Here is a 230,686-nt window from a genome sequence, read left to right as displayed (position 1 = left end):
CATCGGGTCGGTTACAGTGGTCGGAGACATCTTCTGAATGAAGAACATCGTCACGCCCATCAGAATCGGCAGGATGTAGTACGGGTCCTGTGCAGACAGGTCATGGATCCACAGGGCGAACGGCGCATGACGCAGTTCAATGGAGCCCATCAGCATGTAGTACAACGCCAGGAAGATTGGCATCTGGATGATCAGCGGGAAGCAGCCGCCCAGCGGGTTTACCTTCTCAGCTTTGTACAGGGCCATCATTTCCTGGCTCTGACGCTGTTTGTCATCGCCCAGACGTTCACGCATAGCCTGAATCTTTGGCTGCAGCATACGCATCTTCGCCATGGAGGTGTACTGCGCTTTGGTCAGCGGGTACATGATGCCACGAACGATAAAGGTGATAACGATGATGGAGAAGCCCCAGTTACCCAGGAAGCTATGGATCCACTTCAGCAGTTTAAACAGCGGCTGAGAAATGAACCACAACCAGCCGTAATCCACGGTCAGATCCAGGTGCGGTGCAACGGCCGCCATTTTATCCTGAATTTCCGGGCCGACCCACAGGGTGCTGGTCATCGCGCCAGTCTGGCCAGGCTGTACCAGTACCGGCTGTGATTTATAGCCGATAGCGGCAATGCCGTTACCCAGGTTAGCGGTATAGAAGTTGTTGGTGCCGTCGTTACGCGGAACCCATGCCGTTGCGAAATACTGTTGCAGCATTGCGACCCAGCCATCTTTAGCATTGACGTTCAGGTTTTCGTTTTCAGCAATGGTGTCGAATTTGTATTTCTCATACTTCTCATCCGGCGTGGAGTACGCCGCGCCACGGAAGGTGTGCAGCGCAAAGTTGCTGCTACCGGTGTCGCGATGAGATGGCAGATTGATGGATTGCTTCAACTGACCAAAGGTGGAGATTTCCAGCGGTTTTTCGCCGGCGTTCTGCACGCTGTAGTTAACGTTGACAGCATATTCACCACGCTTAAGAACAAACGTTTTAGTGAATGTGTTACCCGCTGCGTCAGTATAGGTCATCGGGATCTGCAGTTCGTTCTGACCGTCAGCCAGTACAAACGCGTCTTTATCGACGTTGTACAGCGGACGTGGGCCGTTAGCCGGGTTATCCGGGCCGTCACGACCTGTCAGGCCACTCTGTGCCTGGTAGATGAACTGTGGCGTGGTTTCCAGTAACTGGAACGGTTCGGTAGAACCGAGTTCTTTCGGGTAAGCTGGCAGTGAAGCCTGTTCCACATCACCACCACGGGTGTTGATGGTCAGATCAAGCACGTCAGTTTTAACCGTAATCAGTTTCCCCTGGCCACTGGCCGGTACGCCCTGGTCTGCGGCGCTACCCGCTGCGGTGGTCGTTGTCTGCGTGGTCTGTTGGGCCTGAGGTTGCGGGTTTTTATCCTGCTCCCAGGCTTGCCAGATCATGAAAGACACGAACAGCAAAGCGATGACTAAAAGATTGCGTTGCGAATCCATCGTTAGTGTTCTCTGGTATCAAATGGTCCGGGCGGGACGGGATCGTCACCACCAGGGTGTAAAGGGTGGCATTTTAATACGCGTTTCACCGTCAACCAACTGCCTTTTATCACTCCAAACCTGCGCAATGCCTCAATTCCGTAGCTCGAACAGGTTGGAGTGAAACGGCAATGCGGCCCAAGCAGCGGACTGATCAGGCGTTGATAGACCCGAATGAGGGCTATCAGGACCCGCGAGCCAGGCGACAATGGCGACGCCATAATTTTTCCAACGCTTCCGAGAGAGCACGGTTATCGAGGTCAGCAACCCCTTTTTTCGCCACCACCACGAAATCCATTGCTGGAAGCTCGTGCTGACGTAAACGGAAGCTTTCACGCGTCAGACGTTTAATCCGATTGCGTTCATGCGCACGTTTAACATTTTTCTTGGCGACTGTAAGACCGATACGGGGATGCCCCAGCGAATTCAGGCGGCCGAGGATGGTGATTTGCGGCGTGCCAGCCCGTTGTGGCTGCTGGAAGACGAATGTGAAATGAGTGGGAGTTAACAAACGTAACTCCCTGGGAAATGCGAGCTTAACCACTCAGGGGCTAGCTTTTATTACTTAGAAACGGTCAGACGAGAACGGCCTTTAGCACGACGACGTGCCAGAACCTGACGACCATTTTTATTAGCCATACGAGCACGGAAGCCGTGAGAACGGTTGCGCTTCAGTACAGACGGTTGAAAAGTGCGTTTCATGGCGATTTCTACCTAAACTTGAATAAATTCACTGACTTTTGCGTATACCCGAACGAATTTCGAACGACTTACGCCACAGTGTGGGTGATTAAAGAGGCCGGATTGTAATAATTGTACACTCCGGAGTCAATTCTCTTTCCTTATTTCCCGCTTTTTTCCGCATGGTTTCGCGTAAAAAACAGGCAGCGTTGACGCCGTAAGGCGACCGTTACTCGCTGGGGGTAAGAATTATACGGGCTGGTGGATAAAGCGCAAGGATCGCACGGGATCTTTATTAGATCGTTTAAGCAGTAAAGCATCTTTACTCATTAATTTTTTCAATATGCGCGCTAAAACCTGCAGCACTTCTCCAGGATCGTTTACACTTAGCCGATTCTGGATCATCCTGTGGATAAATCGGGAAGAATCTGTGAGAAACAGAAGATCTCTTTCTCAGTTTACGCTATGATCCGCGGTCCTGATCGTTTCAATGGATCCTGATCGGGTAAAAATTGCAGATAGCAATTCGCACGTCACCCTTTGCATAGGGTCTTGTCGATGTGCGTCAACAATCATGAATGTTTCAGCCTTTGTCATTTATCGACTTTTGTTCGAGTGGAGTCCGCCGTGTCACTTTCGCTTTGGCAGCAGTGTCTTGCCCGATTGCAGGATGAGTTACCAGCCACAGAGTTCAGTATGTGGATACGCCCGTTGCAGGCGGAACTGAGCGATAACACGCTGGCTTTGTATGCGCCAAACCGTTTCGTGCTCGATTGGGTAAGGGATAAATACCTTAATAACATTAATGGATTACTCAATAATTTCTGTGGCGCGGATGCCCCACAGCTGCGCTTTGAAGTCGGCACTAAACCCGTCACGCAAACGCTGAAAACGCCGGTCAACAATGTTGTTGCGCCCTCCCACGTGGCTCAGCAAGTGCAACCACAACGTGCTGCTCCGGCGGCGCGTCCAGGCTGGGATAACGTCCCGGCTCCGGCAGAACCTACCTATCGTTCTAACGTCAACGTCAAACACACGTTTGATAACTTCGTTGAAGGTAAATCTAACCAACTGGCGCGCGCGGCGGCACGTCAGGTGGCGGACAATCCTGGCGGCGCCTACAATCCGTTATTCCTTTATGGCGGTACGGGCCTGGGTAAAACCCACCTGTTGCACGCTGTCGGTAACGGCATTATGGCGCGTAAGCCAAACGCCAAAGTGGTGTATATGCACTCCGAGCGTTTTGTGCAGGACATGGTCAAAGCCCTGCAAAACAACGCGATCGAAGAGTTTAAACGCTACTACCGTTCCGTTGACGCGCTGCTGATTGACGATATCCAATTCTTCGCGAATAAAGAGCGATCGCAGGAAGAGTTTTTCCACACCTTTAACGCCCTGCTGGAAGGCAATCAGCAGATCATCCTGACCTCGGATCGCTATCCGAAGGAGATCAACGGCGTTGAAGATCGTCTGAAATCCCGCTTTGGCTGGGGACTGACTGTCGCGATCGAACCGCCTGAACTGGAAACGCGTGTTGCGATCCTGATGAAAAAAGCCGACGAAAACGACATTCGTCTGCCGGGTGAAGTCGCGTTCTTTATTGCCAAGCGTCTACGCTCTAACGTACGTGAGCTGGAAGGCGCACTGAACCGCGTGATCGCCAACGCCAATTTTACCGGCCGGGCGATTACTATCGATTTCGTGCGTGAAGCGCTGCGCGATCTGCTGGCTTTGCAGGAAAAGCTGGTCACCATCGACAATATCCAGAAGACGGTGGCGGAGTATTACAAAATCAAAATTGCGGATCTGCTTTCTAAGCGTCGATCTCGCTCGGTAGCTCGTCCGCGCCAGATGGCGATGGCGCTGGCAAAAGAGCTCACTAACCACAGTCTGCCGGAAATTGGCGACGCGTTTGGTGGGCGTGACCATACTACCGTGCTTCATGCCTGCCGCAAGATTGAGCAGTTGCGTGAAGAAAGCCATGATATTAAAGAAGATTTCTCCAATTTAATCAGAACATTATCTTCGTGACGCTATGAAATTTACCGTTGAACGTGAACATTTATTAAAACCGCTTCAGCAGGTCAGCGGCCCGCTGGGTGGACGTCCTACACTGCCTATTCTCGGAAACCTGCTGCTGCAGGTTGCTGACGGCACGCTTTCGCTGACCGGTACCGATCTCGAAATGGAGATGGTGGCGCGCGTGGCGCTGATCCAGCCTCATGAACCTGGCGCGACCACCGTTCCGGCGCGTAAATTCTTCGATATTTGCCGTGGATTGCCGGAAGGCGCGGAAATTGCCGTTCAACTGGAAGGCGACCGTATGCTGGTGCGTTCTGGCCGCAGCCGTTTCTCGCTGTCTACGCTGCCTGCCGCCGACTTCCCGAATCTGGACGACTGGCAGAGCGAAGTCGAATTCACCCTGCCGCAGGCCACAATGAAGCGCCTGATTGAAGCCACGCAGTTTTCGATGGCGCATCAGGATGTGCGTTACTACTTAAACGGCATGCTGTTTGAAACCGAAGGGGAAGAGCTGCGTACCGTGGCGACCGACGGTCACCGTCTGGCGGTTTGTTCAATGCCTGTCGGTCAGCCGTTGCCAAGCCATTCGGTGATCGTACCGCGTAAAGGTGTGATTGAACTGATGCGTATGCTTGACGGCGGCGATAACCCGCTGCGCGTGCAGATTGGCAGCAACAACATTCGTGCGCACGTTGGTGACTTCATCTTCACCTCTAAGCTGGTTGATGGCCGTTTCCCGGATTATCGCCGCGTATTGCCGAAGAATCCGGACAAACATCTGGAAGCCGGTTGCGATATTCTCAAACAGGCGTTTGCGCGTGCGGCGATCCTGTCGAACGAGAAATTCCGCGGCGTGCGTCTGTATGTCAGCGAAAACCAGCTCAAAATCACCGCCAACAACCCGGAGCAGGAAGAAGCAGAAGAAATTCTGGATGTCTCCTATCCTGGTACAGAACTGGAAATCGGCTTTAACGTGAGCTACGTACTGGACGTTCTGAACGCGCTGAAGTGCGAGAACGTGCGTATTCTGCTGACCGATTCCGTATCGAGCGTACAGATTGAAGATGCCGCATCACAGTCGGCTGCCTATGTTGTTATGCCAATGAGACTGTAATGTCGCTCACCCGCCTGTTGATCCGCGATTTTCGCAATATCGAAAGCGCGGATCTCGCTTTATCCCCTGGCTTTAACTTCCTGGTTGGCGCGAACGGCAGCGGCAAAACCAGTGTGCTGGAAGCCATCTATACGCTCGGCCATGGCCGGGCGTTTCGCAGTTTGCAGATTGGCCGCGTGATTCGCCACGAGCAGGAGTCGTTTGTTTTACACGGGCGTTTGCAGGGTGAAGAACGTGAAACGTCGATTGGCCTGACGAAAGACAAACTGGGCGACAGCAAAGTGCGCATTGACGGCACTGACGGGCACAAGGTCGCAGAACTGGCGCACCTGATGCCGATGCAGCTGATCACGCCTGAGGGGTTTACTTTACTCAACGGCGGCCCCAAATACAGAAGAGCATTCCTTGACTGGGGATGCTTTCACAATGAAGTCGGATTTTTCACCGCCTGGAGCAACCTGAAGCGACTGCTCAAGCAGCGCAATGCAGCGCTGCGCCAGGTGAGTCGTTATGAGCAACTGCGCCCGTGGGATAAAGAACTGATCCCACTGGCGGAACAAATCAGCACCTGGCGCGCGGAGTACAGCGCCGGTATCGCGCAGGATATGGCGGATACCTGCCAGCAGTTTCTTCCCGAGTTTTCGCTCTCCTTCTCATTCCAGCGCGGCTGGGAGAAAGAGACTGATTATGCCGAAGTGCTGGAACGCAGTTTTGAACGCGATCGCATGTTGACCTACACTGCGCACGGCCCGCATAAGGCGGATTTCCGCATTCGCGCCGACGGTGCGCCGGTGGAAGATACGTTGTCGCGTGGGCAGCTAAAGCTGCTGATGTGCGCCTTACGTCTGGCGCAAGGGGAGTTCCTGACCCGTGAAAGCGGGCGGCGCTGCCTGTACCTGATAGATGATTTTGCCTCTGAACTGGATGACGCGCGTCGCGGACTGCTGGCCAGCCGCTTAAAAGCCACGCAATCTCAGGTCTTTGTCAGCGCAATCAGCGCTGAACACGTTATAGACATGTCCGATGAAAATTCGAAGATGTTTACCGTGGAAAAGGGTAAAATAACGGATTAACCCAAGATAAAATGAGCGAGAAACGTTGATGTCGAATTCTTATGACTCCTCCAGTATCAAAGTCCTGAAAGGACTGGATGCGGTGCGTAAGCGCCCGGGTATGTATATCGGCGACACGGATGACGGCACCGGTCTGCACCACATGGTATTCGAGGTGGTAGATAACGCTATCGACGAAGCGCTCGCGGGTCACTGTAAAGATATCGTGGTAACGATTCACGCTGACAACTCCGTGTCCGTTACCGATGATGGCCGTGGTATCCCAACCGGTATTCACCCGGAAGAGGGCGTTTCGGCAGCGGAAGTTATCATGACCGTTTTGCACGCAGGCGGTAAATTCGATGATAACTCCTATAAAGTTTCCGGCGGTCTGCACGGCGTGGGTGTTTCCGTCGTTAACGCCCTGTCACAGAAGCTGGAACTGGTGATTCGTCGTGAAGGCAAAGTGCATCAGCAAACTTACGTGCACGGTGTGCCGCAGGCGCCGCTGGCAGTAACCGGCGAAACAGAATTGACGGGGACTCAGGTCCGTTTCTGGCCAAGCCACGAAACCTTTACCAATGTTGTTGAATTTGAATACGACATTCTGGCGAAACGTCTGCGTGAGCTGTCATTCCTGAACTCCGGCGTCTCTATTCGTCTGCGCGACAAGCGTGACGGCAAAGAAGACCATTTCCACTACGAAGGTGGCATCAAGGCGTTTGTTGAATACCTCAACAAAAACAAAACGCCGATCCACCCGAATATCTTCTACTTCTCCACCGAAAAAGACGGTATCGGCGTTGAAGTTGCGCTGCAGTGGAACGATGGTTTCCAGGAAAACATCTACTGCTTCACCAACAACATTCCACAGCGTGACGGCGGTACTCACCTTGCAGGCTTCCGTGCGGCGATGACCCGTACCCTGAACGCCTACATGGACAAAGAAGGCTACAGCAAAAAAGCGAAAGTCAGCGCTACCGGTGACGATGCCCGTGAAGGCCTGATTGCCGTTGTTTCCGTGAAAGTACCGGATCCGAAGTTCTCCTCACAGACCAAAGACAAGCTGGTCTCCTCTGAGGTGAAATCGGCGGTAGAACAGCAGATGAACGAACTGCTGAGCGAATATCTGCTGGAAAACCCGTCTGACGCGAAAATCGTTGTTGGCAAAATTATTGATGCTGCACGTGCTCGTGAAGCTGCACGTCGTGCGCGTGAAATGACCCGTCGTAAAGGCGCGCTGGACTTAGCCGGTCTGCCGGGCAAGCTGGCGGACTGTCAGGAACGTGACCCGGCGCTGTCCGAACTGTACCTTGTGGAAGGGGACTCCGCGGGCGGTTCTGCGAAGCAGGGCCGTAACCGTAAAAACCAGGCGATTCTGCCGCTGAAGGGTAAAATCCTCAACGTCGAGAAAGCGCGCTTTGACAAGATGCTCTCCTCTCAGGAAGTCGCGACGCTGATCACCGCGCTCGGCTGTGGCATCGGTCGTGACGAGTACAACCCGGACAAACTGCGTTATCACAGCATCATCATCATGACCGATGCTGACGTCGATGGCTCGCACATTCGTACGCTGCTGTTGACCTTCTTCTATCGTCAGATGCCGGAAATCGTTGAACGCGGCCACGTTTACATTGCACAGCCACCGCTGTACAAAGTGAAAAAAGGCAAGCAGGAACAATACATTAAAGATGACGAAGCGATGGATCAGTATCAGATCTCTATCGCTCTGGATGGCGCAACGCTGCACACCAACGCCAGCGCACCAGCCCTTTCCGGTGAGTCGTTAGAGAAACTGGTTTCAGAATACAACGCGACGCAGAAAATGATTGGCCGTATGGAACGTCGTTTCCCGAAAGCGCTGCTGAAAGAGCTGGTTTATCAACCGACGCTGCCAGAAGCTGATTTGGCTGATGAAGCGAAAGTTACGGCCTGGGTTTCCCAGTTGGTTAACGTGCTTAATGAAAACGAAATGCACGGCAGCACCTGGAATAGCTTCGTGCGTAAAGACGCTGAACTGAACCTGTTCGAACCGGTGATCCGGGTGCGTACCCACGGTGTCGATACTGACTATCCATTGGAACATGAATTTGTGACCGGTGGCGAGTACCATCGTATTTGTACGCTTGGCGAGAAGCTGCGTGGGCTGATCGAAGACGATGCGTTTATCGAACGTGGCGAGCGTCGCCAGCCGGTTGCCAGCTTTGAGCAGGCACTGGAATGGCTGCAGAAAGAGTCTCGTCGTGGCCTCGCTATCCAGCGTTATAAAGGTCTGGGCGAGATGAACCCGGAACAGCTGTGGGAAACCACCATGGATCCGGAAAGCCGTCGCATGTTGCGCGTTACCGTGAAGGATGCGATTGCTGCCGACCAGCTGTTCACTACGCTGATGGGCGATGCCGTTGAACCACGTCGCGCGTTTATCGAAGAAAACGCCCTGAAAGCGGCGAACATCGATATTTAAGCCAATCTGTAGGCCGGATAAGGCGGTTTACGCCGCCATCCGGCAAGACGTTATATTGTGCCTGTTGGCGCGTTGCTTATCAGGCCTACAAACGACAACCAATCTACAAAAAGGGGAATCTCGATTCCCCTTTCTATCCCCCTTTTCGTAGCTGTTTTTTGAGCGGAATCGCGTTAGCATGAGGACGGACTCATTTAATCCGGGGAACTCATGGCTATCAAACTTATTGCTATCGACATGGATGGCACACTTCTGCTGCCCGATCACACCATTTCACCAGCGGTCAAAACGGCGATTGCCGCGGCACGCGCGCGTGGCGTGAATGTGGTGCTGACCACGGGACGCCCGTATGCCGGCGTTCACAGCTATCTGAAAGAACTACATATGGAACAACCCGGTGACTACTGCATTACCTACAACGGTGCGCTGGTGCAGAAAGCAGGGGATGGCAGTACCGTGGCGCAAACCGCGCTGAGCTATGATGATTATCGTTACCTGGAGCAGCTTTCCCGGGAAGTTGGCTCGCATTTCCACGCCCTCGATCGCAATACGCTGTATACCGCGAACCGTGATATCAGCTACTACACGGTGCACGAATCGTTTGTCGCGACCATCCCGCTGGTGTTCTGTGAAGCCGAGAAAATGGATCCCGCAACCCAGTTCCTGAAAGTGATGATGATTGACGAGCCGGAGATCCTCGATAAAGCTATCTCTCGTCTACCTGCGGAAGTAAAAGAGAAGTATACCGTGCTGAAAAGTGCGCCGTATTTCCTCGAAATCCTCGATAAACGCGTCAATAAAGGGACGGGCGTAAAATCGCTGGCCGATGCGTTAGGCATTAAAGCCGAAGAGGTGATGGCGATTGGCGATCAGGAAAACGACATTGCGATGATTGAATACGCAGGCGTGGGCGTTGCCATGGATAACGCTATTCCATCAGTCAAAGAAATCGCCAACTTCGTGACGAAATCTAACCTAGAAGATGGCGTCGCCTGGGCGATAGAGAAATACGTCCTTTCCTGATGCGTGTTATGCCTGGCCTCGGCTGGGCATTAACATTAAAATGTTATAAAACATATATTTATATTATCAGATGTGAAACCGCACATTAATACCTCCACATAGTACGTAACTTCTATACTCTCCCTTCTTCTTTTATATCTGGGCAATTCCTGCCTGCTACTAAACTTTTTTATGACAAACACAAGCATCCGCGTGGTGTTGATAACGTCTTCCTGTCTGGTTTTTCATGCCAGTGCCGCGACGGATTCCAGCTCAACTATTACACCTCTCTTTGGCTATCAGGATGACGGTCTGTCTGCGCCTGTACCGGAAAAAACGACGGTTAAACCTGCCGAAAATCACACTATTTTGCCCTTTTTAGGCGATGAAGCGCGTAAGCGCGGATATGAACTACCGGCACCGTTTGGCGTGAATATTAACTACATGAATATCCGACAAAATATTAATGTGGATAGTATTAACTTCAACGGTCTTTCCCTCGGTGGCCGCTCACTGGATAACGCGTTTAAAATTAGCGTCGGCAATACGCGTGAACGCAGTAAAACCGAAACGCTGAAGCTGGATGCCTGGCTGCTACCGTTTATGAACGTCTATGGCCTGATTGGCTATACCGATGGCCACTCCGTTTCGCAAATAGGCGTCGGGATAAAAGGCCCCCTTAAAGACCGCACACCAAGCAGTTTGCAGAATCTGGCGTTTCAGCTCGACTTTAAAGGCACCACCTACGGCGTAGGGACGACGCTGGTTGGCGGTGTAGGCAACTGGTTTACTGCTTTTGATGCCAACTACACCCAGACGCGGTTCGATATTCTGGATGGGAGTATTGACGCCTTAACCCTTTCTCCGCGCATCGGTTATCGCTTTACCACCCCCAGTGTGGATGCGCTGCACCTGCCATCCGGAAAGTTGAATCTATGGGTTGGCAGTATGTACCAGGACGTGCAGCAAGAATTTAGCGGTAGCCTTAACGACCTCACCATGCCGTCTGAAACGCTGCAAAGACTCGTTGATATTGCCAACAAAGACGGTAATGGTCGCTTTGACGTTAAACAGCATCTGCAATCCCCCTGGAACGTGCTGGTGGGCGCACAGTATGAAATTACCCGGAACTTCAACGTCACGACCGAAATCGGCTTTGCTGAACGTAACAGTTTCTTCATGGCGGGAGAGTATCGCTTTTGAGCCGTCTTACCCTCTTCCTGCTGTTCAACATGCTCTCCTGTACAGTGCGGGCAGCGTTGCCGAGCCGAGGCGAAGTTGATGGTTGGCTAAATAAGTTGGGTGCCAGTGATAGCTTTGACGCCAGCAAAGGCATTGACTGGGGCGTAATGCCGGGACCGTTTTATACCCCGGAGCTGGGGTTAGGGATCGGTACAGCGGTGGTGGGGATGTATCGCCCTGACCCGAATGATACGGTAAGCCAAAACTCGACGCTGACGCTCAGCGGCTATTTTAGCTCAACTGGCGCATTCGGTATCACGATGCAAAATTACGCATTTTTTGCCGACGATCGGTGGCGATTTTTTCTCAATGGTGCATTAACGGATACTCCAACCTACTACTGGGGGCAAGGTTTTAGCGCTGGGGATAAAGATAACCAAAAACAGCAATACACCGCTCAGGTTCTGGAGTTGCGCCCAACGTTGTATCGCCAGTTGGCACCCAATGTTTATCTGGGGTTTGGCTGGTCGCTGAACGCCCAGCACGCTACCCAAATGGACGATAACGATCCGCCCAACATTGAGCATACCGGGCAGGGGGCGTCGGTTCTCAGCTCCGGAAGTAGTGTCGAACTCAGCTGGGACGATCGTGATTTTGTTCCCAACCCGCGTAAAGGACAGTATGCCGATGTGCGCTATACCCGATTCACACCAGAGGTGGGAAGCGATACGCGATTTGATGAATATCAACTGCACTACAGCCGCTATCACTCGCTGGACGAGAACAATGTGCTTGCCTGGGAGATGGACGGCGCGTTTACCCAGGGCGATGTGCCGTGGAGCATGATGCCGCTGCTTGGCAGCAATCAGCGTATGCGCGGTTATTACGAAGGGCGCTATCGTGATAAAAACGCCGTCAGCGGGCAACTGGAGTATCGGCGGAAACTTGACTGGCGGCATGGTGTGGTTGGTTGGCTCGGTGCGGGCACGATGGGACCCTCTTTTCATGCGCTGAACGATGGACGCTGGTTACCGTCCGCCGGTGTGGGCTACCGCTTTGAATTTAAGCCCCGGGTGAATGTGCGTCTTGATTATGGGATTGGCAAAGGGAGCAGCGGTTTTTATTTTCAGGTTGGAGAGGCATTTTGATCAATAAGGTGGTGTTAATAGCGCTCTTATGGCTGGCAACGGCGATAGCCCGTGCGGCAATACCTGTAACTTTGCAGCTCGTTTCTACAGAGAATAAGGCCCAGGGTACTGCCTGGCCGGTAGTTTCGCCCCTCCCTGCACCTCAGGGATTACGTCCGTGCTGCGCGTTTGGCTACGACCTGCACGCACAGGTACTGCATATGCCGGTGCCATTTTATGAACTTGATAATGTTGTCACGATCGATAGCATCGGCGAGCACCGCTATAACGATAGCCTACTGTTAGGGCTAGCGAATCTGGCAGGGATCGGGCATGAGAATAACGGCATAGTGTATACCGCTCGCGGTGGCTTCATTGATACCGCACATGTCCGTGATACCGCAGACATGACGGCCTGGCTCTTTAGCCATCTTCTTCCACGGCTTGGTCAATCATTTACGCTGCGTCTGGATGATGAGCTTGCGCAACGGCATATCGTATTTAACGCTTTCACCCCCCCCGCAGAGCCTGCTGATCGTTACGCGCTGGCGGCATGGATGGCCGCGCATCTGGCGTTTCAGCTCGCTGCCTGGCATGAAATTGCGCAATGGTATGGTTTTGAGTCCGTCCCTGGATTTTCAGAGGAGGTTTCTGCATTTTCCCCGGAAGATCTCTACTCAAATTTGTTGGGTGCCAGAATTGCGGTATCGCTGATCCTCAATGGGCAACTGGCAACAACGGAAATGTACGATGCGGCGATGAACAACGCGCTGCGCCAGGCGTTGATGCAATTGGGGGCAAAACCGGAAAAAATTACCCGCTTTCAGTTTGATATGCTGGATGGCAAATGGTGGAATAGCCAGCGCCGGGTTCCAGAGAAATATTTGGTTCTGCACAGAAACTATGATGTGAGTGACTCGCGTTTACCGACGCCGGTACCGGGTGAACAAGCCTCGCCATTGAGACTGATGTTGCCACATCACTGGCGAGAATATTCCCTTGATGCGTTGGCACAACTCGAACTTTGGCCTGGCCGTACAATGGAGCGGCTGCCTACGCCTGGTTCCTGGTACACTGCCGCCAACTTTCCCGCGCTGGCTACAGTGGCACAAGGCCGTGACAGCGAGGTGAACTCAGTCCCTTAAGAAAACGCGCCACAATGTCATTGCCTTACTACGTTTTCTCTCACGTTTTTCTTTCGCTGGCGGGCGGCTTTCTGATTTTGCCAAGGGAATATGCGCAACGCCGCTGCGCATAATCCATTTACGGGAAAATGCTGACGTCAGGGCCCGGCTTTTCAGGATTTTGCCATACAGTTTGAGACGTAACTTGTGGGTGGCTTTACGGTAAGCGTGATTCATATCTGGCGTATCCCGCAGCAGTACCGATTTGAGGATCTCCGCGCTGTCCAGCGCATAGCTAATCCCTTCCAGCGAGCTGGCGCTGATAAAACCGGCCGCTTCACCAATCAAAAATGCGTTGTCCTCGCCGCAGACGAAGTCTTTCCAGCGTGAGGGGAATAGCACCGTACATTTTTCACTTTTCACCGGTTTGCCGAACTGGAAATGGAACGCTTCCAGCTTCTCTTTCAGCGCGTCAAAGCGTGCCTGTCCGTCCTTCATGGGGTAGGCGCCACCAAAGATAAAATAGCCATCTTTGCTGATACTCCAGGAATAACAGTCAGTTGCATCGTTATCAAAAATACAGGAATAGAACGGTACGGGATGCTTTTCCGCAAACCATTGTTGAATAGCGACATATTTACGGATTTGGTGCTGTGGATAGAGATGACGGCGCACCAGTGAGTTCGCACCGTCTGCCCCCACCAGATAACGTGCAGTTATCTGCTGCTCCCAACCGTCGGCGCGGAAGATAACATGCCATTTATCGCCCTCGCGCCAGATTTTCCGGCACAGGCTGTCGTGATACACCTGCACATCATCAGGGATGAGAGATTTAAGCCATAAATCAAAAGCATGGCGGTTGATATTAATGTAGCTGCGCTGGTAGTTACGCGTCAAAGAAGCGGCAACATCAACCGTTTTAACGCTAAAAATCTGCGGGTTGGCGATGACATCAACGGGTAAGGTTATCCCGTCGCGGATAAACGAACGCTGGGCGTCCGGGGCCAGCAGACCGCCGCAGGGTTTAGTGAAACCTTCGTTGCCGCACTGGCGTTTTTTATCCAACGCAATCACGCGCATTTTTCCGCTCAACTGTCGCGCCAGCGCTGCGCCTGCCGGACCTAAACCGATAATCGCTACGTCAAAATGTTCCATCTTTCTGTCCGCAAAAATGAAGATGGCGATACGCTAAAGCCTGAAAGTGAAGTGCTTGTGAAGTATGATTGTTTTAATCGTCTTGTATCAGGGCATCTCATGAAGCAAATCACCTTTACGCCGCGTAATCATCAGCTTACCAATATCAACACCTGGACATCGGACAGCCAGTGGCTGGTCTTTGATGTGCGCCCTTCCGGCGCTTCCTTTACCGGTGAAACAATTGAGCGCGTCAATATCCATACTGGCGAGCTGGAGGTGATTTACCGGGCTACTCAGGGATCGCACGTTGGCGTGGTGACCGTTCATCCAAAGTTGGAAAAATATGTATTCATTCACGGGCCTGAAAATCCTGATGAAACATGGCATTACGACTTCCATCATCGTCGTGGGGTGATTGTTACGCAGGCTGGGGTGGAGAATCTGGATGCAATGGATATTACTGCGCCCTATACGCCAGGTGCGCTGCGCGGCGGGAGTCATGTGCATGTGTTTAGCCCGAACGGTGAGTTTGTCAGTTTCACCTATAACGACCATGTTCTGCATGAGCGCTCTCCGGCGCTCGATTTACGCAACGTCGGTGTGGCTGCACCGTATGGTCCGGTGAAGGTCTCCGCGCAGCATCCGCGTGAATACAGTGGCAGCCATTGGTGCGTGCTGGTGAGCCAGACGACACCAACGCCAAAACCGGGTAGCGATGAGATTAACCGCGCCTATGAAGAGGGCTGGGTTGGAGAAAACAGGCTGGCGTTTATCGGTGATACGCTATCAGCCACTGGCGAGAAAGTACCGGAGCTGTTTATTGTTGATTTGCCACAGGATGAAAGCGGCTGGAAACAGCCGGGGGGCGCGCCTCTGGAGGGGACTGACATGACCATGCCTGCGCCACCATCCGGTATTCGCCAACGCCGTCTGACGTTTACCCATGAGCGCGCCTTCCCGGGGCTGGTGAATCAGCCTCGCCACTGGGTACGCAGTAATCCAAAGGCATCTGAGATTGCGTTTTTAATGCGTGATGACAACGGTATTGTACAGCTATGGCTGATTTCCCCACAGGGTGGATCGCTGCGTCAGCTTACCCAGTGCGCTACGAATATTCAGTCAGCCTTTAACTGGCACCCATCGGGGAAATGGCTGGGATTTGTACTGGAGAACAGAATTGCCTGTTGTGATGTTCAAACGGGCGAGATTGATTTTTTAACGGAACGTCATGATAACCCGCCGTCGGCCGATGCGATCGTCTTCTCCCCTGATGGTCGACAGGTTGCGTGGATGGAAGACGTCGAGGGTTTCCGCCAGCTGTGGGTGACTGAAACCGGGCGTTAATTTATGGAGCAGACATTTCTGCCGGGGGAATAACGGCGTTCGTGGCCTGGGTTCTCTCCTCGCTCTTTTCTACGCGGGATCTCACCGAGTTATCTTTGCGAAAGAGATCCCAAGGTAGCAATACCGTATCGAGCACCGCGGTAAAAGGCATATCCAGAATCGCCAGCGACTTGGTTCCCCAGTTTGTATCACTTTCGCTAATCATTGTGGCACTGGCTCGCGTGCCAGGATACGTCCCTTCTTTACCACCTGTATGCGACATGATGCTGGAACAACCGCTTACAAACGCCATCCCACTACACATCGTCAGTGTTACCAACATTTTTTTAATCATCATTTATTCATCTGTATTTATCGTGTTTGCATGGTGAGTTAAAGCGATCCGTTGCGAAAATAACATCACCATTTCGTCGCACTGTGGCGGCCATCGCGATTTAACGAGAACAACTGCTCCCCCCAGTGTATGCAATAGACAACAAACTGCAAAAAAAGTCAGATGAATACGCTTGAAAAGTTTGTATTAAGACCCATTTTTAGAGTGTAGACAAATGAAGGGCATGCCTGATGGGTGTCCTGGCTACCTGACCTGTCCATGATGGAAGGTCAATTATTCTCGCTGATTTCAGGAGCTATTGATTATGCGTAACTTTGATTTATCCCCGCTGTACCGTTCTGCTATTGGTTTTGACCGTCTGTTTAACCTGCTGGAAAACAATCAGGGCCAGAGCAATGGCGGCTACCCTCCGTACAACGTTGAGCTGGTAGACGAAAACCATTACCGCATTGCAATTGCTGTTGCCGGTTTTGCTGAAAGCGAACTGGAAATTACTGCCCAGGACAATCTGCTGGTGGTAAAAGGCGCCCATGCGGACGATCAAAAAGAACGTACTTACCTGTATCAGGGTATTGCCGAGCGCAACTTTGAACGCAAGTTCCAGTTAGCGGAGAACATTCATGTTCGCGGCGCAAACCTGGTAAATGGTCTGCTGTATATCGATCTTGAGCGCGTGATTCCTGAAGCGAACAAACCGCGCCGCATCGAAATCAACTAATTCTGTAGGCCGCTTCAGGCGGCCTTGCTAAGTCATCGGCTTGCCGTCAGGGAGCCGAAAGGTACCTACTCGCTTCTTGGAAGGAGATTATTATGCGTAACTACGATTTATCCCCACTGCTGCGTCAATGGATCGGTTTTGACAAACTGGCCAATGCCTTGCAAAACACCGGTGAAAGCCAGAGCTTCCCGCCTTATAACATCGAAAAGAGCGATGATAACCACTACCGCATTACCCTTGCGTTAGCCGGTTTCCGCCAGGAAGATCTGGATATTCAACTGGAAGGCACGCGCCTGACCGTGAAAGGTACGCCGCAGCAGCCGGAAAAAGAGACCAAATGGTTGCATCAGGGGCTGGTCACTCAGCCGTTCAGCCTGAGCTTTACGCTGGCTGAAAATATGGAGGTCTCCGGCGCAAGCTTCACTAACGGCTTGCTGCATATTGATTTGACCCGGAATGAACCTGAAACCATTGCTCCACAACGTATCGCCATCAGCGAACGTCCTGCATTAGATAGTTAAATAGCTCCATGCCTTTGCCCCGCCAGAAATGACGGGGCTTTTTTGTGCTTTACCACCCATACATTGCGACTGTACTCTGCGAGAATCCATTTACTTAATGATGTTATTCACAGGGAACAGGATATGAGTGATATAGCATTGACGGTCAGCGTTCTGGCATTAGTGGCAGTTGTCGGGTTATGGATCGGCAACATAAAAATACGTGGCGTGGGTTTTGGCATTGGAGGCGTGCTGTTCGGCGGTATTATCGTCGGGCATTTTGTCGATCAGGCAGGGATGACCCTGAGCGGCGACATGCTGCATTTTATTCAGGAATTTGGCCTGATTCTTTTCGTCTACACCATTGGTATTCAGGTGGGGCCGGGCTTTTTTGCTTCTCTGCGCGTTTCGGGCCTGCGGCTGAATCTGTTTGCTGTGCTGATTGTCATCATGGGTGGCCTGGTCACCGCGATCCTGCATAAGATTTTTGCCATTCCTCTCCCTGTGGTGCTGGGAATATTCTCTGGAGCGGTCACCAATACCCCCGCGTTAGGTGCGGGGCAGCAAATTCTGCGCGATTTAGGTACGCCTGGCGATGTGGTTGACCAGATGGGGATGAGCTATGCCATGGCTTATCCTTTCGGCATCTGCGGAATTTTACTGACCATGTGGCTGATGCGCCTTATTTTCCGCGTTAACGTCGATGCTGAAGCCCAGCAGCATGAATCCACGCTGACCAACGGGCACGCACTGATTCAGACGATGAACATCCGCGTGGAAAACCCAAACATCAACAATATGGCGATTCAGGATGTCCCGATTCTGAACAGCGACAAAATCATCTGCTCGCGTCTGAAACGTGACGAGACATTGATGGTGCCGTCGCCAGGGACGGTTATCCAGATGGGCGACCTGCTACACCTGGTCGGGCAGCCAGCTGACCTGCATAACGCGCAGGTGGTGATTGGGCAGGAGGTAGACACATCGCTGTCTACGCGAGGTACCGATTTACGCGTAGAACGCGTGGTGGTGACCAACGAGCAGGTGCTGGGTAAACGTATCCGCGACCTGCACTTTAAAGAACGTTACGACGTGGTGATTTCCCGCCTGAACCGTGCGGGTGTTGAGCTGGTAGCCAGCAGTGACGCCAGCCTGCAATTCGGGGATATCCTCAATCTGGTGGGGCGTCCCGCGTCCATTGATGCCGTTGCCAATGTTGTGGGTAACGCGCAGCAAAAACTGCAGCAGGTGCAGATGCTGCCGGTATTTATCGGTATCGGGCTGGGTGTTCTACTGGGTTCAATCCCGCTGTTCATCCCGGGGTTCCCGGTGGCGTTGAAACTGGGGTTGGCCGGCGGGCCGCTGATTATGGCCCTGATCCTGGGGCGTATTGGTAGCATCGGTAAGCTGTACTGGTTTATGCCTCCCAGCGCTAACCTGGCGTTGCGAGAGTTGGGTATCGTGCTGTTTCTTGCGGTGGTGGGTCTGAAGTCAGGCGGTGATTTTGTCGATACCCTAACACAGGGAGATGGTCTGAGCTGGGTGGGTTACGGTATTTTCATTACCGCGATTCCGCTCATTACCGTGGGCTTGCTGGCGCGAATCTTTGCCAAAATGAACTATCTGACGCTGTGCGGCATGTTGGCTGGCTCAATGACCGATCCCCCGGCTCTGGCGTTTGCTAATAACCTGCATGCCACCAGCGGGGCGGCAGCGCTCTCCTACGCTACCGTTTATCCACTGGTCATGTTCCTGAGGATTATCACCCCGCAACTGTTGGCGGTGCTCTTCTGGGGATTAGGTTAAAACTGACGTATCCGGCCTGCATCTCCTGTAGGTCGGATAAAACGCAACTCTCCATCCGGCATTACAAACACCCTCTCTCTTTCCCATTGTCTCATCACCCGACACGCCCTCTCGTTTGAGAATCAGGTTCATACTCCTTAACTGTTCCGGTATAACGACCAGACAACAATATTTAAGGAGCTGTTATGAAGATTTCTCGCCTTGGAGAAGCACCGGATTATCGCTTCTCGCTGGCAAATGAACGTACCTTTCTGGCGTGGATCCGCACCGCGCTCGGATTTCTGGCGGCGGGAGTTGGCCTTGATCAACTGGCCCCGGATTTTGCCACGCCGGTCATCCGTGAGGCGCTTGCCTTGTTGCTGTGTCTGTTTGCCGGCGGTCTGGCGATCTACGGCTATCTGCGCTGGCTACGTAACGAAAAGGCGATGCGACTGAAAGAGGACTTGCCCTACACCCACAGCCTGCTGATTATCAGCGTCATGCTGACTATTGTGGCGGTGATTGTCATGACGCTGGTGCTGTATGCCGGATAGCCGCAAATCGCGACGCATCGCTGACCCGGGGTTACAACCGGAGCGGACTTCACTGGCCTGGTTTCGCACGTTGTTGGGCTATGGCGCGTTAATGGCGCTGGCGATTAAGCACAACTGGCACCAGGCGGGAGTGTTGTTCTGGATATCGATAGTTGTGCTGGCGATAGTGGCGATTATCCTCTGGCGCTACACCCGCAGCCGTAATCTGATGGATGTGAGTCATAGCGATTTTTCTGAATCTCGCGCGGTGCGTGACAAATTTATGATCTCCCTCGCGGTGTTATCCCTCGCAATGCTGTTTGCTGTAACGCATGTTCGCCAACTTATCGTATTTATCGGGAATTTTGCATGACAGGATGTGAGAACATGGATGTTAGTGATGATGTTTTAAACGTGGTGATTGACCATCAGAAGTGTTTACAACCGGTTGAAGTGTACCGTGGTTTGCAACAAGGAAATGTTCGCCTGGTACAATTTATTCCGCTGGTTAAGCACGATGATTCAGGTCATCTGACAGACGAATCGGTTACGTCTGAGGCGTGGGGCCGATTTTTAATTACGATATTTGATATCTGGGTACGTGAAGATATTAATCAGATATCTATCCAGCTTTTCGATAAAACGCTTCGCCAGTGGTGTGGTCTGACGGCACAGATTGAACGACAGACCATGTCATCAAGGAATACGCGTTGTCAGACATGCTCATTGTTTCAATATTACCACGGTGATTGTCCTGCGTACTGCGAGGAAAATGGAAAGGGCGTGCTGTGTGCAGGCTATCAGGCTTTCTTCAGCCACACCGCACCGCATATGCGCGTGATGCGTGACCTGCTTAAGCAGCATCGCTCACCGATGGAGCTGATGGCGATGCTGCGTTAAGCTCAGCTGTATTTAACGTCCTTTGGCCAGATACTGCGCCATTTCATCTTCCGGGACCATTCCACCGCCGGTCGCCCACACCAGATGAGTGGCGTTATTGAGCTGATCCGCGCTGAAGCCGTGCATGTGCTGATAGTCAGCAGAGGCGCAAACGTGTTGCGGACCGGCCATCCCTGCCAGCGCTGACGGTTCGAGGCGAATACCTTCTTCCTGCGCCAGCCAGCCCAGCATGTCGTACATAGTCTGATCGTCCAGGGTGTACAGACCGTCGAGCAGACGTTCCATTGCCCGGCCAACAAAGCCAGACGCACGGCCGACAGCCAGCCCATCAGCCGCCGTCAGGTTGTCGATGCCAATATCCTGCACGGAAATCGTATCGTGCAGCCCGGTATAAATCCCCAGTAGCATGCACGGTGAATGGGTTGGTTCTGCGAAGAAGCAGTGCACGTTATCGCCAAACGCCAGCTTCAGGCCAAACGCCACGCCGCCAGGGCCACCGCCGACGCCGCATGGTAGGTAAACAAACAGTGGATGGTCTGCATCCACCACGCGCCCCTGCTGGGCAAACTGCGCCTTTAAGCGCTGTCCGGCCACCGCATAGCCTAAAAACAGCGTGCGGGAATTTTCATCATCGATAAAGAAGCAGTTTGGATCGGACTCCGCCGCCTTACGGCCCTGTTCAACCGCCACGCCGTAATCTTCTTCATACTCCACGACCGTCACACCGTGACTGCGCAGTTTGGCTTTTTTCCATGCGCGGGCGTCGGCCGACATATGCACCGTCACCTTAAAGCCGATACGGGCGCTCATTATACCGATCGACATGCCGAGGTTACCGGTGGAGCCTACCGCGATGCTGTACTGGCTAAAGAACTGTTTGAATTCGGGCGAAAGCAGAACGCTGTAATCGTCTTGTGTGGTCAGCAGACCGGCTTCCAGCGCCAGTTTTTCCGCGTGGGTCAGTACTTCATAAATGCCACCACGGGCTTTAATCGAGCCAGAAATTGGCAGGTGACTGTCTTTCTTCAGCAGAATTTCGCCATTGATGCGCTGCCCGTACTCTTTCTCCAGCCGCTTTTGCATGGCCGGAATCGCGGCCAGCTCAGATTCAATAATGCCGCCGGTGGCCGCGGTTTCCGGGAATGCCTTTGCCAGGTACGGCGCAAAGCGCGTCAGACGGGCGTGGGCATCCTGAACAGCGTGTTCAGTCAGGCCAACATACGGTAAACCTTCCGCAAGAGAGGTGGTGCCAGGGTTAAACCAGGTTGTCTCCTTGAGAGCAACCAGATCTTCCACTAAAGGATACTGGGCGATAAGTGTTTGAATGTTTTCCATAGTCAGTCTCTTTGCGCTTAGATAATAAAGGAAAGCAGGAATGTGCAAGCCAGTGCAATCACGGACGCGATAAATGTCGCGGTCGTATAGTATTTAAACGTTTCATTCAGGGTGGCACCGCAGTATTGCTTCACCAGCCAGAAGAGGGAATCGGTAACGATCGTGCAGCCAATAGCGCCGGAACCGATAGCAATGGCGATGATCTCCGGGCTGACGTTGGGATAGAGCGGCAGCATCGGTGCAACGATTGCCGTGGCGCCCATCATTGCCACTGTGGCGGAACCCACCGCGGCATGCAGGATTAACGCCACCAGCCACGCCAGCAGAATCGGGTGCATATGCATGTTCGAGAGGATCAGCGCAAGAGTATCCGCCAGCCCACTGCTCTTGAGGATAGCGTTGAACGCGCCGCCAGCGCCGATAATTAGCAGAATGTTAGCGATGGAGCCAAAACCGTTTTCAGTGTGGGTCAGCAACGTACCCATACCGATGTGCTGACGCAGGCCGAGAATGTAATAGGCAACGAAAACGGCAATAAACATCGCGGTGATCGGGTTACCAATAAACTCCAGCAGCGTATATACCGTGCTGCCTTTCGCCATGTTCAGCTCAGCGACGGTTTTTACCAGCATCAGGCCAATCGGCAGCAGAACGGTAAACAGCGTAGCACCCAGCGACGGTAGCGTACTTTCGTCACGCACTTTAAGGTCAGAAAACTCAGCCGGAACCGGTTTAAACGGCAGACGGTTACCCAGGAATTTCAGGTACAGAGGACCGCCTATCAGCGAGGCCATCAAGCCGACCAGTAAGCCGTAGACAATCACGGTGCCAATGTCTGCGCCCAGCTTGTTCGCCACGAACAGGGCAGCCGGATGCGGTGGTACCACGCAGTGCACCGCCATCAGCGCCGTACACAGCGGAATCGCCAGCTTCAGTAATGAAGTATTGGTTTTCTTGGCAATTGAAAAGGCCAGTGGAATCAACAGCACCACGCCGACTTCAACAAACAGCGTGATCCCGCAAATCAGCCCAACCAGAACCATAATGACGTCGGCGGATAGCCAGCGGCAGCGCTGCAGCGTCAGGCCAATGCGTTCGGCTGCGCCGGACACTTCCATCATTTTGCCCAGAATGGTCCCAAGGCCGATAACCGCGGCGAGGAAGCCCAGCGTACCGCCGATGCCACTCTCAATGGCATTGACCATATCCAACGGCCCCATGCCCATCATCGTACCCACGAAGAAGCTGGCTAACAGCAGCGCCAGAAACGGGTGGAATTTGAACTTCACGATGGTCAAAACGATTAACACGATGCTTATCAGCAGCGTGCTCACAACCCAGATTTGAGAGTGCATAACTCACCTTGCCCTGTGATTAATATAGGGTTATTGGACAAAAATAAGGCATGGTCTGACAAACGATATAAATCCCCCTTCACATGAGCCAGATTGCATCAAATGAGTGATTTATGTCTAATTGCGCTTTGTTTATGCGATATAGTTCACTCTGATTCACCTTTGAGCTGATTTTTACAGCGAACTTTTTTACACTCCAGCGCATGAATCAGAAGGAAAGGAGGTGAGAATGGATCCCCTACGCGAAGTCAGAAACCGGCTGCTCAACGGCTGGCAGCTGTCAAAGCTGTATACTTTTGAAGTGGCGGCCCGGCATCAGTCGTTTGCTCTGGCGGCAGACGAGCTGTCATTGAGCCCCAGCGCCGTCAGCCATCGCATAAATCAGCTTGAAGATGAGCTTGGTATCCAATTATTTGTTCGTTCTCATCGCAAAGTGGAACTCACTCATGAGGGCAAACGGGTATTTTGGGCGCTGAAGTCGTCACTGGACACGCTCAACCAGGAGATTCTTGATATTAAGAATCAGGAGCTCTCGGGGACGCTCACCGTCTACTCACGGCCTTCTATCGCCCAGTGCTGGCTGGTTCCGGCGCTCGGCGACTTTACCCGTCGCTACCCGTCAATTTCGCTAACCATGTTGACCGGAAACGACAACGTCAATCTACAGCGTGCGGGTATCGATCTCGCCATCTATTTTGACGATGCACCCTCCGCGCAACTCACGCATCACTTCCTGATGAATGAAGAGATCCTGCCGGTGTGCAGCCCGGACTACGCCCGCCGCCATGACCTTACCGGTTCGCTGGTGAATTTGCCGCACTGTACGTTGCTGCACGACAGACAGGCGTGGAGTAACGATTCCGGGACCGATGAGTGGCACAGTTGGGCGCAGCATTTTGCGGCGAATTTGCCGACATCGTCGGGGATTGGTTTTGATCGTTCGGATTTAGCAGTAATTGCGGCAATGAACCATATCGGCGTGGCGATGGGCCGAAAACGGCTGGTGCAAAAACGCCTCGACAGCGGAGAGTTGATTGCGCCTTTTGGCGATATGGCGCTGAAATGTCATCAGCATTACTACATCACCACGCTGCCCGGCAGGCAGTGGCCGAAAATCGAGGCGTTTATTGGCTGGCTACAGGAGCAGGTTAAATAAGCGGGTCGCGAATATTTTTTACGCTTTCGCTCTACACGGAAAGTGAAAAAGCGTGCTAAATACGTGATATCACTCCTGATGATTTGCGTAAGGACGACCGTGTTAAAGCCGATTGTTTCCCTTTTACTGTTGGCCAGCGCCACCGTGTGTGCCGCGCAACCTGCGTTGACGGCGGCGCAGTATGTGCAGCAGCTTGGGGTTGGGATGGACGTAGATTGGGCGCGTACCGATCGGGGCATCCGTGAATTCGATCCGCTGGTGGTGCGGGATTATAAGGCGAAAGGGTTGACCCACGTGCGCATTCGCGTGGCGGGTGAGCCTACGGAGGCGCGGCTCATTCATCTGCGCAAGCTGGTGGAAGCCTGCGAGCAGTATGGCGTGATCCCGATAATCGCCTATCAGGCTGACGAGTATAAAAAAGACCCCAGTGTCAGTAACGAAAAAGAGGTGGTTAACTGGTGGGTGGCAGTGGCGCATTACTTTGGTCAAAGTTCGCCGTTGCTGGGTTTCGACCTGATTTATGAACCTGCCGATAAGCTCAACCATAATCAGGCGTCGCTCAATAGGGTGTATGACAAAACCATCCGTACCATCCATGCCATCGATCCACAGCGAATGATATTTATCGCGCCGAAACTGCATGCCGCTCCGGAAGATTTGCCCAACCTAAAATTGCCGCCGCAAAGTCAGAATACCGTGCTGGCCCAATGGCATATTTTCCCGTGGGGGCCGCTGAAAAATAACGGTAAATACCCGTGGACCTCAGGGACAGCGGCAGAAAAGGCCGCCATTCGCGCCCGTATCAATACTGCCATTCACTGGCAGCAGAAAACCGGTCATGTTAGTTGGGTAGGAGGCTGGTCGCCGGGAGAAACCATCAGGAATGCGCCTTCTGCCTCGCAAATGGCGTTCGCCCGCTTTATGGCTTGCGAGCTGAAGAAAGCGAAAATTCCCTATGCTATCAATGCGGATACGCAGTTCTATGATGGTGAGGAAGGGGCATGGAGACCGGCGCTGGAGCCGTTGTTGAATACCATGATTGCCCCTGAGTGTGAAAAGCCCGGCGAGAAGCCGGGCCATCATACGCTTAAACTGCCTGTCCCTGATGCGACACGCGTGACGCCAGCGGAAGCCAGCAAATAAAAATCAACAGCCCCATAAGGGTCATCAGCAGGCCCAGACTGGCTTGCCCGGTCTGCGGCAGCATGGCAGAGAACCACGCCAGCACGCCGGAACCAATGTTCTGTAATCCACCAACCAGCGCACCAGCAGTACCGGCCAGGAACGGGAAAGGCTCCATTGCGCCGCTGGTTGCCAGCGGAAACAGCATCCCGGCGCCGAAGAAAAACAGTGCGGCGGGAACCAGCAGCGTCCAGACGTTCATCACGTCGAACAGACCAGGGATCCACATCATCAAACCGGCGACCAGACAGCAGATAACTGACTGCCACATTAGCGTCGAGAAACGCTTATTCGGGCGACCGGCGAACCAGGCACCAAAAAACGCCGCCGGAATGGGCAGAATAAACAGGATACTGACCACCATGCTGCTTAAGCCGAGACGCGCGCCTAACAACACCCCGGAACAGGCTTCGAAGACCGCAACGCCCGCCAGGCCGCCGATCAGCATCAGCACGTAACAGGTGAAAGAGCTGTTGCCAAACAGCGTTTTGTAGCTGGCGATAAGCCGTGGACGCGGCGCACCTGCGGGGCGCGTTTCCGGCATCCAGCGCGCCATGCTAAACGTGACGCCTGCACACAGCACCAGCAGGAAGATGTAACAGGCGCGCCAGTTCCACAGGGTATCCAGCATACCGCCAATCAATGGTGCCAGCAGTGGGCTAACCAGAATCCCCATGTTTAACAGGCTGTTCGCATGGCGTAACTGCGTGCCTTCATACAAATCGCGCGGTAACGTTCGCGCCATCACGCCGCCGACGCCTGTTCCCATCCCCTGTATTGCGCTGGCGATAATCAATACCGTCAGGCTGTGGGTGGTTATGGCGACCAGCGTAGCCAGCATAAAAATGGACATCCCGGCGAGGATCACCGGGCGGCGGCCAACGCGATCGGAAAGTGGGCCGTAAATCAGTTGTGACAGGCCGTAGGTCAACAGATAGGCGGCCATTACGCTTTGCACCGCCCCTTCGCGAACGTTCAGTTCACGCGCCATATCAGCAATCGCGGGGATATAAATGGTTTGCGCCATCTGACCTACCGCCACCAGTAATACCAACATCAACAACAAATTGACGCTTCTATGCCTTTTCATTTCGCTGATTACTTTTCAAAAAGTGAAAAAATAAGAATAAGGTGCTGCACTTTCCCGTAAATGCGCGTGGAATCTACCACAACAGAAAAAGAAGGCCAGATAGTGGGCTGGAATGTTTAAACGATGAACGGCAGGAAATGTAAACAAAAAGCGGCAACAAATGTTGCCGGATTGCATCGGGTTTACAGAGGTCATGATAAGCGTAGCAAAACTGCGCCTATGGCAATGCCTCCAGCCGCAACAAGACGTATTCCGGCAACCTTCTCTTTCAGTAGCAGCCACGCGAGCAGCGCGCCAAACAGGATGGAAGTTTCACGCAGCGCAGCGACTACCGCCAACGGAGCCTGAGTCATGGCCCACAGCGCCAGACCGTAAGAACCCATTGTGCCAATCCCGCCAAGAATACCTTTCTTCCACTGCTGTACCAGATAGCGCGACGCTTCCCGGCGTCGGGCAATCATCGCCCAGCCCAGCAGGCAGGAGCCGTTCAGAAAGAAGGTCCACAGCGTATAACCCAGCGCGGTTTCTGATAAACGTACGCCGGTGCCATCAACCAGCGTATATCCGGCGATAAAGCAGGCGTTAATGAGCGCCAGCACGATCCCGCGTTGCGAGCTGCTGCGTCCGTTAAACGCCATGCCAAGGATCGCCAGACAGATCGTGGCAATCCCCACCCAGGCTAGCACAGAGAGGCTATCGCCAAGAAACAGGACGCTGATAATTGCGACCAGCAGCGGCGCTGTGCCGCGCATTAACGGATAGGTCTGGCTCATATCCGAAACCTGATAGGTTTTGGCGACCAGGACGGTATATACAATTTGCAACGCAGTTGAGACAGCTAAAAACGGCAGGCTGGCGGCGGAAGGTTGCGGCGCAAAGGGTAAGCAAATCAATGCCATAATTGCGGCAGAACCGCTGACACCGATCGCTGAGTACAGTTTATCGTTTCCAGCTTTAACAATGGCATTCCAGCTGGCATGCAGCAGCGCGGCGAACAGCAAAATGCAGAAAACAGAAAGCGTCATGGTGGAATTCTTCCCTGAGAATGTCATAAAAACGTAACATATTGGCGCGACACAAGCACCAGGGAGAAGGTGAAAGGGGAGCGGAGTGTTACCCGCCCCCCTTAGGTGCGACTTGAATCCGAATTACTTAACGTATTTCAGAACGGCATCAAGTAGTTGCAGTGCTGCAACAATGAGTTTGAGGATAAGAATAGCGATATCCACGAGGCTCATACGCTCTCCTTTTGGTACAAGGAGCACGGTGCTGACGTACCTCGCCGCTGCCTGTTGCCAGCACCTTTGTTGACATAACACAGTGTGCTCACACGGGGGTTAAGGCGCTGACGGCACCACCCGTTTCAGCCAGGACTTTGATGCGCCGGTTTACGATGCGGCCCCCGCATAACACATTGCGTACCGAGACATTATAGATAAATACTGTATAAATTAACAGTATTTTATGGACGTTACGCTATTCATGTTCCATACTCAAAACCATCAAAATTCGTGCCGAAATTGCGTGTTCTTCGCAGAACGCGTATACTTTTTTCGTTGACATAACACAGTGTGTTCGGCGGCTACCAACCGCACAGCACTGAAAAAAACCTCGCTCCGGCGGGGTTTTTTGTTTTTCAGCAATGCACAACGAAATGTGATCGTTGACGCATTTTTATGCAGATGAAAATTTTTCCATTGTCACGCTGAAAAACCTGTGTTTGTATAAATCCAGTTAATCAACAAACAGACAGGTCCCTAATGAACCCTTCCATGCTGACTGCGACCCTACTAAAAACTGCGCCATCTCGCGCAGCGGTCGTCGTGCGTGTGGTGGTGGTCGTCGGCAATGCGCCGTAGGGTCCGAATCAACACACGATTCCAAAACCCCGCCGGCGCAAACCGGGCGGGGTTTTTCGTTTCAGAGACCTGCCCGGAGCAAAGGCCCAGAATAAAAGGACTGGAGCATGGCAAGTTCGGGCATAACATCCAAGCGTACGCGTTTTACGGGCGCAGAATTCATCGTTCATTTCCTGGAACGCCAGGGGATTCAGGTTGTTACCGGTATTCCCGGCGGATCGATTCTTCCCGTCTATGACGCCTTAAGTCAAAGCACGCAAATCCGTCATATCCTGGCGCGCCACGAGCAAGGAGCAGGGTTTATCGCGCAGGGAATGGCGAGAACCGATGGCAAACCCGCCGTTTGTATGGCCTGCAGCGGACCGGGCGCAACCAATCTGGTGACCGCCATTGCCGATGCGCGTCTGGATTCCATCCCGCTGGTGTGTATCACCGGGCAGGTTCCGGCTTCAATGATCGGCACCGACGCCTTCCAGGAAGTCGACACCTACGGCATCTCTATCCCCATCACTAAGCACAACTATCTGGTCCGCCATATCAGTGAATTACCGCAGGTCATGAGCGATGCGTTCCGCATTGCGCAGTCCGGACGTCCAGGCCCGGTGTGGATAGACATTCCTAAGGATATTCAAACCGCCGTTTTTGACATTGAAGAGATGCCGGAGCCTGCGCAGAAAATGGAGGCACCAGCGTTCAGCCAGGACAGCATTCGCGATGCCGCAGCCATGATTAACGCCGCACAGCGTCCGGTGCTGTACCTCGGCGGCGGCGTGATTAACGCACCTGAGCGCGTGCGTGAACTGGCGGAAAAAGCGATGCTGCCCACCACTATGACCTTAATGGCGCTCGGTATGTTGCCGAAAGCCCATCCGCTGTCGTTAGGCATGCTGGGCATGCACGGCGCGCGTAGCACTAACTTTATTCTGCAAGAAGCGGATTTATTGATTGTTCTGGGCGCACGTTTTGATGACCGGGCGATTGGTAAAACGGAGCAGTTCTGCCCGAACGCCAAAATCATTCACGTAGATATCGACCGAGCGGAGCTGGGTAAAATCAAACAACCGCACGTGGCGATTCAGGCGGATGTCGATGAGGTTCTGGCGCAATTGATCCCATTAATTGACGCGCAGCCGCGAGAGTCGTGGCATCAGACGGTGGCCGATTTACAACGTGAATTCCCTTGCACTATTCCGCAGGAAAGCGACCCGCTCAGCCACTATGGATTGATCAACGCCGTGGCTGCCTGCGTAGACGATAGCGCTATTATCACCACCGACGTAGGCCAGCATCAGATGTGGGCGGCACAGGCTTATCCGCTGAACCGTCCGCGTCAGTGGCTGACCTCCGGCGGTCTGGGAACTATGGGCTTTGGCCTGCCAGCGGCAATTGGTGCAGCGCTGGCCAATCCAGACAAAAAAGTGCTGTGCTTCTCCGGCGACGGCAGCCTGATGATGAATATTCAGGAAATGGCGACAGCCAGCGAAAATCAGCTGGATATTAAAATCATCCTGATGAATAACGAAGCGTTGGGTCTTGTATATCAGCAGCAGAGTCTGTTCTATAAGCAGGGTGTTTTTGCCGCGACCTATCCGGGGATGATTAACTTTATGCAGATAGCCGCCGGGTTTGGTCTCGAAACCTGCGATCTGAATAACGAAGCGGACCCACAGGCAGCGTTGCAGGAGATTATTAATCGCCCTGGGCCTGCGCTGATCCACGTGCGCATCGATGCCGAACAAAAAGTGTACCCGATGGTGCCGCCGGGTGCGGCAAACACAGAAATGGTGGGGGAATAAGCCATGCAACAGCAGACACATGACAACGTAATCCTGGAACTCACCGTACGCAACCATCCGGGCGTAATGACTCACGTTTGCGGGCTGTTCGCCCGCCGCGCGTTCAACGTAGAAGGCATTCTCTGTCTACCGATTCAGGACAGCGATAAGAGCCGCATCTGGCTACTGGTCAACGACGATCAACGTCTTGAGCAGATGATAAGCCAGATCGACAAGCTGGAAGATGTGGTGAAAGTGGCCCGCAACCAGTCCGATCCGTCGATGTTTAACAAAATTACCGTGTTCTTTGAGTGAGTTAGTCGCCGTCTGAATCCGGGGTGATCACTTTTACAGAGCCGTTCCGGCAGTGGGTTGCGTAATCTGCCGGTAACGGACGGTCGCTTATCAGTACGTCAAAGGTGGAGAGTGGACCAATGCTGGCGGGGGCGACCTCATCGAACAGGGCGTGGCGCGTCAGCAGAATTTTGCGTAATCCGCGTTCCATCGCTTTGCGTTTTGTGGCCAGATCGTCCGGATTGAACCAGCTAACGCCGAAATGCTCATGGACTCCGCTGGCGGAGATAAAGACTTTCCGTGGGTTGAGTGCATCCAGCGGGGAGGGATTGCTGGTGTCGTAAAAGGCGTCACTTTTCGCCCGGTAGGTCCCCCCGCAAAGAATCGCTGTGGCGTTGGGCTTTTCATTTAGCGCTACGAACACCCGGTGCGAGTAGCAAATCCCGGTAAAGGAAATATCGTCCGGGATCATGCTGACCACCAACGGCATTTCCGCACCATTATCAAAAAAGACCAGATCATTTTCACTCACCAGTCCCGCAGCCAGAATGGCAACCGGTAAATCGTCGCGGTGATACTGTTTTTGCGCGGGGAGTGGCGCGTTAACGATGGTGGCAGGTTTGTTCACCATCACAATGTAACCACCAAGCAGCGTGAGTGGTAACGGTTCGTCATCCTGACTGAGATCCCGACGAATAGTCATCACGGAAACTTCCAGCATTCGTGCCGCCTCTTTCAGATGGATTCGGTCGGTCTTCTTCAACAATTCCATCAGACGTCGAATACGTTCTTTTTGCTTAGTTTCCATGTGCTTCTCCACGAATCATGTTCCCATGTTCCTTCAGTAACATTTTTGTGTTTCTGAGAACATGACATTGCCGCATTACTATACGTCTGACTATCCGGAAATAAAAGCGTGTTTTTTCACGTTTTATTGATTATATCCAGTTAATTTTCAGTCAATTGTAAGCAACTTTATCATTTGTATTGTGATGTGGGAGTAACATTTAGTGCAATAAATAAACAATAAAATGATCTTCCAATCGCGATCCTAGTCACAAATGATACGAAAGTAACATGATAATGTTATTTTAATATCATTGTTGTGTGATTGTTTCTGAGAGGTAGTAAAATGGATATCGCGGTTATTGGCTCCAACATGGTGGATCTCATCACCTACATCAACCAGATGCCCAAAGAAGGGGAAACGCTGGAAGCACCGGCGTTCAAAATTGGCTGCGGGGGCAAAGGCGCAAATCAGGCCGTTGCGGCTGCTAAGCTCAATTCCAAAGTGCTGATGCTGACAAAAGTCGGTGATGATATTTTTGCGGATAACACTATTCGCAATCTCGAATCCTGGGGAATTAATACCACCTATGTCGAAAAGGTACCCTGCACCAGCAGCGGTGTCGCACCGATCTTTGTTAATGCGAACTCCAGCAACAGTATTCTGATTATTAAAGGAGCGAACAAATTTCTCTCCCCGGAAGATATCGATCGTGCGGCGGAAGATCTGAAAAAATGTCAGCTTATTGTCCTGCAACTGGAGGTGCAGCTGGAAACCGTTTATCACGCGATTGAATTTGGCAAAAAACACGGTATTGAAGTGTTACTAAATCCCGCCCCTGCATTACGGGAATTAGATATGTCTTATGCCTGTAAATGTGATTTTTTTGTGCCGAATGAAACCGAGCTGGAAATATTAACCGGTATGCCAGTAGATACTTATGACCATATTCGCGCAGCGGCACGTTCTCTGGTTGATAAAGGTCTGAACAATATTATCGTCACCATGGGTGAGAAAGGTGCGCTGTGGATGACGCGTGACCAGGAAGTCCATGTTCCAGCGTTTAAAGTGAACGCTGTCGATACCAGTGGCGCAGGCGACGCTTTCATCGGTTGTTTTGCTCACTATTACGTTCAAAGCGGTGATGTGGAAGCCGCCATGAAAAAAGCCGCTCTCTTCGCTGCTTTCAGCGTTACCGGGAAAGGCACTCAATCATCTTATCCAAGCATCGAACAATTTAATGAGTTTCTTACCTTAAACGAATAATACTCCTGCACTGTAAAAGGTAGCACTATGAACGATAAAAACATCATTCAGATGCCTGACGGCTATTTGAATAAGACCCCTCTGTTCCAGTTTATTTTGTTATCCTGTTTATTCCCGTTATGGGGATGCGCAGCCGCATTAAATGATATTCTGATTACGCAATTTAAAAGCGTATTTTCACTCAGCAACTTTGCCTCGGCATTAGTTCAGAGTGCCTTTTATGGCGGTTATTTTTTAATTGCGATTCCAGCATCTCTGGTGATTAAAAAGACCAGTTATAAAGTCGCCATCTTAATGGGGCTGACCCTTTATATCGTTGGGTGTACGCTCTTTTTCCCGGCATCGCACATGGCCACCTACACCATGTTCCTTGCGGCGATTTTCGCGATTGCGATTGGTCTGAGCTTCCTGGAAACAGCAGCCAACACCTACAGCTCAATGATCGGCCCAAAAGCGTATGCCACTTTACGCCTGAACATCAGTCAGACTTTTTATCCTATTGGTGCGGCTGCTGGCATTCTGCTAGGTAAATATCTGGTCTTCTCTGAAGGTGAAAGCCTGGAAAAACAGATGGCCGGGATGAACGCTGAGCAGATCCATAACTTTAAAGTGTTGATGCTGGAAAATACCCTTGAGCCATACAAGTACATGATTATGGTACTGGTTGTGGTGATGGTGTTATTCCTGCTGACTCGCTTCCCGACCTGTAAAGTCGCGCAAACCACGAGTCATAAACGCCCGTCAGCGATGGATACACTGCGTTATCTGGCCAGCAATGCCCGTTTCCGTCGTGGAATTGTGGCGCAATTTCTTTATGTGGGGATGCAGGTCGCGGTGTGGTCATTCACCATCCGTCTGGCACTGGAATTAGGTGATATCAACGAGCGCGACGCCTCAACCTTCATGGTCTATAGCTTCGCCTGCTTCTTTATCGGCAAGTTTATCGCCAACATTTTGATGACGCGCTTCAATCCGGAAAAAGTGCTGATTCTCTATTCCATTATTGGTGCGCTGTTCCTCGTCTATGTTGCACTGGCGCCAAGCTTCAGCGCTGTGTATGTCGCAGTGCTGGTGAGTGTCCTGTTTGGACCCTGCTGGGCGACAATCTATGCGGGTACGCTTGATACCGTGGATAACGAGCATACCGAAATGGCGGGTGCCGTCATTGTCATGGCGATTGTCGGCGCGGCGGTGGTTCCGGCGATTCAGGGCTATGTGGCCGATATGTTCCATTCATTGCAACTTTCGTTCCTGGTTTCCATGCTCTGTTTCGTGTACGTCGGTATCTACTTCTGGCGTGAAAGCAAAGTGCGCAACAACCTGGCTGAAGCGACAGTTTCCTGAGGAGAGCGATCATGACAACACGTATAACGCTGTGGCGAGAACTCTTTGCAGAGCATCCGCGAATCTTACTGAAGAATAACGACTTCACGGTTACCGCATTTCGTTACGCCAGCGGAGTGGAAGGGCTGAAGGTAGAAAACAGTCGTGGACATCTGGTTATTCTGCCCTGGATGGGGCAGATGATCTGGGATGCTCAGTTTGATGGCCATGACCTGACCATGCGTAACATGTTCAGTCAGCCGAAACCGGCGGCGGAAGTGGTGGCGACCTACGGCTGTTTTGCCTTCCACTCAGGTCTGTTGGCAAATGGCTGCCCATCACCAGAGGATTCACATCCTTTGCACGGTGAAATGGCTTGTGCCGCGATGGATGAAGCCTGGCTGGAGCTGGAGGGTGAGAATTTGCGCGTGGGTGGACGCTATGAGTATGTGATGGGGTTCGGTCATCATTATCAGGCGCATCCTGCGGTGGTAATGCACAAAGCGAGCGCGCTGTTTGATATTCAGATGGCGGTTACCAACCTCGCCTCAGTGGCAATGCCGTTGCAGTACATGTGCCATATGAACTATGCCTACGTACCGGAAGCCACCTTCAGCCAGAATATTCCGGATGAGGCCATGAAGCTGCGTGAGTCGATACCCGCGCATGTTAAGCCGACTGAGCAGTGGCTGGCGTTTAATCAGCGGATTGTACAGGGCGAGGCTTCTCTGGCGCGGCTCAATGAACCCCATTTTTACGATCCGGAAATTGTCTTCTTTGCTGACCAATTGGACAGGTACACTGATAAACCAGAATTTAGCATGATCGCGCCTGATGGCACCACGTTCGTTACGCGTTTCTCCAGCACGGAGCTGAATTATGTGACGCGTTGGATCCTCTATAACGGCGATCAGCAGGTTGCGGCATTCGCCTTGCCTGCAACCTGTCGACCTGAAGGATACCTGGCAGCACAACGCAATGGCACCTTGATTGAAATAGAACCGCAGCACACCCGGACATTTACAGTCACAACTGGCATAGCCTGATCGCTCAAGGCTTGAACACCAAAGCACTTATCGTTAAGGTAAGCGCTTTTGCTGGGTGGCGGCATTAATGCCTTATCCGGCCTACAACGGCACCCGCCCGTAGGCCTGATAAGCGTAGCGCCATCAGGCATGCCTTAGCGCCAGGATGAACCCATGATTACCGTTGCCCTTATTGACGACCACCTCATCGTCCGCTCCGGCTTTGCCCAACTGCTGGGGCTGGAACCTGATTTGCAGGTGGTCGCTGAGTTTGGCTCAGGCAGTGAGGCGCTGGCGGGATTACCGGGACGCGGCGTGCAGGTGTGTATCTGCGACATCTCTATGCCTGATATCTCCGGTCTTGAACTGTTAAGCCAGTTGCCAAAAGGAATGGCGATTATCATGCTTTCTGTCCACGACAGCCCGGCGCTGGTGGAGCAGGCGCTCAACGCGGGCGCGCGTGGTTTCCTTTCTAAACGTTGTAGCCCGGATGAGCTGATCGCGGCGGTGCATACCGTGGCGACTGGCGGCTGTTACCTGACGCCGGACATCGCCGTCAAACTGGCGGCCGGTCGTCAGGATCCGCTCACCAAACGCGAACGTCAGGTGGCGGAAAAACTGGCGCAAGGTATGGCGGTCAAAGAGATTGCCGCTGAACTGGGTCTGTCTCCGAAAACGGTGCACGTGCATCGCGCTAATTTGATGGAAAAGCTGGGGGTCAGCAACGACGTCGAACTGGCCCGCCGGATGTTTGACGGCTGGCAATGAACACGCTCTGTTCCCGGTTAATCACCGTTGTTGCCTGCTTCTTTATCTTCTCCGCCGCGTGGTTTTGCTTGTGGAGCATCAGCCTGCATCTGGTTGAGCGCCCGGAGCTGGCGGTACTGCTGTTTCCGTTTGGCCTGCGTCTGGGGTTGATGCTGCAATGTCCGCGCGGCTACTGGCCGGTGCTGCTGGGCGCGGAATGGCTGCTTCTTTTCTGGCTGGCGCAGGAAGTGGCGCTGGCCCATTTGCCACTTTTGATGATCGGTAGCTTCCTCACGTTACTCCCGGTGATGTTGATTTCGCGATACCGCCATCAGCGCGACTGGCGCACGCTGCTGTTGCAGGGCGCGGCGCTCACGGCGGCGGCGTTGCTGCAATCGCTGCCCTGGCTTGGGCAAGGCGAAGAGGCGTGGAACGCGCTGCTGCTGACGCTCACCGGCGGATTAACGCTGGCGCCGATCTGCCTGGTGTTCTGGCACTATCTGACCAGCACGACCTGGCTACCGCTGGGCCCGGCGGTGGTGTCGCAGCCGGTGAACTGGCGCGGGCGGCATCTGGTCTGGTACCTGCTGCTGTTTAGCGTCAGCCTGTGGCTACAGCTCGGTTTACCCGCCGAGCTTTCGCGCTTCACGCCGTTTTGCCTCGCGTTGCCGATCATTGCGCTGGCCTGGCACTACGGCTGGCAGGGGGCGCTGATTGCGACGCTGATGAACGCCATCGCGCTGATTGCCAGCCAGACCTGGCACGATCATCCCGTTGACCTGTTGCTCTCGCTGCTGGTGCAAAGCCTGACCGGGCTGCTGCTCGGTGCGGGTATTCAGCGTCTGCGCGAACTTAACCAGTCGCTGCAAAATGAATTAGCACGCAACCATCGTCTGGCGGAACGCCTGCTGGAAACCGAAGAGAGCGTGCGCCGGGATGTGGCGCGCGAACTGCACGATGATATCGGCCAGACCATCACCGCCATTCGCACCCAGGCGGGTATTGTTCAGCGGCTGGCGCCAGAAAACGCAGGGGTGAAGCGCTGCGGGGCGCACATCGAACAACTTTCTCTCGGCGTGTACGATTCGGTGCGTCGCCTGTTAGGCCGTCTGCGACCACGTCAACTGGACGATCTCACGCTGGAGCAGGCCATCCGCTCACTGATGCGCGAAATGGAGCTGGAAAGTCGCGGTATCGTCAGCCATCTCGACTGGCGAATTGATGAATCTGCACTTAGCGAAAGCCAGCGGGTGACGCTGTTTCGCGTCTGTCAGGAAGGGCTGAACAACATCGTTAAGCACGCCAACGCCAGCGCGGTGACGCTTCAGGGCTGGCAACAGGATGAACGGCTAATGCTGGTAATTGAGGATGACGGCAGCGGCCTGCCGCCAGGGTCGAATCAACAGGGATTTGGCCTCACTGGGATGCGTGAACGCATTAGCGCCCTCGGCGGATCGCTCTCGATTTCCTGTACGCACGGCACGCGGGTCAGCGTGTCGTTACCCCAGCGATATGTGTAAGGCGCGGTCATGTTTTCATTTTTAAAAGCTCCGGCCAGTGCGCCGCTCATTACTGATAAGCGTGAAGTGGATGCTCTCTACCGCTACTGGCGGCGGCATATCCTGACCACCATCTGGCTCGGCTACGCGCTGTTCTATTTCACACGCAAGAGCTTCAATGCCGCCGTACCGGATATCCTCATCAGCGGCGTGCTGACTCGCAGCGACATTGGGCTGCTGGCGACGCTGTTTTACATCACCTACGGCCTGTCGAAGTTTGTCTCCGGTATCGTCAGCGACCGATCCAACGCCCGCTATTTTATGGGTATCGGACTGATTGCCACCGGCGTGGTAAACATTCTGTTTGGATTCTCCACCTCGCTATGGGCCTTTGCGGTGCTGTGGGCGCTGAACGCCTTTTTCCAGGGCTGGGGATCGCCGGTCTGCGCGCGTTTATTGACCGCGTGGTATTCGCGTACTGAACGCGGCGGCTGGTGGGCGCTGTGGAACACCGCGCACAACGTCGGCGGGGCGCTGATCCCTATCGTGATGGCGGCGACAGCGCTGCACTACGGCTGGCGCGCCGGGATGATGATCGCCGGGCTGCTGGCGATTGTGGTGGGGATTTTTCTCTGCTGGCGGCTGCGCGACAGGCCGCAGGCGATTGGTCTGCCGCCAATTGGCGACTGGCGGCATGATGAACTGGAAATTGCCCAACAGCAGGAAGGTGCTGGGCTGAGCCGCAAAGAGATCCTCACCCGCTATGTGCTGCTGAATCCTTATATCTGGCTGCTGTCACTGTGTTATGTGCTGGTGTACGTGGTCCGTGCCGCGATTAACGACTGGGGCAATCTGTACATGTCGGAGACGCTCGGCGTGGATCTGGTGACCGCCAATACCGCCGTGACCATGTTCGAACTGGGCGGCTTCATCGGCGCGTTGGTCGCGGGCTGGGGCTCGGACAAGCTGTTTAACGGCAACCGCGGTCCAATGAACCTGATTTTCGCCGCCGGAATTTTGCTCTCCGTTGGCTCGCTGTGGCTAATGCCGTTCGCCAGCTATGTGATGCAGGCCGCGTGCTTCTTCACCACCGGATTCTTCGTCTTCGGCCCGCAGATGCTGATCGGCATGGCGGCGGCGGAGTGTTCGCACAAAGAGGCGGCGGGCGCGGCAACCGGATTTGTCGGGCTGTTTGCTTATCTGGGGGCATCGCTCTCCGGCTGGCCGCTGGCGAAGGTGATGGAGGTCTGGCACTGGACCGGATTCTTTGTGGTGATCGCTATTGCGGCGGGAATTTCCGCGCTACTGCTGCTGCCGTTTTTAAACGCCCAGGCTCCGCGCGAACTCAACGAAGCGTGATGCACCTCACCTTTTTGCCCCGAGTGGAGCAAAACTAAGAAATTTTCCCGGTTTCACCTGGACGCTGTCTCAGGCGCGTCTTCCGGCTGATTTTTACAATGCCTTCCATTCGCAGGTATAAAAATTAGCTCGGGAGTGTCAAATGCTGGCCTTTCTAAACCAGGTGCGCAAGCCGACCCTGGATCTGCCGCTCGATGTGCGGCGAAAAATGTGGTTCAAACCGTTCATGCAGTCCTATCTGGTGGTCTTTATCGGCTACCTGACCATGTACCTGATCCGCAAAAACTTCAACATCGCGCAGAACGACATGATCTCCACCTACGGGCTGAGCATGACGCAGCTGGGGATGATTGGCCTGGGCTTCTCCATCACCTACGGCGTGGGTAAAACGCTGGTTTCCTACTACGCGGATGGCAAAAACACCAAGCAGTTTCTGCCGTTTATGCTGATCCTCTCCGCCATCTGTATGCTCGGCTTTAGCGCCAGCATGGGCGCGGGTTCAACCAGCCTGTTTTTGATGATCGCTTTCTACGCGCTGAGCGGTTTCTTCCAGAGTACTGGCGGCTCATGTAGCTATTCCACCATTACTAAATGGACGCCGCGTCGCAAGCGGGGTTCCTACCTCGGCATGTGGAATATCTCCCACAACCTCGGCGGTGCGGGTGCAGCGGGCGTGGCGCTGTTTGGCGCTAACTATCTGTTCGACGGTCACGTCATCGGTATGTTTATCTTCCCGTCGATTATTGCTCTGATTGTTGGCTTTATCGGCCTGCGCTACGGCAGCGACTCCCCGGAATCTTATGGCCTCGGTAAAGCCGAAGAGCTGTTCGGTGAGGAGATCAGCGAAGAAGACAAAGAAACCGAAGAAAACGAGATGACCAAATGGCAGATCTTTGTTGAGTACGTGCTGAAAAACAAAGTGATCTGGCTGTTATGTTTCTCGAACATCTTCCTGTACGTAGTGCGTATCGGTATCGACCAGTGGTCCACCGTCTACGCTTTCCAGGAGCTGAAGCTCTCCAAAGAAGTGGCGATTCAGGGCTTTACCCTGTTTGAAGTGGGCGCGCTGGTTGGCACGCTGATGTGGGGTTGGCTCTCCGACCTGGCTAACGGTCGTCGTGCGCTGGTGGCCTGTGTAGCGCTGGCGTTGATTATCGCCACCCTGGGCGTTTATCAGCACGCCAGCAACCAGTACGTTTATCTGACTTCGCTGTTTGCGCTGGGCTTCCTGGTGTTTGGTCCACAGCTGTTAATTGGCGTTGCGGCAGTCGGATTTGTGCCGAAAAAAGCGATCGGCGCAGCCGATGGGATTAAAGGCACTTTCGCTTATCTGATTGGTGACAGCTTCGCCAAGCTCGGTTTGGGGATGATTGCCGACGGCACGCCGATTTTCGGGCTGACCGGCTGGGCAGGCACTTTCGCCGCGCTGGATGCTGCCGCTATCGGTTGTATCTGTTTGATGGCCATCGTGGCTGTGTTTGAAGAACGTAAAATTCGCCGCGAGAAAAAGATTCAACAATTGAAAGTAGCTTAAGTTAAGTGTGCATTGGTAACTTTTGCCCGCCTTAATGGCGGGCTTTTTTATGCTCTCAACTGGCTGGTTTCATGTACCAGATTGCGCAGCCACTGATGAGCGGCATCGCGGTGCGTGCGTTCATGCCAGGCCATGCTTTTTGTAAAACCGGTTATGGGCAGCGGGGGCGGTAAAACGTGCATACGGGTGTCGTCATACGCCAGACGGGCAGGAACAACGGCAATCATATCACTGATGGCGAGGATGTCCGGCAATACCAGGAAGCTGCTAACCGACAAACCAATCTGCCGTTGGCGTCCGACGCTTGCCAGTGCCTCATCGGTGACGCCCCAGAAACTTTCACCCACATAAGAAACCAGCACATGCTCCAGCGCGCAGAAGCGATCGAGCGTCAGCGGTTGCCCCGCATCAGAATGCGCATGACGCATGAGACAAACGTACTCTTCATCATATAACGCCCGGCTGTGCAGGTTGTCGGGCGTGGAATCCGGCGTCAGCAATGCCAGGTCGATTTTCCCCTGCTCAAACTGTGTGGTGAGCAGCACTGGCTCAACCGGGATCACTCGTACACGAATGCCCGGTGCGCGCACGCGAAGCGCGGCAATAAATGGCACGATAACCGCTTTGAGCGCGTAATCCGTAGCGGCGACGGTAAAGGTGAGCGCTGCGGTGAGCGGGTCAAATTGTGTCGGTTTAAGCAGGATATCGATATCGCTGAGGATCTGTTTGACCGGGGCGGCCAACTGTTGGGCACGCAGCGTCGGAACAATGCCATGCGGTGTGCGACTAAACAGCGGATCGTCAAAATAGTCGCGCAGGCGGTTGAGCATACCGCTTACCGCAGGCTGGGTGAGCGACAGCCGCTGCGCCGCCCGGGTTACGCTGCGTTCATCCAGCAGGGCATCCAGCGTTTTTAACAGATTGAGATCGAGCGTTCTGATATCAGATTTCATGATGTCTGCCTGCGAGTTCGATAAGTCACATTATGACACGTTCAGTCGTCGACAGAGGTGAATTTGCCGCTATGATGGGCGTCCTGTCTGGTAATGGATGTGCGCATGATTTGGATAATGCTGGCCACGCTGGTGGTTGTTTTTGTGGTGGGATTTCGGGTGCTAACGTCCGGGTCGCGGCGGGCAATTCGCCGTCTGAGCGAGCGGCTGAACATTGATGTCGTGCCGGTAGAATCGATGATCGATCAGATGGGAAAAGTACAGGGTGAGGCTTTTTTACAGTACCTCCACCGTCCTGATGAATCGCATCTACAAAATGCTGCCCAGGTGCTGTTGATCTGGCAAATCGTTATTGTCGACGGCAGTGAGCAGAACTTGTTGCAATGGCACCGCTGGCTGCAAAAAGCCCGGCTGGCTGCACCGATTACCGACGCGCAGGTGCGTCTGGCGCTCGGTTTTCTGCGCGAGATGGAGCCGGATATGCAGGAGCTTAATGCGTTCCAGATGCGCTATAACGCCTTTTTCCAGCCCGAGGATGGCGTGCACTGGCTGCACTGATATCAAAATTTATGATGACGACTATTTTGAATCGTCATTATCTTTATATCTTACGCGAAAGCATGATGTACCTCGTTAACTCACACGACGAGGTACATCATGAATCAAGCGACTCAACAACGTGCAATTATCTGGCCTGCAGCGTATCTGCCGGGGACGACTGATAACTTTGCCTCAAATGAAATTATCGTTGCCGGACTGAGCGCCCGTGCCGTCTGGGCACAGCTTAATGACACAACGCGCTGGCCGACGTATTACAGCAACGTGGCGGATATCCGTTTTCACGACGGTTCCGGTCCATTGTTAAGCATGGATGCCCGTTTTCGTTTTACGACTTTTGGTTTCCCCATCGAAGCGCAAATCACCGAGTATGTGCCGCCGGTTGACGGCCAGGCCGCGCGTGTTGCCTGGCATGGCTGGGCGGAAGGCGATGCCACTACACGTCTGGATGTGATCCACGCCTGGCTCTTTGAGGATTTACCCGGCGGGCGCGTACGTATTCTGACCCAGGAATCACAAATTGGCGTTCCGGCACAAGAACTGGCACGTACGCTGCCCAATCCGATGATCAACGGTCACCAGGAGTGGATAACCGGCCTGGCCCGGGCTGCGCGTGACGCTTAATTGAGCCAGAAAGGGCTCTCTGTCCTGGGCCGGATAAGGCACAGCCGATCTCCGGTGAATAGTTGTCAAAACGTTAAATACGTCACAAATTTAATGTTACACTGCGTAACTTTTCTACAATAACCCCACGCAGGTAGCAAAATGAGTGAAGCTGTTGAACAAAAATCCCGCGCTGAGGCAAATTCCCGACCTAACTGGTCGGCGGTATTTGCCGTGGCGTTCTGCGTTGCCTGCCTGATAACCGTTGAATTTCTCCCCGTTAGCCTGTTAACGCCGATGGCGCAGGATTTGGGGATTTCTGAAGGCGTGGCCGGACAATCGGTGACCGTGACGGCATTTGTCGCCATGTTCGCCAGCCTGTTTGTGACGCAAATTATTCAGGCGACCGATCGTCGCTATGTGGTGATTCTGTTTTCGGTGCTACTGACGCTTTCCTGTCTGCTGGTTTCCTTTGCCAATTCTTTTTCGCTGCTGCTCGTTGGCCGCGCCTGCCTCGGTCTGGCGCTTGGCGGCTTCTGGGCGATGTCGGCGTCGCTGACCATGCGTCTGGTTCCTGCACGTACGGTGCCGAAAGCGCTGTCGGTTATTTTTGGCGCGGTCTCCATCGCGCTGGTAATTGCCGCGCCGCTGGGGAGCTTTTTGGGCGGCATTATCGGCTGGCGCAACGTGTTTAATGCGGCGGCGGTAATGGGCGTGCTGTGCACGATTTGGGTGGTGAGAGCGTTGCCTTCGCTGCCTGGTGAACCTTCGCATCAGAAACAAAACATGTTCAGCCTGTTGCAGCGTCCTGGGGTGATGGCCGGGATGATTGCCATCTTCATGTCCTTTGCTGGTCAGTTCGCCTTCTTTACCTATATTCGCCCGATCTATATGAATCTGGCGGGCTTTGACGTTGATGGCCTGACGCTGGTGCTGCTGAGCTTCGGTATTGCCAGTTTCGTTGGTACGTCGTTCTCGTCGATGATTTTGAAGCGTTCGGTCAAACTGGCGTTAGCCGGTGCGCCACTGGTGCTGGCGCTCAGTGCGCTGGTCCTGATCCTGTGGGGCAGCGACAAAGTGGTCGCGGCGGGTATTGCGATTATTTGGGGGCTGTTGTTTGCGCTGGTACCGGTCGGCTGGTCGACGTGGATCACCCGTTCGCTTGCCGATCAGGCAGAAAAAGCCGGATCCGTCCAGGTCGCCGTGATCCAGCTTGCCAATACCTGCGGGGCAGCGGTGGGAGGCTATGTGCTCGATACCCTCGGACTGCTGTCGCCCCTGATGCTTTCCGGCAGCCTGATGCTGCTGACGGCGCTTTTGGTGGCAGCGAAAGTTCGCATAAAAGGTATGCAATAATCTCGGTGTTGTTCGCCGGATAAGGCGTTCTCGCCGTATCCGGCACTTCACGACTCACTAATCAGAACCATGCTTCCCACATGGCACCAAGGTTAAAGTCGTCCAGCGTTTCATCCTGCGTGCCGTTGACCCGCGCGGTGCGATCGTTATCCACCTTGCCGCCGGTGACGTAGAAGCGCAGCATCGGGCGGAACTCTGGTCCCATGGCGATCGACATGTTCTGCGACAGCGTCAGTTTCCAGCCGTGGTTATCCCCGCCGTTGTCGTAATCTACGCGCTGATAGCCCGCTTCCAGCCAGGTGGAGTGAACGTCGTTCCAGAAGTACATTGGACGCACAATCGCGCCGTAGTTCTTACGGTTATCGCTCTTATCGGTGCTGTTGTCGTAATCATGGAATGCTAACAGGTATTCCACCTGCGCCTGGCGGGTAAACTTATGACTTCCCTCGAAGCTGGCGTAAACCGTAGTCAGGTCGTCGGTTTTGTTATAGACGCTGTTGTCGGAGTTATCAGAATAACGGGCAATCACTTTATTCACACCGCTGTCGTTGGTATGGCTCAGCACGAATGCGCCCTGCCAGGCTTTCAGGCGGTCATCGCTCTCGACGGCTTTGGAGTCAAAACCGTAGTTGGCGTAGATCTCCAGATCCAGCGGGCCCACTTTCATATTGTGAATTTTTGACGTCACAGCGTAGTTGCCTTTATCGCCGGTACCGGAACCGCCGGTACAGGTAATACGCGATGGGTTGGCTTCGTCTTCCATCACTTCCGGGCTGCACGATTCAACTGCGGCAACGGTGGCGACATCAAACTGTACGCCGCCGATGTCGAAGTTCTTCACCCCGGCGCCCTGGCCGTCGTGGTTCATCCAGAAGTAGTCGTTGATACCCTGTTGCGGACGCTGGTGGAAGTCGCGGCCTGCCCAGATATAGGCGTTGGGATTGGATTCCAGTACGTTGGTGACGCCCGCGTAGGCTTTTTTCAGGTTAACTTCGTCGCCCCAGTGGTCGATCATCACGTTGATGTCCCAGATGGCGCCGTTATCGCTTTTGAACGCTTTTGAGAGCTGGAACTCGCCGCCGTTGCCTTCGTTACCCAGGCGACCGATAGCGGAAGCACCGTTGTAGGAGCCATCAACGCCAACGTATTTCTGATCGCCGCTCTGGAAATGCGCGCCGTAACGCGCATAGCCGCTGAATTTCACACCGAACGGAATAGCCATATCCGGCGATTGCGCCGCACTTTGCGGCTCGTTAATGACATCGGTTTTTTTCGCCACGGCGGCGTCCATTTTAGCCTGACGCTCAGCCAGCGCTTTATCGACGGCTTTGGCAACGATGGCATCGATTTGTTCTTGTGTGAATTCCTGTGCGAGGACAGAAATTGGGCACAGCGCGGCGACGACCGCCAGCGTGACTGGAAGTTTTTTTATCATGTTCATGGTTATCTCATCGACACTTTACCCTTCAGTTTGCGCAGAGCATTCTGAATAAGCGTGTGCATTAATTTATTTTAAGATAATAACCATCCCGTCTCGGTTTAATTTGCTATCACCAAAACAAGTTGATTTGTCTATTTAATAACGGGTACAGGGCTGCTTTATTTAATCGTAATGCTTTCTCCGTTGTTGAATGTGTAATTAACGATTAACGCTGATACAGATGAATAATTTCTTCTGACAGTTCGCGGGCTAATAACGACGTCATTAAGTGATCCTGCGCATGCACCATAATTAATGTCATTGGTTGCCGGGCTTCCCCGGCGTCCTGTTCGATCAATTTGGTTTGCATGTGATGAGCCTGACGGGCGTAACCGTCAGCCTCACGAAGCAGGCTTTTTGCCTCGTCAATATTGCCGGCGCGCGCGGCATGCAGCGCTTCAAAGCACAGACTGCGGGATTGCCCGGCATTGACGATGATTTCCATTACTGCTTCTTCTAATGCAATCATGTTGTTCTCTTCCTAATCGAATCCGTTATTTTCGGCGGTCTGGGCAAACCATTCGCCGCTTTTTTTCACCGTACGTTTTTGCGTTGCTAAATCTAACTGAACAAAACCGTAGCGGTTTTTATAGCCGTTAAGCCATGACCAGTTATCAATAAAGGTCCACATATGGTAGCCAAGACAATTACAGCCTTCGCTAATTCCTTTATGTAGCCATTTAAGATGATCAGAGACAAATTCAATACGGTAGCTGTCGTTGATTTGCTCTTGCTGAATAAAACGCTGCTCATTCTCGACACCCATACCGTTTTCAGAAATAAAACAGCGCGGGTTGCCATAATTATCACGCAGATTGGTAATAATATCGTAAATACCCGGCTCATAAATTTCCCAGCCACGGTAGGGGTTCATTTTCCGCCCCGGCATTTCGTAATAATCAAACAGCCACTCCGGCATAAACGGTGCATCCGGGTTGACGGCGCTATCACGACATTTAACGCGACGCGGCTGATAGTAGTTGATGCCGAGCAGGTCGATTTTGCCCTCGGCGATTAACTGGCTGTCGCCTGGCTGGCATGTTGGTAACTGATCATACTCTTTCAGCAGTCCAACCAGATCCGCTGGATATTCACCCTTCAGCACCGGGTCGAGGAAGCTGCGGTTAAACAGCAGATCCGCATAGTGTGCGGCTTTTACATCCGCCGGATTTTGTGAGCGCGGGTAGGAAGGCGTTAAATTCAGCACCACGCCGATTTCACCGTCATGGTTTGCGGCACGATATGCCCGAACCGCCGTCGAATGCGCCAGTACGGTGTGATACGCCACGGTGGCTGCACGTTTGAAATCCACCACATTAGGGTAATGGAAGTCATACAGATAGCCGCCTTCAACCGGGACAATTGGCTCGTTAAAGGTAAACCAGTGCTTAACCCGGTTGCCGAACAATGTAAAACACGTTTGTGCATAGCGGCCAAACGCCTCGACCACTTCACGGTTTTCCCAGCCGCCTTTCTCCTGCATCACCATCGGCATGTCGAAATGGAACAGGGTGATAAATGGCGTAATGCCTTGTGCCAGCAGCTCGTCGATGACGTTGTTATAGAACTCGACGGCTTCAGGATTAACCTCGCCGGTACCGTCCGGAATCAGGCGCGACCAGCTCAGAGACGTACGGAAGCTGTTATGCTTCAGCTGTTTGAGCAGTGCGATGTCCTGTTTCCAGTGCTGATAAAAGGTCGAGGTAGTTGCCGGGCCAACTCCCTGATGGAAACGACCTGGCTGACGGTCGAACCACACGTCCCACGTGGTCTGGCTTTTGCCGCCGTTCAGGCTATCCCCTTCGGTTTGCAGCGCTGAGCAGGCACTGCCCCACCAGAAGTTTTCAGGAAAACGGTATCTCATTGTTCTGACTCCTTGATTCATTATGAGTTGCTACGGGCAGCGTTCGCCACGGAGACGGCATCCTGTGCTTTTTGCTCTTCGGTTTTCAGCAAAGAACGTTCGTAAGCACGCAGGAATGGAAGGTACATCAGCGCTGACATCGCCATACAGATAAAGCACATCACCACCGGACTTAATGCCCAGTTTGCGGCCCAGGAAGCACCGATTGGCGCAGGCGTAGTCCACGGCGTCAATGAAACAACCTGTGCCAGCCAGCCGAGTTTGGTGGCGCTATAGGCCAGCACGGCGTTAATCAGCGGGACGCAGACAAACGGGATGAACAACATCGGGTTCATGATGATTGGCGCACCAAACAGAATAGGCTCATTGATATTAAAGAAACTAGGCACAATTCCCATTTTGCCGATAGTACGCAGATGCGTGACGCGACTGCGCAGCAGCAGGAATGCCAGCGGTAAAGTTGAACCGACGCCGCCAATCAGCAGGTAGTGATCCCAGAAACCTTGCAGATAGACATGGGGCAGCGCAGCGCCCGCTGCCAGAGCGGCCTGGTTAGCGGACAGGTTCGCCATCCAGAATGGGTTCATGATGCCGGTTACGATCAATGAGCCGTGAATGCCGGCAAACCAGAAAATCTGGCACAACAGCACAGAAAGCAGAATAGCGGGCAGTGAGTCAGAAGCGGAAACCAGCGGCTCCAGCAGGTGCATAATCGCCTGCGGGATGATCATCCCGGTTTGTGCTTCGATAAACAGGTTCAGCGGATGCAGGGTCGCAATCACCACCAGTACCGGAATGAGGATCTCGAATGAACGCGCGACGCCGGTCGGGACTTCCTTCGGCAGGCGGATTGTCACGTTATTCTGCTTCAGCCATGCATATATACGGGTGGAGTAAATGGCGGTGATGAGGGCGGTAAAGATACCCTGACCGGAAAGATACTGCGTCGAGATTTTACCGTCGGCATAGGGCGCAGCAACCAGTAAAAACGCCATAAAGGCCAGCAGGCCAGACATCACCGGATCGAGGTTAAACTGACGGCCCAGGCTGGCACCAATGCCCACGGAGATAAAGAACGTCATAACACCCATGCTGAGGTTAAACGGCAGCATCAGCTGTTCACGATAAGTTGCCGAGAAATCGAGCCAGCCCCGGGCAAAGCTGTTGGTAGTATCGGCAGAGAACGGCGGAAAAATAAACACCAGCATGAAGGAGCCGATGATCATAAACGGCAGCGCCGCCGTAAAACCGTCACGAATTGCAATCACATACTTCTGCTGCCCTAACTTGCCAGCGAGCGGGGTGATGGATTGTTCAATGACGGCAACCATTGACTGATATAACGAACTCATAATGACACCTTTCTAGTGTGTCGCTTCAATCAGCGACAGAGCATAATCCAGCACTTTGTCACCGCGTTGCATACCGTAATCCATCATATCTATGGCTTTTACGGGTATACCCTGGGTGGCAGCCTTTTCGGAGAGCGTATTAAGCATGTACTTTACCTGGGGGCCGAGTAGCACCACCTGGTAATTTGGAAACTGAATGTCAAATTCGGAAACACCGTAGGCCTCAATCTTCACAGGCAATCCGCGAGACTCTGCCTCTTCAACCATTTTGCGAACCAGCAAGCTGGTGGACATCCCTGCCGAACAACACAACATAATCCTGAACATAGTGAACCATCCTTTAAATGTAAAAACTTATTGCGAGTCTGATTTGATATCATACGGAAACCGGTTTCCATTAATGGAAAACAGAACTGTGACGGCCATCAAGATCTTATTCTTATAAGGCTAATTATTTGGATTTAGCTCACGAAATTAGCTGTGAAGATCTCTTTTTGAGTCCAAATGGAAAATCGGTTTCCATGAAAAACGGAAACAGCTATACTGCGGATGGCGATTATTTGAGCCAATGTTAAATTCAGGATGGAAAGGGCCAGGCGGGTCCTGTCAGGGGAGAATGATGTCTACTATCAACGATGTATCGCGTTTGGCTGGCGTGTCAAAAGCCACTGTGTCACGCGTGTTGAGCGGATCGCGTGGCGTAAAAGAGGCCAGCCGCCTCGCCGTGTTGAAAGCGGTGGATGAACTCAATTATCGTCCGAACGTGATTGCGCAGTCGCTACTCAGCCAGTCTACGGGCTGTATCGGCGTGATATGCGCGCAGGACAACATTAATCAGACCACGGGTTATCTCTACGCGCTGGAAAAGCATCTTAGCCAGCATCAAAAGCACCTGCTGCTGCGTTTTGCCAATACCAAAGCGGAAGTCATGAGCGCTCTTGATGAATTAAGCTGCGGCTTGTGCGATGACGTCCTGATTATTGGCGCGCGTTTTCCGCTGAACATCAATCAGGAGAATGTCATTCTGGTGGATTGTCTGGATTCCGGCGATGACGTCAACAGCATCCAGTTCGATCATGAGTTCGCTACCGAAACCGCCTGTAACTACCTGATAAGTCAGAACCGACGCCAGATTGCTTTAATTCATCCGGACGGGATGGGTTTCTCCGATCAGGTGCTGTTGGGCTATAAACACGCGCTGGAAAAAAACTTCCTGCCGTTTAACCGTAACCTGGTATTTATGGCTGCAACGTCATCGTCAGTGGCCTTGCAGGAACTGCTGAACAACGCGTCCACGCTGAATTTTAACGCGCTGCTGGTGGCGGATGAACAGCAGGCACAGCGGGTGATCCCGCAGTTGCAGGCGTTTAATAAATCAGTACCGCAAGACATTATGGTCTTTAGCCTGGCCGGTTCGCTGCATCTGCCGGGAATCCCTACGATCCCGGCGATTGAATATTCCATGGACGCCATGGCGGCGCGGATCGTCAGTTGGCTCAACGAGAAAACCCAGAGCGTGCTGGGGTCGTACGTGCTGCGCGGCGACTTAATTATTCCTCAGCGTTAACGCTTTCCCTCTGGCGTGGGGCTATTTCGCTTCACGCCTATAAATCCGGGCATTCAACTTTGCCAAGCGCTTCCCAGTAGTTGTTTTGATTGTTTCTTTGAATTGCCAGAATGGCTTCGCGGATGTGCTGCTGATTACGCGTATCAGCCATAATCGTTTTTTCCCACACCTCATCAGATGGCGACCCTTGCGGGGTGCAAATCTTACGTAAGTCCTTCATAACGGTATTCTTTTCGTGTACAGCCTGCAGACTGCCATAAGCCGAGTCGGCATGTGCCAGACCGGGTAGCGTGAAAAGGACGGCAATAATCGGAAAAATGACTCGTTTCATGATAATAATCCTTGTTGTCTATGCGCATCATCTCAAGAGTAAGTGTAGACGGCATACGACTCACTCATCACCCTGTGTTAATGTCTAAAAATAAATCAGCCAGAAGTTGTAGTTATTTCAGGAGGATAGGATGCAAATACAGATTACAGATACGATTACCGAAGACGATCAAAATGCCCTGCTTGCCGGATTGCGCGCTTACAACCAACAGTTTCTGAGAACCACCAATTTTGGCGACCTGGCGGTGTACTGGCGCGATGAGCGCAATGACATTCTGGGGGGGCTGATCGGCAAAATCAAAGGCGAATGGCTGTGCATTGATTTTCTGTGGATGCATGACTCGCTGCGTAAAGGTGGTTACGGCACAAAATTGATGCAGGCCGCAGAACAGACGGCGCGTGAGAGAGGATGCCTGCATGCGCTGGTGGATACCATGAGTTTCCAGGCGCTGCCGTTTTATCAGAAAAACGGCTATCAGCTGCAAATGACCCTCGATAACTTCCCGGAAACCGGTTCCGCGCGCCATTATTTGTCGAAAACGTTTTGATGACCGGAAGGTCTGGATGCTGCCGCCAAAGAGGATTTAGGTACTTGCCCGGAGGTGATCACGCTTACCGGGCATTTTTGCGAGCGTTATTCCCTGAAAATGAATACATTGCAAAAGTATGTATTTATCCGCCAAGCCGCCTCGCAGATAGAAAAATTCCCAGATGTTGTGTGTGCGACTGGCGAGTAAGGTTCCGTCATCTTGTTCTTTTGGTGACGGACCGCCATGAAAAAACCAACAACTTCTACGCCGCATGATGCGGTATTTAAAAAGTTCTTAAGCCATCCAGAAACGGCTCGGGATTTTCTTGATAGCTATCTCCCCGCACCATTACGTGAACTTTGCGATCTGAACACACTGAAGCTGGAGCCAGGGAGTTTTATTGAGGAAGACCTGCGTGCCAGTTATTCCGATGTTCTGTGGTCGCTAAAAACGAGAACTGGTAAAGGCTATATCTACGCGTTGATTGAACACCAGAGTTCACCGGATGCTCATATGGCATTCCGAATGATGCGTTACGCCATTGCCGCGATGCAGAATCACCTTGATGCCGGGCACAAAACGCTGCCGCTGGTGGTTCCGATACTTTTTTACCATGGCGTTGCCAGCCCGTACCCTTTTTCGCTGTGCTGGCTGGATGAATTTGACGATCCAGAGACTGCGCGGCAGCTTTATGGAGCGGCCTTCCCGCTGGTCGATATCACGGTGGTGTCTGATGATGAGATTATGCAACACCGGCGAGTGGCACTACTGGAACTTGTCCAGAAGCATATACGCGAGCGCGATTTGATGGTGCTGGTCGATAAACTGGTTGCCCTGTTGATTAAAGGACACGCTAATGACAGTCAGGTAGAAACGCTATTTAATTACCTGGTGCAGTCTGGCAGCGCACCGCGTTTTGAGGCGTTTATTCGAGAGGTTGCCCTGCGCGTTCCCCAGCATAAGGAGAGATTAATGACGATTGCAGAATGCTTACGTGAGTCGGGGCGAAGGATAGGGTTGCTAGAGGGCAAACTCGAAGGCAAACGCGAGGGCAAAAAGGACGAAGCGTTGCGGATAGCCCATGCCATGCTTGAGAAGGGGATCGATCGTGAACTGGTGCTAATTATTACCGGGCTTGCAATTGATGAACTAACAGTATCTTCCGACTAATTTATCTTAGCCCCATTATGCTTTTTTCTTCTTGCTGATGCTTTTTCGTTTTTTAAACCGCAGCGGCCTTCCCGCTATAGTCATTTCATTACTCATCAGGCGGTTATTGCAAAAGGATAAAACGTGAAGCTGAAGATACCTTATTTCGGGGCCGGGGCGGCGGTATTACTGGCGGGATTATTGCTGGCAGGATGCGATCAACAGAGCAGCGATGCAAAGCATATCAAAGTGGGTGTAATTAACGGTGCAGAGCAGGATGTGGCGGAGGTCGCGAAGAAAGTCGCTAAAGAAAAATATGGTCTGGAGGTGGAACTGGTGGGTTTTAGCGGTTCTCTGCTGCCCAACGATGCCACCAATCATGGTGAGCTGGATGCCAACGTCTTCCAGCATCGCCCGTTCCTTGAACAAGATAATAAAGCACACGACTATAAGCTGGTTGCGGTGGGCAATACCTTTGTGTTCCCAATGGCTGGTTATTCGAAGAAAATCAAAACTGTCGCTGAACTAAAAGACGGTGCAACGATTGCGATACCTAACGATCCTACCAATCTGGGCCGGGCGCTGTTGCTACTGCAAAAAGAGAAGTTAATTACGCTGAAAGCGGATACCGGCCTGCTGCCAACAGCGTTGGATATTACTGATAATCCTCGGCATCTGAAAATTATGGAACTGGAAGGTGCGCAGTTGCCGCGTGTGCTGGACGATCAGAAAGTGGATGTGGCGATTATCAGTACCACCTACATCCAGCAAACCGGGCTTTCCCCGGTACATGACAGCGTATTTATTGAAGACAAAAACTCACCGTATGTGAACATTCTGGTGGCGCGAGAAGACAACAAAGATGCCGAGAATGTGAAAGAGTTCCTGCAATCTTATCAGTCACCTGAAGTGGCGAAGGCGGCAGAAACAATCTTTAACGGTGGCGCGGTTCCGGGCTGGTAATCATGACCTTTTGCCGCGCCGGTTGGTGTTAAACCGCTCTGGCGCGGCGACGTGAGTCCATTGAGATAAGTATTACCGAAGAGAGGATCAAAAGCGTGCCCAGCCAGTCTGGCAGGGTAAAGGTAATACCTAACAGCAGCAGGGACAGCAATGCGCTGCTCAACGGTTCCGCGCAGCTTAAAATGCTCGCTTTCGGTCCGCCAATCATCTGCGCGCCTTTCAGGTACAGGCTAAACGTCAGCGACGTGCCGATGACCACCAGATAGAAAAACGCCAGAATCAAACTGCCATTCACCACGAAATTAGTGCCCTGTCCGGCATAAAACGGCAGCAGGATCATGCCGCCGATTAACATACTCCAGCCGACAACCGGCAGCGTGCCATAGCGCGCGATAAGCGTTGAGGGGTAGGTGGTGTAGAACGCGGCGGCAAACGCCGAGGCAATTCCCCAGAACAGCGCGGCAGGTGAGATAGACAGCGACGTCGGGTTACCGTGGGTGACCAGCAAGAAGGTGCCGATAAGCGATGTGAAGATCGCAGTCAGCACTAAAATCCCCGGTCGTGCTTTGCGCACCACGGAAAACCACGCCACGATTATGGTCGGTGACAAAAATTGCAGCACCGTCGCGGTGGCGGCGTTGGATTTCTCAATAGTCAGCAGAAAGGTTAGCTGTACGGTGAGCGCCCCAACCACGGAAAAAATCAGCAGGCTGATGGCGTCTTTGCGGTTTTTGATAATGGAGAACACTTTGTCGCCGTGAACGAAAGAGAGCATCAGCAGAATGAGCCCGGCGAAAATCAGGCGCGTCATGGTCAGAAACTGCGACGACATCTGGCTTTGCTCCATTATGTATTGCGCGCAAACGCCTGAACTTCCCCACAATACGGCGGCAATCAGGACGTTCATCATCCCTCTTCTGGTGGAACTCATCTTTCCCTCGGCATGTTGTTTTGTTTTATTTGTGTGCAGGCATCATAGCAGAGATGGTTGTGATTTCTGCCAGCACATCCGCAATCAGCCAGTCATTAAAGACTTTTACCTCCGGACGCATTACCGCGTGCTGTGGCGTAACAATGTAGTAAGACCACGCCAGAGGCCAGCGGGTGTTGGGATGAAGCTGAACCAGTTGTCCGTCTGTCAGTAGCTGCTGCACCAATGCTCTACGCACAATGGCGACACCTTGACCGCTGAGCGCCGCCAGAATCACTGCAGAGGTAGAGTTGATGTGCAATCCACTGTCGCGAACGGCAGGTGCCTGGGTGGCGGTCAGGACATCATTCCAGCCTGGGAAATTGGCGCCGGGGTGGGGAGTGTCATCATGGATAAGCTTCTGTGCGGCCAACCATTCTCCACAGGAAATTTTATCTACTGGCACAATACGCGGGCTACAAACCAGAACCGCTTCTTCATCCATCAGCCAGGTTTTATTTACCCCAGGCCAGTCGCCTTTACCGCAACGTACGCCCAGATCCGCTTCGCCATGAGCAACATCCATCAGCTTTTCCGTCACGTTCAAGCGTAATTCTATGTTTTCATGCGCTTGTGAGAAACGATTGAGGCGGCTCATCAGCCAGTTCATCACCAGTACCTGAGAGGCAGTGATAATCACCACCGAGCGTGCTCGCCGACCGCGTAACTTGTTCAGCCCAGATTCCAGACTATCCAGTCCTTGGGTTATCTCGCGCAACGCGTCCTGTGCTTCGCTGACCAGCGTGAGACGCTCTTTGCCTGAACGAGTACGATGCAGCAGCGGGTGGCCAACCCAGTCTTCCAGCGCACGAACCAGTTGCCCAACGGCAGCCGGAGTGACCCCCAGTTCCTGCGCCGCACCAGTAAAACTGCCGTGGCGGGCTGTGGCCTCAAAAGCGTGTAACCATTTAAGCCGATTAAGCGAGCGCATCAGGTCATTTCCCGTTTTGTGAATATCTTCAGTATATGCCATCGAGATAGATTTTCTTTCTCGGATCGCTATTTCTTCTCATTCGTCAGCGCCTCAGGGTAGTGGCATTGTTAGCGCATTAACGAATACTTGAAACGAGGCTAACGATGAACACATTATTTGTCGGCAAAAAACTGTTAGTGGTGGGCGGTACCAGTGGTATCGGATTTGAAACCGCAAAACTGATCCTCCAGGGTGGTGGTCGAGTGGTGCTGGTTGGCAATCGTGCCGAGAAAGCGGAACAGGCCCGTCAGGCGTTGGCGGAACTGGGTGACGTCTCTGTCATTGTGGCGGATCTGATGTCAGAAGCGGGCGTTAAGCAGGTGATGGCAACGGTGAATGCTGAGCACAAAGACATCAACCTGTTAGTAAATGCAGCTGGGGTTTTCTTCCCAAAACCTTTCACTGATCATGAAGTTGAAGATTATGAACTGTACATGAGCCTCAACCGCGCGACGTTTTTTATCACCCGCGATGTCGTGCGTAATATGGTGGCGGCTAACATCCAGGGTGCCATCGTGAATATTGGTTCGATGTGGGCGCAACAAGCAATTGGCGCAACACCTTCTTCAGCGTACTCAATGGCAAAAGCGGGCCTGCATGCATTAACTAAAAATCTGGCCATTGAGCTGGGGGCGAATGGGATCCGCGTCAATGCCGTTTCGCCAGCAGTCGTGCATACACCTATCTACGAAGGATTTATCCCGAAAGAAGACGTACAAGGTGTGATGAGCAGCTTTGACAGCTTCCATCCGATTGGTCGGGTTGGTACGCCGCGTGATGTGGCTGAATCCGTCACCTTCCTGTTGTCAGACAAAGCGCAATGGGTAACTGGCGCCATCTGGGATGTAGATGGGGGAGTTATGGCCGGACGTAATGGCTGATGTAAATCCCCCGCATAGCTGCGGGGGAGCGTCGAGACATTAAGGCTCAATCGGCGTCAGATAATCCAGCCGTAGCGGTTCGGCTAGCAGATCGTTCATTTGTAGAATGAACGCCTGGAAATGTGGCAGAGCGATATGCTCATCCAGACCGGCCTGACCGCGCCAGGATTCGCGCACGTAGAACACATCCGGCGTGTCGCGTAACTGGAACAGGGCATATTCAATATTGCCCGGCTCCCGGCGCGTGGGCAGCAGCAGAGCTTGTAGCGCCTGTTTCAGTGCGTCGATTTTCCCCGGTTTGGCTTTCAGTACCGCAATAATTGAAATCACGTCAGAATCAGACATGTTAAAACCCCTCCAGCACAATCTTGCCGACCGAGCGACCGGTTTCAATTTGCGTGTGGGCTTTTTGCAGATTTGCCGCGGTAATCGCGCCAAAATGTTCGCCCAGCGTGGTACGGAGGGTGCTGTCGTCGATCAGCTGCGCCACGCGGGTCAGTAACTGATGCTGCGCAATGATGTCGTGGGTGGTAAACATCGAACGGGTAAACATAAACTCCCAGTGCAGCGAAATGCTTTTGGCCTTCAGCGGGCGCGCATCGAGAGATTGAGGATCGTCAATCAGCGCCAGTTTGCCCTGCGGCGCCAGTGCGGCAATAATTTGCGAATAGTGCTGCTCGGTATTGTTCAGGCTGGCAACGTGCGTCACCTCTTTAATGCCTATCCGTGCCAGCTCTTCCGTCAACGGCTTGCTGTGGTCAATCACATGATGAGCGCCCGCTTCACGTACCCATTTCTGGCTCTGCGGACGTGATGCGGTACCGATGACGGTCATTTTGGTCAGCTTACTGGCCAGTTGTGTCAGAATAGAACCGACGCCGCCAGCCGCGCCAACAATCAATAACACATCATCTTCATTGCCATTTTCCTCAACGCCCAGACGGTCGAACAGCATTTCCCAGGCGGTGATAGCGGTTAGTGGCAGCGCCGCAGCAGAAGCATTATCCAGTGTTTTTGGCTTCAGCGCGGTAATACGTTCATCAACCAGCTGAAATTCACTGTTACTGCCAGCGCGGCCGAGCGCTCCGGCGTACCAGACTTCATCGCCGGGTGCGAACAGGGTGACGGCTTCGCCCACGGACTTCACCACGCCAACGGCGTCCCAGCCCAGTACGCGCGGCACATCAGCGTTAAAACCTTCGCGGACCTTGGTATCAACGGGGTTGACGGAAATGGCTTTCACTTCAACCAGCAGATCGTGCCCGGTAGCAACTGGCATGGGCAGGTCAATCTCTTGTAAAAATTCAATGTTATTGCCGTCGGTCGCGGCGCGGGTAATGGCGATGGCTTTCATATTATCTCCGGTCACAGGAATCAGTTGAATAATTCGATGGTAAACCGGTAACAGAACGGGAAAAATAGCCCTATGGCGACAGGACTTATACTCGGGGAGTGAAAATGTTCCGGCTTGAAGATCTCACGTTGTTTGTCCGCGCCGCGGCGCTGAATAGTTTTAGTGATGCTGCGCGCGAAGTCGGCGTTCAGCCTGCTCAGGTCAGTTCAGCTATCAAGCGCCTGGAGTCTACGTTGGCTATCCGCTTGTTCGCCCGCTCCACGCGCAGCCTGCGCCTGACGCCAGAAGGTGAAGTCTGGTTACCCTATGCCCGCCAGATGCTGGACGTAATGCATGCCGGGCTGCAAAAAATTCAGACTCCGGAAGATGAAGTTTCTGGCACGCTGCAAATCGCCGTGCCTTCCGATCTCGGTCGTAACCTGCTGCTGCCGGTCTTTCAGTCGTTTCGACGCCGCTATCCCGCGCTGCGCCTGCGGATTTTTTTCTCCGACCAGGTAACGGATGTCTTTAAAGACCCCGTCGATGTTGCGTTTCGCTATGGCAACACCGAAGACGCGTCTTACATTGCGCTGCCGGTTGCAGCGGGTAACCGACGCGTGCTGGTGGCATCACCGGAATGGGTTGAGCAAAACGGCGCGCCGCAAAAACTGGATGATTTAACACAGCTCAACGCCATGACTTTCGTATTACGCGGCCGCCTGCACGATCGCTGGACGTTTACGCGCAACGGCGAGGTCAGCAGTGTGCAGGTTAACGGCACCATTATGAGTGACGATGCGGAAGTGATCCGGCGCCTGGCGATTGCCGGAGAAGGTGTGGCGTACAAGTCGTGGCTGGATGTCAGCGAAGATGTGCGTGACGGTCGATTACAACTGCTGATGCCGGATTATCAGGGAGAGAAAGTCCCGCTGAATATGATTTGCCCGCATCGGAAGCAGCTTTCAACCGCGGTACGCCTTCTGCACGAGGCGGTGAAGGCGCGGTGTGAAATGCTGGCGCAAAGCTAATAAGCGCTTTACGCCAGAATACTATCGCGTCGTTACTCAGTCTTTTTTCGTTGCATTCGCAAAGAAAATATCAGACTGAATGTCTTTAGTGCGGATGGTAAAGAGCTGATTAGTCAGATCTTCCGTCAGCTTCTCGGCGTCGGCCATGATGCGCAGGTTGAAGTCATTCAGCATCTTATCCGCGGCGGGTTTATCGGTTTTCGCCATCTTCAGATACTCTGCTTCGACCTCTTTTTGCTCCTTCGCCACTTTGTCTTCCCACGCTTTGTAGGCTTTTTTGACGATTGGCGCGAGCTTCGGATAATCGGTCATCGTCAGCGTTTGTAATTTACGATATTTCCAGTAGATAGACTGATCGTCCGCTTTATCGGTACCCATCGTGTAGTTAGCCGGATACGCTTTCAGACCGCTGTAGTACGGAACGAAGGCGGTGAGGTCAGCCATGCCCAGGCCAATGTAGGTCGTTTCACCAATCTCTTTTGGCAACCACGGACGGACCTGCATAACGTGCGCTTCATAGGTACGGAAAACGCTGACCGGACGCCATGGCTCTTTGCCGTTCAGACCGTTGGTGTACGGGTCATGGCTGGTCCCTTCATAGTGACTACGCAACACGGCTTTCACATCGTCCAGCGTCATTTTCTTCTCTGGCGTCATGAAGACCGGGAATTCGCGCCCTTTGGCCATATCCTGATTTACGGAAGGATTGAACTCTTTCTGGATGGTCCATACGCGAGGGTCGTTATACGTGCGGTCACGCTCGTCATCACGGGTATAGGCTTTGGAGAAGTTGAATTTACCGTCTTTCGCCGGATCGTACAGCCCTTTTTCAGTCGCAAATTGAATCAGGTTTTTTGACGCCATCATGTCCGGATTTTTAGGATCGTAATCCTGTAAGCGGCCCTGATTACCGGTGGCAAAATACTGGTTATTCGGCAGACGCTGCGCCATCCACTGGTGGCCGCTACCGGTTTCCAGGTACCAGATCTCGTTATCGTCGACGACGGCAACGCCAAAACCTTCGCCTGCGCCGACGGTCTCAACGATATGGCCCAACAGCGCCACAGCTTCACGTGCGGTTTTACTTTGTGACAGCAGAATATCCGGGATATCGTCTTCGGTGATCCCTTTATCCTCAACGTACGGGTCGGCGGCCAGTGCTTTCGGTGAGGCAAAAATGGATTCTGTACCGCTCACGCCGACACCCAGCTCGTTAAACCCGGTCGCGCCGTGCAGTTGGGTTTTCCAGTTTGGGACAGTGGTATAACGCAGAGAGTTTTTCGGCAGTGGCCAGGTAAAATCATTCGCACCATTATGTGCTTTGGTGCTGTATTCCCCGGTCTGATTTTGCTTTGCCGGATGAATGACAAAATGCTGTGCTTTCAGAGCATCGCTGTCTGCGCTACGGGCGACCAGCATGGAGCCGTCCGCTGATGCTTCGTTGCCGACCAGCAGGGTCGTACAAGCAAAACCTGATGAAACAACGGCCAAATTTATAGAAAGTGCAATCAGGCACTTTTTAAAAGTAAACATTACGTATCCCTCATATGTACGCCAAAAATACACCGGAAACACACCGTTTCCTGAAATGCGATAACGCCTGAACGCTCAGACATTGCTCGCGAGAGAGATAAACGCCCCTGCCCACGTCTTCTCCAAATATCCATCCGTAGGTTGAAGTCTTCTGGGCAAAATATAACGCCCATTTCGCTTAATTATTACGCAACGGATATTATGATATTCAGGATGTTTCCTGATTCGCGATGAAGAATAGCAATGGGTTATGTGTGGATTCAGTGACCCATGTCGCGTAAGTCAATGATGACAAATGTGAATTTCATTGAGGGGCCGTACTTTTTGTTTCCGGATATGACGCTACCTTTTGCGGCAATACAGCGAGGGCACATTGGAGCTGGCAAAAATCCATGCACCTTTATACTCCTCCATGACCAGGCTCAGGCTTCGTCCGCTTTGGCGGTAAAATCCAGGTAATGTGTCGTTAATATCCGCTTCATCAGCGGTGTCAGCGAAGGTTTTGACGATCTGCATCGCCTGTAGCACTCGGGCATCGCGCTTTTGGGTGTAGTTAAAATAGATGTTCCTGCTAATGTCTGAGGTATTACGCCCGTACAGTTTGCCGGTAATAGTGGCCAGGCCTTCACTGTTGTACATCCGAAACGATAACGTACCGGTAAAGCGGTTGCTGCCAATATTCCATTCCATGTTACCGATGCAATTCAGCGGTTTGTCGGCATAGCGTGAATGCCATAACCATCCGCCTGAACCGAGCACAGTAACCAGCCCGGCCACGAGCACTATAAGGTGGCGTGTTTTTTTCATTGCCCGCGCATCCAGTAATAATGAGTAGTACAAAATGCGTTAGCATCCACCCGTGCATCTTTATCACAGACAAATGCCACGATCCTTTCCGCTTTGCTGTAACCGGTAAGAAACACGTGCTTGTTGTTTTCACAGAGATAGGGATGTAACTGCATCAGATTGAAATAGCCTTGCTGGTCGTGTTCATTTGGTGAGTAATAGATTTTGCAATTTTGCCGCGATGGGGTCTGCATGGAAGCCTGGACAAATTTACTAAACGGCATAACAGGGCGCGTTTGATACCACACCAGCCAGATGATCAACGTGGCAATCACGACACTGGCGCTAAATAAAACCTCAAACCAGGGTATCTGCGTCGTTTGTTGTGGTGTCGAAGGAATTATCTTTGCGGGGGGGATTTCTTCAATAACCGGCGGCGGGGAAACTTCACTCTGTTGAAGCGTTATTGTCTCTACTTGCGTATTCTCATTTAATCTGAGCCCGCGTCGGGAAATAGTTTTCACCGTATCACGAGGCAACCCCACGTCCGCCAGCGCGTTTCGTAGCGTCAGAATAGCCTGGTAAAATGTGTTGGTGGTGGTCACATTATTTCTTTCACCCCAACCAATTGTCATCAACGTGTTCTGGGAAACAATGTCACTTGCGTGAGTAATTAAATAGAGAAAACAGAGCGAGGCAGGGAGCTGGAGCTGAATTGCTCGCCCGGTCTGACGATTGACCAGACTTTTGCTATCAGGATTAAATTCGACCAACTGATTGATAAGGTACAATTGCCCAGCCCTCAGTAACCAAAACGAATCACAGCGTGTGCTAACGCATCCTTTAAATTTTACATCCAAATCGAAAATGCGCCTCACTCTTTGTTCATGAACGAAGATAAGAATTTCACCAATTCATTAAAAAATCTTTAAATACAATATGTTAGCAATCTTATTTCTTAGGTGAGAATTAACTAAGGTTAAATAATGAGAATTCATTACAGTTTTATCTGAATTATCTTTATATTTGTCCACAACATGACAAGGGTGATTGAGTTATCAGAATTACGTAATTAGTAAGTAACTTTTACGCAGGTTATTTTTTAGCAAATAGTGCTTTTTTACTGTTTATCCTGGAATCTGAATTTATGCATAAAATTCCTAATGCATAGGTTGTTATTCTGAGATAAAGCGTAAATAAGCTTAGCGCAATCGTATTACTCACAGACCATACATATTAGTGCATCAGGAGTTTATTACATTTTATTAGCGCCACTGTTATTAACTGACAAGGAACGTACTACGTGTTGGATTGACACATTTATTTACCAATGAAATATTTATGGAAAAATAACAGGAGTCATTTTTGATGAAGAGATCACCGTCACAGACTGTTCGTTGCATAAGCTGTGAATTATCCTGTCAATTATTTCCGGATACTGCGGTTCGTGCCAGTTACTGTCACCGTGCCGCATTTGCGATCTGGCCTGAGGGGAATGGCTTTCTGCAAAAAGGAATTATTGAAAAGCTTCTGCTTAATAATCAAAACCATTTGTCGCGTGGGTTTATTTTTGTGGACTTTTCTTTCCCGAATCTGCGCCTGTTTGCCGACCCGCAATGGGTTGACCGGCTTGCCTACAGTGGTATGCATATTGTGTTGATAGCAGACAGGAACCTGGCGCCGTTAGCCAACTACTGGCTGTCCAAAAGCAATAAAATACAAGGGATTATATATTCTGATGATGATGACGAAGTTCAACATCAGAAAATTAGGCGACTCTTTACGGGTCATCTCGCTAACAGCAAACGTGGACGCTCACTTAACTATACTGAAATGATATTACTGAAGCGTTTTGTGTCAGGGAAAAGTATTCAGCAAATTACCAAGATAGATAATATCGATATTAAGAAAATATATGTCTACAAGCTCAGGCTTGAAGATAAGTTAGGCCATAGTATTCATCAAATATTGTCGAATATTTTATAACGTATTTTTGAATTTTATTATTTTCACATCCTTGCGATGTGGTGGACGCTCTACGCCTGAAAGCAGGAGGCTAATATGCCAAATCCCAAATCTTATTCTCGTATTGCCATAGCGGTTTCAGCCGCATTAACCTCTATGGTATTTTCAGCTCAAGCGGCATGGGTTGACGTTGATAGTCTACCCTCCACCGGACTGGTTAGCAGTCTGCCCCCGGAATTGCAGGCAATAATTCCAGCGCAGGCAAATGCCAGTTTCGCTAAAACCAGCGCCATGCCGAATTATGTTTATCAATGGAGTGCAGGCACTATTCCCGTTTATGGCAATGGATTAACGATTAATGGACCCGGCGCTGAAGCTTTTGAGCACTCTGTTACCGTTATTCAGAACAGTACAACGGGTAGTCCGGGCGTTATTTTTGGGGATGACCTGACGATTCGCACGCAGTCGAAGAATGCCGCCAATAATGGTAAAGATGTTGACGGTATCCGCACGCACGGGGCCAATACGCCGGATAACCCGGTCTTTATCATCACCGGGGATCGCACCAGTATTTATGTGGACGGTCAGGATGGTGACGGTATTAACGCTGGTTACAACTCCTATAGCCAGGGTTGGAAGGGCTCGGCCAGCATTTACGTCGGCGACGATCTGTATATTCAAACCACCGGTTCCCAGGGACGTGGTATCACAGCAAACGCGATGAAAGACGCCACGCAGGCCAAAAATACAATTGTGGTCGGCGACCGGGCACACATTGTGACGACAGGTGACAGTTCAGAGGGTCTTCGCACCGGGCAGAGCGGTTCCTCGATACTGCTTGGCAATGACGCCACCATTGAGACTTCGGGTGCTTCTTCAACGGGGATTTATGCCGCCTCATCTTCCAAAACGGAACTGGGCAACAACGCGACGATTACGGTCAACGGCGTCAGCGCTCATGCGGTTTATTCCACCAACGCGACCGTGAATCTTGGTGAAAACGCAACGATCAACGTGAACAGTTCGGCGAAAGCGGCGTCATACAGCAAAGCGCCACGTGGCCTGTATGCGACTTCACGCGGGGCGATAAACCTGGCAGGCGGTGCCGCCATTACCATGGCGGGCGATCATAGCAACGAAAGTTATGCCATCAGCACTGAAACGGGCGGCATCGTAGACGGTTCTACTGGCGGGCGTTTTCTTATCGACGGCGATCTTCATGCCGCTGGCGCGACTGCTGCAACCAGCAGCCTGCCGCAGCAAAACAGTACCATTAAGCTCAACATGACCGACAACTCGTTGTGGAGCGGGGCGTCATACATCAACAGCGCCACTGCCGGGACGGGCGTTATCTCGCTGCAAATGAGCGACGCGACCTGGAACATGACTAACAGTTCAACGCTCACCGACCTGACGCTGAACGGCGGGTCAGTGGTGAACTTTGGGCATGCTGACGGCGAACCGTGGCAGACGCTTACCATCAATGAAGATTTTACCGGGAACGGCGGCAAACTGGTTTTCAATACTGTCCTGAATGACGATACCTCCGAAACCGACAAGCTGAAAGTGCTCGGCAACACCGCGGGTAATGCGTTTGTGGCGGTGAATAACATTGGCGGAACCGGGGCGCAGACCATTGAAGGTATTGAGATCATCGAAGTGGCCGGTAATTCTGACGGTACTTTTGAGAAAGCGGGCCGTATTGTTGCCGGAGCGTACGACTATAACGTGGTGCAGAAAGGCAGTAACTGGTATCTGACCAGCTTTATTCCTGCTCCGCCGGATCCGGAAGACCCGGACCCCGTCGATCCGCATGACCCTGACCCTGTTGATCCGGACCCGGTTGACCCTATTGATCCAGACCCGGTCGATCCTGTAGACCCGATTATCCCTGAGCCGGAAGAACCTGTTGCGCCTCCTGTCACTGAGCAGCAATACCGTCCGGAAGCAGGCAGTTATCTGGCGAACAACTATGCGGCTAACACGCTGTTTATGACCCGACTGCACGATCGTCTGGGTGAAACGCAGTACGTCGATATGCTGACAGGCGAGAAGAAAGTTACCAGCCTGTGGATGCGTAACGTTGGGGCGCATACCCGCTTCAAAGACGGTAGCGGGCAGTTGAAAACCCAAAGCAACAGCTATGTAATGCAGCTAGGCGGCGACCTGGCGCAGTGGAGTAGCGACGGTCTTGACCGCTGGCACCTTGGCGCGATGGCAGGTTATGCCAACAGCCAGAACCGCACGCAGTCCAGCCTGACCGGCTACCATTCACGTGGTCAGGTCACCGGTTACAGCGTGGGGCTGTATGGCACATGGTATGCCAATGACGCCGACAAGACCGGCACCTACGTGGATACCTGGGCGCTGTATAACTGGTTTGATAACAAAGTGATGGGCCAGGAGCAGGCAGCAGAGAAATACAAATCCAGCGGGATAACCGCTTCGGTTGAAGCCGGTTACAGCTTCAAACTGGGCGAAAGCGAGCGCAACAGCTACTGGCTGCAACCGAAAGCGCAGGTGGTATGGATGGACGTGCAAGCCGACAGTCACCGCGAAGCGAACGGTACCCGCGTGAAGGACAACACCGATGGCAACCTGATGACCCGTCTGGGTGTGAAAGCCTTTATCAACGGGCACAACGCCATCGACGACGGTAAATCTCGCGAGTTCCAGCCGTTTGTTGAAGCCAACTGGATCCACAACACACAGACGACCAGCGTGAAGATGGACGATGTTAGCAACGACATGCGCGGCACCAAAAACATCGGCGAGCTGAAAGTCGGCGTTGAAGGTCAAATCACTCCGCGCCTCAACGTGTGGAGCAACGTGGCCCAACAGGTTGGTGACAAAGGCTACAGTGATACCCGCGGTATGCTCGGGGTGAAATATAACTTCTGAGGCATCACAGGTAATAGAAAGCCGCTGATTAACCGATCAGCGGCTTTATTACGTATGAAATATGATGCTTATTGCAGTTGTTCGGTAAAACCGAACAACTGCAATAAAAAGCCGCAATGTTGTCACTTGTTGCGTGCAGCCCGTAGGCCGGATAAGCGTAAGCGCCATCCGGCATTAAGGTGGTGGGCTACAAACGTTGTCCCAGATGTTTTGTTGGTACTCGGCTTTGGTGTAAGACTGCCAGTACAACAATATTTGTGTCTTGTGCACTGTAGTAAATCATATGGCTAACATAAGGAAAGCTGTAAATATCTTCACCAAAATCATCAATTCGATGATGCCCCATGTCTGGCATTTCAGCTAACTGAGAGAGAACGCCCCGTAATTTTCTAAGATAATCCCTGGACTGTTTAGCGCCCCAATTTCTTGATGTGTAATCACGGATTTCAATAATATCGCGCTGTGCCTCTCCAGTAAGTTTGTAACTCACTTTTTATCCTTTGTGTTGATCCATCAACTCATCAAAAAAAGCATCGCCATCAACAGTATTGCCCAAATGAATATCGTTTTGAGCACGCTGAATTTTGGCCTTCAGTAACTGGTGCTTCATGGCTTCCATTTGTTCATAGTCCTCAATGGAAACGACGACTGCAACAGGTTTACCGTTACGATTAATTTGCACAGGTTCTCGCTGCGCTTTAAGTAGCATATCGCCAAACTGGGTTTTGGCTTCATTTGCCGTAAGAGTATGCATATTGCCACCATTTCGCATGAATCGTTCGATTCGTTCATTATAGTCGATATCTTTCTGGGGGTCACTATGAGGTGGGTGGTCAGACAGAGGGTATTGTGAAAGTAGGCCGGATAAGCGTTAGCGCCATCCGGCACCAACTGAACCTGTAAGTAACGCTAACAGGTTTAGCCTTGCTTCACTGAAGAGTCGCCAGCGTGCTCTCAATTCTATTTAACTTCTGATTGGCCTCTTTCAGCTCATCCTGCAACCGTTGTTATTGCTCACTGTAGACCATCAGGGCGATACAACCGTTCATTACTTTGACGGTAATTTTCTGCCCGGTATCAAACCCAACTGCGCGTAGTTACCTGTCGGAAAGGATAATTTCGGACGAGAATCATGAAAGCCTTTTTGAGCAGAGAAAATATGGCAAATGACTGGAATAAGATAGGAATTTTGGCGGAAGATCACAGGAGTCGAACCTGCCCGGGACCGCTGGCGGCCCCAACTGGATTTGAAGTCCAGCCACCTCACCGGAGATGACGATCTTCCGCGCCTCGATTGCTACATGGAGGCGGGGCGCATTATAGCTACTTCCAAACGTTTCCACACCCCCTCACTCACTTTTTTAACTTCCGTTTCTCCATACCATGACCAGTTTCAAATAAATCCCCGCAAAATCCATTACTTACACTTAGACACATTTTTTGACGCTACTCTGATCACAGAAAACAAGAATCGTAATTTGATAACGAGATATCGGAATACCCGCGCTCACAGGGATGGTTTACAAGAACTGTAACCGGTATCAGTGCGTGTGAAAGTGCTAACAAGGATGCGTAATGAAAAGTGAGATTTTGTCCGTTAAAGAGAAGATTGGCTACGGCATGGGCGATGCCGCCAGCCACATCATCTTTGATAACGTTATGTTATATATGATGTTCTTCTATACCGATATTTTTGGTATCCCGGCCGGTTTTGTCGGCACCATGTTCTTACTGGCTCGCGCGCTGGATGCTATCTCAGACCCTTGCATGGGACTGCTCGCCGACCGCACCCGTTCGCGCTGGGGGAAATTCCGCCCGTGGGTGCTGTTTGGCGCTCTGCCATTTGGTCTGGTCTGTGTGCTCGCCTACAGCACGCCGGATCTCAGCCTGCACGGCAAAATGATTTATGCCGCAATCACCTACACGCTGCTGACCCTGCTTTATACCGTGGTGAATATTCCCTACTGCGCGCTGGGCGGTGTGATAACCAATGACCCAACGCAGCGTATCTCCCTGCAGTCATGGCGCTTTGTGCTGGCGACGGCGGGCGGCATGCTCTCCACCGTGCTAATGATGCCGCTGGTGAATCTGATTGGCGGCGAAGATAAAGCGTTGGGCTTCCAGGGCGGGATTGCCGTGCTCTCGGTTGTGGCGTTCCTGATGCTGGCGTTTTGCTTCTTCACAACCAAAGAACGTGTGGAAGCGCCGCCGAGCAGCAACTCAATGCGTGAAGACCTGCGCGACATCTGGCAGAACGACCAATGGCGCATCGTCGGCCTGCTGACCATCCTCAACATACTGGCCGTCTGCGTACGCGGCGGGGCGATGATGTATTACGTCACCTGGATTCTGGGTACCCCGGAAGTGTTTGTCGCCTTCCTCACCACCTATTGCGTCGGCAATCTTATCGGCTCTGCGCTGGCAAAACCGCTGACTGACTGGAAATGCAAAGTCAGCGTCTTCTGGTGGACGAACGCCCTGCTAGCGGTCGTCAGCCTGGCAATGTTCTTTGTGCCGATGCACGCAAATCTCACCATGTTCGCCTTCATCTTCGTGATTGGCGTACTGCATCAGCTCGTGACGCCAATCCAGTGGGTGATGATGTCCGACACAGTTGATTACGGCGAGTGGTGTAACGGAAAACGTCTGACGGGGATCAGCTTCGCGGGCACGCTGTTCGTGCTCAAGCTGGGTCTGGCGCTCGGCGGGGCGATGATCGGCTGGATGCTGGCGGGCGGCGGTTACGATGCCGCAGCGAAAACCCAGAACAGCGCCACCATTAGCATCATTATCGCATTGTTCACGATTGTCCCGGCTATTTGTTACCTGTTGAGTGCCGTGATTGCCAAACGCTTCTATACCCTGAAAACGCCGTATCTGACGGAAATCATGAGTCAGCTGGCTCAGGGTGCGCACCGCAATCAGCAGGATTTTTCGACGAAAGAATTACAGAACTAAGGAACCAACGATGAAAATTAGCGACGGAAACTGGCTGACGCAGCCTGGCCTGAATTTAACTCACCCGATTCAGGTGTTTGAGGTCGAGCAACAGGGTAACGAGATGATTGTCTACGTTGCGCCGCGCGATGTGCGTGAACGTACCTGGCAACTGGATACTCCACTCTTCACCCTGCGCTTTTTCTCGCCGCAGGAAGGCGTGGTGGGTGTGCGTATGGAACACTTCCAGGGCGCGTTGGATAACGGTCCGCACTATCCGCTGAACGTGCTGCAGGACGTCAACGTAGAGATACAAAACACCGCTGAATTTGCCGAACTGAAAAGCGGAAATTTGAGCGTGCGGATCACTAAAGGTGAGTTCTGGTCGCTGGATTTCCTGCGTAGCGGCGAACGTATTACCGGCAGCCAGCTGAAAAATAACGGCTACGTGCAGGACACCAACAGCGGGAAAAACTATATGTTTGAACGCCTGGATCTGGGCGTTGGCGAAACGGTGTACGGTCTGGGTGAGCGCTTTACTGCGCTGGTACGTAACGGCCAGACGGTGGAAACATGGAACCGCGATGGCGGCACCAGTACCGAGCAGTCTTACAAGAACATCCCGTTTTATCTCACCAACCGTGGTTACGGCGTACTGGTAAACCATCCGCAGTGCGTGTCGTTTGAAATTGGCTCTGAGAAAGTGTCAAAAGTGCAGTTCAGCGTTGAAAGCGAGTATCTGGAATATTTCGTCATCGACGGCCCTACGCCGAAAGCGGTGCTGGATCGCTATACCCGCTTTACCGGTCGTCCGGCGCTGCCGCCAGCCTGGTCATTCGGTTTGTGGCTGACTACATCGTTCACCACTAATTACGATGAAGCGACGGTGAACAGTTTTATCGACGGGATGGCCGAGCGCAATCTGCCGCTGCACGTCTTCCATTTCGACTGCTTCTGGATGAAAGCCTTCCAGTGGTGCGACTTTGAGTGGGATCCGGTGACCTTCCCTGACCCGGAAGGTATGATCCGCCGCCTGAAAGATAAAGGGCTGAAGGTCTGCGTATGGATAAACCCCTATATCGGCCAGAAATCCCCGCTGTTCAATGAACTGAAAGAGAAAGGTTATCTGCTCAAGCGCCTGGACGGCTCCCTGTGGCAATGGGATAAATGGCAGCCGGGCCTGGCGATTTATGACTTTACCAATCCTGAAGCCTGCGAGTGGTATGCCAACAAGTTGAAAGGTCTGGTGGATATCGGCGTTGATTGCTTCAAAACTGACTTTGGTGAACGCATTCCTACTGACGTTCAGTGGTTTGACGGTGCCGATCCGCAGAAAATGCACAACCATTATGCGTACATCTACAACGAACTGGTATGGAACGTGCTGAAAGAGACCGTCGGTGAAGAAGAGGCAGTGCTGTTCGCCCGTTCGGCCTCAGTGGGTGCGCAACAGTTCCCGGTGCACTGGGGCGGCGACTGCTACGCCAACTATGAATCAATGGGCGAAAGCCTGCGTGGCGGCTTGTCCATCGGCCTGTCCGGCTTTGGCTTCTGGAGTCACGATATTGGCGGCTTTGAGAATACCGCCCCGGCGCACGTCTACAAGCGCTGGTGTGCGTTCGGGTTGCTCTCCAGCCACAGCCGCCTGCACGGTAGTAAATCCTACCGTGTGCCATGGGCGTACGATGATGAATCCTGCAACGTGGTACGCTACTTCACTGAGCAGAAATGCCGCATGATGCCATACCTGTATCGCGAAGCGGCGCGCGCCAATGAACTCGGAACGCCGATGATGCGCGCAATGATGCTGGAGTTCCCGGACGATCCGGCATGTGATTATCTCGACCGCCAGTACATGCTGGGCGATAGCGTGATGGTTGCGCCGGTGTTTAGCGAGGCGGGTGATGTGCAGTTCTATCTGCCGGAAGGACGCTGGACGCATCTGTGGCGTAACGACGAGGTGGTGGGCAGCCGTTGGCATAAGCAGCAGCATGACTTCCTGAGTCTGCCGGTTTATGTGCGTGACAATACACTGCTGGCGCTGGGCTGCAATAACCAGAAGCCGGACTACGCTTGGCACGAAGGGACGGCGTTCCAGCTGTTCCATCTGCAGGAGGGTCGGGAGGCGATTTGTGAAGTCCCGGCGGCTGACGGTTCGGTTATCTTCACGCTGAAGGCGACGCGCACGGGTAATACCATCACCGTGCAAGGAAGTGGCGAAGCGCGTAACTGGACGCTGTGTCTGCGTAATATTACGCAGGTTAGCGGCGTGAAGGGCGGCTCATCTGTGGGCAGTGAGTGGGGAACGGTTGTCACGCCGGATGCGGATGTGCTGACGATTACCCTGTAAGTAAATCTCAACGTGGGCTGGATGGCGATACAATGCGTTTTATCCGGCCCACGCTGCGAGCAGCATTCCAGATCTGAAAATCCAAAACATCCTGAATTAAATTTTTATCTCCCCATATTTGCGAGCGATATCACTCTGAATCCCACGAAAAATGTGATCTGCGCCGTAAATATCTCACTATTTCCCGTTTTTGTCTTATTTCTGTCCGGAATACAGGACACGATTTAGTATTGTTGGCGCATCGTAGTCCTCTTATATTTATCATCACGGATTACACGTGGAGCATCAATGCTTCTTTATAACCTAAATAATTCGAGTTGCAGGAAGGCGGCGACGCAGCGAATCCCCTGAACGTACATAAGTACGTGGCTGGGGTGAGCGAGAAAAACCAACGCACATGCAGCTTGAAGTATGACGGGTATAGATATTTAATCTGGTATGTAATAAGGGTAAATAATGCAAATGATTACCTCCCGACAAAACAGATTATTAAAATTTCTTCTGTCTAAGAAGGAATATGTCACGCTGCTGAAAATTGCCGAGTATTTATCTGTTTCAGAGAAAACTGTGCAGCGCGATCTGCGCTTACTGGAACCATGGTTATCAGAATGGAAAATAACTATCGATAAACGTGCTGGTGCTGGGGTGATATTAAGTGCAGATAATATTACCGACCTTTTATATATGGACCAGTTATTAGGATCGGAGGGTGATGATGCTGACGGCATGATGAATAATTCACGGCGAGTCAAGATAGCTTCACAGTTATTAAGCGAAACGCCGCATGAAACGTCGATCAGTAAATTATCCGAACGTTATTTCATTAGTAGCGCATCGATTGTTAACGATCTGAAAGTAATTGAATCCTGGATTACCCCGTTGGGCCTGTCGTTGATTCGTAGTCAGAGCGGCACGCACATTGAAGGTAGCGAGAGCGGTGTGCGCCAGGCAATGGCATCGTTGATTAACGGCGTGATTAACCATAATGAACCCGGCAGCGTGATTTATTCACGCCTTGACCCGGGCAGTTATAAAGCCTTAGTGCATTACTTTGGCGAAGAAGACGTTTTATTTGTCCAGACGTTATTGCAGGAAATGGAGAATGACCTGTGCTGGTCGCTCGGCGAGCCTTATTACGTCAATATCTTTACCCATATTCTGATCATGATGTACCGCATCACGCGGGGCAATGCGCTTCCGAGAAAAGAAGAGAGCATCACTACCTGTGATGAGAACATATTTTCCATTGCCAGTCGCATGATTCAGCATATCGAAAAGCGCATTGCCCACCCGCTGCCGGAAGACGAAGTCTGGTTTATATATCAATACATTATCTCCTCGGGTGTGGTGATTGAAGAGCATAATGACGTGAGTGTGATTGGTCATATGCACTCCAGCGACGAAGCGCGTTTGATTACCCATCGGTTGATTGCCACCTTCGCCGAGATGGTCGACAGCGATCTTAGCCTGGACACGGCGCTGTATGACGGATTGCTGATCCACATTAAGCCGCTGATTAACCGACTGAACTACCAGATCCGCATTCGTAATCCGCTGCTGGAGGATATCAAAGGCGAGTTGCAGGACGTGTGGCGTCTGACCCAATGTGCGGTGAATCGGGTGTTTAGCGGTTGGGGCGAGCGGGCCGTGTCGGAAGATGAAGTGGGATATTTAACCGTGCATTTTCAGGCCGCAATGGAGCGTCAGATAGCGCGTAAACGCGTACTACTGGTCTGTTCAACGGGTATCGGCACTTCTCACTTACTCAAAAGCCGTATTCTACGCGCCTTTCCGGACTGGACTATCGTCGGCGTAGTGTCGGCAGGCAGCCTGCCCTCTGTACTGACGGACGATATTGAACTGGTGGTATCGACGATTAATTTACCCGCGGTTGCCATGCCGGTCGTGTATGTCACTGCCTTTTTCAATGATGCGGATATTAAGCGGGTAACAGAAACGGTTATTACGGAAAAATTACATCGGGCGACGTCGCTGGTCGTTGAAAATTAATGTCTGAACTCCATGAGGTATGATTGATGGACATCACGAAAATACTCAATACAAATCGCGTTATTTTGGACATGAAGGCTACAAGCAAAACGGAGGCTATTGAGGAACTGACGGATATTCTGCAAAAAGATGGAGCAATTAGCTGTCGCGAAACGTTTATTCAGGATGTCTGGCAACGTGAGTCAGAAGGCTCGACCGGCTTCGAAAACCATATTGCGATCCCGCACGGGAAATCCTCGGCGGTGGTCAATACCACGCTGGCGATTGGGCGTACCCGCCAGGATATTCCCTGGGAAACCCTGGATGGCAGCAACGTGCGCTGCATTATTCTGTTTGCCGTACGTCTTGAAGATCAAAACACCACCCATATTCGTCTGCTTTCGCAGGTTGCTGGCGCGTTGGCAGATGACGACATTATTGAACAACTATTAGTTGAAAGTAGTCCACAAAAAATTATTGAGCTTTTTAGCCAATATGCTGAATCCAATGTCTGCTAAATAAAATGTGGAGCATGTTATGAATATTGTTTGTGTTGCCGCCTGTACGGCGGGTATTGCGCACACCTATATTGCCCGTGAGAAGTTAATTAAAGGTGCCAAAGCGCTTGGTCATAATATAAAAGTTGAAACCCAGGGAACCATTGGCACAGAAAACGAACTGCTGACAGAAGATATTTCTGCGGCTGATGTCGTGATTCTTGCTGTCGATGTAAAAATAAAAGGGGAGGAGCGATTTTCAAACAAACGCATTGTGCGAGTAAAAACTGAAATCGTCATAAAATCGCCCATTCAGTTTCTTGAAAAGGTCGAAAAATCATTAGTTAATAATAACCAGTAGCGATCCTCATTCTGGAGGGGTTTCACATGAGTGAAAATAAAATTCCGCTATCTCAGGAAATAAAAAAACATTTATTAACGGGAATTTCGTGGATGATCCCGTTAATTGTCGCCGCCGGGATCTGTATTGCTCTCGGGCAAATACTTGGCGGCACTAACGTCGGTGAAAAAACAGGAACTATTCCCTGGATGCTCAACCAGATTGGCGGCTGGGGGATGGGGTTAATCGTACCGCTTATTAGTGCGGCGATTGCGTACTCCATTGCTGACCGTCCGGGATTCGCGCCGGGCCTGATTGTCGGCTTCGTCTGCGGAGAAATTCATACCGGTTTTATCGGTGGGATGCTGGGCGGATTTCTGGTCGGTTATACCGTCCTGCTGCTCAAGCGCTATATCCGTTTGCCGCAGTCGATGCAGGGGTTGATGCCCATCATGGTGCTGCCGGTACTGAGTACCGTCATTGGCGGTCTGTTGATGATGACGCTGATTGGCAAGCCGATTGCCTGGCTGCAGGACGCGTTGATTCATCTGCTGGAGTCCATGCAGGGCGGATCCCGCTTTCTGATGGGCGCTATCCTCGGTGCGATGGCGACATTCGACTTCGGTGGGCCGGTGAATAAAACCATGTCGCTGTTTGCTGACGGCATGCTGGTCAGCGGCGTGTACGGTCCGGAAGCGGTGAAGTTTGTTGGTTCGATGATCCCTCCATTTGGCATTACGCTCTCTTTCCTGCTGACGCGTCACAAGTACACCCGTGCGGAACGTGAGGCGCTGAAGGCTGCATTCCCGATGGGGATCTGCATGATTACCGAAGGGGTTATTCCGATTGCGGCGCGCGACCTGCTGCGCGTGGTGGGCTCCTGTGTGGTGGCCTCGGCGATTGCGGGTGGCCTGATTATGGTGTGGGGTGTCGAAAGCCCGGTACCGCACGGCGGCATGTTTGTGGTTCCGCTCTTTACGCATCCGCTGCTGTTTTGCCTGGCGCTGGGGATCGGTACGGTGATTTGTGGCGTCATGCTGTCGCTGTGGAAGAAACCGGTAACCGAGCGTGATGAAGAGTTTGACGAACTCAGCGATCAAAAGCTGAAAGACGAAGAAATCACCTTCACCCTGGAATAACCGGAGGCCATATGTTTGCCGATATGAAAAGCATGGTGACCAAAGCCTGGCGCGAACAGTACGCGCTGCTGGCCATCAACTGTATGAACCTGGAAAGCGCCCGCGCAGCGGTGCGAGTGGCGGAGAAACACCGTGCGCCCATCATTCTGAATTTGTATCAGGGGCATCTGGAGCATTTTCCGGCCCCGATAGCGGCAGCGGTGGTCAAAACGCTGGCAGAGGAAGCCTCGGTACCGGTCGCGCTGGCGCTGGATCATGGAAAGGATCCTGTACGCATTCGCCAGGCTTTTCGCGCCGGATTCAGCGGCTTAATGATCGACGCCTCCGCCTTTGCGCTGGAGGAGAACATTCGCCAGACCCGGGCGGTGGTTGAGCTTGCCGCCAGCGTTTCTCTGTGCGTGGAAGGCGAGCTGGGCCATCTGGCCGATGCTCCGTGCTATGACCACGCCGCTAACGCTGATTTGATGACCCAGGCCGCCGACGTGGAACCCTTCATCCAACAGACCGGGATCGATTTGCTGGCGGTGTCGGTGGGTACGGCACACGGCATGTACGCGCCGGGTATCACTCCTGCTATTGATTTCCAGCGGCTGGAGGAAATAGCCCGGTTATCAACGGTGCCGCTGGCGCTGCATGGCGGCAGCGGAACGCCGTTTGACCAGCTACAGCGCTGCCCGACGTTTGGTGTCGCCAAGATAAACGTTGGTGCGGCGGTTTTCGAAGCCGGAAAGGCTGCGCTACTGCATACCCTGTGTCGCGACACATCCGGTGAACTCGTTGATGCCCTGGCCCTGATGGAACAGGCCTGCGAGGAAGCCATTATTCCGTACCTGCAGGCCAGCGGCGCTATCGGCAAAGCCTGATTCATTTTCTGTAACGCCTTCTATGCCTCTGCGATGAGCACTGGCAGGGCTTTCTACACCCTGAAACTGGAGAATTAACATGTTAGTTTCGATGAAAGAATTACTGCAACCTACCCGTCAGCACGGTTTTGCCATCGGCGCATTCAACGTGGCGGACAGCTGCTTTGTACGCGCAGTAGTGGAAGAAGCGGAAGCGACCAATACCCCGGCGATTATCTCCATTCACCCCAGCGAACATGATTTTGTCGGCGATGCGTTTTTTAGCTATGTCCGTGATATCACCCTGCGCAGCCCGGTTCCCTTTACTCTGCATCTGGACCACGGCGCTTCGGTTGAGCATGTCCTGCGGGCGATTCAGTGTGGGTTTACCTCGGTGATGATTGATGGCTCGCTGCTGCCATATGAAGAGAACGTGGCGCTGACCCGCGAAGTGGTCAAACTGGCGCATGCGGTAGGTGTTTCGGTGGAAGGGGAGTTGGGAACGATTGGCCAGACCGGGACGTCAGTGGAAGGCGGCGTGTCGAAGGTTACTTATACCGATCCTGCTCAGGCAGAGGATTTTATCGCCCGAACGGGTGCAGACACGCTGGCGGTGGCGATTGGAACCGCGCACGGGATCTACCCGAAAGGGATGCAGCCAGAGCTGCAAATGAACATCCTGCGCGATATCGCCGGACGTGTGGATATTCCGCTGGTGCTGCACGGTGGTTCCGCGAACCCGGATGCGGAAATTGCCGAATCCGTGACGCTGGGCGTTGGCAAAATCAACATTTCCAGCGATATGAAATACGCCTACTTCCAGAAAGTCCGCGAAATCTTGGCGAAAGAAACCTGGTGGGACCCGAACGTAATCTACCCGGAAGCCATTAGCGCCGCGCGGGACGTGATCCGCCACAAAATGAAACTGTTCGGTTCAACCGGCAAAGCATCACTTTACTAACGGCATGCAGGCGGGGCGACCCGCCTCTTTCGCAACAAGGAAAAGTGGAATGAAGCGTTCACACATTAATTATGCCGTCGAAAAAGCGCATGCCATCGCTGAGACTTTTCGGGTCTGTCTGCCTGATTTTGCGTATTTTACGGTCGATGCCTGGCGGCAACAGGATCAAACTCGGTGGCGTGAAGTGCGCGATCTCCAGTTGGGCTGGGATATTACCGACTTCGGGCACGGAGATTTTGCGCAAACGGGGCTGACGTTACTAACGTTGCGCAATGGTCTGATGGGTTCAGCGGGTTACCCCAAACCGTATGCCGAAAAGATGCTGCAAATTCAGCAGGATCAACAAACACCGTGGCATTTTCATCGCCATAAGATGGAAGATATCGTTAACCGCGGCGGCGGTGATTTGTGTATGCAGCTGGCGTGGTCCACGCCCGATGACGAATATGATACCCGGCGCATTGTTGAGGTTAGCGTGGATGGTCAGCGGCGTACAGTTAACGCAGGCGAGACGCTGGTATTGAAACCGGGACAAGGAGTGTGCCTGCCACCGCGCTTGTATCATCGCTTTTGGGCGGAGAAGGCGTTCGTGCTGGGTTGGGAAATCTCGATGGTCAATGACGACCAGCATGACAACCACTTTCTGGAACCTGGCGGTCGCTTCCCGGTGATTGAAGAAGACGAGCCGGCGAAGTGGCTGTTGTGCAGTGAATATATTCGCTTATGAGCGTGAGTAGGCCCGGTAAGCGAAGCGCCACCGGGCAATAAATCATTGTGCAGGTGGTGGTGCAGTGACTTCACTCCCCGAAACCACGCCCGCCTGCATGGTTTGCGTTACCTGCTGTTTCTCCACGTTCACCGCATGCAGCTGACCGTTGACCGTTGGCTTGAGAGGCGCATCGGCCTGAATATTGCCGCTGGCAGTAAGCTGGATGTTGCCATCTCCGGAAAGCGGCAGTGCGGGCCAGCCCCACTGCTGCAGGATCGTCATTGGCACGCCGCGCCCCTTCAGGCTGACCTGCGTCTGGTGCTGAGGTAGCTGCGAAATGCTGGCAGTGGCCTCCAGCAGTCCTTTTTCCGTATAGGCGCTCAGTTCGCTGATATTGATGGTGCTGCTGTTTGCCGTTAGCGCCAGAGAAGGACGACGCACATCCGTACGGTTAAAGGTGGCTGCGGCAGCGTTGAGGGTGGCGCTCCCGCTCCAGATCCCCCACTGATTATTCTGTACCAGCCCGAGGTTAGCGCCGTAGCCGTCCAGCGCGGTGAGCTGCCACGGGAAGTTGGGGTCGATATCTATCACCAGATTACGGCTGGCACTGAATTTCTTCAGCGTCAGGCTGTTTAGCCACGCTGGCAGGGGTTTCATCCACAGCTGCTTCCAGTTTTCCGGCAGCGTGTATTCCAGACCAGCAATAGCGGCATCGTCAAGGACCAGCGCTTTGTTGCTGCGCATCCAGTTTCCGGATGTTCTGACCATACCGCCTTCCCAGCGGGTGGTGAACTGGCGCAGCGCAATGCCCTGCGGTGAGAACTCGGCGTTCAGAATCGGATCGAAGAAGTGCAGAGAGCCGTAAATAAACTCGCTGGCATTCATCGACAGTTTGCCTTCCTGAGTTTGCCAGTCGTCCTTGCTGAAGGTCATGTTGCGCAAGCTCAGATCGAGATCCGTCACCGCCCAGTCGGGGCCTTGCAGACGGGCATCCGTCACTTCCAGACGACCAATTTGCAGGGAAGGAATAGTGCTTAACGGGGCAAAAAAGTCGGCCAGCGATTTGTCGCTTTGCAGCCGGATATCGTTCAGGCGCAGATTCTCCACAACCCAGCTCCCGTCGGCATTGCGTTGCGCTACGCCGGTTAATGCCCCACGCGCCACGTCAGCGCCAATATTGCTTAGCGTCACCCGGTCATGGTCGATGCTGCCTTCAATCAAGACGTTGGTAGTTGGAACATCGTTGAGCGTCAACGAACTGGCGCTGAGCTGAATTTGCGCTTTGCTCCCGAGAATTTTACCTGCCTCAGGGCTCCAGGGAATGACGCCGCCGTTAACGCGCTGGGCGCTGAGGTTCCACTCGCTGCCGGGGCTGTTAAGCGCCATATCCTGCAATTGCAGGCGATCGGCCTGGAACGGTAGCGGCGCGGTTTGCTGGGAAAGATTCAGCGTGCCGTTTTGCAACAAAATGGTGTCTACGTGCAGCGGGTCGGTGATTTGGCGGCTACTCAGCCCAATATCGACCGTTTTAGCGACCAGCGTTGAGGGCTGACCATCCCGGCCAAAGGTGACGTTTTCCAGCAGAATATGGGAAGGGGAGGAAAACCGGTGATCGATGGCATCAAACGCCAGATGGTAGCTGCTGTTCTCCGAAACCCAGGCACTGACGTGCTCTGCCCCCCAGCGGGTTTGCAGTAGAAAATAAAGGCCGAGAATCGCCACTGCAAGGGCGATCAGCACGTAAAAAAGCAGCTTTCCAATAAATTTCATGGTCTTCCATCCCGCGAAGTGCACATAGTCAAGTTATGCACGATTTAGGCGCAATGCTCAAGGCGGGAATGGTGAAAGAGCGTTACAGCGGCGTTGATTCAGAACCAACGCCGCATTTTGCTTATTGCTTTTCTGGCGGGAATACCAGATTCAGAACGATTGCGGTAATACCGCCAGCGGCGATACCGGAAGAGAGCAGGTTTTTCACCCAATCCGGGGCGAACTGGAGAATCAGCGGCTGCTGGGAAACACCCAGACCAACGGCCAGCGACAGCGCGATAATCAGAATCGCGCGGCGATTCAACGGCTCGCGGGACACGATACGCACACCGGATGCTGCGATAGTACCGAACATCACCAGCGTTGCGCCGCCCAGTACCGGCTCAGGAATATGCTGTACAAAACCGCTGACTGCCGGGAACAGGCCCAGCGCGATCAACATCAGCGCCACCACAAAACCAACGTAGCGGCTGGCAACGCCTGTTAACTGAATAACCCCATTGTTCTGGCCAAAACAGGAGTTCGGGAAGGTGTTGAACACGGCGGAAACAAACGAGTTCAGACCGTTCGCCAGCACGCCGCCTTTCAGGCGCTTCATATACAGCGGACCAGAAACCGGCTGCTCGGAGACATCAGAGGTGGCCGTAATATCGCCGATGGTTTCCAGTGACGTGATCATAAAGACCAGCATCAGCGGCAGTAGTAAACTCCAGTCGATGCCCAGGCCATAATACAGCGGCGTTGGCACCATCAGCAGGTCCTGACTTACCGGTGCGGTATTTTGCGGCAGCATGTCCATAAACCAGGCCAGCAGATAGCCTGCCGCCATCGCAATCACCAATGACGCAACGCGCAGGTACGGGTTGCGTTGACGGTTAAGCAGGATGATTAGCGCCAGCACCACGCCTGCCAACAGTAAATTCTTCGGCGCACCAAAGGTGTTGTCGCTCATTGCGGCATAGCCACCGCCAATCGATGTCAGACCCACCTGAATCAACGACAGGCCGATAATCATCACTACCACCCCTGAGACCAGCGGAGTAATAATACGACGCGCCAGGTGCAGGACACGCGAGATAACCATCTCGGTGCAGCTTGCCAGCATCAGCGTACCGAACAGCGCCGCCATCATGGTTGGGACATCTGCGCCACCGGTTTTTAGCGCCGTACCGCCCATAATCAGTGGCGCAACAAAGTTAAAGCTGGTGCCCTGAATGGATAGCAGCCCTGAGCCGACCGGCCCCCAGGCTTTGATCTGGATGATAGAAGCCACGCCGGAGGCGAACAGCGACATACTGATAATGTGTTGAGTATCCTGAGCCGGTAAACCAAGCGCCTGGCAAATTAACAGAGCAGGGGTGATCACCGCGACGAACATGGCCAGCAGATGCTGACAGGCGGCAAACAGGGTCTGGGCTAACGGGGGGCGATCTTCAAGACGGTAAATCAGTTCACTGTTGTGAGTCTGCGCAACCGGTTGCGCATTTGTTGACTCTACGGCGTTAACGGACATCAGAGGCAATCCCATGGTGGAAAAGCGGTGATTTTATCTGACCAGGGCAGAAAAGCAAACGTTTGCTAGCAGGTATTCTTAATATTTAAAACGGATAAACAAACATTTTTATATAACTTTTCATCATTTTCTGCTTAAAATCCACTCCGAAAACTCAATAAGAGCTAAAAATCGGTCTGGAATGCATCGTGCGTGATTGTGCTAAACGCACTAATGGAGCTGTAAATGTTTTATCTCGATACGTTATCAACGCTGGTTGCGGCAACCCTTGTGTTGCTGCTGGGACGTAAGCTCGTCCAGTCTGTTTCCTTCCTGAAAAAATATACCATTCCCGAACCTGTTGCAGGCGGATTGCTGGTGGCGATTGCGCTGCTGGTGCTGAAAAAAAGCATGGGTTGGGAAGTGAACTTCGATATGACCCTGCGCGATCCGCTGATGCTGGCTTTCTTCGCCACTATCGGCCTGAACGCCAATATCGCCAGTTTGCGTGCTGGCGGCCGCGTGGTGGGTATTTTTCTGATTGTGGTTGTTGGCTTGTTGCTGATGCAAAACGCCATCGGTATCGGTATGGCGACCCTGCTGGGTCTGGACCCGCTGATGGGTCTGATCGCTGGCTCGATCACCCTCTCTGGTGGACACGGAACCGGGGCCGCGTGGAGCAAGCTGTTTATTGAACGTTATGGCTTCACCAATGCGACTGAAGTGGCGATGGCTTGCGCAACGTTTGGTCTGGTGTTGGGTGGGCTGATTGGCGGCCCGGTGGCACGCTATCTGGTCAAACACTCCACCACGCCAGACGGTATGCCGGACGATCAGGCCGTGCCGACCGCATTTGAAAAGCCGGACGTTGGGCGCATGATCACCTCGCTGGTGCTGATTGAAACCATTGCTCTGATCGCTATCTGTCTGACGGTGGGTAAAATCGTTGCGCAAATGCTGGTTGGAACAGTGCTGGAATTGCCGACCTTCGTCTGCGTCCTGTTTGTTGGGGTGATCCTCAGTAACGGTCTGGCGCTACTGGGCTTTTATCGGGTGTTCGAACGTGCGGTTTCTGTACTGGGTAACGTTAGTCTGTCGCTGTTTCTGGCGATGGCGCTGATGAGCCTGAAGTTGTGGGAACTGGCTTCACTGGCCTTGCCGATGCTGGCAATCCTGGTTGTGCAGACTATTTTCATGGCGCTGTACGCGATATTCGTCACTTGGCGCATGATGGGTAAGAACTACGATGCCGCCGTGCTGGCTGCCGGACACTGCGGTTTTGGCCTCGGCGCGACGCCGACGGCGATTGCCAACATGCAGGCGATTACCGAACGTTTTGGACCATCCCATATGGCGTTTCTGGTGGTGCCGATGGTGGGGGCGTTCTTTATCGATATCGTCAACGCGCTGGTAATTAAGCTGTATCTGCTGTTACCGATTTTCGCGCAATAACGGCTGTGCGGCGGGGTAACATCCGCCGCCGCTATGAATTAACTACGCGTTGGAGTAGCGTTCGGTTTCCGGCATCCAGCGCTCTATCAGTGCCGCGGCCTGTTGCGGATAACGTTCGTGAATATGGCGGGCAATGCGCTGAACTTCCGGGATAATCGCCTGATCGCGCAGTAAATCTGCGACCTTGAATTCTGCCGTTCCGGTCTGGCGAGTACCTAACAGCTCGCCGGGTCCGCGAATCTCTAAATCTTTTTGCGCAATTACGAACCCGTCGTTGCTGTCTCGCAGAACCTGCAGGCGTTTCTGCGCGGTTTTAGACAGCGGTGATTTGTAGAGCAGAACGCAGTGGGAAGCCACCGCGCCACGGCCTACGCGACCACGCAACTGGTGCAACTGGGCCAGACCTAAGCGTTCCGGGTTTTCAATAATCATCAGGCTGGCGTTTGGCACGTCCACGCCCACTTCAATCACCGTGGTAGCAACCAGCAGATGCAGTTCACCCTGCTTAAAGGCCGCCATTACTGACTGCTTCTCGGCGGGCTTCATGCGCCCATGTACCAGGCCAATATTGAGTTCTGGCAGCGCCAGTTTAAGCTCTTCCCACGTCGCTTCTGCCGCCTGAGCTTCCAACAAGTCAGACTCTTCAATCAGCGTACAGACCCAGTATGCCTGACGTCCTTCGTGGGTACAGGCGTTGCGCACGCGATCAATAATATCGCTGCGGCGGGTATCCGGAATGGCGACCGTAGTGACCGGCGTACGCCCCGGAGGGAGTTCGTCAATGACCGACGTGTCGAGGTCAGCATAGGCCGTCATCGCCAGGGTACGTGGAATCGGCGTGGCGGTCATGATTAGCTGGTGTGGGTGGAAACCCTGCTGCTGACCTTTCTCCCACAGTGCCAGACGCTGATGAACGCCGAAGCGGTGCTGTTCGTCGATGATAACCAGCGCCAGCCCGCTGAACTGTACCTGTTCCTGGAAAATCGCGTGCGTGCCGACAATCATCTGCACCTGACCGCTGGCGATGGCTTCTTGTTGCGCCAGACGCGCTTTACCTTTCTGCTTGCCCGCCAGCCAGCCCACTTCAACGCCCAGTGGCGCGAACCAGTTGCGGAAGTTATTTGCATGTTGTTCAGCCAATAGTTCGGTAGGAGCCATTAGCGCAACCTGCTTACCATGTGCGATAGCCCGCAGCGCGGCCAGCGCGGCAACCAGCGTTTTACCGGAGCCGACATCACCCTGCACCAGGCGCATCATCGGCACATCCAGTGCCATATCGCGTTCAATCTCAGCGGTAACGCGGGCCTGTGCGCCCGTAGGTTTGAACGGCAATGCTGCCAGCAGCTTATCTTTTAGCGCGTTGTTAGCACTTAACGGCTGGGCGTGAAAACGCTGTGCCCCGGCGCGTAGTGCCAGCATGCTGAGATTATGCGCCAGCAGTTCTTCGAGAATCAGACGTCGCTGCGCCGGATGTTGTCCGGTTTCCAGATCGCTGAGTTGCAGCGACGGTGGGGGGCGGTGCAACGTGCGCAGTGCTTCGGGTAGGCTCATCATGCCCTGTAACAGCTCTGGCGGCAGCAGTTCGACAATGGCGCAGGTATCGAGCAGATCCAGTGCCTGATCGGTCAGCTTGCGCAGCGTGGCCTGCTTCACACCTTCGGTGGTTGGATATACTGGTGTGAGTGTTTCCTGCAATTCTGGCGTGCTGAGATCGCCTTGTACGCGGTATTCCGGGTGAATCATCTCTGCGCCGTATTTCCCGCGTTTGGCTTCGCCGTAGGCCAGTACCCTACGCCCGGTAGCAAGGCTGTTTTTCATCGCTGCGCTGAAGTTGAAAAAGCGCATGGTGAGAATCCCCGAGCCATCGCTGATTTGACAGGTCATCATCCGGCGGCCGCCGAAGGTGATATTGCAGTTCAGCACTTCGCCTTCAACGGTGGCATAGACACCCGGCAGCAGTTCGCCAATTGGGTACAGATGGGTACGGTCTTCGTAACGCAGAGGGAGGTGGAGCAGGAGGTCCTGCACGGTGTGCAGGCCAATTTTAGCCAGTTTACTGCTTTGCGCTGCGCCAACGCCGGTCAGAGAGTTGAGTGGGATGGCATCCAGTAAACGGCCTTTCATCGCGTTTATCTCGCAGATTGCATAGTGGCCCACCACGTTGCATCGGCTTCAATTTCGCCCTGCGTGTTTACGTGAGGGTAGGGAAGACCTTTGCGCTTAGCGACATTCGCCAGCACCGGATAACCGCCTTCAAACAGTAAGCGCTGCTGCTCTTCTTGTGGCAGCATGCTGTTTTCTCGTCGGTACATCCCCGCGTTTTGCCGCTGGCGCTGTGCTTCGTACAGAATCAGCGCGGAGGCGACAGAAACGTTCAGTGACTGCACCATGCCAGTCATGGGAATGATGATGTCCTGATCAGCCAGATCCAACGCTTCCTGAGTGATGCCGGTTTTCTCCTGGCCCATCAGGATGCAGGTGGGGCGCGTGTAATCAATCTCGCGAAAATCCACGGCTTTATCTGACAGATGGGTTGCCAGGACCTGCATGCCCCGGCTTTTTAAATGTGTGACCGCATCGCCAATGGTAAGGTGAGTTTTCACCTGCACCCAACTGTTGCTGCCTGCAGCAGAAGAGGCCATGGTGCGCATACGGCTACCCGGCCAGACGGCGTGGACTTCATGCACGCCGACCGCATCTGCAGTACGAATAATCGCAGAAACGTTATGAGGTTTGTGAACCTGCTCCATGCAGACGGTCAGATCGGGCTGACGACGTGCGAGCATCTCGCGGATACGTGCATAGCGCTGTTCATTCATAAGACTAGTTTCGGTTACGGGTGACTTTTATCACGTCCGGCATGACGCGGATTTTGCGCATGATATTCGCCAGGTGCACGCGATCACGAGCGGTCAGGCGAATAAAGGCGCTATAAACGCGGCCATCTTTCTCTTCCGTATTCAAACTTTGAATATTGGAGGTGGTCGTGTTGATTGCCGCCGTCAGGTTCGCCAGAGCACCCTGGTGGTTAAACATATCCACCTTAATCTCGGTGATGAATTCCTGCTCCGTCTCTTTATCCCATTCCACCGCCATAAACTTCTCTGGCTCTTTCTGGTAGCCACGAATATTACGGCAGGACTCATGGTGGATCACCAGACCTTTACCCGGACTGACGTGGGCAATGATTGGATCGCCTGGAATTGGACGACAGCATTTCGCGAAGGTGATCAGTACGCCGTCAGCGCCTTTGATTGGCAGATGACCATGGCCAGATTGTGCTGGTACGTTCGCTGTTGCTTCGCCCTGCTGGAGGTTTTTCGCTACCACCACGCTCATGGCGTTACCCAGACCGATTTCTGCGAGCAGATCGTCAAGCGTGGCGAGCTTCATACGCTCAAGCTCACGCTGGATGCTCTCTGGCGGGATCTCAGCCAGTTTACGGCTACCGCCCAGGGCATGGTTGAGCAGTCGACGACCCAGACTGACGGAATCATCGCGCTTGAGGTTTTTCAACAGTTGGCGAATCTTGGCGCGCGCTTTCGAACTGACGACGAAGTTTAGCCACGCTGCGTTCGGACGTGCGCCCGGCGCGGTGATAATCTCAACGGTCTGGCCGCTAAAGAGTGGTTGTGAAAGCGGGTAAGGCTGTCTGTCGACGCGCGCGCCGACGCAGGCGTGACCGATATCGGTATGCACGGCGTAGGCGAAGTCGACAGGCGTTGCACCGGCGGGCAGTTCGACAATGCGCCCTTCCGGTGTGAAAACATAAATCTCATCCGGGAAGAGATCAGATTTGACGCTTTCAATAAATTCAAACGAGCTACCGGCGCTCTGCTGCAGTTCCAGCAAGCTTTGCATCCAGCGCTGAGCGCGGATTTGCGCAGTGGTGCTGCTTTCGCCGCCGTGCTCTTTGTAAGCCCAGTGCGCTGCGACACCCATCTCTGCCATCTGGTCCATGTCTTCAGTACGAATCTGTACTTCAACCGGGACGCCATGAGGGCCGATCATTGAGGTGTGCAAAGACTGATATCCGTTCGCTTTCGGAATGGCGATATAGTCTTTCACGCGACCAGGGCGTGGTTTGTACAGGCTGTGCATCTGGCCGAGTACGCGATAGCAGGTATCGGAATCATGAACGATGACGCGAAATGCGTAGATATCCATGATGGAGTGAAAACGCTGCTCTTTGAGCACCATTTTGCAGTAAATAGAGTACAGGTGCTTCTCACGCCCGCTTACGCGACACGGAATACCTGCCTCCTGCAAACGCCCTTCGATTTCCGAGAGGATTTTTTGGATCATCTCTTTGCGGTTGCCGCGAGCGGCTTTAACCACTTCTTTAATCACGCGATAGCGGTTTGGGTACAGCGCTTCAAAACCCAGCTCTTCCAGCTCGGTTTTAATGTGATGAATACCTAAACGGTGTGCCAGCGGACTATAGATTTCGAGGGTTTCACGGGCGATGCGGCGACGTTTGTCCGGGCGTAATGAGCCCAGCGTGCGCATGTTGTGGGTGCGGTCGGCAAGTTTGATGAGAATGACGCGGATATCCTGCACCATCGCCATAATCATCTTGCGAAAGTTTTCAGCTTGCGCCTCTTTCTTATCGCGAAACTTAAGCTTATCAAGTTTCGATACCCCTTCTACCAGCTCTGCAACGCTTTTGCCAAAAAGCTGTTCCATGTCCTGATAGGTGGCTGGGGTATCTTCAATCACGTCATGCAGCAGCGCAGCCATCAGCGTTTCGTAGTCGAGTTTCATCTCGGCCAGAATGCAGGCTACCGCTACCGGGTGCGTGATATAGGGTTCACCGCTTGAACGTGTCTGGCCCTCGTGAGCGTCACGTGCAACGAGATACGCCTGCCGAAGACGCTTAATCTGGTCTTCCGGCAGGTAGTTTTGAATCAGTTGATTCAGGCTTTCAAACAGATACAAGGGCGACCCGCTTTGTGATTAACGACGACCTTCAGCAATAGCGGTAACGGCTTGTAATTCAGCGGCTTCCTGCTCTTGCTGTTCCTGGCGCTCACGCACGTCGAGGATCTGATTGTTGATCAGACCTTCTTCGATTTCGCGCAGCGCGATAACGGTAGTTTTATCGTTTTCTTCCGGTACGAGCGGATCCTTTCCGCCTACCTGCATCTGACGAGCGCGACGCGCGGCGACCAGTACCAGGTCAAAACGGTTACCAATTTTCTCTACAGCGTCCTGAACAGTTACGCGTGCCATACTTAAAATGCTCCACAGGTGAAGAAATGACTGGGCATGATACTGAATGTGGGTTCAGTCTGCCAACAGTTTGCTGATTAAAGCGTCATGACGCTGCTTTTGGCGGCTCATGCGCAGACGTTCGGCGCGAATGATGGTTTTCAAATCGCCCAGGGCGGTGTCGAAATCATCATTCACAATAAGATAATCATATTCGGCGTAATGGCTCATTTCTGCAACAGCTTGCGCCATACGTTTCGCGATCACGTCTTCGCTATCCTGACCGCGGCCACGCAGGCGGCGGTCCAGCTCAATCTTAGACGGTGGCAAAATAAAAATACTGCGCGTATGCGGCATTTTTTCACGAATTTGCTGCGCACCTTGCCAGTCGATATCTAAAAAGACGTCTACGCCGGATGCTAATACTTGCTCAATGGTTTCACGCGAGGTGCCGTAGTAATTACCGAAAACCTCCGCGTGTTCCAGGAACGCGTCTCTGCCAATCATGGTTCTGAATTCATCATGGTTCACAAAGAAATAGTGTTCACCGTGCACTTCCCCCGGGCGCGGTGCGCGCGTGGTGTGCGAAACAGAAACCTGGGTGTCATACAACGGTTGGGTCTTTAATAAAGCCTGAATCAGGCTGGATTTACCCGCGCCACTGGGGGCAGAAACAATATAAAGCGTGCCTTGAGCCATGAGTATCTTAATGTATGTGATTGTCGAAAGAGAGCCTACATACGGGCTTATTATACACGTAGCCGCTATGTGACGTAGCCCTTGTCACACTTTTTGCGCATGTTTATTGCGTTTTGCGTACCAGTTTCCTGTTTTATCGGTGATTTGCAGCAATACATGCAAATGTCCGGAAAGCTGTTCGCAGGATGAATTTTTGCCGCTCTGTTTCTATTTCACTTCGCGCTATACCTGCCGGGAAACGTATCGTTCAGCGGAGATAGCATGGGATTATGGAAATGCATAGGGCTGGTTTTACTGGTGTGGCATTTACCTGCGTGGGCGGTATGCCCCGTCTGGTCGCCTGCCAGGGCAAACGAGGAAATTTCACGACTACAGCAGCAGATTACACAGTGGAATGACAGTTACTGGAAGCAAGGGGAAAGTGCCGTAGACGACGGCGTTTATGACCAGCTCAATGCGCAACTAATTCAATGGCAGCGCTGTTTTGGCGATGAAGTCCCACCAGATCTGTCTGTGCCCCCAATAAGTGGCACCGTCTCGCATCCAGTTCCCCACACGGGCGTTCGAAAACTTGCTGATAAGCAAGCGCTACAGCAATGGATGCTCGCTCGCAGCGATCTCTGGGTGCAACCGAAGGTGGATGGTGTGGCGGTGACGTTAGTCTATCGCAATGGCAATCTGGTACGGGCGATTAGCCGTGGTAATGGCCTGAAAGGCGAAGACTGGACGCAAAAGGTTCTGCAGATCCCTTCCGTACCACATTCCACCAAGGGGAAACTCGCTAACAGTACGTTGCAGGGTGAGATATTTTTGCAGCAAGAGGGGCATATTCAGAAGCAGAGAGGGGGAATGAACGCCCGCTCGAAGGTTGCTGGATTAATGATGCGCCAGGGCAATCCGGAAATGTTACGCTCGCTGGCAATTTTTATCTGGGCCTGGCCTGATGGTCCGGCGGTCATGCCTGAAAGACTGGAGCAGCTCACGGCTGCCGGGTTCAGTTACACGCAACGTTATACTCACGCCGTGAAGAATGCGGATGAAGTCGAAAAGTTGCGCGCCAGGTGGTGGAGTTCAGCATTACCTTTTGTGACAGATGGTGTCGTGGTGCGAACGGCAAAAGAGCCACGGGCAAAGTATTGGCTACCCGGGCAGGGTGAGTGGCTGGCGGCGTGGAAATATCCTCCCGTGACGAGGGTATCTGAGGTTACTGGTATTCAGTTCTCCGTTGGTAAAAGCGGGAAAATTGCGGTGGTTGCATTGCTGACTCCCGTCATGCTGGATGATAAACGCGTACAGCGCGTCAATATTGGCTCCGTCCGACGCTGGAATGAATGGGATATCGCGCCTGGCGATCAGATTCTGGTGCGCCTGGCTGGACAAGGGATACCCCGTATAGACGAGGTGGTCTGGCGCAGCACTCAGCGTACTAAGCCAATACCCCCCGAGGGGCGCTTCAATTCATTAACCTGTTTTTATGCTACAGCGGAGTGCCAGGAACAGTTTGTTGCCAGACTGGTCTGGCTGGGCGGCAAAGAGGTGCTGGGGCTGGAGGGGATCGGCGAGGCGGGATGGCGAGAGCTCAACCAGGTGTATCGCTTTGAACATATCTTTTCCTGGCTTGGGTTAACTCAGGAACAGTTAGAGTCTGCACTTGGTGTAATCAAAGGGGAGAAGCTGTGGCATCAGTTCAACCTGTCGCGCGATCTCCCGTTCACACGTTGGGTTATTGCCATGGGAATACCGTTAACACAGGCAACCCTGAATGCCAGTCGGGATGCTTCGTGGCAACAATTGCAGGACCGTGATGAGCAAAGCTGGCGGCAGCTCCCTTTCATGGGGGAACGGCGGGCACGACAGATCATTCAGTGGCTGGAGACCAGGGAGGTCATAGCGCTGAGCAACTGGCTGGCTGCCCAGCGTATTACGGGCTTTATGCCTTAATGACCTTCATGGCGATAATAAAATACTGGCAGGCCCAACTTCAGGCGTAGCGCCAGTAAGCGGGCGGTAAAACCGAAGAGTAGGGTAGAGATAACCACCACATCGTGGCTGGAGACGTAATGTTGCAGCACGATGTAAAGCACGGCAGCGGCAAAAGAAACCCCAGCATACAGCTCTTTCTGGAACACTAACGGAATGCGTTTGCAGAACATGTCGCGTAACACGCCACCGAAGACGCCGGTCGTGACCGCAGCGACCACGGCGATAATCGGCCCGTGACCCATATCCAACGCCACCTGTGCGCCAATAATAGAAAAGACCACCAGGCCCAGCGCATCCAGTACAAGGAATATTTTACGCAGGTAGGGCATAACAGGAGCAATAATGGTGGTGAGTACCGCAGCGGCTGCCACGATAATGACGTATTCGGGATGCTTGACCCAGCCAAGCGGATAGTGGCCGAGAAGAATGTCGCGTACCGATCCGCCGCCAATGGCCGTCGCGGTGGCAATGATAATGACGCCAAATGTATCCATACGACGACGCCCAGCAGCAAGCGCACCGGTCATGGCTTCGGCAGTAATACCAATTAAATATAAAACGTGTAACAGCATGTATTCCCCCTGATTTGCTGGGGGCTAAGGTTAACGATTTGTGCGCCTTGTCACGATTGAGATTTTCTAAGGTGAAGTGATTTTAATAACTACAGCTAATGCGAGTTTGCTGAAAATGCGTGGTGATATGCGCTTTGTATTATGACCTTCAATAAAGAATGATGAGAAAATATAATTCGAATTGAACAAGGGAGTATCAAAGCGTCGGGAAAAATACGTAGCCTCGCCATTTATTGGCGGGCTACGTAGAATGGTTGCTTACTCGATGTTCTGAATTTGCTCGCGCATTTGCTCGATCAGTACCTTCAGTTCAATCGCGGAATTCGTCACTTCGGCATTGATAGACTTCGATGCCAGAGTGTTCGACTCACGGTTGAATTCCTGCATCATAAAGTCCAGACGACGGCCAACCGCCTCTTTTTTCTTCAGAATGTTGTAGGTTTCTTTGACGTGGGCTTCCAGACGATCTAATTCTTCCGCCACATCGATACGTTGCGCCATCAGCACCAGCTCTTGCTCAAGGCGGTTATTTTCCAACTGCACCTGGGCGTCTTCCAGTTTGGCTACCAGACGCTCGCGCTGCCATTGCAGGATTTCTGGCATATGAGCACGCACTTTTGTGACTTCAGCACTGACGCCTTCCAGACGCTGCTCGATCAGCGCCTTCAGCGCCTGACCTTCGGTTTCACGCGCAACGATGAAGTCATCCAGCGTACCGTCAAGCGCGGCGAGGATTTCGGCGGCAATGGCGTCCAGATCCTGCTCCTGGGCAGCCATTACGCCTGGCCAGCGCAGGATATCAACCGGGTTGATTTCACCTTCATCGCTCTGCATTTTGACCCAGTTAGCAGCGCTAACGAGCTGTTTAGCGAGTTTTTCATTCAGAATCAGCTCGCCTTGCGCGCTGGCATCAGGCTCAAAACGCAGCGTACATTCGACTTTACCGCGCGTCAGACGCGTGCGAATACGTTCGCGAACAACGGGTTCGAGACTACGGAACTGCTCCGGCAGGCGAAAATAAGTTTCCAGATAACGCTGGTTTACCGAGCGCATTTCCCAGGTGGCGCTACCCCATTCACCCTTGATTTCACGCCGGGCGTAGGCGGTCATGCTGCGGATCATAGACGTTCCTGTTTTTAAAGATGAGATGGGAGGATTATAGCCATCCGCGTCTTGTCAGGATAGGAATAACAGTCGGAAGTCCGTATAATGCGCAGCCACATTCGTTTCAAGCCGGAGATTTTATCATGCGTCCAGCAGGTCGTAGTGCCAATCAGGTGCGTCCCGTCACCCTGACCCGTAATTATACAAAACACGCTGAAGGCTCCGTGCTGGTCGAATTTGGTGATACCAAAGTGCTGTGTACCGCCTCTATTGATGAAGGCGTACCGCGTTTTCTGAAAGGTCAGGGCCAGGGCTGGATCACCGCAGAATATGGCATGCTGCCACGCGCTACGCACACCCGTAACGCCCGTGAAGCGGCAAAAGGTAAGCAGGGCGGTCGTACCATGGAAATCCAGCGTCTGATCGCCCGCGCGCTGCGCGCAGCTGTTGATCTGAAAACGCTCGGCGAATTCACAATTACGCTGGACTGCGATGTTATTCAGGCCGATGGCGGTACGCGCACCGCATCAATTACCGGCGCATGCGTTGCGTTGGCTGATGCGCTGAACAAGCTGGTGGCGAGCGGTAAGCTGAAAACTAACCCGATGAAAGGGATGGTCGCCGCGGTTTCCGTGGGCATTGTGAACGGTGAAGCACTCTGTGACCTTGAGTACGTTGAAGACTCTGCCGCTGAAACCGACATGAACGTAGTGATGACTGAGGACGGTCGCATTATAGAGGTTCAGGGTACGGCGGAAGGCGAACCGTTCAGCCATGAAGAACTTCTCACCCTACTGGCATTGGCCCGAGGGGGAATCGAATCCATTGTAGCGACGCAGAAGGCGGCGTTAGAAAATTGATTTTAAAGGCGACTGATGAGTCGCCTTTTTTTTGTCTGTAATAAAGTGAGATGAGGAGCGAATCCATGAAACCGTATCAGCGCCAGTTTATTGAGTTTGCGCTTAGCAAGCAGGTACTAAAGTTTGGCGAATTTACGCTGAAATCCGGGCGCAAAAGCCCCTATTTCTTCAACGCCGGGCTGTTTAATACCGGGCGCGACCTGGCACTGTTAGGCCGTTTTTATGCCGAAGCGCTGGTGGATTCCGGTATTGAGTTCGATTTGCTGTTTGGCCCTGCCTACAAAGGTATTCCGATTGCGACCACAACGGCCGTTGCGCTGGCGGAACACCACGATAAAGATTTGCCGTACTGCTTTAACCGTAAAGAGGCAAAGACCCACGGTGAAGGCGGGAATCTGGTCGGTAGCGCACTAGAGGGACGCGTGATGCTGGTGGATGATGTTATCACTGCAGGTACGGCGATTCGTGAGTCGATGGAAATTATCCAGGCGAATAGCGCCACTCTGGCGGGGGTACTGATTTCTCTCGATCGTCAGGAACGCGGTCGCGGCGAGATTTCCGCGATTCAGGAAGTGGAACGCGATTATGGCTGCAAGGTGATTTCTATCATTACCCTGAAAGATCTGATTGCGTATCTGGAAGAGAAACCAGAGATGGCGGAGCATCTGGTGGCAGTACGGGCCTATCGCGAAGCGTACGGAGTTTAAGAACTGCCGGATGGCGCTGCGCTTGTCCGGCCTACGTAACCCCGTAGGCCGGACAAGACGAAATCGCTACTGCAATTGAGCGGCAACCAACGGCCAGCGGGTGTCAAAATCATCCGTTGGGCGGTATTTAAATTCGCTACGCACAAACCGGGACAGCATACCTTCGCAGAAAGCCAGTAACTGGCTGGCCAGCAGCGTTTCATCCACGGTGTAGCCTTCACCTTCACGCATTCTTTTTTCTCGCAGAACCTGGCGCAACTGCGCTTCAATGCGCTCAAAAAGTTGGTTAATGCGACCTTGCAGACGGTCTTGCTCGAACATCAATGCGTGTCCGGTCAGAATTCGTGTCAGGCCTGGATTACGCTCACCAAACCCTAAAATCAGCAGAACGATCAGACGCAGACGCGTATTGGTGTCTTTTTCATCTTTCAAAATCAGATTGATACGCGTAATCAGACTATCTTCGATAAACTCAATCAGGCTATCGAACATACGGGTCTTGCTGGGGAAATGGCGATACAATGCCGCTTCGGATACGCCAACTGAGGCTGCCAGCTTTGCTGTGGTGATGCGTTGGCTACCATCGCTGGACTCAAGCATCAGTGCCAGAGACTGAAGTATTTCTTCGCGACGATTCCTTTTCGCAGTTTGCTTTTCTACCATGTTACAAAATACCCCTGAAAATAAGCTCTTGCCAGGCAGGCATCCACACAGCGACCGCAAACTGTTGTTTGCGGTGTGTTATTGCGTTATTACGCTATGGGATACTTTTCTGCGGGTTACTTGCGCCCGGAATGGCCGAAGCCACCTTCGCCACGATCGGTGGCTTCAAATTCTTCCACCAGATTAAATTCAGCCTGCACGACCGGTACAAATACCATCTGCGCGATACGTTCGCCCGGCTCAATAGTGAAGCTGTCCTGACCACGGTTCCAGACGGACACCATCAGTTGGCCCTGGTAGTCGGAATCAATCAAACCAACCAGATTGCCCAGCACGATACCGTGCTTATGGCCCAGCCCGGAGCGCGGGAGCATTACCGCTGCCAGAGAAGGATCGGCAATGTGGATAGCTAACCCGGTTGGCACCAGCGTTGTTGCGCCCGGCGCCAGCTCTACGGCGTCATCAAGACAAGCACGCAGGTCAAGTCCGGCAGAACCAGAAGTGGCGTACGTCGGGAGCGGAAATTGTTGCCCTACGCGCGGGTCCAGAATCTTAACGTCGATTTTTTTCATCATAACGGGTCACGATCTCGTCGAGTAATAATTGGCCCAGGAGTTCTTTACGCTCAAGCGGTAAGACTTTGTCTCCATCCTGCCAAAAAAGGTGTAATGCGTTGCTATCGCTGTTAAACCCTTGAGTTGACAGCGAAACGTCGTTCGCACAGATCACATCAAGGTTTTTGCGGATGCGTTTTTGCCGGGCATATTCTTCCACATTATTTGTTTCGGCGGCAAACCCAACGACAAAAGGACGGTTAGCATCCAGTGCGGCAACACCAGCGATAATGTCCGGATTTTTGACCATTTTTACTGTTAATTCATCGCCCTGCGTCGCTTGTTTTTTTATTTTTTCGTGGGCGACAGTTTCAGCGCGATAATCAGCGACTGCAGCGCAGCCGATAAAAATATGCTGTTGTTGCACCGTAGACTGCACAGCGGCTTCCATTTCCAGCGCGGTCATCACATCAACCCGTTGAACAAATGGTGGTGTGGATAACGAAACGGGACCCGATACCAGAGTGACGTTTGCCCCGCGCTTTGCGGCAGCGGCCGCGATCGCAAACCCCATCTTCCCGGAACTGTGGTTGGAAATATAACGCACGGGATCAAGCGGTTCACGCGTCGGACCCGCCGTAATCATGATGTTGAGATGTTGCAGATCGTTGACAGGTGAAAAATGTTCTGCCGCCATATCCACAATCGTTAACGGATCCAGCATGCGCCCAGGGCCGATATCACCACATGCCTGACTACCGCTGTCAGGACCCCAAATGAGTAAACCGCGTGAGGCAAGAATACCCAGGTTGTGCTGGGTCGCGGCAGCGCGGTACATCTGCTGGTTCATGGCTGGCAGTACAGCAACAGGAGCAGGCGTTGCCAGACAAATCGTTGACACCAGGTCGTTGGCCATACCTGCGGCGACACGAGCAATCAGGTCTGCAGTAGCGGGTGCCAGGATGACCAAATCGGCCCATTTCCCCAGCTCGATGTGGCCCATCGCGGCTTCGGCTGCGGGGTCAAGCAGGCTGTCGGAAACGGGATAACCTGAAACCGCCTGTAAACTCAGGGGAGTAATAAATGCTTTTGCCGCTTCGGTCATCGCCACGCGGACGTCAGCGCCGCGTTCCCATAAACGACGCACCAGCTCAGGGGTCTTGTACGCAGCAATACCGCCACTGACGCCAAGTACGATTTTTTTACCGGCCAGGCTCATCATGATCTTTCCTGTTGGATTTCACCAGAAGGCGGATATTTTATCACAATCCGCAATTTGTCGTGCTTTTGACCGTGCTCCACTTTGCGAGGCGCTACGAAGAAGTGAAAACAACGCGTCGAATCACCGTCAGTGTTATGCCACTATGCGGACGCGAGAGGAGGGAGATGCATGGAAAATACAGGAAGTATGATGCCCCGGGAAAAGCTATTGGCGCAGGGGGCCAGTTCTCTGACCGATGTTGAGCTTTTGGCTCTTTTTTTACGTACCGGCATGCAGGGTAAAGATGTGCTTACGCTGGCGAAAGAGATGCTTCAGCATTTTGAGTCGCTGTATGGCCTGTTGTCTGCTGATTACATGGATTTTAGCTATGTTCAGGGAATCGGTATCGCGAAGTACGCGCAGTTGAAGGGGATTGCGGAGCTGGCAAGACGCTACTACAACGTGCGAGTGATAGAGGAGCGTGCTCTACTTAGTCCGGAAATGGCGCGTGAATTTCTGCAAAGCCAGCTTTCGCAAGAGGAACGTGAGATCTTTCTGGTGATCTTTATGGATTCTCAACATCGCGTGATTAAACACAGCAAACTTTTTTCCGGTACGCTTAGCCATGTCGAGGTGCATCCGAGAGAAATTGTCCGGGAAGCGATAAAAATGAATGCTTCTGCGGTGATCCTTGCGCATAATCACCCTTCGGGGTGTGCAGAGCCGAGTAAAGCAGATAAACTCATCACCGAGCGTGTTGTGAAATGCTGTCAGTTCATGGATATCCGGGTGCTTGATCATCTGGTCATTGGGCGCGGAGAGTACGTTTCTTTTGCGGAACGCGGTTGGATTTAACGCACTTTACGCGATCCATCGGGATCTTTGTCTGTTCGGGACTTGAGCACATCGCTGACTCAGCGTATACTACGCCACCTTTGAGAATCTCGGGTTTGGCATTTGGGCCTGGCAATCGAGAGTTCGCAAATACGCAAAATCATTCTTGTTGCGTCCAATGACGAGGCAACATTGAAAGATTAAGTGTATTGAACTGCGATAACCGGGCTGAGAAGCCTGACGAGGCGCCAATACCCCATACGAAGCTCGAGCTAATTTGATTTTTGGAGAATAGACATGTCCCGAGTCTGCCAAGTTACTGGCAAGCGTCCGGTGACCGGTAACAACCGTTCCCACGCACTGAACGCGACTAAACGCCGTTTCCTGCCTAACCTGCACTCTCACCGTTTTTGGGTTGAGAGCGAGAAGCGTTTTGTCACCCTGCGTGTATCTGCTAAAGGTATGCGTGTTATTGATAAGAAAGGCATCGAAACAGTTCTGTCTGAACTGCGTGCCCGTGGCGAAAAGTACTAAGTACTAAGAGGAAATAAATCATGGCTAAAGGTATTCGTGAGAAAATCAAGCTGGTTTCTTCTGCTGGTACTGGTCACTTCTATACCACTACGAAGAACAAACGTACTAAGCCGGAAAAACTGGAACTGAAAAAGTTCGATCCAGTTGTTCGTCAGCACGTTTTATACAAAGAAGCGAAAATCAAATAATTTTCGTTTTGATGTAAAGAAAAACCCTGCCTCGGCGGGGTTTTTTGTTTTCTGGCCGTCCCCATATTAATGAGACCTGACATACCGCCGGAGATACTATGCCTGAATTACCTGAAGTCGAAACCAGCCGCCGTGGTATTGAGCCGCATCTGGTGGGGGCAACGATTATGCACGCGACGGTGCGTAACGGTCGTTTGCGTTGGCCAGTATCTGAGGAAATCTATCGTCTGAGTGATCAACCTGTCCTCAGCGTACAGCGGCGCGCGAAATACCTGCTACTAGAACTGGCGGATGGCTGGATAATCATTCATCTGGGGATGTCGGGTAGCTTGCGTATCCTTCCTGAAGAGCTTCCGGCAGACAAGCACGACCACGTTGACTTAGTGATGAGCAACGGCAAAGTTCTGCGTTATACCGATCCCCGTCGCTTTGGCGCCTGGCTGTGGGCTAAAGAACTGGATGGACATAATGTACTCGCTCATCTTGGCCCTGAGCCGCTGAGCGACGATTTCAACGCCAATTATCTACAGCAGAAATGTGTGAAGAAGAAAACGGCGCTTAAACCCTGGCTGATGGATAACAAGCTGGTGGTGGGTGTGGGTAATATCTACGCCAGCGAGTCGCTATTTGCGGCTGGGATTCATCCTGACCGTCTTGCGTCATCGCTGTCGAAAGATGAGTGTGAATTGCTGGTACGCGTTATCAAGGCGGTGTTGCTGCGTTCTATCGAGCAGGGTGGGACGACGCTGAAGGACTTTCTGCAAAGTGACGGTAAGCCTGGCTATTTTGCCCAGGAGCTGCAGGTCTATGGGAGAGAAGGTGAACCGTGTCGTGCATGCGGCGCACCGATTGTTGCGACAAAACACGCCCAGCGTACAACGTTCTATTGTCGTCGCTGTCAGAAATAGTTTCATTGCTGGCCGGATGCTGCATCCGGCCAGGTGCATTACTTCAGTTTACTCATTAACGCCTGATGGACGTTTTCCGGCAAAAAGTGCGTCACGTCACCCTGGTGGCGGGCAACTTCTTTCACCAGTGACGATGAGATAAATGACCACTCTTTAGATGGCATCAGAAAAACGCTTTCCAGCTGTGGCATGAGGTGGCGGTTCATATGAGCCAGCTGCATTTCATACTCAAAATCGGCTACCGCGCGCAGGCCACGGATCAGAATGTTCGCCTGATTATCACGGGCAAAGTTTGCCATCAGATCGCTGAATCCCAGCACTTCCACATTGCCAAGATGCGCCGTTGCCTGTTGTGCCAGCTCAACGCGCTCTTCCAGAGTAAACATCGGCTTTTTACTGGGGCTTGCGGCAATCGCCAGAATCACGTGATCAAACATGCTTGTCGCACGCGTCACGATATCGAGGTGGCCGTTAGTAATAGGATCAAAGGTTCCTGGATAAATCGCCCGTTTTTGCATGACTTGCCTCAATGCGTTTTGGGTGGCAGGTAAGGTTCCAGCAGTTGCAGCAGACGCTGTAGCGCGCCCTGATTTTGATACAGAACTTCAACTGCGTGACGGCCATAAAAATTACGATAATCTGCATCGGTCAGTAAGGAAGAGACCTCTTTCACCAGCGTAGCTGCGTCGGTGACGGTGATCAATCCGCTTGCCTGTTCGAGACGGGCGCAAATATCTTTAAAATTAAACGTATGTGGTCCCATCAACACCGGAATAGCATGTGCTGCCGCTTCCAGCGGGTTGTGTCCACCACGTTCAACCAGTGAACCGCCGACAAAAGCAAGGTCGGCAATGCCATACAGCAACATCAGCTCACCCATGGTATCGCCGATCACAACCTGAGTACCTGATGATGGAACTTCACCCGAAGAACGAGTGGTATAGCTTAGTCCAGCCTGGCGTACGAGGTTAATGGCATCCGGGAACCGTTCTGGATGTCTGGGGACCAGAATCAGTAAAAGATTCGGGAACTGATTTAATAACGCCTGATGAGCGGCAATGACGATGCTTTCTTCACCGTCGTGGGTGCTGGTTGCAATCCATACCGGGCGGTGAGGCGCCCATTGACGACGTAATGTCACCGCTTTTGCGGCCAGTTGCGGTGTGACGGATATATCAAACTTCAGGCTGCCAGTAACGGTGACTTGATTGCTTCTGGCGCCAAGCGTAATAAAACGTGCGCCATCTTCTTCGTTTTGTGCGGCAATCAACGTAATTCGACGCAGTAGTCTGCCAACAAATTTACCTAATTTCGCATAACCAGCGGCTGAACGAGCAGAAAGACGTGCGTTGGCAATGACCAGAGGAATGTGGCGCTTATGGAGTGCCGCGATCAGATTTGGCCACAGCTCGGTTTCCATAATTAACACCAGTTTGGGGTCAACTTTATTCAGAAAACGGTTCAGGGCATCCGGTAAATCGTATGGCAAATAAATGTGCTGAACGTCAGTACCAAAAGCAGATTGTACGCGCTCGGAACCGGTTGGCGTCATGGTGGTTACCGTGATCGGCAAGTCGGGATAACGATGTCGCAGAGCGCGAACTAATGGGATTGCAGCCAGCGTTTCGCCCACAGAAACCGAATGAAGCATGATGCCGCCAGGTTTTAGCGGGCGGCGATAAAAGCCGTAGCGTTCGCCCCAGCGTTTACGGTAGGCCGGAGCCTTACGTCCGCGCACCCAAAGCCGTATCCAGATCAAAGGCTGAATAAGATAGAGCAATGTGGTGTAAAGCAACTCAAGCATGGGCGTTAGCTGGCTAATGGATGTGCTGTGGATTCTATGTATTTACCCGGTGCTTTGCTATTACTTTTGCCATTCAGGGACCAATTAGACGCTAAAGTGGTCAATCTGACGTGTGATAGACCATTAAGTTACATTCTGGTGTAACTCTTTGAAATTAAAGTCAGGGGCTAGAGAAGGTAACAAAATTGGTTTTAAAGTTGGCATCAATCTGCGCTAATGAATTGATTGGAAAGACGAAAAGAAAAATGTGCTTAACTTTTATTCGTATCGGATTGCCACTAAAGAAGTGGTACACTAGCGCGCAAAATTTTAGTGCGATATCAGTAATCAGGCAACTGTTGAGCTTGGGGCGGTAGCGTGCTTTTTTTTGCTTAACGGTATCGGACACTCTCAACAAAAGAGCCGCTTGTGGAAAAGTTATTCAGAAATATCCTAGTCATTAAAATGCGTTTTCATGGCGATATGCTGCTGACAACCCCCGTCATAAGTACATTAAAACATAACTATCCTGATGCCAAAATCGATGTGCTCCTTTACGAAGACACAAAGCCGATTTTATCTGAAAATCCGGAAATTAATGCGCTATATGGAATCAGTAAGAAAAACGCCACGACAAAAAAGAAAATCGCTAATTTCATTTCATTAATAAAAAAGTTACGCCAAAACCAATATGATTTAGTAATCAACTTGACCGATCAGTGGCTGGTTGCACTATTGGTCCGCTTTTTGTCCGCGGATACAAAACTTTCCCCTGATTTCCCGCACCGTCAGAAGCCTTTCTGGCAGAAGAGCTTTACGCATCTTGTGCCGATTACTGGCGACCATATCGTCGAGCGTAACCTGTCGATTCTGAATCCACTTGGGCTTAAAACACTCAATCACGAACTGTCCATGCACTACGCTCCTTCCCATTGGAAAAATATCTATGAACAGCTAAAACAGCTCAACGTGGGTGAGCGCTATGTGGTTATTCAGCCAACCGCACGTCAGATCTTTAAATGTTGGGATAACGAGAAATTTTGTGAGGTTATTGATGCCTTACAGGAACAAGGTTATCCGGTTGTGCTGACCTCTGGACCTGGGATAGAAGACCAGGAATGTATCCATGATATTGCTGAGGGATGCAAATTATCTCCCGTCACCGCGCTTGCGGGTAAAACGACGTTTCCTGAATTGGCTGCTCTCATTGATCATGCGGCGTTGTTTATCGGTGTTGACTCCGCGCCTATGCATATTTCCGCAGCGGTGAAGACCCCTATCATTTGTTTGTTTGGCGCGACGGATCATATCGCGTGGCGGCCATGGGCGGAAAATGTCACGCTGCTATGGGCTGGAAACTATCAGCCAGTACCGCCAAGAGAGCGACTGGACCGCAGTTATAAATATCCGTCAGTGATCCCTGCGGAAGATGTTATTAACGCCGCCTGGCAAGTGCTCAATGGCGCCGCGCCAGAAATTGAGGTGAATGCACAATGATTGTTGCCCTCTGTCTGTACAAATATTTTCCCTATGGTGGGCTACAGCGTGACTTTATGCGTATCGCTAAAACGATCGCGGCGCGCGGGCATCATGTCCGAGTCTATACACGAGCCTGGCAAGGGGAGCGCCCGGCGGAATTTGAGTGCGTTGATGTCCCGGTTACCGCACATTCCAACCATGGACGAGATAAACAGTATCAGACGTGGGTTCAGCAGCATTTAACTCAGTACCCGGCAGACCGTGTCCTGGGTTTTAATAAAATGCCGGGTCTGGATTATTACTACGCAGCGGATGTGTGTTATGCGGCGAAGGTAGCGAAAGAAAAGGGGTTCTTGTATCGTTTAACGGCGCGATACCGTCACTACGTAGCCTTTGAGCAAGCTGTGTTTAAACCAGGGATGAAGACAAAGTTGCTGATGCTGACTACAAAACAAATCCTTGATTTTAAAATGTATTACCATACGGAAGACGAGCGCTTTCAGCTTCTTCCGCCCGGCATCTATCCCGATAGAAAATACAGTAGCCAGGCCCCCGGTAGCCGTGAACGCTACCGTGAAGCCAACGGCATCACTCCGGATCACTTCTTATTGTTGCAGGTTGGTTCTGATTTTTCACGAAAAGGAGTCGGCCGCTCAATTGCCGCTGTCGCCGCACTGCCTGAGGCTATCCGTCGTCAAACCCAGCTCTTTGTTGTTGGTCAGGATAAACCTCGCGCATTCGCTGCGCAGGCAGAAAGAATGGGTGTGAAAGAGAACGTCCATTTCTTTGCTGGGCGTGATGATGTTGCACATCTGATGGCGGCTGCGGACGTGTTATTACATCCGGCGAAGCAGGAAGCTGCGGGAATTGTACTGGTTGAAGCTATCGCGGCGGGTTTGCCTGTGCTCGTGACGGAGGTCTGCGGGTACGCACCTCACGTAGCGGCGGCAGGATGCGGTGTTGTATTGAGTGAACCTTTTGAGCAACATGCGCTTGATGACGATTTGCATAAGGTCCTGGCGGATAGTTCTCTTCGTGAAAAGTGGGCGAAAAATGCGCGGCATTATGCGGATACGCAGGATCTTTATAGTTTGCCAGAACATGTAGCGGATATTATTACAGGTGAATTGCATGGTTGAGTTAAATGAACCCTTTGCCACATTGTGGAAGGGAAAAGACCCATTCATCGAGGTTAGAAAGCTTCAGGGTGAGGTCTTTCGGGAACTAGAAACCCGTCGCACACTTCGTTTTAGCGTTGCTAATAAGAGCTATTTTTTGAAGTGGCACCGAGGTACCACTTATAAAGAAGTCATTAAAAATCTACTGTCACTTCGTATGCCGGTACTGGGTGCCGACCGTGAGTGGAATGCCATACACCGTTTAGCCTCCTTAGGCGTTGATACGATGCATGGCGTTGCATTTGGCGAAACGGGTTGGAATCCGGTAAAGAAAACCTCTTTTATCATTACCGAAGATTTAACGCCAACTATTAGCCTGGAAGATTATTGTGCGAATTGGTGTGTTGAACCCCCGCATCCGCACGTAAAAAGAATGCTGATTCAACGTGTAGCCGATATGGTTCGCGCGATGCATCTTGGCGGTGTTAACCATCGTGATTGTTATATTTGCCATTTCTTACTTCATCTTCCATTTGATGATAAAAATGAAGATAGTCTAAAAATTTCGGTGATCGATCTGCATCGGGCACAAATTAGAAATAAAGTGCCTTTACGTTGGCGTAATAAGGATCTTATCGGGCTTTATTTTTCGTCCGACAATATTGGATTGACGGCCCGAGATTATTATAGATTTTTAAAAATATACTTCAATCGTAGCCTGAAAGATATTATTAAGAATGAGGGTGTGTTCATTGAACAGGTTGAAGGAAAAGCCAGATCTATTCGCGAAAGAACAATTCGCAAATCATTGTAATATTAACTGAAAAAATATGTTGTAAATGGAATTTGTATTTCATGGAATGAACTCATACTATGTCTCTTCTTGCATTTTTTATTTATAAATATGTGTCAGGTTTTGTTTCAATAGGGTTTATATGAATTCAAATACACAAACGCAAGCCTCATGTAAAGGTATTGCAGTTTATTTGTTGTTAATTTCATTTTGTGTTCTATGTTTTGTTTGGCCTATACAGAATTCTATCTTGCCAGCCAATAGGAATTTCTCCATATATTTAAGTGCAGCTCTAACTTTATACTTTTGCGTTTGTAGAAAATATGTATCTATTGAGCTTAGTCAACTGGCGAAATATGCTGTCGCTTTAATTCTTATTTTTCTCGTGTTTACACTGATCAATGGATTATTTGTTGCAGTTGATGTGGGGAAAATGCTGCGCAGCTGGCAGGGACAGTACCTGCGTGCGGGGCTATTATTCTTTGTTGGACTCTTTTTGTATCCAATCTGTAAGTATCATTTTAAATATATAACAGCCAATAAGGTATTGTCTTTAGTTGTTCTGTGTTCGCTAGGGGTGATATTTATTCACCTGCTGCAGAATATCTATTTTTATATCAAGACGGGAACGATACTCTGGGGTGAGACGTGGATTGTACCAACTCGCACCGAGATGAGCTTTCAGATAAACATGGTTTCGGGAATTTTACTGGCAGAACTTGCCTGTCGACTGTTCCTGGGCCGTAAGTATCTAATTTTCAGCAACAAATTGATGGCTGCCTTTATTTTGCTGTGCTTCATCTGTTCAGCATTAGCGAAGACCCGCTGGGGAACTATTGGTCTGATTGGTAGTACGATTTCTATCTGCGTATTTATTGCCTTAAAAGCGATTAGCCGAAAGAACTTGCCGAAGCTCTGTCTGGCTGCACTGGTCGTTGCGATGGTAGTAGGCATTATAGGCTACACTTCCTGGCATCAGGACTCCCGTTGGAAAAGCCTAAGCATGGATATGGTTGCTGGCTGGGATCTGGGTATGCACAGTCGTTGTTATAACGGTTTTGATGGCCCGTTGATGCAGGACAGCACTGGCCGCATAATGGATGACTCGAATAGTTGCCGGGCATCGTTTTTCCGTCAGGGGAACGAACTGATCGCTGAATATCCGTTTGGTGCGGGTCCGCGAAAAGATGCATTCTTAGTGCTTCTGCAGGAAAAATATCACGACCCTATTATTCAGCAATCTAACAGCCATTACGGGTTGATTGATGTCGCGCTTCAGAACGGTATCCTTGGGCTTATCAACTGGGTGGCATTCGTCATGTTGATGATCCTTATTGGCTGGCGCGCATTCTCTCGTGATTTAATAATTCCGGGTCTGTACTTGTCTCTTTTCACGGTGAGCTTCTTGTTCCGTAGTGGTGTAGATAACATGATGCGCGATCACTATCTTGAGCAAAACCTTGCGTTATCAGGTTTAATGCTGGGACTGATCTTTACGAGTAATAAAATATCACGGGCTAAAAAATGAAAGTTTTAATTATTCGTAGAGATAATATTGGCGACTTGATACTGACAACGCCGCTGATCTCGACTATTGCAAAAGACATGAATTGTAAAGTTGATTTGTTGGTTAACACCTACAATCAATCGATTATCGAAAATAATCCTCATGTAGGTAAAGTTTTCTTATACAGCAAGCTGCACCACCGTTCTAAAGGTACATCTAGCCTTAAGGTATTGTTTCAGCGCCTGAAGACGATTATCGATCTGCGTCGTGCTAAATATGATGTCGCGATTATTGCCAAAGAGCATTGGGATAAACGACCTTTACAGTGGGCAAAATTAGCGGGTGCTAAAAGAATTATCGCTATTGGTAATGACTGCCCGGACATTGTCACCGATGCCATTCCTGAAACTCAGGAGCAGCTTCATCTGGTCAATTTATTGAATAGATTAACGGGACCGCTAGGCTGTACTTCTAAACCAGGTCCGCTGGAGCTGTATGTCACACCCCAAGAACTGGCTGATATAAAAGCAAAGATAGAATTTCCACAGGATAATTTACCTGTTTATGGGTTGCAGATAAGTTCCCGAAGAGAAGAACAACAATGGCAAAAAGAAAAGTTTGTTGAGCTTGCGCATAAACTTGCAGCCATACAGGCGTGCCATATTATGTTATTCTGGTCTCCAGGAAAATCAGATAATAAATTACATCCCGGTGATGATGATAAGGCTGATTTTATTAGCGCGCAATGTGCCGATCTGCCGATTATTCCAGTAAGAACGAATAGCGTTCGTGAGCTGATGGCCGGTATGTCACTATGCGATCAGATTGTGACCAGTGACGGCGGTGCCTTGCATATTGCTGCTGGGGTGCGCAAACCAGTGGTGGCGCTGTTCGGCAACAAGGCTGCATGGCTATGGACGCCATGGGGTGTGCCGTACGAAATGCTGCAAGGAAAAGATTATGATGCTCGCAATATTAGCGTCGATGATGTATTTACGCGGTTTGTAAGTCTGCAGGAGCAAGTGCGTAAAAATACCGCAATGGATGAAGCATAAGTTTACTTATTGCTATAGATAAGTTGATATATTGATCCCTATCTGGCGATAGATTAAATAGGTTTTATTTAATGATTAGAGCATTGAGAAAAAAAATTCAGCTATTACTGGTTAATCTTTTTTTAATGATATACACCCGTAAGAAAGATTTTTCTTTTAGTCAGCAAGAATTTGAAAATCAGGATAAAAATCAGCTGAAGAATATCCTGATTTATTCTTCAACGGCGCTGGGTGATTTCATGATGAACTCTCCAGCAATTCATGCGCTCCGCCAGACATATCCTTCTGCGACAATCACCCTGATTTGCCACAAAAAGATGTATGACTTCCTCAAAGGGGGGAGTGACTGGGACGATCTTATCTCATGGGATAATAAACTCACCACCCTCCCGGCATTGGTTAAAGAGATCAAGAAACGTGGAACGCCAGACCTGACGGTAATTCTTCACTCACATACACCTTACGATTTCCTTAGCGCCATTATTGCTGGCACAAAGTATGTCTTTGTGGATAACGATAAGCAGGACATCCCACTCGTAAGTAAATGGGCAACCAACAGAATCAGTAAATTCGTTGGGCATACTATTCAGCGAAAGCTGGAGCTCATCATGCCGTTGCTGAATGAAAAGCCAGACAACAGTATGCACCTGCCGTTTCCTGTCGAACGTACGGTGAGCGAGGAAGATTCAAAGCTGCGCTGGATTGGTTTTCAAATGGGAGCATCATCCTTTAAGAAATGCTGGCCTGTTGAGCGATTTGTCACTTTCGCAAACCAACTTTTTGCCCATGATGATGTGCGTGTCGTCCTGATTGGCGCGCCGAATGAAGTGCCTCTGCAGGACGAATTTTTGCAAAAGCTGGATAGCCGCTTTCATGACCGCGTAAAGCCACTTATCGGTAAAACGACGCTTAAAGGGTTGATTCAGGAAGTGAAGAATATGGACCTGCTGGTAACATCTGATACAGGACCTATGCACCTTGCCGTGGCAATGCGGGTACCGACGGTGAGTATGTATGTGATCACCTCACCCTATCTTTATGGCCCCTATCAGGACCCTCAATTGCACAAGGTGGTTTACAAAGCCTATACGACGCTGGATGAAATTAAGTATCGTTCAGCGCTAGAGAAGGTGAGTTGCGAAGAGATCATGGCGCATGTAAAACCATTCCTGCAGTAAGCTTACCGATGCTCTGCATGTTCTGATAAGCGTGCAGAGCACCCGTCCCGAGTCGGGGGATTATACGTCGGACGGTAGGTGTGTTAGTACTTGCTGAGCGGTGAGTAACGACAGTTTTCCTTCCGGAGCAATGCACGTTAACTGATTCTTACCGTAGCCACCAATGAGCCCTGGGTCGGTGGGACCATACAGCGTAACGTTTGGGCGATTGAGCGCGGCGGTCAGATGACTAAGGCCTGTATCAACCGAAACTACAAATTTAGCACCGGCGAGGATACGCGCAATTTCCTCAAGACTCATCCTTGGCAATACATCGACATTATCAAATCCTTCCGCAATTCTTCTTGCTCTTTCCTCTTCATGCGCTGCTCCCCAGGGAAGTTTAATGCGAATCCCTGTCTTCGGTATCAGCGTAATAAGGTCCCGCCAGTGCGCTTCTGTCCAATGCTTATCATCTCGCGTGGTCGCATGTAAAAATACAGCGTAGGGCTGCGAATTAGACGTTTGCTGTTTTACAAAATGCTGCGTAATCGCGTAATCACCCTGCAACTGCGGTTTAGCATACCCCAGGCTTTTGGCGAACAATTCACGCGTACGTTCTACCGCGTGCTGCTGTTTGGCTATGTGATGTTTGCGATTATAAAACAGACTTGCCAGCGGTTCGCGGGCTGTGCTCCAGTCCATACCATGCTTGATGCCACGTGCCAGACGTGTCACCAACGCCGCGCTTTTAACCAAACCCTGCGCATCAATTATCGCGTCATACTGCTGTAAACGCACCGCATCACGAAACGCTTTACGCTCGGCTTTAATCGGCGCTGAAAACCAGGCTTTACGCCAGCGACGGATCGCCACTGGAATAACCCGGTCAACGGCTGAATGCCAGGATGGGATTTGAGCGAACCCTTCTTCCACCACCCAATCAAATTGAATACCCGGAATAGCCTGCTGCGCATCGGTTAATGCGGGCAACGTATGCAGTACATCGCCCATAGACGACGTTTTAACGATCAGAACCCGCATCCGTCAGGCTTCCTCTTGTAACAACAGGTCGTTGAGTTCTTCCAGTACGCGCTGGGGTGTGATGTCCATCAGACTCTGGTGATAGCCTTCTGCCGCATCGCCCTTACGCACTTTGTGATACCCCGTAATCAGGCGAATGACACGTGCCTTGTGGGAAAGCGGGGGCGTAAAATCCGGGCTGCTTGGACCATACAATGCGACCAGTGGACGGTTCAGTGCTGCGGCCACGTGCATTAATCCAGAATCGTTGGTGACGACCGCTTTGCAGGCGGCGAGCAGAATGACGGCCTGTTCCAGCTGTGTTTCGCCCGCCAGATTACGGCACCAGGCTTGCTGTTCAGTGCTCAGCGTTGCCAGGATCTCATTGCCAGCTTCATGGTCTTTTGCTGAGCCAAACAGCACAATCTGATGGCCTTCATCGATCAACTGCTTCGCCAACTCTGCGTAGTGGTAATGTGGCCAGCGTTTTGCTGGACCAAATTCCGCACCTGGGCAAAAACCGATGATGGGGCGTTCGGCTGAAAGGGAAAACTGACTACAGGTCAGTGATTTCTCGCCTTCGCTGACCTGCAACTGTGGCCATAGCAGAGGCTGCGGCAAATCTTTGGCCGTCAGCATCACGCCTTTATCATAAGCCAGAGCCACATAGCGCTCGACCATCAGTGGCCATGCGTCTTTATCCAGTACGCGCGCATCGTTTAGCAGGCCGTAGCGCATCTCGCCACGCCAACCGGTACGATGGGGAATACCCGCAAAGAACGGCACCAGAGCGGATTTAAACGAGTTAGGCAGCACATAAGCGCGGTCATAGCGCTTCTCACGCAGGCTGAGGCCGAGTTTACGGCGCTCGCCGATCTCCAGCGCGCCGTGCCCCAACGGCATGGCGATAGCTTCGTTGACTTCTGGCATGCGCGACAATAACGGACGGCACCATGCAGGTGCCATCACGTCGATTATCGCCTGGGGATAGCGCGCCTTGAGCGTGCGATAGAGACTTTGCGACATCATCATGTCGCCCACCCAAGATGGGCCAACCACCAAAATTTTCATACTTACGCGTCGCGGTTCAGCCAGGCCATATATTCCGTGACGCCTTCGGCGACGGTTTTAAACGGCTTGTCATAGCCCGCTGCGCGCAGGTTCGTCAGATCTGCCTGGGTAAATGCCTGGTAGCGGCCTTTCAGTTTTTCCGGGAATGGAATGTACTCAATGCTGCCTTTTTTGTGGTACGCCAGCGTAGCATCGGCAACCGCCTGGAAAGATTCCGCACGACCTGTACCGAGGTTAAAGATGCCGGAAACCCCGTTTTCCAGGAACCACAGGTTTACCGCAGCCACGTCGCCTACATAAACGAAATCACGTTTGAAGTTTTCACTGCCTTCAAACAGTTTTGGCGTTTCGCCATTGTTAAGCTGGGTGTTGAGGTGGAAAGCAACGCTTGCCATGCTGCCTTTGTGGCCTTCACGCGGTCCGTAAACGTTGAAATAGCGGAAGCCAACAATCTGAGAATTGGCTTCTGGCAGGATCTGACGCACGTACTCGTCGAACAGGAATTTTGAGTAGCCGTAGACGTTCAGCGGTTTCTCATATTCACGGGATTCGATGAAATCAGAAGTGCGACCGCCGTAGGTGGCGGCAGAGGACGCGTACAGGAACGGGATTTCACGCTCCAGGCAGTAGTGCAGTAGCTCTTTGGAGTATTGATAGTTGTTGTCCATCATATACTTGCCGTCCCACTCGGTGGTGGAAGAGCATGCGCCTTCGTGGAAAATCGCTTCGATATCGCCGAAATCTTCCCCGGCCATAATCTGGATCAGGAAGTCTTCCTTGTCCATGTAGTCAGCAATATTCAGATCCACCAGGTTAACAAACTTGGTGCCGTCTTTCAGGTTGTCCACCACCAGGATGTCGGTGATGCCTTTATCATTCAGGGACTTAACGATGTTGCTGCCGATAAAGCCCGCGCCGCCGGTAACGATGATCATAAATGTAACCTTTGAATTATGGAGTCAGAGACAATCTCAGACACGAATACTTCTATCATATCACTACATGGCTTAGGCTTCAGCCATTCACCGATAAGCCGTGCGGGTACACGTGATTTATGCTTCATTTTGAAGAAGTGATGATGCGTCATCTCGTATCAACGTATAGCTTTGGGTAATATGTGCTGAAATTTGCCCAGTCTGGAGAATTGAAATGCGTGGGGATTTTTACAAACAGTTAACGAACGATCTCGAAACCGCACGTGCGGAAGGATTGTTTAAAGAAGAACGCATTATTACATCTGCCCAGCAGGCGGATATCACCGTGGCGGATGGAAGCCACGTTATTAACTTTTGTGCGAACAACTATCTGGGACTGGCTAACCATCCGGAACTGATTGCAGCGGCAAAAGCGGGTATGGATTCTCACGGATTTGGTATGGCTTCGGTTCGCTTTATTTGCGGTACCCAGGACAGCCATAAGCAACTGGAGCAAAAACTGGCGGCATTCCTCGGTATGGAAGATGCCATCCTTTACTCTTCCTGCTTCGACGCCAACGGCGGCCTGTTTGAAACGCTGCTGGGTGCAGAAGACGCAATTATTTCCGATGCCCTGAACCACGCTTCTATCATTGATGGCGTACGTCTGTGTAAAGCAAAACGTTTCCGTTACGCCAACAACGATATGGTGGAACTGGAAGCTCGCCTGAAAGAAGCGCGTGAAGCGGGCGCTCGTCATATCCTGATCGCCACTGATGGCGTGTTCTCTATGGATGGGGTAATCGCTAACCTGAAAGGCGTTTGCGATTTGGCGGATAAATACGACGCGCTGGTCATGGTTGATGATTCCCATGCCGTCGGTTTTGTCGGCGAAAATGGTCGTGGCTCCCATGAATACTGTGACGTGATGGGGCGCGTGGACATCATCACCGGTACGCTGGGTAAAGCACTCGGCGGCGCATCCGGTGGTTACACCGCAGCGCGCAAAGAAGTTGTTGAGTGGCTGCGTCAGCGTTCCCGCCCTTATTTGTTCTCCAACTCACTGGCACCGGCGATTGTTGCGGCTTCCATTAAAGTGCTGGAAATGGTTGAAGCTGGCAGCGATCTGCGCGATCGCCTGTGGGCGAATGCACGTCAGTTCCGCGAGCAAATGTCTGCCGCAGGCTTTACGTTAGCCGGTGCGGATCACGCGATCATCCCGGTTATGCTGGGTGATGCAGTAGTGGCGCAGGCATTCGCCCGCGAGCTGCAAAAAGAGGGGATTTACGTTACCGGATTCTTCTATCCGGTGGTTCCAAAAGGCCAGGCGCGTATCCGTACCCAGATGTCTGCGGCGCATACCCCTGAGCAGATTACGCGTGCTGTTGAGGCGTTCACACGCATTGGTAAACAACTGGGCGTTATTGCCTGAGGATGTGAAATGAAAGCGTTATCCAAACTGAAAGCGGAAGAGGGCATTTGGATGACCGACGTTCCTGAACCGGAAGTCGGTCATAACGATTTGCTGATTAAAATCCGTAAAACAGCCATCTGCGGGACTGACGTTCACATTTATAACTGGGATGAATGGTCGCAAAAAACCATCCCGGTACCGATGGTCGTTGGGCATGAATATGTCGGCGAAGTTGTTGGCATCGGTCAGGAAGTTAAAGGCTTTAAAATCGGCGATCGCGTTTCAGGCGAAGGTCATATCACCTGCGGGCATTGCCGTAACTGCCGCGGTGGGCGTACTCACCTGTGCCGCAATACGACCGGTGTCGGTGTAAACCGCCCTGGCTGCTTTGCGGAGTACCTGGTGATCCCGGCATTTAACGCATTTAAAATCCCGGACAATATCTCCGACGACCTGGCGTCTATCTTCGATCCGTTCGGTAATGCAGTGCACACGGCGCTGTCGTTCGATCTGGTTGGGGAAGATGTGCTGGTTTCCGGTGCGGGTCCAATCGGTATTATGGCGGCAGCGGTCGCGAAGCATGTTGGCGCACGCCACGTGGTGATCACCGACGTTAATGAGTATCGCCTTGAGCTGGCGCGCAAAATGGGTATCACCCGCGCGGTCAACGTGTCGAAAGAGAATCTGACCGACGTGATGGCTGAACTGGGTATGACCGAAGGGTTTGATGTGGGCCTAGAGATGTCCGGGGCGCCGCCAGCGTTTCGCGCCATGCTGGACACCATGAACCACGGTGGCCGTATTGCTATGCTGGGTATTCCGCCATCTGATATGTCAATCGATTGGACCAAAGTTATCTTTAAGGGGCTGTTTATTAAAGGTATCTACGGTCGTGAGATGTTTGAAACCTGGTACAAAATGGCTGCACTGATCCAGTCTGGTCTGGATTTGTCGCCGATCATCACCCATCGATTCTCCATCGATGAATTCCAGCAGGGCTTTGACGCGATGCGTTCAGGCCAGTCGGGGAAAGTGATCCTGAGCTGGGGTTAGTATTAAGCCGGTAAGAATGAATAGCCAGATATGATTAATATCTGGCTATTTTTTACTTGCCGCGAATTTTTCGTGAAAGTCGGCGAAGCTTTTCTTTCAATAAAATCAGGTTATAAACGAAGCCATGACCCTGAATATCGATATTGTATTTATTCCGGAGCGTGAGGATATCGTTCGCCTGGCATATTTTCATAATGCCTTTGCATGAAAGATCGATAATTTTAAGTTCGCCTGATGGCGTTCTAATAAAATTCCCAGGGTGAATATCATTCGATGCAAGACCTGCATTGTGAAGTTTAATAATACAGTCTTTCACCTCTTCGGCATTACTTTCATTGATATCGGCAAGGGGTTTACCATCAATGTATTCATGCACGGTTGACACTTCAACACATTGACGAAAGTGACATTTTTCGGCAACGTAGTACAGGTCTGCAGTACAGGCGCGTTGCTCTGGAGTTAAGTGTGCCAGTCGTTTAATCATATGTGAATAAAAGGGCCCGGAAATAAAGTTTAGCGCTTTTTTTTCAAAGCGATTGTCTATTTCACGGTCGTTCTTGACAATAAACTTTTTATTTTCATATTCGACAAGATGGACGCTGCGAAAGCCATTTTCAGCATTCAGTTGTTTCCCTTTTATTTCATTATTTGATACTTTTTCCATCAACAAAGGGAAATTAATTTTTTCTTTCTTGAAATAAACATTAAAGTCATTTAATTCAACCTTACTAATGTTCATTAAATTCGCCTTCGTATATTAATCTGTTGTGGATAGTTATGCTCTGTATTATACAAAATTGTATCGACGGTGGTTAGTTAATACATGCTTTTATGTAAAAGGCACACAAAAAACAGTGTTATGCTCTATCTAATTGAAAGTAATTGATTAATTGCTTTACGTTATGAAAATTTCATGACTTAAAGCATCAATGTAGTAAGAGTGCTTTGGTCATCATTACATTTGCACTGTTCATTTTGTGATAGAGATCAAGTTAGTATAACAAAATCCTTTGTGATACACAGGTAACAACTAAGTTAGCTATTTGTGCTGTTTTTTGTTTCTCGGACGTGTAAGTAAATAGGTTATCAATCTAGCTAATATAAATTTATAGGAATGCTGGCCTATTTCTCTGGAAATTGTACCTCTTGCTAAGCCTTAATAATATCTTAATAATCGGGTGATAGAGTAACGACAATCCCATAGATTAGATGATTACCCTACGATGAAAAGTAAATATAAATTAAGCGTTATTATCCCGTTATATAATGCCGGTAGTTACTTTCGTGACTGTATGGAGTCATTAATTGCGCAGACCTGGAAAGATCTTGAAATCATTATTGTAAATGATGGTTCTACGGACTGTTCAGTCGATATTGCGCAATACTATGCGGAAAAATATCCCCATGTTCGGCTGCTGCATCAGGCCAACCAGGGTGTCTCTGTCGCGCGAAACCTTGGCCTGGATGTCGCTGTGGGGGATTACATCGCATTCGTTGATGCCGATGATGAAGTCTATCCGGAGATGTATGAGACATTGATGGGAATGGCCTTGCATGACAACCTTGACGTTGTACAAAGCAACGCAGACTGGAGTTCGCGGGAAACATCCCGAGTCTGGGTATCCATTCCAACAGATCGTCTGCGCTCTACCGGTATTCTCTCCGGCCCAGACTGGTTGCGTATGGGGCTTGCTTCGCGCCGCTGGACGCATGTTCTCTGGATGGGGGTATATAGAAATGACCTCATTAAAGAACACAATATAAGATTTATCCCTGGGTTACATCATCAGGATGTCATGTGGAGTACGGTGTTTATGTTTAATGCCACTCGTGTGAAATATACGGAAAAACCATTATATAAATACTACCAACACGATGGCTCAATTAGCCACATGAAGCGGCAGGGTGAAGCGAATTTAAACTATCAACGGCACTATATAAAGATCACTCGCCTGCTGGACGAACTTAATCATAGCTATGCTAACCGCATCACTATCCATCCTGAGTTTAAGCAACAAGTGATTTATGAGGGACTGCGAGTATGTCATTGTATTCGTAAAGAACCCGATCCACAGATCCGCCAGCGCATGATTGCTGAAGTATTTGTATCGGGTATGTTCAAGCGTATGGTGAGTAATATCTGCAGCGTTAAGCTGGGTTATCAGGTGCTGTTGTGGGCTATCCGTTTTAGCCAGTGGCGCGATAAATCATTGACGCCGCGCCGCCTGGCCCATTTAACGCTGGATAGTAAAGACTGATTATTGCCAGCCCTGCCACTGCAGGCGCATATACTGCACCAGCGTGCTTTGGGTGATGCTTTCGCCGAGCACGCTGAAGAAGCGGCTGGCGTACACCGGCTCTAACGGCTGTTTCGGTTTGCATAATTTCACCCCGCGGAAAGGATTACGCGGCGCATCAGGCGTACCGTTCTTCGGTGGTGTGAGGTTTGGTCTGGAGGTATCCACCTGTGGTTCATTGAGCAAACTGCTTGGGCGAACCAGCGTGATGTCGGCTGGCAGGCTATACAGCATCTGCTGCAGGACGCGAACCGTAGACGGGTGAGGGTGGCCAATGGCGATTGCGGAACCGTTGCGGCGCGCAAGCTCGACGGCACGATTAAACTGACGGCGAATATCGGCTTCGTTTTGCGTGTCATCCAGGAAGACTTTGCGTTTGATGACCTTCACACCGGTTCCTGACGCTGCGCGCATTGCCTGGCTGTTACCGATGGTCATGCTGTCCAGGAAGTAGAGGTCGTAGCGTTCCAGCGCCTGCATCACCTTCTGCATGCCGAACAGGCTGGAGGTCATCGCGCTGCCCATATGGTTGTTCAGACCGACCGCATTCGGTACTTTGCTTACCGCGTCGCGAATAATCCGCTCAATCTCTTCGCTGCTCATTTCAGGGCGTAACGTGTCTTTCTCTAACGGCTGCTTGCTCAGCGGCGCCATTGGCAGATGGATTAAGACTTCATGCCCGCTGTTATGCGCTTTGATTGCCATTTCACGCGCATGTGGGGCGTTAGGCAGAACGGCAACGGAGATGGTAGAAGGCATCGCCAGTACCTGGTTTTCAGTGTGTGGGCGATAGCCGAAATCATCAATGACGATGGCGAGTTTGCCAGCAAATACAGGTGTTGCGAAGGCCAGCAGACTGGCGAGAGAGAGTAGTAGACGACGAAATTGTTGTGGCAAAACTTATCTTCCCAACCACGGCTGTGGATTGACCGCCTGACCCTGGCGACGAATTTCGAAATAGAGTGCCGGCCTGCCCTGACCGCCGCTGCTACCCACAAGTGCTATAGGCTGCCCGGCGCGAACCTGCGTACCGACGCTGACCAGTGCGCTCTGGTTATAACCGTACAGGCTCATATCGCCTTTACCGTGTTCAACGACGACCACCAGGCCATAGCCCTGCAGCCAGTCCGCCAGAATGACGCGACCATCGGCAATGGCTTTAACTTCGGTGCCCTCGGATGCACCAATAACCATACCCTTCCAACGTAGCTCACCCTGCAGCTGTTCGCCATAACGATGTAGAGTTGGACCACGAACGGGCCAGAATGCCTGACCGCGTGGCGAACCTAAACCGCCGGTACGCGACATCAGTGATTTTTCACTTTCGGTCGGTTTATAGGTTGAGCCTTTTCGTGACGCATCCTTCTGCTTATCACGTACGGCCTGCGCCTCGCGCGCTTCACGTTCCGCACGCGCTTTGGCCGCGGCTTCGGCGCGAGCAATGCTGTTGCGCAGACGGGATTCGTTGGCGCGCATTTCGCCCAGTTGCTGTTGACCCTGTTGAATCGATGATTCCAGACTCGAAAGTGTTTTCTGGCGTTCGTTACGTGCCTGTTCCAGCTTAGCCTGCTGAGCGCGCTGTTCGTACAGTAGCGTCTGCTGTTCGCTCTGCTTATCTTCCAGCTCGGCTTTTTGCGAGTCGACCTCTTCGCGGGTTTGTTTCAGCTGCGCGATGGTTTCCTGTCGCGCCTGGTTCAGGTAGCCGAAATAGGCCTGCAGGCGTTGCCCACGCTGGCTTTCTTCACCGCTAAGAATGAGCTGAATGCCTGTGTGTTCGCCCTGGCGAAAAGCTGCGTCGAGTTGGGCTGCCAGGCTGCGTTCTTGCGCGGCCCGCTGTTTTTCCAGCTTCGCGAGTGCTGCGTTCATCTCTGCGATTTGCGCATTCAGCTGCGCCAGTGAGTTTTGCGTTTCGCGCAACTGCCTTGCGGCAACGGCGATGGCCTGTTCCTGCGCTTTAAGCTGAGCGAGGAGGGTGGCGCGTTGTTGTTGCTGTTGGCGTACCGCGCGTTCTTTTGCCGCGATATCGGCCTGAATAGATTTGAGCTGGTCGCGTTCGTCCGCGTGGGCGGAAAAGGCGCACAGCAATACGCCAGCGCTAAGCGCGCTGGCGTAGAACAAGGGCCTGACTGAAAACTTACGTGGTTTCACGGCCCGAGTGATGGTATTAATCGCCTTTCCCCTCATGGGGAGGGATTATTCCACGATGAACAGCGGCTTACCAGTCATCTCTTGCGGGATTTCCATACCCATCAGCGTCAGCATCGTCGGGGCGATATCAGAAAGTTTGCCGCCTTCGACTGCTTTAACGTTCTTACCACCGACATAAATCAGCGGAACGGGCAGGTTGGTGTGCGCAGTGTGCGCCTGACCGGTGGACGGATCGCGCATCTGCTCTGCGTTACCGTGGTCCGCGGTGATCAGCAACTGGCCGCCAACGGATTCAACCGCTTTCGCGACCTGTTCAACGCAGTGATCCAGCGCTTCAACCGCTTTAACCGCTGCTTCCATCACTCCGGTATGACCAACCATGTCGCCGTTCGGGTAGTTACAAATGATGGTGTCGTATTTTCCGCTCTCAATCGCCGCAACCAGTTTTTCGGTCAGCTCAGCAGAGCTCATCTCCGGCTGCAGATCGTAGGTCGCAACTTTCGGCGAGTTGATCAGGATGCGGTCTTCGCCTTTGAACGGCTCTTCTACGCCGCCGTTGAAGAAGAAGGTCACGTGCGCATATTTTTCGGTTTCGGAAATACGCAACTGCGTTTTGTCGTGCTTCGCCATCCACTCGCCAAGGGTGTTAGCCAGAGATGCTGGTGGGTAAGCAACCGCAGTTTTGATGTCGGCCGCGTATTCGGTCAGCATCACAAAGTTGAGGTTAACGACTTTCTTACGGGCGAAGCCGTCGAAGTCAGCGTTAACAAACGCACGAGTGATTTCACGCGCACGGTCAGCACGGAAGTTCATGAAAATCAGCGTATCGCCGTCTTCCATGGCGGCTTCAGCCTGGCCTTCAGCACGGATCACGGTCGCTTTCACGAATTCGTCGTTTTCGTCGCGGGCATAAGCAGCCTGCAGGCCTTCAACCGCCGTAGCGAACTGGAACTCGCCTTTAGCCAACGTCATCAGGTCATAAGCCTGTTCAACGCGATCCCAACGGTTGTCGCGGTCCATCGCGTAGTAACGACCGATGATGGACGCTACGCGGCCTTTGCCCAGCGCGGCAAATTTCTCTTCGAATTTCTGCAGTGAATGTTCAGCGCTGCGCGGCGGGGTATCACGGCCATCAAGGAAAGCGTGCAGATAGATTTTCTCAGCCCCGCGTTCAGCAGCCATTTCTACCATCGCCATGATGTGATCTTCGTGGCTGTGAACACCGCCCGCAGAGAGCAGACCCATGATGTGAACCGCTTTGCCGCTATTTTTTGCCTGGTCGACCGCATTGGTCAGCACCGGGTTAGCGAAGAAAGTACGCTCTTTAATTTCTACATCCAGACGGGTCAGGTCCTGATACACGATGCGGCCCGCGCCCAGGTTGACGTGACCGACTTCGGAGTTGCCCATCTGGCGATCGGGCAGGCCAACTTCCAGGCCAGACGCATCAATCAGGGTATGCGGACGTTTTGCCCACAGGGCATCCATTACCGGGGTTTTAGCACTAAAAATGGCGTTATCCTGGCTGTCTTCGCGATAGCCGTAGCCATCCAGAATCACCAGTACCATAGGTTTTTTAGAAACCGACATTGCGACAACCTCACACTTAATAGATAAAAAATAATTGCGTAATTTTACTACAGCTGAATCGATAAAGTAGCCCCGGAAGATCAAATAATCGACCAGAGCGCGCCGCAGAGGGCGTGGTTTTAGGTTTTTTTTTCCGTAGCGCCCCGCAAAAATGCAATCCAATGCACGCTCTGGCTGTATTTGCGCCAACGCGCAGGTATACTCCTTTCCTGGTTTTTTTAATCACTGAGTCGGGAGTTGTTACCCCCCATGCAAGAAATTATGCAATTTGTTAGTCGCCACCCTGTATTGAGTATCGCCTGGATTGCGTTACTGGCGGCTGTATTATTTACCACGTTTAAGAGCCTGACTTCCAAAGTGAAGGTGATTACGCGCGGAGAAGCCACACGTCTCATCAATAAAGAAGACGCCGTTGTCGTGGATTTACGTCAGCGCGACGACTTCCGCAAAGGCCATATCGCAGGCTCCACTAACCTGCTGCCGAGCGAAATCAAAGCCAATAATTTTGGCGAACTGGAAAAACACAAAAACAAACCTGTGATTGTGGTTGATGGTTCAGGCATGCAGTGCCAGGATTCAGCAACTGCGCTGATCAAAGCCGGTTTTGAGCAGGTGTCTGTACTGAAAGATGGCGTAGCGGGCTGGAGTGGTGAGAATCTGCCACTGGTTCGCGGCAAATAATTTACCCGTCTTCTTTCATGCCGCAGGGTAAAAAGAACACTGGAGAATAAGTCATGGCCAATATTGAGATCTATACCAAAGCAACCTGCCCGTTTTGCCATCGCGCAAAGGCGCTCCTGAACAGCAAGGGTGTGAGTTTCCAGGAGCTTCCGATTGACGGCGATGCCGTGAAGCGTGAAGAAATGATCAAGCGCAGTGGCCGTACTACGGTTCCGCAGATTTTTATTGATGCACAGCACATTGGTGGTTGTGACGACTTGTATGCGTTGGATGCGCGTGGTGGACTGGATCCGCTGCTGCGTTAAGGCGTACCGAAGTATTTAAAGGACAACACTAAAGGGTTTTCTCAACATGTCAGAACAAAATAACACTGAAATGGCTTTCCAGATCCAACGTATTTATACCAAGGATGTGTCTTTCGAAGCGCCAAATGCACCGCATGTTTTCCAGAAAGATTGGCAGCCAGAGGTTAAACTGGATCTTGATACCGCATCTACCCAACTGGCAGATGACGTGTATGAAGTAGTGCTGCGTGTCACCGTAACGGCTTCCCTGGGTGAAGAAACTGCGTTCCTGTGCGAAGTTCAGCAGGGCGGTATTTTCTCCATCAGTGGTATCGAAGGGACTCAGATGGCGCATTGCCTGGGCGCATACTGCCCGAACATTCTGTTCCCGTATGCCCGCGAATGCATCACCAGCCTGGTTTCACGCGGTACGTTCCCGCAACTGAACCTTGCGCCGGTCAACTTTGATGCGCTGTTCATGAACTATTTACAGCAGCAGGCTGGCGAAGGTACTGAAGAACATCAGGATGCCTGATGAACCAAAGTAATGCTTCAATGACTGTGATTGGTGCCGGCTCGTACGGCACCGCTCTTGCCATCACCCTGGCAAGAAATGGCCATCAGGTTGTCCTGTGGGGCCATGATCCTAAACATATCGCGACTCTCGAGCACGATCGCTGCAACGTCGCGTTCCTTCCTGATGTGCCTTTTCCCGACACGCTGCGCCTGGAAAGTGATTTAGCCACTGCACTGGCCGCCAGTCGTAATATTCTGGTGGTGGTGCCGAGCCACGTCTTTGGCGAAGTGCTGCGTAACATCAAACCATTGATGCGTCCTGACGCACGACTGGTCTGGGCGACAAAAGGTCTGGAAGCGGAAACAGGACGTCTGCTGCAGGACGTCGCGCGTGAAGCGCTGGGGGACTCAATTCCACTGGCGGTTATTTCCGGCCCGACGTTCGCCAAAGAGCTGGCTGCGGGCATGCCGACGGCGATTTCTCTGGCCTCGACGGACGACACTTTTGCTGACGATCTCCAGCAGTTGCTGCACTGCGGCAAAAGCTTCCGCGTTTATAGCAACCCGGATTTCATTGGCGTGCAGCTTGGCGGCGCGGTGAAAAACGTCATTGCCATTGGTGCGGGGATGTCTGACGGCATCGGTTTTGGCGCGAATGCACGAACCGCATTGATCACCCGTGGGCTGACCGAAATGTCTCGTCTTGGTGCGGCGCTGGGGGCCGATCCTGCCACCTTTATGGGGATGGCGGGTTTAGGCGATCTGGTGCTGACCTGTACCGACAACCAGTCGCGCAACCGTCGTTTTGGCATGATGCTCGGCCAGGGGATGGACGTGCAGGGTGCGCAGGACAAAATTGGCCAAGTGGTTGAAGGCTATCGCAATACGAAAGAAGTTCGTGAATTGGCGCACCGTTTTGGTGTTGAGATGCCAATAACCGAGGAAATTTATCAAGTATTGTATTGCGGAAAAAACGCGCGCGAGGCAGCATTGACGTTATTAGGCCGTGCACGCAAGGACGAGCTGAGTCGCCACTAGCTGTAAGGAACTGTTGAATATAACGACCCGATCCGCGAAGAACGGATCGGTCGTTTTGCTACCTTCTGGAGTACGCAATGCCGTGTGAAGAACTGGATATCGTCTGGAAAAACATTAAAGCGGAAGCCCGGGCACTGGCGGAATGTGAGCCAATGCTGGCCAGTTTTTACCACGCAACGCTGCTCAAGCATGAAAATCTCGGCAGTGCGCTAAGCTATATGCTGGCGAATAAACTCGCTTCTCCAATCATGCCCGCCATTGCGATTCGCGAAGTCGTAGAAGAGGCCTACGCGGCCGATCCTGAAATGATTGCCTCAGCGGCCTGCGATATTCAGGCAGTACGCACGCGTGACCCGGCTGTCGATAAATATTCCACTCCACTGCTGTATCTGAAGGGCTTTCATGCGCTTCAGGCCTACCGTATCGGTCACTGGCTGTGGCATCAGGGGCGTCAGGCACTGGCGATCTTCCTGCAAAATCAGGTGTCCGTTACCTTCCAGGTAGATATTCATCCGGCGGCAAAAATTGGCCGTGGGATTATGCTCGATCACGCCACCGGCATTGTGGTTGGTGAAACCGCGGTGATTGAAAACGACGTCTCTATTCTGCAATCCGTCACGCTGGGCGGGACCGGTAAAGCCGGCGGTGACCGCCACCCGAAAATTCGTGAAGGCGTGATGATCGGCGCGGGAGCAAAAATTCTCGGCAACATTGAAGTCGGACGCGGCGCGAAGATTGGCGCAGGTTCGGTCGTGCTACAGCCCGTACCGCCGCATACCACCGCCGCAGGCGTACCGGCGCGCATCGTCGGTAAGCCAGACAGCGATAAGCCGTCTATGGATATGGATCAGCATTTCAACGGGATTCATCATACTTTCGAATACGGCGATGGAATCTGATTTCGAGCTATCTTACTTGTCATCTTGAACCCGGGCTGTGCTCGCCATCCTCACGTACTACGTGTACGCGCAGGTCGGCAAGCGCAGTCCGTGTCCAACCTGACTACGCCGATAACGCTCGAAAAATAACGGTAAATTCTTTCGTAGGTCGGATAAGGCGTCAGCCGCCATCCGACAAAAATCAACTACGCAATACCGCGCCGGGATAACCTAACTGGCGCCAGGCCTCATACACCACCACCGACACCGCATTCGACAGGTTCATGCTGCGACTGTCCGGCATCATCGGAATACGAATTTTTTGTTCGGCAGGCAGCGCGTCGAGGATGCTGGCTGGCAGACCGCGAGTTTCCGGGCCAAACATCAGATAATCCCCATCCTGATAGCTTACCGCGCTATGTGCTGGAGTACCTTTGGTGGTCAGGGCAAACAGACGTTGCGGATTTTCTGCGGCGACGAAGGCGGCGTAATCAGGGTGGCGTAGCACAGCGGTAAATTCATGGTAATCCAGCCCCGCGCGACGCAGGCGCTTGTCGTCCCAGGTAAAGCCCATTGGCTCAATAATATGCAGACGAAAGCCGGTGTTGGCGCAAAGACGGATAATATTGCCGGTATTTGGCGGGATTTCTGGTTCGAATAAAACGATGTTTAGCATGCTGCCCCCTTAAGTACGGGGCAGCATAGCAAATTAACGTTTACGCCGCATTTCCACGTTTGGGCTGCATCGGGTAGTCAGCCACCTGTTTGCCCAGTTCCTGTACCAGCGAATCACGGCTGATTTCGCTAATCGACTTCGCACCGGTCAGGGTCATTGCCACTTTCATCTCTTTCTCGATCAGATTCAGCAGATTCGCCACCCCGGCCTGACCGTGGGTGGCCAGCGCGTACAGATAAGCACGTCCCAGCAGAACACTATCCGCGCCCAGCGCAATCATACGTACGACGTCCAGACCGTTGCGGATCCCACTGTCTGCCAGAATGGTGATATCGCCTTTTACCGCATCGGCAATAGCGGGTAACGCGCGAGCTGAAGACAGCACGCCGTCTAACTGGCGACCACCGTGGTTAGAGACAACAATACCGTCCGCGCCAAAGCGTACGGCGTCTCGGGCATCTTCGGGATCGAGGATCCCTTTGATCACCATCGGACCATCCCAGAATTCGCGGATCCACTCGAGGTCTTTCCACGAAATCGACGGATCGAAGTTATTCGCCAGCCAGCCAATGTAATCCTCAAGACCGGTAGGTTTACCAAGATAAGTCGAGATATTACCTAAATCATGTGGGCGACCGTTCAGGCCAACGTCCCATGCCCACTGTGGATGGGTGACTGCCTGCCAGTAGCGGCGTAGTGCGGCATTTGGGCCGCTCATCCCGGAATGGGCGTCACGGTAGCGTGCACCAGGGGTTGGCATATCGACGGTAAAGACCAGCGTGGAGCAACCCGCCGCTTTGGCGCGCTCCAGCGCGTTGCGCATAAAGCCACGATCGCGCAGAACATACAGCTGAAACCACATTGGACGTTTGATGGTTGGGGCGACTTCTTCAATCGGACATACGGATACCGTGGAAAGCGTAAACGGAATGCCTTTGGCATCAGCGGCGGCGGCGGCTTGAACTTCGCCCCGGCGCGCGTACATGCCGCACAGACCGACAGGTGCAAGGGCCACCGGCATGGAGAGCGTTTCGTTGAACAGCTTTGTCTCCAGGCTCAGGTCGGACATATTCTTCAGCACGCGCTGGCGAAGTGCCACTTCAGACAGGTCTGCCACGTTACGGCGCAGAGTGTGCTCTGCATACGCCCCACCGTCTATATAGTGGAACAAGAAGGGGGGTAGGATGCGCTGGGCTGCGGCGCGATAGTCGCTGGCTGCTGAAATAATCATGTGTTGTTCTCCCTGCTATTCTCACCAGGGTCACCGGGCAGGCGGGTGATACGCGCCTGGCGGGCCTGATCTTCATCAAATCGTTTAATCGTGGTGTGGACAAAACTGAGGTGCGCCATCATTGCTTTACGCGCTCCGTCGGCATCTCCGGCAACAATCGCATCCAGGACGGCCTGATGCTGCGCCGTCAGTTGCGAAAATACGGGCGGCACAAGGTACATACGCTGACGGCTCTGTTTCACCGAAGACTGCAATACGTCGAAGAAACCGCGCATGGTCTGTAACAGCACCACGTTGTGCGAGGCTTCCGCAATGGCGAGATGAAAGCGAACGTCTGCCTGCGAGGCGAGATCTGGATCTTCGCTTTGTGTGGCCTCGAAACAGAGTCTGATCTTCTCTTTGTCGGCAGCAGTGGCACGCATAGCTGCATGCCAGGCGGTGCTGGCTTCGATGGCGTGGCGGGCTTCCAGAATATCGAAACTGTAATCAGGGTCGTCTGCCAGTAGAGTTTTCAGCGGCTGAACGATGTTTTGTTCAGACCAGGCCTCATGCTGCCAGCGGATAAACGTCCCGCCGCCACGACGGCTAATCAACACGCCTTCGCTCACCAGTTTCGCCAGCGCCTCGCGCAGCGAGTTGCGCGATACGCCGAGCTGTACGGCCAGTTGGCGCTCAGCGGGCAACTTCATGCCCGCCTCCAGCTGTTGTTCTTCAATCAGCGCCCGCACACGAGATGCGACTTCGTCTGACAGGCGTCTGGGCATCACTATCATGGAATCATCCAGGTTAAGACATAGGCCTGCAGCGTGGTAATCACACCCACCATGCAGGTGAAAATCAGACTGTGCTTCACGGTAAAGCGGAACAGATCAGACTCTTTCCCCACTAATCCCACTGCCGCACAGGCGATAGCGATAGATTGTGGAGAGATCATCTTGCCGGTCACGCCGCCGGTGGTATTTGCGGCCACCATCAGCACATCCGAAACGCCGATTTGCTGAGCGGCCGTGGCCTGCAGGGCGGCGAACAATGCGTTTGATGAGGTGTCGGACCCGGTCAGGAATACCCCCAGCCAGCCAAGGAACGGCGAGAAGAAGGTAAATGCGCTGCCGGTATGTGCCAGGGCCAGTGCCAGGGTGGATGAAAGCCCGGAGTAGTTAGAGATAAACGCGAACGCCAGCACCATCCCAATGGAGTAGATAGGCAGCGCCAGATCTTTCAGCGTGCTACCAAAGGTCTGCAGCGCAGCAGATGGCTTCATCTTCAGCCAGACGATAGATAGCAGGGCGGCAAACAGTATTGCGGTACCGGTCGCGGAGAACCAGTCAAATTTGTACACCGCCGCGTAGGCCGTGGCTTCGTGTACGACCGGCGGCATACGGGCAACCAGCTTGTCGAGGAACGGAACCGGAATATTGACCACCCAGTGGTACATCGCGCCGCCTGGCGCAAACAGCGCTTTAAACGGCGGTATGCTCCACAGCGTGACGGTAGCTGTCAGGAACAGGAACGGTGACCAGGCGCGTACCACCTGCCCAGCGGTGTAGCGGGTGCGCGACAGATCCATATCGACCTGCGAAGCGCCCATATCGCCAAAACGGAAGATACGTACCGGCTGCCAGCGTTTCAGGAACAGCGTCAGACACACCAGTGAGACCAGAGAAGAGATGATGTCCGGCAGTTCCGGCCCGATAAAGTTAGAGCTGAGGTACTGTGCGATAGCAAACGAGCCGCCAGCGACCATCACCGCAGGCCAGGTTTCTTTGACACCACGCCAGCCATCCATAATCGCCATAATCCAGAACAGCACGATAATGGTCAGGAACGGCAGCTGACGACCTACCATCTGGCCAATCTCGAAGCTGTCCAGTCCGGTAACCTGACCGGCGACCAGAATCGGAATGCCCATTGCGCCAAAAGCGACCGGCGCGGTATTTACGATCAGGCACAAACCTGCCGCATACAGCGGGTTAAAGCCAAGACCAACCAGCAGTGCGGCGGTAATCGCTACCGGAGCGCCAAAGCCTGCCGCTCCCTCGAGGAATGCCCCAAAGGAGAAACCAACAATCAGCATTTGCAGACGCTGGTCTGGGGTAATCGAGAGTATTGATGAGCGGATGATGTCGAACTGCCCGGTCTTCACCGAGATTTTATAGACGAATACCGCGGCGATAATGATCCAGGCAATTGGCCACAGACCGTAGAAGAAACCGTACACTACGGATGCCAGTGCGTGATCGACCGGCATTTTGTAGAACAGCAGGGCGACCGACAAAGCGATCACCACCGTCCATGACGCCGCAACATAGCCTTTCAGCTTGAGCTTAATCAGGGCGAAGAAAAAGAACAGGATAGGGAGCGATGCGATCAGGCTGGAAAGCCAGATATTACCGGCCGGGTCGTAGTTCTGTTGCCAGAGATTCATTGCAGGTCTCCTGGGGGCCGCTGACATAATGGAATGAGTCTTTGCTCAAATCTTCGTCACATTATGTGTAAAAGTGGCCCTGCCAATATTGTTGTGTAGGGGTAATGACAATGAATGGTTAATCAAATGTTATTTATTGGCAACGGTATTGTACGCGCATTTTAATGAAATGTGAGGTGCTGGTAGGATCTGGCTAAAATTGGTAGGGCCAATTGAGGGGTGAGGGCAACAAAGAGAAGTGAAAAGGCAATGGCATGATGCCATTGCCTTTGATGTCGGGAGTATTGTTACTTCATTACCACTGGAATCCAGCACCAATGGCTGCAGAGTAATCGCCCTGGCTGTTGCTGGTTCCTTGCAATTTATACACCCAGCCCCCGCTTTCACTTACCATGGAGACACCAATGGCGACGGCACTTTCACCATTAAACGTACCCCCAGCAATCGAGGTCATGTTGGCTCCCGGTGCGTAAGCTTGTGGAAGACCAGCCATGGCCATTGCTGAGGCAATACCGCCGCTCATCTTGTTTTCTACCCCTTTGATTTTACTGTTCATTTCACCCATTTTTTGATCGGTATAGGTGTTTGCTTCTTCTACGCTGCGTTTCAATTGCGCATAGTTCACCGCATCCGTATCGTTCACCGCCGCTGAAACATTGCCGATACGAGTGGTACCGCCACTCCCGTCTCCCAGGTTGAGCACACTGTAGTTAACCGAGCCATCGGTATTGGTTTCGTAACGAACGGAACCTGCTTCTGAGGCTTTCAGTTGCGCCACATTAACCGCGTCAGTGTTGTTCACCCCTGCGGCAACATTGGTAATACGACGTTGTTGAGTCGAGGAACCGACAGACACCGTATTCGCTTCATCTGCGACTGAATTTGTACCTAACGCCACGCTGTTTTCAGCAGCCGCAATAGATCCGGAACCTATCGCGACGCTGTCCGTACCTTGGGCATTTGCATCTACGCCATCGGTGTTGGTCTTGAAGTACTTGGTGCTCCCCGTAGTGACAATATCGCCGACAGAATTTTCGATATTGGTGACACGGGTATCAAGGCTACTCACCTGCGTATTCAGGTTATTGATGCTTTCGGTATTTGCGGCAACGTGGCTGTCGGTGACTTTCAATTGACCAACGTTTACGGCATCGGTGTCTGCCGAACCCGCCGCGACGTTAGTGATCTGACGTTGACCGTCTTCACTGCCGACAGAGAACTCACCGACAGAGTTCTGCGGTGCGTCCATGTTGTAGGCGGTGTAGTCAGTCTGTGCGCCGCGAGTGGTCTGAGAACCATTACCCATTGCAATACTGTTTGCATGGTTGGCGCGTGCGTTAGAACCGATAGCAATACCGTTGATGGCATCAGCCATCACCAGTGTATTCAGACCAATACCAATACCTGCATCAGCATTGACGATGGTTTTCGCACCCATTGCCAGTGAATCAGTCCCGACAGCCAGTGAATCTTCTTCCGTTGAGTTTGCGTGGTAGTACTTGGTCGGTGTAGTGGCGACCGCACCAATGGCATTTTGTAACTGACGAACTGTTACTGCATCTTGTGCTTCAGAGCCGTCCGCAACGTTGGTAATTTGACGATAGCTTTCTCCATCCGTCCCCAATGACAACGCGCCCAGCAACTCTCTGTCTGTTGTATCGTAACCAATGACGACGCCATCGCTTGTTACGCTCGTTGCTTGTATGCCTGATGAAATAGCGCGGTTTGATGTAGATCCGCTACCCAGCGCAATACCTGTATCAATTGTGCTGCTGCTATTTTTACCCAAAGCGAGACTGCTAACACCTGATGCAACTGCATTGTAACCAACTGCTGTTGCACCTACGCCAGAAGCATGTGCGTCATCTTCAGCTAACCCGGTGTCGTTAGTGCGAATATATTTCACACCAGTACCGTTGTCAGTGATGTAGGTTTCGCTGGTATCACCAGCTAAATTGGAAATAACTTCATTATTCAGTGCGATTAATTGGTTTGTTTCATACAACTGAGCGCCATTAACGGCGTCAGTACTGTCACTGGCGATTTCACCTGCTGCTACATTGGTTATCTTATTGGTACCGCTGGTACCGTGGCTGGCGCTGAACGCACCCTCTTCGTCATCCCAGCTCAGTGCATCGGTACCAAGGTTGGTGATGGACGTATTGATATCCGCGATAGCAGAGGTGTTTTGATCTACCTTCTGGTTGGTTTCATACAACTGTGAGCCGTTTACCGCGTCGGTACTGTCCTCAGAAAGCACCCCGGCGGCGACATTGGTTATTTTACTGGTACTTCCACCGTGGTTTGCGCTGAAAGCTCCGATGTCTTCGTCCCATAACAGAGCGTTATCAGTGAGGCCGGTAATGGACGTATTAATGTCGGAGACAGAAGTATTCAGGTTCTCAATCGCGGTGCTGTTCTGAGTGATGTTGGTGGTATTGGCGGCGATATCGGTCGTGTTCTGATCCACTTTTTCATTGGTTTCGAACAACTGCGAGCCGTTAACCGCGTCGGTACTGCTCTCAGAAAGGTCCCCGGCAGCAACGTTGGTGATTTTGTTTGCCGTACTACTTCCGTGGCTGGCAGAGAACGAACTCGTTGTTTCATCCCAGCTCAGTGCATCAGTGCTAAGGTTGGTGATCGTCGTATTGATATCTGCAATATCTGATGTGTTTTGATCCACCTTCTGGTTGGTTTCATACAGCTGTGAGCCGTTCACCGCGTCTGTACTGTCTTCAGAAAGGTCGCCGGCGGCGACATTAATGATTTTGCTGGCGCTTCCGTTGCGGTTAGCGTTGAAAGCGCCAGAGGCTGCATCCCACAACAGGGCATCATCGGTGAGCGTGGTAACTGAGTCGCTCAGGTTGTTGATATTGGTGGTGTTGGTGGCGATATCAGTGGTGTTCTGAGACACATTTTCGTTGGTGGCAAACAACTGGGAGCCGTTAACGGCATCGGTACTGCCCGCGGCCAGGGTGCCTGCCGCCAGATTGGTGATCTTGCTGGCGCTTCCCGAGTGGTTAGCGCTGAATGCACCAGAGTTAGCATCCCACAGCAGGGCATCATCGGCGAGCGTGGTAACAGAATCGCTCAGGTTATTGATATTGGTGGTGTTGGTGGCGATATCGGTTGTGTTCTGGTTAATGCTGTCGGTATTGGTAGTGATATCAGCAGTGTTCTGATCCACTTTCTCATTTGTATCAAACAACTGGGAGCCGTTAACGGCATCGGTGCTGTCCGCGGCCAGGGTGCCTGCCGCCAGATTGGTGATCTTGCTGGCACTTCCGTTGTGCTTAGCACTGAATGCACCAGAGTCAGCATCCCACAACAGGGCATCGTCGGTGAGCGTGGTGACGGAGTCGCTCAGACTGTTGATATTGGTGGTATTGGTGGCGATATCAGTGGTGTTCTGATTGATGCTGGTCGTATTAGCGGCGATATCGGTTGTGTTCTGGTTAATGCTGTCGGTATTGGCGGTAATATCGGCAGTGTTTTGGTTGATGCTGTCGGTATTGGTGGTGATATCAGCAGTGTTCTGATCCACTTTCTCATTTGTATCAAACAACTGGGAGCCGTTAACCGCATCAGTGCTGTCTGCGGCCAGGGTGCCTGCCGCCAGATTGGTGATTTTGCTGTCGCTTCCACTGTGGTTGGCGCTGAATGCGCTTGTGCTGTCATCCCACAGCAACGCGTCATCGGCTAATCCTGCGACAGAGGCCTCTGTATTCGTGATAGAAGTGTTAAGTGCGCTTAACGCACTGCCTACGTTATTGTAGATGCCTGTGCCTACCTCGTAGAGGGGCGCATTTACTGTACCATCAGAATTAACGGAAGCTCCTCCGCCGAGTCGGTCGGCGACGGATTGACTTAAAGAATAAATTTGCGCACCTGTGACTGCATCTGTACTGCTGGAATTGATGTCGCCTTTAGCAACGTAGGTGATCTGCCGCTGCGTGGTGCTGTTACCCACGGCGACGGAATTGTCTTCCTGGGCGGTAGAGCCTGCGCCAAGAGCAACTGAGTTGGTGCCTATCGCTTTTGCGCCATTACCAAATGCAGTGCTGTCGTCGCCGCTCGAAGTGGATTGATTGCCTAATGCAACGGATGTAGCTCCGCTCGCAGTGGCTTTATTACCTAATGCAACCGATTTTTCACCGCTCGAATTGGCATTAACACCCATTGCCATTGAATAACTTCCCGCGGCTGAAGATGAGGCACCCATCGCAATGGCACGGTTGCCGGTTGAGCTTGCTTTTACGCCGAGCGCTAGCGAAGAGTCACCGGATGAATCACTGTATGAACCAATAGCGGTACTCCATTTCCCCATCGCGGAGGCGTGATAACCCATCGCGGCGCTTGCGCCATCAACGTTGGTGTAAGTATTTGCTGTGGCATCGGTACCAATTGCAATCCACCCTGTTCCTCCTGTCTGGGTACCCGTTGGAGTAACGCCGTCGCCAGTATCTTTACCTGCATTGGCCAATACATCCGCAGAAACCATAATACTGCTAAGACCGATGAGTGCGGAAACCGCCAGCTTTCTACGGCCGCTTTTTTTCCCGCGGCTTTTTGCGGTTTCGCTGGTGACAATAAATGTTCCCGTAGCGGCATTCCAGAGGACTTTAAATATTCTGTTCATGGATAAATGCTTTCCTTTTCTAAAATAGTTGTATCAATAGCTATTATTTTTTGGGCTTCTTTTTTGTATCGTTAATAGGTTGTGTGCTTTGGAAAATAACATTCTTCATGTTAATGCCTATTTTTAGATACTTAAGATTATTGGGCGATACGCCTTTTAATGTCAGCGTGACGTTTGTCCATGCTCCCGGTAAGAGTTCGATTGTCGAATCCATTTGCGTGTTGAGCAAGAGTTGTCGCCAGCGAGGTAGATCTTTTGCCTCGGAAGGTTTTTTCGTACCCCACGTCATATTAAACGCCAGGTTTGATACGGGAACGCTGAGTAAGTTAACCAAATCAAGATGAATAACACTTCCATCATCTATTGGCTCAATAGATAAAATACGCCCGGCTAATCCAATATTGCCGTTGTTAATAATAAAATAGTGCGTTTGTGATGGGTCCAGTTCTGTGTAGTCGAATAGTCGTTGTTTACGTTCAATGCGGCCAACGACTTCGGCGACCTTTTGGGTCGCCTGGATAAGCGTAGTTTGTTGTTTTTCTAAAAGGTCTATCTTTGCTTCTTGTTCTTTTTGCTGTTTTTTTAGTTCTTCGACAAGGTGTTTATCTGCAAAGTAATCACAACCAGATAACAAGAATGTGAATCCCAAAACAATCAGGGGAATAAATTTTCCATTTTTGTGCATATAAAATATCCTTATTAATTACTAATGTAGTATTAATAGTTAACCTATTATTTATACAGCTAACTCATCATCCTGTGAGTATTATCAATAACCTGTTAATGCATGGTTATAATGAACACATTCATTGCTTTTATAGGATTGAGCCAGTGCTCGATAATTTTTATCAATTACCCATGGCAATGCCTTGTAAAAATATAATCATAATATTTATGTATGGGGCATTATTTTATAGATGATAATGTTATTTAATTTTGTGGGTCAATTATATTCTGCGGGTCATGAGAAAAGTGGAAGAAAAAATTCATTGTATAAATACAAATGGACATGGTGGAGTAATTTATTTTCATGAAAAGCAGGGAGGGCAGTTAAAAATGAACTTGTATATAAGCGGTGTAAATATTTATGGGGAAAAATTCGGAATATAGCCCGATGCTCTCAAGACACCCGCTGTACGACGGGTGTCTTGAGAGCCTGTGATACGAGAGTGTTTAGAACTCGTTCTTCGCAAAGCCAGTCATCTCTTTCAGGCCCATTTCACGGCCAAGCTCGGTCATCGGGTGGACGACGATCAGGCCGCGCACGCTTTTCTTCAGTTTGCCCATGTCAGCCTGCTCTTTTTTGGTGATGGCCCGACGGAACGGAAGTTTTGTCAGCTTTTGCGCTTCTTTGCTCAGCTTCTGGCCGTGAACTTCACGCAGGCGTGCGATCTCGGCTTCCAGAGTTTCTTTCTCTTTTTCCAGCTCGGCGTATTTGTCGGCGGCTTCAACCAGGGACAGGTCTGCCTGCTGGTGGCGAATAGCGTCCAGACGATCGCTCAGGCGTTTAATTTCGTTTTTTTCGACTTCTTTCATAGGATAGCTTCTGATAAAAATAGGATGAATGCCCTATAGTATGCGCGCAGAGCGGGATTATTCACAACTGCTCGAAGATAAATAATCAAATACCGTAAGTATTAATTAGCTAATGATAATGTTACTACATTGATTAACAAGGAATTTTAAGCGATAAGATCGACCGTGGTGCTTTTTATTGGCGTGTTCGTGGTGAAGCACGTTTTCCTCAATATAAACACCCAACTGATCCTAAACTTAAATGATCAACCGCACAGGCTGAGCGCGGTTAATACATGGAGGAGGGAAGATTATGGCGAAAATAGGTGAGAACGTTTCAATCCTGATTGATAAAACTGTCGATTTTATGGCTTCAAGCCAGGCTTTTCGCGAATATTTGAATAAAACACCGCCGCGCAACGTTGTCCCTTCAGAAATACCGCAGGAAAACGCGCAGCTGTATCTGCAACGTCTGGCGTACTATCGGCAGCTGTATCGACCGCAGCAGGAAGAGAAATAAGCAAGCATCGTCTTATTTTTGAAAGGCTTTTTTTAAGCTGATTTTAGAAATCAGCTCGGTCAGGGAAAGGACCATGGTGGATCGTACCATCTGCTGGTAACGCTGGATCTGCATGGCATGCAAACCAGAGTCTGAGGTATCAAACTGGGGTGGCGGCGGGAGTGCCGTCACGCAGTGAAGTTCACCAAACGGTCCAAGAATTTCGTCGTCGGTGAATGCGTATTCGTTGCCGTCGTGATTCAGCTCCTCCCGCAGCGCCATCAGCAGCTCCGCATCTTCGTACTCCGGGCGACTGAGTACGCCCAGGCCGTAGATTAACTTCAGACGAACAGAAAGATCGCCCAACGGACCATCGCCGTCGAGCAGCGGTTCTACGGCGTATTTCACCGCATAGTCGTCTTTGCGAAATACCTGAAGCACAAGGATATTCACCGCCTCGGTGAGCAGTTCTACGGCGGTGATGAGGAAGCTGCGTACGGTTTTGCCAGCATTCAGACGCTCAAGCACACGATTTTCAAAGGCCTGCGTTTGTTCCATTATTGCCTGCATATCTGACAATCTATTATTCAGGCGCAGGATATCCTGCGCCAGGTCCTGCATCATTTCTTTGCGTTATACGCGTTAACAGCCTCAAGCACGACATCACTATTGGCATCCAGCCCGGAAACTTGCGCCAGCGCGGCCTGTGGACCTTTTTCGCCAATCAGCGCGGCCAGTTCCTGTGCCTGCGGATCTTCTTCGCTGCGATAGTGCATCGCTGCCGCAATACCGGTAACCAGATTCGCATGCGGCAAACCATATTCCAGCGTACCCAGCAGCGGTTTAATCAGGCGGTCGCCTGCGCTCAGCTTACGCAGCGGCTGACGACCCACGCGCTCAACGTCATCTTTCAGGTACGGGTTTTCAAAACGACCGAGGATTTTCTGAATGTATGCCGCATGTTTTGCTGCATCAAAGCCATAGCGTTTGATCAGTACCGCGCCGCTCTCTTCCATCGCACCTTTTACCACTGCGCGGATTTTCTCGTCGAGAATCGCGTCACGGATGGTTTGATGACCGGTCAATTTTCCGAGGTACGCGGTTATAGCATGCCCGGTGTTCAGCGTGAAGAGTTTACGTTCGACAAATGCCATCAGGTTATCAGTTAATTCCATTCCCGGGATATTTGGCAGTTCACCTTTGAACTGTGTTTTGTCGACAATCCACTCACTGAAGGTTTCGACGGTAACTTCCAGCGGATCGTTGGTTGCTGAAGCTGAAGGCGGAACAATGCGGTCCACGGCAGAATCGACAAAGCCAACATGTTCTTCAACCCAGGCTTTATCTTCATCTGCTAACGCGTTCATTACATGGCCTTTCAACTGGGTCGTTCCGCGCACCATGTTTTCACAAGCGATGATATTTAGTGGAGTAGCGATGCCCTGCGCCTTGCGTTTAACCAGTCCTTTGGCGATGGCTGGAGCGATACGCTCAAGTACAACCGGACCGACGGCGGTAGTGACTAAATCTACGTGGGCAATCAGTTCAACAACATCATCGCCGATGCTGCTTACAGCGTTGACGCCGGAGACGGTATCAACCTGCTCATTTTCACCCACGACATGAACCTGATAGCTATGACGGGCATTCAGGGCATCGAGCACGACCTGATTTACATCCGCGAACGTCAGCTGTATCCCCGCGTCCGCCAGCAGTTTGCCGATAAAGCCACGACCGATATTACCTGCGCCAAAATGTAATGCTTTCATAGTATTAACCTTCATTAATGTTTTTACCCAAGAGGGCTGGGGTGAGGGACTGCATTGATTTCCCCTCAACCTAACCCTCTCCACAAGGGAGAGGATTTTGTAGGCCCGGTAAGCGTGATCGCCACCGGGCAATAACGCTTACTTACGACCTGCCAGCAGTTCCAGAACTTCATCCACGCTGGTGGTATGGGCCAAACGTTCGATCACGGATTCATCATCCAGAGCGTTGGTCAGGCTGGTAATCACCTGGATGTGCTCGTTGTTACGCGCTGCGATACCAATAACCAGACGGGCAATATCGTCTTCTTCTTCACCGAAGCGAACGCCTTCCGGGTACTGGCAGAACACCACACCGGTTTTCAGCACGCGGTCTTTGGCTTCAACCGTACCGTGCGGTACTGCGATGGACTCACCCAGGTAAGTCGGGGTCAGTTTTTCGCGGTCCAGCATCGCCTCGACGTATTCTGGCTCAACGTAACCGCCTTTCACCAGTTGCTCACCAGCAAAGCGAATCGCTTCTTCTTTGTTAGCCGCTTTACGGCCAAGGAAGATGTTCTCCGCACCCAGTTTGAACAGGTGGGTATCGCCCTCTTCAAAGCTGTCTTTCAGGTGGTCGCGAACTTTCTCCTCGTTCACGTTGTGGCGCTGCGCAGCGACCAGACGTTCGGTCAGGTTGGAGTACAGACCGCTGTCGAGGAAGTTGGTCAGCGAAATGTGCTGTGCCTGAGGCACCTGGCGCATCGCGCGTTCGGTCAGGTCACGGTGGGTAATGACCAGATCCACATCCGGCGGCAGATTGTTAATCGCGCTGTTAGTGACGGAAATCTGAGACAGCCCTGCATCCTGCACTTTCTTACGCAGTACGCCCGCACCCATGGCGCTGGAACCCATACCGGCATCGCAGGCAACGATGATTTTACGCACATGGCTCAGGTCGTTGGTGACGTCGCCAGCCGCCAGCGGGGATGCGCCTTTGGATTCCGCTTTCATGTCGTGCATACGACGGGTTGCGGCATCAATGTCATCATCTTCTTTCACTTTGCTGGTTTTCAGCAGAATGGCTGAGACCACAAAGGAGACTGCCATAGCCGCACAGATAGCAGCGATGTTAGCGAAGTAAGCTCCCTTAGGTGTCATTGCCAGCACGGCCAGGATAGAACCCGGAGACGCCGGAGAAACCAGACCGCCGTTCAGGATAGTTAGGGTAAATACGCCAGTCATACCGCCGAGAATAACGGCCAGGATCAGGCGCGGGTTCATCAGCACGTACGGGAAGTAAATTTCGTGGATACCACCCAGGAAGTGGATGATAGCCGCGCCGCCTGCAGACTGCTTAGCGCTGCCGCGACCGAAGAACATGTACGCCAGCAGGACGCCCATACCCGGACCCGGGTTTGCTTCAATCAGGAAGAAGATGGATTTGCCCATCTCATGGGACTGCTGAATACCCAGCGGTGAGAAAATACCGTGGTTAATGGCGTTGTTGAGGAACAGGATTTTCGCCGGTTCAACGAAGATAGACGCCAGCGGCAGCATGTCATGGACAACCATGAAGTTAACGCCTGCCGCCAGAATTTTGGACAGTGCTTCAACCAATGGGCCAATGCCGAGGAATGCCAGAATGGCGAGGATCATACCGATGATGCCAGCGGAGAAGTTATTCACCAGCATCTCAAAACCGGATTTGATCTTACCGTCTACCCAGTTGTCGAAGTGTTTGATCGCCCAGCCGCCCAGTGGACCTGCAATCATCGCGCCGAGGAACATTGGCATGTCCGCACCGACGATAACGCCCATGGTGGTGATTGCACCAACTACGCCGCCACGCTCGCCGCCAACCAGTTTACCACCGGTATAACCGATCAGTAGCGGCAGCAGATAGGTGATCATCGGGCCGACCAGCTTCGCCAGCGTTTCGTTCGGCAACCACCCTGTCGGAATGAATAATGCGGTGATAATACCCCACGCGATAAACGCGCCGATATTTGGCATCACCATGTTGCTGAGGAATCGACCAAAGCTTTGCACCTTGATCTTAATATCGGATGACATAAAAACACCCCTTCTTATGTTTGCTATCACACAGGCTGAAAGCCCGAGGTTTGTTAATGTAGCGGCAGGAGGTAGCCGGACCCTGTAGATACTGCGAAATCTGGCACTGAATCGTTCAACTGTCCAGTCGACGGCCTTTTATGTGACATTCGTCACGTAAATATAGGGTGTATGGCGTTAGTTAATGTGATTTTCATCACAAAATACCCGTACAAAAAAACATCGCAGTGCAATAATTCGCTGAAAATGAGGATTAAATGTGAAGTGGTTCACATTTTTGCTTTCCTTGTTTGTTGGATTTTTGTGATGTGAATCGCAAAGTATTTTCATCTGAAATTTATCAGATGTGATCTGCGGCAGGTTCTACCCCCGACATTTTTTATTGCAAAACAAAGCAACTTCTCACCAGAAAAAATATTTATTTTGTGGTATGGCAAAAACCCTTAACTCCAGTTATGTTCAAAACATCAGCCAGGGTGCATACGGCTGCCGGCATAAAAAAACTCTAATTAGCGTGAATTCGAGGCAGGTATGTTTCTAAATTATTTCGCGTTGGGCGTGCTGATCTTCGTTTTTCTGGTTCTGTTTTACGGAATCATCGCCATTCACGATATTCCCTATAACATGGCTAAAAAACGTAACCATCCCCATGCCGATGCCATCCATACTGCAGGATGGGTGAGCTTGTTCACTCTTCATGTTATTTGGCCATTCCTGTGGATCTGGGCCACGCTCTACCAGCCTGAAAAGGGATGGGGAATGCAGTCACACATCACACCGACCGGAAAGGAGTCAGACCCTGAGATTGCCGCGCTGGCAGCGCGAATCACCCAGTTGGAAAAAAGACTGGATGGGGAGAAAAAAACCGATAACTCCACCTTTCCGGAGATTTAATCATGGATTTGTTGATAGTCCTGACCTATGTGGCCTTTGCCTGGGCCATCTTTAAAATATTCCGTATTCCGGTAAACCAATGGACGCTTGCTACCGCTGCATTAGGTGGGGTGTTCATTGTTGCGGGATTGATTTTATTAATGAACTATAACCACCCATATACCTTTACGGCGCAAAAAGCGGTTATTTCAATTCCGGTCACTCCGCAAGTCACAGGAATTGTTAGTGAGGTAACGGATAAAAATAATCAGCTAATTAAAAAAGGCGATGTGCTGTTTAAGCTCGATCCGGTACGGTATCAGGCGCGTGTCGACAGGCTGCAGGCTGATCTGGTTACTGCTACGCACAACATCGACAACCTGAAAGCACAGTTGTCGGAAGCGGTCGCCAATACCACCCGTGTATCTGCTGAACGTGACCGTCTGTATAAAGATTATCAACGCTATTTGAAAGGCAGTCAGGCGAAGGTTAACCCGTTCTCTGAAAGCGATATCGATAACGCCCGGCAAAACTATCTGGCACAAGATGCGCTGGTCAAAGGCTCGGTTGCAGAACAGACGCAGATTCAGAGCCAATTAGACAGTATGGTCAACGGTGAGCAATCTCAGGTTGCGTCCCTACGTGCCCAGCTTGCCGAGGCTAAATACAATCTTGAACAGACGGTAGTTCGTGCCCCCAGCAACGGTTATGCCACGCAGATTTTAATTCGTCCGGGGACTTACGCAGCAGCATTACCTTTGCGTCCGGTAATGGTGTTTATTCCTGAGCAAAAACGGCAAATCGTGGCGCAATTCCGCCAGAACTCGCTGCTGCGCCTTAAACCGGGCGATGAAGCGGAAGTGGTGTTTAATGCGCTGCCTGGCCAGGTTTTCACCGGCAAGCTGACCAGTATTCTTCCGGTCGTTCCGGGCGGTTCTTATCAGGCGCAGGGCGCATTACAGTCCTTAACGGTGGTGCCGGGTACCGATGGCGTGCTGGCTACGATTGAGCTGGATCCGAATGCCGATGTGGATGCGCTGCCGGACGGTATCTATGCTCAGGTTGCAGTCTATTCCGACCATTTCGCCCACGTGTCGGTAATGCGTAAAGTACTGCTGCGCATGACCAGTTGGATGCATTACCTTTATTTGGATCATTGAGACTGCCATCACCTGCCATTTTCAGTGACCTGAGCCATACTAAGCGGTGTCCCACTATCGTTGGGCACCGCTTTTTTGTTGGCAAAAAGGACCCGGCATGAAACTCATTGGCAGCTATACCAGCCCTTTTGTGCGTAAAATTTCTATTCTGTTACTGGAAAAGGGCATCACCTTCGAATTTGTGAATGAACTCCCCTATAACGCGGATAGCGGCGTGGCGCGCTATAACCCGTTAGGTAAAGTACCCGCGTTGGTCACCGATGCGGGCGAGTATTGGTTTGATTCTCCTATCATCGCGGAATATATAGAGCTACTGGATATTGCACCAGCCATGCTGCCGCGTGATCCGCTGGCTGCGCTGAAGGTACGCCAGTTGGAAGCGTTGGCAGACGGCATTATGGATGCCGGTTTAGTTTCGGTGCGCGAACAGGCTCGCCCTGCCGCGCAGCAGTCAGAAACTGAATTATTACGTCAGCGTGAGAAGATCACCCGTAGTCTGGATGTGCTGGAAGGCTATCTGGCGGATGGTACGCTGAAAACGGATACGGTTAACCTGGCAACCATTGCGATTGCCTGCGCCGTCGGTTATCTCAATTTCCGTCGGGTTGCGCCCGGCTGGTGTGTTGATCGCCCCCGTCTGGTCAAACTGGTGGAAACGCTCTTTCAACGCGAGAGTTTTGCCCGTACAGAACCGCCAAAGGCTTGATGCGTATTATGTCCGCCTGAGCAAAGTCACGGTACAATCCTTCCTATATCGATATCCCTCTCCACGGTGGAGAGGGCCACCAACAGCCAGGCCCTTTCATGACAACCGACATGCGTTCACTCTACAGCCAGCTTCCTGCTATCGATCGTTTATTGCGCGATAGCGCCTTCCCAGCCTTACGTGAATCTCACGGCCATACCCGGGTGGTTGACCTGCTGCGTCACATGCTCGATGAAGCCAGAGAAGCTATTCGCGACACGCACGCGCTCCCGGAATGGTGTGAGGACTGGGCGCAAGAAGCCAGCGCCCGGCTTGAACGAGAATCGCAAAGCGCGCTACGCCCGGTGATTAACCTGACCGGAACGGTGCTGCATACCAACCTTGGGCGCGCGTCGCAGGCCGAAGAAGCAATTGAAGCGGTGGTACAGGCGATGCGCACGCCGGTGACGCTGGAATATAGTCTGGATGATGCCGGGCGGGGACATCGGGATCGGGCCCTGGCGGATTTACTCTGCCGTCTGACGGGGGCGGAAGATGCCTGTATCGTCAATAACAATGCGGCAGCTGTTCTACTGATGCTGGCCGCCACGGCGAACGGCAAAGAGGTGGTTGTTTCTCGCGGCGAGCTGGTGGAAATTGGCGGCGCGTTTCGTATTCCGGACGTCATGTGTCAGGCCGGATGCATTCTACGCGAGGTGGGGACCACCAACCGGACCCATGCGAAAGATTACCGCCAGGCGGTGAATGAAAACACCGGTCTGCTGATGAAAGTGCATACCAGTAATTACAGCATTGAAGGCTTCACAAAGTCGGTGGATGAGGCGGAGCTGGCCGTAATTGGCCAGGAGCTGGATGTACCGGTGGTGGCGGATCTGGGTAGTGGTTCGCTGGTCGATCTCAGCCAGTATGGTTTGCCGCAGGAGCCGATGCCGCAGCAACTGATTGCTGCTGGCGTCAGTCTGGTGAGTTTCTCCGGCGATAAACTGCTGGGCGGGCCGCAGGCAGGGATAATTGTCGGTAAAAAAGAGATGATCGCTCGTTTGCAGAGCCATCCGCTGAAACGCGCATTACGGGCAGATAAAATGACACTGGCTGCGCTGGAAGCTACGCTACGGCTCTATCTGCACCCGGAAGCACTGGCGGAGAAGTTGCCGACGTTGCGCCAGCTCACCCGCTCACAAGAAGCGATCCACGCGCAGGCACAGCAATTACAGGCACAGCTTGCAGAGCATTACGGTGATGAGTTCGCCCTGAATGTGATGCCTTGCCTGTCGCAGATTGGCAGCGGCTCACTACCTGTTGATAGGCTGCCCAGCGCGGCGCTAACCTTTACCCCACATGACGGGCGCGGGAGCCGCCTTGAAGCGTTGGCAGCCCGTTGGCGTACGCTGCCCGTGCCGGTTATTGGGCGAATTTATGATGGCCGCTTATGGCTGGATCTGCGCTGCCTTGAAGACGAGACCCGGTTTATGGAGATGATGCTGAAATGATTATTGCAACCGCCGGACACGTTGACCACGGAAAAACAACGTTATTACAGGCGATTACCGGTGTGAATGCCGACCGTCTGCCGGAAGAAAAAAAGCGCGGCATGACCATCGATCTCGGCTATGCCTACTGGCCGCAGCCGGATGGGCGGGTGCTGGGGTTTATCGACGTTCCTGGACACGAAAAGTTTCTGTCCAACATGTTGGCGGGGGTCGGCGGCATCGATCACGCGTTGCTGGTGGTGGCGTGTGATGATGGCGTAATGGCGCAAACCCGTGAGCATTTGCAAATTCTGCAGCTGACGGGCAATCCGCAGATCACCGTGGTGCTCACGAAAGCCGACCGCGTAGACGAAGCAAGAATTGAAGAGGTGCGTGCGGAGATTCAGGCCACGCTGGGGAATTATGGTTTCGCGGAGTCGGTGCTTTTCGTCACTGCGGCCAGTGAAGGCCGTGGCATCGAGGAACTGCGTGACCATTTGTTGCAATTAACGTCGCGCGAGCATGCCCGCGATCACAGCTTCCGCCTGGCGATTGACCGCGCCTTTACGGTCAAAGGCGCGGGGCTGGTGGTAACCGGGACGGCGCTCAGCGGTGAAGTGAATGTCGGTGACACGCTGTGGCTCACGGGCGTCAACAAACCGATGCGCGTACGTAGCCTGCATGCACAAAATCAGGCCACCGACCGCGCGCAAGCGGGACAACGTATTGCGCTGAATATTGCCGGCGATGCGCAAAAAGAAGAACTAAACCGCGGCGACTGGCTGCTTTCCGATGCGCCGCCAGAGGCTTTTACCCGCGTGATTGTTTCTTTAGAACATGCCGCGCCGCTGATGCAGTGGCAACCGTTGCATATTCACCACGCGGCTAGCCATGTTACCGGGCGTATCTCTCTGCTTGAAGGGACACTAGCTGAACTGGTGTTTGATACACCACTCTGGCTTGCTGATAACGACCGTCTGGTGCTGCGTGATATTTCTGCCCGGACAACGCTGGCAGGTGCACGTGTTGTGACGCTTAATCCGCCGCGACGCGGAAAGCGTAAGCCGGAATATTTGCAGTGGCTGTCGGCGCTGGAAAACGCGCAGACTGACGGTGACGCCCTGGCGCTGCACCTGGCGCGTGGGGCGGTGAATATTCCTGACTTTGCCTGGGCGCGTCAGCTCAATGGCAACGGTATGCGTCCGTTGATTGAGCAACATGGATTTATTCAGGCGGGATACAGCCTGTTGAATGCCCCTGTTGCCGCGCGCTGGCAGCGGAAAGTTCTCGATACGCTGGCGACCTACCATGAGCAGCACCGTGATGAACCAGGGCCCGGGCGCGAGCGCCTGCGCCGTATGGCTTTGCCGATGGAAGACGAAGCGCTGGTATTGCTGCTAATTGAAAAGATGCGCGAGAGTGGCGCTATTCATAGCCATCATGGCTGGTTGCATTTGCCGGAACATAAGGCGGGTTTCAGCGATGAGCAGTTGGCAATCTGGCAAAAAGTAGAACCGCTTTTTGGCGATGAGCCGTGGTGGGTGCGCGATTTGGCAAAACAGACGGGAACGGATGAACAGATGATGCGTGTGGCGTTACGACAAGCGGCACAGCAAGGCATCATTACCGCGATCGTGAAAGATCGTTATTACCGTAACGATCGGATTGTGGCCTTTGCCAATATGATCCGCGAACTGGATCAGGAAAGGGGATCGACATGTGCCGCCGATTTTCGCGACAGGCTCAACGTTGGGCGCAAATTGGCTATCCAAATTCTGGAATATTTTGACCGCATTGGTTTTACTCGCCGTCGGGGAAATGATCATTTATTACGCGATGCCTTGCTGTTCCCTGAAAAATAATGAAACAATTAATTCATGGATTAAATGAATTAATACAAAATAGATGTTGATTGAAATAAGCACATTAGATTATGAACCTAATGTGCTTTTTAATTGTAAGTGTTATTAAAATAACAACCACGATCATATTTTGTTGGAAATTTCACTCGTATGCTTCCTACCTCTTTAGAGTAATTAAGGATCGTACAATGGCTGCTTCAACATTTTTTATTCCTTCCGTGAATGTAATCGGCGCTGACGCATTAAAAGACGCAATGAATACAATGGCGGAATATGGTTTTCGCCGTACGCTGATTGTTACGGATGCCATGCTGACGAAATTAGGTATGGCTGGCGATATTCAAAAAGCGCTACAGGAACATGATATTTCCAGCGTAATTTACGATGGTACGCATCCTAACCCCACGACCAGTAACGTTGCTGCTGGCCTGAAAATGCTGAAAGAAAATGACTGTGATAGCGTTATTTCTCTCGGCGGCGGCTCTCCACACGATTGTGCGAAGGGCATTGCGCTGGTGGCGGCTAATGGTGGCGATATTCGTGACTACGAAGGTGTAGACCGCTCTGCAAAACCGCAGCTGCCGATGATCGCCATCAACACCACGGCGGGTACGGCATCTGAAATGACCCGCTTCTGCATCATCACTGATGAAGTACGCCACATTAAAATGGCGATTGTGGATAAGCATGTTACACCGCTGCTGTCCGTCAATGACTCCTCGCTGATGGTCGGTATGCCGAAGTCTCTGACGGCGGCTACCGGTATGGATGCGCTGACTCACGCTATCGAAGCCTATGTTTCTATTGCTGCGACCCCCATTACCGATGCGTGCGCGCTTAAAGCCGTCACCATGATTGCGGAAAACCTGCCGGTCGCCGTGGAAGAGGGCGGCAATGCTCAGGCGCGCGAAGCCATGGCCTATGCGCAGTTCCTCGCAGGTATGGCCTTTAACAATGCCTCCCTTGGCTACGTGCATGCGATGGCGCACCAGCTGGGTGGCTTCTACGATCTGCCACACGGAGTATGTAATGCCGTACTGCTGCCGCATGTACAGGTATTTAATAGCAAAGTTGCTGCCGCCCGCCTGCGCGATTGCGCGGCTGCGATGGGCGTTAACGTGGCTGGACTGAGCGAAGAGCAAGGGGCGGAAGCCTGCATCGCGGCGATCCGCGAACTGGCGCAGAAAGTGAATATTCCGGCTGGGCTGCGTGAGCTGAACGTGAAAGAAGAAGATTTTGCCGTTCTGGCGACTAATGCCCTGAAAGATGCCTGTGGTTTCACTAACCCGATTCAGGCGACACATGAAGAAATCATGGCGATTTATCGTGCTGCCATGTAATTCGTGATACCTGTCGTAAAGCAGTAAAAGGCTGGCGAATAATTCGCCAGTCCCGTCTACCCTTGTAGTACCCCTACAGCAAGGAGACGGTCATGACCAATAACCCCCCTTCAACGCGTATTTATCCCGGCGAGTATGGTTACCCTCTGAAGTTAAAAGCCCGATACGATAACTTTATCGGCGGTGACTGGGTCGCACCGGTGGACGGTGAGTATTACCAAAACCTGACGCCGGTAACCGGGCAATTACTGTGCGAAGTGGCCTCTTCCGGCAAAAAGGACATCGATTTGGCACTGGATGCCGCGCACAAAGCAAAAGACAAATGGGCGCAGACTTCCGTGCAGGACAGGGCGGCGATTTTGTTCAAAATTGCCGATCGTATGGAGCAAAATCTGGAGCTGCTGGCGACGGCTGAAACCTGGGATAACGGTAAACCCATCCGTGAAACCAGCGCGGCAGATGTGCCGCTGGCGATTGACCATTTCCGCTATTTCGCGTCCTGTATTCGTGCACAGGAAGGGGGAATAAGCGAAGTTGATAGCGATACCGTGGCGTATCACTTCCATGAACCTCTTGGCGTGGTGGGGCAAATTATCCCGTGGAACTTCCCGCTGTTGATGGCCAGTTGGAAGATGGCGCCCGCCCTGGCTGCCGGTAACTGTGTCGTGCTTAAACCTGCGCGTCTGACGCCGCTGTCCGTGTTGTTGCTGATGGAAGTTGTCGGCGATCTGCTCCCGCCTGGCGTGGTGAACGTGGTAAACGGCGCGGGAGGGGAAATCGGTGAGTATCTGGCGACGTCAAAACGCATTGCAAAAGTGGCGTTTACCGGCTCAACGGAAGTTGGGCAGCAGATCATGCAGTACGCCACGCAGAACATTATCCCTGTCACGCTGGAGCTGGGCGGGAAATCCCCCAATATCTTCTTCGCGGACGTGATGGATGAAGAAGATGCGTTCTTTGACAAAGCGCTGGAAGGTTTTGCATTGTTTGCCTTCAACCAGGGCGAAGTATGTACCTGCCCGAGTCGGGCGCTGGTACAAGAATCCATTTACGAACGTTTTATGGAAAGAGCCATACGTCGGGTGGAAAGTATCCGTAGCGGCAACCCGTTAGACAGCGTGACGCAAATGGGCGCACAGGTGTCGCATGGTCAACTGGAAACCATTCTGAATTACATCGACATTGGTAAAAAAGAAGGGGCAGATGTTCTCACCGGCGGGCGGCGCAAGCAGCTGGATGGCGAGTTAAAAGAGGGGTACTACCTCGAACCGACCATTCTGTTTGGTAAGAACAACATGCGGGTTTTCCAGGAGGAGATCTTCGGACCGGTGCTGGCCGTCACGACGTTTAAAACCATGGAGGAAGCGCTGGAAATCGCTAATGACACCCAATATGGGCTTGGCGCTGGTGTCTGGAGTCGAAACGGAAATCTGGCTTACAAAATGGGGCGTGGGATTCAGGCGGGGCGAGTTTGGACCAACTGTTACCATGCTTACCCGGCGCATGCGGCGTTCGGCGGCTACAAGCAGTCGGGTATCGGGCGCGAGACGCATAAGATGATGCTTGAGCATTATCAGCAAACCAAATGCCTGTTAGTAAGCTACTCTGATAAACCACTGGGGCTGTTTTAATTTCACGTCACCTACTGCCCGGTCGCGTTTAGCGTACCGGGCATCAAGTTATGTCCTCAGGTAAGTGGCTGGGGTGAACGAACGCAGCCAAAAAAGAAGCAGCTCGAAAGACGACGGGTATATATAAACCCATATATCGTTATATAAATAAGATAATTGCATCCAATCTGGTCATTCCAATACTATTATCAACTCTATTGTTTAAATCAAATTGCATCCGAATTCCTTAATTTAAATCCCTGAGGCAAATATGTTCCTTAATTATTTTGCATTAGGAGTGCTTATTTTTGTATTCCTGGTCATTTTTTACGGGATTATTATTCTGCATGATATTCCCTATCTAATTGCAAAGAAACGTAACCATCCTCATGCCGACGCAATACATGTTGCGGGTTGGGTTAGTTTGTTTACCTTACATGTTATTTGGCCCTTTTTATGGATCTGGGCAACGCTTTATCGCCCGGAACGCGGGTGGGGCATGCAGAGCGCGGATTCTTCCCTGATCCAGCTTCAGGCAAGGGTTGCGGATCTGGAAAAGAAACTGGGTGAGGTCAAGACCTCTCCGGCGGAGTAATATCGATGGATTTACTGATTGTTCTGACCTATGTGGCGTGTGCATGGTCAATATTTAAAATTTTTAAAATTCCTGTAAATAAATGGACAGTTCCTACCGCGGCATTAGGCGGTATATTCATTGTTTGCGGACTTATATTACTGATGAATTATAACCATCCGTATACATTTAAGGCACAAAAAGCGGTAATTTCTATTCCCGTGGTGCCGCAGGTAACGGGTGTAGTGACAGAAGTAACGGATAAGAAGAATACGCTAATCAAAAAAGGCGAGGTTCTGTTTAAGCTTAATCCAGGGCGTTATCAGGCGCGGGTCGATCGCCTGAAGGCTGATATTGTTACCGCACAGCATAAAGAGCAGGCTCTGGTTGCGCAGTTAGACGAAATGAAAGCCAACACGCAGCGGGCAAAGGCCACGCGTGACAAACTGGCAAAAGATTACCAGCGCTATGCGCAGGGGAGTCAGGCGAAAGTGAATCCTTTTTCTGAACGCGATATCGATGCGGCGCGCCAAAACTACCTGGCGCAGGAAGCCTCGGTGAAATCCTCCGTTGCAGAACAACAGCAAATTCAGAGCCAGTTGGACAGCCTAGTACTGGGTGAGAATTCGCAAATTGCCAGCCTGAAAGCACAGCTAGCGGAAGCAGAGTTCAACCTGGACCAGACCGTGGTTCGCGCGCCCAGCGATGGTTACGTCACTCAGGTGCTGATGCGCCCAGGAACCTATGCCGCCGCGCTGCCGATGCGCCCGGTCATGGTATTCATCCCGGATCAGAAACGACAAATTATCGCCCAGTTCCGTCAAAACTCGTTGTTGCGACTGGAGCCAGGCGATGAAGCGGAAGTGGTGTTTAATGCCCTGCCGGGTAAGGTGTTTAGCGGTAAACTGGCCGCCATTAGTCCGGCAGTACCGGGTGGTACATACCAGTCGAACGGGGCACTGCAATCTTTAAACTCTACGCCTGGTTCGGAAGGGGTAATCGCCACGATTGAGCTGAACGACAATGCGGATGTGAATGCGTTGCCTGATGGGATCTACGCGCAGGTCGCCGTTTACTCTGACCACTTCGAACATGTGTCGGTAATGCGCAAGGTGTTGCTGCGGATGACCAGTTGGGTGCATTACCTGTATCTCGACCACTAAGCGCAGGCTATTTCGCTTGCTCAGGCTGTCGTATCGCCTGAGCAAGCTGCTGACGTATCTCCGCGAGCATTGCATCGAGAATATACTGCACTCGCCAGGGCTGGTATTCACGCTTGCGGAAAATCGCCACTAAATCCAGCCACCATTCATGTTGCTCCGAGAAACACGGGACCAGCATCTCGGAACGACAATCTCTTTGCACACTTTCATTTGGCGCAAAAACAATCCCCAAATGATTACGTGCCAGCGCCAGTGCGGATTGTGTATTGTCGCAGATGTAATTTCCCGTCACACGATAGTCGCGCATCTTTTTGTCTTCAGCAGAATTGAATCGCCAAATGTTGGCATCATCAATCATCATAGAATCAATTAGAATGCAGGAATGGTTAACTAATTCATCAGGACTACTAATAGGATTCTTGGTGAGATATTCCCGACTGGCAAAAGCAATAACCGCATATTTAGTGATGAAACTGGCGACCAGTGATTCATCTTTAGGATGAGCATAGGAAAGTAAAATATCACAATCGTCAGGAAAGTCGACGCCTTCATAAAATGCTTTGCGATCCAGGTTATAGGTTTTTAGCACCAGACTGATATCGCCAATATCCATTATTTTTGCAATAACATGTTGCGATAAGTAAGCAATAATTCCGGTTGGTGCATATACCGTTACTTTGCCACGTTTCTCGTGCTTATAATCAGCAATGAAATTATTTAACTGCTCATTTCTGTCTAACATGTCATTGATGTAAGGAAGTAACGCGATACCAAACGGCGTGAGGGTCAGTTGTCGGGTGGTGCGGTCAAATACCTTTAGCCCCACTTTTGATTCAAAATCAGCAAGATACTTACTTACGTTGGCCTGAGCAATGCCGAGAACAGTAGCGGCATGGCTGATATTTTCACTGGCAGCAATTACCGAAATAATCTTCAGTTCCCGGTGTTTAAGTTGTAATTTATTCATCGCCAAGCCCAATATATATAATTTTATATATATTACTATATAAATAAGAACCTTGCACCGATGAAATTGTAAGCATTATTATGCACCCGCTTTGTAGCTTATTTTAAAATGGAATGTTGGCATGTTAATTAAACGCAATATTGTGGCGCTGCTCGCCTTTTCTTTTATGGCGAGTGCAACTGCCGCAGAATTTTCTATTGGCGCTGGCGCTGTATATAATGAATCACCTTATCGCGGGTATAATGATAATGTTCATGCAGTACCGCTTGTCAGTTATGAAAGTGAATCATTTTATTTTAGGCAAACAACGCTAGGTTATATTTTGTCTAAGAGTGAAAGTAATGAATTTAGTATTACTGCCTCTTATATGCCGCTTGAGTTTGATCCCGGCGACAATGACGATCACGCGATGAAAACGCTGGATAAGCGTGACGCAACTGCAATGGCGGGTGCCGCGTGGTATCACCATGAAAGATGGGGTAGCGTGAAAGTCTCCGCTGCTGCGGATGTGCTGGACAACAGTAATGGCTGGGTAGGGGAAGTTTCACTGTTCCGTCCAATGCCGATGGGCAAGCTGACGCTGACGCCATCAATTGGCGTGCTCTACTATGACGAAAAATTCAATGAATACTACTACGGCATTTCGGGTAATGAGTCCCGTCGTAGTGGCTTATCAAGCTATTCCCCAGGCGATAGCTGGACACCGTATGTTGGCCTGTCCGCTAAATACGCATTAACCACTAACCTGACGCTGCTGGCAAGCGCCAACTATAGCGCACTGCCGGATGACATTAAAAATAGTCCGATGGTTGATCGTGATGACAGCTTCACCTTTATGTCCGGTCTGACCTGGCGTTTCTGATTCTCACCCGTTTGTCCTCAGGGAGGAGGGCAATCTTTTCATGAGACATTGACGGATGGGGGCTAACCGCCGCCATCCGCCTTATTATTACTGCTCGTTTATCCAGATACGCATTTCGCCTTCACCACGGTTTGCCCAGCTAAACCACGGAATAAACGTCAATGTATGCGCCTGGCGCGAAGCTGGGGAAACATCGTAGTGCCACAACGATTGTTGTGCTGCATCGGCAGTACTTTGCTTCACGCCTTCAGCCTGAATTAACATTTTATGGCTGAACAATCCCTTACCCTCGAATACTCTGAACTCACTCTCTTTTGGCAACCACAGGTTATGCAATTCCTCACCGTTATCGGCCTGCTCCAGGCAATACACCAGCGGTCCACGCTGAATGGCGACCTTACCGGCGACATGACGCACTAATGGATTTCCGTATACCCGACGCACCGGCATTGGCAGGGTCAGACTGAGCGTATCGCCTTCCTGCCAGGTTCGGCTGATGTGCAAATAGCCTTTGCGAATATCCTGCTCAACTGGCTGACCATTCAGTAAAACCTGCGGTGCGGTACACCAGTCTGGCAGGCGCAGGGCCAGGGTGTGATATATCGACTGCGGTGATTCGATGGCGATTTTCACCTGCTCATGCCATGGATAATCCCCGCTAATGCGCAGCTTGAGCGAGCCATCCGCCACGGGGACTTCCATGCTATTGCCCACGTACATATTGATATACAGCGCGTCCTGACGTGGTGTGTAGATGTAATGACCAATAGAGGTGAGTACACGGGCGATATTCGGCGGGCAACAGGCGCAGCCAAACCAGCGCTGACGAACGGGTTTCACGTGGTCATAAATATGATTGAATTTTAATGATTTAGGATGCACTTCCAGCGGGTTCACATAGAAGAAGTGCTTGCCATCGAGCGCCATCCCGCCCAATACGGTGTTATACAGGGCGCGCTCCATCACGTCGGCATACTGGCTGTCTGCCTCCATCTCCAGCATTCTGCGGGCGAACATCATTAGACCGATTGAGGCGCAGCTTTCCGCATACACGGAGTCGTTAGGCAGATCGTAATCGCTGCTAAACGCCTCTCCGCTGCTTTGTGAACCGATCCCGCCGGTAATGTACAACTGACGCTGGGCCATGTTTTTCCACAGACGCAGGCAATCCTGACGCTTGCCTTCGTCCTGACTCAAGCGTGCCAGATGCGCCACGCCGGTCATCAGATAAACAAAACGTACTGCATGACCGATCGCCGTTTGCTGTTCTGAAATGGGCTGATGAGCCTGGCTATAGGGTTTGTCTTTCACCATCCATGCCGGGCCGTAAGTATGCCAGTAAGAGGTTTGGCCGCGCTTTTCGTACTCTTCGTCATAGAAATGGGGTTGCGCGCCGCGCTGCTCCACAAAGTAATTTACCAGCGCCATGTAGCGTGGTTGTTGGGTCACTTCGTATAAGCGCATTAACGCCAGCTCAACTTCCGGGTGTCCCGGATAGCCGCGCAGTTGATTCTCTCCAAGCCCGAAAACGTTATCGATGTGGTCCGCCAGACGGCACACTACGTCTAAAAGACGACGTTTTCCCGTCGCCTGAAAGAACGCGACGCCTGCTTCGATCAAATGACCTGCACAGTACAACTCATGACACTCGGCGAGGTTAGTCCAGCGTTCATCCGGGGCTTTCACTGTAAAGTATGTATTGAGATAGCCGTCTTCACACTGCGCAGCGGCCACCAACTCGATGACCTCATCTGCGGTTTTCTCAAGTTCCGCATCAGGTTTCTGGCACAGGGACCAGGCGACTGCCTCCAGCCATTTCGCTACGTCGCTATCCTGAAAAACCATGCCGTAAAATTCGCCATCCTGCAGTCCTGCGGCGATACGAAAGTTCTCTATCGCATGACTTGGTTCCGCCTCTGCAATGCGGTCATTCAGCGCATCCCACTGGTAGGGGATCACTACATCACGGACCAACTGTTGGTATTGTCCGAGGAACGGATCGCTGACGGTGAGCTTATGCAGGTCGACTTCCAGTACGTTCATTTCGTGCTCCTTAAGGCTGTACATGACGCTGACGCAGATCGGTGGCAATGCGCGACATCATCGGATTATTGAGTTTGCAGATGCGGATAGACAGCGCCAACAGCAGGTGGAACAGCGCGGGAAGCAGCGTCTCCATCGCGGTAATTCCTTGCAGCGAACTGGCGGTTTGGTTACCAGCGCCTGGCTGATAGGCGACAAAAATAAATAACAGGCTGATGATCCCCGCGCTTGAGGCCCAGGCCAGCTTGATGAAAAACAGGTTGAAGGCGAAATTCATGCCGGAAGAACGCACGCCGGTTTTCCACTCGCCGTAATCGTCGGCAAAGGCCATCAGCGAGAAGTGCAGAGGCAGCGTAAAGCCCAGAATAATGCCGTTGCCGAGAATAACCGCCAGCCATAATGTTTGATAAGCCGGACCGGTCGGCAGGAACCACATCATCACTGCCAGGGCTGCCAGCACCAGGTTGGTGTAGTAATAGAGTTTGACGGTATCTATACGGCGGGTCAGCGGGCTGACAACCACTGAACCGATGATGGACGCAAAGGTCACCATGGTGAAAAACAGCGACGTGTAAGCGGTACTGCCTTCCAGCACGTAGGTAATGAAATACATGTACCCGCCGCCACGAATATTGAAGACGTTAATCAGCAGGAAAGACATCACCAGCATTAGCAGCAACTGGTCATTTTTGCGTAGCCCACCAATGTGATCACGCAGGGTAAATTTCCCCATCATCGCCAGCGGCACACGCTCGCGAACCCAGAAGAAGCAGCACAGGAACATCACCACAGCGATGGCGCACAGGATGCCCACGCCGAACTGATAACCCTGCGCGACATTGCCCTGACCCAGAATATCCACCATCCACGGCAGACCAACGGAGACAAGGAATCCCGCCACGCCGCACAGCACAAAGCGCCAGGACTGACAGGCGATCACCTCGTTATGGCGGGTCGTCATGGTGTTGATCAGCGCACAATACGGTACGTTGATGGCGGTATAGCCGACAGAGAGCAGTAGATAGGTGCCGAATGCCCAGGCGATTTTTACGCTCATGCTGGCGTCAGGGACGGTAAACGTGAGTACGCCAATGATGCCAATGGGAATTGCCACCCACAGCTGCCATGGGCGAAAACGCCCCCAGCGGCTTTGCGTGCGGTCGGCAAGTATGCCCATTATCGGATCGGAAATGGCATCAAATACGCGCAGGGCGATAAACAATGTGCCGACCAGCGCGGGCGTTAACCCGAAGACATCGGTGTAGAAAAATGTCAGGAAGTTCATGATCAGACAGGTAATTACCGTCCCACCTGCATCGCCTAACCCATAACCTATTTTTTCACGCAGGGATAATTTGTCGTCCTGGGCACGCTGTGCCAAATCAGATGTCGTAATCGGAGCCGAAGTCATAAATAACTCCCGGAGAGGATGTTCAGAAAGTATCCCGCTACGTTGCGGGTTATTTGTTTGTAATTTGCAAAGTACGTTATTTATTCTGCACGAAATGTTTGGGTCAACAAGGGAAGAGAAAAGTATAAAAAGATGACAATTCCGACTTCATTATAAAAATGTGATTTCGATCCAGCGAAAAGCAAGTTTATCGTGAATAATCAATAATAAAGAGCAGTTTAAATAATGCAAAAAGCGGGAATTTGAATATATATGCTCGAATTATCCATGTCTCTTCCGATTAAAGTGCAAAATGGTGGGCTATTTATTTCCCGAGGTGTGGGAAGCCATCCGGCGCGGCAATTGCAATCCTGGGAAATCATCTTTGTCGAAAAAGGGACATTAACGATTCGCGAAGGTCAGACCGTTTTTTGCGTGAATGCTGGAGAAAGTTTGCTGTTATGGCCGCAGCGTTCGCATATTGGTGTGGGACAGTTTCCGGCTGATTTAAAATTTTACTGGCTACACTTTGAGGTGACAGCAGAAAACGATGCTTCACTTACAGAACCGTTGCTTGCGATTCCTCAGCATGCCCGGGTTAGCGAGCCACAATATATTATTTCGCTGTTTCGCCAGTTCTTACGCGAGCAGGAAAATATTCATCGCAGCGTTGCGCTGGAACTGATCCTACTGCTGATTTTGCAGCAAATCTCCGCGGCGGCTAGTGAGCAACCCGCAGATAGCCCCGGTAATGCGCTGGCATGGAAAGCGCAACAAATAATCCACACCCAGTTCCACCTGCCGATTAGTGCCTCAACTCTGGCGAAAGAGCTGCATTGCAATGCGGATTATCTGGGGCGTGTATTCCGGAGCGCTTTCCGGCTGACGCTAACTGAAGCATTGCATCGCCAGCGGGTAAGGGCGGCAGAAAAGCTGTTGATCAGTGACTCGCTGTCGCTTACCGAAGTGGCGATTAAATGTGGATTTAATGATGTGGGTTACTTTCGTAAAATCTTTCGTAAGCATACCAGCCTGACGCCTGCGGCGTGGAAAAGGCGCTACTGCAAAGAGCATATTAATTCGGCGTAAATGAGGATCGCCGGGGGCGCTATGCTTACCCGGCCTAAAAAATTGCAGGCAATCCCCAAAGTCGTTCAGTCACCTGACAATATTTAACCGTTTCCCCTGTCCGATCAAAGCGTCAGGGGCAGTCTCTCTGGCACTCTGTGGTTTTCACGCAGAGGGAGGGGGCAATGAACGCGTTTATTATGGCGGATGCGGCAAAATGTATTGGGTGTCGTACCTGCGAAGTTGCCTGCGTCGTCGCGCATCAGCAAAACCAGGACTGTGCTTCGGTCTCTTCTTCTGCGTTTATACCGCGGATTCGGGTCATCAAAGACGACGCCTTTACCACGGCGGTCGCCTGCCATCAATGCGAAGACGCTCCCTGTGCGAATGTTTGTCCAACTCACGCCATTCGTCGTGAACATGGGCATATCTTCGTTGAACAGGCACGTTGTATTGGTTGTAAAAGCTGTATGCTGGCCTGCCCGTTTGGGGCAATGAATGTCGTTGCCCGTTCGTCGCGGGTGCAGGCGATAAAATGCGATTTGTGCTGGCATCGCGAGGCGGGACCAGCGTGTGTCGAAGCCTGCCCGACCAGCGCGTTGCAGTGTATTGATGTCGTCAGTATTCAGCGCCAGCGCCTGCGTTCACAGCCGCTGTGAAGTGAGCCCGACCCGCACTTGGGTCGGGTTTGCGTTAGCCTTCCAGCCAGGCGCGTTCGATCTCTTCAGCCAGAATCTTCACGCCAGCTTCGATTTTCTCCGGCTCTGGCACGTAGTTCATCCGCATGCACTGATGGGTATGCGGCCAGGGTTTATCCAGCCCCGGGAAGAAGTAGTCACCAGGAACCATCAGTACGCCGCGTGCTTTCAGACGCTGATACAACAGTTCGGTGGTGATCGGTAAATCTTTGAACCATAGCCACAGGAAAATCGCGCCTTCAGGTTTATGGATAAGGCAGCGATCTTCAGACAAGTAGCGGCGAATAATCGCAATCGTCTCCTGAACGCGCTGATAGTAAAACGGCTTGATAACCGTTTCGGACAGGCGCAGCAGATCGTTACGTTTAATCATCTCGCACATCATCGCCGGTCCCATCCCGCCAGGTGCAAGGCTGATGATGCCGTTCATATTGGTAATCGCAGTGATGATTTTTTCATTCGCGATAATGATACCGCAGCGGGAGCCTGGCAGACCCAGCTTGGAAAGGCTCATGCACAACACAATGTTGGGGTTCCACAGTGGGCGTGCTTCGCTAAAGATAATGCCTGGGAATGGTACGCCATAGGCGTTATCAATCACCAGCGGGATCCCATGCTGGTTGGCCAGCCGGTCCAGCTTCATCAGCTCGTCGTCGGTGATCACGTTGCCTGTCGGGTTAGTGGGGCGCGATACGCAGATCATCCCTGTCTCTTCACCGATGTGCAGGTGTTCAAAATCAACGTGATACTTAAACTGGCCTTCCGGTAGCAGCTCAATGTTCGGACGTGCTGAGACGAAGAGATCTTCTTCCAGCCCGGAATCGGCATAGCCAATGTATTCCGGCGCTAACGGGAATAACACTTTTTGCGTTGTTCCGTCAGCGTGGCGTCCGGCGAACAGATTGAATAAGTAGAAAAACGCGCTCTGACTGCCATTTGTCAGTGCAATATTTTGTGGCTCGATATCCCAACCCTGCTTCTCACGTAGCAGTTTCGCCAGTTCAGACAGTAGCTCGGTTTTCCCTTGCGGACCGTCATAATTGCAAAGCGCATCAGTGGCTTTGCCGTTTGCCAGCATATCTGTCAGCAGAGACTGGAAGTAATTTTGCATCTCTGGAATTTGCGCCGGATTACCACCGCCGAGCATGATGGCGCCTGGGGTGCGTAAACCGTCGTTGAGGTCCTCCATCAGGCGGGTGATGCCTGAATGGCGGGTAAATTTGTCGCCAAAAAGTGAGAATGTCATAGCAGGGGGTCTGTCGAACTGAGTAGTAAAGTGGCTAACCATAGCGCTACCTATGGCAGGGTGCAAATCAGGGGGAGCGGGCTGGATTGATGTTTTGTGCTACAGATGTTTGCCTGGCTGGTTTTTTATTTTGTGTTGGGCTTCCCGCTGTATGCACAGCGAGAAGCCTGTTGGGATCAGGGCTGACCGGCCCACACCACCATCACCTTATCGTCGCCATGCTCGCGGATAAATCCGTATCCCTGCTTCAATGTCAGCGTGGTCTGTTTACCAGCACCGATGGCGGGATGTCTGGCCCGGAACTGACTGATGCGCTGCCAATGAGTGACGCTGGCGGCAGATTTCCCGGCCACATCCGGCCAGTTCATTTCTGAGCGCGTACCCTGCAATGGGTCTGAACCTGTTGGTCCAAAGGGCCGGGCCGACTCGTCTCCGTAAAAGAGTTGTACCGCGCCTGGCGCCAGCAGCAATAGCTCGGCGGCTTTGTCTCCACCTTCGCGGAACAGACGCGTATCGTGCGAGGAAAGATAGCTCAGAACGTTGAAATCCTGTAGTTTTTCAGCCATTTGTTGCCAGGTGACATCCATATTTGCCAGACAATCGACGGCCTTTGCCGCCTGCTCCTGATAGTCGAAATTGATCATCGCATCAAAGCCGTGACGGTAATAGTCGCTTTGCATCACGCCGTGACCCCAGGCCTCGCCGGTCATCCAGAAAGGTTTGTCATCAAGCGCTTTATCCGGGTTCGCTTTCTTCCATTCAACCAGCGCCGCGCTGGCCTGTGTTTTTAACTGCTGCCAGGCGGGAAGTTCGACGTGTTTGGCGGTATCGACCCGAAACCCGTCAATCCCGTAATCACGCACCCACTGGCTGAGCCAGTGGGTCAGATAATCGCGGGGCGTATAACCAGCAATAGCTTTAGCGTGCGTATCCGGTTTGTGTTGATAAAAGTTTGGCAGCCCGGAAGGCGTGGTGGATTCGGTTTTCAGATCGGGCAGGAAAGCCAGCGACATGGTCAGGTCGTCAAAACCCGGATTGTCGTAATCGCCAATATCGGTGCGGATCCAGTTTTTCCCCCACCATTTTTCCCAGCCTGCTTTATCGCTGAAGTTGATGTAATCATTAAAGCTGTGCCAGCTTTGCCCGGCGGCTGGCTTCCAGTCCGTCCAGCGTTCACCGAGCGTGTTTTTCAGTTCATGGCCCGACAAGTACAGGGCCCCAAACTGATACTCCTGCATATCCGCCAGCGTGGCGTAGCCGGTATGATTCATGACGACATCAAACAGGATGCGAATGCCGCGCTGGTGCGCGCCGTCAACCAGCGCACGCAGGTCAGCTTCATTACCCATATTCGCATCGAGCGTGGTCCAGTCCTGAGTGTAATAGCCGTGGTAAGCATAATGGGGGAAATCGCCTTTGGTGCCACCGCCGACCCAGCCGTGGATTTGCTCAAACGGCGCGCTGATCCATAACGCATTGACGCCCAGTTGTTGCAGATAGTCGAGTTTGCTGGCAAGACCGCGTAAATCGCCCCCGTGGAAGGTGCCAATTTCCTGCATGCCATCGCTGCGCCGACCGTAGCTGTGGTCGTTGCTCGGGTCACCATTTACAAAGCGGTCTGTCAGGACGAAATACACCGTAGCGTTATGCCAGTCGAAAGCGGCCGGGGCATCGGTTTCCGCCCGTTCCAGCAGCAACAGTCCGTTACTGGCTGCGGCAGGCTGTAGGGTAATTGTCCCATTTTTTACCGTTGCCGTTTTCTGGCTGTAGAAATCGCGCACCACGGCACCTTCCGGAAAGGTCTGGCTCACATCCAGTGTTAACGGCGAACCATCCCATTTCGGGCACTGGCGAATCTGGGTCGTGACAGGGTCTGCTGCGCTTTTTACCGAGAGCATCAACGTTGGCGTTCCGGAGCGGGTATCCACTTCCAGCGTGTAATCGCCGTCTTTGAATAAGCGCCATTGCGGCGGGGCGCCTTCACACGGTTTTAGCGACAGCATCTGGTTGAGTTTTATCGCATCAGCAGGCTGCCAGCACTGTTGGTCAAAATTTAGGATTAAAGGACGCGTACCCTTCGTCAACGCTGCATGGCTGACGAATTTACCCGTACCTTCCGCTTCGAAGGTGGGGAGTCCCTGAGAAGTCCATGATGAGGCGATGGCAATGCCGGGCATGAGCGCCAGCGCAACGGCGGCAAGTTTCATAATGCTGTCCTTGGTGCTGCGATTTTCGCCAGTTTGCCAGTGAAATCAGGCCGGAAACTCCTCCTTTGAGTCGATTCCGCCAGGAGGAGAAGTGAGGGTGAGCGATCGCGCGCAAAAAATGAACTTATTTTGCGATAACCTCCACATTTTCTTCGAATTAATAGCACCCTGAACCGTTAATGCGTGACATGGTTTCAGAATTGGACTATTCCTTTGGGTGCTCTTGACGGCTATTTTTGATATGATTTGAGATTCATCTCTCATTTTTGTGAAAAATATAAGGTGTTGGAATGTATAAATCCGACCAGGAGACCTAATGATATTGACTCCCATTCGACGATATGGGGCAATGATTCTTATGTTACTCACCGTTGCATTTTCGGGTGAGGTGCTGGCAAAGACACACACGGCGACAACGAGTCACAAGCCCCAGGTAATCAAGACAAGTAATACACAGGTAAGCAGTAAACAAGAGTATTCTCGCAATAGTGCAAAGAGTAGTTCACTTCCTGATTTGCGAAAATACCCTTCCGGAACACCAAGGAAAAAAGCGTTTCTCCGGACGGTTATGCCTTATATTACCAGTCAAAATGCTGCCATTACGGCGGACCGTAACTGGCTGATTTCAAAACAGTACCAGAACCGCTGGTCACCGACTGAGCGTACGCGTATGAAAGACATCGCGAAGCGCTACAAGGTGAGCTGGTCTGGCAACACGCGTAAAATCCCATGGAATACGCTGCTTGAGCGCGTAGACATTATCCCGACCAGTATGGTGGCAACCATGGCTGCGGCTGAAAGTGGCTGGGGTACGTCGAAGCTGGCGCGTAGCAACAACAACCTGTTTGGCATGAAATGTGGCAAAGGTCGTTGTAACAATGCCCCGGGTAAGGTGAAAGGCTACTCACAGTTTGAATCGGTGAAAGAGTCGGTGAATGCTTACGTCATCAACCTGAACACGCATCCGGCTTACTCTTCATTCCGTAAGTCACGTGCGCAGCTGCGTAAAGCCGATCAGGAAGTCACCGCTACCGCGATGATTCATAAGCTGAAGGGTTATTCCACTAAAGGACAGAGCTACAACAACTATCTGTTCGCAATGTATCAGGATAACCAGCGTTTAATCGCCGCGCATATGTAATTCTGTGTGCCGGATGGCGGCTTCGCCGCATCCGGCAATAATCCTCACAGCAACACTTCGCTGTTCACATCGCGATACTCTTTGGGCGTCGTGTCATACTCTTTCTTAAAGACCGAATAAAAGTATTGCAGAGACGGATAGCCGCACATCTGTGAGATTTCGTTGATTGAAAGCGTGGTAGATATCAACAGGCTGCGCGCTTTTTCCAGCTTTTCGGCATGAATCACGGCGTGGATAGTCTCTCCAACTTCTTCTTTAAAACGCTTCTCCAGATTCGAACGAGAAATCCCCACTGAATCCAGCACTTGTTCAACCTTAATACCTTTACAGGCATGGTTGCGGATAAAGTGCATCGCCTGAATCACCGCCGGATCGGTTAATGAACGGTAGTCGGTTGAGCGGCGTTCAATGACGCGCACCGGAGGAACCAGTGTACGTTGCAGCGGCAGCTCTTCATTTGCCAGTAAACGATGTAAGAGCTTAGCGGCCTGATACCCCATCTGCCTGGCTCCCTGAGCCACGGATGAAAGCGCCACCCGCGACAGATAGCGGGTCAGTTCTTCGTTGTCGATCCCAATCACACACAGCTTTTCCGGAACCGGAATATGCAGGTGTTCGCAAACTTGCAGGACGTGTCGTGCTCGTGCATCGGTAACGGCGATAATACCGGTTTGCGGCGGTAGTGTTTGTAGCCAGTCCGCCAGACGATTTTGCGCGTGCTGCCAGTTTTCCGGTGCGGTTTCCAGCCCCTGATAGACAACGCCGCGGTACTTCTCTTTGGCAACCAGCTGGCAAAACGCATATTCACGTTCCGCGGCCCAGCGTTTGCCGCTTGACGATGGCAGACCATAGAATGCAAAGCGGTTAACCCCTTTTTCCTTCAGGTGCAGGAAAGCGCTTTCTACCAACGCATGGTTGTCGGTGGCGATGTAATGTACCGGTGGATAATCTTGCTCCAGATGGTAGGAGCCTCCAACGCCGATGATGGGAACTTCAACATCGGCAAGTAATTGCGCAATATCATCATCGTCATAATCAGCAATAACGCCGTCGCCTAACCAGTCTTTAATATTATCGATACGGGCGCGGAAATCTTCCTCAATGAATATATCCCACTCGGATTGCGATGCCTGTAAATATTCACCCACACCTTCTACCACCTGGCGGTCGTAGGCTTTATTGGCATTAAATAGCAGAGTGATGCGGTGACGTTTATCAAACATAAGAACCTGTCCTGGAAAGGTTAACGTGGGCCTGTCGATACTAGCAAAACCGCAGGTACGACTGCTTGATGAAGCGTGACAAAATTCCTGATTGCCTGAGGCTACGCAAAATTTACATACTGGTCGCGGGATGACAATTGTCATTTTTTATCTGCGCATTACGGTTTTTTGTTTAATGACTAACCTTCGATCGCGATCGCTTTTTTATTTCTTTATTTAGCGCGTTTTTTTGGGAGCCAGCGCACGTTTGGGTATTCTCTTAATGGCGGTGTGAAATAACGTAATTGAGCAATAAATCAGGAAATTCCAGTATAGCCATATCGCAGTTTACTTGCCGTATTACCTGATTATGGAGCTTATTATGCCGGCTTATTTTGACCAACTCGATCGTGTTCGTTTCGAAGGCACTCAATCCACCAACCCGCTCGCATTTCGCCATTACAACCCTGACGAAATCGTATTGGGCAAGCGCATGGAAGATCATCTGCGTTTTGCGACCTGCTACTGGCATACCTTCTGCTGGAACGGGGCGGATATGTTCGGTATGGGCGCTTTCGATCGTCCATGGCAGCAGCCTGGTGAAGCTCTGGCGCTGGCGAAACGCAAAGCGGATGTGGCATTTGAGTTTTTCCACAAGCTGAACGTGCCTTACTACTGCTTCCATGACGTGGATGTTTCGCCGGAAGGCGCGTCTTTGAAAGAGTACAAAAACAACTTTGCGCAGATGGTTGATGTGCTGGCGGCAAAACAGGAACAGAGCGGCGTGAAGCTGCTGTGGGGTACAGCAAACTGCTTCACTAACCCACGCTACGGTGCGGGTGCGGCCACAAACCCAGATCCAGAAGTGTTCAGCTGGGCCGCCACGCAGGTGGTTACGGCCATGGATGCCACGCACAAGTTAGGTGGTGAAAACTACGTTCTGTGGGGCGGCCGTGAAGGTTATGAAACACTGCTGAATACCGATCTGCGTCAGGAACGTGAGCAGATTGGTCGTTTCATGCAATTAGTCGTGGAACACAAACACAAAACTGGTTTCCAGGGCACTTTGCTTATTGAGCCGAAACCGCAGGAACCGACCAAGCACCAGTACGACTACGATGCGGCAACCGTGTACGGATTCCTCAAGCAGTTCGGTCTGGAAAAAGAGATCAAACTGAATATCGAAGCCAACCACGCTACGCTTGCAGGCCATTCGTTCCATCACGAAATCGCCACCGCTATCGCGCTGGGTCTGTTTGGCTCTGTCGATGCCAACCGCGGTGACGCACAGCTGGGCTGGGATACCGACCAGTTCCCGAACAGCGTAGAAGAGAATGCCTTGGTGATGTACGAAATCCTGAAAGCGGGCGGCTTCACTACCGGCGGCCTGAACTTTGATGCCAAAGTACGTCGTCAGAGCACCGATAAATACGATCTGTTCTATGGTCATATTGGCGCGATGGATACCATGGCGCTGTCGCTGAAAATTGCGGCCCGTATGATTGAAGACGGTGGCCTGGATCAGCGTGTGGCTAAACGTTATGCCGGTTGGAATGGTGAGCTGGGCCAGCAAATTCTGAAAGGCCAGATGACGCTGACAGAAATTGCGCAGTACGCTGAACAACATAACCTGGCGCCAGTGCACCAGAGCGGTCATCAGGAATTGCTGGAAAATCTGGTAAACCATTATTTGTTCGACAAATAACGGGTCTCTGAGAACGTTCGTAAGCCCGGTCAGCTAGCGCTACCGGGCCTTTCTTTAAGGAACGATGCCTTATGTATATCGGGATAGATCTTGGCACATCAGGCGTAAAGGCCATTCTGCTCAATGAGCAGGGCGATGTGGTGGCTTCAAAAACGGAGAAACTCACCGTCTCGCGCCCGCACCCGTTATGGTCAGAACAAGACCCTGAGCAGTGGTGGCTGGCAACGGATCGCGCGGTAAAAGCACTGGGCCAGCAGCATTCACTCCGCGAGGTGAAAGCGTTGGGGATTGCCGGGCAGATGCACGGCGCGACGCTACTGGATGAACAACAGAAGGTATTGCGTCCGGCTATCTTATGGAACGACGGTCGCTGTGCTGAAGAGTGCGTGATGCTGGAGAGTCAGGTTCCGCAGTCTCGAGCCATCACTGGCAACCTGATGATGCCTGGCTTTACCGCGCCAAAACTGCTGTGGGTGCAACGCCACGAGCCGGAGATTTTCAACCAGATTGATAAAGTCCTGCTGCCGAAAGATTACCTGCGTTTGCGCATGACCGGTGATTTTGCCAGCGATATGTCTGATGCGGCAGGGACAATGTGGCTGGATGTCGCGAAGCGTGACTGGAGCGATGTCATGCTGGCTGCCTGTAAACTGACTCGCGCACATATGCCTGCGCTCTATGAAGGCAGCGAGATTACCGGAACCTTATTGCCAGACGTCGCTAAAGCCTGGGGAATGCAGGAGGTTGCGGTTGTTGCCGGAGGCGGTGATAACGCGGCGGGCGCGGTTGGCGTAGGCATGATGAATGCCGGTCAGGCGATGCTTTCGCTGGGGACATCCGGCGTCTATTTTGCGGTGAGTGATGGTTTCCTTAGCAAACCGGAAAGTGCGGTTCACAGTTTTTGCCATGCTTTGCCTGAGCGATGGCATCTGATGTCTGTAATGTTAAGTGCAGCATCGTGTCTGGACTGGGCGGCAAAATTAACTGGACTGGCGAGCGTTCCTGCGTTGATTGACGCTGCGCAACAGGCGGATGAACACGCGGAGCCGGTCTGGTTTTTACCTTATTTGTCCGGCGAGCGTACGCCGCATAACAATCCGCAGGCTAAGGGCGTATTTTTCGGTCTGACGCATCAGCATGGTCCGGCAGAACTGGCACAGGCGGTGCTGGAAGGTGTGGGTTTCGCTCTGGCTGACGGTATGGACGTGGTACATGCCTGTGGCGTTCAGCCCGCCAGCATTACGCTGATCGGCGGTGGGGCACGCAGTGAATACTGGCGTCAGATGCTATCTGACATCAGCGGATTGCAGTTGGATTACCGTACCGGCGGTGACGTTGGCCCTGCACTCGGCGCGGCGCGCCTGGCGCAAGTTGCCATGAATCCGCAAACGTCGTTATCAGAGTTACTGCCTCAGCTTACGCTGGAGCAGGCGCATTATCCTGACGCGGAGCGTCATGCTCGTTATCAACAGCGTCGAGAAACCTTCCGTCGTATCTATCAGCAATTACAACCGCTGATGTCCTGACCACTTTCCCCTCTGGCTAGCAGAGGGGAATTTGCCGCATACATATATCCACAAAAATAATAAGTTACACGTATGGATGTATTCTGAAAGTCCTGCGTAGTCGCTTTTTTCTGTGTTGTCTTTAGCGGGTTATTCATATTGTATCCATGATGGATAAGGAGATCCCAATGAAGACAACCAGGCTGTTGCCATGGATATTATTCCTCTCAGGCATACTGACTTACAGTATCGGTTTATGGCGCGCATGCCCGTTATTGAGCGGCAAGGGGTATTTTTTGGGGGCGCTGATGACGGGGATGTTCGTAACGTATGCCTATCAGCGCGCAGTAAATCTCAATCAAAACGATGAACGCTTCGCTTCCGTATGTCAGATGGTGGCGCTCATCACGGCAGGGTTGTTGCTGGTGGGGGTGTGGAATGCCCCGTTGGCGCCCTTCGAAATAGGGTTATACCCGGCAGCATTCTTCGTCTGTTTAATGGGGCAATTTTTACTGCAGCGTTCGCGTAATCAGGCGCTGCCTGGAGACACCTAACTCACCAGCCTACGCGTATCAATACGCTGCAACAGAATAGACAACAGTAAACTTCCTGCCAGCGTGGCGCTAAAAATCCACAGCATATCCAGCGGTGGCCAGTTTTTGAGTTCAATTCCGTTGGTACGTAGTGCGTGAATGATCAGCGCATGAAAACCATAAATGCCCAATGAATGGCGAGAAATAAGGCCCAGTAGCGGCAGGGTACGTGTGCTGAGCGTATTTTTGACCAGCGTCAGGAGCGAGGCGGCGCAAATAAATACCGCTGGGCCGCAGTAGAGGTACCAGGTGTCGGCAAAATTGCCTCGCCAGCGCAGTTCATGCAATGTGCCACGAGAAATAATAAATACTGCGGTAATAAATACCGCCGCACAGAGCCAGCTGAGCGCACGCTTTTGCGTATCCATCATGCCAATCGCCCGGCCCAGCATGCCGTACAGGATGTAATAGAAAGTATCGCCACTGATGTACAGGTTGACTGGGAGCCACTCAAAGCCGCCGATTTTTTGCGAGACGGTGTTGGGATTGGCAATCACCCCAATCACAACCATGAGCGCCAGTAGCATCTTGCCGCTGATATTTTTCACCTGTATCAGCGGAGAAACCAGGTAGATGACGGCGATCGCGAAGAAAAACCACAGGTGATAGAACACCGGCTTTTGCAGCAGGTTCTTCAGCGACAGCTCTGCGTTGATTGAGGTAAACAGCAGGATATAGGCCAGCGCCACGCTGCTGTAGAACAGAATGCAAAGTGCGATGCGCAGGAAATGGCGCGGTTTGGCGCTACGCTCACCAAAGAACAGATAGCCCGAAATCATAAAGAACAGCGGAACGCTGACGCGAGAGGCTGAATTGAGCACGTTAGCCAGATCCCAATTCAACGGGCTGACGCTTTGCGCATTGGTGATGTACCAGGTTGTGGTGTGGATCATCACGACCATTAAACAGGCTATCCCGCGCAGGTTATCAATCCAGAAAATTTTGGGCTGCATCAGTTCCTCTGTGTCCATTAAAAAAAGTCTGACCGATATTTTGCGAACGTAGCTCACTGGAATAATCCGAGTTCTTACGCTAAAGCTTGAGATGGTCTGATGAGATTCTCAAAATAGGATCTGTTTCCAGACACTAATAATAAGACTGACCAGCAAACCAGGCGGTAATAAAATGATGATGAAGTATTTCTTTCCCGCGATCGCTGCCCTTTTGCTGGTAGCGTGCGCTGACACACAATCGTCTGCACCTGCGCAGAAAGCGCAAAAGGTTAAGGTCAGTGCCACACGTTCGCTGGATATGGAGTCATTGTGCAAAAATGAGGCGGCGCAACGCTACAACACTGGCGCGCAGAAAATTGATATCTCTGGACTGGAACAATTCCAGGGCAGCTATGAGATGCGTGGTTCTACCTTCCGTAAAGAGAGTTTTGTCTGTTCTTTTGATGCAGACGGGCAGTTTTTGCACCTTTCCATGCGCTAAGTTCCCCCTTTTTCCCGTTTCGTACTGTATATCTTGCAGCCAGCGGGTATACTGACCGCTTCCTTTAAATCCACACGTATCCAGCACGAAATAATATGCAAAAGTTTGATACCAGGACCTTCCAGGGCTTGATCCTGACCTTACAGGATTACTGGGCTCGCCAGGGCTGCACCATCGTTCAACCATTGGACATGGAAGTCGGCGCGGGAACATCTCACCCAATGACCTGCCTGCGTGCGCTGGGGCCGGAGCCGATGGCGACTGCTTATGTGCAGCCTTCTCGTCGTCCGACCGATGGCCGCTATGGCGAAAACCCGAACCGCTTACAGCATTACTATCAGTTCCAGGTAGTGATTAAGCCGTCTCCGGACAACATTCAGGAGCTGTACCTGGGTTCTCTGAAAGAACTGGGTATGGACCCGACCATTCACGATATCCGTTTCGTGGAAGATAACTGGGAAAACCCGACGCTGGGTGCCTGGGGTCTGGGTTGGGAAGTGTGGCTGAACGGCATGGAAGTGACGCAGTTCACCTACTTCCAGCAGGTTGGTGGCCTGGAATGTAAGCCAGTAACCGGGGAAATTACTTACGGTCTGGAACGTCTGGCCATGTACATTCAGGGCGTAGACAGCGTTTACGACCTGGTCTGGAGCGACGGCCCGCTGGGTAAAACTACTTACGGCGACGTGTTCCATCAGAACGAAGTGGAGCAATCCACCTACAACTTTGAATACGCCGACGTGGACTTCCTGTTCACCTGCTTCGAGCAGTACGAGAAAGAGGCGCAGCAGCTGCTGGCGCTGGAAAATCCGCTGCCGCTGCCTGCGTATGAACGCATTCTGAAAGCCGCCCATAGCTTCAACCTGCTGGATGCGCGTAAAGCCATCTCCGTCACTGAGCGTCAGCGCTATATCCTGCGCATTCGCACCCTGACCAAAGCAGTGGCAGAAGCTTACTACGCTTCCCGTGAAGCCCTTGGCTTCCCGATGTGCAACAAAGACAAATAAGAGGCGGCCATGTCTGAGAAAACTTTTCTGGTGGAAATCGGCACTGAAGAGCTGCCACCAAAAGCACTGCGCAGCCTGGCTGAGTCCTTTGCTGCAAACTTTACCGCGGAGCTGGATAACGCTGGCATCGCGCACGGCAACGTTGAGTGGTTCGCCGCGCCGCGTCGTCTGGCGCTGAAAGTCGCGAATCTGGCGGAATCTCAACCCGATCGCGAAGTTGAAAAACGCGGTCCGGCCATTGCTCAGGCGTTTGACGCTGAAGGCAAACCGAGCAAAGCGGCAGAAGGTTGGGCACGTGGCTGCGGTATCACGGTTGATCAGGCTGAGCGTCTGACTACCGACAAAGGCGAATGGCTGCTGTACCGTGCGCATGTAAAAGGCGAAAGCGCAGAAACGCTGCTGCCAAACATGATCGCCACGTCACTGGCGAAGCTGCCTATCCCGAAACTGATGCGCTGGGGCGCGTCTGATGTCCACTTCGTGCGTCCGGTTCACACCGTGACCCTGCTGTTGGGCGACAAAGTGATTCCGGCAACGATTCTGGGCATTCAGTCCGATCGCGTGATCCGTGGACACCGCTTTATGGGCGAGCCGGAATTCACCATCGATTCTGCCGATCAGTACCCGGAAATCCTGCGTGAGCGCGGCAAAGTAATTGCGGATTACGCTGAGCGTAAAGCGAAAATCAAAGCCGATGCTGAAGAAGCGGCGCGTAAGATTGGCGGTAACGCTGACCTGAGCGAAAGCCTGCTGGAAGAAGTCACCTCGCTGGTGGAATGGCCGGTAGTGCTGACCGCGAAATTCGAAGAGAAATTCCTCGCTGTTCCGTCTGAAGCGCTGGTACACACCATGAAAGGTGACCAGAAGTACTTCCCGGTTTACGCGAACGACGGCAAACTGCTGCCGAACTTTATCTTCGTTGCCAACATCGAATCGAAAGATCCGATCCAGATTATCTCCGGTAACGAGAAAGTCGTTCGTCCGCGCCTGGCGGATGCCGAGTTCTTCTTCAATACCGACCGTAAAAAACGTCTGGAAGACCATCTGCCGCGTCTGCAAACCGTGCTGTTCCAACAGCAACTGGGTACGCTGCGCGACAAGACTGACCGTATCCAGGCGCTGGCGGGCTGGATTGCTGGTCAGATTGGCGCTGATGTTAACCACGCAACGCGTGCTGGCCTGCTGTCCAAGTGTGACCTGATGACCAACATGGTCTTCGAGTTCACCGACACCCAGGGTGTGATGGGCATGCACTACGCGCGTCACGATGGCGAAGCAGAAGATGTAGCTGTGGCGCTGAACGAGCAGTATCAGCCGCGTTTTGCCGGTGATGACCTGCCGTCGAACCCGGTAGCTTGTGCCGTGGCGATTGCTGACAAGATGGACACCCTGGCGGGTATCTTCGGTATCGGTCAGCATCCGAAAGGCGACAAAGACCCGTTTGCGCTGCGTCGTGCTGCGCTGGGTGTGCTGCGTATTATCGTTGAGAAGAACCTGAATCTGGATCTGCAAACGCTGACCGAAGAAGCGGTTCGTCTGTATGGTGACAAGCTGACCAACGCCAACGTGGTGGATGACGTTATCGACTTTATGCTCGGTCGCTTCCGCGCCTGGTATCAGGACGAAGGTTATACCGTCGACACTATTCAGGCCGTACTGGCACGTCGTCCGACTCGTCCGGCTGATTTTGACGCACGTATGAAGGCGGTTTCGCACTTCCGTACGCTGGAAGCCGCGTCCGCGCTGGCTGCCGCGAACAAGCGTGTATCGAACATCCTGGCGAAGTCTGAAGAGACGCTGAATGACCGCGTGAATGCGGCAACGCTGAAAGAGCCGGAAGAAATTGCGCTGGCGATGCAGGTGGTTGTGCTGCGCGATAAGCTGGAGCCTGTCTTCGCTGCCGGTCGTTACCAGGAAGCGCTGGTTGAGTTGGCGGAACTGCGTGAACCGGTTGATGCGTTCTTCGAGAAAGTGATGGTCAACGTAGAAGATAAAGATCTGCGTATTAACCGTCTGTCTATGCTCGAAAAACTGCGCGAGCTGTTCCTGCGCGTGGCAGATATTTCTCTGTTGCAGTAACGGCCCTGCGCTGACTTAGAAAATGCCGGATTGCGGCTTCGCCTTATCCGGCCTACGAGAGAAACACCAGTAGGCCGGATAAGCATTGCGCCATCCGGCATTTTTTTATGTTATTAGTGCAACTGCAATTTTGTCAGACAGGTCTGGCTGTCTTCCATCGTCTTAATAGGATACTCCGCCGTTTTACCGTTGTAGCTCACTGCGATGGTGCCTTCCATATTGCGCGGTAGCCATACCCCGACAAAGCCATTACGGCCGCTCTTCATCGCTTTTTGTACCACCACATCACCCTTGTTATCCGTCACTTTGACATTGAATGTCTTCTCCGGCATTTCGCCCTGGCAGCCAGAAAGGCTGTGGTTGAAACAAGGATGTGTTTGCCATTCATACGGGGCAAACGACAGATAGAACTTGTCACCGAGCGGCAGGGTATAAACCTGATCGCCCGAAGAGAGCTTCAACGCGGTGCTGGTGATGGACGCTGAGTACGGCAGCGGGCGACTCTGCGGTGACTGATCAATCGTCTCTACGATTTGTTCGACGGATTTCCCGCTAAGCCCGTGTTCGGCCAGAAAAGTAGCTTCCGGCGTTGCCGCGAACGCAGTACCTGTAGTGAGCAAACCTAAAATCAGCAGCAGTGAGGATTTCGACATAGCTTCAATTCCTTGTGAAAATTGTGGAATATAGACTGGCTCACTATAAAGCTTGCCCTTAGGGAAAGGTCAAAGGGGCGACGGGTAAAGTAATGCAAAGAAGCGTTTAGGTGGGATGTGCTGCGAAGTACAGATAAAAAAAATCCCCGCCGTTTGGCAGGGATTCAGAATTTTGAGCTTTTTAAGCTTACAGGCTGGTTACGTTGCCAGCTGCCGGGCCTTTAGCGCCGCTTTCGATGGTGAAGGAAACTTTCTGACCTTCGTCCAGAGATTTGTAGCCATCGTTCTGGATAGCAGAGAAGTGTACGAACACGTCTTTAGAGCCATCGTCAGGAGTGATGAAGCCGAAACCTTTGTCAGCGTTGAACCATTTTACGATACCAGTCATTTTACCGGACATAGTGTATTACCTTTTAAAAAATAAGTGTGCCTTTCGGCGATATGGCGTGCTTTACAGATTTTTTAACAGTAAAGGAAATGCTCACTACGAAGGGTATCAACGATAACTCTTGAAGGGACTTGCCTTACTAACTGCTGTAATGGTCTGTACGTCAAACCGTTGAGGGCATTAACTCATTTTACGCATGTGGATGCAACTACTATTTTCTTTTTTGTGGATAACCTTCGTAAGAGAACGGCCCTGAAACAGGACCGTTCTTAAGCAAAATTGAAAAATAGTTCAATCCATCAGTTGCTTACTTAACCTAGGGTCTGCCTGAATCAGGCGCATTAACTTCAATTCGGTAGTGGAAGGCTTTACGCGTTTAGACTCCCATTCATGAACCATCGCGACCGTCACGCCCATCACTCGGGCAAAATCATCTGTTTTTAAACCTGTCCCTCGTCGTAGCTGTTCAAATTCGGTGAAAGGGTTGGTTTTTTGCGGCAGAGTGACCGTCTGCGATACATCTTTAAAAACAATCTGCTCCAGACTGCTTAGCAGTTCAAACATAGGATCTTTGTATTCCATTGAGAACTCCTACAAATCACACAGCGGGATCGTGAATTTCTTCGAAGCTCATTAAGAGTAGTCGGAAAAAATGAAGCCGGATTTAAGGGTTGTGTGATGGATTCGTTTCAGCGGATCGCAGGTGACAATCTTTTGCTGGCTAACGAACTGATAAAGGTCGGGATCTCCGAACGATCGATTCCGATTGTAAAGATGACTAAAATATGACGCCGAGTGGTAAATGCAGCATTGTTTAGCAAAACGAACGGTGGCGGGAACGGTTATTTTCCCCCACAAGATTACGCGGAAAGGGTATCTTGCGGGGCTGACCTGGACTATCCTTGTCAACGTCAGGCACGCGGGTGTCGTTGTGCGCATTTTTGGGTGAAAGGAGTATTAAAATGGCGACAGGTAAGTCCTGCTCTCGCTGGTTTGCGCCTGTTTTGGCGCTCTTAATGGTAGTTGGCCTGAGTGGGTGTTTTGATAAAGAAGGCGATCAACGCAAAGCGTTTATCGATTTTCTGCAGAATACTGCAATGCGTAGCGGAGAGCGTTTACCAACGCTGACCGCCGATCAGAAAAAACAGTTTGGCCCGTTTGTGTCCGATTACGCGATTCTGTATGGCTATTCGCAACAGGTTAATCAGGCGATGGACTCCGGTCTGCGTCCGGTGGTTGATAGCGTAAATGCGATTCGTGTTCCTCAGGATTATGTGACTCAGCGTGAACCGCTGCGTCAGGCAAATGGTGCGCTAGGTGTATTAGGGCAACAGTTGCAGAATGCGAAACTACAGGCAGATGCTGCGCATGGCGCGCTGAAGCAGGGCGAAGATCTGAAACCGGTCTTTGATCAGGTGTACAACAAAGTTGTTACTGCACCAGCAGAGGCCTTACAGCCGCTGATCCCTGCCGCGCAAATTTTCACGCAGCAGCTGGTGCAGGTTGGTGATTTTGTGGCGCAGCAGGATACGCAGGTGAGCTTTGTCGCCAACGGTATCCAGTTCCCAACGTCACAGCAGGCAAGTCAGTACAATACGCTGATTGGCCCGTTGGCTGCTCAGCATCAGGCATTTAATCAGGCCTGGACTGCTGCGGTGAATGCCGCTCAGTAATTAAGATACGGTAATACATGAAAGGCCGGGTGAGCGTAAGCGCTACCCGGCCTTTTGTTTATGATGCGACCTGCGGGTTTACGCAGTTCTTCTCAACGCGTCCTTGCAGCGCATCGATTAAGTTATCCACCGCACAGGCCGCCATGTTGTAGCGCGTTTCGTGCGTGGCTGAACCAATGTGCGGTACGGCCACCACGTTGGGCAGTGACAGCAGCGGTGAGTCTACCGATAATGGCTCTTGCTCAAATACATCCAGGCCAGCGGCATGAATTTCGCCTTTTTGCAGGGCAGTAATCAACGCTTTTTCATCGACCACCGGGCCACGTCCGGCGTTAATGAAAATGGCGGAAGACTTCATTTTGGCAAACTGCTCGGTGCTGAACAGATGATGCGTTTCGTCGGTTAACGGCAGGATCAGGCAGACAAAATCAGACTCCTGCAACAGCGTATCGAGGTCGCAGTAACGTGCATTGAAGCGCTCTTCTGCTTCATGATGATGACGGCGCGCATTATAGAGAATCGGCATGTTAAAGCCGAAATGCGCACGTTGTGCCAGCGCCAGCCCAATGCGGCCCATACCGACAATCCCCAGCGTTTTGTGGTGTACATCGGTACCAAACCAGTCCGGTCCGATACTTTTGGTCCATTCGCCGACCTTTACCCGTTCGGCAACTTCCACTACGCGGCGAGCGGTGCTTAACACCAGCGCCATTACCGTATCGGCGACGGTTTCCGTCAGCACGGTTGGCGTGTGCATCAACAGCACCTTACGCGCGTTGAGGGCATCGACGTCGAAGTTGTCATAGCCTACGGAAATCGTAGATGTCGCACGCAGCCTGGGCATTTTCTCCAGCAGAGCGGTATTGACGGCTTCACTGGAGCCCAGCAGACCTTCTGCATTGGCAAAAGCGTCGGCGTGCTGTGCGACCGTTTCCGGGCGCAGGTTAGGCACCTGAGTCACAGTAAAATGTTCTTCCAGGCGATGCAGTAAATCGTCAGGTAACGCTTTATAGAGAATAATGGACGGCTTCATGCGAATCTCCGTAAGTTAAAATTTAAGCGTGGCGTGCGCCAACCGGAATTTGAGAATTATTAGCAGGCTTAACAATTAAAGTTAGCCACACTGAGACAAAAAGCGCTACCCCCATAAAAATGTACGAGGCAGACGGGCTGCCGGTAGCGCCATTGAGGTAGCCGACAAACCATGAACCAAAGAATGAACCTAGCGCGCCCATGCTGTTAATCAACGCCATTGCCCCACCGGCGACGTTGCGCGGCAGCATTTCCGGGATGATGGCGAAGAAGGGACCATAGGGGGCATACATTGCCGCGCCTGCAATAACCAGCAGCGTGTAAGAAATCCAGAAGTGGTCTGCGCCTACGGCCCAGGAGCCGATAAACGCGAAAGCGGCTATTAATAACAGTGGCCAGACAAACAGCTTACGGTTTTGTAGCTTATCGGATGCCCAGGAGACGAGGATCATCGCCGCCGTTGCCGCCAGATACGGTACGGATGACAGCCAACCAACTTCCACCATCCCCAGGTTTGCGCCGCCGTTGCGGATAATCGACGGCAGCCACAGGACAAAACCATAGACGCCAATACTCCAGGCGAAATACTGCATACACAGCAGGATGACGTTACGTGAGCGGAAAGCCTCGCTATAGTTACGTACGGCTTTGATGCCTTGCTGCTCTTTTTCCAGTTGTGCCTGAAGCGCGGCTTTTTCAGATTCTGACAGCCAACCGACCTGAGACGGTTTGTCTTTTACCAGCACCCACCAGCAGAACGCCCAGATGATGGCCGGGAAGCCCTCGATGATGAACATTTCTCGCCAGCCCAGCGCCTGAATCAGGTAACCGGAAACCACGGACATCCACAGAACGGTGACCGGATTACCGAGGATCAGGAAAGTGTTTGCGCGCGAGCGTTCAGATTTCGTAAACCAGTTGCTGATATAAATCAGCATTGCCGGCATCACGGCGGCTTCAACGACGCCAAGAATAAAGCGGATGGCGGCAAGCATTGGAATATTGCTGACCATGCCGGTTAACGACGCGCATGCGCCCCAGAGGATCAGACAGACAAAAATCAGTTTTCGTACGCTGCGGCGTTCAGCGTAAATTGCGCCCGGGATCTGAAAGAAGAAATAGCCGAGGAAAAACAGCGCGCCCAGCAGGGAAGAGATCCCCTTGGTAATGCCGAGGTCCTCGTTGATACCGGCGGCGGAGGCGAAGCTGAAGTTCGCGCGGTCAAGGTACGCCAGGCTATACGTGATAAACACGATTGGCATGATGTACCACCAGCGTTTTGCTGCATTAGTTGAGCTATTCATAGACTGCCCTCTGGTTATGCTGATACGCCGCCTCTGTATGTAGGGTACAGAGTTGGCCGGGAGTTTATTCCCCTAATTGTTCACGTGTGGGTAATCCTTCGCTGTCGCCCTGAACCTGAATGGCCAGTGCGCCAATTTTATTGCCGCGGGTCACCGCCTGATGCAACGAGCGGCCTTCCAGCAGGGCACTAATAACGCCTACGGCAAAGCCATCTCCTGCGCCGACCGTATCGACCACATTGTCGACTTTTACCGGTGCCATGCAGCCTTGTTCGCCGCTGGCGGTTTTGTACCAGGCACCATCAGCCCCGGTTTTCACGATCACGGCCTTCACGCCATGGCGCAGATAAAAGTCGGCGATGGCTTCAGGCGTTTGCTGACCGGTTAAAATCATGCCCTCTTTTAACCCTGGTAAAACCCAGTCAGCCTGGAATGCCAGCCGGTTCAGTTTTTCCACCATTTCGGCTTCGCTTTTCCACAATACCGGGCGCAAATTTGGGTCAAAGGAGATGGTTTTCCCTTGGGCTTTCAGCGTGCGGGCGGTATGCGCCAGTAGTTCATAAGAGCTGGCAGAAAGCGCTGCTGCTACGCCGCTCAGGTGCAGGTGGCGCGCGCTGGCGAAATAGTCCTCGTGATAATCTTCAATGCTGAGGTGGCTGGCAGCGGAACCTTTACGGAAATATTCTACAATGGGATCGGTTCCATTTTCGACTTTAGATTTAAGCTGAAAGCCAGTAGCGTAACGCCCGTCCTGGGTGACTCCCTGCGCATCAATCCCTTCTTTTTCCAGCGACTTAACGATAAAACGGCCAAAGCTGTCGTTGCCAACGCGGCTCACCCAACCGACCTTCAGGCCCAGACGGGCAAGACCGGTCGCTACGTTAAGCTCCGCGCCTGCAACGCGCTTGATAAACTGCTCCACATCCGCCAGTTCGCCGGTTTGCGTGGCGACAAACATCGCCATCGCTTCACCAATAGTGACCACATCCAGTGAATTTTTCATGCGTTACTCCTCGCGTAACAGCTCAACGTAGCGGCGGGTAACCGCCACCAAATCCTGCCCTTCCAGGGGGAACTCAATGCCGCGTGGGACATCGTTGGGCAGCGTTTTTAGCAGCGCCAGCCAGCGCGGATCGGCGGTATCTGGCGGTACGGCGCGGTAGCTGTCGTGATATGCAACTGCGGCTTTGACATGGATATAGCCAACGGTTGACGCCAGGTTTTGTGCTGCTTCTTCCGGGGAGTCGCCCACCCACAGCCAGTTGCCCATATCGAAGGTCAGAGATATCGGCAGGTTTTGCGCCTGACAGGCTTCGTTAAAGCGCTGCATCGGCTGCAGGCGTCCGCAGTCGGTCTGATCGTTCTCGACAACCAGCTCCATTCCGCTGTTGTCCAGCCATTGGCGTAGAACGTCGAACTGTTCGGTATGGGAAAAATGGCCGAGGGAGACTTTTAACCACAGTGCCTGCAAAGCCTGCGCTTCCTCAAGTAGTTCTGGAAGACGGGGGTTGAGGCTACCGTCTTCAAGGAACAACGGTTCAGGCGCTGAGTAACAGGCCAGCAGGCCGAAGATTTCGATCGCAGAGGCCATCGTAGAGAGCGTTTTCAGCTCGGCGTCAGTTAATAGCTCGCGGCGGATTTCGACGCCGTCAGCACCGGCTTCAGCGATGATGGGCAGCATTGCCGTTTGCCCGCCTGCGGCCCGTACCTGGTCGTGGCCGTAAGCGGCGGTGACCACCATAATTTTTCTTTTCATGGAAACTCCAGACTAGCGTTCTTGTTATAACGCTAGATGGAACCGGTTCCAAAGAAAAGCCTATGATGTCGAATTTATGATCACCATCACGAAGGTAATTTAACGGCAGGTAGAGCCGCGCACGATCAGCTCGCCGGAGAAGACCTGCTCCTGAATGGCAGCGGAGCCGCCATCGATCCGGCGCACAACCTGCTCAACGGCGGTGTAACCAATCTGCCAGGTGGGTTGTTTCAATGTGGTAATACCAACGCCCGCCAGCTCGGCCCATTCCAGCTCGTCAAAACCGAGTAGGCCAATGTCGCTCCCCCAGTTGAGGCCAATGCGTTTCAGGGCGCGGGCTACTTGTAGCGTGAGGGCACCGTTGGCAGAGATAACGGCTTTGCGCATTCCACGATGCTGCTGGTGAAACTGGCGCAGGGTGTCGTCCAGTTGCGTATTGTCCGTGAGCGGGACTTCGGCATTTTGCGCGATAACGCCAGGGTATTGCGCGAGCGTGGCGCGAAAAGCGCTCAGGCGTTCGCGGCGGGTATTCACCATGCCGAGTGGTTCGCTGAGGAACAGGATGGCTTCAAAACCTTGTTCGACCAGATGCTCGGTGGCAACCGTTGCCGCCTGGGTGTTATCCAGCCCGACCATATCACAGGCGAAATCGGGAATTTTACGGTCAATCAGCACCATCGGCAGCGCAGACTGTTGCAGGCGGTTCAGCCCCTCTTCGCGCATCCCGACGGCGTTGACCACAATCCCTTCGACCTGGTAGCTGCGCAGCAGGTCGAGATAATGCAGTTCCTGATCCACTTCGTTGTTGGTGTTACACACCAGCGGGGTAAAGCCTTTATCGCGACAGGCGGCTTCAATACCACTTAGCACGTTGACGGAGTAGGGGTTAGTAATATCGGCGATGATCAGGCCAATCAGGCGGGTACGACCGTGTTTCAGGCCTCTTGCCATCAGGCTGGGACGGTAGTCGAGATCGGCAATGGCTTGTTCAATGCGGGCCAGCAGCGCGTCGGAAAGCAGGTGCTTTTCACCGTTGAGATAACGTGAAATGCTGGTCTTGCCGGTTTTTGCAGCTTTCGCCACATCGCTGATGGTTGCCCGTGTTGATTTGCTCATCGCTGATTTCCCTGAGTTTGGTGACAACACCTTAACGCGAAAATCAACGATGGCAAGTGCTTCATGCCGGATGGACGCGGACTGTCTCCATCCGGCACAAAACGTTACTGGATCGGGCTTAAGGTAATTTCTACGCGACGGTTTTGCGCTTTACCTTCCGCTGTGCTGTTGCTGGCGATCGGATTTGCCGGGCCCATACCCTGAGTGCGGATGCGGTTAGCTGCGACCCCTTGAGTGATCAAGGCGCTGGCTACGGAGTCTGCGCGCTGCTGTGACAGACGCATATTCAGATCCTGGCTGCCGGTGCTGTCGGTGAAGCCCAGCACGTTGACGGCGGTTTTATTGTACTCTTTCAGTACCATCGCCACGCCGGTCAGGGTGTTAGCACCCGCAGGCTTCAGGTTGGCACTGCTGCTGTCGAAAGTGACGTTGTTTGGCATGTTCAGAATGATGTTATCGCCACTACGCGTCACGCTGACGCCCGTCCCCTGCATTTTTTCGCGCAGTTTTGCTTCCTGTACATCCATGTAATAGCCGATACCACCACCAACGGCCGCGCCAGCCGCTGCGCCAATCAGTGCGCCTTTGCCGCAATCTTTCTTCGAAGAAGAGAGTGCGCCAATGCCCGCGCCGACCAGAGAGCCAATACCAGCGCCAATGCCGGATTTACCCGCTTCGCGTTCGCCGGTGTAAGGGTTTGTTGTGCAGCCAGAAACCGCCAGGGCGCCGCTCACGATGGCAGCAATAACAAATACACGTTTCTTCATCTTAATTCCTTAATGACTTTTTCTTCTTTGCCACAGCGACCGTGGCGGTTGATTATGACGTGTGAACATGAAGAAAATTCCAGGGAAGACTCTGAAATTTGTAAGTAACATTGAACGGCATAATAAATAATCCGTCACATCGCATTCAGGAGCGCCATCTTGGCTAATTCACCCGCACATTACTCGGTGTTAACCGCCGCCCACTGGGGACCAATCCTCGTCGACACTGATGGTGAGACGGTTTTCTCCTCGCGTGGCGCGCTGCCCACCGCTCATCCCAACTCTTTGCAAACCGTGGTGCGCGACCAGGTTCACAGTAAAACGCGGGTACGTTTTCCGATGGTGCGTAAAGGGTTTCTCGCCTCGCCGGAAAACCCACAGGGCGTACGTGGGCAGGATGAGTTTGTTCGCGTCAGTTGGGACGACGCGCTGAATCTTATCCATACGCAGCATAAACGCATCCGTGACAGCTACGGCCCGGCCTCAATTTTTGCCGGTTCGTACGGCTGGCGTTCCAACGGCGTGTTACACAAAGCGGCGACCCTGTTACAGCGTTATATGGCGCTGGCGGGCGGTTATACCGGGCATCTGGGGGATTACTCGACGGGGGCTGCGCAGGCGATCATGCCGTACGTGGTGGGCGGGAACGAAGTTTACCAGCAGCAAACCAGCTGGCCGGTGGTGCTGGAGAACAGCGAGGTGGTGGTGTTGTGGAGCGCCAATCCGCTGAATACCCTGAAGATTGCCTGGAACGCGTCCGATGAGCAGGGCCTCGCGTACTTTGAGGCATTGCGCGACAGCGGTAAACGGTTGATCTGTATCGATCCGATGCGATCGGAAAGCGTCGATTTCTTTGGCGATAAGATGGAATGGATTGCCCCGCATATGGGGACCGACGTAGCGCTGATGCTGGGCATCGCGCATACGCTGGTGGAAAACGGCTGGCATGACGAGGATTTTCTCGCCCGGTGTACTACCGGATATGACCGTTTTGCCGACTATCTGTGGGTAAATCTGACGATGTTGCAAAAAAGGCAGAATGGGCGGCAGAGATTTGTGGCATTCCGGCGGTGAAGATACGCGAACTTGCAGCGATATTTCACCAAAATACCACCATGCTGATGGCTGGATGGGGCATGCAGCGCCAACAGTATGGCGAGCAGAAACACTGGATGATTGTCACCCTGGCCGCCATGCTCGGACAAATCGGGACGCCAGGCGGCGGTTTTGGGCTGTCGTACCATTTTGCCAATGGCGGCAACCCAACGCGCCGGGCTGCGGTGCTGGCTTCAATGCAGGGCAGCGTTAAAGGCGGCACCGACGCGGTAGATAAGATCCCGGTGGCGCGAATTGTCGAAGCGCTGGAAAATCCCGGCGGTTTTTACCAGCACAACGGCATGGACCGCCATTTCCCGGACATCCGTATGCTGTGGTGGGCGGGTGGCGCTAACTTCACCCATCATCAGGACACTAACCGTTTAATTCGCGCCTGGCAAAAACCGGAGCTGGTGATCATCTCGGAGTGTTTCTGGACCGCCGCAGCAAAGCATGCCGATATCGTGCTGCCAGCAACCACCTCCTTTGAGCGTAATGATTTGACCATGACTGGCGATTACAGCAACCAGCACCTGGTGCCGATGAAGCAGGTCGTACCGCCGCAGGACGAAGCGCGAAATGATTTTGATGTCTTTGCCGAGCTGAGTGAGCGCTGGGAAAAGGGCGGATATGAACGGTTCACCGAAGGTAAAAGCGAACTGGCGTGGTTGGAGACTTTTTACAATATTGCCGGGCAACGTGGGGCCAGTCAGCAGGTGACATTGCCGCCTTTCGTCGAGTTTTGGCAGCGCAACGCCCTGATCGAAATGCCGGAAAACGCCGCCAGCGCACAGTTTATCCGTTTTGCGGATTTTCGCTGCGACCCGCAGGCGCATCCGCTGAAAACGGACAGCGGCAAAATTGAAATCTACTCCGCGAGGATTGCAGGTTACGGCTACGCGGACTGCGGGGGGCACCCGATGTGGCTGGAGCCGGATGAGTGGTTCGGTAACGCCGAACCGGACCAGCTACAGCTGCTTTCCGCCCATCCGGCGCACCGTTTGCATAGTCAGCTTAACTACAGTGCGCTACGTGAGCAGTACGCGGTAGCGGATCGTGAGCCGATAACGATTCATCCGCAGGACGCCCACGCGCGCGGCATTGCGGATGGCGATACGGTCAGGGTGTGGAACCAGCGCGGGCAAGTTCTGGCGGGCGCGGTGGTGACGGCGGGTATTAAACCCGGCGTCATCTGTATTCATGAAGGCGCCTGGCCTGATTTGGATCTCGCAGCGAACGGTATTTGTAAAAATGGCGCCGTCAACGTGCTGACCAAAGATCTCCCCAGCTCGAAGCTGGGGAATGGCTGCGCGGGCAATACTGCGCTGGCGTGGCTTGAAAAATATAGTGGACCAACGTTGGCGCTTACGGCGTTTGATCCGCCTGCCAGCCCATAATCCACGTGGGGTGGTGAGTCTCTTCCTGCCATGCGCCGTCTTCAATGCGAAAACCCAGCGCATGGTAGAAGTTCACCGCTGATTGATTCTTTTGGTAGACCTCAAGGCTGAGTATCGAAAAGCGCTGCTGGACATGCTGCACCAGCGCTTTGCCGATCCCGCTTCTGATGGCGGCAGGTGCGACAAACAGCGCGCCGAGAAAGCGGTCGTCAATCACGCTGGCAAAGCCTTTGAGCTCGCCTTCTTCTTCCCAAACCCAGGTTTGCGCGGCTGGCAGATAAACATCCCGCACCACGGATTCACTTTCGCGCCAGTAGCGCTCTTCGATAAATGGATGGGCATGGATTGTGCTTTCCATCCACAGCGCCAAAATTGACGGCAGATCGTCAGCCTTGGATTCACGAATCATGTTGTTCTCCCGGATAACAGATGCAGCTGGTGACATGGTCGTTGACCAGGCCGCACGCCTGCATAAAGGAGTAACAAATGGTGGTGCCGACAAACTTAAATCCGCGTTTTTTTAACGCTTTAGACAGCGCGTCTGACGCAGGCGTGGAGGTGGGAATATCGCTCAGGTTGGCGGCGCGAGTCACTTGCGGTTGGTTATCAACAAATGACCAGACGAATTCGCTAAACGACTCTCCGTTTTGCGCCATCGTCAGAAAAGCACGAGCGTTGCCGATAATGGCCTGAATTTTTCCGCGATGGCGAATAATGCCGGCATCCAGTACCAGCCTTTCCACATCCTCTTCGGTCATGGCCGCCACTTTTTCCGGGTCAAAATGGTGGAAAGCGTGGCGATAATTTTCCCGTTTCTTTAGCACGGTAATCCACGATAACCCGGCCTGCTGACCTTCCAGGCAGATCATTTCGAACAGTTTATTACTATCGGTTTCGGGGACGCCCCATTCCTTGTCGTGGTAGGCAATGTAAAGTGGATCCTGACTGACCCATCCGCAACGCTGCATATTCTTCCTCGCTGTTTTTACTGGCGTAAAAATTTCATTCGGCCCGCCTTGACGCGCCAGCTAAAAAGACAATATTTAATACAGGGCCTGATGGGCCCAATATCCTTCACACAATGACAATAATATCGCCGAATTCGGCTCTTTTCTGGAGTCGCGTTGATGATTATAAGAAACAGTAGTGGTCGCCAAAGGTTAACTCTGGCGAGCGTCGTAGTTTGTGCGCTGTCCATCAATACAGCATATGGCTGGCAACAAGAATATATCGTTGATGCGATGTCAGGGCATACGGCTGAACGTTATACATGGGACAGCGATCACCAACCACGTTATAACGACATTCTGGAAGAACGTATTCGTTCCACTCAGAACGTGGCGGGTCCCGTGGTGAATCTGGCGGATGAGACGCCTATGGATGCGACCAGCGGCATGAGTATGGGCTGGAACTTCCCGCTTTCAAGGCAGGTGACAACTGGTCCGGTTGCCGCACTGCATTATGACGGTTCAACCACATCTACTTACAACGAATTTGGCGATAGCGCGACTTCGGTAACGCAGAACGATCCGCTGTGGCATGCCAGCGTGAGCTCGTTGGGCTGGCGAGTCAATTCGCAGTTCGGTGATGTGCGACCGTGGGCGCAAATCAGCTATAACCAGCAGTTTGGCGAGAATATCTGGAAGGCGCAGTCGGGTCTCAGCCGCATGTCAGCAGCGGGTCAGGATGGTAACTGGGTGGATGTCACCGTCGGTGCGGATATGCTGTTGAACCCGCACATGGCGGCTTACGCAGCGCTTTCGCAGGCGGAAAACAGTACCAACAACAGCGACTATATGTACACCATGGGAGTGAGCGCCAAATTTTAACGTAAGTAATCAACATATAAACATCTTGATTACATGTTGAGATCAACAATCACACGCACTCCAGCGATAGCGTGTACTAACTCATGCGATAAAATTCAGTAACCCGACTTTTTGTCTCGTCATTCATTCCGCATTCCAGGCATTTCATTCCGTCCTGGCGGCATTTCATGCCGTTTTCTCCTGCTCATAAAAGCGCTTCGGTATGGTTGTTGGCAGAGAATTTCCCATTTTGTTTATGCAGGAAGACTGCCATGAAAACTTCTGATTATCAGCGTACCCGCTGGCTGACACTGATCGGCACCATCATTACCCAATTTGCTTTAGGTTCTGTTTATACCTGGAGCCTGTTTAACGGTGCGCTCTCTTCTAAGCTTGATGCGCCGGTGAGTCAGGTTGCCTTTTCCTTTGGCCTGCTGAGCCTCGGGCTGGCAATTTCTTCTTCCGTCGCCGGGAAACTGCAGGAACGTTTTGGCGTGAAACGCGTCACCATGGCCTCCGGTATTTTACTGGGTGTCGGCTTCTTCTTAACCGCCCACTCTGACAGCCTGATTATGCTGTGGCTGAGCGCCGGTGTGTTGGTTGGTCTGGCGGATGGCGCAGGCTACCTGTTAACACTTTCCAACTGTGTAAAATGGTTCCCTGAGCGTAAAGGGCTGATTTCCGCCTTTGCCATCGGTTCTTACGGTCTTGGCAGCCTCGGTTTTAAATTCATCGACAGCCAACTGTTGAGCACTGTGGGTCTGGAAAAAACCTTCATGATTTGGGGCGCGATTGTGCTGGTGATGATCGTCTTTGGCTCCACGCTGATGAAAGACGCGCCGAATCAGGAAGTGAAAACGAAAAATGGCGTGGTTGAGAATGACTACACCCTGGCGCAGTCCATGCGTAAACCGCAGTACTGGATGCTGGCAGTGATGTTCCTGACGGCGTGTATGAGTGGGCTGTATGTGATTGGCGTGGCGAAAGATATTGCACAAAGCCTGGCGCATATGGATGTGGCAACGGCGGCAAATGCGGTTACCGTCATTTCTATCGCTAACCTGTCAGGTCGTCTGGTTCTGGGGATTCTGTCCGACAAAATCTCTCGTATTCGCGTTATCACCATTGGGCAGGTCGTTTCGCTGGTCGGTATGGCGGCACTGCTGTTCGCCCCGCTGAATGATGCGACCTTCTTCGCGGCGATTGCCTGTGTAGCATTTAACTTTGGCGGTACCATCACCGTGTTCCCGTCACTGGTGAGCGAGTTCTTCGGTTTGAATAACCTGGCTAAAAACTACGGTGTCATTTACTTAGGTTTCGGTATCGGCAGCATTTGTGGCTCCATTATCGCCTCGCTGTTCGGCGGTTTCTATGTGACCTTCTGCGTTATCTTTGCGCTGTTAATTATCTCGCTGGCACTCTCCACCACCATCCGCCAGCCACAGCGTAGCGTATATACCGAGGCGCACGCCTAAACCTATTAGTAGTCTGATTAATACCTGGCGCATATATTTACAAAAATATATGCGTCATTTGCATTCTCCATAAGCACTTTTTCCCCCTCCTGTGGTCTACTTACCCGCGCCCGTAGACATTTCACTTCTGCTGTTGTCGCATTTTCCCCTGCCTGGTCTGTTTGACTACTGCTCAGGGTGTTTTAATCCCGATTCCCAGGGTTTGTTTGCATGAGATATATTAAGTCGATGACGCAGCAGAAACTCAGTTTCCTGCTGGCAATCTATATCGGTTTGTTTATGAACTGTGCTGTATTTTTCCGGCGCTTTAGCGGATATGCACACGAGTTTACCGTCTGGAAAGGACTCTCTGCGGTTGTTGAATTAGCCGGCACTGTGCTGGTGACCTTCTTTTTACTACGGCTTCTCTCTTTATTTGGTCGGCGCGCCTGGCGTGTCCTGACAACCTTAGTGATGCTGTGTTCTGCTGGTGCCAGCTATTACATGACCTTCCTGAATGTGGTAATTGGTTACGGTATTATTGCCTCCGTAATGACCACGGATATTGATTTATCGAAAGAAGTGGTTGGCTGGCATTTTGTCGTGTGGCTGGTTTCGGTCAGCATTTTACCGTTGGTTCTGATTTGGAGTAATCGCTGCCGCTATACCCTGATGAAACAGATCCGTACGCCTGGTATGAGATGGCGCAGCGTGGCGGTAGTTTTACTGGCTGGTCTGATGGTATGGGTCCCGATTCGCCTGCTGAGTATGCAACAGAGAAGCGTTGAGCGAGCAACGGGGATCGATTTGCCCAGCTATGGCGGGGTAGTGGCGAATTCCTATCTGCCGTCAAACTGGCTCTCCGCGCTGGGTCTGTACGCCTGGGCACAGGTGGATGAATCCTCAGACAACAAATCGTTGATGAACCCGGCGAAGAAGTTTACCTATGTTGCCCCCAAAAACCTCGACGACACCTATGTGGTCTTTATTATCGGCGAAACGACCCGCTGGGATCATATGGGAATTTTTGGCTATGAGCGCAATACCACGCCAAGGCTCGCCCAGGAGAAAAATCTGGCCGCCTTCCGTGGATATTCCTGTGATACGGCAACCAAACTTTCGCTGCGTTGCATGTTTGTGCGTGAGGGTGGGGCAGAAGAAAACCCGCAGCGTACTCTGAAAGAACAAAACGTCTTCTCCGTGCTCGGCCAGTTAGGGTTCAAGACCGATCTTTACGCAATGCAAAGCGAGATGTGGTTCTACAGTAACACCATGGCGGAGAACATCGCCTATCGTGAGCAGATTGGCGCAGAGCCGCGCAACCGTGGCAAGAACGTTGACGATATGCTGTTGATTACCGAGATGCAGCAGTCTCTGCAAAATAATGAAGATGGTGGCAAGCATCTAATTATTCTGCATACCAAGGGCTCGCATTTTAACTACACCCAGCGCTATACCCGTGATTATGCGCAGTGGAAGCCGGAATGTGTCAATGTTGATAGCGGTTGCTCGAAAGCTGAGATGATCAACTCATTCGATAACTCGGTAACCTATGTTGATCACTTTATTACCAAAGTGTTTGATCAGCTACGCGATAAGAAAGCGATCGTGTTTTACGCCGCCGATCACGGTGAGTCGATTAACGAGCGCGAGCACCTGCACGGTACGCCGCGTAAAATGGCGCCACCTGAGCAGTTCCGCGTTCCTATGATGGTGTGGATGTCTGACAAATATCTGGAAGACCCCGACCATGCGAAGGCGTTTGCACATCTGAAGCAAGAAGCTGATATGAAGGTGCCGCGTCGTCATGTGGAACTGTACGACACCATTTTGGGTTGCCTCGGTTATACCTCGCCAAATGGCGGTATTAACGAGAATAACAACTGGTGCCGTATCCCGGACGCGAATAAGGCTACAGCCCAGTAACTGAGCTGCTGACTTTCTCACCGATCAAATGGCATTTTGATACTAAGGGATTGACGGGCGCGCAGCTGAGCAGTAAGATGCGCCCCGCATTCGGTGATTGGCGCAGCCTGGTAGCGCACTTCGTTCGGGACGAAGGGGTCGGAGGTTCGAATCCTCTATCACCGACCAAATTAGAAAAGCCCGCTCTCTGAGCGGGCTTTTTGCATTTGTGGCTTTTGTAGGCCTGATAAGCGAAGCGCCATCAGGCAAAACATCACGCTATAACAGATATTGCCGGATGCAGCGCAAGCGCCTTATCCGGCCTACAGGCGAAGCGCCATCAGGCAAAACATCACGCTATAACAGACATTGCCGGATGCGGCGCAAGCGCCTTATCCGGCCTACAGGCAAAGCGGCATCAGGCAAAACATCACGCTATAACAGAAATTGCCGGATGCGGCGCAAGCGCCTTATCCGGCCTACAGGCGAAGCGGCATCACGCAAAACATCACGCTATAACAGACATTGCCGGATGGCGGCGCAATCGCCTTATCCGGCCTACAGGCGAAGCGCTGGCAGGGCGTATTTTTTGTTTTTCCGACCCCACGTTTGACCTTCATTTTATCTGCAAAAATTGTGCACCACTTCCCACTGACTGTTAACGATTCTGTGACATATTCCATTGCCTTTTTTTATATTTGCTTGAAACTTTTTTTGCGCTACTTATGGCTGAAGCTGGCATTTTCCGCTGTGCGCTTTAACGTTCATGGTATTAATCGCTCAGATATGCAGCATTAATTTAGAAAGTTTGAATAAATTGCATAAATGTTAATCACCAAATGTTGCGAAATATGAAGATGTTTATTCTGGCATAGTACGCGTAGCACAAATTTCCCTGCTGAAAATGTCCTTCCGCACTTTTTTTAATCTTTGTTTGTGAATTCTCACCGTTGGCGTAAATCACGGTGACCTGTATTGACGTTTTCACATTCTGTTGACAGATTGTAGGGTATGAGGGGCATTTCATGGAGAATCCGCACTGCAACTCAGTCGCTTATGTGAACGGAATCCCCATCCTCTTAACGCCGACCCGGCCGGGTAAAAAACAAAAAAGGCCAGGCGGTGCAAACCCACTGCAAAGGGTAAAACAACAAACATCACATTGGAGCAGAAGAATGAGTATTTCCTTGAAGAAGTCAGGGATGCTGAAGCTTGGTCTGAGCCTGGTGGCTATGACCGTCGCAGCAAGCGTACAGGCTAAAACTCTGGTTTATTGTTCAGAAGGATCTCCTGAAGGCTTTAACCCGCAGCTTTTCACCTCTGGCACCACCTATGATGCCAGCTCCGTACCGATCTATAACCGCCTGGTCGAGTTCAAAACCGGTACGACTGAAGTGATCCCGGGCCTTGCTGAGAAGTGGGAAATCAGCGAAGACGGCAAAACCTACACCTTCCACCTGCGTCAGGGCGTGAAGTGGCAGGACAACAAAGAATTTAAACCGACGCGCGATTTTAACGCCGATGACGTGGTGTTCTCTTTCGATCGGCAGAAAAATGCCCAGAACCCGTACCATAAAGTCTCTGGCGGCAGCTATGAATACTTCGAAGGGATGGGTCTGCCGGATCTGATCTCCGAAGTGAAAAAAGTGGACGATAAAACCGTTCAGTTCGTGCTGACTCGCCCGGAAGCGCCGTTCCTGGCTGACCTGGCGATGGACTTCGCTTCTATTCTTTCCAAAGAATATGCTGACAACATGCTGAAAGCCGGTTCTCCGGAGAAAGTGGATCTGAACCCAATTGGTACCGGTCCGTTCCAGCTGCAGCAGTACCAGAAAGACTCCCGTATTCTGTATAAAGCATTCGAAGGTTACTGGGGCACCAAGCCGCAGATCGACCGTCTGGTCTTCTCCATTACGCCTGACGCTTCCGTGCGTTACGCCAAACTGCAGAAGAACGAGTGCCAGGTGATGCCGTACCCGAACCCGGCAGACATCGCGCGCATGAAGCAGGATAAAAACATCAACCTGATGGAGCAGGCGGGTCTGAACGTGGGCTACCTCTCTTTCAATACCGAGAAGAAACCGTTTGATGACGTGAAAGTCCGTCAGGCGCTGACCTACGCGGTAAACAAAGAAGCGATCATCAAAGCGGTTTATCAGGGCGCTGGCGTTGCCGCGAAAAACCTGATCCCGCCGACCATGTGGGGCTATAACGACGACGTTAAAGACTACACCTACGATCCTGAGAAGGCCAAAGCGCTGCTGAAGGAAGCGGGTCAGGACAAAGGCTTTACCGTTGAGCTGTGGGCTATGCCGGTACAGCGTCCATATAACCCGAACGCACGTCGTATGGCAGAAATGGTTCAGGCTGACTGGGCGAAAATTGGCGTTCAGGCCAAGATTGTGACCTACGAGTGGGGCGAGTATCTGAAACGCGCCAAAGCGGGTGAACATCAGGCGGTGATGATGGGCTGGACCGGTGATAACGGGGATCCGGACAACTTCTTCGCGACCTTGTTCAGCTGTGCGGCAGCGAAAGACGGTTCTAACTACTCTCGCTGGTGCTACAAGCCGTTTGAAGACCTGATCCAGCCGGCGCGTGCGACCGACGATCACAACAAACGTATTGAACTGTACAAGCAAGCTCAGGTTGTTATGCACGACCAGGCTCCGGCTCTGATTGTTGCTCACTCCACCGTGTACGAACCAGTGCGTAAAGAAGTGAAAGGCTATGTGGTTGATCCATTAGGCAAACACCACTTCGAAAACGTCTCTGTCGAATAATTAAAAGCAATTAAGGAAGCGCTGCGCCCCGGTGTTGTGTAGGCCGGATAAGCGCAGCGCCCTCCGGCGTAATGCTTTACCCGCGATGCAGTTTGCGTGGGATAAGATTTGTGAGCAATACAGACTCACGGTTCCAGGCCGTGCGTCATTAGAGAGAATCCGGGTTATGTTGCAGTTCATTCTCCGACGTTTGGGACTCGTCATCCCCACGTTTATCGGTATCACTCTTCTCACCTTTGCCTTTGTCCATATGATCCCCGGCGATCCGGTTATGATCATGGCGGGTGAACGTGGGATCTCCCCTGAGCGTCATGCTCAACTGTTGGCTGAACTCGGTCTGGATAAGCCGATGTGGCAGCAGTACCTCCACTATATCTGGGGGGTTATGCATGGTGATCTAGGTATCTCACTGAAAAGCCGCTTACCGGTGTGGGAAGAGTTCGTACCTCGCTTCAAAGCAACGCTGGAACTCGGCGTCTGCGCGATGATTTTCGCCGTCGCAGTGGGTATCCCAGTGGGTGTACTTGCTGCCGTTAAGCGCGGCTCCATTTTCGATCACACGGCAGTTGGCCTGGCGCTGACCGGTTACTCTATGCCGATTTTCTGGTGGGGCATGATGCTGATCATGCTGGTTTCCGTGCAGTTGAACCTGACGCCAGTTTCTGGGCGGGTGAGCGACATGGTGTTCCTTGATGATTCCAATCCGCTAACCGGCTTTATGCTGATCGACACCGCCATCTGGGGTGAAGAGGGCAACTTTATTGATGCGTTGGCGCATATGATCCTGCCTGCGATGGTGCTGGGTACCATTCCTCTGGCGGTCATTGTGCGTATGACCCGTTCATCGATGCTGGAAGTGCTGGGTGAAGATTACATCCGTACCGCGCGCGCCAAAGGCCTGACCCGTATGCGCGTCATCATTATTCACGCTCTGCGTAACGCGATGCTGCCCGTGGTGACCGTTATCGGCCTGCAGGTTGGTACGCTGCTGGCCGGGGCGATTCTGACCGAGACCATCTTCTCGTGGCCGGGGCTGGGGCGCTGGCTGATCGATGCGCTGCAACGCCGCGATTATCCGGTGGTGCAGGGCGGGGTGCTGCTGGTCGCGACGATGATTATTCTCGTCAACCTGCTGGTAGACCTGCTGTACGGCGTGGTGAACCCGCGTATTCGGCATAAGAAGTAAGGGGCCATCATGTCACAGGTTACTGAAAATAAAGTTATTGCTGCACCGGTGCCGATGACTCCGCTGCAGGAGTTCTGGCACTATTTTAAACGCAACAAAGGTGCGGTTGTTGGGCTGGTGTACGTTGTGGTGATGATCCTGATTGCGGTCTTTGCCAACGTCCTCGCACCCTACAACCCGGCAGACCAGTTCCGCGATACGCTGCTGGCTCCTCCCGCGTGGCAGGACGGCGGTACCATGGCGCATCTGTTTGGTACTGATGATGTAGGCCGCGACGTGTTGTCCCGCCTGATGTACGGTGCGCGTCTGTCGCTGTTGGTCGGCTGTCTGGTGGTAGTACTCTCCCTGCTGATGGGCGTGGTTCTTGGGCTGATCGCCGGTTACTTTGGCGGGATTGTTGATAACGTCATCATGCGTGTGGTCGATATCATGCTGGCATTGCCGAGCCTGTTGCTGGCGCTGGTGCTGGTGGCGGTATTTGGCCCCTCGATTGGCAACGCCGCGCTGGCGCTGACGTTCGTGGCATTGCCGCACTATGTCCGTTTGACGCGCGCCGCCGTGCTGGTGGAGGTTAACCGCGACTACGTCACTGCATCTCGCGTGGCGGGAGCCGGCGCGATGCGCCAGATGTTCGTCAACATTCTTCCTAACTGTCTTGCGCCGCTGATTGTTCAGGCGTCGCTTGGCTTCTCTAACGCCATTCTCGATATGGCTGCCCTCGGCTTCCTGGGGATGGGCGCACAGCCGCCTACGCCGGAATGGGGCACCATGCTCTCTGACGTTCTGCAGTTTGCCCAAAGCGCCTGGTGGGTTGTGACCTTCCCGGGGCTGGCGATCCTGTTGACGGTGCTGGCATTTAACCTGATGGGTGACGGTCTGCGTGACGCGCTCGATCCCAAACTGAAGCAGTAAGAGGTTCGAGATGGCGTTATTAAATGTAGATAAATTATCGGTGCATTTCGGCGACGTAGGTTCCGAATTCCGCGCCGTAGACCGCATTAGCTACAGTGTGAATCAGGGTGAAGTGGTTGGCATTGTAGGAGAGTCCGGCTCTGGTAAGTCCGTCAGTTCGCTGGCGATTATGGGACTGATTGACTACCCAGGCCGCGTTATGGCCGAAAATCTGGAGTTTAATGGTCGCGACCTGAAGCGCATCTCTGAGAAAGAGCGTCGCCAGTTAGTGGGCGCGGAAGTGGCGATGATCTTCCAGGACCCGATGACCAGCCTTAACCCCTGCTACACCGTCGGCTACCAGATTATGGAAGCTATTAAAGTGCACCAGGGCGGCAACAAAAAAACGCGTATTCAGCGGGCTATAGACCTGCTGACGCTGGTGGGTATCCCCGATCCGGCCTCACGTCTGGATGTATATCCTCACCAGTTGTCCGGTGGGATGAGCCAGCGCGTGATGATCGCGATGGCGATAGCCTGTCGTCCGAAACTGCTGATTGCCGACGAACCGACAACGGCGCTGGATGTGACTATTCAGGCGCAGATCATCGAGCTACTGCTGGAATTGCAGCAAAAAGAGAACATGGCGCTGGTCTTAATCACGCACGATCTGGCGCTGGTGGCTGAAGCGGCACACAAAATCATCGTGATGTACGCCGGCCAGGTGGTAGAAACCGGAGCCGCGCAGGATATTTTCCGCGCGCCGCGTCATCCTTACACCCAGGCGCTACTGCGCGCGCTGCCTGAGTTTGCTCAGGATAAAGCACGTCTGGCCTCGCTGCCGGGCGTGGTTCCCGGGAAATATGACCGCCCGAGCGGCTGTTTGCTGAACCCACGCTGCCCCTATGCGACCGACAAATGCCGCGCTGAAGAACCTGAACTGAACCTGCTGGAAGGCGGTCGTCAGTCGAAATGCCACTACCCACTTGATGATGCCGGGAGGCCTGGGCTATGAGTACGCAAAAGGCCGCTTTGTCACAGCCGCTGTTGCAGGCTATTGATCTGAAAAAACACTACCCGGTGAAAAAGGGCATGTTCGCCCCGGAGCGCCTGGTGAAAGCGCTGGACGGCGTCTCCTTTACCTTAGAGCGTGGTAAAACGCTGGCGGTGGTAGGCGAGTCGGGTTGTGGGAAATCCACCCTTGGCCGCCTGCTGACGATGATTGAAGTCCCGACCGGCGGTGAGCTGTATTACCAGGGACAGGATCTGCTTAAGCACGACCCGCAGGCGCAAAAGCTGCGTCGGCAGAAAATCCAGATTGTATTCCAGAACCCGTACGGTTCCCTGAACCCGCGTAAGAAAGTGGGGCAGATTCTGGAAGAGCCGCTGCTGATCAACTCCACGCTCAGCAAAGAGGAACGTCGTGAAAAAGCGCTGGCGATGATGGCGAAAGTTGGGCTGAAAACCGAACACTACGACCGCTATCCGCATATGTTCTCCGGCGGTCAGCGTCAGCGTATTGCCATCGCTCGCGGTCTGATGCTTGACCCGGACGTGGTGATTGCCGATGAACCGGTCTCAGCGCTGGACGTTTCGGTGCGTGCGCAGGTGCTGAATCTGATGATGGATTTGCAGCAGGAACTGGGGCTGTCATACGTCTTTATCTCGCACGACCTGTCGGTGGTTGAGCACATTGCCGATGAAGTGATGGTGATGTATTTAGGCCGCTGCGTGGAGAAAGGGACGAAGGACCAAATCTTCAATAATCCGCGTCATCCGTACACGCAAGCGCTGCTCTCCGCAACGCCGCGTCTGAACCCGGACGATCGCCGTGAGCGTATCAAGCTGACCGGTGAACTGCCAAGCCCGCTGAATCCGCCGCCGGGCTGCGCGTTTAACGCCCGCTGCCGTCGTCGCTTTGGTCCGTGTACCCAGCTTCAGCCGCAGTTGAAAGATTACGGCGGTCAACTGGTGGCTTGTTTTGCCGTTGACCAGGATGAAAACCCACAGCAATAAACCTGGGTTATGACCCGATAACCGGAGCCTTGTGCTCCGGTTTTTTTATATTTTCTCTTTACGTCCACAATGTGAGTCCTTTGGCAGAACATTATTCCACAGCGTCTAGAATGTAGCCAGATTCCCTCTAGTCACAAAAATATCTATTTCGCAGTTGCTAACTACCAGGAGCAAATGTGGTCACGATACGCTGGGATATTAAAACAATTGATCGTCTGTCGATGGTTGAGGATGTCCTGAAGGAATTTTCCTGCTGTGATATCAATATCATCTCCATGAAAGTCACGCCTGGGCGGATCCTGATTAAATCCTGGTGCCGCCAGCTACAGGATATTTCCTGTGTGCAATCCTGTTTAAGCCAGCGCGCCGATATTATTCATGTCGCTTACCTCTGTGAGGAGATAAGTGAGCTGTCAACGCCGGAGCCGGAACGGCCGCGCTATTTCTCTGACATTATTTGCAGCAGCCAGAGCATGCACGCGCTTATCGAAAAGGCGATTAAAATTGCCGACAGCAAATATACCGTTCTGATCCGTGGCGATACGGGGACCGGTAAAGAGCTGCTGGCCCGGGCTATCCATAATTCCGGGCAGCGACGTTTTTATCCGTTTATTCCGGTCAACTGCTCTGCGCTACCTGAGTCGCTAATGGAGAGTGAATTCTTTGGCTATGAGAAAGGGGCTTTCAGCGGCGCGGATTGTAAAGGCAAAAAAGGGCTGTTTGAAATGGCCGATAAAGGCACCCTTTTTCTCGATGAGTTTGGCGAAATGTCGCTGAGCTTACAGGCTAAACTCCTGCGCGTGCTTCAGGATGGCGGGATTCGGCGCGTTGGCGGGGCACAAATTATTCCGGTCAATGTGCGCATTATTGTGGCAACCAATGCCAATCTGGAAGAGATGGTGGAACAACGTCTGCTGCGCGCCGATCTCTATTACCGGATCAACGTGCTTTCACTGACCATTCCACCTTTGCGCGAGCGCCCACAGGATATCAGCCTGCTGATTCGCCACTTTGTGCAGAAATACGCGAAGGAATTCCAGCGGCGGATCATTCTGGATAAAGCCTGTTTTGATGCCCTGCACCATCACACCTGGCCGGGAAACGTGCGCGAACTGGAAAATACCATTATTCGCCTGATGCTGATGGCGGAATCCGATGTTATTACGCGGGAAGAATTAGGGATGGTGAATTTGCCTGCCGTTGAGCGGGGCGCGACAGAACGTCCTTTTAAAGAGCAGGTTCTCTGCGCTGAACGCCAGCTCATTGAACAGATGGTGGAAGATAATGTGTCGTCACGGCATATCGCCAAAGCGCTGGGTGTGTCGCACACCACGGTGCTGAATAAAATTCGCGGCTATCAGCTGGAGAGTGTGGGTTAAGCGCCGCCAGCGTCTGACGGCGCGACATACATGAGTTATTCAATCAGCTTCAATAAGGGCGACAGGCACAGCAGAATTCCGTACAGCAGGATCAACCAGGTTTTCAGTCCGCGCAGTTTTTCCAGTTGCGTTACTTTATAGATCAAGAAGAACGGAATAATACACGACACAATCCCGTAAAGCGGGCTACCTAACTGGAAGAACACCAGTACCGATACGCGAAATGACACCCAAATGACCAGGGTGATAACAATAAAGGTGCAAATACCCAGCGTAAGCACCAATGGATTAATTTTCTCAACGTCAATGACGCGGCTCAGAACGTTGAGAATAATACCTTTGATCGCTTCGTGGAATCCCAGATAAATACCAAAGAACGCGGTTAATACGGCGAAGATATTTAATACCGTTGAGGTGATATGAATAATCTGCCCAGGAATGACCTGAGCCGCCAGCGCCAGTGCTGAAATATTTTGTTCGAAAGCCGAAACGGCCTCTTCATGGCTAATGGAAAAGGTAAAAGAGAAGGAGAAAAACAGAATGACAGCAATCAGAGTAATGTAACTGATGCGATGCGTACGGATTGCCATACGCGTAGCCAGCACCCGGTCCGCCACCCGTTTGCGGTAGGCGATGTTCATTGGGTTCAACACCTGAATAAACACCGCCGAGAAGAAGCAAAACGGGATGGTTAGCAGTACATCACGAAAGAAGACCGATGCTTCAGGGAAGGCGCTGATATTAGCGAAGTTCCAGTGCGGAACCATCGCAAAACCAAATACGATGATGATACCCACTTTGACCACCACCATCGGGCCGGAGATTTTGAACAGCAGTTTTTCTCCCCCGGAAGCAATGGCGACCAGCACGGCAAAAATGGCCACTTTATAGATTATCGACTGCGAAAGATCGGCCTCGGTCAAGCCGAAGGTTTTGATATATGAGGCGCTGTCAAAAACCACGGATAAGGAATAAATAAATATGCCGTGAATAATCATCAGAAAATAGATGACGCCAAGAAATACGCCCCAGTTTTTTCCCAGGTAATGACTTATAATATCAGTGTAGTCATTGCAGGTTTCGCTTTCTGATAATGTTTTTAAATAAATATCCTGCACAATATAAGTTGCCGGATAAGCAATAATAAAGGCAACGATAAATACCCAAATGCCTGTTAAGCCAATTTGTACCGGCATTAGTACCGTTCCGGCACCAATGGCCATGCCGATACACAGTAATACCCAGCCAAAATCGTATTTCGTAAACGGTATTTTTTTTGAGAATGGTACGGCGGTTGCTGTATTGTTGCTTAATTGTAATGTGTTGTCCTGCATAGAACCCCCTGCCCAAAATACACGTTCTCCCCGAAAGAGGATCGCGTGTATTGCCAGACTGTTGTGCCTTGATTCTCAACAACCTGAACCGAACGACGTCGGTTCAGGCCATATTGGTCAGAATGTTGCCTTTCTGATGGCGTGTTCAAGGTCGTTAATAATATCTTCTGGATCTTCAAGACCCACAGAAAGACGGATAAGCCCGTCGGTAATACCTGCTTTGAGCCGTTCCTCAGGTGCAACGGGCGAATGTGTCATAGACGCTGGGTGCTGAATGAGGGTTTCGGTATCACCGAGACTGACCGCGAGGAGGCACAATTCTACAGAATTGATCATCCGCCTACCAGCCTCGAGGCCGCCGGCGATTTCGAAGCTGATAATTCCACCTGGCAGGCTCATTTGCCGCTGGCCCAACTCATACTGTGGATGCGAAGTCAGGCCAGGATAATACACCCGAGTAATAGATGGATGCCCTTCGAGGAAGCGGGCGATTTTCAGCGCATTTTCACAGTGGCGTTCCATACGAATGCCCAGCGTTTTAACGCCGCGCAGTGTTAACCACGCATTGAAAGGACTCATGCAGCCGCCGGTGATATCTTTCAGGCCTACAAACCGCGCCTGGTCGATAAACTCCTGCTTACCAACAATGATGCCGCCAATCACATCCCCGTGACCGTTGATATATTTGGTGACGCTGTGAACCACAATATCCGCACCCAGTTGCAAAGGCTGCTGACAGTACGGCGACATAAAGGTGTTATCCACCACCAGCAATGCGCCCTGTTGATGGGCGATACCGGCCACCGTTTCAATGTCGACCAGCGACAGCGTTGGGTTGGCGGGCGTTTCGATATACACAACTTTGGTTTCTGGTCGCATGGCGGCGCGGATTTCTTCAGGCTTTGCCGCGTCGACAAAGCTGACGTTAATCCCAAACTTCGGCATGCTGTGCGACAAAAACGCGTGGGTGCAGCCGTAAATCGCGCTGGCGGAAACGATATGGTCACCCTGCTGGCAAAGCGTCAACAGCGTTGTGGTGATAGCTGAAATACCGGACGCGGTTGCCAACCCGGCTTCACCTCTTTCCAGTACCGCCAGCTTTTTCTCCAGCGCATCGGTGGTGGGGTTACCCAAGCGGGTGTAAATGTACCCGGACTCTTCGAGCGCAAAGCGGGCGGCACCTTGTTCGGCGCTGTCAAAAACAAACGTTGAGGTCTGGAAAATAGGCGTACTAAGCGCGCCAGTTGAAGGGTCGGGTTGTTGCCCCGCGTGAACGATCTGGGTGTTGAATCCGTAAGTACGACAGTCAGACATGATATCTCCTTTAATTCGGAACAGAACAGCTCACAGTCAAATAGCAATCGCTGTGCCAGAAAATGAACTGATAGATATCAATGTGTTATGTTTTTGTCTGAACTAATGGTCGGCAGGAATGTTGCCAACTGGAAAGAATCTTTCCAGCGTGCTGGTAAGAAAATGGGTGAATTGCGAGGCGCTACGCAGAGCGCAATATTGCGCAGTGATATGGCAAGTGGGCTGCCGTAGAATCAGCGGCAAGCCGGGAATTCCCGGTGAGGCGCAATGTTGCGGGGGCTTGATCCCCGGCGGCATCGGTTGCTGGAAAGAGAAAACCCCCGCACGTTGTTCGGTATAAACCAGGCAACAAGACGGGGGCTAACTTGACTCCAGACAAGTTAAGGATAGCCGCGAACAGTTGCCATTGCAACACAGGCGGCTATATGACGCTCGCACAGTTAGGCGTGGCCTTCTGGCACGATTTAGCGGCTCCAATCATCGCTGGCACCATTGCCAGCCTTATTGTGAGCTGGCTGCGTAACAGGAAGTAATGCGCTTTGTGGGCGTCTGCCTGCCGTGATGGCAACATGCGCCCGAACCAGGCCGCAGGGGGCGACCTTGCGGCCTTTTTCGGCTTAAATGCAGATAAATCTCGTCGCCAGGTGCCTATCCTGTCGCGATAATGCACGCTGGGAAGTTTTCAGATACCGCCTCTCTTAATACCGCTACGATCGGGTATACTCTGACGGCAGTTTCGTCTATCCGTGGAGAGTCAGTTTGCGTGTCAGTCGCTCGTTAACAATTAAGCAGATGGCAATGGTTGCGGCCGTTGTTATGGTGTTCGTTTTTATTTTTTGCACCGTTTTGTTGTTCCATCTGGTCCAGCAAAACCGCTATAACACGGCTACGCAACTGGAAAGTATCGCTCGCTCCGTCCGTGAGCCTCTGTCGGACACTATCCTGAAAGGGGATATTCCCGAAGCGGAAGCCATTTTAAAAAGTATTCGGCCAGCGGGTGTAGTCAGTCGCGCCGATGTGGTGCTGCCCAATCAGTTTCAGGCGTTGCGGATGAGTTTTATCCCTGAACGCCCCGTTCCTGTTACGGTGACTCGCCTGTTTGAGCTTCCGGTACAAATTTCGCTGCCGATCTATTCTCTTGAGCGTTCAGCTAACCCGCAACCGCTGGCGTATCTGGTACTGCAGGCGGATTCGTACCGCATGTACAAATTCGTGATGAGTACGCTCTCGACGTTAGTGACCATTTACTTACTTTTGTCGTTAATACTGACCGTCGCCATCTCCTGGTGCATTAACCGCTTGATTGTGCACCCCTTACGTAAAATTGCCCGTGAGCTGAACGACATCCAACAGCAGGATCTGATTGGCTATCAACTGGCATTGCCGCGTCTACATCAGGATGATGAGATTGGTATGCTGGTGCGTAGCTACAATCTTAATCAGCAGTTGATTCAGCGACATAGCGAAGAGCAAAGCGACTTTGCAATGCGTTTCCCGGTTTCCGAACTGCCCAATAAGTCGTTTTTAATGGGGCTGCTGGAGCAGGTTGTTACCCGCCAGCAGACGACGGCGCTGATGATTGTCACCTGCGAAACCCTACGTGACACCGCGGGGGTGTTAACCGAAACTCAGCGGGAAATCCTGCTGCTTACGCTGGTCGAAAAACTCAAGTCGGTATTAGCCCCCAGGATGGTGCTTTCCCAGGTGAGTGGCTATGACTTCGCCATCATCGCCCATGGCGTAAAAGAACCCTGGCACGCTATTACTTTAGGTCAGCAAGTACTCACTATCGTTAACGAGCGAATACCTATTCAGGGTATTCAACTGCGTCCTACCTGCAACATTGGGGTAGCAATGTTTTATGGTGATTTGACCGCAGAACAGCTTTACCGCCGCGCCCTGTCGGCCGTGTTAACCTCGCGCCATAAGGGTAAAAATCAAATTCAGTTCTTTGATCCGTTACAGATGGAAGAGGCGCAGCAGCGTTTGACGGAAGAGAACGATATTCTTACCGCGCTGGATAATCGTCAGTTCGCGCTTTGGATGCAGCCGCAGGTGGAAATGTCCAGCGGTAAGGTATTGAGCGCAGAAGCATTATTGCGGATGCAGCAGCCGGACGGAAGCTGGGAGCTGCCCGAAGGGTTAATCGACAGGATTGAGTCCTGTGGTCTGATGGTGACGGTTGGTTACTGGGTGCTGGAAGAGACGTGCCGCCAGCTGTCAGCGTGGCAGGAACGGGGTCTGATGCTGCCGCTGTCGGTGAATTTGTCCGCACTACAGCTGATGCACCCGAGTATGGTCTCGGACCTGCTGGAGTTGTTAAACCGCTATCGCATCAAGCCTGGTACGTTGATCCTGGAAGTGACTGAAAGCCGACATATCGATGATCCCCACGCCGCGGTGGCCATTTTGCGCCCATTGCGTAATGCGGGAGTACGTATCGCACTGGATGACTTTGGCATGGGGTATGCGGGCCTGCGACAGCTGCAGCACATGAAGTCGCTACCGGTGGATGTCCTCAAAATCGATAAGATGTTTGTCGACGGAGTACCTGAGGATTGCAGCATGATCTCCGCCATCATTCAGTTGGCTCACAGCCTTAATTTGCAGATGATCGCCGAAGGTGTCGAAACCGAAGCGCAGCGTGAATGGCTATCACAAGCCGGGGTGGAAGTGGCACAAGGGTTCCTGTTTGCCCGACCGGTTCCGGCAAATATCTTCGAAGAACGTTATCTGGCGCCGGAAAGCGCTGATTACAAAAGTTAAAAAAGGTCTCGCTTGTGCGAGCCAGCTCAAAATTTTTAACATTTTTGTATCAATTATGATCCAGGTACATTTCTGTCAAGTTGTGTGGGTGTTACTTTAAGGCCGCAGGTTAAACAAAACCTTACAAGACCTGTGGTTTTTACTTTAAGGACACCCTATGAAAACCTCTATATTCAAAAGCCTTTACTTTCAGGTCCTGACAGCGATTGCCATTGGTATTCTCCTTGGCCATTACTACCCTGAATTAGGCGCCCAAATGAAACCGCTTGGTGATGCCTTCGTTAAGCTCATCAAGATGGTCATCGCACCTGTCATCTTCTGTACTGTCGTTACCGGCATTGCAGGCATGGAAAGTATGAAAGCCGTAGGCCGCACCGGTGCGGTTGCACTGCTTTATTTTGAAGTGGTCAGTACGATTGCGCTGATCATCGGTCTTATCATTGTTAACGTGGTGCAACCCGGTGCCGGGATGAACGTCGATCCGGCGACGCTGGATGCCAAAGCGGTTGCGATTTACGCCGAACAGGCAAAAGACCAGGGGATCGTAGGTTTCCTGATGGATATTATCCCGGCGAGCGTCATTGGCGCGTTTGCCAGCGGTAACATCCTGCAGGTATTGCTGTTTGCAGTAATGTTTGGTTTTGCGCTGCATCGTCTGGGCAGCAAGGGCCAGATGATTTTCAACGTGATTGAAAGTTTCTCGCAGGTTATTTTCGGCATCATCAATATGATCATGCGCCTGGCGCCTATCGGTGCTTTCGGTGCTATGGCCTTTACCATCGGTAAATATGGCGTCGGAACGCTGGTGCAACTGGGTCAGCTAATCATCTGCTTCTACATCACCTGTATTCTGTTTGTGGTGCTGGTGCTGGGTTCAATTGCGCGCGCAACCGGCTTCAGTATCTTTAAATTCATCCGCTATATCCGAGAAGAGCTGCTGATCGTTCTGGGTACTTCTTCTTCCGAGTCTGCGCTGCCGCGTATGCTCGATAAGATGGAAAAACTGGGCTGTCGGAAGTCGGTTGTCGGATTGGTTATACCCACGGGCTACTCGTTTAACCTTGATGGGACATCAATCTATCTGACTATGGCGGCGGTGTTTATCGCTCAGGCGACCAACAGCCACATGGATATCTTCCATCAGATAACCCTGTTGGTGGTGCTCCTGCTCTCCTCAAAAGGTGCAGCGGGTGTAACCGGGAGTGGCTTCATTGTTCTGGCCGCGACTATCTCTGCGGTGGGTCATTTACCGGTTGCTGGCCTGGCACTGATTCTTGGTATTGACCGCTTCATGTCTGAAGCCCGTGCGCTGACCAACCTGATTGGTAACGGTGTTGCAACTGTCGTTGTGGCTAAATGGGTGAAAGAATTGGATACCAAAAAGCTGGATGACACGCTGAATAATCGTGCGCCGGATGGCAAAACGCACGATTTATCCTCTTAATCTCGTCACTTATGCCCGTAGTCCCTTCCAGGACTGCGGGCGTTTGCGCATAATTACCCCCTGTGCCTGAAACCGTCGATTCGGCGGCTCGGGATTTTTTCACTTCTTCCGTGACATTTTTATGTTCTCGCGGTCTAACACGAAGTGTTTTTAACGTCATATTCAGAGAGTCCTTTCGAGGGCTGTCTTTTTATTTCCAGGATAGTTGATCAGGGGTTCACATGCAGGGCACAAAAATTCGACTTTTAGCGGGCGGCTTGCTGATGATGGCCACTGCCGGCTATGTGCAGGCAGATGCGCTCCAGCCTGATCCAGCGTGGCAACAGGGCACGCTGGCAAATGGTTTACAGTGGCAAGTGTTAGCCACTCCCCAGCGTCCGAGCGACCGTATTGAGGTTCGCCTGCTGGTCAATACCGGTTCACTCACCGAAAGTGCGCAACAGAGTGGTTTCAGCCATGCGATCCCGCGTATCGCGCTGACGCAAAGCGGTGGCCTCGATGCCACGCAAGCCCGTTCACTGTGGCAGCAGGGGTTCGATCCCAAACGTCCCATGCCGCCGGTTATCGTTTCCTATGATTCAACGCTGTATAACCTCAGTCTGCCTAACAGCCGTAACGACCTACTGAAAGAGTCACTTTCTTATCTGGCAAATATCTCCGGTAAACTGAGCATCACCTCTGAAACGGTCAATCATGCGCTGAATAGCGAAGACATGGTTGCAACCTGGCCGTCAGATACCAAAGAAGGGTGGTGGCGTTACCGTCTGAAGGGATCGACCCTGTTGGGGCACGATCCCGCCGATCCGCTGAAAACGCCGGTAGACGCGTCGAAAATTCAGTCTTTCTACCAGAAATGGTATACCCCGGACGCGATGACGCTGATCATCGTCGGTAACGTTGATGCACGCAGCGTAGCTGAGCAAATCAATAAAACCTTTGGCGAGTTAAAAGGAAAACGCGAAACGCCTGCACCGGTTCCCACGCTCTCTCCGCTGCGAGCTGAAGCCGTGAGTATTATGACCGATGCGGTACGCCAGGATCGCCTGTCTATTATGTGGGATACGCCGTGGCAGCCGATCCGTGAATCTGCCGCGCTGTTACGTTACTGGCGCGCTGATTTAGCTCGTGAGGCGCTGTTCTGGCACATTCAGCAAGAGCTAACCAAAAACAATGCCAAAGACATTGGCCTCGGATTTGACTGCCGGGTGCTGTTCCTGCGCGCGCAGTGCGCGATTAACGTTGAGTCGCCGAACGATAAGCTGAACGCCAATCTGGGTACGGTTGCGCGTGAGCTGGCGAAAGTGCGTGATAAGGGACTGCCGGAAGAAGAGTTCAATGCGCTGGTAGCGCAAAAGAATCTGGAACTGCAGAAGCTGTTTGCCACCTATGGTCGTACCGATACCGATATTTTGATCAGCCAGCGTTTGCGCTCGCTGCAAAATCAGGTGGTGGATATTGCGCCTGAACAGTACCAGCGTTTACGCCAGAGCTTCCTCAACAGCCTGAGCGTTGAGATGCTGAATCAGGACCTGCGTCAGCAGCTGTCGCAAGATATGGCGTTAATTCTGCTGCAGCCGAAGGGTGAACCTGAATTCAATATGAAGGATCTGCAGGCGACGTGGGATAGCATTATGGCGCCCGTTACCGCAGCGGCAACGTCTGTTGAAACGGATGAATCACACCCTGAAGTGACGGATATCCCGCCTGTACAGTAAAGGGTATCGTAACCTGTAAGCCGGGCAAGTGAAGCGCTCCCGGCTTACCCAGTGCCGGATGCGGCGTTAACGCCTTATCCGGCCTACAGGAACAATAAATTATTGCGGCATGGCGTCGCGGGGGATAATCGCCCCACGATGCTGAATGACGGTGCTTGCCGTCAGGTGGCCGCGTTTTGCGGCTTCGGCGGCATCGCCACCGGTCAGACGGACCGCCAGATACCCGGCGCTGAAGGAGTCTCCGGCCGCAGTGGTATCGATCACTTTCTCTTTCGGCAATTTAACGGCCGGAACGTCGATCAGTTCTTCGCCTGCAATGGAAACCAGGCAAGAGTCTGCGCCGCGCTTCACTACCACTTCCTGAACGCCAGCTGCGTGAGTACGGGCAATCACCTCGGCAACGGGTTTTTCACCCCACAGTGCGTCTTCATCGTCCAGCGTCAGGAATGCGATATTGGTGCATTCCAACATCTGCTGATACACCTGCTGGGTTTCTTCTTTGTTGCTCCACAGACGTGGGCGGTAGTTATTGTCAAAAATGACCTTTCCGCCGTTGGCACGGCATTCACGCAGCAATGACAGCAGCTTGTCACGGCTTGCCGGGCTTAAAATCGCCAGGCTGATTCCGCTCAGATACAAGTAGTCAAATGTTGCCAGCTCTTCGCAAATCGCGGCAGACTGCTCGCTCTCCAGCCAGAATTTTGCGGCGGCTTCATTACGCCAGTAATAGAAGGTGCGCTCGCCAGTGCTGTCGGTCTCAATGTAGTAGAGACCTGGCAGGCGGTTTTCCATGCGCTGGGTTAATGAAGTGTCTACGTTTTCACCCTGCCAGGACTCCAGCATTTGTTGGCTAAAACTGTCGGTACCCAGTGCAGTCACATAGTGTACGGAAAGTGCCGCCGCATCGACCTGACGGGCGATATAAACGGATGTATTCAACGTGTCGCCACCGAATCCGCGCTGAACGTCAGCGCCTTTCTGTGACAGCTCAATCATGCATTCGCCAATCACGGCAATCTTTCTGGACATAGTCGTAACCTGCTCTGAAAAAAATTAGCGTTAGTGTGCGCTGTGGGTGTTAAGTGGTCAACTATATTAAAACATCGTTCCATTATTTTTTTGAGCCAGCACGTGTTCTGCGTTGTTTTTGCCGCTTAGTTTTTATTTTTGCGCACAGCTGAACGTAAAGTTCTTCGTCTGAGCGCCGATAACCTTTGACGAGTCCGGTCAGTCACACTCTTATTTACAGGACATCTCAGATGATAAAGCAGGTTACCCAGCAGCTCATTACGCCCGATGCGAGTATTGAAAGCTTGCTGGAAAGACGCTATTGGCTGCAGTGCGAGCGTGCTTACACCTACCAGCCAATTTACCAGACCAACGGACGGCTGATGGCCGTTGAACTGCTGACCGTCGTGAGCCATCCTGATAACCCTTCCCAACGTATTGCACCAGACCGCTATTTTGCTGAAGTGGCTGTACGGCATCGTGTTGATGTAGTGAAAGAGCAACTTCTGCAGCTTGAGCTGAAAGGGGGCTTTTTCAGAGCCAACAACCTGCTGGCTTCAGTGAATGTCGATGGACCAACACTCATTGCGATGCGTCAGGATCCCGAAATCCTGAAAATAATTGAAGGCCTGCCGTGGCTGCGTTTTGAGCTGGTGGAACATATCCGCTTGCCGAAGGGGTCGTCGTTCGCCTCAATGTGCGAGTTCGGCCCGCTCTGGCTGGATGACTTTGGTACCGGAATGGCGAACTTCTCGGCGCTAAGTGAAGTGAGTTATGACTATATCAAAGTGGCGCGGGATCTGTTCGTCATGCTGCGCAAGACGCCGGAGGGACGTAATCTCTTCACACTACTATTACAGCTCATGAACCGCTATTGCCGCGGTGTCATTGTCGAAGGCGTTGAAACGCTGGAAGAGTGGCGCGATGTGCAAAACTCACCGGCTTTCGCTGCGCAAGGCTATTTTCTCTCTCGTCCAGTGCCTCTGGATACGCTTGAAGAGGTGATCCTGTCGCTTTGATGAGGGCGTAGTGCACCTCCTTTTCATCCTGCTGGACTATCTTTAGGACAGGCAAGGAAGGAAGTAAGGAGGTTAGACATGACGAGAACAGGTAAAATAACCACTTCAGTAATAGGGTTTTTCTTGTTGTTGATCGTCGTACTCATCATTGTGATTGCGACATTTGACTGGAACCGGCTCAAACCGACCATCAACCAGAAAGTCTCTACAGAACTCAACCGGCCCTTTGCTATACGGGGTGACCTGGGCGTGGTTTGGGAACGCCAGAAGCAGGAAACTGGCTGGCGTAGCTGGGTTCCGTGGCCGCATGTTCATGCTGAAGATATTATCCTCGGCAACCCGCCGGACATTCCCGACGTCACCATGGTGCATCTTCCGCGTGTTGAAGCTACGCTCGCCCCGCTGGCACTGCTGACAAAAACCGTCTGGCTCCCGTGGGTCAAGCTGGTCAAACCCGATGCGCGGCTGATCCGCCTGTCGGAGAAAAACAATAACTGGACCTTTAACTTAGCTGGGGACGAAAACCGCGATCCTGATGCGCCGCCATCAGCATGGTCTTTCCGGCTGGATAACATTCTGTTCGACCAGGGACGTATCGCCATTAACGATAAGGTGACGAAGTCGGAGATTGAGATCCTGGTCGATCCGCTGGGTAAACCGTTGCCCTTTAGCGAAGTGACCGGCGCAAAAGGTAAAGAGAGCAACGCCCGCGTCGAGGACTACGTGTTTGGGCTGAAAGCGCAAGGGCGATATAACGGCGAACCGCTAAGCGGTAGCGGAAAAATAGGCGGAATGCTGGCGCTGCGTGGCGAAGATACGCCTTTCCCGATTCAGGCTGATTTCCGTTCGGGCAATACGCGCGTAGCGTTTATCGGCACGATAAACGATCCGATGAATATGGGCGGGGCGGATCTGCGGCTTAAATTCTCGGGAGATTCGCTAGGGGATTTGTACGATTTGACCGGCGTACTGCTCCCGGATACGCCGCCGTTTGAAACCGACGGACGTCTGGTGGCGAAAATTGACCCGGAAAAATCCTCTGTTTTTGATTATCGCGATTTCAATGGCCGCATTGGCGACAGCGATATTCACGGAACGCTGGCCTATACCACCGGTAAGCCGCGACCCATGCTGAAGGGCGATGTGGAATCACGCCAGCTGAGGCTGGCCGATTTGGGGCCGCTAATCGGGGTGGATTCAGGCAAAGGGGCGGAACGGGCAAAACAATCTGAACTGCGCAAAGGTGAGAAGAGCGTTCAGCCAGTGGACAAGGTCTTGCCGTATGACCGTTTTGAAACCGATAAATGGAACGTGATGGACGCTGACGTGCGTTTCAAAGGACGGCGTATTGAGCATGGCAGTAGCCTGCCGATCAGCGATCTCTCCACTCATATCATCCTGAAAAATGCTGACCTGCGCCTGCAACCGCTGAAATTTGGTCTTGCGGGAGGCAGCATTGTTTCCAGCATCCATCTGGAAGGGGATAAAAAGCCGATGCGGGGGCAGGCGGATATTCAGGCGCGGCGGCTGAAGCTAAAAGCGCTGATGCCCGATGTGGAACTGATGCAGAAAACGCTCGGTGAAATGAACGGGGACGCCCGGTTTAGCGGAAGTGGAAACTCGGTAGCGGCGCTGCTGGGTAACAGCAATGGCAACCTGAAACTGCTGATGAATGACGGCTTGATCAGCCGGAATCTGATGGAAATTGTGGGCTTGAATCTGGGGAATTATCTTGTTGGGCAGATATTTGGTGATGACGAAGTGCGGGTGAACTGCGCGGCGGCGAATCTGGATATTGTTAACGGCGTGGCGCGTCCGCAGATTTTTGCTTTCGACACGGAAAACGCAGTCATTAATGTCACTGGTACGGCGAGCTTTGCGTCGGAGCAACTGGATTTAACCATCGATCCGGAGAGCAAAGGGATTCGTATTATTACTCTGCGTTCGCCGCTGTATGTTCGCGGCACATTTAAGAATCCGCAGGCTGGCGTGAAGGCCGGACCGCTGATTGCGCGCGGTGCGGTTGCTGCCGCATTAGCCACGTTAGTTACTCCTGCGGCGGCCTTGTTGGCGCTGATTTCGCCGTCAGAGGGTGACGCGAATCAGTGCAGGACGATCCTGTCGCAGATGAAGAAGTGATGTCTGGCCGGATGTTTATCCGGCCTGGATTTCATGCTCAACCCAGGCCGGATAAGGTGGTTATGCCGCATCCGGCAAAAGAATTACAACGACTGATGGCGGGTTTCGTGGGTCAACAGCAGTGCAATCAGCGTCAATGCCGCCATCGATGCCAGATACGTACCAACAGCCGCCAGACCATAATTCGCCTGCAACCATGCAGCGATGTATGGGGCAACCGATGCGCCGAGAATCGACGAAACGTTGTACGAGAACGACGCCCCCGTGTAGCGCACTTCGGTCGGGAACAGCTCCGGCAGCAGTGCGCCCATCGGGCCAAATGTCAGACCCATCAGGCTTAAGCCCAGCAACAGGAAGGCGAACACCAGCACCGGATTGCCAGAGCCGAGCAGCGGTTTAAAGGCAAACAGCGCAAACAGAATGATCAGCGTGGTGATGATAAGCATGCTCTTGCGGCGACCAAACGCATCGGCCAGCAGGCCCGCCACCGGTACCATGACGCCAAAACCAATAACCGCCATCATCAGCATCCACAACACTTCATTACGCGGCAGGCCAAGCCCTACGGGCGCTGCGGCGGTACTGAACGTCATCGAATAGACGGTCATGATATAGAACAACGTATAGGTCGCCAGCATGATGAACGTGCCGAGGATCGTCACGCGAACATGTTTTGTCAGTAGAGTACCCAGCGGGATTTTCACCTGTTTTTTCGCCGCGGCTACTTTGGCGAAGACCGGGGATTCATGCAGCGAAACGCGGACGTACAGACCGATAATCACCAGCACCGCGGAGAAGATAAACGGTACGCGCCAGCCCCAGCTCATGAACTGTTCGTCGGTCAGCAGCCAGGAGAGCAGCAGAAAGGTACCGTTGGCGAAGAAGAAACCGATAGGCGCGCCCAGCTGCGGAAATGATCCGTACAGCGCTCGTTTGCGCGGTGGCGCGTTTTCCGTCGCCAGCAACGCTGCGCCGCCCCATTCACCGCCCAGACCTAAACCCTGACCAAAACGCGCCAGCGCCAGCAGCAGTGGGGCGAAAATGCCGATAGTTTCATAGCCCGGCAGCAGGCCAATGACGACTGTCGAGATCCCCATGGTAAGCAGTGAAGCAACCAGCGTGACTTTACGGCCGACGCGATCGCCGAAATGTCCGAACACCGCGGAACCGATTGGTCGGGCCACAAAGGCGATAGCAAAAGTGGCGAGGGACTGTAGCGTAGCCGCGGTCGGATCCCCCTGCGGGAAGAAGATATGCGGGAACACGATCACCGCGGCGGTGGCGTAAATATAGAAGTCGAAGAACTCAATGGCGGTGCCAATGAGCGAGGCGACGACAACTTTATTGCGCGAGTTGACCGGGGTGTGTTCCTGTTCGTTGTCGAGTGTTGTGGCTGTTGCTTGCATAATATTTTCTTATTTTTGGCCGAACGAAAGGTCATATTACGCACAGCAAAAGAGACATTTCAATCTGTAACAAACTTTGAGATCGGTCAAAAATAGAGCAAAAAGGGGATAATTTTTAGGCTTGAGATTTCACTTCCATGAAATGCTTCACACAATTTAAAACTTGGATGATAAAACTGGTTTTTGGTTAAATAAAAGTTACGGGTTGGATTTATTCACTAAATCAGTGAGAGCAGGCGGCATTATAATTGCCGGATGGCGCTGCGCTTATCCGGCCAACAAAACTCTCCCGTAGGCCAGATAAGCGCAGCGCCATCCGGCCAGTTAACAAAGATTAGCGGTGTGTTTTCCCCGGCATACGCGGGTCGTCTTTGTATTCCGCCGTGGCAATCCAGGCTGCGCAAAACAGGGTCAGACGAGCGAAGAAGTAGAAGAACGCCATCAGTCCAAGCACGGAACCAAATGCCGCGCCCGACGGCGACTGCACCAGTGATGGCAGCGTATACGTCATGATCATTTTGATGACTTCAAACCCCAGCGCCGCGATAAAGGTACCTCGAATGAGCGCTTTCTTACGCGGTCGGTGACGCGGTAGCCGCCAAAAAATCCAGAAGAACAGCAGGTAGTTGGCGAAAATAGAGATGGTCAGGCCGATCAGCCGCCAGGCGGGCTTCAGCCATTCGATACCGTCGAGATACAGCGCAGAGATAATCATCTGCTGGGCGGAACCGGCGATAGAGGTAATGGACAGGGTAACAATCAGCGCAACCAGTAAGCCAATCAAGGAAACAAAATCACGCAGATATTTGACCCAAATTTTTTCCTGATCCTGCGGCGTACGTTCCCAAACATCCCGCGACTGGGCACGAATCGCTTCGCGCAGGTTCCCCATCCAGTTAATGCCGGAATAGAGCGCGATACCCAGCCCAACCAAACCTACGGTCGTACGCTGCTGAACGGCGGTATTGATGGTGTTTTTCAGCGTAGAGGCGAGCGTCGGATCGCTGACGTTCAGCAGAATCTTGCTGAAGATATCCTGCAACAGCGTAGGGTGCGAAGCGAGAATAAAACCCGCGGCGGCAAACGACACCATCAGGATTGGGATCATCGACAGAAACGAGAAGTAGGTAATGGCGGCGCCAAACTGATTTCCCATACGATCGTTAAACCGCTCTGCGGCACGAATAAGATGGGCGATGATGGGCTGGCGTTGAATTTTATCGGCGAAGGTCAGCGCGGTTTTCAGCGCCTGGTTCGCTTTAGCGTTTTTCTCCGGCGCGGCGGAGGCTGATTTATGTTCTGGCGTAGGGTGTTTTGCGTCTTGTTCCTGCGTCATCCGATCGGTTGTCCTTATTTTGTTCACTCATGACATTATAGCCTGCTCAGGGGCGCATCCTGAAAAATGGACTAATCCACATAGTCTTTCATCACGCCAGTCAGCCATTCCATAAACAGATGTACCCGGCGGGAGAGGTTGCGCCGATGCGGATATAGCAAAGATACTGGCATTGGCTCGGCGCGATATTGCGGCAACACTTCGACCAGCGTACCGGCGCGCAGGGCATCACGCACGCCAACGCGCGGCACCTGAATAATGCCCAGACCGGCAAGGCATGCTGCGTGATAGGTTTCGGTACTGTTTACCGTTAGCATGCCGCCGGTTTTAACCCATTGCGTGCCGTTTTCTGTCGCCACTTCGAAACCTTGCGCACGCGTTCCCAAATTGACCGAGTAATGCACCACTGCATGCGAGGCAAGATCCTCCAGATTTTCCGGATAACCAAAGCGGGCGAGGTATTGCGGGCTGGCGCAGTTAATCTGCGTGAGTTTCCCCAGCGGGCGCGCAATCAGCCCTGAATCTTTCAGCGTACCCACGCGTACCACACAGTCGAAACCTTCGCGGATCAAATCCACCAGACGGTCGCTGCTGCTGAGTTCGAGTTCCAGGCCCGGATACTGATGCAAAAAGCTCGGTAAGCGGGGCATCACCAGGTTTCTTGCTACACCGACCGGCATATCAACGCGCAGCTTGCCGCTGATGCTGGACGGATCGTGATGGAACAACCCATCCAGCTCATCCAGATTACTCAACAGATCTTTCGCGCGTTCGTAATAGATCATGCCGTCTTGCGTGAGCTGAACGCGGCGTGTTGTGCGGTGCAACAACTGCGTGCCCAGATGATTTTCCAGAGCCTGGATCTGGCGCGATACGCTACCTTTAGGAAGTCCGAGGGTGTCTGCGGCACGCGAAAAGCTCTCCAGTTCTGCGACGCGGATGAACAACTGCATTGCGTGAATTTTATCCATTCTCATGCCCTATTGTTGTTCTAAATGAAACAGTAATGCGCAGTTAGCAGTATTTATTGTTCTTCTATCACCTAATAAGCTTTGTCTCAATCTTCACAACACCTGAAATGAGGTTTCTTATGACGCAACGTATCGCATTGGTGACTGGCGGCGGCCGTGGACTCGGTAAAAACGCGGCGCTGAAGCTAGCGAGTAAAGGAATCGGTATTATCCTGACGTGGAACAGCAATGAAAAAGAAGCGCAGCAGGTTGTGGATGAAATACGCCAATCTGGCGGTAAAGCGGCGGCATTACCGTTGAATGTCGGTGATATTTCTACATTCCCTCAGTTTGTTCAACAGGTGCAGGGAACGTTACAAACGCAGTGGCAAAGTAACGTGTTTGATTATTTATTGAACAATGCCGGAATCGGCATTAACGCACCGTATCCGGCATTTACTGAAGCGCAATTTGACCAACTTTTGAACATCCATTTTAAGGGCCCCTTTTTCCTGACGCAGAGCCTGCTACCGCTGATGAATAAAGGTGGTCGCATCCTCAATGTCTCGACCGGGCTTGCCCGCTTTGCGCTACCGGGTTACAGCGCATACGCAGCCATGAAAGGTGCGATGGAAGTGTTAACCCGTTATCAGGCAAAAGAGCTGGGAGAGCGCGGCATAACGGCGAATATTATTGCGCCAGGCGCAATAGAAACGGATTTTAGCGGCGGAAATGTGCGGGATAATGCGCAATTGAATGCGTACATTGCATCGCAAACGGCGCTGGGACGCGTTGGTTTGCCGGATGATATCGGCGATGCCATTGCTGCGCTGCTCAGCGATGAACTGGCCTGGATGACGGCACAGCGTATCGAGGTATCCGGCGGAATGTTCCTGTAAACCCATAAGGTGCTTATTCAACAGGTCACGGCATGCGTTGAATAAGCACTTAATGCTAGATTGTATTTTGTAACAGATTTATTCATTGTCGTAGATATCTTATTTTTAGCTAAAAATATAAAATCATATTAATTAATATTCATTGTCTTATCATGAGCGTCGAATATTAAGACTTTCCCTAATTTTCGAACCTGTTTTTGCTCCTTTGTATGATCCTTCGGGTTGAGCTGTAACTATTCATAACTTCTGCTTCTTTCTTCTCCGTCTATCGGTAAAATGGCCCCCCGCCAAATGGTGACTTCTTATTTTACCCTATGGGTAATACCCTTCCGCATGTTAAGGCTAATATCCTATTCGGATGGAGATAAATAATGCAGGTAGTAATGTTTGACAGGCAGTCAATATTTATTCATGGAATGAATGTAAGTTTGCAGCAACGTATTCCAGGAGTGGATGTTCAGGGTGTCAGTCAGGCAGATGAACTTTGGCTGACGCTGGAAGATAAACCCGAGGCATTAGTTATATTGGATGGCGACCTTGATGCTGAGTTCTGCTGTAGCTTGCTGCAACAGATAGCAGAGCGCTTTGCGATGGTGAAGGTGCTGGTGACCGCAACGGACTGCCGTAAAAAATGGCTGCAAGAGGTCACTAAACTGAACGTGCTGGCCATTGTTCCGCGCGATTCTGACGCGGAAACCTTTACGCTGGCCCTCAATAGCGTCGCGATGGGTATGATGTTTATCCCCAGAGACTGCATAACCGCTACCGAAAGCGGTGGGCAAAATATCAGATTGCTCAGCGCGCGTCAGCGGGAGATTTTGACCATGCTGGCCGCCGGAGAATCTAATAAACAAATTGGTCGACTGTTAAATATCAGTACCGGAACGGTAAAAGCCCATCTTGAATCGTTGTACCAGCGCCTGGAGGTAAAAAACCGTACGCAGGCGGCAATGATGTTAAACAACACCATTTACTAGGAACATATTTCACAGTCAGAATATTTCTGGCTGTGAAATAAACACCGGCCAGATATTTTTAGCGCAAAATTGGGTAATTCCCACACTGAATATCCACGTAATTAATGCTTCCAGCTGAAACCTGTCTTTTATTTGCGTCATTTCCTTATGGATGAATGCCTCGCAGATCCTCATATCTGCGAGCAGCAATGTTTCTGCCTGCATCACCGTAATTGGGATATCAAAGGATTCATTGGCGGTGATTTCGTGTCCGTAGCCAATGACCCAGATGCCTTTTTTGTCCTGATACTTTTCCAGCGACAGGCCCTGCCATTGCTTAATAAATGCAATACAAGCGGGCGTGAAATGCGTCGAACGCAGCGGCATAATAGTCTCTGTGCAAAGAGACCTATTCTAAAAAAAACACGCCGTTACGCTAGTTGCCTGACAGCCAGTATTTACCGCAAAACGACCTATGCCGTGGGCGGCTGATATTCCTGTTTTAACAGACCAAAAATCCAGTCATCGTGCCAGGTATGATGTAGCCAGTAGCTTGCGCGTAGCGTGCCTTCATGAATGAACCCGACCTTTTCCAACAGACGCCGTGAGGCTTCGTTTCCTGCGGTGACACAGGCGGTCAGTCGCCGCAGACCGCCGCTGGCAAATGCGTATTCACACACGGCATGCAGAGATTCAGCGCCATACCCTTTACCCTGCGCCTGTGGGGCGAGCAGAAAGCCAACCTCGGCACACTCATTGCTCTCCTGAATGTATCCTGTCACGCCAAGCGGTGCTCCCGATGTCTTATCGCACAGGAGCAGACATAGCCAGTGTGGGCTGCCGGGATACCATTCAGGCAGGCGGGAGTCGAAGGCTGTCCGTATTTCCTCTTCAGTACGTGCGTCAGCGACAAAGCGCATCACATCTGGGTTCTGCTGTAGCGTTAAGAAGAACGTCCAGTCATTTTCTGTCAGTGGGCGGCAGAGCAGACGTGATGTTTGCAGTACAGGCACAGGCTTATCTCCAGAATAATTTTCAATGATTGTGCGGAAGTCACTGTAAAACTTATTTATTTGCTATATGAATGTGTTCTAGTCTACATCGGCACAACGTTGCGTTTAAAAAAGATAATTACATACCATGGTGAGGCCGCACGTTTTGGGTCCTTTTAGGGAAGATGATGACCAATAGCGCGTTACAAGCGACATGTACACCCTTTGAACATTGTCTGGGGATTATCCGCCAGGCGTCGGTAGAAATATTACTGCTGCTAGGCGTACATGCCGCAGAAGGCAAAGACCCACGGTGGTTTCTCGAACAACTGGATCAGGCACGACTGAATCTGGGCGGCTGGGGGGCTGTCGCCAGACGGTTGCAGATGAATGATGCGCAATTGAGCCAGTTCACTCTGCGGCTACGTCATCTTCAACAGAGTGTACCCCAATATGAAAATGGCCAGGACGTCAGTGAAAACCAGCTGAATTCAGCGCTGCGCTTTGTGGCTTCTCTGGAACAATTACGCCAGCAACAGCCCATCCTGAAGTATCAAACCGAAATTGCACCTGTGGAGCCGGATGCTCAGATGCGGGCGCAGCGTCAACTTCGCGCAATAGAATTAACCCTCAAATCTCTGATTGCACGGGTATGGCCGGATCAACATCCTCTCAACAGCTTTCTGAAACAGCACTTTGGTGGTGAACGTCTGCGTCGCTGGCTAAAGTTGGGCGAAGGACGAGATGCGCTGGACGGTATGATGTTTAGCGAGCTGGCGCTGATGGTCGTCGATAAGAAATTATTCGTTCGCCACTTTACGCAGATTTTTAACGATACCTCAGTGCTCATGTCATTTGTTGAGCCGCGTATCACGCTACGCATGTTTTTGGATGATTGCCGCCTGGCTCGTAACTGCGTTATCGCGCAGCAGCCGCTGACGTCGGTACAACTGATGTTGCTGGACTACCAGTACCGACAGATAACTCATCCTGTGCAACGGGCATTTGAAGAACGGCGTACGCGCATTAATCCTGCGTCGTATCTGGAATCTGATGAGGCCATGGTCCGCCAGTTTTGGGAAACAGCAAAGCAAAAAGACGAGCAAGCGGGAGGCGATAAGCATGAAATCGCAGACAGTATTGATCCGCCGGAAAAGCGGGCCAAGCGCACTGCGGAAGAACGTGAACAGCTGATTTCCGGTATGTTGTGGGTAGCGGTCGGCGTGATGGTGCTGGCGATTTCGCTGGGTGCGTTCTGGTTATTCACTTCGCCAGCGCCACAGGCGTCTTCCGGACAATCCGTTGAAATTGTGCAGGAGGAACCGCGACGCGATGCCCCCAGCGCACGGGAGGCGGTGACCAGAATGGGCATCACCTGGGATGCCTTTAACATGCGGGCGGCTATCGACCGCAATGACACCCGCGTGACGTCACTGTTCCTGCAGGGCGGGATGGACTGGAAGCTGGCGTGGACGGAGCAGGCGTTTTCGGCGGGCAATACAGAGGTGTTGAGACTGCTGCTGCGTTACCCTTCGCAGATGGATGAAAGCAAACCATGCCGACAGTTTATGACTACGCTCAGCCATGCGATGTCGAATGGGGCATCGCTCACTTCGCTGCATAAAAGTTATCTGCAAAGTTTTTGTTCCGTGCCTGCGGTCGTTGCGCGTCAGCAATATGATCTTGAGCAGGCCGAGCTGCGTGTTCGCGCCCAGCCAAGCCCTGAGAACAAGAAATGGCAGAAAATTCACGCCGAGCTGTACGATGCGATTAACTAAAAGCCTGATGACTCAGACCGTCAGCTGCTAGGGTTCGCCATACAAACCGATGAGTCGGCGCACCACGCCATTGGTCCAGCCAAAGCCGTCCTGCAACGGATATTCCCCTCCGCCGCCTTCGCGCGGCGCGGCGTCAGCTATGTGGTATTTTTCGATAAGTTTGTGGTGTTCCTGATAAAAGAGATTCACCGTTTTCAACCAGTTACGGGCAATTTCATCCCCGAGATGGTCGTCACCGTACAGTTTGAAGCCCTGGATCGCCATCCACTGCAGCGGCGCCCAGCCGTTGGGTTTATCCCATTGCTCACCGGTTTCATGCTCCGTGGCTAAAATGCCACCGGGCGTGAGCAGGCGACTGCGAACTGCGTTAGCAAGCCGATCGGCTTGTTCATGCGTTGCCATACCGACATACAGCGGCACAATACTGGCGGCAGAGAACAGGGCCATTTGTTCGCGCCGCCAGTCGTAATCGCGATAGCAGCCGTTTTCATCGTCCCAGAGATAGCGGTTTACCGCATCACGACGATCGCTGGCTTTCTGGCGAAACAGTGCTTCCGTTTCTTTGTCACCTTTTAGCGCGGAAATATTGGCGATAGTGCTTTCCAGCTTGTAGAGGAATGCGTTCAGGTCAATTGGGATGAACTGCGTGGTGCGTATGCTGGCAAGGCGGCCTGCGTCGCGCAGCCAGCGCGATGAATAATCCCAGCCAGAAGCCGCGCCCGCGCGTAAATCCCGATACACTTCATTGGGCGGGCGACCCGAATGCTTGGCGGTCTCGACGTCTTCAAGCCATGATTCATCGCGTGGCGTATCACGATCGTCCCAATAGCGGTTAAGTAGAGAGCCGTCCGACATTCTGATCACGTGGCGGTAGGCCTGGTTGAGTACCAGGGAATCGGCGCCATCCATCCAGAACGCGTACTCCATTTTTAGATGATCAAGGTAACGACGCGCGCCGCGTACGCCATCTTCTTCAAACAGCTCCACCATCAGGGCAAAAACGGGCGGCTGTGAGCGACTCAGATAGTAAGTACGGTTGCCATTCGGGATGTGACCATAGTTTTCAATCATCCAGGCAAAGTTATCTGCCATACATTTCAGCAGATCTTCGCGGCCGCTCTCTGCCAGACCCAGCATGGTAAAGTAGGAATCCCAGTAGTAGGTTTCGCTAAAACGCCCGCCTGGCACAATGTATGACTGCGGTAACGCCAGCAGCGAGGACCAGGGAATGTGATCCTGCGGCTCGCGCGTCAGCACCGGCCACAGTTGATCGATATGTTCTTTCAGCGAACTTTCCGGGTCAGAAACGTATTCACTGGAGGGCGTTTCCGGGAGCCAGAAATGGTTCTCGACGAAGCGTCGCAGATCGAAGTCCCGATGGCGTTTAACCTTGCGATAGCGAATTAAAATGTCGAGCGGGTCCATTTTGGGCGCACAATCTGGGAAGGTTTTACTATCCGCAAACAGTTTGGATGACTGGACGTGTTCGAACAGTTCGAGATAACGATCGGCAGGGGTTAACGCATCTGAAGCGGGAAGTCCTTCAATCATCTCCGGCTCAGGCTCCGCCTCAATCATTTCATCCAGCTTTAACTCGCACGGATCCATTTCATAAAGCAGATCGATGTCGATCGTCATTTCTTCAGAAGGGGCGTGGGGTAGTTTCTGGTTGAGCATAATGAGAAAGACCTCCGATGGACGTTGAAAGATTAAGGCTATTGCCCGGTCGTCAGTTAAGCGTAGACATTCGCTTCGGTGTCGGGTGAGTAAAGCGTGCGGTTGATCACGTTTTAATGCTGAGCAAAATTTAAAGAATCAGACTATCCCAATGAAAATAATGGATAATTCAAAGTTCTGCATGATCTGAATATATTCCATTTTCAGAGCATTCGATTGCAACGAGGTGTGAACAGAGACAGGTAACGCCTTATCTCTATAATAGGCGCAGGCTATTCTATTGATAGTTCTCCTCCATGTAATTGCTTGATACTTATCAAAATAGTAATCCCCTTATTTCCTATGATGGTCAGGTCTGACAAAGACTGTGCATTAATTATTCTAATTTTTCTGGGTCACAATAACTCACAACGGTGAGGGTAAAATAATGAAAATCATTACCCGTCTTACCGCGATTGCCATAGCTGGCATCGTGATTTGTTATTTTGGATTATCCGGTTATGTGTGGTATCACGATAATCAACGTAGCAAACAGGCTGATGTTCAGGCCTCTACGCTGGAAGAAAATAATAAGGTATTAGGATTTTTACGCGAAAAAGGATGCGATTATTGTCACACGCCTTCAGCTGAATTACCTTTCTATTCTTCTTTTCCTGTCGCTAAGCAGTTGATGAATTATGATATTCAACTGGGATACAAATCATTCAATCTTGAAGCCGTTCGTGCGGCGCTGGTCGCAGATAAACCCGTTTCGCAAAGCGACCTGAATAAAATTGAATGGGTGATGCAGTACGACACCATGCCGCCAACGCGATATACCGCGCTGCACTGGGCCGGGAAGGTCAGCGATACGGAGCGAGCCGAGATCCTGGGCTGGATTGCGAAACAGCGTGAGCAGTATTACGCCAGTAACGATACCGCCGCGCAGCATCGTAATGAACCGGTACAACCGATACCGGAAAGCATCCCAACCGATGCCCGCAAAGTAGCGCTTGGCTTTACGCTTTACCACGACCCGCGTATTTCAGGTGACAGCACGATTTCTTGCGCGCATTGCCACGCCCTGAATGCAGGCGGCGTGGATGGCCGGAAAACGTCGATCGGCGTAGGCGGCGCCGTTGGCCCGATTAATGCGCCGACGGTGTTTAACTCGGTCTTCAACGTTGAACAATTCTGGGATGGTCGTGCGCCAACATTGCAGGCGCAGGCAGGCGGCCCGCCGTTGAACCCTATCGAAATGGCGTCTAAATCCTGGGATGAAATTATCCAGAAACTGGATAAAGATCCGCAATTGAAGCAAGAGTTTATTGCGGTTTATCCGCAGGGATTCAGCGGGGATAATATTACCGATGCGATTGCTGAGTTTGAGAAAACGCTAATTACGCCAAATTCGCCGTTTGATAAATGGCTACGCGGCGATGAAGCGGCGTTAACTGCTCAGCAGAAACATGGCTATCAATTGTTTAAAGATAATAAGTGTGCGACCTGTCATGGCGGTATTATTTTAGGCGGGCGCTCATTTGAGCCATTGGGGTTGAAAAAGGACTTTAATTTCGGTGAGGTCACTGCCGCAGATATTGGCCGCATGAACGTCACTAATGAATTACGTGACAAGCTGCGTCAAAAAGTCCCGGGCTTGCGTAACGTTGCGCTGACCGCGCCTTATTTCCATCGCGGTGATGTGCCTACGCTCGATGGTGCGGTAAAACTGATGCTGCGTTATCAGGTGGGTAAAGAACTGCCGCAGGAAGATATCGACGATATCGTGGCGTTCCTCGAAAGCTTAAACGGCGTGTATACGCCATATATGCAGGGTAAATAAGAGAAAACCGGATGGCAAAGTACCATCCGGTTTATTTATTGCTTAACGCATGGTAACGAATTCTTCTGCCGCCGTTGGATGAATCGCAACGGTGTTATCAAAGTCTTTCTTGGTTGCGCCCATTTTCAGCGCGACCGCGAAGCCTTGCAGCATTTCGTCCATGCCAAAACCAATACCGTGAATACCGACAATTTTCTCTTCCGGACCGACGCAAACCAGCTTCATGCGGCATGGCTGACGGTGTGTGGTGACAGCGGTATACATTGCGGTAAATGATGATTTATACACTTTCACCTGGTCATCGCCGTGCTGTTCGCGAGCCTGCTGCTCGGTCAGGCCCACGGTGCCAATTGGCGGGTGGCTGAAGACCACGGTCGGGATGTTGTTGTAGTCCAGATGCTCGTCCGGCTTGTTGTTAAACAGACGCTCGGACAGGCGACGGCCCGCGGCAACGGCAACCGGCGTCAGCTCAACGGCACCGGTATTGTCGCCGACGGCATAAATACCCGGCACGCTGGTGTTCTGGAATTTATCAACGACGATGTAGCCTTTTTCGTTGGTTTTCACGCCGGTAACAGCCAGATTGAAGTTGTCCGTTTCTGGCTCACGACCAATCGCCCAAATCAGGCAGTCCACTGTTTCGCTACGACCATCTTCCAGTTGCAGGGTCAGGCTGCCGTCAGCGTTTTTAACAACCGCTTTTGGAATCGCGTGAGTATGCAGAGTCGGGCCTTCGGCGTTCATTACCTCAACCAGCGTCTCGACAATCATCGGGTCAAAGCTACGCAGCGGCGCGTGTTTGCGTACGAACAGGTGCGTTTGGGCACCCAGGCCGTTAATCACACCAGCCAGCTCAACGGCAATGTAGCCTGCACCAACAACCGCCACGCGTTCTGGTAACGCTGGCAGCTCAAAGAAACCATTAGAATCAATACCGTATTCCGCGCCAGGGACAGCCGGGCGACTCGGGCGACCACCAGTGGCAATCAAAATATGATCGGCAGTGATGATTTCACCATTCACTTCAACGGTTTTTGCATCAACGAAGCGCGCAAAGCCTTTGATCACATCGACATTATTTTTGCCCAGCACGTTGTCGTACGAGGTATGAATACGATCGATATAAGCGGTACGCGTGGCGATCAGTTTATCCCAGTCGAACTTATTGATGGTGGTGTCGAAACCGTAATCCGGACCGTACATGTGGATCGCTTCGCGGACCTGTGCGGCATGCCACATCACTTTCTTCGGTACGCAGCCAACGTTAACGCAGGTGCCGCCTAACTCTTTGGCTTCAATCAGTGCGCATTTTTGACCGTACATTGCTGCACGGTTAATGGAGGCAATACCGCCGCTGCCGCCGCCAATAGCGATGTAATCATAGTGCTTGGTCATGACCGCTCCTTTATGTTCATTGTAGGGCGGAGAAGCGTTACGCCATCCGCCAAAATATTCGCGATTGTATACCTGATATTAAAAGGTTCCACCGATGGCTGTGATTACTCCGGCACTATCCAGCTTACGGAAGTATGCCCGGTTCCTGTCGGAACCAGTTTGCTGTGCAACCACGGCAGGACGTTGTTCATCTGCTGCTCCAGCTTCCACGGTGGGTTAATCACAATCATGCCGGATGCCGTCATGCCGCGCTGATCGCTGTCCGGGCGTACTGCCAGCTCAATTTGCAGAATTTTGCGGATGCCGGTGTCTTCCAGTTCGTGGATCATGCGCTTGATTTGTTGGCGCAGAACCACTGGATACCACAACGCATAGGTGCCGGTCGCGAAACGTTTGTAGCCTTCGTTAATACCGGTCACTACTGCCTGGTAGTCGCTTTTGATTTCGTAGGGTGGATCGATAAGGATCAACCCACGACGGGAAACCGGCGGTAATTTTGCTTTCAGCTGCTGATAACCATCGGCTTTGGCCACGCGAGCGCGCTCATCTTTCTGGAATTCGCCGCGCAGCAGAGGGAAGTCGCTCGGGTGCAGTTCAGTTAATTGCAGGCTGTCCTGTTCGCGCAGCAGCTGGCGAGCAATTAACGGAGAGCCCGGGTAGTAGCGCAGCTGACCGCTACGGTTGAAGTGATGCACCACGCCAATGTAGGGTTCCAGCTCGGCAGGCAAATCGTCCTGCTGCCAGATACGCGCGATCCCTTCCAGGTATTCACCGGTGCGTTCGGCATGCTCACTGCTCAGCTGATAACGGCCAGCACCAGCATGGGTGTCCAGATAAAGAAACGGTTTTTCTTTCTCTTTGAGCGATTCAATGATCAGGCTCTGAACGGTGTGTTTAAGGACGTCGGCGTGGTTGCCTGCGTGATAACTGTGGCGATAACTGAGCATGGGTAATGAAATTCCGCTGAAATGACGATTTGCCACAGTTTACAGCAGATCGGCACAGATTACCCGCAGGCCCGGTAAGAGCAGCGCCACCGGGCGTCTTTCCATCACGGTTAGCATTGAAATCCTCTACACTTAACCCCATTGTACAAATTAATATGCACAGCGCCGGATACGCGCTTCATTCACTCTTTTCAACAGGACCGCGCTAATGACCAATCCATTGCTGACTCCCTTCGAACTGCCGCCGTTTTCTAAAATTCAGCCAGAGCACGTTGTGCCTGCCGTCACTAAGGCGCTGAACGATTGCCGTGAAAATGTTGAGCGAGTGGTTGCGCAGGGCGCGCCGTACACCTGGGAAAATCTCTGCCAGCCGTTGGCAGAAGTCGACGATGTGCTGGGGCGTATTTTCTCTCCTGTTAGCCACCTGAATTCGGTGAAAAACAGCCCGGAACTGCGTGAAGCCTACGAACAAACGCTGCCGCTGCTGTCTGAATACAGTACCTGGGTTGGACAACATGAAGGCCTGTACAAAGCGTACCGCGACCTGCGTGATGGCGATCATTACGCCACCCTGAACACCGCACAGAAAAAAGCGGTTGATAACGCGCTGCGCGATTTTGAGCTTTCTGGTATTGGTCTGCCGAAGGAAAAACAGCAGCGCTATGGTGAGATTGCCACCCGCCTGTCTGAGCTTGGCAATCTGTACAGCAATAACGTCCTCGATGCTACGATGGGCTGGACCAAGCTGGTGACCGACGAAACGGAACTTGCCGGGATGCCGGAAAGCGCGCTGGCCGCCGCAAAAGCGCAGGCTGAAGCCAAAGAGCAGGAAGGCTATCTGTTAACCCTGGATATCCCAAGCTACCTGCCGGTGATGACCTACTGTGATAACCAGGGGCTGCGTGAAGAGATGTATCGCGCATACTCCACGCGCGCATCTGACCAGGGGCCAAACGCGGGCAAATGGGACAACAGCCCGATAATGGAAGAGATCCTCGCGCTGCGCCACGAACTGGCACAACTGCTGGGCTTTGAAAGCTACGCCTTTAAATCTCTGGCTACCAAAATGGCGGAGAACCCGCAGCAGGTACTCGACTTCCTGACTGATCTGGCGAAACGTGCCCGTCCGCAGGGTGAGAAAGAGCTGGCTCAACTGCGCGCCTTCGCGAAAGCGGAATTTGGTGTTGATGAGCTGCAGCCGTGGGATATCGCTTACTACAGCGAGAAACAAAAACAGCACCTCTACAGCATCAGCGACGAGCAGCTGCGTCCTTACTTCCCGGAAAACAAAGCCGTTAACGGTCTGTTTGAAGTGGTTAAACGTATTTATGGCATCACCGCCAAAGAGCGCACCGATGTTGACGTCTGGCATCCGGAAGTTCGTTTCTTCGAGCTGTACGACGAAAACAACGAGCTGCGCGGCAGCTTCTATCTTGATCTGTATGCCCGTGAACACAAACGCGGTGGGGCGTGGATGGACGACTGTGTCGGCCAGATGCGCAAGACAGACGGCACATTGCAAAAGCCGGTCGCTTACCTGACCTGTAACTTTAACCGTCCGGTGAACGGTAAACCTGCGCTGTTTACCCACGATGAAGTGATCACCCTGTTCCACGAGTTCGGCCACGGTCTGCACCATATGCTGACCCGTGTCGAAACCGCGGGCGTTTCCGGTATCAACGGTGTGCCATGGGATGCGGTCGAACTGCCGAGCCAGTTTATGGAGAACTGGTGTTGGGAGCCGGAAGCGTTGGCGTTTATCTCTGGTCACTTTGAGACCGGTGAGCCGCTGCCGAAGGAACTGCTGGATAAAATGCTGGCGGCGAAAAACTACCAGGCAGCGCTGTTTATTCTGCGTCAACTGGAGTTCGGTCTGTTTGATTTCCGTCTGCACGCGGAGTTTAACCCACAGCAAGGGGCTAAAATCCTCGAGACGCTGGCGGAAATTAAAAAACAGGTCGCCGTGGTGCCGGGCCCAACGTGGGGCCGCTTCCCGCATGCCTTCAGCCACATTTTTGCTGGTGGCTACGCAGCGGGTTACTACAGCTATCTGTGGGCAGACGTACTGGCGGCAGATGCCTTCTCTCGCTTCGAAGATGAAGGGATTTTCAACCGTCAAACCGGACAATCGTTCCTCGATAACATCCTCACCCGTGGCGGTTCTGAAGAGCCGATGGAACTGTTCAAGCGCTTCCGTGGCCGCGAGCCACAGCTGGATGCAATGCTGGAGCATTACGGGATCAAAGGCTGATTATTCACGTGAAAATCTGCTTAGTAGATGAAACAGGCGCCGGAGACGGCGCCTTATCTGTTCTTGCCGCCCGCTGGGGACTGGAACACGATGAAGATAACCTGATGGCGCTGGTGATGACGCCGGAACATCTGGAACTGCGCAAACGTGATGAACCCAAACTCGGCGGTATCTTCGTGGATTTCGTGGGCGGTGCGATGGCCCATCGGCGCAAATTTGGCGGTGGACGCGGTGAAGCGGTGGCGAAGGCGGTTGGCATTAAAGGCGATTACCTGCCGGATGTGGTCGATGCAACCGCAGGGCTGGGGCGCGATGCGTTTGTACTGGCCTCGGTAGGCTGCCGCGTACGAATGCTGGAACGTAATCCGGTGGTTGCGGCACTGCTCGATGATGGCCTGGCGCGCGGCTATGCCGACCCGGAAATCGGTCCGTGGCTGCAGGAACGTTTACAGCTGATCCATGCGTCGAGTCTGACGGCGTTAACCGATATCACGCCGCGCCCGCAGGTGGTGTACCTCGATCCGATGTTTCCACATAAGCAGAAAAGCGCGCTGGTGAAAAAAGAGATGCGGGTGTTTCAGTCGCTGGTGGGGCCGGATTTAGATGCGGATGGGCTGCTGGAGCCTGCGCGTCAGTTGGCCACCAAACGTGTGGTGGTGAAGCGCCCAGACTACGCGCCGCCGCTGGCGGATGTCGCCACGCCGAACGCGGTAGTCACGAAAGGGCATCGGTTTGATATCTACGCTGGGACAGCATAGTTTGTAGATCTGTGCGCTGTGCTGCCTGATGTGCTGCGCTTATCAGGCCTACGGCAACGTGTGGTTTGTAGGCCGGATAAGGCGTTAGCCGCATCCGGCTTGGTGCGCTGTGCTGCCTGATGTGCTGCGCTTATCAGGCCTACGGCAGCGTGTCTTTGTAGGCCGGATAAGGCGTTAGCCGCATCCGGATTGGTGCGCTGTGCTGCCTGATGTGCTGCGCTTATCAGGCCTACGACAGCGTGTCTTTGTAGGCCGGATAAGGCGTTAGCCGCATCCGGCATAACCTATTAAACAAACGGTGCCAGCGGGTCGGCAATCTCAAATGCTACTGCTCGGTCTGCTTTCGGTGGGTAAATCAGCTCGCTGACAATCGACACCTTCAGCTTCTTCGCTTCTGCGCGCGTCAGTTTCACCTGTTGATCCCATCCTTCGCTATACACCGCACCCCAGGCACCAAGATCCAGGCAGGTGACGTAGTTTTCCTGACGATATGGCAATGGCGTTACGTCCAACAGGTCCGCCGCAGCGTTATTACCGGCAAATTTACCCAACAAAATAGCGTGCTGACAGGTCATTAACGCATGGTTGCCTTTGTCGTCGGTGGCGGCATAGGCCACATCGCCAGTGGCGTAGATATCATCGTGACCCACAACCTGCAGATTAGCATTCACATGCAGACGGCCCTGGCGATCGCGCGGGGCATTAATCTGTGCTGTCAGGTTATTAGCCTGCACGCCGACGGTCCAGATAACCGTCTGAGAGGCAATCACCTGCCCATCTTTCAGCGTGACGCCAGAGGCATCCACGCACTCTACTTCCGCATTGACCAGCCACTCGACGCCCAGTTCAGCAGAGGCTTCGATAATCACGTCACGTAATTCCTGGCTCCAGCGTCCGCCTGGCTGAGCACCGCGTTCAACTACGACAACTCTGGTCTTAGCATCAGTGCCCAATATTTCGCGCAAACGACCGGGTAATTCCAGCGCCATCTCTATCCCGGTGAAACCACCACCACAGACCACCACGGTATTACGAGCCTCACTTTCCGGTTGTAATGCCAGCTTGTTAATGTGCTGCTCCAGTACGGCGGCGCTCTCGAGTTGGTCGAGGTCAAACGCGTGCTCGGCGGCACCGGCAACGGCGTCGCGGTTTACGTGACTTCCGCTGGCGAGCACCAGGCGGTCATAGCGACGCAGATGAGTGTCACCGTTGGCATCTTTCCAGCTCACCTCTTTAGAGTCCGGGAGGATTTGCTCGACGTGACCTTGCAGGAAGTTGACGCCGGTAACGTCAAACAACGGTTGCAGTGGTGCGACCAGCGTATGAACGGCACTTTCATAAAAGCGTGGGCGGACACGCAGCTCCGGTTGTGGCGCAATTACTGTAATATCAATGGCCTGCTGATGTTTATCCGCCAGTCGTGCGGCGCTTAATGCTGCCCACATACCGGCAAAGCCGGCGCCCACGATCAGAATTTGTTTACGCATTGGGGTTTTCTCACTGGTGACTACGAATTATTTACTCGGATTTTATTTGTCGTAGTTATGAATTGCAATGCGATCGAGATCCTTTTTGCCTCAAAGGGTGGTGTTTTTTGATTATCTGTTTGATAAATATGTATTTAAAGTTCTGTTTTGAAAAGGGGTTACTTTGCTGTCTGGAATGAATGAGATGAAAAAGCTACAATAAACTCAGATTCATTTTGGCTGAGATAAGAGAATGGCATTCTACAGTTCGGGAGTTGAGTACGGCATTCATAGCCTGATGTGTATGGTCGACAGTAAGGGCGATGCGCGGGATATGAGCGTGCGGGAAATAGCCGAACTGCAAAGCGTACCGTATGACTATCTGGCAAAAATTTTCACCCGTCTGTCCAAAGCGGGTCTGGTGCGCAGCATTGAAGGCAAAGGTGGCGGTTTCCAGTTAGCTAAACCCGCTGAACACATCACGGTGCTGGATGTGGTGAATGCTATTGATGGCGATAAGCGCATCTTTGAATGTCGTGAAATTCGCCAGCGGCTGGCGGTATTTGAGGAGCATCCACCCGAGTGGGCCTGTGAAGGCATTTGTGGTGTGCGTTCGGTAATGGACATGGCCCAGCAGCGAATGGAAGAAGCGCTCGGCCAGCATACGATTCTGGACTTGGCGCGCAAAATGTACCGTAAAGCACCGGACACTTTTGTGGTGGAAGTGCAGGAGTGGATAGACGCGCGTAAAGGGTAGTGAGTGAAAATGCCCGATAGCGCAAGGCGAACGGGCATGTTGAATGTAGGCCGGATAGGGGCAATAGCCGCCATCAGGCACTGAAGGTTATTGCTCGGTGCTCGGCGTATTAATCATGCGGTTCAGCCATGGCACCATAATCGCCATCACGACCGTTACGGCCAGGGTGACAAGGCCAATCTTACTGAAGACGTTGGTATAGATAGGCTGCGTTTGCAGCGGGTCGGTGATGTTCTCTGGTACGGCGGTGAACGTAGCGACATAACCCCCCATCAGGAAGGCTGCGGCCTGCGTCAGGAACCACATCCCAAGAATGAAGCCCATCAGGTGTTGTGGCACGAGAGCGGCGACCATAGCCAGTCCCAGGGCGCTAATCAGCAGTTCACCCAGGCTCTGGAACAGATACACCAGCACGATAAACCACGGCGACGTCAGCCCTTGTGCATCGGCAAACCACATCCCGGCAGCGGCGGCCGTCAGGAAGCCCAATGAGCACAGGAACATACCGAGCGTAAATTTCATCGGCATGGTCAGGTCTTTGCCTTTGTTGCCCAGACGGGTATAGATTGCGGCCAGTACCGGACTCGCCAGTACCACCCAGAACGGGTTCAGCGCCTGGAAGCTCACCGGGTTGATGGCGAAACCCAGAATTTCATGGTGTACGTTATTGATCGCAAAGAAGTTTAGCGATGTCGGCATCTGCGCGTACAGCACGTAGAACACCACCGCTTCCAGCATCAGGATAAAGGCCACGAACATCTTGTTGCGCCCGGTTTTATCCAGTTTGAATGCCTGACGGAAGAAGATGATGGTCACGGCAATCGACAGGACGATCAGCACCAGGTTGGCAATCTGCACGTTGTGCATCAGCCAGGCGCAGATAAATACCATCACTACCGTACCGGCCAGCACGTACAGCAGGTTACGGAAGTTCAGTGGCTTATGGTCTGGCTCAGAGCCGATATTTTTCACCATTCCGCGGCAGGCAAAGTATACCAACAGCGCGACGATTAGTCCGGCTCCGCACAGGTTGTAAGTCACAGCGTAGCCAAACTTATCGGCAATCACCGGCGCCAGCGACAGTGACAGCAGCGAACCGATGTTAATCGACATATAAAACAGGGTGAAAGCACCGTCCAGACGGGCGTCTTTCGGGGGATAACATTTTGACAGCAGGCTTGCCGGGTTGGCTTTAAATAGCCCGTTACCAACGGCAATGGTACCCAAAGCAATAAAGATCAGATCCGGCTTAAGCAGCGACATCCCGGTCATGAAGTAGCCGATTGCCAGCACAATGGCACCGAGTACCAGCGTGCGCTTGGTGCCTAACAGGTGGTCGCCGACGTAGCCGCCGATCGAGATCAGGCCGTAAACCAGTGCGGCAAAGGCACCAAAGGTGACAAATGCCTGTTCTTGTGAAAATCCGAGCTGCTTAACAAAAAATACCGCCAGGATGCCCTGTACGCCGTAATAGCCAAATCGTTCCCATAATTCCACAAAGAAGATCATGAAGAACGGACGAGGTTGCTGCAGCAAGCCCGTAGGTGCAGTTTTATTCATATTCCATCGCCTTTCAAAGCCATCCCGAAAAGTATGAACGCGTATGCTTAAACGCGCCGAAAAAGTCTTATTTTGTTATAGACTGCGGTTATTGGCCGCAAGGGTAGAGTATTATAGAGATAGTTTTCGATCCAATTAGTTGATCACACTAATTATGATTTGTTTGTTGGATTGATGTACTAATTGTGACCGAATGATAAAAACAAAAACGCCCGCGAAGGCGGGCGTTTACAGGCTTAACGACTTGCAGTGGGCCGGGTTAACTTCCGGCGGCAAGCATTTTATGCTTCTTCGTCGTCACGCAGCGGAACAATCAACATGTCGACGTGGACGGTGTTGATCAGTTGGCGCGCGGAGGACATCAGTTTGCTCCAGAAATCCTGGTGGTGACCACAGACGACCAGATCCATGTCGTATTTTTTGATGGCATCAACCAGAACCTGACCCAGGTCGCCGCTACCGCTCAGGGTTTCGGTGATAGGGTAGCCTGCATTGGTGGACAGCTCGGTTAACGCGTGGTGGGTTTCTTCAGAAATGCGTTTCTGCATGTCGCCCAGATTCACGTCGATGAGCCCGGTGTACAGGTCGGAATAGTTTACGTCAACGTGGATAAGGGAGACTTTAGCATTGTAAGGTCGCGCCATAGAAACCGCTTTTTCAACCAGAACTTTGCTTTCCGGAGAAAGATCAACCGCGATAAGAATGTGTTTATAAGCCATAGTGTTACTCCTTCCATAAGTTGTCGATGACTAGCCTGCTGGCGTTATATGCCGCCGCGTCATCCGCGTCCTGCGAACCTTGTGCGCGGGGCTAGCCCAGTCGTAAAAAACGTACCATATAAGGACTATCCTTACATTATAGCGACCAGGATAATCCGTCAATCCGCCTTGCTTGCCAAATAGTTAAACAAATTTTTTAGTTAATTGCATTGATAGCGATTAACCTTATGGCAAAAAAATTAACTAATCTCCTACACTATCTAAAGAGGCGTTCGGATGCGTGATACTAACACGAACGGTTTCGGCTGCACTCTTCATTGAATGGTTTGGCAGGGTATCGGGGAGCGGTAGTCCCGGAAAGGAGTTCCGTGGGCGGGTCGCCGGGGAGGAGGTATGATAAGCACCATTGCATTATTCTGGGCTTTATGTGTCGTTTGCATTGTTAATATGGCGCGCTATTTTTCTTCGCTACGCGCACTGTTAGTGGTACTTCGTGGTTGCGATCCATTACTTTACCAGTATGTAGATGGAGGGGGCTTTTTTACCTCGCATGGGCAACCGAACAAGCAGATGCGTCTGGTGTGGTATATCTACGCTCAGCGTTACCGCGATCATCATGATGATGAATTTATTCGCCGCTGTGAGCGGGTTCGCGGTCAGTTCATTCTCACCAGCGCGCTATGCGGCCTGGTGCTAATCAGCATGGTTGCGCTGATTATCTGGCACTGATGCCAACAACAGATACAAAAAAAGCGGATCAGCTTCCTGACCCGCTTTTTTACCGTGCATTCGCTTAGATAAGCTTCAGGGAGAGCCAGTACAGCACCCCGGAAAGAATAATCGCAGCTGGCAGGGTGAAGACCCAGGCCATCAGAATGCTGGTTACCGTTTTACGCTGCAATCCGCCGCCATCAACAACCATCGTCCCCGCAACGGAAGAGGAGAGAACGTGGGTGGTGGAAACGGGCATACCGGTGTAGCTGGCGAGACCGATAGAGACTGCGGCGGTCATCTGAGCCGACATCCCCTGGGCATAAGTCATGCCTTTCTTACCGATTTTCTCGCCGATGGTGGTGGCAACACGACGCCAGCCAATCATCGTACCAATACCCAGCGCCAGTGCGACGGCCATAATGATCCAGATAGGCGCGTACTCAATGGTGCTCAGCATGTCAGCTTTCAGTTTTTTCAGCAGACGCTGATCGTCAGCGCTTACGCCAGGCAGCTTAACCACTTTATCGGTGGTATCAGAGATGCACAGCATAATACGGCGCAGCTGACCACGCTGTTCGACGCTTAATTTGTCGTAGGTTTCCAGGTTCGCCAGCATACCTTTCGCACGTTCCAGCGCGTTGATGGTATTCGCCGGGTGGCAATGGAACTCTGTCGTCGTCGCGGGTGCCGCGTCCGTCGGGGACGGAATCAGCTGGTCTACGCCTGTGGCCTGTTTAAGCAGGTCAGGGCGCTGCTGGAAGAAGACTTCGACGTTATTGATTGCATCACGGGTACGGGTAATCTCGTAACCGGAAGCATTCATATTCACCACGAAGCCTGCAGGGGCTACGCCAATCAGCACCAGCATCACCAGACCAATGCCTTTCTGCCCGTCGTTAGCGCCATGAGAGAACGCTACGCCGATAGCGGAGAGGATCAGTGCGATACGGGTCCAGAACGGCGGCTTTTTCTTGCCATCTTTCTTTTCACGTTCTGCTGGCGTCAGGTGGATACGGGCACGTTTTTTTGTACCGCTCCAGTAACGACGCAGAATGAAAATAAGACCGCCTGCAACCACCAGACCAACAATTGGCGAGATGATAAGCGAAGCAAAAATACCGATAACTTTCGGAATGTTAAGTGCGTCCACCACCGAGGTGCCGGTCATCAGTGCATTGGTTAAACCAATACCGATAATGGCGCCAATCAGCGTGTGGGAGCTGGATGCAGGTAAACCAAAGTACCAGGTACCCAGGTTCCAGATAATTGCCGCCAGCAGCATGGAGAACACCATGGCAAGGCCATGTGACGATCCCATATTAAGCAGCAGATCCGTTGGTAGCATATGCACGATGGCATACGCCACGCTGAGACCACCCAGCAAAACACCAAAGAAGTTGAACAACGCAGCCATGACCACCGCCAATTGCGAACGCATTGCACGGGTATAGATCACGGTTGCGACAGCATTGGCTGTATCATGGAAGCCGTTAATTGCTTCGTAGAACAGCACAAAAGCCAGAGCAAGCAATAGTAAAAGCCCGGTATGTAAATCCAGGCCAGCAAACAAATGTAGCATAGGACGTTACGCCATTTTGAGGACATGAACGCGGCGCATTATCAGTGACTTTGGCGGCGCGGGCAAAGTGAAATATAGAGTTTTTTTGATTTGTCTCCTGCTTTGTTTTACACCACTAAAGAATTATCCTATATATTTCAGTTAAATACCCTTTATCGGTAGTTTGGTGCTGGTGCGACCACTGAGGAATCTTTACAATTCACACCCGCTTTTTAGAGAGGATCGCAACGTGGAAAGGTTTGATACCGTTATTATAGGCGCTGGCGCAGCGGGTATGTTTTGTGCCGCGCAGGCAGGACAAGCAGGTAGTCGAGTACTGCTTATTGATAATGGTAAAAAGCCAGGACGCAAGATTCTCATGTCTGGCGGGGGACGCTGCAACTTTACCAATCTTTATGTCGAACCGGCCGCCTATTTGAGCCAAAACCCCCATTTTTGCAAATCGGCACTGGCGCGTTACACGCAGTGGGATTTTATCGACCTAGTGGGCAAACACGGTATTGCCTGGCATGAAAAAACGCTGGGTCAGCTGTTCTGCGATGATTCCGCTCAGCAAATTGTCGATATGCTGGTAGACGAGTGTGAAAAAGGTAACGTAACTATGCGGTTACGGAGCGAAGTCCTGAGCGTGGTGCAGGATGATGAAGGTTTCACCCTCGAACTGAACGGCATGACGGTCGGCACGAAAAAACTGGTTATCGCTTCCGGTGGGCTTTCCATGCCGGGTCTGGGGGCAACGCCGTTTGGTTATAAAATTGCCGAACAGTTTGGTCTGAAGGTGTTGCCAACGCGCGCGGGACTGGTGCCCTTTACGTTGCATAAGCCACTGCTGGAGCAGCTTCAGGTGCTCTCTGGCGTGTCGGTCTCCTCCATTATCACCGCCGAAGACGGCACAGTATTTCGTGAAAATCTGCTCTTTACACACCGAGGACTTTCGGGCCCAGCTGTTTTGCAGATTTCCAGTTTTTGGCAGCCAGGCGAATTTGTCAGCATTAATTTGTTGCCGGATGTTGACCTGGCGAGCTTCCTCGACGAACAACGTAGCGCACACCCTAACCAGAGCTTAAAGAACACCTTAGCAATGCAGTTGCCAAAGCGTCTGGTGGAATGCCTGCAGCAGTTAGGGCAAATTCCTGACGTGTCTCTGAAGCAGCTTAACGTGCGCGATCAGCAAACGCTGGTTGAAAC

At 52.2% G+C, this 230,686-nt stretch carries 207 protein-coding genes, 2 tRNA genes, 2 pseudogenes and 1 other annotated feature (2 of these 212 running past the window's edge); of the genes and pseudogenes, 116 read left to right on the top strand and 95 right to left on the bottom strand.

Features of this window, described 5'->3' with window-relative positions; all coding sequences use genetic code 11:
* The 5 genes from yidC to OGX97_RS23300 form a co-directional block, all read right to left on the bottom strand.
* Positions 1-1,470, bottom strand: the 5' portion of a protein-coding gene (yidC, locus tag OGX97_RS14520; protein WP_003827058.1) for a membrane protein insertase YidC. The gene continues 177 nt to the left of window position 1, outside the view; only the first 1,470 of its 1,647 coding nucleotides appear in the window; it begins with the start codon at positions 1,468-1,470; the stop codon falls past the left edge of the window.
* A gap of 2 nt (positions 1,471-1,472) precedes the next feature.
* A complete protein-coding gene (gene yidD / locus OGX97_RS14515) occupies positions 1,473-1,730 on the bottom strand; it encodes a membrane protein insertion efficiency factor YidD (RefSeq protein WP_003023846.1) in 258 nt (85 codons plus the stop codon).
* Positions 1,694-2,053 (bottom strand): ribonuclease P protein component, encoded by a 360-nt coding sequence (gene rnpA / locus OGX97_RS14510; protein WP_003844432.1) that lies wholly within the window; start codon positions 2,051-2,053, stop codon positions 1,694-1,696. The genes yidD and rnpA overlap by 37 nt, the downstream gene beginning before the upstream one ends.
* 17 nt (positions 2,054-2,070) lie before the next feature.
* Entirely contained in the window at positions 2,071-2,211 is a 141-nt protein-coding gene (gene rpmH / locus OGX97_RS14505; protein ID WP_003023858.1) for a 50S ribosomal protein L34, read from the bottom strand.
* A gap of 228 nt (positions 2,212-2,439) precedes the next feature.
* Entirely contained in the window at positions 2,440-2,520 is an 81-nt protein-coding gene (locus OGX97_RS23300; protein WP_418221920.1) for a hypothetical protein, read from the bottom strand.
* Between the two features lie 297 nt (positions 2,521-2,817).
* Between OGX97_RS23300 and dnaA the strand changes: the two genes are divergently transcribed.
* The 8 genes from dnaA (at position 2,818) to OGX97_RS14465 (ending at position 13,298) form a co-directional block, all read left to right on the top strand.
* Complete coding sequence (gene dnaA / locus OGX97_RS14500) at positions 2,818-4,221, top strand: chromosomal replication initiator protein DnaA (protein ID WP_234096613.1); 1,404 nt, start codon at positions 2,818-2,820, stop codon at positions 4,219-4,221.
* Between the two features lie 4 nt (positions 4,222-4,225).
* Complete coding sequence (dnaN, locus tag OGX97_RS14495) at positions 4,226-5,326, top strand: DNA polymerase III subunit beta (protein ID WP_003023863.1); 1,101 nt, start codon at positions 4,226-4,228, stop codon at positions 5,324-5,326.
* Positions 5,326-6,399 (top strand): DNA replication/repair protein RecF, encoded by a 1,074-nt coding sequence (gene recF, locus OGX97_RS14490; RefSeq protein ID WP_103284540.1) that lies wholly within the window; start codon positions 5,326-5,328, stop codon positions 6,397-6,399. The genes dnaN and recF overlap by 1 nt, the downstream gene beginning before the upstream one ends.
* A gap of 28 nt (positions 6,400-6,427) precedes the next feature.
* Positions 6,428-8,842, top strand: coding sequence for a DNA topoisomerase (ATP-hydrolyzing) subunit B (gyrB, locus tag OGX97_RS14485; RefSeq protein ID WP_008786542.1), 2,415 nt, complete (start codon positions 6,428-6,430; stop codon positions 8,840-8,842).
* Positions 8,843-9,052: 210 nt separating this feature from the next.
* The gene (gene yidA / locus OGX97_RS14480; RefSeq protein WP_008786541.1) at positions 9,053-9,865 is read left to right on the top strand and encodes a sugar-phosphatase; all 813 of its coding nucleotides are present in this window, start codon (positions 9,053-9,055) and stop codon (positions 9,863-9,865) included.
* Between the two features lie 171 nt (positions 9,866-10,036).
* Positions 10,037-11,047: a hypothetical protein gene (locus OGX97_RS14475; protein ID WP_020996043.1), complete on the top strand. Its 1,011-nt coding sequence runs from the start codon at positions 10,037-10,039 to the stop codon at positions 11,045-11,047.
* A complete protein-coding gene (locus OGX97_RS14470) occupies positions 11,044-12,174 on the top strand; it encodes a BamA/TamA family outer membrane protein (protein ID WP_373371233.1) in 1,131 nt (376 codons plus the stop codon). The genes OGX97_RS14475 and OGX97_RS14470 overlap by 4 nt, the downstream gene beginning before the upstream one ends.
* Positions 12,171-13,298: a DUF4056 domain-containing protein gene (locus OGX97_RS14465; RefSeq protein WP_235126055.1), complete on the top strand. Its 1,128-nt coding sequence runs from the start codon at positions 12,171-12,173 to the stop codon at positions 13,296-13,298. Before OGX97_RS14470 ends, OGX97_RS14465 begins: the two co-directional genes overlap by 4 nt.
* Here OGX97_RS14465 and cbrA read toward each other — a convergent pair.
* Entirely contained in the window at positions 13,287-14,432 is a 1,146-nt protein-coding gene (gene cbrA, locus OGX97_RS14460; RefSeq protein ID WP_235126065.1) for a colicin M resistance lipid reductase CbrA, read from the bottom strand. The genes OGX97_RS14465 and cbrA overlap by 12 nt on opposite strands.
* A 99-nt stretch (positions 14,433-14,531) precedes the next feature.
* Between cbrA and OGX97_RS14455 the strand changes: the two genes are divergently transcribed.
* Positions 14,532-15,758, top strand: a complete 1,227-nt coding sequence (locus OGX97_RS14455) for a DUF3748 domain-containing protein (RefSeq protein ID WP_219987980.1) — start codon at positions 14,532-14,534, stop codon at positions 15,756-15,758.
* A 1-nt stretch (position 15,759) separates the two neighbouring features.
* Here the strand turns inward: OGX97_RS14455 and OGX97_RS14450 are convergent, their stop codons facing one another.
* Positions 15,760-16,092, bottom strand: coding sequence for a YceK/YidQ family lipoprotein (locus OGX97_RS14450; RefSeq protein ID WP_003023879.1), 333 nt, complete (start codon positions 16,090-16,092; stop codon positions 15,760-15,762).
* A 238-nt stretch (positions 16,093-16,330) separates the two neighbouring features.
* Positions 16,331-16,403: a sequence feature (ROSE (Repression Of Heat Shock gene Expression) occurs in the 5'-region of heat shock genes and acts as an RNA thermometer to modulate expression.), on the top strand.
* Here OGX97_RS14450 and ibpA point away from each other — a divergent pair.
* The 6 genes from ibpA (at position 16,397) to OGX97_RS14420 (ending at position 20,528) form a co-directional block, all read left to right on the top strand.
* Positions 16,397-16,810: a small heat shock chaperone IbpA gene (gene ibpA, locus OGX97_RS14445; protein WP_003023882.1), complete on the top strand. Its 414-nt coding sequence runs from the start codon at positions 16,397-16,399 to the stop codon at positions 16,808-16,810. Its footprint overlaps the feature before it by 7 nt.
* 92 nt (positions 16,811-16,902) lie before the next feature.
* Positions 16,903-17,331, top strand: coding sequence for a small heat shock chaperone IbpB (gene ibpB / locus OGX97_RS14440; RefSeq protein WP_003827096.1), 429 nt, complete (start codon positions 16,903-16,905; stop codon positions 17,329-17,331).
* Between the two features lie 123 nt (positions 17,332-17,454).
* On the top strand, positions 17,455-19,116 hold the full coding sequence (locus OGX97_RS14435; protein WP_048227364.1) for a putative transporter: 1,662 nt from the start codon (positions 17,455-17,457) through the stop codon (positions 19,114-19,116).
* 185 nt (positions 19,117-19,301) lie between these two features.
* Entirely contained in the window at positions 19,302-19,649 is a 348-nt protein-coding gene (locus tag OGX97_RS14430; RefSeq protein ID WP_003023888.1) for a YidH family protein, read from the top strand.
* Positions 19,639-20,001 carry a DUF202 domain-containing protein gene (locus OGX97_RS14425; protein WP_008786533.1) on the top strand — a complete coding sequence of 121 codons (363 nt, stop codon included), beginning with the start codon at positions 19,639-19,641 and terminating at the stop codon, positions 19,999-20,001. The genes OGX97_RS14430 and OGX97_RS14425 overlap by 11 nt, the downstream gene beginning before the upstream one ends.
* 14 nt (positions 20,002-20,015) lie before the next feature.
* Entirely contained in the window at positions 20,016-20,528 is a 513-nt protein-coding gene (locus OGX97_RS14420; RefSeq protein ID WP_235126067.1) for a radical SAM protein, read from the top strand.
* Positions 20,529-20,540: 12 nt separating this feature from the next.
* Here the strand turns inward: OGX97_RS14420 and dsdA are convergent, their stop codons facing one another.
* The gene (dsdA, locus tag OGX97_RS14415; RefSeq protein ID WP_235126069.1) at positions 20,541-21,863 is read right to left on the bottom strand and encodes a D-serine ammonia-lyase; all 1,323 of its coding nucleotides are present in this window, start codon (positions 21,861-21,863) and stop codon (positions 20,541-20,543) included.
* A 17-nt stretch (positions 21,864-21,880) separates the two neighbouring features.
* On the bottom strand, positions 21,881-23,218 hold the full coding sequence (gene dsdX, locus OGX97_RS14410; protein ID WP_003827107.1) for a D-serine transporter DsdX: 1,338 nt from the start codon (positions 23,216-23,218) through the stop codon (positions 21,881-21,883).
* 229 nt (positions 23,219-23,447) lie between these two features.
* Here dsdX and dsdC point away from each other — a divergent pair, with 229 nt between their 5' ends.
* The gene (gene dsdC, locus OGX97_RS14405; RefSeq protein ID WP_048237046.1) at positions 23,448-24,374 is read left to right on the top strand and encodes a DNA-binding transcriptional regulator DsdC; all 927 of its coding nucleotides are present in this window, start codon (positions 23,448-23,450) and stop codon (positions 24,372-24,374) included.
* A 78-nt stretch (positions 24,375-24,452) separates the two neighbouring features.
* Positions 24,453-25,517 carry a cellulase family glycosylhydrolase gene (locus OGX97_RS14400; protein WP_048237045.1) on the top strand — a complete coding sequence of 355 codons (1,065 nt, stop codon included), beginning with the start codon at positions 24,453-24,455 and terminating at the stop codon, positions 25,515-25,517.
* Here the strand turns inward: OGX97_RS14400 and emrD are convergent.
* From emrD to tisB, 3 genes are all read right to left on the bottom strand, one after another.
* On the bottom strand, positions 25,462-26,646 hold the full coding sequence (gene emrD, locus OGX97_RS14395) for a multidrug efflux MFS transporter EmrD (RefSeq protein ID WP_048237067.1): 1,185 nt from the start codon (positions 26,644-26,646) through the stop codon (positions 25,462-25,464). The genes OGX97_RS14400 and emrD overlap by 56 nt on opposite strands.
* A gap of 191 nt (positions 26,647-26,837) precedes the next feature.
* The gene (locus tag OGX97_RS14390; protein ID WP_020996046.1) at positions 26,838-27,671 is read right to left on the bottom strand and encodes a DMT family transporter; all 834 of its coding nucleotides are present in this window, start codon (positions 27,669-27,671) and stop codon (positions 26,838-26,840) included.
* A gap of 123 nt (positions 27,672-27,794) precedes the next feature.
* On the bottom strand, positions 27,795-27,884 hold the full coding sequence (tisB, locus tag OGX97_RS14385; RefSeq protein WP_003023909.1) for a type I toxin-antitoxin system toxin TisB: 90 nt from the start codon (positions 27,882-27,884) through the stop codon (positions 27,795-27,797).
* 522 nt (positions 27,885-28,406) lie between these two features.
* Between tisB and ivbL the strand changes: the two genes are divergently transcribed.
* From ivbL to ilvN, 3 genes are all read left to right on the top strand, one after another.
* Complete coding sequence (gene ivbL, locus OGX97_RS14380) at positions 28,407-28,505, top strand: ilvB operon leader peptide IvbL (RefSeq protein ID WP_003827118.1); 99 nt, start codon at positions 28,407-28,409, stop codon at positions 28,503-28,505.
* A 107-nt stretch (positions 28,506-28,612) separates the two neighbouring features.
* The gene (gene ilvB / locus OGX97_RS14375; RefSeq protein WP_032945438.1) at positions 28,613-30,301 is read left to right on the top strand and encodes an acetolactate synthase large subunit; all 1,689 of its coding nucleotides are present in this window, start codon (positions 28,613-28,615) and stop codon (positions 30,299-30,301) included.
* A gap of 3 nt (positions 30,302-30,304) precedes the next feature.
* Positions 30,305-30,595, top strand: a complete 291-nt coding sequence (ilvN, locus tag OGX97_RS14370; protein WP_003023914.1) for an acetolactate synthase small subunit — start codon at positions 30,305-30,307, stop codon at positions 30,593-30,595.
* Between the two features lies 1 nt (position 30,596).
* Here the strand turns inward: ilvN and OGX97_RS14365 are convergent, their stop codons facing one another.
* Positions 30,597-31,382 (bottom strand): DeoR family transcriptional regulator, encoded by a 786-nt coding sequence (locus OGX97_RS14365; protein ID WP_060682991.1) that lies wholly within the window; start codon positions 31,380-31,382, stop codon positions 30,597-30,599.
* A 324-nt stretch (positions 31,383-31,706) separates the two neighbouring features.
* Here OGX97_RS14365 and rbsK point away from each other — a divergent pair, with 324 nt between their 5' ends.
* The 7 genes from rbsK (at position 31,707) to uhpT (ending at position 40,114) form a co-directional block, all read left to right on the top strand.
* Positions 31,707-32,627, top strand: a complete 921-nt coding sequence (gene rbsK, locus OGX97_RS14360) for a ribokinase (protein WP_003827124.1) — start codon at positions 31,707-31,709, stop codon at positions 32,625-32,627.
* A 27-nt stretch (positions 32,628-32,654) separates the two neighbouring features.
* Positions 32,655-33,971: an L-fucose:H+ symporter permease gene (gene fucP / locus OGX97_RS14355; protein WP_003827126.1), complete on the top strand. Its 1,317-nt coding sequence runs from the start codon at positions 32,655-32,657 to the stop codon at positions 33,969-33,971.
* Between the two features lie 11 nt (positions 33,972-33,982).
* Positions 33,983-34,996 (top strand): aldose 1-epimerase family protein, encoded by a 1,014-nt coding sequence (locus tag OGX97_RS14350; protein WP_008786523.1) that lies wholly within the window; start codon positions 33,983-33,985, stop codon positions 34,994-34,996.
* Positions 34,997-35,149: 153 nt separating this feature from the next.
* Positions 35,150-35,743 carry a transcriptional regulator UhpA gene (gene uhpA / locus OGX97_RS14345; RefSeq protein WP_003023923.1) on the top strand — a complete coding sequence of 198 codons (594 nt, stop codon included), beginning with the start codon at positions 35,150-35,152 and terminating at the stop codon, positions 35,741-35,743.
* Positions 35,740-37,242 carry a signal transduction histidine-protein kinase/phosphatase UhpB gene (gene uhpB / locus OGX97_RS14340; protein WP_267454387.1) on the top strand — a complete coding sequence of 501 codons (1,503 nt, stop codon included), beginning with the start codon at positions 35,740-35,742 and terminating at the stop codon, positions 37,240-37,242. The genes uhpA and uhpB overlap by 4 nt, the downstream gene beginning before the upstream one ends.
* Before the next feature lie 9 nt (positions 37,243-37,251).
* Positions 37,252-38,580: an MFS transporter gene (locus tag OGX97_RS14335; protein ID WP_204558696.1), complete on the top strand. Its 1,329-nt coding sequence runs from the start codon at positions 37,252-37,254 to the stop codon at positions 38,578-38,580.
* Positions 38,581-38,722: 142 nt separating this feature from the next.
* Positions 38,723-40,114: a hexose-6-phosphate:phosphate antiporter gene (uhpT, locus tag OGX97_RS14330; protein ID WP_008786520.1), complete on the top strand. Its 1,392-nt coding sequence runs from the start codon at positions 38,723-38,725 to the stop codon at positions 40,112-40,114.
* 47 nt (positions 40,115-40,161) lie between these two features.
* Here uhpT and OGX97_RS14325 read toward each other — a convergent pair whose 3' ends face one another.
* On the bottom strand, positions 40,162-41,067 hold the full coding sequence (locus tag OGX97_RS14325) for a LysR family transcriptional regulator (protein ID WP_279850850.1): 906 nt from the start codon (positions 41,065-41,067) through the stop codon (positions 40,162-40,164).
* Positions 41,068-41,172: 105 nt separating this feature from the next.
* Here OGX97_RS14325 and OGX97_RS14320 point away from each other — a divergent pair, with 105 nt between their 5' ends.
* The 3 genes from OGX97_RS14320 (at position 41,173) to nepI (ending at position 43,584) form a co-directional block, all read left to right on the top strand.
* The gene (locus OGX97_RS14320; RefSeq protein ID WP_003827141.1) at positions 41,173-41,625 is read left to right on the top strand and encodes a DUF1198 family protein; all 453 of its coding nucleotides are present in this window, start codon (positions 41,173-41,175) and stop codon (positions 41,623-41,625) included.
* A 99-nt stretch (positions 41,626-41,724) separates the two neighbouring features.
* The gene (locus OGX97_RS14315) at positions 41,725-42,249 is read left to right on the top strand and encodes an SRPBCC domain-containing protein (RefSeq protein ID WP_003827143.1); all 525 of its coding nucleotides are present in this window, start codon (positions 41,725-41,727) and stop codon (positions 42,247-42,249) included.
* Between the two features lie 141 nt (positions 42,250-42,390).
* The gene (gene nepI, locus OGX97_RS14310; RefSeq protein WP_279850851.1) at positions 42,391-43,584 is read left to right on the top strand and encodes a purine ribonucleoside efflux pump NepI; all 1,194 of its coding nucleotides are present in this window, start codon (positions 42,391-42,393) and stop codon (positions 43,582-43,584) included.
* A 61-nt stretch (positions 43,585-43,645) separates the two neighbouring features.
* Here the strand turns inward: nepI and OGX97_RS14305 are convergent, their stop codons facing one another.
* The 5 genes from OGX97_RS14305 to OGX97_RS14285 form a co-directional block, all read right to left on the bottom strand.
* Entirely contained in the window at positions 43,646-45,025 is a 1,380-nt protein-coding gene (locus OGX97_RS14305) for a carbohydrate porin (RefSeq protein ID WP_008786515.1), read from the bottom strand.
* Positions 45,026-45,230: 205 nt separating this feature from the next.
* A complete protein-coding gene (locus OGX97_RS14300) occupies positions 45,231-45,533 on the bottom strand; it encodes a PTS lactose/cellobiose transporter subunit IIA (RefSeq protein WP_008786514.1) in 303 nt (100 codons plus the stop codon).
* Between the two features lie 12 nt (positions 45,534-45,545).
* On the bottom strand, positions 45,546-46,928 hold the full coding sequence (locus OGX97_RS14295; protein WP_125363069.1) for a glycoside hydrolase family 1 protein: 1,383 nt from the start codon (positions 46,926-46,928) through the stop codon (positions 45,546-45,548).
* Between the two features lie 20 nt (positions 46,929-46,948).
* Positions 46,949-48,280 (bottom strand): PTS sugar transporter subunit IIC, encoded by a 1,332-nt coding sequence (locus OGX97_RS14290; RefSeq protein ID WP_279850852.1) that lies wholly within the window; start codon positions 48,278-48,280, stop codon positions 46,949-46,951.
* Between the two features lie 12 nt (positions 48,281-48,292).
* Positions 48,293-48,607, bottom strand: a complete 315-nt coding sequence (locus tag OGX97_RS14285; RefSeq protein WP_008786511.1) for a PTS sugar transporter subunit IIB — start codon at positions 48,605-48,607, stop codon at positions 48,293-48,295.
* Positions 48,608-48,899: 292 nt separating this feature from the next.
* Between OGX97_RS14285 and OGX97_RS14280 the strand changes: the two genes are divergently transcribed.
* Positions 48,900-49,847 carry a LacI family DNA-binding transcriptional regulator gene (locus OGX97_RS14280; protein ID WP_032941556.1) on the top strand — a complete coding sequence of 316 codons (948 nt, stop codon included), beginning with the start codon at positions 48,900-48,902 and terminating at the stop codon, positions 49,845-49,847.
* A gap of 37 nt (positions 49,848-49,884) precedes the next feature.
* On the opposite strand, the gene OGX97_RS14275 is transcribed toward OGX97_RS14280, so the two are convergent.
* Positions 49,885-50,178, bottom strand: coding sequence for a YicS family protein (locus OGX97_RS14275; RefSeq protein WP_008786509.1), 294 nt, complete (start codon positions 50,176-50,178; stop codon positions 49,885-49,887).
* Positions 50,179-50,308: 130 nt separating this feature from the next.
* Between OGX97_RS14275 and OGX97_RS14270 the strand changes: the two genes are divergently transcribed.
* The 3 genes from OGX97_RS14270 to nlpA all read left to right on the top strand — a co-directional run bounded on the left by OGX97_RS14270 (position 50,309) and on the right by nlpA (position 52,819).
* Positions 50,309-50,725, top strand: coding sequence for a GNAT family N-acetyltransferase (locus tag OGX97_RS14270; RefSeq protein WP_235126101.1), 417 nt, complete (start codon positions 50,309-50,311; stop codon positions 50,723-50,725).
* Positions 50,726-50,950: 225 nt separating this feature from the next.
* Positions 50,951-51,877: an Rpn family recombination-promoting nuclease/putative transposase gene (locus OGX97_RS14265; RefSeq protein ID WP_100271738.1), complete on the top strand. Its 927-nt coding sequence runs from the start codon at positions 50,951-50,953 to the stop codon at positions 51,875-51,877.
* Positions 51,878-52,000: 123 nt separating this feature from the next.
* On the top strand, positions 52,001-52,819 hold the full coding sequence (gene nlpA / locus OGX97_RS14260) for a lipoprotein NlpA (protein ID WP_008786507.1): 819 nt from the start codon (positions 52,001-52,003) through the stop codon (positions 52,817-52,819).
* 28 nt (positions 52,820-52,847) lie between these two features.
* Here nlpA and OGX97_RS14255 read toward each other — a convergent pair whose 3' ends face one another.
* Positions 52,848-53,750: a carboxylate/amino acid/amine transporter gene (locus OGX97_RS14255; protein WP_003827166.1), complete on the bottom strand. Its 903-nt coding sequence runs from the start codon at positions 53,748-53,750 to the stop codon at positions 52,848-52,850.
* A 25-nt stretch (positions 53,751-53,775) separates the two neighbouring features.
* Positions 53,776-54,720, bottom strand: a complete 945-nt coding sequence (locus OGX97_RS14250) for a LysR substrate-binding domain-containing protein (protein WP_048227379.1) — start codon at positions 54,718-54,720, stop codon at positions 53,776-53,778.
* A 146-nt stretch (positions 54,721-54,866) separates the two neighbouring features.
* On the opposite strand from OGX97_RS14250, the gene OGX97_RS14245 reads away from it, so the two are divergent.
* On the top strand, positions 54,867-55,643 hold the full coding sequence (locus tag OGX97_RS14245) for an SDR family NAD(P)-dependent oxidoreductase (protein ID WP_008786505.1): 777 nt from the start codon (positions 54,867-54,869) through the stop codon (positions 55,641-55,643).
* 39 nt (positions 55,644-55,682) lie between these two features.
* Here the strand turns inward: OGX97_RS14245 and OGX97_RS14240 are convergent, their stop codons facing one another.
* On the bottom strand, positions 55,683-55,973 hold the full coding sequence (locus tag OGX97_RS14240) for a putative quinol monooxygenase (protein ID WP_162623446.1): 291 nt from the start codon (positions 55,971-55,973) through the stop codon (positions 55,683-55,685).
* Positions 55,974-55,989: 16 nt separating this feature from the next.
* Positions 55,990-56,997, bottom strand: coding sequence for a zinc-binding alcohol dehydrogenase family protein (locus OGX97_RS14235; protein WP_060682985.1), 1,008 nt, complete (start codon positions 56,995-56,997; stop codon positions 55,990-55,992).
* Positions 56,998-57,101: 104 nt separating this feature from the next.
* Here OGX97_RS14235 and OGX97_RS14230 point away from each other — a divergent pair, with 104 nt between their 5' ends.
* Complete coding sequence (locus OGX97_RS14230) at positions 57,102-58,004, top strand: LysR family transcriptional regulator (RefSeq protein ID WP_020996048.1); 903 nt, start codon at positions 57,102-57,104, stop codon at positions 58,002-58,004.
* 36 nt (positions 58,005-58,040) lie between these two features.
* Here the strand turns inward: OGX97_RS14230 and OGX97_RS14225 are convergent, their stop codons facing one another.
* From OGX97_RS14225 to OGX97_RS14215, 3 genes are all read right to left on the bottom strand, one after another.
* Entirely contained in the window at positions 58,041-59,537 is a 1,497-nt protein-coding gene (locus OGX97_RS14225; RefSeq protein WP_279850853.1) for a C69 family dipeptidase, read from the bottom strand.
* Positions 59,538-59,879: 342 nt separating this feature from the next.
* Positions 59,880-60,344: a hypothetical protein gene (locus tag OGX97_RS14220; protein ID WP_167820536.1), complete on the bottom strand. Its 465-nt coding sequence runs from the start codon at positions 60,342-60,344 to the stop codon at positions 59,880-59,882.
* Positions 60,341-61,114, bottom strand: a complete 774-nt coding sequence (locus OGX97_RS14215; RefSeq protein ID WP_020996049.1) for a winged helix-turn-helix domain-containing protein — start codon at positions 61,112-61,114, stop codon at positions 60,341-60,343. Before OGX97_RS14215 ends, OGX97_RS14220 begins: the two co-directional genes overlap by 4 nt.
* A 577-nt stretch (positions 61,115-61,691) precedes the next feature.
* Here OGX97_RS14215 and OGX97_RS14210 point away from each other — a divergent pair.
* Together OGX97_RS14210 and misL are read left to right on the top strand one after the other, a co-directional pair.
* Positions 61,692-62,309, top strand: a complete 618-nt coding sequence (locus OGX97_RS14210; RefSeq protein WP_032945410.1) for a helix-turn-helix transcriptional regulator — start codon at positions 61,692-61,694, stop codon at positions 62,307-62,309.
* 75 nt (positions 62,310-62,384) lie between these two features.
* The gene (gene misL / locus OGX97_RS14205) at positions 62,385-65,189 is read left to right on the top strand and encodes an intestinal colonization autotransporter adhesin MisL (protein ID WP_279850854.1); all 2,805 of its coding nucleotides are present in this window, start codon (positions 62,385-62,387) and stop codon (positions 65,187-65,189) included.
* Positions 65,190-65,376: 187 nt separating this feature from the next.
* Here the strand turns inward: misL and OGX97_RS14200 are convergent, their stop codons facing one another.
* The 4 genes and pseudogenes from OGX97_RS14200 to OGX97_RS14190 form a co-directional block, all read right to left on the bottom strand.
* Positions 65,377-65,679: a type II toxin-antitoxin system RelE/ParE family toxin gene (locus tag OGX97_RS14200; RefSeq protein ID WP_191226641.1), complete on the bottom strand. Its 303-nt coding sequence runs from the start codon at positions 65,677-65,679 to the stop codon at positions 65,377-65,379.
* 3 nt (positions 65,680-65,682) lie between these two features.
* Complete coding sequence (locus OGX97_RS14195; RefSeq protein WP_191213690.1) at positions 65,683-65,943, bottom strand: type II toxin-antitoxin system Phd/YefM family antitoxin; 261 nt, start codon at positions 65,941-65,943, stop codon at positions 65,683-65,685.
* A 175-nt stretch (positions 65,944-66,118) separates the two neighbouring features.
* Positions 66,119-66,286 (bottom strand): annotated as a pseudogene (locus OGX97_RS23225) (SymE family type I addiction module toxin); the annotation flags it as partial.
* A gap of 93 nt (positions 66,287-66,379) precedes the next feature.
* Positions 66,380-66,474, bottom strand: a tRNA-Sec gene (locus tag OGX97_RS14190).
* Positions 66,475-66,764: 290 nt separating this feature from the next.
* Between OGX97_RS14190 and OGX97_RS14185 the strand changes: the two genes are divergently transcribed.
* From OGX97_RS14185 to OGX97_RS14145, 9 genes are all read left to right on the top strand, one after another.
* Complete coding sequence (locus OGX97_RS14185) at positions 66,765-68,147, top strand: glycoside-pentoside-hexuronide family transporter (protein ID WP_103014665.1); 1,383 nt, start codon at positions 66,765-66,767, stop codon at positions 68,145-68,147.
* A gap of 10 nt (positions 68,148-68,157) precedes the next feature.
* Positions 68,158-70,476: an alpha-xylosidase gene (yicI, locus tag OGX97_RS14180; protein WP_279850855.1), complete on the top strand. Its 2,319-nt coding sequence runs from the start codon at positions 68,158-68,160 to the stop codon at positions 70,474-70,476.
* Positions 70,477-70,932: 456 nt separating this feature from the next.
* Positions 70,933-72,486, top strand: coding sequence for a BglG family transcription antiterminator (locus tag OGX97_RS14175; protein WP_279850856.1), 1,554 nt, complete (start codon positions 70,933-70,935; stop codon positions 72,484-72,486).
* A 26-nt stretch (positions 72,487-72,512) separates the two neighbouring features.
* On the top strand, positions 72,513-72,983 hold the full coding sequence (locus OGX97_RS14170) for a PTS sugar transporter subunit IIA (RefSeq protein WP_008786490.1): 471 nt from the start codon (positions 72,513-72,515) through the stop codon (positions 72,981-72,983).
* A 19-nt stretch (positions 72,984-73,002) separates the two neighbouring features.
* Positions 73,003-73,323: a PTS fructose transporter subunit IIB gene (locus OGX97_RS14165; protein WP_003827230.1), complete on the top strand. Its 321-nt coding sequence runs from the start codon at positions 73,003-73,005 to the stop codon at positions 73,321-73,323.
* Positions 73,324-73,349: 26 nt separating this feature from the next.
* Complete coding sequence (locus OGX97_RS14160; protein ID WP_003827232.1) at positions 73,350-74,441, top strand: PTS fructose transporter subunit IIC; 1,092 nt, start codon at positions 73,350-73,352, stop codon at positions 74,439-74,441.
* An 11-nt stretch (positions 74,442-74,452) separates the two neighbouring features.
* Entirely contained in the window at positions 74,453-75,304 is an 852-nt protein-coding gene (locus OGX97_RS14155) for a class II fructose-bisphosphate aldolase (protein WP_032945395.1), read from the top strand.
* Between the two features lie 79 nt (positions 75,305-75,383).
* Positions 75,384-76,244 (top strand): ketose-bisphosphate aldolase, encoded by an 861-nt coding sequence (locus tag OGX97_RS14150; RefSeq protein ID WP_003024018.1) that lies wholly within the window; start codon positions 75,384-75,386, stop codon positions 76,242-76,244.
* Between the two features lie 49 nt (positions 76,245-76,293).
* The gene (locus OGX97_RS14145; RefSeq protein ID WP_279850857.1) at positions 76,294-76,971 is read left to right on the top strand and encodes a D-lyxose/D-mannose family sugar isomerase; all 678 of its coding nucleotides are present in this window, start codon (positions 76,294-76,296) and stop codon (positions 76,969-76,971) included.
* A gap of 42 nt (positions 76,972-77,013) precedes the next feature.
* Here OGX97_RS14145 and OGX97_RS14140 read toward each other — a convergent pair whose 3' ends face one another.
* Together OGX97_RS14140 and xanP are read right to left on the bottom strand one after the other, a co-directional pair.
* A complete protein-coding gene (locus OGX97_RS14140; RefSeq protein WP_279850858.1) occupies positions 77,014-78,723 on the bottom strand; it encodes an AsmA family protein in 1,710 nt (569 codons plus the stop codon).
* A 121-nt stretch (positions 78,724-78,844) separates the two neighbouring features.
* The gene (xanP, locus tag OGX97_RS14135) at positions 78,845-80,236 is read right to left on the bottom strand and encodes a xanthine/proton symporter XanP (RefSeq protein ID WP_003024026.1); all 1,392 of its coding nucleotides are present in this window, start codon (positions 80,234-80,236) and stop codon (positions 78,845-78,847) included.
* A gap of 225 nt (positions 80,237-80,461) precedes the next feature.
* On the opposite strand from xanP, the gene gltS reads away from it, so the two are divergent.
* A complete protein-coding gene (gene gltS, locus OGX97_RS14130; protein WP_003024029.1) occupies positions 80,462-81,667 on the top strand; it encodes a sodium/glutamate symporter in 1,206 nt (401 codons plus the stop codon).
* Positions 81,668-81,709: 42 nt separating this feature from the next.
* Here gltS and recG read toward each other — a convergent pair whose 3' ends face one another.
* The 5 genes from recG to gmk are packed head-to-tail and all read right to left on the bottom strand — an operon-like array spanning position 81,710 to position 87,577.
* Positions 81,710-83,791, bottom strand: coding sequence for an ATP-dependent DNA helicase RecG (gene recG, locus OGX97_RS14125; RefSeq protein WP_125363673.1), 2,082 nt, complete (start codon positions 83,789-83,791; stop codon positions 81,710-81,712).
* A 5-nt stretch (positions 83,792-83,796) separates the two neighbouring features.
* A complete protein-coding gene (gene trmH, locus OGX97_RS14120; RefSeq protein ID WP_032945382.1) occupies positions 83,797-84,486 on the bottom strand; it encodes a tRNA (guanosine(18)-2'-O)-methyltransferase TrmH in 690 nt (229 codons plus the stop codon).
* A gap of 4 nt (positions 84,487-84,490) precedes the next feature.
* On the bottom strand, positions 84,491-86,605 hold the full coding sequence (gene spoT, locus OGX97_RS14115) for a bifunctional GTP diphosphokinase/guanosine-3',5'-bis pyrophosphate 3'-pyrophosphohydrolase (RefSeq protein WP_003024038.1): 2,115 nt from the start codon (positions 86,603-86,605) through the stop codon (positions 84,491-84,493).
* A gap of 18 nt (positions 86,606-86,623) precedes the next feature.
* Positions 86,624-86,899, bottom strand: coding sequence for a DNA-directed RNA polymerase subunit omega (gene rpoZ, locus OGX97_RS14110; protein ID WP_000135058.1), 276 nt, complete (start codon positions 86,897-86,899; stop codon positions 86,624-86,626).
* A 54-nt stretch (positions 86,900-86,953) separates the two neighbouring features.
* Positions 86,954-87,577 carry a guanylate kinase gene (gene gmk, locus OGX97_RS14105; protein WP_279850859.1) on the bottom strand — a complete coding sequence of 208 codons (624 nt, stop codon included), beginning with the start codon at positions 87,575-87,577 and terminating at the stop codon, positions 86,954-86,956.
* Positions 87,578-87,838: 261 nt separating this feature from the next.
* On the opposite strand from gmk, the gene ligB reads away from it, so the two are divergent.
* Positions 87,839-89,518: an NAD-dependent DNA ligase LigB gene (ligB, locus tag OGX97_RS14100; protein WP_057066882.1), complete on the top strand. Its 1,680-nt coding sequence runs from the start codon at positions 87,839-87,841 to the stop codon at positions 89,516-89,518.
* On the opposite strand, the gene OGX97_RS14095 is transcribed toward ligB, so the two are convergent.
* Both OGX97_RS14095 and OGX97_RS14090 read right to left on the bottom strand, forming a co-directional pair.
* A complete protein-coding gene (locus OGX97_RS14095) occupies positions 89,515-90,132 on the bottom strand; it encodes a trimeric intracellular cation channel family protein (protein WP_038635410.1) in 618 nt (205 codons plus the stop codon). The two genes, ligB and OGX97_RS14095, sit on opposite strands and share 4 nt — an antisense overlap.
* A 258-nt stretch (positions 90,133-90,390) precedes the next feature.
* Positions 90,391-91,254, bottom strand: coding sequence for a YicC/YloC family endoribonuclease (locus OGX97_RS14090; RefSeq protein WP_003024052.1), 864 nt, complete (start codon positions 91,252-91,254; stop codon positions 90,391-90,393).
* A gap of 125 nt (positions 91,255-91,379) precedes the next feature.
* On the opposite strand from OGX97_RS14090, the gene rph reads away from it, so the two are divergent.
* Positions 91,380-92,096, top strand: a complete 717-nt coding sequence (gene rph, locus OGX97_RS14085) for a ribonuclease PH (protein WP_003024054.1) — start codon at positions 91,380-91,382, stop codon at positions 92,094-92,096.
* 65 nt (positions 92,097-92,161) lie between these two features.
* Positions 92,162-92,803 (top strand): orotate phosphoribosyltransferase, encoded by a 642-nt coding sequence (pyrE, locus tag OGX97_RS14080; RefSeq protein WP_267454367.1) that lies wholly within the window; start codon positions 92,162-92,164, stop codon positions 92,801-92,803.
* A 66-nt stretch (positions 92,804-92,869) separates the two neighbouring features.
* On the opposite strand, the gene slmA is transcribed toward pyrE, so the two are convergent.
* The 3 genes from slmA to coaBC all read right to left on the bottom strand — a co-directional run bounded on the left by slmA (position 92,870) and on the right by coaBC (position 95,239).
* Positions 92,870-93,466, bottom strand: coding sequence for a nucleoid occlusion factor SlmA (gene slmA / locus OGX97_RS14075; protein WP_137377629.1), 597 nt, complete (start codon positions 93,464-93,466; stop codon positions 92,870-92,872).
* Positions 93,467-93,582: 116 nt separating this feature from the next.
* A complete protein-coding gene (dut, locus tag OGX97_RS14070; protein WP_003827259.1) occupies positions 93,583-94,041 on the bottom strand; it encodes a dUTP diphosphatase in 459 nt (152 codons plus the stop codon).
* Positions 94,019-95,239, bottom strand: a complete 1,221-nt coding sequence (gene coaBC, locus OGX97_RS14065; RefSeq protein ID WP_286592546.1) for a bifunctional phosphopantothenoylcysteine decarboxylase/phosphopantothenate--cysteine ligase CoaBC — start codon at positions 95,237-95,239, stop codon at positions 94,019-94,021. The genes dut and coaBC overlap by 23 nt, the downstream gene beginning before the upstream one ends.
* Positions 95,240-95,410: 171 nt before the next feature.
* Between coaBC and radC the strand changes: the two genes are divergently transcribed.
* From radC to mutM, 4 genes are all read left to right on the top strand, one after another.
* Positions 95,411-96,076, top strand: coding sequence for a RadC family protein (radC, locus tag OGX97_RS14060; RefSeq protein ID WP_032945377.1), 666 nt, complete (start codon positions 95,411-95,413; stop codon positions 96,074-96,076).
* Positions 96,077-96,352: 276 nt separating this feature from the next.
* Positions 96,353-96,589, top strand: coding sequence for a 50S ribosomal protein L28 (gene rpmB / locus OGX97_RS14055; protein ID WP_003024071.1), 237 nt, complete (start codon positions 96,353-96,355; stop codon positions 96,587-96,589).
* Between the two features lie 20 nt (positions 96,590-96,609).
* Positions 96,610-96,777, top strand: a complete 168-nt coding sequence (gene rpmG / locus OGX97_RS14050; protein ID WP_003024094.1) for a 50S ribosomal protein L33 — start codon at positions 96,610-96,612, stop codon at positions 96,775-96,777.
* A 98-nt stretch (positions 96,778-96,875) separates the two neighbouring features.
* On the top strand, positions 96,876-97,685 hold the full coding sequence (gene mutM, locus OGX97_RS14045; RefSeq protein ID WP_279850860.1) for a bifunctional DNA-formamidopyrimidine glycosylase/DNA-(apurinic or apyrimidinic site) lyase: 810 nt from the start codon (positions 96,876-96,878) through the stop codon (positions 97,683-97,685).
* Between the two features lie 38 nt (positions 97,686-97,723).
* On the opposite strand, the gene coaD is transcribed toward mutM, so the two are convergent.
* Positions 97,724-98,203 carry a pantetheine-phosphate adenylyltransferase gene (coaD, locus tag OGX97_RS14040; RefSeq protein ID WP_003024099.1) on the bottom strand — a complete coding sequence of 160 codons (480 nt, stop codon included), beginning with the start codon at positions 98,201-98,203 and terminating at the stop codon, positions 97,724-97,726.
* 8 nt (positions 98,204-98,211) lie between these two features.
* Positions 98,212-99,489 carry a lipid IV(A) 3-deoxy-D-manno-octulosonic acid transferase gene (gene waaA, locus OGX97_RS14035; RefSeq protein WP_279850861.1) on the bottom strand — a complete coding sequence of 426 codons (1,278 nt, stop codon included), beginning with the start codon at positions 99,487-99,489 and terminating at the stop codon, positions 98,212-98,214.
* Between the two features lie 408 nt (positions 99,490-99,897).
* Between waaA and rfaQ the strand changes: the two genes are divergently transcribed.
* The 6 genes from rfaQ to OGX97_RS14005 all read left to right on the top strand — a co-directional run bounded on the left by rfaQ (position 99,898) and on the right by OGX97_RS14005 (position 106,598).
* The gene (rfaQ, locus tag OGX97_RS14030; protein ID WP_279850862.1) at positions 99,898-100,965 is read left to right on the top strand and encodes a lipopolysaccharide core heptosyltransferase RfaQ; all 1,068 of its coding nucleotides are present in this window, start codon (positions 99,898-99,900) and stop codon (positions 100,963-100,965) included.
* Positions 100,962-102,086 carry a glycosyltransferase family 4 protein gene (locus tag OGX97_RS14025; protein ID WP_060682954.1) on the top strand — a complete coding sequence of 375 codons (1,125 nt, stop codon included), beginning with the start codon at positions 100,962-100,964 and terminating at the stop codon, positions 102,084-102,086. Before rfaQ ends, OGX97_RS14025 begins: the two co-directional genes overlap by 4 nt.
* Positions 102,079-102,879 carry a lipopolysaccharide core heptose(I) kinase RfaP gene (gene rfaP, locus OGX97_RS14020; protein WP_008786473.1) on the top strand — a complete coding sequence of 267 codons (801 nt, stop codon included), beginning with the start codon at positions 102,079-102,081 and terminating at the stop codon, positions 102,877-102,879. Before OGX97_RS14025 ends, rfaP begins: the two co-directional genes overlap by 8 nt.
* 121 nt (positions 102,880-103,000) lie before the next feature.
* Positions 103,001-104,386: an O-antigen ligase family protein gene (locus OGX97_RS14015; protein ID WP_100271761.1), complete on the top strand. Its 1,386-nt coding sequence runs from the start codon at positions 103,001-103,003 to the stop codon at positions 104,384-104,386.
* The gene (locus tag OGX97_RS14010) at positions 104,383-105,420 is read left to right on the top strand and encodes a glycosyltransferase family 9 protein (protein WP_003827303.1); all 1,038 of its coding nucleotides are present in this window, start codon (positions 104,383-104,385) and stop codon (positions 105,418-105,420) included. Before OGX97_RS14015 ends, OGX97_RS14010 begins: the two co-directional genes overlap by 4 nt.
* Before the next feature lie 71 nt (positions 105,421-105,491).
* Positions 105,492-106,598, top strand: coding sequence for a glycosyltransferase family 9 protein (locus tag OGX97_RS14005; protein ID WP_057066870.1), 1,107 nt, complete (start codon positions 105,492-105,494; stop codon positions 106,596-106,598).
* Between the two features lie 60 nt (positions 106,599-106,658).
* On the opposite strand, the gene rfaC is transcribed toward OGX97_RS14005, so the two are convergent.
* The 3 genes from rfaC to rfaD are packed head-to-tail and all read right to left on the bottom strand — an operon-like array spanning position 106,659 to position 109,606.
* Positions 106,659-107,621 carry a lipopolysaccharide heptosyltransferase RfaC gene (rfaC, locus tag OGX97_RS14000; protein ID WP_100271762.1) on the bottom strand — a complete coding sequence of 321 codons (963 nt, stop codon included), beginning with the start codon at positions 107,619-107,621 and terminating at the stop codon, positions 106,659-106,661.
* Between the two features lie 3 nt (positions 107,622-107,624).
* Entirely contained in the window at positions 107,625-108,671 is a 1,047-nt protein-coding gene (rfaF, locus tag OGX97_RS13995) for an ADP-heptose--LPS heptosyltransferase RfaF (RefSeq protein WP_100271763.1), read from the bottom strand.
* A gap of 2 nt (positions 108,672-108,673) precedes the next feature.
* Positions 108,674-109,606 carry an ADP-glyceromanno-heptose 6-epimerase gene (gene rfaD / locus OGX97_RS13990; protein WP_003827312.1) on the bottom strand — a complete coding sequence of 311 codons (933 nt, stop codon included), beginning with the start codon at positions 109,604-109,606 and terminating at the stop codon, positions 108,674-108,676.
* Positions 109,607-109,820: 214 nt separating this feature from the next.
* Here rfaD and kbl point away from each other — a divergent pair, with 214 nt between their 5' ends.
* Positions 109,821-111,017 carry a glycine C-acetyltransferase gene (kbl, locus tag OGX97_RS13985; protein ID WP_003827313.1) on the top strand — a complete coding sequence of 399 codons (1,197 nt, stop codon included), beginning with the start codon at positions 109,821-109,823 and terminating at the stop codon, positions 111,015-111,017.
* A 9-nt stretch (positions 111,018-111,026) separates the two neighbouring features.
* A complete protein-coding gene (gene tdh / locus OGX97_RS13980) occupies positions 111,027-112,052 on the top strand; it encodes an L-threonine 3-dehydrogenase (protein WP_032945365.1) in 1,026 nt (341 codons plus the stop codon).
* Positions 112,053-112,104: 52 nt separating this feature from the next.
* On the opposite strand, the gene OGX97_RS13975 is transcribed toward tdh, so the two are convergent.
* The gene (locus OGX97_RS13975) at positions 112,105-112,791 is read right to left on the bottom strand and encodes a lipopolysaccharide core heptose(II) kinase RfaY (protein ID WP_100271764.1); all 687 of its coding nucleotides are present in this window, start codon (positions 112,789-112,791) and stop codon (positions 112,105-112,107) included.
* A 484-nt stretch (positions 112,792-113,275) separates the two neighbouring features.
* Between OGX97_RS13975 and OGX97_RS13970 the strand changes: the two genes are divergently transcribed.
* On the top strand, positions 113,276-114,310 hold the full coding sequence (locus OGX97_RS13970) for a glycosyltransferase (protein WP_032945363.1): 1,035 nt from the start codon (positions 113,276-113,278) through the stop codon (positions 114,308-114,310).
* Here OGX97_RS13970 and OGX97_RS13965 read toward each other — a convergent pair whose 3' ends face one another.
* From OGX97_RS13965 to gpmM, 3 genes are read right to left on the bottom strand one after another with little or no spacing between them, the layout of a single operon-like run.
* Complete coding sequence (locus OGX97_RS13965; RefSeq protein WP_003024138.1) at positions 114,311-115,246, bottom strand: divergent polysaccharide deacetylase family protein; 936 nt, start codon at positions 115,244-115,246, stop codon at positions 114,311-114,313.
* A 3-nt stretch (positions 115,247-115,249) separates the two neighbouring features.
* The gene (gene envC, locus OGX97_RS13960; RefSeq protein WP_231587333.1) at positions 115,250-116,509 is read right to left on the bottom strand and encodes a murein hydrolase activator EnvC; all 1,260 of its coding nucleotides are present in this window, start codon (positions 116,507-116,509) and stop codon (positions 115,250-115,252) included.
* Between the two features lie 33 nt (positions 116,510-116,542).
* Positions 116,543-118,087: a 2,3-bisphosphoglycerate-independent phosphoglycerate mutase gene (gpmM, locus tag OGX97_RS13955; protein WP_057066896.1), complete on the bottom strand. Its 1,545-nt coding sequence runs from the start codon at positions 118,085-118,087 to the stop codon at positions 116,543-116,545.
* 249 nt (positions 118,088-118,336) lie between these two features.
* On the opposite strand from gpmM, the gene OGX97_RS13950 reads away from it, so the two are divergent.
* From OGX97_RS13950 to cysE, 5 genes are all read left to right on the top strand, one after another.
* A complete protein-coding gene (locus OGX97_RS13950) occupies positions 118,337-118,768 on the top strand; it encodes a rhodanese-like domain-containing protein (protein WP_003024148.1) in 432 nt (143 codons plus the stop codon).
* Positions 118,769-118,821: 53 nt separating this feature from the next.
* A complete protein-coding gene (gene grxC / locus OGX97_RS13945; RefSeq protein WP_003024152.1) occupies positions 118,822-119,073 on the top strand; it encodes a glutaredoxin 3 in 252 nt (83 codons plus the stop codon).
* Positions 119,074-119,119: 46 nt separating this feature from the next.
* Complete coding sequence (gene secB, locus OGX97_RS13940; RefSeq protein ID WP_003024155.1) at positions 119,120-119,587, top strand: protein-export chaperone SecB; 468 nt, start codon at positions 119,120-119,122, stop codon at positions 119,585-119,587.
* On the top strand, positions 119,587-120,606 hold the full coding sequence (gene gpsA / locus OGX97_RS13935) for an NAD(P)H-dependent glycerol-3-phosphate dehydrogenase (protein ID WP_008786462.1): 1,020 nt from the start codon (positions 119,587-119,589) through the stop codon (positions 120,604-120,606). The genes secB and gpsA overlap by 1 nt, the downstream gene beginning before the upstream one ends.
* Before the next feature lie 77 nt (positions 120,607-120,683).
* Positions 120,684-121,505 (top strand): serine O-acetyltransferase, encoded by an 822-nt coding sequence (gene cysE / locus OGX97_RS13930; protein WP_003024160.1) that lies wholly within the window; start codon positions 120,684-120,686, stop codon positions 121,503-121,505.
* A gap of 181 nt (positions 121,506-121,686) precedes the next feature.
* Here the strand turns inward: cysE and trmL are convergent, their stop codons facing one another.
* The 7 genes from trmL to OGX97_RS13895 all read right to left on the bottom strand — a co-directional run bounded on the left by trmL (position 121,687) and on the right by OGX97_RS13895 (position 131,991).
* Positions 121,687-122,160: a tRNA (uridine(34)/cytosine(34)/5-carboxymethylaminomethyluridine(34)-2'-O)-methyltransferase TrmL gene (trmL, locus tag OGX97_RS13925; protein ID WP_003827329.1), complete on the bottom strand. Its 474-nt coding sequence runs from the start codon at positions 122,158-122,160 to the stop codon at positions 121,687-121,689.
* Between the two features lie 40 nt (positions 122,161-122,200).
* Positions 122,201-123,391: an FMN-dependent L-lactate dehydrogenase LldD gene (gene lldD, locus OGX97_RS13920; protein WP_008786460.1), complete on the bottom strand. Its 1,191-nt coding sequence runs from the start codon at positions 123,389-123,391 to the stop codon at positions 122,201-122,203.
* Positions 123,388-124,164, bottom strand: coding sequence for a transcriptional regulator LldR (gene lldR, locus OGX97_RS13915; RefSeq protein WP_003024170.1), 777 nt, complete (start codon positions 124,162-124,164; stop codon positions 123,388-123,390). The genes lldD and lldR overlap by 4 nt, the downstream gene beginning before the upstream one ends.
* Entirely contained in the window at positions 124,161-125,816 is a 1,656-nt protein-coding gene (gene lldP, locus OGX97_RS13910) for an L-lactate permease (protein ID WP_003827332.1), read from the bottom strand. The genes lldR and lldP overlap by 4 nt, the downstream gene beginning before the upstream one ends.
* A gap of 295 nt (positions 125,817-126,111) precedes the next feature.
* Positions 126,112-130,455 (bottom strand): trimeric autotransporter adhesin SadA, encoded by a 4,344-nt coding sequence (sadA, locus tag OGX97_RS13905; RefSeq protein WP_235126169.1) that lies wholly within the window; start codon positions 130,453-130,455, stop codon positions 126,112-126,114.
* Between the two features lie 43 nt (positions 130,456-130,498).
* Positions 130,499-131,140, bottom strand: a complete 642-nt coding sequence (locus tag OGX97_RS13900; protein WP_153752042.1) for a DUF3251 domain-containing protein — start codon at positions 131,138-131,140, stop codon at positions 130,499-130,501.
* A gap of 488 nt (positions 131,141-131,628) precedes the next feature.
* The gene (locus OGX97_RS13895) at positions 131,629-131,991 is read right to left on the bottom strand and encodes a YibL family ribosome-associated protein (protein ID WP_071446115.1); all 363 of its coding nucleotides are present in this window, start codon (positions 131,989-131,991) and stop codon (positions 131,629-131,631) included.
* Positions 131,992-132,283: 292 nt separating this feature from the next.
* Here OGX97_RS13895 and OGX97_RS13890 point away from each other — a divergent pair, with 292 nt between their 5' ends.
* Entirely contained in the window at positions 132,284-132,490 is a 207-nt protein-coding gene (locus OGX97_RS13890; RefSeq protein ID WP_032945348.1) for a hypothetical protein, read from the top strand.
* A 12-nt stretch (positions 132,491-132,502) separates the two neighbouring features.
* Here the strand turns inward: OGX97_RS13890 and mtlR are convergent, their stop codons facing one another.
* The 3 genes from mtlR to mtlA form a co-directional block, all read right to left on the bottom strand.
* Positions 132,503-133,090: a mannitol operon repressor MtlR gene (mtlR, locus tag OGX97_RS13885; protein ID WP_003024179.1), complete on the bottom strand. Its 588-nt coding sequence runs from the start codon at positions 133,088-133,090 to the stop codon at positions 132,503-132,505.
* Positions 133,090-134,238: a mannitol-1-phosphate 5-dehydrogenase gene (gene mtlD / locus OGX97_RS13880; RefSeq protein ID WP_218658851.1), complete on the bottom strand. Its 1,149-nt coding sequence runs from the start codon at positions 134,236-134,238 to the stop codon at positions 133,090-133,092. Before mtlD ends, mtlR begins: the two co-directional genes overlap by 1 nt.
* A 138-nt stretch (positions 134,239-134,376) precedes the next feature.
* Positions 134,377-136,290, bottom strand: a complete 1,914-nt coding sequence (gene mtlA / locus OGX97_RS13875; RefSeq protein ID WP_008786455.1) for a PTS mannitol transporter subunit IICBA — start codon at positions 136,288-136,290, stop codon at positions 134,377-134,379.
* A gap of 531 nt (positions 136,291-136,821) precedes the next feature.
* Here mtlA and OGX97_RS13870 point away from each other — a divergent pair.
* From OGX97_RS13870 to OGX97_RS13830, 9 genes are all read left to right on the top strand, one after another.
* Positions 136,822-137,184, top strand: coding sequence for a DUF3302 domain-containing protein (locus OGX97_RS13870; RefSeq protein ID WP_003827338.1), 363 nt, complete (start codon positions 136,822-136,824; stop codon positions 137,182-137,184).
* Between the two features lie 2 nt (positions 137,185-137,186).
* Positions 137,187-138,323 (top strand): HlyD family secretion protein, encoded by a 1,137-nt coding sequence (locus OGX97_RS13865; protein ID WP_003827339.1) that lies wholly within the window; start codon positions 137,187-137,189, stop codon positions 138,321-138,323.
* A 97-nt stretch (positions 138,324-138,420) separates the two neighbouring features.
* Positions 138,421-139,029 carry a glutathione S-transferase gene (locus OGX97_RS13860; protein WP_008786453.1) on the top strand — a complete coding sequence of 203 codons (609 nt, stop codon included), beginning with the start codon at positions 138,421-138,423 and terminating at the stop codon, positions 139,027-139,029.
* A 98-nt stretch (positions 139,030-139,127) separates the two neighbouring features.
* A complete protein-coding gene (gene selA, locus OGX97_RS13855; RefSeq protein WP_100271769.1) occupies positions 139,128-140,519 on the top strand; it encodes an L-seryl-tRNA(Sec) selenium transferase in 1,392 nt (463 codons plus the stop codon).
* Positions 140,516-142,360, top strand: a complete 1,845-nt coding sequence (selB, locus tag OGX97_RS13850; protein WP_235126187.1) for a selenocysteine-specific translation elongation factor — start codon at positions 140,516-140,518, stop codon at positions 142,358-142,360. Before selA ends, selB begins: the two co-directional genes overlap by 4 nt.
* 188 nt (positions 142,361-142,548) lie before the next feature.
* Positions 142,549-143,700 carry an L-threonine dehydrogenase gene (gene yiaY, locus OGX97_RS13845; protein ID WP_235126189.1) on the top strand — a complete coding sequence of 384 codons (1,152 nt, stop codon included), beginning with the start codon at positions 142,549-142,551 and terminating at the stop codon, positions 143,698-143,700.
* Between the two features lie 92 nt (positions 143,701-143,792).
* Positions 143,793-145,331, top strand: a complete 1,539-nt coding sequence (aldB, locus tag OGX97_RS13840; protein ID WP_048215318.1) for an aldehyde dehydrogenase AldB — start codon at positions 143,793-143,795, stop codon at positions 145,329-145,331.
* A 250-nt stretch (positions 145,332-145,581) separates the two neighbouring features.
* Positions 145,582-145,905 (top strand): DUF3302 domain-containing protein, encoded by a 324-nt coding sequence (locus OGX97_RS13835; RefSeq protein ID WP_121540541.1) that lies wholly within the window; start codon positions 145,582-145,584, stop codon positions 145,903-145,905.
* Positions 145,906-145,910: 5 nt separating this feature from the next.
* Entirely contained in the window at positions 145,911-147,047 is a 1,137-nt protein-coding gene (locus OGX97_RS13830) for an HlyD family secretion protein (RefSeq protein ID WP_003827345.1), read from the top strand.
* Positions 147,048-147,054: 7 nt separating this feature from the next.
* On the opposite strand, the gene OGX97_RS13825 is transcribed toward OGX97_RS13830, so the two are convergent.
* The gene (locus OGX97_RS13825; protein WP_057066862.1) at positions 147,055-148,014 is read right to left on the bottom strand and encodes a LysR family transcriptional regulator; all 960 of its coding nucleotides are present in this window, start codon (positions 148,012-148,014) and stop codon (positions 147,055-147,057) included.
* A gap of 121 nt (positions 148,015-148,135) precedes the next feature.
* On the opposite strand from OGX97_RS13825, the gene OGX97_RS13820 reads away from it, so the two are divergent.
* Positions 148,136-148,876 (top strand): MipA/OmpV family protein, encoded by a 741-nt coding sequence (locus tag OGX97_RS13820; protein WP_048215321.1) that lies wholly within the window; start codon positions 148,136-148,138, stop codon positions 148,874-148,876.
* A gap of 87 nt (positions 148,877-148,963) precedes the next feature.
* Here OGX97_RS13820 and OGX97_RS13815 read toward each other — a convergent pair whose 3' ends face one another.
* Positions 148,964-150,919 (bottom strand): glycoside hydrolase family 127 protein, encoded by a 1,956-nt coding sequence (locus tag OGX97_RS13815; RefSeq protein ID WP_079934338.1) that lies wholly within the window; start codon positions 150,917-150,919, stop codon positions 148,964-148,966.
* A 10-nt stretch (positions 150,920-150,929) separates the two neighbouring features.
* Positions 150,930-152,330 carry an MFS transporter gene (locus OGX97_RS13810; RefSeq protein WP_286592507.1) on the bottom strand — a complete coding sequence of 467 codons (1,401 nt, stop codon included), beginning with the start codon at positions 152,328-152,330 and terminating at the stop codon, positions 150,930-150,932.
* A gap of 252 nt (positions 152,331-152,582) precedes the next feature.
* Here OGX97_RS13810 and OGX97_RS13805 point away from each other — a divergent pair, with 252 nt between their 5' ends.
* Both OGX97_RS13805 and OGX97_RS13800 read left to right on the top strand, forming a co-directional pair.
* Positions 152,583-153,398 (top strand): helix-turn-helix domain-containing protein, encoded by an 816-nt coding sequence (locus OGX97_RS13805; RefSeq protein ID WP_003827350.1) that lies wholly within the window; start codon positions 152,583-152,585, stop codon positions 153,396-153,398.
* Positions 153,399-153,562: 164 nt separating this feature from the next.
* Positions 153,563-154,036 carry a 4Fe-4S dicluster domain-containing protein gene (locus OGX97_RS13800; protein WP_060682937.1) on the top strand — a complete coding sequence of 158 codons (474 nt, stop codon included), beginning with the start codon at positions 153,563-153,565 and terminating at the stop codon, positions 154,034-154,036.
* Positions 154,037-154,070: 34 nt separating this feature from the next.
* Here OGX97_RS13800 and avtA read toward each other — a convergent pair whose 3' ends face one another.
* Together avtA and malS are read right to left on the bottom strand one after the other, a co-directional pair.
* The gene (gene avtA, locus OGX97_RS13795; RefSeq protein ID WP_353622201.1) at positions 154,071-155,321 is read right to left on the bottom strand and encodes a valine--pyruvate transaminase; all 1,251 of its coding nucleotides are present in this window, start codon (positions 155,319-155,321) and stop codon (positions 154,071-154,073) included.
* 176 nt (positions 155,322-155,497) lie between these two features.
* Positions 155,498-157,528 (bottom strand): alpha-amylase, encoded by a 2,031-nt coding sequence (gene malS / locus OGX97_RS13790; protein WP_235126199.1) that lies wholly within the window; start codon positions 157,526-157,528, stop codon positions 155,498-155,500.
* A 316-nt stretch (positions 157,529-157,844) separates the two neighbouring features.
* On the opposite strand from malS, the gene OGX97_RS13785 reads away from it, so the two are divergent.
* Positions 157,845-158,669 carry a protein bax gene (locus tag OGX97_RS13785; protein ID WP_008786441.1) on the top strand — a complete coding sequence of 275 codons (825 nt, stop codon included), beginning with the start codon at positions 157,845-157,847 and terminating at the stop codon, positions 158,667-158,669.
* 44 nt (positions 158,670-158,713) lie between these two features.
* On the opposite strand, the gene xylR is transcribed toward OGX97_RS13785, so the two are convergent.
* Positions 158,714-159,892 (bottom strand): D-xylose utilization transcriptional activator XylR, encoded by a 1,179-nt coding sequence (gene xylR / locus OGX97_RS13780; RefSeq protein ID WP_003827365.1) that lies wholly within the window; start codon positions 159,890-159,892, stop codon positions 158,714-158,716.
* A gap of 361 nt (positions 159,893-160,253) precedes the next feature.
* On the opposite strand from xylR, the gene xylA reads away from it, so the two are divergent.
* The 3 genes from xylA (at position 160,254) to yiaB (ending at position 163,635) form a co-directional block, all read left to right on the top strand.
* Entirely contained in the window at positions 160,254-161,576 is a 1,323-nt protein-coding gene (gene xylA / locus OGX97_RS13775) for a xylose isomerase (RefSeq protein ID WP_235126201.1), read from the top strand.
* A gap of 71 nt (positions 161,577-161,647) precedes the next feature.
* Positions 161,648-163,102, top strand: coding sequence for a xylulokinase (gene xylB / locus OGX97_RS13770; protein ID WP_153687817.1), 1,455 nt, complete (start codon positions 161,648-161,650; stop codon positions 163,100-163,102).
* A 167-nt stretch (positions 163,103-163,269) separates the two neighbouring features.
* Positions 163,270-163,635: an inner membrane protein YiaB gene (gene yiaB, locus OGX97_RS13765; RefSeq protein ID WP_048227297.1), complete on the top strand. Its 366-nt coding sequence runs from the start codon at positions 163,270-163,272 to the stop codon at positions 163,633-163,635.
* Here the strand turns inward: yiaB and OGX97_RS13760 are convergent.
* Positions 163,632-164,627, bottom strand: coding sequence for an acyltransferase (locus tag OGX97_RS13760; RefSeq protein ID WP_071446723.1), 996 nt, complete (start codon positions 164,625-164,627; stop codon positions 163,632-163,634). The two genes, yiaB and OGX97_RS13760, sit on opposite strands and share 4 nt — an antisense overlap.
* A 172-nt stretch (positions 164,628-164,799) precedes the next feature.
* Here OGX97_RS13760 and OGX97_RS13755 point away from each other — a divergent pair, with 172 nt between their 5' ends.
* The 3 genes from OGX97_RS13755 to glyS all read left to right on the top strand — a co-directional run bounded on the left by OGX97_RS13755 (position 164,800) and on the right by glyS (position 168,194).
* Positions 164,800-165,108 carry a YsaB family lipoprotein gene (locus OGX97_RS13755; protein ID WP_020996059.1) on the top strand — a complete coding sequence of 103 codons (309 nt, stop codon included), beginning with the start codon at positions 164,800-164,802 and terminating at the stop codon, positions 165,106-165,108.
* 95 nt (positions 165,109-165,203) lie between these two features.
* Complete coding sequence (glyQ, locus tag OGX97_RS13750) at positions 165,204-166,115, top strand: glycine--tRNA ligase subunit alpha (RefSeq protein ID WP_001168551.1); 912 nt, start codon at positions 165,204-165,206, stop codon at positions 166,113-166,115.
* A gap of 9 nt (positions 166,116-166,124) precedes the next feature.
* Positions 166,125-168,194, top strand: a complete 2,070-nt coding sequence (gene glyS / locus OGX97_RS13745) for a glycine--tRNA ligase subunit beta (RefSeq protein WP_008786433.1) — start codon at positions 166,125-166,127, stop codon at positions 168,192-168,194.
* Between the two features lie 113 nt (positions 168,195-168,307).
* Here glyS and cueP read toward each other — a convergent pair whose 3' ends face one another.
* The 3 genes from cueP to OGX97_RS13730 all read right to left on the bottom strand — a co-directional run bounded on the left by cueP (position 168,308) and on the right by OGX97_RS13730 (position 169,817).
* On the bottom strand, positions 168,308-168,847 hold the full coding sequence (gene cueP, locus OGX97_RS13740) for a copper-binding periplasmic metallochaperone CueP (protein ID WP_100271776.1): 540 nt from the start codon (positions 168,845-168,847) through the stop codon (positions 168,308-168,310).
* Positions 168,848-169,034: 187 nt separating this feature from the next.
* Positions 169,035-169,247: a transcription antiterminator/RNA stability regulator CspE gene (cspE, locus tag OGX97_RS13735; protein ID WP_000014594.1), complete on the bottom strand. Its 213-nt coding sequence runs from the start codon at positions 169,245-169,247 to the stop codon at positions 169,035-169,037.
* 279 nt (positions 169,248-169,526) lie between these two features.
* Entirely contained in the window at positions 169,527-169,817 is a 291-nt protein-coding gene (locus tag OGX97_RS13730) for an HTH-type transcriptional regulator (protein WP_003827383.1), read from the bottom strand.
* A 380-nt stretch (positions 169,818-170,197) separates the two neighbouring features.
* On the opposite strand from OGX97_RS13730, the gene OGX97_RS13725 reads away from it, so the two are divergent.
* On the top strand, positions 170,198-170,908 hold the full coding sequence (locus OGX97_RS13725) for a DUF3053 domain-containing protein (RefSeq protein WP_003827386.1): 711 nt from the start codon (positions 170,198-170,200) through the stop codon (positions 170,906-170,908).
* Positions 170,909-170,966: 58 nt separating this feature from the next.
* Here the strand turns inward: OGX97_RS13725 and ghrB are convergent, their stop codons facing one another.
* The 6 genes from ghrB to OGX97_RS13695 form a co-directional block, all read right to left on the bottom strand.
* On the bottom strand, positions 170,967-171,941 hold the full coding sequence (gene ghrB / locus OGX97_RS13720) for a glyoxylate/hydroxypyruvate reductase GhrB (protein WP_235126210.1): 975 nt from the start codon (positions 171,939-171,941) through the stop codon (positions 170,967-170,969).
* 22 nt (positions 171,942-171,963) lie between these two features.
* Positions 171,964-173,244 (bottom strand): MFS transporter, encoded by a 1,281-nt coding sequence (locus OGX97_RS13715; RefSeq protein ID WP_048215328.1) that lies wholly within the window; start codon positions 173,242-173,244, stop codon positions 171,964-171,966.
* A gap of 64 nt (positions 173,245-173,308) precedes the next feature.
* A complete protein-coding gene (locus OGX97_RS13710) occupies positions 173,309-174,247 on the bottom strand; it encodes a sugar kinase (RefSeq protein WP_279850865.1) in 939 nt (312 codons plus the stop codon).
* Positions 174,248-174,250: 3 nt separating this feature from the next.
* Positions 174,251-175,000, bottom strand: a complete 750-nt coding sequence (locus tag OGX97_RS13705) for a sugar phosphate isomerase/epimerase family protein (RefSeq protein ID WP_235126216.1) — start codon at positions 174,998-175,000, stop codon at positions 174,251-174,253.
* Positions 175,001-175,099: 99 nt separating this feature from the next.
* The gene (locus OGX97_RS13700; protein ID WP_048215331.1) at positions 175,100-176,116 is read right to left on the bottom strand and encodes a LacI family DNA-binding transcriptional regulator; all 1,017 of its coding nucleotides are present in this window, start codon (positions 176,114-176,116) and stop codon (positions 175,100-175,102) included.
* Positions 176,117-176,220: 104 nt separating this feature from the next.
* The gene (locus tag OGX97_RS13695; protein WP_279850866.1) at positions 176,221-176,883 is read right to left on the bottom strand and encodes an OmpA family lipoprotein; all 663 of its coding nucleotides are present in this window, start codon (positions 176,881-176,883) and stop codon (positions 176,221-176,223) included.
* 159 nt (positions 176,884-177,042) lie between these two features.
* Between OGX97_RS13695 and OGX97_RS13690 the strand changes: the two are divergent.
* Positions 177,043-179,375: pseudogene (locus OGX97_RS13690) on the top strand (molybdopterin guanine dinucleotide-containing S/N-oxide reductase).
* Here the strand turns inward: OGX97_RS13690 and OGX97_RS13685 are convergent.
* A complete protein-coding gene (locus tag OGX97_RS13685) occupies positions 179,344-179,784 on the bottom strand; it encodes an N-acetyltransferase (protein ID WP_008786424.1) in 441 nt (146 codons plus the stop codon). The pseudogene OGX97_RS13690 and the gene OGX97_RS13685 sit on opposite strands and share 32 nt — an antisense overlap.
* Positions 179,774-180,343: a DNA-3-methyladenine glycosylase I gene (gene tag / locus OGX97_RS13680; protein WP_008786423.1), complete on the bottom strand. Its 570-nt coding sequence runs from the start codon at positions 180,341-180,343 to the stop codon at positions 179,774-179,776. Before tag ends, OGX97_RS13685 begins: the two co-directional genes overlap by 11 nt.
* Before the next feature lie 159 nt (positions 180,344-180,502).
* Between tag and OGX97_RS13675 the strand changes: the two genes are divergently transcribed.
* The 10 genes from OGX97_RS13675 (at position 180,503) to OGX97_RS13630 (ending at position 192,797) form a co-directional block, all read left to right on the top strand.
* Positions 180,503-181,204 (top strand): autotransporter outer membrane beta-barrel domain-containing protein, encoded by a 702-nt coding sequence (locus tag OGX97_RS13675; RefSeq protein ID WP_003827405.1) that lies wholly within the window; start codon positions 180,503-180,505, stop codon positions 181,202-181,204.
* Between the two features lie 251 nt (positions 181,205-181,455).
* Positions 181,456-182,658, top strand: coding sequence for an L-lactate MFS transporter (locus OGX97_RS13670; protein WP_020996062.1), 1,203 nt, complete (start codon positions 181,456-181,458; stop codon positions 182,656-182,658).
* Positions 182,659-182,868: 210 nt separating this feature from the next.
* Positions 182,869-184,563 carry a kdo(2)-lipid A phosphoethanolamine 7''-transferase gene (gene eptB / locus OGX97_RS13665; protein WP_279850867.1) on the top strand — a complete coding sequence of 565 codons (1,695 nt, stop codon included), beginning with the start codon at positions 182,869-182,871 and terminating at the stop codon, positions 184,561-184,563.
* Between the two features lie 91 nt (positions 184,564-184,654).
* Positions 184,655-184,731, top strand: a tRNA-Pro gene (locus OGX97_RS13660).
* A 986-nt stretch (positions 184,732-185,717) separates the two neighbouring features.
* Positions 185,718-187,325, top strand: a complete 1,608-nt coding sequence (gene dppA / locus OGX97_RS13655) for a dipeptide ABC transporter periplasmic-binding protein DppA (protein ID WP_003827414.1) — start codon at positions 185,718-185,720, stop codon at positions 187,323-187,325.
* A gap of 166 nt (positions 187,326-187,491) precedes the next feature.
* Positions 187,492-188,511, top strand: coding sequence for a dipeptide ABC transporter permease DppB (gene dppB / locus OGX97_RS13650; RefSeq protein ID WP_032945322.1), 1,020 nt, complete (start codon positions 187,492-187,494; stop codon positions 188,509-188,511).
* A 9-nt stretch (positions 188,512-188,520) separates the two neighbouring features.
* Positions 188,521-189,423, top strand: coding sequence for a dipeptide ABC transporter permease DppC (gene dppC, locus OGX97_RS13645; protein ID WP_048215338.1), 903 nt, complete (start codon positions 188,521-188,523; stop codon positions 189,421-189,423).
* A gap of 10 nt (positions 189,424-189,433) precedes the next feature.
* Positions 189,434-190,417 (top strand): dipeptide ABC transporter ATP-binding protein, encoded by a 984-nt coding sequence (gene dppD / locus OGX97_RS13640; protein WP_003024317.1) that lies wholly within the window; start codon positions 189,434-189,436, stop codon positions 190,415-190,417.
* Entirely contained in the window at positions 190,414-191,418 is a 1,005-nt protein-coding gene (gene dppF, locus OGX97_RS13635; RefSeq protein WP_071446715.1) for a dipeptide ABC transporter ATP-binding subunit DppF, read from the top strand. Before dppD ends, dppF begins: the two co-directional genes overlap by 4 nt.
* Before the next feature lie 176 nt (positions 191,419-191,594).
* Positions 191,595-192,797: a sigma-54 interaction domain-containing protein gene (locus tag OGX97_RS13630; RefSeq protein WP_048227290.1), complete on the top strand. Its 1,203-nt coding sequence runs from the start codon at positions 191,595-191,597 to the stop codon at positions 192,795-192,797.
* Between the two features lie 35 nt (positions 192,798-192,832).
* Here OGX97_RS13630 and OGX97_RS13625 read toward each other — a convergent pair whose 3' ends face one another.
* A complete protein-coding gene (locus OGX97_RS13625) occupies positions 192,833-194,131 on the bottom strand; it encodes an aromatic amino acid transport family protein (protein ID WP_043018665.1) in 1,299 nt (432 codons plus the stop codon).
* Between the two features lie 117 nt (positions 194,132-194,248).
* Entirely contained in the window at positions 194,249-195,445 is a 1,197-nt protein-coding gene (megL, locus tag OGX97_RS13620) for a methionine gamma-lyase (RefSeq protein ID WP_008786414.1), read from the bottom strand.
* Between the two features lie 425 nt (positions 195,446-195,870).
* Here megL and OGX97_RS13615 point away from each other — a divergent pair, with 425 nt between their 5' ends.
* The 4 genes from OGX97_RS13615 to OGX97_RS13600 all read left to right on the top strand — a co-directional run bounded on the left by OGX97_RS13615 (position 195,871) and on the right by OGX97_RS13600 (position 201,370).
* Entirely contained in the window at positions 195,871-195,978 is a 108-nt protein-coding gene (locus OGX97_RS13615) for a type I toxin-antitoxin system toxin Ldr family protein (protein ID WP_003827426.1), read from the top strand.
* Positions 195,979-196,204: 226 nt separating this feature from the next.
* On the top strand, positions 196,205-198,211 hold the full coding sequence (hmsP, locus tag OGX97_RS13610) for a biofilm formation regulator HmsP (RefSeq protein ID WP_235126221.1): 2,007 nt from the start codon (positions 196,205-196,207) through the stop codon (positions 198,209-198,211).
* Positions 198,212-198,368: 157 nt separating this feature from the next.
* Positions 198,369-199,655, top strand: coding sequence for a C4-dicarboxylate transporter DctC (gene dctA, locus OGX97_RS13605; protein ID WP_008786411.1), 1,287 nt, complete (start codon positions 198,369-198,371; stop codon positions 199,653-199,655).
* Between the two features lie 221 nt (positions 199,656-199,876).
* Positions 199,877-201,370, top strand: coding sequence for a M16 family metallopeptidase (locus OGX97_RS13600; protein WP_032945317.1), 1,494 nt, complete (start codon positions 199,877-199,879; stop codon positions 201,368-201,370).
* Between the two features lie 99 nt (positions 201,371-201,469).
* Here OGX97_RS13600 and OGX97_RS13595 read toward each other — a convergent pair whose 3' ends face one another.
* Entirely contained in the window at positions 201,470-202,399 is a 930-nt protein-coding gene (locus OGX97_RS13595) for a sugar kinase (RefSeq protein WP_279850868.1), read from the bottom strand.
* A gap of 230 nt (positions 202,400-202,629) precedes the next feature.
* Between OGX97_RS13595 and pdeH the strand changes: the two genes are divergently transcribed.
* Together pdeH and OGX97_RS13585 are read left to right on the top strand one after the other, a co-directional pair.
* Positions 202,630-203,397: a cyclic-guanylate-specific phosphodiesterase gene (gene pdeH, locus OGX97_RS13590; RefSeq protein WP_008786408.1), complete on the top strand. Its 768-nt coding sequence runs from the start codon at positions 202,630-202,632 to the stop codon at positions 203,395-203,397.
* Positions 203,398-203,475: 78 nt separating this feature from the next.
* Positions 203,476-205,536 carry an AsmA family protein gene (locus tag OGX97_RS13585; protein ID WP_057068521.1) on the top strand — a complete coding sequence of 687 codons (2,061 nt, stop codon included), beginning with the start codon at positions 203,476-203,478 and terminating at the stop codon, positions 205,534-205,536.
* An 83-nt stretch (positions 205,537-205,619) separates the two neighbouring features.
* On the opposite strand, the gene OGX97_RS13580 is transcribed toward OGX97_RS13585, so the two are convergent.
* The 3 genes from OGX97_RS13580 to OGX97_RS13570 all read right to left on the bottom strand — a co-directional run bounded on the left by OGX97_RS13580 (position 205,620) and on the right by OGX97_RS13570 (position 209,249).
* A complete protein-coding gene (locus tag OGX97_RS13580) occupies positions 205,620-206,942 on the bottom strand; it encodes an MFS transporter (RefSeq protein WP_003023312.1) in 1,323 nt (440 codons plus the stop codon).
* Between the two features lie 334 nt (positions 206,943-207,276).
* A complete protein-coding gene (yhjD, locus tag OGX97_RS13575; RefSeq protein ID WP_048215344.1) occupies positions 207,277-208,278 on the bottom strand; it encodes an inner membrane protein YhjD in 1,002 nt (333 codons plus the stop codon).
* A gap of 71 nt (positions 208,279-208,349) precedes the next feature.
* Positions 208,350-209,249: a LysR family transcriptional regulator gene (locus OGX97_RS13570; protein ID WP_008786405.1), complete on the bottom strand. Its 900-nt coding sequence runs from the start codon at positions 209,247-209,249 to the stop codon at positions 208,350-208,352.
* A 119-nt stretch (positions 209,250-209,368) separates the two neighbouring features.
* Here OGX97_RS13570 and OGX97_RS13565 point away from each other — a divergent pair, with 119 nt between their 5' ends.
* A complete protein-coding gene (locus OGX97_RS13565) occupies positions 209,369-210,127 on the top strand; it encodes an SDR family NAD(P)-dependent oxidoreductase (RefSeq protein ID WP_032945309.1) in 759 nt (252 codons plus the stop codon).
* Positions 210,128-210,498: 371 nt separating this feature from the next.
* On the top strand, positions 210,499-211,104 hold the full coding sequence (locus tag OGX97_RS13560; RefSeq protein WP_003827446.1) for a helix-turn-helix transcriptional regulator: 606 nt from the start codon (positions 210,499-210,501) through the stop codon (positions 211,102-211,104).
* A gap of 15 nt (positions 211,105-211,119) precedes the next feature.
* Here the strand turns inward: OGX97_RS13560 and OGX97_RS13555 are convergent, their stop codons facing one another.
* Both OGX97_RS13555 and OGX97_RS13550 read right to left on the bottom strand, forming a co-directional pair.
* Complete coding sequence (locus OGX97_RS13555; protein WP_235126223.1) at positions 211,120-211,470, bottom strand: glycoside hydrolase family protein; 351 nt, start codon at positions 211,468-211,470, stop codon at positions 211,120-211,122.
* An 86-nt stretch (positions 211,471-211,556) separates the two neighbouring features.
* Positions 211,557-212,096, bottom strand: a complete 540-nt coding sequence (locus tag OGX97_RS13550) for a GNAT family N-acetyltransferase (protein WP_137378288.1) — start codon at positions 212,094-212,096, stop codon at positions 211,557-211,559.
* A gap of 167 nt (positions 212,097-212,263) precedes the next feature.
* Between OGX97_RS13550 and OGX97_RS13545 the strand changes: the two genes are divergently transcribed.
* Entirely contained in the window at positions 212,264-213,853 is a 1,590-nt protein-coding gene (locus tag OGX97_RS13545; RefSeq protein WP_286592545.1) for an STY4199 family HEPN domain-containing protein, read from the top strand.
* 27 nt (positions 213,854-213,880) lie between these two features.
* Here the strand turns inward: OGX97_RS13545 and OGX97_RS13540 are convergent, their stop codons facing one another.
* A complete protein-coding gene (locus OGX97_RS13540; RefSeq protein ID WP_003827453.1) occupies positions 213,881-215,530 on the bottom strand; it encodes an alpha,alpha-trehalase in 1,650 nt (549 codons plus the stop codon).
* Positions 215,531-215,957: 427 nt separating this feature from the next.
* Between OGX97_RS13540 and OGX97_RS13535 the strand changes: the two genes are divergently transcribed.
* On the top strand, positions 215,958-217,352 hold the full coding sequence (locus OGX97_RS13535; RefSeq protein WP_008786400.1) for a cytochrome-c peroxidase: 1,395 nt from the start codon (positions 215,958-215,960) through the stop codon (positions 217,350-217,352).
* Positions 217,353-217,394: 42 nt separating this feature from the next.
* On the opposite strand, the gene gorA is transcribed toward OGX97_RS13535, so the two are convergent.
* Together gorA and OGX97_RS13525 are read right to left on the bottom strand one after the other, a co-directional pair.
* Positions 217,395-218,747 (bottom strand): glutathione-disulfide reductase, encoded by a 1,353-nt coding sequence (gene gorA / locus OGX97_RS13530; protein ID WP_235126225.1) that lies wholly within the window; start codon positions 218,745-218,747, stop codon positions 217,395-217,397.
* A 104-nt stretch (positions 218,748-218,851) separates the two neighbouring features.
* Positions 218,852-219,694 (bottom strand): 23S rRNA (adenine(2030)-N(6))-methyltransferase RlmJ, encoded by an 843-nt coding sequence (locus OGX97_RS13525; RefSeq protein ID WP_235126227.1) that lies wholly within the window; start codon positions 219,692-219,694, stop codon positions 218,852-218,854.
* Between the two features lie 208 nt (positions 219,695-219,902).
* Here OGX97_RS13525 and prlC point away from each other — a divergent pair, with 208 nt between their 5' ends.
* Positions 219,903-221,945 (top strand): oligopeptidase A, encoded by a 2,043-nt coding sequence (gene prlC / locus OGX97_RS13520; RefSeq protein WP_128316464.1) that lies wholly within the window; start codon positions 219,903-219,905, stop codon positions 221,943-221,945.
* An 8-nt stretch (positions 221,946-221,953) separates the two neighbouring features.
* Complete coding sequence (gene rsmJ, locus OGX97_RS13515) at positions 221,954-222,703, top strand: 16S rRNA (guanine(1516)-N(2))-methyltransferase RsmJ (RefSeq protein ID WP_003827462.1); 750 nt, start codon at positions 221,954-221,956, stop codon at positions 222,701-222,703.
* A gap of 287 nt (positions 222,704-222,990) precedes the next feature.
* Here rsmJ and OGX97_RS13510 read toward each other — a convergent pair whose 3' ends face one another.
* Positions 222,991-224,190: an NAD(P)/FAD-dependent oxidoreductase gene (locus OGX97_RS13510; RefSeq protein ID WP_235126230.1), complete on the bottom strand. Its 1,200-nt coding sequence runs from the start codon at positions 224,188-224,190 to the stop codon at positions 222,991-222,993.
* A 232-nt stretch (positions 224,191-224,422) separates the two neighbouring features.
* On the opposite strand from OGX97_RS13510, the gene OGX97_RS13505 reads away from it, so the two are divergent.
* Complete coding sequence (locus tag OGX97_RS13505; RefSeq protein ID WP_003023361.1) at positions 224,423-224,926, top strand: RrF2 family transcriptional regulator; 504 nt, start codon at positions 224,423-224,425, stop codon at positions 224,924-224,926.
* Between the two features lie 87 nt (positions 224,927-225,013).
* Here OGX97_RS13505 and dtpB read toward each other — a convergent pair whose 3' ends face one another.
* Both dtpB and uspA read right to left on the bottom strand, forming a co-directional pair.
* On the bottom strand, positions 225,014-226,486 hold the full coding sequence (dtpB, locus tag OGX97_RS13500; protein WP_286592493.1) for a dipeptide/tripeptide permease DtpB: 1,473 nt from the start codon (positions 226,484-226,486) through the stop codon (positions 225,014-225,016).
* A 281-nt stretch (positions 226,487-226,767) separates the two neighbouring features.
* Complete coding sequence (gene uspA, locus OGX97_RS13495) at positions 226,768-227,205, bottom strand: universal stress protein UspA (RefSeq protein ID WP_003023368.1); 438 nt, start codon at positions 227,203-227,205, stop codon at positions 226,768-226,770.
* Between the two features lie 393 nt (positions 227,206-227,598).
* Here uspA and uspB point away from each other — a divergent pair, with 393 nt between their 5' ends.
* Positions 227,599-227,934, top strand: coding sequence for a universal stress protein UspB (gene uspB, locus OGX97_RS13490; protein ID WP_003023371.1), 336 nt, complete (start codon positions 227,599-227,601; stop codon positions 227,932-227,934).
* A 64-nt stretch (positions 227,935-227,998) separates the two neighbouring features.
* Here the strand turns inward: uspB and pitA are convergent, their stop codons facing one another.
* Positions 227,999-229,498, bottom strand: a complete 1,500-nt coding sequence (pitA, locus tag OGX97_RS13485) for an inorganic phosphate transporter PitA (protein WP_003827471.1) — start codon at positions 229,496-229,498, stop codon at positions 227,999-228,001.
* A gap of 229 nt (positions 229,499-229,727) precedes the next feature.
* On the opposite strand from pitA, the gene OGX97_RS13480 reads away from it, so the two are divergent.
* On the top strand, positions 229,728-230,686 hold the 5' portion of the coding sequence (locus tag OGX97_RS13480) for an NAD(P)/FAD-dependent oxidoreductase (RefSeq protein ID WP_235126232.1). The gene runs 235 nt beyond the window's last position; only the first 959 of its 1,194 coding nucleotides appear in the window; the start codon lies at positions 229,728-229,730; the stop codon falls past the right edge of the window.

Origin of the sequence: Citrobacter sp. Cpo061 (assembly GCF_030332845.1) — a bacterium.
GTDB classification, from domain to species: domain Bacteria; phylum Pseudomonadota; class Gammaproteobacteria; order Enterobacterales; family Enterobacteriaceae; genus Citrobacter; species Citrobacter portucalensis.
The sequence above is the reverse complement of the archived record's forward strand: the minus strand, read 5'-3'. Positions and strand labels throughout refer to the sequence as shown.

Excerpts from the sequence above, each read along its gene's own strand:
- yidD (WP_003023846.1), bottom strand. The coding sequence starts at position 1,730 with ATGGCGTCGCCATTGTCGCCTGGCTCGCGGGTCCTGATAGCCCTCATT.
- rpmH (WP_003023858.1), bottom strand. The coding sequence starts at position 2,211 with ATGAAACGCACTTTTCAACCGTCTGTACTGAAGCGCAACCGTTCTCAC.
- OGX97_RS23300 (WP_418221920.1), bottom strand. The coding sequence starts at position 2,520 with ATGAGTAAAGATGCTTTACTGCTTAAACGATCTAATAAAGATCCCGTG.
- dnaN (WP_003023863.1), top strand. The coding sequence starts at position 4,226 with ATGAAATTTACCGTTGAACGTGAACATTTATTAAAACCGCTTCAGCAG.
- recF (WP_103284540.1), top strand. The coding sequence starts at position 5,326 with ATGTCGCTCACCCGCCTGTTGATCCGCGATTTTCGCAATATCGAAAGC.
- gyrB (WP_008786542.1), top strand. The coding sequence starts at position 6,428 with ATGTCGAATTCTTATGACTCCTCCAGTATCAAAGTCCTGAAAGGACTG.
- yidA (WP_008786541.1), top strand. The coding sequence starts at position 9,053 with ATGGCTATCAAACTTATTGCTATCGACATGGATGGCACACTTCTGCTG.
- OGX97_RS14475 (WP_020996043.1), top strand. The coding sequence starts at position 10,037 with ATGACAAACACAAGCATCCGCGTGGTGTTGATAACGTCTTCCTGTCTG.
- cbrA (WP_235126065.1), bottom strand. The coding sequence starts at position 14,432 with ATGGAACATTTTGACGTAGCGATTATCGGTTTAGGTCCGGCAGGCGCA.
- OGX97_RS14455 (WP_219987980.1), top strand. The coding sequence starts at position 14,532 with ATGAAGCAAATCACCTTTACGCCGCGTAATCATCAGCTTACCAATATC.
- OGX97_RS14450 (WP_003023879.1), bottom strand. The coding sequence starts at position 16,092 with ATGATTAAAAAAATGTTGGTAACACTGACGATGTGTAGTGGGATGGCG.
- ibpA (WP_003023882.1), top strand. The coding sequence starts at position 16,397 with ATGCGTAACTTTGATTTATCCCCGCTGTACCGTTCTGCTATTGGTTTT.
- ibpB (WP_003827096.1), top strand. The coding sequence starts at position 16,903 with ATGCGTAACTACGATTTATCCCCACTGCTGCGTCAATGGATCGGTTTT.
- OGX97_RS14435 (WP_048227364.1), top strand. The coding sequence starts at position 17,455 with ATGAGTGATATAGCATTGACGGTCAGCGTTCTGGCATTAGTGGCAGTT.
- OGX97_RS14430 (WP_003023888.1), top strand. The coding sequence starts at position 19,302 with ATGAAGATTTCTCGCCTTGGAGAAGCACCGGATTATCGCTTCTCGCTG.
- OGX97_RS14425 (WP_008786533.1), top strand. The coding sequence starts at position 19,639 with ATGCCGGATAGCCGCAAATCGCGACGCATCGCTGACCCGGGGTTACAA.
- OGX97_RS14420 (WP_235126067.1), top strand. The coding sequence starts at position 20,016 with ATGGATGTTAGTGATGATGTTTTAAACGTGGTGATTGACCATCAGAAG.
- dsdA (WP_235126069.1), bottom strand. The coding sequence starts at position 21,863 with ATGGAAAACATTCAAACACTTATCGCCCAGTATCCTTTAGTGGAAGAT.
- dsdX (WP_003827107.1), bottom strand. The coding sequence starts at position 23,218 with ATGCACTCTCAAATCTGGGTTGTGAGCACGCTGCTGATAAGCATCGTG.
- dsdC (WP_048237046.1), top strand. The coding sequence starts at position 23,448 with ATGGATCCCCTACGCGAAGTCAGAAACCGGCTGCTCAACGGCTGGCAG.
- OGX97_RS14400 (WP_048237045.1), top strand. The coding sequence starts at position 24,453 with ATGATTTGCGTAAGGACGACCGTGTTAAAGCCGATTGTTTCCCTTTTA.
- emrD (WP_048237067.1), bottom strand. The coding sequence starts at position 26,646 with ATGAAAAGGCATAGAAGCGTCAATTTGTTGTTGATGTTGGTATTACTG.
- OGX97_RS14390 (WP_020996046.1), bottom strand. The coding sequence starts at position 27,671 with ATGACGCTTTCTGTTTTCTGCATTTTGCTGTTCGCCGCGCTGCTGCAT.
- tisB (WP_003023909.1), bottom strand. The coding sequence starts at position 27,884 with ATGAGCCTCGTGGATATCGCTATTCTTATCCTCAAACTCATTGTTGCA.
- ivbL (WP_003827118.1), top strand. The coding sequence starts at position 28,407 with ATGAACCCTTCCATGCTGACTGCGACCCTACTAAAAACTGCGCCATCT.
- ilvB (WP_032945438.1), top strand. The coding sequence starts at position 28,613 with ATGGCAAGTTCGGGCATAACATCCAAGCGTACGCGTTTTACGGGCGCA.
- ilvN (WP_003023914.1), top strand. The coding sequence starts at position 30,305 with ATGCAACAGCAGACACATGACAACGTAATCCTGGAACTCACCGTACGC.
- OGX97_RS14365 (WP_060682991.1), bottom strand. The coding sequence starts at position 31,382 with ATGGAAACTAAGCAAAAAGAACGTATTCGACGTCTGATGGAATTGTTG.
- rbsK (WP_003827124.1), top strand. The coding sequence starts at position 31,707 with ATGGATATCGCGGTTATTGGCTCCAACATGGTGGATCTCATCACCTAC.
- fucP (WP_003827126.1), top strand. The coding sequence starts at position 32,655 with ATGAACGATAAAAACATCATTCAGATGCCTGACGGCTATTTGAATAAG.
- OGX97_RS14350 (WP_008786523.1), top strand. The coding sequence starts at position 33,983 with ATGACAACACGTATAACGCTGTGGCGAGAACTCTTTGCAGAGCATCCG.
- uhpA (WP_003023923.1), top strand. The coding sequence starts at position 35,150 with ATGATTACCGTTGCCCTTATTGACGACCACCTCATCGTCCGCTCCGGC.
- uhpB (WP_267454387.1), top strand. The coding sequence starts at position 35,740 with ATGAACACGCTCTGTTCCCGGTTAATCACCGTTGTTGCCTGCTTCTTT.
- OGX97_RS14335 (WP_204558696.1), top strand. The coding sequence starts at position 37,252 with ATGTTTTCATTTTTAAAAGCTCCGGCCAGTGCGCCGCTCATTACTGAT.
- uhpT (WP_008786520.1), top strand. The coding sequence starts at position 38,723 with ATGCTGGCCTTTCTAAACCAGGTGCGCAAGCCGACCCTGGATCTGCCG.
- OGX97_RS14325 (WP_279850850.1), bottom strand. The coding sequence starts at position 41,067 with ATGAAATCTGATATCAGAACGCTCGATCTCAATCTGTTAAAAACGCTG.
- OGX97_RS14320 (WP_003827141.1), top strand. The coding sequence starts at position 41,173 with ATGATTTGGATAATGCTGGCCACGCTGGTGGTTGTTTTTGTGGTGGGA.
- OGX97_RS14315 (WP_003827143.1), top strand. The coding sequence starts at position 41,725 with ATGAATCAAGCGACTCAACAACGTGCAATTATCTGGCCTGCAGCGTAT.
- nepI (WP_279850851.1), top strand. The coding sequence starts at position 42,391 with ATGAGTGAAGCTGTTGAACAAAAATCCCGCGCTGAGGCAAATTCCCGA.
- OGX97_RS14305 (WP_008786515.1), bottom strand. The coding sequence starts at position 45,025 with ATGAACATGATAAAAAAACTTCCAGTCACGCTGGCGGTCGTCGCCGCG.
- OGX97_RS14300 (WP_008786514.1), bottom strand. The coding sequence starts at position 45,533 with ATGATTGCATTAGAAGAAGCAGTAATGGAAATCATCGTCAATGCCGGG.
- OGX97_RS14295 (WP_125363069.1), bottom strand. The coding sequence starts at position 46,928 with ATGAGATACCGTTTTCCTGAAAACTTCTGGTGGGGCAGTGCCTGCTCA.
- OGX97_RS14290 (WP_279850852.1), bottom strand. The coding sequence starts at position 48,280 with ATGAGTTCGTTATATCAGTCAATGGTTGCCGTCATTGAACAATCCATC.
- OGX97_RS14285 (WP_008786511.1), bottom strand. The coding sequence starts at position 48,607 with ATGTTCAGGATTATGTTGTGTTGTTCGGCAGGGATGTCCACCAGCTTG.
- OGX97_RS14280 (WP_032941556.1), top strand. The coding sequence starts at position 48,900 with ATGTCTACTATCAACGATGTATCGCGTTTGGCTGGCGTGTCAAAAGCC.
- OGX97_RS14275 (WP_008786509.1), bottom strand. The coding sequence starts at position 50,178 with ATGAAACGAGTCATTTTTCCGATTATTGCCGTCCTTTTCACGCTACCC.
- OGX97_RS14270 (WP_235126101.1), top strand. The coding sequence starts at position 50,309 with ATGCAAATACAGATTACAGATACGATTACCGAAGACGATCAAAATGCC.
- OGX97_RS14265 (WP_100271738.1), top strand. The coding sequence starts at position 50,951 with ATGAAAAAACCAACAACTTCTACGCCGCATGATGCGGTATTTAAAAAG.
- OGX97_RS14255 (WP_003827166.1), bottom strand. The coding sequence starts at position 53,750 with ATGAGTTCCACCAGAAGAGGGATGATGAACGTCCTGATTGCCGCCGTA.
- OGX97_RS14250 (WP_048227379.1), bottom strand. The coding sequence starts at position 54,720 with ATGCGCTCGCTTAATCGGCTTAAATGGTTACACGCTTTTGAGGCCACA.
- OGX97_RS14245 (WP_008786505.1), top strand. The coding sequence starts at position 54,867 with ATGAACACATTATTTGTCGGCAAAAAACTGTTAGTGGTGGGCGGTACC.
- OGX97_RS14235 (WP_060682985.1), bottom strand. The coding sequence starts at position 56,997 with ATGAAAGCCATCGCCATTACCCGCGCCGCGACCGACGGCAATAACATT.
- OGX97_RS14230 (WP_020996048.1), top strand. The coding sequence starts at position 57,102 with ATGTTCCGGCTTGAAGATCTCACGTTGTTTGTCCGCGCCGCGGCGCTG.
- OGX97_RS14225 (WP_279850853.1), bottom strand. The coding sequence starts at position 59,537 with ATGTTTACTTTTAAAAAGTGCCTGATTGCACTTTCTATAAATTTGGCC.
- OGX97_RS14220 (WP_167820536.1), bottom strand. The coding sequence starts at position 60,344 with ATGAAAAAAACACGCCACCTTATAGTGCTCGTGGCCGGGCTGGTTACT.
- OGX97_RS14210 (WP_032945410.1), top strand. The coding sequence starts at position 61,692 with ATGAAGAGATCACCGTCACAGACTGTTCGTTGCATAAGCTGTGAATTA.
- misL (WP_279850854.1), top strand. The coding sequence starts at position 62,385 with ATGCCAAATCCCAAATCTTATTCTCGTATTGCCATAGCGGTTTCAGCC.
- OGX97_RS14195 (WP_191213690.1), bottom strand. The coding sequence starts at position 65,943 with ATGCATACTCTTACGGCAAATGAAGCCAAAACCCAGTTTGGCGATATG.
- OGX97_RS14185 (WP_103014665.1), top strand. The coding sequence starts at position 66,765 with ATGAAAAGTGAGATTTTGTCCGTTAAAGAGAAGATTGGCTACGGCATG.
- yicI (WP_279850855.1), top strand. The coding sequence starts at position 68,158 with ATGAAAATTAGCGACGGAAACTGGCTGACGCAGCCTGGCCTGAATTTA.
- OGX97_RS14175 (WP_279850856.1), top strand. The coding sequence starts at position 70,933 with ATGCAAATGATTACCTCCCGACAAAACAGATTATTAAAATTTCTTCTG.
- OGX97_RS14170 (WP_008786490.1), top strand. The coding sequence starts at position 72,513 with ATGGACATCACGAAAATACTCAATACAAATCGCGTTATTTTGGACATG.
- OGX97_RS14165 (WP_003827230.1), top strand. The coding sequence starts at position 73,003 with ATGAATATTGTTTGTGTTGCCGCCTGTACGGCGGGTATTGCGCACACC.
- OGX97_RS14160 (WP_003827232.1), top strand. The coding sequence starts at position 73,350 with ATGAGTGAAAATAAAATTCCGCTATCTCAGGAAATAAAAAAACATTTA.
- OGX97_RS14155 (WP_032945395.1), top strand. The coding sequence starts at position 74,453 with ATGTTTGCCGATATGAAAAGCATGGTGACCAAAGCCTGGCGCGAACAG.
- OGX97_RS14150 (WP_003024018.1), top strand. The coding sequence starts at position 75,384 with ATGTTAGTTTCGATGAAAGAATTACTGCAACCTACCCGTCAGCACGGT.
- OGX97_RS14145 (WP_279850857.1), top strand. The coding sequence starts at position 76,294 with ATGAAGCGTTCACACATTAATTATGCCGTCGAAAAAGCGCATGCCATC.
- OGX97_RS14140 (WP_279850858.1), bottom strand. The coding sequence starts at position 78,723 with ATGAAATTTATTGGAAAGCTGCTTTTTTACGTGCTGATCGCCCTTGCA.
- xanP (WP_003024026.1), bottom strand. The coding sequence starts at position 80,236 with ATGTCCGTTAACGCCGTAGAGTCAACAAATGCGCAACCGGTTGCGCAG.
- gltS (WP_003024029.1), top strand. The coding sequence starts at position 80,462 with ATGTTTTATCTCGATACGTTATCAACGCTGGTTGCGGCAACCCTTGTG.
- recG (WP_125363673.1), bottom strand. The coding sequence starts at position 83,791 with ATGAAAGGCCGTTTACTGGATGCCATCCCACTCAACTCTCTGACCGGC.
- trmH (WP_032945382.1), bottom strand. The coding sequence starts at position 84,486 with ATGAATGAACAGCGCTATGCACGTATCCGCGAGATGCTCGCACGTCGT.
- rpoZ (WP_000135058.1), bottom strand. The coding sequence starts at position 86,899 with ATGGCACGCGTAACTGTTCAGGACGCTGTAGAGAAAATTGGTAACCGT.
- gmk (WP_279850859.1), bottom strand. The coding sequence starts at position 87,577 with ATGGCTCAAGGCACGCTTTATATTGTTTCTGCCCCCAGTGGCGCGGGT.
- ligB (WP_057066882.1), top strand. The coding sequence starts at position 87,839 with ATGGGATTATGGAAATGCATAGGGCTGGTTTTACTGGTGTGGCATTTA.
- OGX97_RS14095 (WP_038635410.1), bottom strand. The coding sequence starts at position 90,132 with ATGCTGTTACACGTTTTATATTTAATTGGTATTACTGCCGAAGCCATG.
- OGX97_RS14090 (WP_003024052.1), bottom strand. The coding sequence starts at position 91,254 with ATGATCCGCAGCATGACCGCCTACGCCCGGCGTGAAATCAAGGGTGAA.
- rph (WP_003024054.1), top strand. The coding sequence starts at position 91,380 with ATGCGTCCAGCAGGTCGTAGTGCCAATCAGGTGCGTCCCGTCACCCTG.
- pyrE (WP_267454367.1), top strand. The coding sequence starts at position 92,162 with ATGAAACCGTATCAGCGCCAGTTTATTGAGTTTGCGCTTAGCAAGCAG.
- slmA (WP_137377629.1), bottom strand. The coding sequence starts at position 93,466 with ATGGTAGAAAAGCAAACTGCGAAAAGGAATCGTCGCGAAGAAATACTT.
- dut (WP_003827259.1), bottom strand. The coding sequence starts at position 94,041 with ATGATGAAAAAAATCGACGTTAAGATTCTGGACCCGCGCGTAGGGCAA.
- coaBC (WP_286592546.1), bottom strand. The coding sequence starts at position 95,239 with ATGAGCCTGGCCGGTAAAAAAATCGTACTTGGCGTCAGTGGCGGTATT.
- radC (WP_032945377.1), top strand. The coding sequence starts at position 95,411 with ATGGAAAATACAGGAAGTATGATGCCCCGGGAAAAGCTATTGGCGCAG.
- rpmB (WP_003024071.1), top strand. The coding sequence starts at position 96,353 with ATGTCCCGAGTCTGCCAAGTTACTGGCAAGCGTCCGGTGACCGGTAAC.
- rpmG (WP_003024094.1), top strand. The coding sequence starts at position 96,610 with ATGGCTAAAGGTATTCGTGAGAAAATCAAGCTGGTTTCTTCTGCTGGT.
- mutM (WP_279850860.1), top strand. The coding sequence starts at position 96,876 with ATGCCTGAATTACCTGAAGTCGAAACCAGCCGCCGTGGTATTGAGCCG.
- coaD (WP_003024099.1), bottom strand. The coding sequence starts at position 98,203 with ATGCAAAAACGGGCGATTTATCCAGGAACCTTTGATCCTATTACTAAC.
- waaA (WP_279850861.1), bottom strand. The coding sequence starts at position 99,489 with ATGCTTGAGTTGCTTTACACCACATTGCTCTATCTTATTCAGCCTTTG.
- OGX97_RS14025 (WP_060682954.1), top strand. The coding sequence starts at position 100,962 with ATGATTGTTGCCCTCTGTCTGTACAAATATTTTCCCTATGGTGGGCTA.
- rfaP (WP_008786473.1), top strand. The coding sequence starts at position 102,079 with ATGGTTGAGTTAAATGAACCCTTTGCCACATTGTGGAAGGGAAAAGAC.
- OGX97_RS14015 (WP_100271761.1), top strand. The coding sequence starts at position 103,001 with ATGAATTCAAATACACAAACGCAAGCCTCATGTAAAGGTATTGCAGTT.
- OGX97_RS14010 (WP_003827303.1), top strand. The coding sequence starts at position 104,383 with ATGAAAGTTTTAATTATTCGTAGAGATAATATTGGCGACTTGATACTG.
- OGX97_RS14005 (WP_057066870.1), top strand. The coding sequence starts at position 105,492 with ATGATTAGAGCATTGAGAAAAAAAATTCAGCTATTACTGGTTAATCTT.
- rfaC (WP_100271762.1), bottom strand. The coding sequence starts at position 107,621 with ATGCGGGTTCTGATCGTTAAAACGTCGTCTATGGGCGATGTACTGCAT.
- rfaF (WP_100271763.1), bottom strand. The coding sequence starts at position 108,671 with ATGAAAATTTTGGTGGTTGGCCCATCTTGGGTGGGCGACATGATGATG.
- rfaD (WP_003827312.1), bottom strand. The coding sequence starts at position 109,606 with ATGATCATCGTTACCGGCGGCGCGGGCTTTATCGGCAGCAACATCGTT.
- kbl (WP_003827313.1), top strand. The coding sequence starts at position 109,821 with ATGCGTGGGGATTTTTACAAACAGTTAACGAACGATCTCGAAACCGCA.
- tdh (WP_032945365.1), top strand. The coding sequence starts at position 111,027 with ATGAAAGCGTTATCCAAACTGAAAGCGGAAGAGGGCATTTGGATGACC.
- OGX97_RS13975 (WP_100271764.1), bottom strand. The coding sequence starts at position 112,791 with ATGAACATTAGTAAGGTTGAATTAAATGACTTTAATGTTTATTTCAAG.
- OGX97_RS13970 (WP_032945363.1), top strand. The coding sequence starts at position 113,276 with ATGAAAAGTAAATATAAATTAAGCGTTATTATCCCGTTATATAATGCC.
- gpmM (WP_057066896.1), bottom strand. The coding sequence starts at position 118,087 with ATGTCGGTTTCTAAAAAACCTATGGTACTGGTGATTCTGGATGGCTAC.
- OGX97_RS13950 (WP_003024148.1), top strand. The coding sequence starts at position 118,337 with ATGCAAGAAATTATGCAATTTGTTAGTCGCCACCCTGTATTGAGTATC.
- grxC (WP_003024152.1), top strand. The coding sequence starts at position 118,822 with ATGGCCAATATTGAGATCTATACCAAAGCAACCTGCCCGTTTTGCCAT.
- secB (WP_003024155.1), top strand. The coding sequence starts at position 119,120 with ATGTCAGAACAAAATAACACTGAAATGGCTTTCCAGATCCAACGTATT.
- gpsA (WP_008786462.1), top strand. The coding sequence starts at position 119,587 with ATGAACCAAAGTAATGCTTCAATGACTGTGATTGGTGCCGGCTCGTAC.
- cysE (WP_003024160.1), top strand. The coding sequence starts at position 120,684 with ATGCCGTGTGAAGAACTGGATATCGTCTGGAAAAACATTAAAGCGGAA.
- trmL (WP_003827329.1), bottom strand. The coding sequence starts at position 122,160 with ATGCTAAACATCGTTTTATTCGAACCAGAAATCCCGCCAAATACCGGC.
- lldD (WP_008786460.1), bottom strand. The coding sequence starts at position 123,391 with ATGATTATTTCAGCAGCCAGCGACTATCGCGCCGCAGCCCAGCGCATC.
- lldR (WP_003024170.1), bottom strand. The coding sequence starts at position 124,164 with ATGATAGTGATGCCCAGACGCCTGTCAGACGAAGTCGCATCTCGTGTG.
- lldP (WP_003827332.1), bottom strand. The coding sequence starts at position 125,816 with ATGAATCTCTGGCAACAGAACTACGACCCGGCCGGTAATATCTGGCTT.
- sadA (WP_235126169.1), bottom strand. The coding sequence starts at position 130,455 with ATGAACAGAATATTTAAAGTCCTCTGGAATGCCGCTACGGGAACATTT.
- OGX97_RS13900 (WP_153752042.1), bottom strand. The coding sequence starts at position 131,140 with ATGCACAAAAATGGAAAATTTATTCCCCTGATTGTTTTGGGATTCACA.
- OGX97_RS13895 (WP_071446115.1), bottom strand. The coding sequence starts at position 131,991 with ATGAAAGAAGTCGAAAAAAACGAAATTAAACGCCTGAGCGATCGTCTG.
- OGX97_RS13890 (WP_032945348.1), top strand. The coding sequence starts at position 132,284 with ATGGCGAAAATAGGTGAGAACGTTTCAATCCTGATTGATAAAACTGTC.
- mtlR (WP_003024179.1), bottom strand. The coding sequence starts at position 133,090 with ATGCAGGACCTGGCGCAGGATATCCTGCGCCTGAATAATAGATTGTCA.
- mtlD (WP_218658851.1), bottom strand. The coding sequence starts at position 134,238 with ATGAAAGCATTACATTTTGGCGCAGGTAATATCGGTCGTGGCTTTATC.
- mtlA (WP_008786455.1), bottom strand. The coding sequence starts at position 136,290 with ATGTCATCCGATATTAAGATCAAGGTGCAAAGCTTTGGTCGATTCCTC.
- OGX97_RS13870 (WP_003827338.1), top strand. The coding sequence starts at position 136,822 with ATGTTTCTAAATTATTTCGCGTTGGGCGTGCTGATCTTCGTTTTTCTG.
- OGX97_RS13865 (WP_003827339.1), top strand. The coding sequence starts at position 137,187 with ATGGATTTGTTGATAGTCCTGACCTATGTGGCCTTTGCCTGGGCCATC.
- OGX97_RS13860 (WP_008786453.1), top strand. The coding sequence starts at position 138,421 with ATGAAACTCATTGGCAGCTATACCAGCCCTTTTGTGCGTAAAATTTCT.
- selA (WP_100271769.1), top strand. The coding sequence starts at position 139,128 with ATGACAACCGACATGCGTTCACTCTACAGCCAGCTTCCTGCTATCGAT.
- selB (WP_235126187.1), top strand. The coding sequence starts at position 140,516 with ATGATTATTGCAACCGCCGGACACGTTGACCACGGAAAAACAACGTTA.
- yiaY (WP_235126189.1), top strand. The coding sequence starts at position 142,549 with ATGGCTGCTTCAACATTTTTTATTCCTTCCGTGAATGTAATCGGCGCT.
- aldB (WP_048215318.1), top strand. The coding sequence starts at position 143,793 with ATGACCAATAACCCCCCTTCAACGCGTATTTATCCCGGCGAGTATGGT.
- OGX97_RS13835 (WP_121540541.1), top strand. The coding sequence starts at position 145,582 with ATGTTCCTTAATTATTTTGCATTAGGAGTGCTTATTTTTGTATTCCTG.
- OGX97_RS13830 (WP_003827345.1), top strand. The coding sequence starts at position 145,911 with ATGGATTTACTGATTGTTCTGACCTATGTGGCGTGTGCATGGTCAATA.
- OGX97_RS13825 (WP_057066862.1), bottom strand. The coding sequence starts at position 148,014 with ATGAATAAATTACAACTTAAACACCGGGAACTGAAGATTATTTCGGTA.
- OGX97_RS13820 (WP_048215321.1), top strand. The coding sequence starts at position 148,136 with ATGTTAATTAAACGCAATATTGTGGCGCTGCTCGCCTTTTCTTTTATG.
- OGX97_RS13815 (WP_079934338.1), bottom strand. The coding sequence starts at position 150,919 with ATGAACGTACTGGAAGTCGACCTGCATAAGCTCACCGTCAGCGATCCG.
- OGX97_RS13810 (WP_286592507.1), bottom strand. The coding sequence starts at position 152,330 with ATGACTTCGGCTCCGATTACGACATCTGATTTGGCACAGCGTGCCCAG.
- OGX97_RS13805 (WP_003827350.1), top strand. The coding sequence starts at position 152,583 with ATGCTCGAATTATCCATGTCTCTTCCGATTAAAGTGCAAAATGGTGGG.
- OGX97_RS13800 (WP_060682937.1), top strand. The coding sequence starts at position 153,563 with ATGAACGCGTTTATTATGGCGGATGCGGCAAAATGTATTGGGTGTCGT.
- avtA (WP_353622201.1), bottom strand. The coding sequence starts at position 155,321 with ATGACATTCTCACTTTTTGGCGACAAATTTACCCGCCATTCAGGCATC.
- malS (WP_235126199.1), bottom strand. The coding sequence starts at position 157,528 with ATGAAACTTGCCGCCGTTGCGCTGGCGCTCATGCCCGGCATTGCCATC.
- OGX97_RS13785 (WP_008786441.1), top strand. The coding sequence starts at position 157,845 with ATGATATTGACTCCCATTCGACGATATGGGGCAATGATTCTTATGTTA.
- xylR (WP_003827365.1), bottom strand. The coding sequence starts at position 159,892 with ATGTTTGATAAACGTCACCGCATCACTCTGCTATTTAATGCCAATAAA.
- xylA (WP_235126201.1), top strand. The coding sequence starts at position 160,254 with ATGCCGGCTTATTTTGACCAACTCGATCGTGTTCGTTTCGAAGGCACT.
- xylB (WP_153687817.1), top strand. The coding sequence starts at position 161,648 with ATGTATATCGGGATAGATCTTGGCACATCAGGCGTAAAGGCCATTCTG.
- yiaB (WP_048227297.1), top strand. The coding sequence starts at position 163,270 with ATGAAGACAACCAGGCTGTTGCCATGGATATTATTCCTCTCAGGCATA.
- OGX97_RS13760 (WP_071446723.1), bottom strand. The coding sequence starts at position 164,627 with ATGCAGCCCAAAATTTTCTGGATTGATAACCTGCGCGGGATAGCCTGT.
- OGX97_RS13755 (WP_020996059.1), top strand. The coding sequence starts at position 164,800 with ATGATGATGAAGTATTTCTTTCCCGCGATCGCTGCCCTTTTGCTGGTA.
- glyQ (WP_001168551.1), top strand. The coding sequence starts at position 165,204 with ATGCAAAAGTTTGATACCAGGACCTTCCAGGGCTTGATCCTGACCTTA.
- glyS (WP_008786433.1), top strand. The coding sequence starts at position 166,125 with ATGTCTGAGAAAACTTTTCTGGTGGAAATCGGCACTGAAGAGCTGCCA.
- cueP (WP_100271776.1), bottom strand. The coding sequence starts at position 168,847 with ATGTCGAAATCCTCACTGCTGCTGATTTTAGGTTTGCTCACTACAGGT.
- cspE (WP_000014594.1), bottom strand. The coding sequence starts at position 169,247 with ATGTCCGGTAAAATGACTGGTATCGTAAAATGGTTCAACGCTGACAAA.
- OGX97_RS13730 (WP_003827383.1), bottom strand. The coding sequence starts at position 169,817 with ATGGAATACAAAGATCCTATGTTTGAACTGCTAAGCAGTCTGGAGCAG.
- OGX97_RS13725 (WP_003827386.1), top strand. The coding sequence starts at position 170,198 with ATGGCGACAGGTAAGTCCTGCTCTCGCTGGTTTGCGCCTGTTTTGGCG.
- ghrB (WP_235126210.1), bottom strand. The coding sequence starts at position 171,941 with ATGAAGCCGTCCATTATTCTCTATAAAGCGTTACCTGACGATTTACTG.
- OGX97_RS13715 (WP_048215328.1), bottom strand. The coding sequence starts at position 173,244 with ATGAATAGCTCAACTAATGCAGCAAAACGCTGGTGGTACATCATGCCA.
- OGX97_RS13710 (WP_279850865.1), bottom strand. The coding sequence starts at position 174,247 with ATGAAAAATTCACTGGATGTGGTCACTATTGGTGAAGCGATGGCGATG.
- OGX97_RS13705 (WP_235126216.1), bottom strand. The coding sequence starts at position 175,000 with ATGAAAAGAAAAATTATGGTGGTCACCGCCGCTTACGGCCACGACCAG.
- OGX97_RS13700 (WP_048215331.1), bottom strand. The coding sequence starts at position 176,116 with ATGAGCAAATCAACACGGGCAACCATCAGCGATGTGGCGAAAGCTGCA.
- OGX97_RS13695 (WP_279850866.1), bottom strand. The coding sequence starts at position 176,883 with ATGAAGAAACGTGTATTTGTTATTGCTGCCATCGTGAGCGGCGCCCTG.
- OGX97_RS13685 (WP_008786424.1), bottom strand. The coding sequence starts at position 179,784 with ATGATTCGTGAATCCAAGGCTGACGATCTGCCGTCAATTTTGGCGCTG.
- tag (WP_008786423.1), bottom strand. The coding sequence starts at position 180,343 with ATGCAGCGTTGCGGATGGGTCAGTCAGGATCCACTTTACATTGCCTAC.
- OGX97_RS13675 (WP_003827405.1), top strand. The coding sequence starts at position 180,503 with ATGATTATAAGAAACAGTAGTGGTCGCCAAAGGTTAACTCTGGCGAGC.
- OGX97_RS13670 (WP_020996062.1), top strand. The coding sequence starts at position 181,456 with ATGAAAACTTCTGATTATCAGCGTACCCGCTGGCTGACACTGATCGGC.
- eptB (WP_279850867.1), top strand. The coding sequence starts at position 182,869 with ATGAGATATATTAAGTCGATGACGCAGCAGAAACTCAGTTTCCTGCTG.
- dppA (WP_003827414.1), top strand. The coding sequence starts at position 185,718 with ATGAGTATTTCCTTGAAGAAGTCAGGGATGCTGAAGCTTGGTCTGAGC.
- dppB (WP_032945322.1), top strand. The coding sequence starts at position 187,492 with ATGTTGCAGTTCATTCTCCGACGTTTGGGACTCGTCATCCCCACGTTT.
- dppC (WP_048215338.1), top strand. The coding sequence starts at position 188,521 with ATGTCACAGGTTACTGAAAATAAAGTTATTGCTGCACCGGTGCCGATG.
- dppD (WP_003024317.1), top strand. The coding sequence starts at position 189,434 with ATGGCGTTATTAAATGTAGATAAATTATCGGTGCATTTCGGCGACGTA.
- dppF (WP_071446715.1), top strand. The coding sequence starts at position 190,414 with ATGAGTACGCAAAAGGCCGCTTTGTCACAGCCGCTGTTGCAGGCTATT.
- OGX97_RS13625 (WP_043018665.1), bottom strand. The coding sequence starts at position 194,131 with ATGCAGGACAACACATTACAATTAAGCAACAATACAGCAACCGCCGTA.
- megL (WP_008786414.1), bottom strand. The coding sequence starts at position 195,445 with ATGTCTGACTGTCGTACTTACGGATTCAACACCCAGATCGTTCACGCG.
- OGX97_RS13615 (WP_003827426.1), top strand. The coding sequence starts at position 195,871 with ATGACGCTCGCACAGTTAGGCGTGGCCTTCTGGCACGATTTAGCGGCT.
- dctA (WP_008786411.1), top strand. The coding sequence starts at position 198,369 with ATGAAAACCTCTATATTCAAAAGCCTTTACTTTCAGGTCCTGACAGCG.
- OGX97_RS13600 (WP_032945317.1), top strand. The coding sequence starts at position 199,877 with ATGCAGGGCACAAAAATTCGACTTTTAGCGGGCGGCTTGCTGATGATG.
- OGX97_RS13595 (WP_279850868.1), bottom strand. The coding sequence starts at position 202,399 with ATGTCCAGAAAGATTGCCGTGATTGGCGAATGCATGATTGAGCTGTCA.
- pdeH (WP_008786408.1), top strand. The coding sequence starts at position 202,630 with ATGATAAAGCAGGTTACCCAGCAGCTCATTACGCCCGATGCGAGTATT.
- OGX97_RS13585 (WP_057068521.1), top strand. The coding sequence starts at position 203,476 with ATGACGAGAACAGGTAAAATAACCACTTCAGTAATAGGGTTTTTCTTG.
- OGX97_RS13580 (WP_003023312.1), bottom strand. The coding sequence starts at position 206,942 with ATGCAAGCAACAGCCACAACACTCGACAACGAACAGGAACACACCCCG.
- yhjD (WP_048215344.1), bottom strand. The coding sequence starts at position 208,278 with ATGACGCAGGAACAAGACGCAAAACACCCTACGCCAGAACATAAATCA.
- OGX97_RS13570 (WP_008786405.1), bottom strand. The coding sequence starts at position 209,249 with ATGGATAAAATTCACGCAATGCAGTTGTTCATCCGCGTCGCAGAACTG.
- OGX97_RS13565 (WP_032945309.1), top strand. The coding sequence starts at position 209,369 with ATGACGCAACGTATCGCATTGGTGACTGGCGGCGGCCGTGGACTCGGT.
- OGX97_RS13560 (WP_003827446.1), top strand. The coding sequence starts at position 210,499 with ATGCAGGTAGTAATGTTTGACAGGCAGTCAATATTTATTCATGGAATG.
- OGX97_RS13555 (WP_235126223.1), bottom strand. The coding sequence starts at position 211,470 with ATGCCGCTGCGTTCGACGCATTTCACGCCCGCTTGTATTGCATTTATT.
- OGX97_RS13545 (WP_286592545.1), top strand. The coding sequence starts at position 212,264 with ATGACCAATAGCGCGTTACAAGCGACATGTACACCCTTTGAACATTGT.
- OGX97_RS13540 (WP_003827453.1), bottom strand. The coding sequence starts at position 215,530 with ATGCTCAACCAGAAACTACCCCACGCCCCTTCTGAAGAAATGACGATC.
- OGX97_RS13535 (WP_008786400.1), top strand. The coding sequence starts at position 215,958 with ATGAAAATCATTACCCGTCTTACCGCGATTGCCATAGCTGGCATCGTG.
- gorA (WP_235126225.1), bottom strand. The coding sequence starts at position 218,747 with ATGACCAAGCACTATGATTACATCGCTATTGGCGGCGGCAGCGGCGGT.
- OGX97_RS13525 (WP_235126227.1), bottom strand. The coding sequence starts at position 219,694 with ATGCTCAGTTATCGCCACAGTTATCACGCAGGCAACCACGCCGACGTC.
- prlC (WP_128316464.1), top strand. The coding sequence starts at position 219,903 with ATGACCAATCCATTGCTGACTCCCTTCGAACTGCCGCCGTTTTCTAAA.
- OGX97_RS13510 (WP_235126230.1), bottom strand. The coding sequence starts at position 224,190 with ATGCGTAAACAAATTCTGATCGTGGGCGCCGGCTTTGCCGGTATGTGG.
- OGX97_RS13505 (WP_003023361.1), top strand. The coding sequence starts at position 224,423 with ATGGCATTCTACAGTTCGGGAGTTGAGTACGGCATTCATAGCCTGATG.
- dtpB (WP_286592493.1), bottom strand. The coding sequence starts at position 226,486 with ATGAATAAAACTGCACCTACGGGCTTGCTGCAGCAACCTCGTCCGTTC.
- uspA (WP_003023368.1), bottom strand. The coding sequence starts at position 227,205 with ATGGCTTATAAACACATTCTTATCGCGGTTGATCTTTCTCCGGAAAGC.
- uspB (WP_003023371.1), top strand. The coding sequence starts at position 227,599 with ATGATAAGCACCATTGCATTATTCTGGGCTTTATGTGTCGTTTGCATT.
- pitA (WP_003827471.1), bottom strand. The coding sequence starts at position 229,498 with ATGCTACATTTGTTTGCTGGCCTGGATTTACATACCGGGCTTTTACTA.